This is a genomic window from Devosia sp. Micro-HW1 (assembly GCF_056341075.1).
This window is the reverse complement of the sequence record NZ_CP094375.1, coordinates 343,591-574,276: the sequence shown is the minus strand read 5'-3', so window position 1 is coordinate 574,276 and position 230,686 is coordinate 343,591. Positions and strand designations below refer to the sequence as shown.

211 protein-coding genes, 11 tRNA genes and 2 pseudogenes (2 of these 224 running past the window's edge) are annotated in these 230,686 nt (G+C 62.0%); 83 read left to right on the top strand and 141 right to left on the bottom strand.

What is annotated here, in order from left to right; translation table 11 throughout:
* Positions 1–1,134, top strand: partial view of a nitrogen regulation protein NR(I) gene (ntrC, locus tag MQW79_RS02635; RefSeq protein WP_476586660.1) — the 3' portion only. The gene continues 315 nt to the left of window position 1, outside the view; only the last 1,134 of its 1,449 coding nucleotides appear in the window; the start codon falls outside the window, past its left edge; it ends in the stop codon at positions 1,132–1,134.
* Here ntrC and MQW79_RS02630 read toward each other — a convergent pair.
* A complete protein-coding gene (locus MQW79_RS02630; protein WP_476586659.1) occupies positions 1,131–2,033 on the bottom strand; it encodes a DMT family transporter in 903 nt (300 codons plus the stop codon). The genes ntrC and MQW79_RS02630 overlap by 4 nt on opposite strands.
* A gap of 385 nt (positions 2,034–2,418) precedes the next feature.
* Between MQW79_RS02630 and MQW79_RS02625 the strand changes: the two genes are divergently transcribed.
* From MQW79_RS02625 to hflX, 4 genes are all read left to right on the top strand, one after another.
* Positions 2,419–4,752 (top strand): sensor histidine kinase, encoded by a 2,334-nt coding sequence (locus MQW79_RS02625; protein ID WP_476586658.1) that lies wholly within the window; start codon positions 2,419–2,421, stop codon positions 4,750–4,752.
* A complete protein-coding gene (gene ntrX, locus MQW79_RS02620; protein ID WP_476586657.1) occupies positions 4,752–6,134 on the top strand; it encodes a nitrogen assimilation response regulator NtrX in 1,383 nt (460 codons plus the stop codon). Before MQW79_RS02625 ends, ntrX begins: the two co-directional genes overlap by 1 nt.
* Before the next feature lie 184 nt (positions 6,135–6,318).
* Entirely contained in the window at positions 6,319–6,570 is a 252-nt protein-coding gene (gene hfq, locus MQW79_RS02615; RefSeq protein WP_035078721.1) for an RNA chaperone Hfq, read from the top strand.
* A gap of 8 nt (positions 6,571–6,578) precedes the next feature.
* On the top strand, positions 6,579–7,946 hold the full coding sequence (hflX, locus tag MQW79_RS02610) for a GTPase HflX (RefSeq protein WP_476586656.1): 1,368 nt from the start codon (positions 6,579–6,581) through the stop codon (positions 7,944–7,946).
* Here the strand turns inward: hflX and mazG are convergent.
* The 7 genes from mazG to MQW79_RS02575 all read right to left on the bottom strand — a co-directional run bounded on the left by mazG (position 7,943) and on the right by MQW79_RS02575 (position 13,031).
* Complete coding sequence (gene mazG / locus MQW79_RS02605) at positions 7,943–8,752, bottom strand: nucleoside triphosphate pyrophosphohydrolase (protein WP_476588172.1); 810 nt, start codon at positions 8,750–8,752, stop codon at positions 7,943–7,945. The two genes, hflX and mazG, sit on opposite strands and share 4 nt — an antisense overlap.
* Before the next feature lie 349 nt (positions 8,753–9,101).
* On the bottom strand, positions 9,102–10,319 hold the full coding sequence (arsK, locus tag MQW79_RS02600) for an arsenite efflux MFS transporter ArsK (protein ID WP_476586655.1): 1,218 nt from the start codon (positions 10,317–10,319) through the stop codon (positions 9,102–9,104).
* Positions 10,320–10,325: 6 nt separating this feature from the next.
* On the bottom strand, positions 10,326–11,051 hold the full coding sequence (gene arsH / locus MQW79_RS02595) for an arsenical resistance protein ArsH (RefSeq protein WP_476586654.1): 726 nt from the start codon (positions 11,049–11,051) through the stop codon (positions 10,326–10,328).
* Entirely contained in the window at positions 11,026–11,448 is a 423-nt protein-coding gene (arsC, locus tag MQW79_RS02590; RefSeq protein WP_476586653.1) for an arsenate reductase (glutaredoxin), read from the bottom strand. Before arsC ends, arsH begins: the two co-directional genes overlap by 26 nt.
* Positions 11,445–12,140 (bottom strand): aquaporin, encoded by a 696-nt coding sequence (locus MQW79_RS02585; protein ID WP_476586652.1) that lies wholly within the window; start codon positions 12,138–12,140, stop codon positions 11,445–11,447. Before MQW79_RS02585 ends, arsC begins: the two co-directional genes overlap by 4 nt.
* Positions 12,137–12,667 (bottom strand): arsenate reductase ArsC, encoded by a 531-nt coding sequence (locus MQW79_RS02580; protein WP_476586651.1) that lies wholly within the window; start codon positions 12,665–12,667, stop codon positions 12,137–12,139. Before MQW79_RS02580 ends, MQW79_RS02585 begins: the two co-directional genes overlap by 4 nt.
* The gene (locus MQW79_RS02575; RefSeq protein ID WP_476586650.1) at positions 12,657–13,031 is read right to left on the bottom strand and encodes an ArsR/SmtB family transcription factor; all 375 of its coding nucleotides are present in this window, start codon (positions 13,029–13,031) and stop codon (positions 12,657–12,659) included. The genes MQW79_RS02580 and MQW79_RS02575 overlap by 11 nt, the downstream gene beginning before the upstream one ends.
* Positions 13,032–13,072: 41 nt before the next feature.
* Between MQW79_RS02575 and MQW79_RS02570 the strand changes: the two genes are divergently transcribed.
* Positions 13,073–13,588: a DUF6428 family protein gene (locus MQW79_RS02570; protein ID WP_476586649.1), complete on the top strand. Its 516-nt coding sequence runs from the start codon at positions 13,073–13,075 to the stop codon at positions 13,586–13,588.
* A 75-nt stretch (positions 13,589–13,663) separates the two neighbouring features.
* Here MQW79_RS02570 and MQW79_RS02565 read toward each other — a convergent pair whose 3' ends face one another.
* The 7 genes from MQW79_RS02565 to MQW79_RS02535 all read right to left on the bottom strand — a co-directional run bounded on the left by MQW79_RS02565 (position 13,664) and on the right by MQW79_RS02535 (position 21,284).
* Positions 13,664–14,500 carry an MBL fold metallo-hydrolase gene (locus MQW79_RS02565; protein ID WP_476586648.1) on the bottom strand — a complete coding sequence of 279 codons (837 nt, stop codon included), beginning with the start codon at positions 14,498–14,500 and terminating at the stop codon, positions 13,664–13,666.
* Positions 14,501–14,503: 3 nt separating this feature from the next.
* Entirely contained in the window at positions 14,504–15,283 is a 780-nt protein-coding gene (locus MQW79_RS02560) for a TatD family hydrolase (protein ID WP_476586647.1), read from the bottom strand.
* A gap of 1 nt (position 15,284) precedes the next feature.
* On the bottom strand, positions 15,285–16,835 hold the full coding sequence (gene metG / locus MQW79_RS02555) for a methionine--tRNA ligase (RefSeq protein WP_476586645.1): 1,551 nt from the start codon (positions 16,833–16,835) through the stop codon (positions 15,285–15,287).
* On the bottom strand, positions 16,832–17,857 hold the full coding sequence (locus tag MQW79_RS02550; RefSeq protein ID WP_476586643.1) for an AAA family ATPase: 1,026 nt from the start codon (positions 17,855–17,857) through the stop codon (positions 16,832–16,834). Before MQW79_RS02550 ends, metG begins: the two co-directional genes overlap by 4 nt.
* Positions 17,858–17,946: 89 nt before the next feature.
* Positions 17,947–18,633, bottom strand: coding sequence for a dTMP kinase (gene tmk, locus MQW79_RS02545; protein ID WP_476586642.1), 687 nt, complete (start codon positions 18,631–18,633; stop codon positions 17,947–17,949).
* 402 nt (positions 18,634–19,035) lie between these two features.
* Positions 19,036–20,184, bottom strand: coding sequence for a D-alanyl-D-alanine carboxypeptidase family protein (locus tag MQW79_RS02540; RefSeq protein ID WP_476586640.1), 1,149 nt, complete (start codon positions 20,182–20,184; stop codon positions 19,036–19,038).
* 53 nt (positions 20,185–20,237) lie between these two features.
* Positions 20,238–21,284 carry a septal ring lytic transglycosylase RlpA family protein gene (locus tag MQW79_RS02535; protein ID WP_476586638.1) on the bottom strand — a complete coding sequence of 349 codons (1,047 nt, stop codon included), beginning with the start codon at positions 21,282–21,284 and terminating at the stop codon, positions 20,238–20,240.
* A 230-nt stretch (positions 21,285–21,514) separates the two neighbouring features.
* Between MQW79_RS02535 and metH the strand changes: the two genes are divergently transcribed.
* A complete protein-coding gene (gene metH, locus MQW79_RS02530; protein ID WP_476586637.1) occupies positions 21,515–25,276 on the top strand; it encodes a methionine synthase in 3,762 nt (1,253 codons plus the stop codon).
* Between the two features lie 194 nt (positions 25,277–25,470).
* Positions 25,471–25,815 (top strand): hypothetical protein, encoded by a 345-nt coding sequence (locus MQW79_RS02525; protein ID WP_476586636.1) that lies wholly within the window; start codon positions 25,471–25,473, stop codon positions 25,813–25,815.
* Positions 25,816–25,921: 106 nt separating this feature from the next.
* On the opposite strand, the gene MQW79_RS02520 is transcribed toward MQW79_RS02525, so the two are convergent.
* The 3 genes from MQW79_RS02520 to folD form a co-directional block, all read right to left on the bottom strand.
* Complete coding sequence (locus MQW79_RS02520) at positions 25,922–26,230, bottom strand: GIY-YIG nuclease family protein (protein WP_476586635.1); 309 nt, start codon at positions 26,228–26,230, stop codon at positions 25,922–25,924.
* 162 nt (positions 26,231–26,392) lie between these two features.
* Complete coding sequence (locus MQW79_RS02515) at positions 26,393–26,959, bottom strand: DUF1643 domain-containing protein (protein WP_476586633.1); 567 nt, start codon at positions 26,957–26,959, stop codon at positions 26,393–26,395.
* Positions 26,956–27,858 carry a bifunctional methylenetetrahydrofolate dehydrogenase/methenyltetrahydrofolate cyclohydrolase FolD gene (folD, locus tag MQW79_RS02510; protein WP_476588171.1) on the bottom strand — a complete coding sequence of 301 codons (903 nt, stop codon included), beginning with the start codon at positions 27,856–27,858 and terminating at the stop codon, positions 26,956–26,958. Before folD ends, MQW79_RS02515 begins: the two co-directional genes overlap by 4 nt.
* A 76-nt stretch (positions 27,859–27,934) precedes the next feature.
* On the opposite strand from folD, the gene MQW79_RS02505 reads away from it, so the two are divergent.
* The 3 genes from MQW79_RS02505 (at position 27,935) to MQW79_RS02495 (ending at position 30,831) form a co-directional block, all read left to right on the top strand.
* Positions 27,935–28,540 carry a DUF1176 domain-containing protein gene (locus MQW79_RS02505; RefSeq protein ID WP_476586632.1) on the top strand — a complete coding sequence of 202 codons (606 nt, stop codon included), beginning with the start codon at positions 27,935–27,937 and terminating at the stop codon, positions 28,538–28,540.
* A gap of 9 nt (positions 28,541–28,549) precedes the next feature.
* Positions 28,550–28,984: a DUF1801 domain-containing protein gene (locus MQW79_RS02500; RefSeq protein ID WP_476586631.1), complete on the top strand. Its 435-nt coding sequence runs from the start codon at positions 28,550–28,552 to the stop codon at positions 28,982–28,984.
* Between the two features lie 371 nt (positions 28,985–29,355).
* Positions 29,356–30,831: an AMP nucleosidase gene (locus tag MQW79_RS02495; RefSeq protein WP_476586630.1), complete on the top strand. Its 1,476-nt coding sequence runs from the start codon at positions 29,356–29,358 to the stop codon at positions 30,829–30,831.
* A 66-nt stretch (positions 30,832–30,897) separates the two neighbouring features.
* On the opposite strand, the gene aqpZ is transcribed toward MQW79_RS02495, so the two are convergent.
* From aqpZ to MQW79_RS02480, 3 genes are all read right to left on the bottom strand, one after another.
* On the bottom strand, positions 30,898–31,584 hold the full coding sequence (gene aqpZ, locus MQW79_RS02490; RefSeq protein ID WP_476586629.1) for an aquaporin Z: 687 nt from the start codon (positions 31,582–31,584) through the stop codon (positions 30,898–30,900).
* A 233-nt stretch (positions 31,585–31,817) separates the two neighbouring features.
* Positions 31,818–33,095, bottom strand: coding sequence for a phosphopyruvate hydratase (eno, locus tag MQW79_RS02485; RefSeq protein ID WP_476586628.1), 1,278 nt, complete (start codon positions 33,093–33,095; stop codon positions 31,818–31,820).
* Positions 33,096–33,237: 142 nt separating this feature from the next.
* Positions 33,238–34,743, bottom strand: a complete 1,506-nt coding sequence (locus MQW79_RS02480; RefSeq protein ID WP_476586626.1) for a hypothetical protein — start codon at positions 34,741–34,743, stop codon at positions 33,238–33,240.
* 163 nt (positions 34,744–34,906) lie between these two features.
* Between MQW79_RS02480 and MQW79_RS02475 the strand changes: the two genes are divergently transcribed.
* On the top strand, positions 34,907–35,338 hold the full coding sequence (locus MQW79_RS02475; protein WP_476586624.1) for a VOC family protein: 432 nt from the start codon (positions 34,907–34,909) through the stop codon (positions 35,336–35,338).
* Positions 35,339–35,506: 168 nt separating this feature from the next.
* Here the strand turns inward: MQW79_RS02475 and MQW79_RS02470 are convergent, their stop codons facing one another.
* Positions 35,507–35,908: a rhodanese-like domain-containing protein gene (locus MQW79_RS02470; protein WP_476586623.1), complete on the bottom strand. Its 402-nt coding sequence runs from the start codon at positions 35,906–35,908 to the stop codon at positions 35,507–35,509.
* Between the two features lie 59 nt (positions 35,909–35,967).
* Between MQW79_RS02470 and ftrA the strand changes: the two genes are divergently transcribed.
* A complete protein-coding gene (gene ftrA, locus MQW79_RS02465) occupies positions 35,968–36,954 on the top strand; it encodes a transcriptional regulator FtrA (RefSeq protein ID WP_476586621.1) in 987 nt (328 codons plus the stop codon).
* 89 nt (positions 36,955–37,043) lie between these two features.
* Positions 37,044–38,108: a serine hydrolase domain-containing protein gene (locus MQW79_RS02460; RefSeq protein WP_476586619.1), complete on the top strand. Its 1,065-nt coding sequence runs from the start codon at positions 37,044–37,046 to the stop codon at positions 38,106–38,108.
* Here the strand turns inward: MQW79_RS02460 and MQW79_RS02455 are convergent.
* The 5 genes from MQW79_RS02455 to tpiA all read right to left on the bottom strand — a co-directional run bounded on the left by MQW79_RS02455 (position 38,083) and on the right by tpiA (position 43,151).
* Positions 38,083–39,507 (bottom strand): phospholipase D-like domain-containing protein, encoded by a 1,425-nt coding sequence (locus MQW79_RS02455; protein ID WP_476586618.1) that lies wholly within the window; start codon positions 39,505–39,507, stop codon positions 38,083–38,085. The two genes, MQW79_RS02460 and MQW79_RS02455, sit on opposite strands and share 26 nt — an antisense overlap.
* Positions 39,508–39,636: 129 nt before the next feature.
* On the bottom strand, positions 39,637–39,813 hold the full coding sequence (locus MQW79_RS02450; protein WP_476586617.1) for a DUF4169 family protein: 177 nt from the start codon (positions 39,811–39,813) through the stop codon (positions 39,637–39,639).
* Positions 39,814–39,978: 165 nt separating this feature from the next.
* Positions 39,979–41,607 carry a CTP synthase gene (locus MQW79_RS02445; RefSeq protein WP_476586616.1) on the bottom strand — a complete coding sequence of 543 codons (1,629 nt, stop codon included), beginning with the start codon at positions 41,605–41,607 and terminating at the stop codon, positions 39,979–39,981.
* Between the two features lie 112 nt (positions 41,608–41,719).
* Positions 41,720–42,253, bottom strand: a complete 534-nt coding sequence (gene secG, locus MQW79_RS02440; protein WP_476586615.1) for a preprotein translocase subunit SecG — start codon at positions 42,251–42,253, stop codon at positions 41,720–41,722.
* A 142-nt stretch (positions 42,254–42,395) separates the two neighbouring features.
* A complete protein-coding gene (gene tpiA, locus MQW79_RS02435) occupies positions 42,396–43,151 on the bottom strand; it encodes a triose-phosphate isomerase (RefSeq protein ID WP_476586613.1) in 756 nt (251 codons plus the stop codon).
* Between the two features lie 123 nt (positions 43,152–43,274).
* On the opposite strand from tpiA, the gene MQW79_RS02430 reads away from it, so the two are divergent.
* From MQW79_RS02430 to lexA, 8 genes are all read left to right on the top strand, one after another.
* A complete protein-coding gene (locus MQW79_RS02430) occupies positions 43,275–45,146 on the top strand; it encodes a peptidyl-prolyl cis-trans isomerase (protein ID WP_476586611.1) in 1,872 nt (623 codons plus the stop codon).
* 31 nt (positions 45,147–45,177) lie between these two features.
* The gene (trpE, locus tag MQW79_RS02425) at positions 45,178–46,683 is read left to right on the top strand and encodes an anthranilate synthase component I (protein WP_476586610.1); all 1,506 of its coding nucleotides are present in this window, start codon (positions 45,178–45,180) and stop codon (positions 46,681–46,683) included.
* A 226-nt stretch (positions 46,684–46,909) separates the two neighbouring features.
* The gene (locus tag MQW79_RS02420) at positions 46,910–47,509 is read left to right on the top strand and encodes an anthranilate synthase component II (protein WP_476586609.1); all 600 of its coding nucleotides are present in this window, start codon (positions 46,910–46,912) and stop codon (positions 47,507–47,509) included.
* Positions 47,506–48,528 (top strand): anthranilate phosphoribosyltransferase, encoded by a 1,023-nt coding sequence (gene trpD, locus MQW79_RS02415; RefSeq protein ID WP_476586608.1) that lies wholly within the window; start codon positions 47,506–47,508, stop codon positions 48,526–48,528. The genes MQW79_RS02420 and trpD overlap by 4 nt, the downstream gene beginning before the upstream one ends.
* Positions 48,525–49,337, top strand: a complete 813-nt coding sequence (gene trpC, locus MQW79_RS02410) for an indole-3-glycerol phosphate synthase TrpC (protein ID WP_476586607.1) — start codon at positions 48,525–48,527, stop codon at positions 49,335–49,337. Before trpD ends, trpC begins: the two co-directional genes overlap by 4 nt.
* Positions 49,337–49,816: a cyclic pyranopterin monophosphate synthase MoaC gene (moaC, locus tag MQW79_RS02405; protein WP_476586606.1), complete on the top strand. Its 480-nt coding sequence runs from the start codon at positions 49,337–49,339 to the stop codon at positions 49,814–49,816. Before trpC ends, moaC begins: the two co-directional genes overlap by 1 nt.
* A complete protein-coding gene (locus tag MQW79_RS02400) occupies positions 49,813–51,015 on the top strand; it encodes a molybdopterin molybdotransferase MoeA (RefSeq protein WP_476586605.1) in 1,203 nt (400 codons plus the stop codon). Before moaC ends, MQW79_RS02400 begins: the two co-directional genes overlap by 4 nt.
* A gap of 117 nt (positions 51,016–51,132) precedes the next feature.
* Positions 51,133–51,849: a transcriptional repressor LexA gene (gene lexA / locus MQW79_RS02395; protein ID WP_476586604.1), complete on the top strand. Its 717-nt coding sequence runs from the start codon at positions 51,133–51,135 to the stop codon at positions 51,847–51,849.
* Between the two features lie 197 nt (positions 51,850–52,046).
* Here lexA and MQW79_RS02390 read toward each other — a convergent pair whose 3' ends face one another.
* On the bottom strand, positions 52,047–53,855 hold the full coding sequence (locus MQW79_RS02390; protein WP_476586602.1) for an IlvD/Edd family dehydratase: 1,809 nt from the start codon (positions 53,853–53,855) through the stop codon (positions 52,047–52,049).
* A 294-nt stretch (positions 53,856–54,149) separates the two neighbouring features.
* Between MQW79_RS02390 and MQW79_RS02385 the strand changes: the two genes are divergently transcribed.
* From MQW79_RS02385 to MQW79_RS02370, 4 genes are read left to right on the top strand one after another with little or no spacing between them, the layout of a single operon-like run.
* The gene (locus MQW79_RS02385; protein ID WP_476586601.1) at positions 54,150–55,067 is read left to right on the top strand and encodes a 2-dehydro-3-deoxygalactonokinase; all 918 of its coding nucleotides are present in this window, start codon (positions 54,150–54,152) and stop codon (positions 55,065–55,067) included.
* An 11-nt stretch (positions 55,068–55,078) separates the two neighbouring features.
* On the top strand, positions 55,079–55,690 hold the full coding sequence (locus MQW79_RS02380; protein ID WP_476586600.1) for a 2-dehydro-3-deoxy-6-phosphogalactonate aldolase: 612 nt from the start codon (positions 55,079–55,081) through the stop codon (positions 55,688–55,690).
* On the top strand, positions 55,687–56,562 hold the full coding sequence (locus tag MQW79_RS02375; protein ID WP_476586598.1) for an SMP-30/gluconolactonase/LRE family protein: 876 nt from the start codon (positions 55,687–55,689) through the stop codon (positions 56,560–56,562). Before MQW79_RS02380 ends, MQW79_RS02375 begins: the two co-directional genes overlap by 4 nt.
* A gap of 7 nt (positions 56,563–56,569) precedes the next feature.
* Positions 56,570–58,525, top strand: a complete 1,956-nt coding sequence (locus MQW79_RS02370; RefSeq protein ID WP_476586597.1) for a beta-galactosidase — start codon at positions 56,570–56,572, stop codon at positions 58,523–58,525.
* Here the strand turns inward: MQW79_RS02370 and MQW79_RS02365 are convergent.
* Entirely contained in the window at positions 58,494–60,536 is a 2,043-nt protein-coding gene (locus MQW79_RS02365; RefSeq protein WP_476586596.1) for a ComEC/Rec2 family competence protein, read from the bottom strand. The genes MQW79_RS02370 and MQW79_RS02365 overlap by 32 nt on opposite strands.
* Positions 60,537–60,699: 163 nt before the next feature.
* Here MQW79_RS02365 and gltX point away from each other — a divergent pair, with 163 nt between their 5' ends.
* A complete protein-coding gene (gene gltX / locus MQW79_RS02360) occupies positions 60,700–62,115 on the top strand; it encodes a glutamate--tRNA ligase (RefSeq protein WP_476586595.1) in 1,416 nt (471 codons plus the stop codon).
* Positions 62,116–62,297: 182 nt separating this feature from the next.
* On the top strand, positions 62,298–63,587 hold the full coding sequence (gltA, locus tag MQW79_RS02355; RefSeq protein ID WP_476586594.1) for a citrate synthase: 1,290 nt from the start codon (positions 62,298–62,300) through the stop codon (positions 63,585–63,587).
* A gap of 47 nt (positions 63,588–63,634) precedes the next feature.
* Here the strand turns inward: gltA and MQW79_RS02350 are convergent, their stop codons facing one another.
* The 16 genes from MQW79_RS02350 to proS form a co-directional block, all read right to left on the bottom strand.
* Entirely contained in the window at positions 63,635–64,768 is a 1,134-nt protein-coding gene (locus MQW79_RS02350) for a lipid-A-disaccharide synthase (protein ID WP_476586593.1), read from the bottom strand.
* Positions 64,769–64,787: 19 nt separating this feature from the next.
* Positions 64,788–65,594, bottom strand: a complete 807-nt coding sequence (lpxA, locus tag MQW79_RS02345; protein ID WP_476588170.1) for an acyl-ACP--UDP-N-acetylglucosamine O-acyltransferase — start codon at positions 65,592–65,594, stop codon at positions 64,788–64,790.
* Positions 65,594–66,067: a 3-hydroxyacyl-ACP dehydratase FabZ gene (fabZ, locus tag MQW79_RS02340; protein WP_476586592.1), complete on the bottom strand. Its 474-nt coding sequence runs from the start codon at positions 66,065–66,067 to the stop codon at positions 65,594–65,596. Before fabZ ends, lpxA begins: the two co-directional genes overlap by 1 nt.
* Complete coding sequence (gene lpxD, locus MQW79_RS02335; RefSeq protein WP_476586590.1) at positions 66,064–67,092, bottom strand: UDP-3-O-(3-hydroxymyristoyl)glucosamine N-acyltransferase; 1,029 nt, start codon at positions 67,090–67,092, stop codon at positions 66,064–66,066. The genes fabZ and lpxD overlap by 4 nt, the downstream gene beginning before the upstream one ends.
* A gap of 72 nt (positions 67,093–67,164) precedes the next feature.
* Positions 67,165–69,279 carry an outer membrane protein assembly factor BamA gene (gene bamA / locus MQW79_RS02330; protein ID WP_476586589.1) on the bottom strand — a complete coding sequence of 705 codons (2,115 nt, stop codon included), beginning with the start codon at positions 69,277–69,279 and terminating at the stop codon, positions 67,165–67,167.
* A gap of 183 nt (positions 69,280–69,462) precedes the next feature.
* The gene (rseP, locus tag MQW79_RS02325; RefSeq protein ID WP_476586588.1) at positions 69,463–70,599 is read right to left on the bottom strand and encodes an RIP metalloprotease RseP; all 1,137 of its coding nucleotides are present in this window, start codon (positions 70,597–70,599) and stop codon (positions 69,463–69,465) included.
* Between the two features lie 42 nt (positions 70,600–70,641).
* Complete coding sequence (locus tag MQW79_RS02320; RefSeq protein WP_476586587.1) at positions 70,642–71,502, bottom strand: phosphatidate cytidylyltransferase; 861 nt, start codon at positions 71,500–71,502, stop codon at positions 70,642–70,644.
* On the bottom strand, positions 71,499–72,260 hold the full coding sequence (locus MQW79_RS02315) for an isoprenyl transferase (protein WP_476586586.1): 762 nt from the start codon (positions 72,258–72,260) through the stop codon (positions 71,499–71,501). Before MQW79_RS02315 ends, MQW79_RS02320 begins: the two co-directional genes overlap by 4 nt.
* A 34-nt stretch (positions 72,261–72,294) precedes the next feature.
* Positions 72,295–72,855, bottom strand: coding sequence for a ribosome recycling factor (frr, locus tag MQW79_RS02310; protein WP_476586585.1), 561 nt, complete (start codon positions 72,853–72,855; stop codon positions 72,295–72,297).
* Positions 72,856–72,955: 100 nt separating this feature from the next.
* The gene (pyrH, locus tag MQW79_RS02305; protein ID WP_476586584.1) at positions 72,956–73,675 is read right to left on the bottom strand and encodes a UMP kinase; all 720 of its coding nucleotides are present in this window, start codon (positions 73,673–73,675) and stop codon (positions 72,956–72,958) included.
* A gap of 196 nt (positions 73,676–73,871) precedes the next feature.
* On the bottom strand, positions 73,872–74,798 hold the full coding sequence (gene tsf, locus MQW79_RS02300) for a translation elongation factor Ts (protein WP_476586583.1): 927 nt from the start codon (positions 74,796–74,798) through the stop codon (positions 73,872–73,874).
* Between the two features lie 108 nt (positions 74,799–74,906).
* Complete coding sequence (rpsB, locus tag MQW79_RS02295) at positions 74,907–75,677, bottom strand: 30S ribosomal protein S2 (RefSeq protein WP_476586582.1); 771 nt, start codon at positions 75,675–75,677, stop codon at positions 74,907–74,909.
* Positions 75,678–76,018: 341 nt separating this feature from the next.
* Positions 76,019–79,474: a DNA polymerase III subunit alpha gene (gene dnaE, locus MQW79_RS02290; protein ID WP_476586581.1), complete on the bottom strand. Its 3,456-nt coding sequence runs from the start codon at positions 79,472–79,474 to the stop codon at positions 76,019–76,021.
* Positions 79,475–80,075: 601 nt separating this feature from the next.
* On the bottom strand, positions 80,076–80,762 hold the full coding sequence (locus tag MQW79_RS02285) for an ABC transporter ATP-binding protein (RefSeq protein ID WP_476586580.1): 687 nt from the start codon (positions 80,760–80,762) through the stop codon (positions 80,076–80,078).
* Positions 80,755–82,128 carry an ABC transporter permease gene (locus tag MQW79_RS02280; protein ID WP_476586579.1) on the bottom strand — a complete coding sequence of 458 codons (1,374 nt, stop codon included), beginning with the start codon at positions 82,126–82,128 and terminating at the stop codon, positions 80,755–80,757. The genes MQW79_RS02285 and MQW79_RS02280 overlap by 8 nt, the downstream gene beginning before the upstream one ends.
* Positions 82,125–83,474 carry a proline--tRNA ligase gene (gene proS / locus MQW79_RS02275; RefSeq protein ID WP_476586578.1) on the bottom strand — a complete coding sequence of 450 codons (1,350 nt, stop codon included), beginning with the start codon at positions 83,472–83,474 and terminating at the stop codon, positions 82,125–82,127. Before proS ends, MQW79_RS02280 begins: the two co-directional genes overlap by 4 nt.
* 354 nt (positions 83,475–83,828) lie before the next feature.
* Here proS and MQW79_RS02270 point away from each other — a divergent pair, with 354 nt between their 5' ends.
* Positions 83,829–84,140, top strand: a complete 312-nt coding sequence (locus MQW79_RS02270; RefSeq protein WP_476586577.1) for an MmcQ/YjbR family DNA-binding protein — start codon at positions 83,829–83,831, stop codon at positions 84,138–84,140.
* A 62-nt stretch (positions 84,141–84,202) separates the two neighbouring features.
* Here the strand turns inward: MQW79_RS02270 and MQW79_RS02265 are convergent, their stop codons facing one another.
* Positions 84,203–84,454, bottom strand: a complete 252-nt coding sequence (locus tag MQW79_RS02265; RefSeq protein WP_476586575.1) for a DUF1467 family protein — start codon at positions 84,452–84,454, stop codon at positions 84,203–84,205.
* Between the two features lie 110 nt (positions 84,455–84,564).
* Between MQW79_RS02265 and MQW79_RS02260 the strand changes: the two genes are divergently transcribed.
* Positions 84,565–84,816, top strand: a complete 252-nt coding sequence (locus MQW79_RS02260; protein WP_476586574.1) for a hypothetical protein — start codon at positions 84,565–84,567, stop codon at positions 84,814–84,816.
* Between the two features lie 3 nt (positions 84,817–84,819).
* On the opposite strand, the gene MQW79_RS02255 is transcribed toward MQW79_RS02260, so the two are convergent.
* The 26 genes from MQW79_RS02255 to MQW79_RS02130 form a co-directional block, all read right to left on the bottom strand.
* The gene (locus tag MQW79_RS02255) at positions 84,820–86,493 is read right to left on the bottom strand and encodes a ribonuclease J (protein WP_476586573.1); all 1,674 of its coding nucleotides are present in this window, start codon (positions 86,491–86,493) and stop codon (positions 84,820–84,822) included.
* Positions 86,494–86,570: 77 nt separating this feature from the next.
* Positions 86,571–87,401, bottom strand: a complete 831-nt coding sequence (locus MQW79_RS02250; protein ID WP_476586572.1) for a biotin--[acetyl-CoA-carboxylase] ligase — start codon at positions 87,399–87,401, stop codon at positions 86,571–86,573.
* Positions 87,402–88,847 carry an NADH-quinone oxidoreductase subunit NuoN gene (gene nuoN, locus MQW79_RS02245; RefSeq protein ID WP_476586571.1) on the bottom strand — a complete coding sequence of 482 codons (1,446 nt, stop codon included), beginning with the start codon at positions 88,845–88,847 and terminating at the stop codon, positions 87,402–87,404.
* A 9-nt stretch (positions 88,848–88,856) separates the two neighbouring features.
* Entirely contained in the window at positions 88,857–90,443 is a 1,587-nt protein-coding gene (locus MQW79_RS02240; protein ID WP_476586570.1) for an NADH-quinone oxidoreductase subunit M, read from the bottom strand.
* A complete protein-coding gene (gene nuoL / locus MQW79_RS02235) occupies positions 90,443–92,560 on the bottom strand; it encodes an NADH-quinone oxidoreductase subunit L (RefSeq protein WP_476586568.1) in 2,118 nt (705 codons plus the stop codon). The genes MQW79_RS02240 and nuoL overlap by 1 nt, the downstream gene beginning before the upstream one ends.
* Positions 92,561–92,570: 10 nt before the next feature.
* Positions 92,571–92,879, bottom strand: coding sequence for an NADH-quinone oxidoreductase subunit NuoK (gene nuoK, locus MQW79_RS02230; RefSeq protein ID WP_198875756.1), 309 nt, complete (start codon positions 92,877–92,879; stop codon positions 92,571–92,573).
* A 15-nt stretch (positions 92,880–92,894) separates the two neighbouring features.
* Entirely contained in the window at positions 92,895–93,503 is a 609-nt protein-coding gene (locus tag MQW79_RS02225) for an NADH-quinone oxidoreductase subunit J (RefSeq protein WP_476586567.1), read from the bottom strand.
* Between the two features lie 11 nt (positions 93,504–93,514).
* The gene (nuoI, locus tag MQW79_RS02220) at positions 93,515–94,003 is read right to left on the bottom strand and encodes an NADH-quinone oxidoreductase subunit NuoI (protein WP_476586565.1); all 489 of its coding nucleotides are present in this window, start codon (positions 94,001–94,003) and stop codon (positions 93,515–93,517) included.
* Positions 94,003–95,100, bottom strand: a complete 1,098-nt coding sequence (gene nuoH, locus MQW79_RS02215; protein ID WP_476586564.1) for an NADH-quinone oxidoreductase subunit NuoH — start codon at positions 95,098–95,100, stop codon at positions 94,003–94,005. The genes nuoI and nuoH overlap by 1 nt, the downstream gene beginning before the upstream one ends.
* Positions 95,101–95,109: 9 nt before the next feature.
* Positions 95,110–97,212, bottom strand: coding sequence for an NADH-quinone oxidoreductase subunit NuoG (gene nuoG / locus MQW79_RS02210; RefSeq protein WP_476586563.1), 2,103 nt, complete (start codon positions 97,210–97,212; stop codon positions 95,110–95,112).
* A gap of 4 nt (positions 97,213–97,216) precedes the next feature.
* Positions 97,217–98,524, bottom strand: coding sequence for an NADH-quinone oxidoreductase subunit NuoF (gene nuoF, locus MQW79_RS02205; protein WP_198875615.1), 1,308 nt, complete (start codon positions 98,522–98,524; stop codon positions 97,217–97,219).
* A 2-nt stretch (positions 98,525–98,526) separates the two neighbouring features.
* Complete coding sequence (locus MQW79_RS02200) at positions 98,527–98,730, bottom strand: hypothetical protein (RefSeq protein ID WP_476586562.1); 204 nt, start codon at positions 98,728–98,730, stop codon at positions 98,527–98,529.
* Positions 98,731–100,062: an NADH-quinone oxidoreductase subunit NuoE gene (nuoE, locus tag MQW79_RS02195; RefSeq protein ID WP_476586561.1), complete on the bottom strand. Its 1,332-nt coding sequence runs from the start codon at positions 100,060–100,062 to the stop codon at positions 98,731–98,733. It abuts the gene before it with no gap.
* Positions 100,062–101,252, bottom strand: coding sequence for an NADH-quinone oxidoreductase subunit D (locus MQW79_RS02190; protein ID WP_476586560.1), 1,191 nt, complete (start codon positions 101,250–101,252; stop codon positions 100,062–100,064). The genes nuoE and MQW79_RS02190 overlap by 1 nt, the downstream gene beginning before the upstream one ends.
* Entirely contained in the window at positions 101,252–101,884 is a 633-nt protein-coding gene (locus MQW79_RS02185) for an NADH-quinone oxidoreductase subunit C (RefSeq protein ID WP_476586559.1), read from the bottom strand. The genes MQW79_RS02190 and MQW79_RS02185 overlap by 1 nt, the downstream gene beginning before the upstream one ends.
* A gap of 9 nt (positions 101,885–101,893) precedes the next feature.
* Positions 101,894–102,475 (bottom strand): NuoB/complex I 20 kDa subunit family protein, encoded by a 582-nt coding sequence (locus MQW79_RS02180; RefSeq protein ID WP_198875620.1) that lies wholly within the window; start codon positions 102,473–102,475, stop codon positions 101,894–101,896.
* Positions 102,466–102,831 carry an NADH-quinone oxidoreductase subunit A gene (locus MQW79_RS02175; protein WP_297113399.1) on the bottom strand — a complete coding sequence of 122 codons (366 nt, stop codon included), beginning with the start codon at positions 102,829–102,831 and terminating at the stop codon, positions 102,466–102,468. Before MQW79_RS02175 ends, MQW79_RS02180 begins: the two co-directional genes overlap by 10 nt.
* A 425-nt stretch (positions 102,832–103,256) precedes the next feature.
* Positions 103,257–103,838, bottom strand: coding sequence for an outer membrane protein (locus MQW79_RS02170; protein WP_476586557.1), 582 nt, complete (start codon positions 103,836–103,838; stop codon positions 103,257–103,259).
* A 321-nt stretch (positions 103,839–104,159) separates the two neighbouring features.
* Positions 104,160–104,708 carry an outer membrane protein gene (locus MQW79_RS02165; protein ID WP_476586555.1) on the bottom strand — a complete coding sequence of 183 codons (549 nt, stop codon included), beginning with the start codon at positions 104,706–104,708 and terminating at the stop codon, positions 104,160–104,162.
* Positions 104,709–104,912: 204 nt separating this feature from the next.
* Positions 104,913–105,650 carry a peptide-methionine (S)-S-oxide reductase MsrA gene (gene msrA, locus MQW79_RS02160; RefSeq protein ID WP_476586554.1) on the bottom strand — a complete coding sequence of 246 codons (738 nt, stop codon included), beginning with the start codon at positions 105,648–105,650 and terminating at the stop codon, positions 104,913–104,915.
* 296 nt (positions 105,651–105,946) lie between these two features.
* A tRNA-Asp gene (locus MQW79_RS02155) sits at positions 105,947–106,023 on the bottom strand.
* A gap of 67 nt (positions 106,024–106,090) precedes the next feature.
* Positions 106,091–106,167 (bottom strand) — tRNA-Asp (locus tag MQW79_RS02150).
* Positions 106,168–106,388: 221 nt separating this feature from the next.
* Positions 106,389–106,464, bottom strand: a tRNA-Val gene (locus MQW79_RS02145).
* 139 nt (positions 106,465–106,603) lie between these two features.
* Positions 106,604–106,876: an HU family DNA-binding protein gene (locus MQW79_RS02140; RefSeq protein WP_046104301.1), complete on the bottom strand. Its 273-nt coding sequence runs from the start codon at positions 106,874–106,876 to the stop codon at positions 106,604–106,606.
* Between the two features lie 199 nt (positions 106,877–107,075).
* On the bottom strand, positions 107,076–108,272 hold the full coding sequence (tet, locus tag MQW79_RS02135) for a Tet(A)/Tet(B)/Tet(C) family tetracycline efflux MFS transporter (RefSeq protein WP_476586553.1): 1,197 nt from the start codon (positions 108,270–108,272) through the stop codon (positions 107,076–107,078).
* 139 nt (positions 108,273–108,411) lie between these two features.
* A complete protein-coding gene (locus tag MQW79_RS02130) occupies positions 108,412–109,917 on the bottom strand; it encodes an NAD(P)H-hydrate dehydratase (protein ID WP_476586552.1) in 1,506 nt (501 codons plus the stop codon).
* Between the two features lie 163 nt (positions 109,918–110,080).
* On the opposite strand from MQW79_RS02130, the gene MQW79_RS02125 reads away from it, so the two are divergent.
* Positions 110,081–110,722: a PilZ domain-containing protein gene (locus MQW79_RS02125; RefSeq protein ID WP_476586551.1), complete on the top strand. Its 642-nt coding sequence runs from the start codon at positions 110,081–110,083 to the stop codon at positions 110,720–110,722.
* 177 nt (positions 110,723–110,899) lie between these two features.
* A complete protein-coding gene (locus MQW79_RS02120) occupies positions 110,900–111,550 on the top strand; it encodes a PilZ domain-containing protein (protein WP_476586550.1) in 651 nt (216 codons plus the stop codon).
* A 120-nt stretch (positions 111,551–111,670) separates the two neighbouring features.
* Here MQW79_RS02120 and glnA read toward each other — a convergent pair whose 3' ends face one another.
* Positions 111,671–113,080, bottom strand: coding sequence for a type I glutamate--ammonia ligase (gene glnA, locus MQW79_RS02115; RefSeq protein ID WP_476586548.1), 1,410 nt, complete (start codon positions 113,078–113,080; stop codon positions 111,671–111,673).
* 76 nt (positions 113,081–113,156) lie between these two features.
* Positions 113,157–113,495 carry a P-II family nitrogen regulator gene (locus tag MQW79_RS02110; protein WP_046105125.1) on the bottom strand — a complete coding sequence of 113 codons (339 nt, stop codon included), beginning with the start codon at positions 113,493–113,495 and terminating at the stop codon, positions 113,157–113,159.
* Positions 113,496–113,825: 330 nt separating this feature from the next.
* On the opposite strand from MQW79_RS02110, the gene MQW79_RS02105 reads away from it, so the two are divergent.
* The 6 genes from MQW79_RS02105 (at position 113,826) to MQW79_RS02080 (ending at position 117,729) form a co-directional block, all read left to right on the top strand.
* The gene (locus MQW79_RS02105) at positions 113,826–114,173 is read left to right on the top strand and encodes a nuclear transport factor 2 family protein (protein ID WP_476588169.1); all 348 of its coding nucleotides are present in this window, start codon (positions 113,826–113,828) and stop codon (positions 114,171–114,173) included.
* Between the two features lie 61 nt (positions 114,174–114,234).
* Positions 114,235–114,319: transfer RNA gene (locus tag MQW79_RS02100), tRNA-Leu, on the top strand.
* A gap of 46 nt (positions 114,320–114,365) precedes the next feature.
* A complete protein-coding gene (gene tig, locus MQW79_RS02095) occupies positions 114,366–115,745 on the top strand; it encodes a trigger factor (protein WP_476586547.1) in 1,380 nt (459 codons plus the stop codon).
* 346 nt (positions 115,746–116,091) lie between these two features.
* Positions 116,092–116,448 (top strand): PRC-barrel domain-containing protein, encoded by a 357-nt coding sequence (locus MQW79_RS02090; RefSeq protein ID WP_476588168.1) that lies wholly within the window; start codon positions 116,092–116,094, stop codon positions 116,446–116,448.
* A gap of 123 nt (positions 116,449–116,571) precedes the next feature.
* Entirely contained in the window at positions 116,572–117,207 is a 636-nt protein-coding gene (locus MQW79_RS02085) for a hypothetical protein (RefSeq protein WP_476586546.1), read from the top strand.
* Positions 117,208–117,213: 6 nt separating this feature from the next.
* Positions 117,214–117,729 carry a GGDEF domain-containing protein gene (locus MQW79_RS02080; RefSeq protein ID WP_476586544.1) on the top strand — a complete coding sequence of 172 codons (516 nt, stop codon included), beginning with the start codon at positions 117,214–117,216 and terminating at the stop codon, positions 117,727–117,729.
* Here the strand turns inward: MQW79_RS02080 and MQW79_RS02075 are convergent.
* Complete coding sequence (locus MQW79_RS02075) at positions 117,726–119,246, bottom strand: ABC-F family ATP-binding cassette domain-containing protein (RefSeq protein ID WP_476586543.1); 1,521 nt, start codon at positions 119,244–119,246, stop codon at positions 117,726–117,728. The two genes, MQW79_RS02080 and MQW79_RS02075, sit on opposite strands and share 4 nt — an antisense overlap.
* Before the next feature lie 744 nt (positions 119,247–119,990).
* On the opposite strand from MQW79_RS02075, the gene parE reads away from it, so the two are divergent.
* The 3 genes and pseudogenes from parE to MQW79_RS02060 all read left to right on the top strand — a co-directional run bounded on the left by parE (position 119,991) and on the right by MQW79_RS02060 (position 125,431).
* Positions 119,991–122,006 (top strand): DNA topoisomerase IV subunit B, encoded by a 2,016-nt coding sequence (parE, locus tag MQW79_RS02070; RefSeq protein WP_476586541.1) that lies wholly within the window; start codon positions 119,991–119,993, stop codon positions 122,004–122,006.
* A gap of 805 nt (positions 122,007–122,811) precedes the next feature.
* Positions 122,812–124,219, top strand: a pseudogene (locus MQW79_RS02065) (DEAD/DEAH box helicase).
* A 144-nt stretch (positions 124,220–124,363) separates the two neighbouring features.
* The gene (locus MQW79_RS02060; RefSeq protein WP_476586540.1) at positions 124,364–125,431 is read left to right on the top strand and encodes a GGDEF domain-containing protein; all 1,068 of its coding nucleotides are present in this window, start codon (positions 124,364–124,366) and stop codon (positions 125,429–125,431) included.
* On the opposite strand, the gene aroA is transcribed toward MQW79_RS02060, so the two are convergent.
* The 8 genes from aroA to MQW79_RS02020 all read right to left on the bottom strand — a co-directional run bounded on the left by aroA (position 125,432) and on the right by MQW79_RS02020 (position 133,836).
* Positions 125,432–126,700 (bottom strand): 3-phosphoshikimate 1-carboxyvinyltransferase, encoded by a 1,269-nt coding sequence (gene aroA, locus MQW79_RS02055; RefSeq protein WP_476586538.1) that lies wholly within the window; start codon positions 126,698–126,700, stop codon positions 125,432–125,434.
* A gap of 107 nt (positions 126,701–126,807) precedes the next feature.
* Positions 126,808–127,188 (bottom strand): HesB/IscA family protein, encoded by a 381-nt coding sequence (locus MQW79_RS02050; RefSeq protein WP_476586537.1) that lies wholly within the window; start codon positions 127,186–127,188, stop codon positions 126,808–126,810.
* Positions 127,189–127,241: 53 nt separating this feature from the next.
* Complete coding sequence (locus MQW79_RS02045; RefSeq protein ID WP_476586536.1) at positions 127,242–127,613, bottom strand: SUF system Fe-S cluster assembly protein; 372 nt, start codon at positions 127,611–127,613, stop codon at positions 127,242–127,244.
* Positions 127,614–127,624: 11 nt separating this feature from the next.
* On the bottom strand, positions 127,625–128,845 hold the full coding sequence (locus MQW79_RS02040; protein ID WP_476586534.1) for a cysteine desulfurase: 1,221 nt from the start codon (positions 128,843–128,845) through the stop codon (positions 127,625–127,627).
* Between the two features lie 159 nt (positions 128,846–129,004).
* Entirely contained in the window at positions 129,005–130,216 is a 1,212-nt protein-coding gene (gene sufD, locus MQW79_RS02035) for a Fe-S cluster assembly protein SufD (RefSeq protein WP_476586532.1), read from the bottom strand.
* Between the two features lie 2 nt (positions 130,217–130,218).
* Positions 130,219–130,980 carry a Fe-S cluster assembly ATPase SufC gene (gene sufC / locus MQW79_RS02030; RefSeq protein ID WP_476586530.1) on the bottom strand — a complete coding sequence of 254 codons (762 nt, stop codon included), beginning with the start codon at positions 130,978–130,980 and terminating at the stop codon, positions 130,219–130,221.
* A 119-nt stretch (positions 130,981–131,099) separates the two neighbouring features.
* Complete coding sequence (sufB, locus tag MQW79_RS02025) at positions 131,100–132,626, bottom strand: Fe-S cluster assembly protein SufB (RefSeq protein WP_476586529.1); 1,527 nt, start codon at positions 132,624–132,626, stop codon at positions 131,100–131,102.
* A gap of 64 nt (positions 132,627–132,690) precedes the next feature.
* The gene (locus tag MQW79_RS02020; RefSeq protein WP_476586528.1) at positions 132,691–133,836 is read right to left on the bottom strand and encodes a cysteine desulfurase family protein; all 1,146 of its coding nucleotides are present in this window, start codon (positions 133,834–133,836) and stop codon (positions 132,691–132,693) included.
* A 284-nt stretch (positions 133,837–134,120) separates the two neighbouring features.
* Here MQW79_RS02020 and MQW79_RS02015 point away from each other — a divergent pair, with 284 nt between their 5' ends.
* Together MQW79_RS02015 and tyrS are read left to right on the top strand one after the other, a co-directional pair.
* On the top strand, positions 134,121–134,783 hold the full coding sequence (locus tag MQW79_RS02015) for an alpha/beta hydrolase (protein WP_198875646.1): 663 nt from the start codon (positions 134,121–134,123) through the stop codon (positions 134,781–134,783).
* Between the two features lie 147 nt (positions 134,784–134,930).
* Complete coding sequence (tyrS, locus tag MQW79_RS02010) at positions 134,931–136,181, top strand: tyrosine--tRNA ligase (RefSeq protein WP_476586525.1); 1,251 nt, start codon at positions 134,931–134,933, stop codon at positions 136,179–136,181.
* A 149-nt stretch (positions 136,182–136,330) separates the two neighbouring features.
* Here tyrS and MQW79_RS02005 read toward each other — a convergent pair whose 3' ends face one another.
* Positions 136,331–139,777: a hypothetical protein gene (locus tag MQW79_RS02005; protein WP_476586524.1), complete on the bottom strand. Its 3,447-nt coding sequence runs from the start codon at positions 139,775–139,777 to the stop codon at positions 136,331–136,333.
* Positions 139,778–140,060: 283 nt separating this feature from the next.
* On the opposite strand from MQW79_RS02005, the gene MQW79_RS02000 reads away from it, so the two are divergent.
* Positions 140,061–140,540: a peroxiredoxin gene (locus tag MQW79_RS02000; protein ID WP_476586522.1), complete on the top strand. Its 480-nt coding sequence runs from the start codon at positions 140,061–140,063 to the stop codon at positions 140,538–140,540.
* A gap of 79 nt (positions 140,541–140,619) precedes the next feature.
* Complete coding sequence (locus MQW79_RS01995; RefSeq protein WP_476586521.1) at positions 140,620–141,753, top strand: M23 family metallopeptidase; 1,134 nt, start codon at positions 140,620–140,622, stop codon at positions 141,751–141,753.
* Between the two features lie 197 nt (positions 141,754–141,950).
* Here the strand turns inward: MQW79_RS01995 and prfB are convergent.
* Together prfB and MQW79_RS01985 are read right to left on the bottom strand one after the other, a co-directional pair.
* Positions 141,951–143,073, bottom strand: a protein-coding gene (prfB, locus tag MQW79_RS01990; RefSeq protein WP_476586519.1) for a peptide chain release factor 2 whose coding sequence is annotated in 2 segments (ribosomal slippage) — positions 141,951–143,003 and positions 143,005–143,073 — 1,122 coding nt in all. Because the reading frame shifts where the segments join, the coding sequence is not laid out codon by codon here.
* Positions 143,074–143,123: 50 nt separating this feature from the next.
* The gene (locus tag MQW79_RS01985) at positions 143,124–143,633 is read right to left on the bottom strand and encodes a peptide deformylase (protein ID WP_476586517.1); all 510 of its coding nucleotides are present in this window, start codon (positions 143,631–143,633) and stop codon (positions 143,124–143,126) included.
* A 63-nt stretch (positions 143,634–143,696) separates the two neighbouring features.
* Between MQW79_RS01985 and MQW79_RS01980 the strand changes: the two genes are divergently transcribed.
* Positions 143,697–143,773 (top strand) — tRNA-Arg (locus tag MQW79_RS01980).
* Here the strand turns inward: MQW79_RS01980 and MQW79_RS01975 are convergent.
* From MQW79_RS01975 to MQW79_RS01960, 4 genes are all read right to left on the bottom strand, one after another.
* The gene (locus MQW79_RS01975) at positions 143,768–144,787 is read right to left on the bottom strand and encodes a carbohydrate kinase family protein (protein WP_476586516.1); all 1,020 of its coding nucleotides are present in this window, start codon (positions 144,785–144,787) and stop codon (positions 143,768–143,770) included. The two genes, MQW79_RS01980 and MQW79_RS01975, sit on opposite strands and share 6 nt — an antisense overlap.
* A 103-nt stretch (positions 144,788–144,890) precedes the next feature.
* Entirely contained in the window at positions 144,891–145,781 is an 891-nt protein-coding gene (locus tag MQW79_RS01970; RefSeq protein ID WP_476586514.1) for a siderophore-interacting protein, read from the bottom strand.
* A complete protein-coding gene (locus MQW79_RS01965) occupies positions 145,778–147,520 on the bottom strand; it encodes an ABC transporter ATP-binding protein (RefSeq protein ID WP_476586513.1) in 1,743 nt (580 codons plus the stop codon). The genes MQW79_RS01970 and MQW79_RS01965 overlap by 4 nt, the downstream gene beginning before the upstream one ends.
* A gap of 79 nt (positions 147,521–147,599) precedes the next feature.
* On the bottom strand, positions 147,600–149,156 hold the full coding sequence (locus MQW79_RS01960) for a sensor histidine kinase (protein ID WP_476586512.1): 1,557 nt from the start codon (positions 149,154–149,156) through the stop codon (positions 147,600–147,602).
* Between the two features lie 193 nt (positions 149,157–149,349).
* Here MQW79_RS01960 and MQW79_RS01955 point away from each other — a divergent pair, with 193 nt between their 5' ends.
* Together MQW79_RS01955 and MQW79_RS01950 are read left to right on the top strand one after the other, a co-directional pair.
* Entirely contained in the window at positions 149,350–149,820 is a 471-nt protein-coding gene (locus MQW79_RS01955) for a CAP domain-containing protein (protein WP_476586510.1), read from the top strand.
* Positions 149,810–150,046 (top strand): sulfurtransferase TusA family protein, encoded by a 237-nt coding sequence (locus MQW79_RS01950; RefSeq protein WP_476586509.1) that lies wholly within the window; start codon positions 149,810–149,812, stop codon positions 150,044–150,046. The genes MQW79_RS01955 and MQW79_RS01950 overlap by 11 nt, the downstream gene beginning before the upstream one ends.
* 44 nt (positions 150,047–150,090) lie before the next feature.
* Here the strand turns inward: MQW79_RS01950 and MQW79_RS01945 are convergent, their stop codons facing one another.
* Complete coding sequence (locus tag MQW79_RS01945; protein WP_476586507.1) at positions 150,091–151,248, bottom strand: D-alanyl-D-alanine carboxypeptidase family protein; 1,158 nt, start codon at positions 151,246–151,248, stop codon at positions 150,091–150,093.
* Between the two features lie 163 nt (positions 151,249–151,411).
* On the opposite strand from MQW79_RS01945, the gene MQW79_RS01940 reads away from it, so the two are divergent.
* Positions 151,412–151,981 (top strand): DJ-1/PfpI family protein, encoded by a 570-nt coding sequence (locus MQW79_RS01940; RefSeq protein WP_476586506.1) that lies wholly within the window; start codon positions 151,412–151,414, stop codon positions 151,979–151,981.
* Between the two features lie 12 nt (positions 151,982–151,993).
* Here MQW79_RS01940 and MQW79_RS01935 read toward each other — a convergent pair whose 3' ends face one another.
* Together MQW79_RS01935 and MQW79_RS01930 are read right to left on the bottom strand one after the other, a co-directional pair.
* Positions 151,994–154,450 (bottom strand): beta-glucosidase, encoded by a 2,457-nt coding sequence (locus MQW79_RS01935; RefSeq protein WP_476586505.1) that lies wholly within the window; start codon positions 154,448–154,450, stop codon positions 151,994–151,996.
* A gap of 86 nt (positions 154,451–154,536) precedes the next feature.
* Entirely contained in the window at positions 154,537–154,971 is a 435-nt protein-coding gene (locus MQW79_RS01930; protein ID WP_476586503.1) for a DoxX family protein, read from the bottom strand.
* Between the two features lie 131 nt (positions 154,972–155,102).
* Here MQW79_RS01930 and MQW79_RS01925 point away from each other — a divergent pair, with 131 nt between their 5' ends.
* On the top strand, positions 155,103–155,540 hold the full coding sequence (locus tag MQW79_RS01925) for a winged helix-turn-helix transcriptional regulator (protein ID WP_476586502.1): 438 nt from the start codon (positions 155,103–155,105) through the stop codon (positions 155,538–155,540).
* Positions 155,541–155,548: 8 nt separating this feature from the next.
* Here MQW79_RS01925 and MQW79_RS01920 read toward each other — a convergent pair whose 3' ends face one another.
* The gene (locus tag MQW79_RS01920; protein ID WP_476586501.1) at positions 155,549–156,445 is read right to left on the bottom strand and encodes a division plane positioning ATPase MipZ; all 897 of its coding nucleotides are present in this window, start codon (positions 156,443–156,445) and stop codon (positions 155,549–155,551) included.
* 260 nt (positions 156,446–156,705) lie between these two features.
* On the opposite strand from MQW79_RS01920, the gene MQW79_RS01915 reads away from it, so the two are divergent.
* The 5 genes from MQW79_RS01915 (at position 156,706) to MQW79_RS01895 (ending at position 159,784) form a co-directional block, all read left to right on the top strand.
* Positions 156,706–156,858 carry a hypothetical protein gene (locus MQW79_RS01915; RefSeq protein WP_476586500.1) on the top strand — a complete coding sequence of 51 codons (153 nt, stop codon included), beginning with the start codon at positions 156,706–156,708 and terminating at the stop codon, positions 156,856–156,858.
* Between the two features lie 201 nt (positions 156,859–157,059).
* Positions 157,060–157,209 carry a DUF1127 domain-containing protein gene (locus MQW79_RS01910; RefSeq protein WP_476586499.1) on the top strand — a complete coding sequence of 50 codons (150 nt, stop codon included), beginning with the start codon at positions 157,060–157,062 and terminating at the stop codon, positions 157,207–157,209.
* Positions 157,210–157,357: 148 nt separating this feature from the next.
* Positions 157,358–157,918, top strand: a complete 561-nt coding sequence (locus MQW79_RS01905) for a type 1 glutamine amidotransferase domain-containing protein (protein ID WP_476586498.1) — start codon at positions 157,358–157,360, stop codon at positions 157,916–157,918.
* Between the two features lie 43 nt (positions 157,919–157,961).
* Positions 157,962–159,344: a methylenetetrahydrofolate--tRNA-(uracil(54)-C(5))-methyltransferase (FADH(2)-oxidizing) TrmFO gene (trmFO, locus tag MQW79_RS01900; protein ID WP_476586497.1), complete on the top strand. Its 1,383-nt coding sequence runs from the start codon at positions 157,962–157,964 to the stop codon at positions 159,342–159,344.
* Positions 159,341–159,784 carry a YiiD C-terminal domain-containing protein gene (locus tag MQW79_RS01895; RefSeq protein WP_476586496.1) on the top strand — a complete coding sequence of 148 codons (444 nt, stop codon included), beginning with the start codon at positions 159,341–159,343 and terminating at the stop codon, positions 159,782–159,784. The genes trmFO and MQW79_RS01895 overlap by 4 nt, the downstream gene beginning before the upstream one ends.
* A gap of 177 nt (positions 159,785–159,961) precedes the next feature.
* Here the strand turns inward: MQW79_RS01895 and MQW79_RS01890 are convergent, their stop codons facing one another.
* From MQW79_RS01890 to yajC, 4 genes are all read right to left on the bottom strand, one after another.
* Positions 159,962–160,807, bottom strand: a complete 846-nt coding sequence (locus MQW79_RS01890) for a phytoene/squalene synthase family protein (RefSeq protein WP_476586495.1) — start codon at positions 160,805–160,807, stop codon at positions 159,962–159,964.
* Positions 160,807–161,196 (bottom strand): Mth938-like domain-containing protein, encoded by a 390-nt coding sequence (locus MQW79_RS01885; protein WP_476586494.1) that lies wholly within the window; start codon positions 161,194–161,196, stop codon positions 160,807–160,809. The genes MQW79_RS01890 and MQW79_RS01885 overlap by 1 nt, the downstream gene beginning before the upstream one ends.
* A gap of 139 nt (positions 161,197–161,335) precedes the next feature.
* Entirely contained in the window at positions 161,336–163,903 is a 2,568-nt protein-coding gene (gene secD / locus MQW79_RS01880; protein WP_476586493.1) for a protein translocase subunit SecD, read from the bottom strand.
* A gap of 53 nt (positions 163,904–163,956) precedes the next feature.
* A complete protein-coding gene (gene yajC / locus MQW79_RS01875; protein ID WP_476586491.1) occupies positions 163,957–164,304 on the bottom strand; it encodes a preprotein translocase subunit YajC in 348 nt (115 codons plus the stop codon).
* Positions 164,305–164,504: 200 nt separating this feature from the next.
* Here yajC and MQW79_RS01870 point away from each other — a divergent pair, with 200 nt between their 5' ends.
* On the top strand, positions 164,505–165,365 hold the full coding sequence (locus tag MQW79_RS01870; RefSeq protein WP_476586490.1) for an ATP-binding protein: 861 nt from the start codon (positions 164,505–164,507) through the stop codon (positions 165,363–165,365).
* 198 nt (positions 165,366–165,563) lie between these two features.
* On the opposite strand, the gene MQW79_RS01865 is transcribed toward MQW79_RS01870, so the two are convergent.
* From MQW79_RS01865 to MQW79_RS01815, 11 genes and pseudogenes are all read right to left on the bottom strand, one after another.
* On the bottom strand, positions 165,564–166,847 hold the full coding sequence (locus MQW79_RS01865) for a peptidoglycan DD-metalloendopeptidase family protein (protein WP_476586489.1): 1,284 nt from the start codon (positions 166,845–166,847) through the stop codon (positions 165,564–165,566).
* Positions 166,848–167,165: 318 nt separating this feature from the next.
* The gene (gene surE / locus MQW79_RS01860; RefSeq protein WP_476586488.1) at positions 167,166–167,939 is read right to left on the bottom strand and encodes a 5'/3'-nucleotidase SurE; all 774 of its coding nucleotides are present in this window, start codon (positions 167,937–167,939) and stop codon (positions 167,166–167,168) included.
* A gap of 1 nt (position 167,940) precedes the next feature.
* Positions 167,941–169,269, bottom strand: coding sequence for a serine--tRNA ligase (serS, locus tag MQW79_RS01855; protein WP_476586487.1), 1,329 nt, complete (start codon positions 169,267–169,269; stop codon positions 167,941–167,943).
* A 163-nt stretch (positions 169,270–169,432) separates the two neighbouring features.
* Positions 169,433–170,266, bottom strand: coding sequence for a twin-arginine translocase subunit TatC (gene tatC / locus MQW79_RS01850; RefSeq protein WP_476586485.1), 834 nt, complete (start codon positions 170,264–170,266; stop codon positions 169,433–169,435).
* Positions 170,266–170,991 (bottom strand): Sec-independent protein translocase protein TatB, encoded by a 726-nt coding sequence (gene tatB, locus MQW79_RS01845; RefSeq protein ID WP_476586483.1) that lies wholly within the window; start codon positions 170,989–170,991, stop codon positions 170,266–170,268. The genes tatC and tatB overlap by 1 nt, the downstream gene beginning before the upstream one ends.
* Positions 170,992–171,048: 57 nt before the next feature.
* Positions 171,049–171,261, bottom strand: coding sequence for a twin-arginine translocase TatA/TatE family subunit (locus MQW79_RS01840; RefSeq protein WP_046104142.1), 213 nt, complete (start codon positions 171,259–171,261; stop codon positions 171,049–171,051).
* Positions 171,262–171,380: 119 nt separating this feature from the next.
* Complete coding sequence (gene scpB, locus MQW79_RS01835; protein WP_476586482.1) at positions 171,381–172,046, bottom strand: SMC-Scp complex subunit ScpB; 666 nt, start codon at positions 172,044–172,046, stop codon at positions 171,381–171,383.
* A complete protein-coding gene (locus MQW79_RS01830) occupies positions 172,043–172,831 on the bottom strand; it encodes a segregation and condensation protein A (RefSeq protein ID WP_476586481.1) in 789 nt (262 codons plus the stop codon). Before MQW79_RS01830 ends, scpB begins: the two co-directional genes overlap by 4 nt.
* A gap of 76 nt (positions 172,832–172,907) precedes the next feature.
* Positions 172,908–174,983, bottom strand: coding sequence for an SPOR domain-containing protein (locus MQW79_RS01825; RefSeq protein ID WP_476586479.1), 2,076 nt, complete (start codon positions 174,981–174,983; stop codon positions 172,908–172,910).
* A gap of 96 nt (positions 174,984–175,079) precedes the next feature.
* Positions 175,080–176,825 carry an arginine--tRNA ligase gene (argS, locus tag MQW79_RS01820; protein WP_476586478.1) on the bottom strand — a complete coding sequence of 582 codons (1,746 nt, stop codon included), beginning with the start codon at positions 176,823–176,825 and terminating at the stop codon, positions 175,080–175,082.
* Between the two features lie 177 nt (positions 176,826–177,002).
* A pseudogene (locus MQW79_RS01815) lies at positions 177,003–178,192 on the bottom strand (deoxyguanosinetriphosphate triphosphohydrolase).
* Positions 178,193–178,278: 86 nt separating this feature from the next.
* Between MQW79_RS01815 and MQW79_RS01810 the strand changes: the two are divergent.
* The 3 genes from MQW79_RS01810 (at position 178,279) to xth (ending at position 180,592) form a co-directional block, all read left to right on the top strand.
* On the top strand, positions 178,279–178,629 hold the full coding sequence (locus MQW79_RS01810; protein WP_476586477.1) for a HesB/IscA family protein: 351 nt from the start codon (positions 178,279–178,281) through the stop codon (positions 178,627–178,629).
* A 66-nt stretch (positions 178,630–178,695) separates the two neighbouring features.
* Positions 178,696–179,793: a serine hydrolase domain-containing protein gene (locus tag MQW79_RS01805; protein WP_476586476.1), complete on the top strand. Its 1,098-nt coding sequence runs from the start codon at positions 178,696–178,698 to the stop codon at positions 179,791–179,793.
* 16 nt (positions 179,794–179,809) lie between these two features.
* Positions 179,810–180,592, top strand: coding sequence for an exodeoxyribonuclease III (gene xth, locus MQW79_RS01800; protein ID WP_476588167.1), 783 nt, complete (start codon positions 179,810–179,812; stop codon positions 180,590–180,592).
* A 33-nt stretch (positions 180,593–180,625) separates the two neighbouring features.
* On the opposite strand, the gene MQW79_RS01795 is transcribed toward xth, so the two are convergent.
* Entirely contained in the window at positions 180,626–181,381 is a 756-nt protein-coding gene (locus MQW79_RS01795; RefSeq protein WP_476586475.1) for a tetratricopeptide repeat protein, read from the bottom strand.
* A 684-nt stretch (positions 181,382–182,065) separates the two neighbouring features.
* On the opposite strand from MQW79_RS01795, the gene MQW79_RS01790 reads away from it, so the two are divergent.
* Entirely contained in the window at positions 182,066–183,910 is a 1,845-nt protein-coding gene (locus tag MQW79_RS01790) for an ABC transporter ATP-binding protein (protein ID WP_476586474.1), read from the top strand.
* A gap of 19 nt (positions 183,911–183,929) precedes the next feature.
* Here MQW79_RS01790 and MQW79_RS01785 read toward each other — a convergent pair whose 3' ends face one another.
* From MQW79_RS01785 to MQW79_RS01755, 7 genes are all read right to left on the bottom strand, one after another.
* On the bottom strand, positions 183,930–184,937 hold the full coding sequence (locus MQW79_RS01785) for a CorA family divalent cation transporter (protein WP_476586473.1): 1,008 nt from the start codon (positions 184,935–184,937) through the stop codon (positions 183,930–183,932).
* Between the two features lie 5 nt (positions 184,938–184,942).
* Positions 184,943–187,696, bottom strand: coding sequence for a valine--tRNA ligase (locus MQW79_RS01780; protein ID WP_476586471.1), 2,754 nt, complete (start codon positions 187,694–187,696; stop codon positions 184,943–184,945).
* 581 nt (positions 187,697–188,277) lie between these two features.
* A complete protein-coding gene (locus MQW79_RS01775; RefSeq protein WP_476586470.1) occupies positions 188,278–189,033 on the bottom strand; it encodes a DUF2497 domain-containing protein in 756 nt (251 codons plus the stop codon).
* Between the two features lie 191 nt (positions 189,034–189,224).
* Positions 189,225–190,595, bottom strand: coding sequence for a TolC family outer membrane protein (locus MQW79_RS01770; protein ID WP_476586469.1), 1,371 nt, complete (start codon positions 190,593–190,595; stop codon positions 189,225–189,227).
* 125 nt (positions 190,596–190,720) lie between these two features.
* Complete coding sequence (locus MQW79_RS01765) at positions 190,721–191,338, bottom strand: protein-L-isoaspartate O-methyltransferase family protein (RefSeq protein ID WP_476586468.1); 618 nt, start codon at positions 191,336–191,338, stop codon at positions 190,721–190,723.
* 131 nt (positions 191,339–191,469) lie between these two features.
* A complete protein-coding gene (locus MQW79_RS01760; RefSeq protein ID WP_476586466.1) occupies positions 191,470–191,643 on the bottom strand; it encodes a hypothetical protein in 174 nt (57 codons plus the stop codon).
* 231 nt (positions 191,644–191,874) lie between these two features.
* Positions 191,875–191,948 (bottom strand) — tRNA-Cys (locus MQW79_RS01755).
* Between the two features lie 130 nt (positions 191,949–192,078).
* Between MQW79_RS01755 and MQW79_RS01750 the strand changes: the two genes are divergently transcribed.
* The 10 genes from MQW79_RS01750 (at position 192,079) to MQW79_RS01705 (ending at position 201,074) form a co-directional block, all read left to right on the top strand.
* On the top strand, positions 192,079–192,291 hold the full coding sequence (locus tag MQW79_RS01750) for a hypothetical protein (RefSeq protein ID WP_476586465.1): 213 nt from the start codon (positions 192,079–192,081) through the stop codon (positions 192,289–192,291).
* A 64-nt stretch (positions 192,292–192,355) separates the two neighbouring features.
* Positions 192,356–193,543: a benzoate/H(+) symporter BenE family transporter gene (locus MQW79_RS01745; protein ID WP_476586464.1), complete on the top strand. Its 1,188-nt coding sequence runs from the start codon at positions 192,356–192,358 to the stop codon at positions 193,541–193,543.
* A complete protein-coding gene (mobA, locus tag MQW79_RS01740) occupies positions 193,540–194,151 on the top strand; it encodes a molybdenum cofactor guanylyltransferase (RefSeq protein ID WP_476586463.1) in 612 nt (203 codons plus the stop codon). Before MQW79_RS01745 ends, mobA begins: the two co-directional genes overlap by 4 nt.
* Before the next feature lie 95 nt (positions 194,152–194,246).
* Positions 194,247–194,322 (top strand) — tRNA-Asn (locus MQW79_RS01735).
* Positions 194,323–194,421: 99 nt separating this feature from the next.
* Entirely contained in the window at positions 194,422–195,642 is a 1,221-nt protein-coding gene (locus MQW79_RS01730; RefSeq protein WP_476586462.1) for an MFS transporter, read from the top strand.
* Positions 195,639–196,085 carry an SRPBCC family protein gene (locus MQW79_RS01725; RefSeq protein WP_476586461.1) on the top strand — a complete coding sequence of 149 codons (447 nt, stop codon included), beginning with the start codon at positions 195,639–195,641 and terminating at the stop codon, positions 196,083–196,085. Before MQW79_RS01730 ends, MQW79_RS01725 begins: the two co-directional genes overlap by 4 nt.
* Positions 196,086–196,139: 54 nt before the next feature.
* Complete coding sequence (locus MQW79_RS01720; protein ID WP_476586460.1) at positions 196,140–197,558, top strand: cryptochrome/photolyase family protein; 1,419 nt, start codon at positions 196,140–196,142, stop codon at positions 197,556–197,558.
* A gap of 212 nt (positions 197,559–197,770) precedes the next feature.
* Complete coding sequence (locus MQW79_RS01715) at positions 197,771–198,817, top strand: cysteine synthase A (RefSeq protein ID WP_476586459.1); 1,047 nt, start codon at positions 197,771–197,773, stop codon at positions 198,815–198,817.
* Between the two features lie 83 nt (positions 198,818–198,900).
* Positions 198,901–200,352, top strand: a complete 1,452-nt coding sequence (cls, locus tag MQW79_RS01710; protein WP_476586458.1) for a cardiolipin synthase — start codon at positions 198,901–198,903, stop codon at positions 200,350–200,352.
* An 8-nt stretch (positions 200,353–200,360) separates the two neighbouring features.
* Positions 200,361–201,074: an alanyl-tRNA editing protein gene (locus tag MQW79_RS01705; protein WP_476586457.1), complete on the top strand. Its 714-nt coding sequence runs from the start codon at positions 200,361–200,363 to the stop codon at positions 201,072–201,074.
* Positions 201,075–201,089: 15 nt separating this feature from the next.
* Here the strand turns inward: MQW79_RS01705 and MQW79_RS01700 are convergent, their stop codons facing one another.
* The 5 genes from MQW79_RS01700 to MQW79_RS01680 all read right to left on the bottom strand — a co-directional run bounded on the left by MQW79_RS01700 (position 201,090) and on the right by MQW79_RS01680 (position 206,926).
* Positions 201,090–202,112, bottom strand: coding sequence for an amino acid ABC transporter substrate-binding protein (locus MQW79_RS01700; RefSeq protein WP_476586456.1), 1,023 nt, complete (start codon positions 202,110–202,112; stop codon positions 201,090–201,092).
* 203 nt (positions 202,113–202,315) lie between these two features.
* Positions 202,316–203,116 (bottom strand): amino acid ABC transporter ATP-binding protein, encoded by an 801-nt coding sequence (locus MQW79_RS01695; RefSeq protein ID WP_476586455.1) that lies wholly within the window; start codon positions 203,114–203,116, stop codon positions 202,316–202,318.
* Between the two features lie 4 nt (positions 203,117–203,120).
* Positions 203,121–204,248, bottom strand: coding sequence for an amino acid ABC transporter permease (locus tag MQW79_RS01690; RefSeq protein WP_476586454.1), 1,128 nt, complete (start codon positions 204,246–204,248; stop codon positions 203,121–203,123).
* A 9-nt stretch (positions 204,249–204,257) separates the two neighbouring features.
* A complete protein-coding gene (locus tag MQW79_RS01685) occupies positions 204,258–205,799 on the bottom strand; it encodes an amino acid ABC transporter permease (protein ID WP_476586453.1) in 1,542 nt (513 codons plus the stop codon).
* Between the two features lie 110 nt (positions 205,800–205,909).
* Complete coding sequence (locus MQW79_RS01680) at positions 205,910–206,926, bottom strand: amino acid ABC transporter substrate-binding protein (RefSeq protein ID WP_476586452.1); 1,017 nt, start codon at positions 206,924–206,926, stop codon at positions 205,910–205,912.
* A 219-nt stretch (positions 206,927–207,145) separates the two neighbouring features.
* Here MQW79_RS01680 and metC point away from each other — a divergent pair, with 219 nt between their 5' ends.
* Complete coding sequence (metC, locus tag MQW79_RS01675; protein WP_476586451.1) at positions 207,146–208,333, top strand: cystathionine beta-lyase; 1,188 nt, start codon at positions 207,146–207,148, stop codon at positions 208,331–208,333.
* Here metC and MQW79_RS01670 read toward each other — a convergent pair.
* Positions 208,315–209,052, bottom strand: a complete 738-nt coding sequence (locus tag MQW79_RS01670; protein WP_476586450.1) for a phosphatase PAP2 family protein — start codon at positions 209,050–209,052, stop codon at positions 208,315–208,317. The two genes, metC and MQW79_RS01670, sit on opposite strands and share 19 nt — an antisense overlap.
* A gap of 103 nt (positions 209,053–209,155) precedes the next feature.
* Here MQW79_RS01670 and MQW79_RS01665 point away from each other — a divergent pair.
* The 3 genes from MQW79_RS01665 to MQW79_RS01655 all read left to right on the top strand — a co-directional run bounded on the left by MQW79_RS01665 (position 209,156) and on the right by MQW79_RS01655 (position 210,670).
* Positions 209,156–209,232: transfer RNA gene (locus MQW79_RS01665), tRNA-Pro, on the top strand.
* 86 nt (positions 209,233–209,318) lie between these two features.
* Positions 209,319–209,624, top strand: coding sequence for an ETC complex I subunit (locus tag MQW79_RS01660; protein WP_476586449.1), 306 nt, complete (start codon positions 209,319–209,321; stop codon positions 209,622–209,624).
* A gap of 185 nt (positions 209,625–209,809) precedes the next feature.
* Complete coding sequence (locus MQW79_RS01655) at positions 209,810–210,670, top strand: TraB/GumN family protein (protein ID WP_476586447.1); 861 nt, start codon at positions 209,810–209,812, stop codon at positions 210,668–210,670.
* A 51-nt stretch (positions 210,671–210,721) separates the two neighbouring features.
* Here MQW79_RS01655 and MQW79_RS01650 read toward each other — a convergent pair whose 3' ends face one another.
* From MQW79_RS01650 to MQW79_RS01615, 8 genes are all read right to left on the bottom strand, one after another.
* Entirely contained in the window at positions 210,722–211,873 is a 1,152-nt protein-coding gene (locus MQW79_RS01650) for a Gfo/Idh/MocA family protein (protein ID WP_476586445.1), read from the bottom strand.
* Positions 211,874–211,941: 68 nt separating this feature from the next.
* Positions 211,942–212,997 carry a sugar phosphate isomerase/epimerase family protein gene (locus MQW79_RS01645; protein WP_476586444.1) on the bottom strand — a complete coding sequence of 352 codons (1,056 nt, stop codon included), beginning with the start codon at positions 212,995–212,997 and terminating at the stop codon, positions 211,942–211,944.
* A 141-nt stretch (positions 212,998–213,138) separates the two neighbouring features.
* Complete coding sequence (locus MQW79_RS01640; protein WP_476586442.1) at positions 213,139–214,281, bottom strand: Gfo/Idh/MocA family protein; 1,143 nt, start codon at positions 214,279–214,281, stop codon at positions 213,139–213,141.
* A 2-nt stretch (positions 214,282–214,283) separates the two neighbouring features.
* Positions 214,284–215,033 (bottom strand): sugar phosphate isomerase/epimerase family protein, encoded by a 750-nt coding sequence (locus MQW79_RS01635; RefSeq protein ID WP_476586440.1) that lies wholly within the window; start codon positions 215,031–215,033, stop codon positions 214,284–214,286.
* A 166-nt stretch (positions 215,034–215,199) separates the two neighbouring features.
* Positions 215,200–216,285: an ABC transporter ATP-binding protein gene (locus tag MQW79_RS01630; protein WP_476586438.1), complete on the bottom strand. Its 1,086-nt coding sequence runs from the start codon at positions 216,283–216,285 to the stop codon at positions 215,200–215,202.
* Positions 216,286–216,289: 4 nt separating this feature from the next.
* Positions 216,290–217,222: a carbohydrate ABC transporter permease gene (locus tag MQW79_RS01625; RefSeq protein ID WP_476586436.1), complete on the bottom strand. Its 933-nt coding sequence runs from the start codon at positions 217,220–217,222 to the stop codon at positions 216,290–216,292.
* The gene (locus MQW79_RS01620) at positions 217,219–218,139 is read right to left on the bottom strand and encodes a carbohydrate ABC transporter permease (RefSeq protein ID WP_476588166.1); all 921 of its coding nucleotides are present in this window, start codon (positions 218,137–218,139) and stop codon (positions 217,219–217,221) included. The genes MQW79_RS01625 and MQW79_RS01620 overlap by 4 nt, the downstream gene beginning before the upstream one ends.
* 117 nt (positions 218,140–218,256) lie before the next feature.
* Positions 218,257–219,498 (bottom strand): ABC transporter substrate-binding protein, encoded by a 1,242-nt coding sequence (locus MQW79_RS01615; protein ID WP_476586434.1) that lies wholly within the window; start codon positions 219,496–219,498, stop codon positions 218,257–218,259.
* Between the two features lie 225 nt (positions 219,499–219,723).
* Between MQW79_RS01615 and MQW79_RS01610 the strand changes: the two genes are divergently transcribed.
* From MQW79_RS01610 to MQW79_RS01600, 3 genes are all read left to right on the top strand, one after another.
* Entirely contained in the window at positions 219,724–220,809 is a 1,086-nt protein-coding gene (locus MQW79_RS01610; RefSeq protein ID WP_476586433.1) for a LacI family DNA-binding transcriptional regulator, read from the top strand.
* A gap of 13 nt (positions 220,810–220,822) precedes the next feature.
* Positions 220,823–220,899: transfer RNA gene (locus MQW79_RS01605), tRNA-Arg, on the top strand.
* A gap of 168 nt (positions 220,900–221,067) precedes the next feature.
* Positions 221,068–221,769: an HAD hydrolase-like protein gene (locus MQW79_RS01600; protein WP_476586432.1), complete on the top strand. Its 702-nt coding sequence runs from the start codon at positions 221,068–221,070 to the stop codon at positions 221,767–221,769.
* On the opposite strand, the gene MQW79_RS01595 is transcribed toward MQW79_RS01600, so the two are convergent.
* Positions 221,766–222,323 carry an ArsR/SmtB family transcription factor gene (locus MQW79_RS01595; RefSeq protein WP_476586431.1) on the bottom strand — a complete coding sequence of 186 codons (558 nt, stop codon included), beginning with the start codon at positions 222,321–222,323 and terminating at the stop codon, positions 221,766–221,768. The two genes, MQW79_RS01600 and MQW79_RS01595, sit on opposite strands and share 4 nt — an antisense overlap.
* 168 nt (positions 222,324–222,491) lie before the next feature.
* Here MQW79_RS01595 and trhA point away from each other — a divergent pair, with 168 nt between their 5' ends.
* The gene (gene trhA / locus MQW79_RS01590) at positions 222,492–223,178 is read left to right on the top strand and encodes a PAQR family membrane homeostasis protein TrhA (RefSeq protein ID WP_476586430.1); all 687 of its coding nucleotides are present in this window, start codon (positions 222,492–222,494) and stop codon (positions 223,176–223,178) included.
* On the opposite strand, the gene MQW79_RS01585 is transcribed toward trhA, so the two are convergent.
* Both MQW79_RS01585 and MQW79_RS01580 read right to left on the bottom strand, forming a co-directional pair.
* Positions 223,162–223,602: a DUF192 domain-containing protein gene (locus MQW79_RS01585; protein WP_476586429.1), complete on the bottom strand. Its 441-nt coding sequence runs from the start codon at positions 223,600–223,602 to the stop codon at positions 223,162–223,164. The two genes, trhA and MQW79_RS01585, sit on opposite strands and share 17 nt — an antisense overlap.
* A 73-nt stretch (positions 223,603–223,675) precedes the next feature.
* Positions 223,676–224,296 (bottom strand): cold-shock protein, encoded by a 621-nt coding sequence (locus MQW79_RS01580; protein WP_476586428.1) that lies wholly within the window; start codon positions 224,294–224,296, stop codon positions 223,676–223,678.
* 183 nt (positions 224,297–224,479) lie between these two features.
* Here MQW79_RS01580 and MQW79_RS01575 point away from each other — a divergent pair, with 183 nt between their 5' ends.
* The 4 genes from MQW79_RS01575 (at position 224,480) to MQW79_RS01560 (ending at position 225,938) form a co-directional block, all read left to right on the top strand.
* Positions 224,480–224,902: a VOC family protein gene (locus tag MQW79_RS01575; protein WP_476586427.1), complete on the top strand. Its 423-nt coding sequence runs from the start codon at positions 224,480–224,482 to the stop codon at positions 224,900–224,902.
* A gap of 267 nt (positions 224,903–225,169) precedes the next feature.
* A complete protein-coding gene (locus MQW79_RS01570) occupies positions 225,170–225,646 on the top strand; it encodes a YcbK family protein (protein WP_476586425.1) in 477 nt (158 codons plus the stop codon).
* Positions 225,647–225,740: 94 nt separating this feature from the next.
* Positions 225,741–225,815 (top strand) — tRNA-Glu (locus tag MQW79_RS01565).
* 48 nt (positions 225,816–225,863) lie between these two features.
* Positions 225,864–225,938 (top strand) — tRNA-Glu (locus MQW79_RS01560).
* Between the two features lie 114 nt (positions 225,939–226,052).
* Here the strand turns inward: MQW79_RS01560 and MQW79_RS01555 are convergent.
* The 3 genes from MQW79_RS01555 to MQW79_RS01545 all read right to left on the bottom strand — a co-directional run bounded on the left by MQW79_RS01555 (position 226,053) and on the right by MQW79_RS01545 (position 228,206).
* Positions 226,053–226,490: a VOC family protein gene (locus MQW79_RS01555; protein WP_476586424.1), complete on the bottom strand. Its 438-nt coding sequence runs from the start codon at positions 226,488–226,490 to the stop codon at positions 226,053–226,055.
* An 83-nt stretch (positions 226,491–226,573) separates the two neighbouring features.
* Positions 226,574–227,827 (bottom strand): DNA polymerase IV, encoded by a 1,254-nt coding sequence (gene dinB, locus MQW79_RS01550; RefSeq protein ID WP_476586423.1) that lies wholly within the window; start codon positions 227,825–227,827, stop codon positions 226,574–226,576.
* Positions 227,828–228,011: 184 nt separating this feature from the next.
* Positions 228,012–228,206: a hypothetical protein gene (locus tag MQW79_RS01545; RefSeq protein ID WP_476586422.1), complete on the bottom strand. Its 195-nt coding sequence runs from the start codon at positions 228,204–228,206 to the stop codon at positions 228,012–228,014.
* A gap of 130 nt (positions 228,207–228,336) precedes the next feature.
* Here MQW79_RS01545 and MQW79_RS01540 point away from each other — a divergent pair, with 130 nt between their 5' ends.
* Entirely contained in the window at positions 228,337–228,975 is a 639-nt protein-coding gene (locus MQW79_RS01540; protein WP_476586421.1) for an alpha/beta family hydrolase, read from the top strand.
* Here the strand turns inward: MQW79_RS01540 and MQW79_RS01535 are convergent, their stop codons facing one another.
* The 4 genes from MQW79_RS01535 to MQW79_RS01520 form a co-directional block, all read right to left on the bottom strand.
* Positions 228,976–229,203, bottom strand: a complete 228-nt coding sequence (locus tag MQW79_RS01535; RefSeq protein ID WP_476586419.1) for a hypothetical protein — start codon at positions 229,201–229,203, stop codon at positions 228,976–228,978.
* 90 nt (positions 229,204–229,293) lie between these two features.
* Positions 229,294–230,052 carry a Crp/Fnr family transcriptional regulator gene (locus tag MQW79_RS01530; RefSeq protein ID WP_476586418.1) on the bottom strand — a complete coding sequence of 253 codons (759 nt, stop codon included), beginning with the start codon at positions 230,050–230,052 and terminating at the stop codon, positions 229,294–229,296.
* Entirely contained in the window at positions 230,045–230,440 is a 396-nt protein-coding gene (locus tag MQW79_RS01525; protein WP_476586416.1) for a response regulator, read from the bottom strand. The genes MQW79_RS01530 and MQW79_RS01525 overlap by 8 nt, the downstream gene beginning before the upstream one ends.
* Before the next feature lie 94 nt (positions 230,441–230,534).
* Positions 230,535–230,686, bottom strand: partial view of a Crp/Fnr family transcriptional regulator gene (locus MQW79_RS01520; RefSeq protein ID WP_476586414.1) — the final stretch only. The gene runs 571 nt beyond the window's last position; 152 of the gene's 723 nt are visible here — the last part of the coding sequence; its start codon lies off the right edge, out of view; the stop codon is at positions 230,535–230,537.

Genomic DNA, 230,686 nt, shown 5'->3' with positions numbered 1-230,686 from the left:
GACATCACCGAAGTGCTCTCCGTGGTGGCGCGGGCCCTGGCCGATGCAAAGAAGCCGAACAATGCCGAACGCAAGGCCGAAGAACCCGGCGAGACCATGCCGCTGGTGGGTCGGTCGACGGCCATGCAGGATATTTACCGCGCTCTTGCCCGCCTGATGCAGACTGACCTCACGGTGATGATCACCGGCGAGAGCGGCACCGGAAAGGAACTGGTGGCGCGTGCGTTGCACGACTTTGGCAAGCGCCGGAATGGCCCATTCGTCGCCATCAACATGGCCGCTATCCCGCGCGACCTGATCGAGGCCGAACTTTTCGGGCACGAGAAAGGGGCCTTTACGGGCGCCAATACCCGCTCGTCCGGCCGCTTCGAGCAGGCAGAGGGCGGTACCCTGTTCCTCGACGAAATCGGTGACATGCCGATGGATGCCCAGACCCGCCTGCTGCGCGTGTTGCAGGAAGGCGAGTACACGATGGTTGGTGGCCGCAGTGCCATCAAGACCAATGTGCGCATCGTGGCCGCTACGCACCGCGATCTCAGCCAGATGATCCGGCAGGGCCTGTTCCGCGAAGACCTCTACTACCGCCTCAACGTGGTGCCGATCCGCCTGCCGCCGCTGCGCGAGCGCATCGACGACATAACCGATCTGGTGCAGCATTTCCTCCGCCTTGCCCAGCGCGAGGGCGAACCGTCCAAGACCATTTCAGCCGATGCCATAAGGCTGATGCAGAACTATTCCTGGCCCGGCAATATCCGCGAACTCGAGAATCTCGTGCGGCGACTGTCGGCGCTCTATGCGGACGAGCAGATTTCAGCGGAAATCGTCCAGAACGAACTCAACATCGTTGACCGTCCTTCGGTGAACAACGCCGCGGGTCCGATGGATATTTCGATGGCCGTTGAAACCCATGTCGGGCAAATGCTGCGTGAGCATGAGCCGAACCTGCCTCCAGCAGGCATGTATCAGCGCGTCATCGACAAGGTGGAAGCGCCCCTGATTGCCATGGCGCTCAATGCCTGTGGCGGCAACCAGATCAAGGCGGCAGACCTGCTCGGACTCAATCGAAACACCTTGCGCAAGAAGATCCGCACACACTCGATCGAGATCGTCAAGCATAGCCGCCGCGGCGGCTAGGGCGCGTCGACCATCTCCCTGCGGTTGCGGTGCTCGCTAAGGGCGAGGGTTAGGCCGGCCGCCACGACCAGGAAGGCACCGATATACACGGTGCTTGCTGGCACTTCGGCCCAGAACAGGTAGCCAAGGACAAAGCTCCAGACGAGAGCGCCGTATTCGACCGTGCCCAACACGCTGGCCGGAACTTTTCGGGCAGCTTCCACCAGCGTAAACTGGCCAAGGCCACCAACCAGGCCGGAGGCAATACAGAGCGCCCATTCCTTCATTTCCATGCTTTGCCAGGCGGGGGCCACGAAAGCGCTCATCAGCGCGACATGGATGAGGTTTTGGGCAAAGACCTGCACCAGGGTGCGATCGCTTTTTGAAATCGTGCGCATGAGGATCATGGCCACGGCCCAGCAGAATGCGGCGGCCAGCACCATCAGCACGGGCCAGTCGAGCGTGAATCCGCTGGGATTGGCCGCAACAACAACGCCAAAGAAGCCGATGGCGGCCCCGCAGACACGTGCCAGGTTCAGTTGCTCCTTGAGGAAGACCACCGCCAGGATGGTCGTCATGATGGGAGCGACATAGTAAAGCGTCGTCATCTCGGCGAGCTGCAGCTCACGGCCGGCGCTGTAATACATCACCCAGGCCGCCAGCGTCATCAGACCGCGCCCCAGGATCAGCATGTGGTTGCGCGAGTGGATGAGGTCCCGCACCAGGCCGCGGCGGCCCATGGCCAGGCAGAGCAGGACCACCACCAGCCCGCGAACGAACAGGATCTGCGCTGCAGTAAGCGAGGCGATGACGCCCTTGATCATGGCATCGTGGACGGAAAATAGCGTGTAGGCACAGATGCCGAGGGCCATGCCGGCAAGGCTGGCGGCTTCGACGCGGGGAGGAGCGAGGGCGGTCAAGGGAGAAGACTCGGAAGGACGACGGTGAATCAGATGCGCCTGTTGCTGGCGGCTGTCCAGCGGGATTACGGGTGCTCAATGGGTCGTGAGAAAGGTGAAGATTGGTCGCTACTGCTCACACATATTTCTCGGTCACGTGAAGGAAATGGTCCGCGGGTACGTGCCCTAAGAGCATAGCTCTTCGGGCCTCGGCCGCGGAAAACGCGCCCTGGCGCGCTTTCCTGTCGCTGCCGAGTGTCACATTTTGGCAACAATTGTGTTGAAGGGTCGGTGGAATTGGGTCAGGCTTCGCTTTCCTGCCCGTGCTGCATCTATGTAACGGGGCAGTAGGGCAGGTCATTTCAGTGCGCGACTTGGTCGCAAAGCGAAGGAAACCGGGCAGTTTATGGCCGATTTGGTCAACGCCAGCGATGAGCATGTGAGCGAATCTGCGCCTGAAGCGAGGCGCGGACGCTATACGATGTCGCACATGCGACAGAACCAGTCCTTGCGCGTGCTCGGATTCGTCGTCGTGTTTGCTTCAGTGCTGATGTCCTCTGCGTCGTTCCTGATCGTGTCTGGCATTACCACGATCGAACCCTCGCCGGCGGTCTGGACGATCCTCTGGATCGTGACAGGGGTTCTGGTGCTCCTGGTGATTGCCCTTGTCGTCACCGAGGCCGTCCTGCTGTTTCAGGCGCGCCTCCGCGGTGAACCGGGCGCAGGCCTGCAAGTGCGCATGGTTGCGATGTTCGCCTTTGTGGCCGCGGTGCCGGCGGCTCTGGTCGCGGTGGTGGCGACCGTGGCGCTCAACCAGGGCCTGGATCAATGGTTCTCCGAGCGCACGCGCGCCATGGTGGAAAGCTCGCGACTTGTCGCCCGCTCCTACATGCTTGAGCATGCCCAGGTCCTCCGCGACGACATCATCTGGGTGGCAACTGAGCTAGAACAGGCACGGGGGACGTATGAGGACGAGCCCGAACGCTTCGAGCGCATCCTGACCGCCCTGGCAGTGACCCGATCCTTGCCGTTTACCTCGCTCATCAATCGTGAAGGCGAAACGTTGATGCGCGCACAGATCAATGTGGGCGGCGCCTTCCCCAAGCTTCCCGCGGGTGTCACGGATGGGGTGGTCGAGGGCATTCCCACGCCCATTGCGCCAGGCGCGACCCAGTTCGTGGGCTCGGTGATCAAGCTGCGCGGATACGATGAGACCTATCTGTTCGTGGCCCGGCCGGTGGATGCCGAAGTGCTCGAATACATGCGTCTCACAGACGAGAACATCACGGAATACCGCGAATATGCGTCGAACCGGCTGGTGTTCCAGATCACCTTTACCATCATGTATGTTGGTCTGGCGGTGGTGCTTCTGCTCGCTGCGCTCTGGGTCGGCATCGCACTGGCCAACCGGTTCGTCGATCCGATCCGAAATCTGATGATCGCCTCGCGGCGGGTGAGTTCGGGCGACCTCGATGTGCAGGTGCCGGTTCAGGAAGGCCGGGGTGACTTGCGCGATCTTTCCAACGGTTTCAACCGCATGACTCAGCAGCTCAAGACGCAGCGACAGGACCTGCTCAAGGCCAATGAGGTGAACGAGAAGCGCCGCCAGTTCACGGAAGCTGTGGTGGAGGGTGTGTCGGCGGGCATTATCGGTCTCGATCCCTATGGGGCGGTGACGCTGGTCAATGCTCGGGCCTGTGAAATGCTGGGGAAGACGGAAATCGAGCTGATGGGTGAGCCCATGGACCAGATCATGCCCGAAATCAGGTCGACAATGGAGAAGGCCCGTTCGGCCCGTCGCGGCCAAGTCCGTGACCAGATCCAGCTCGGCAACGAAACCGACAGGCGTATTTATCAGGTGCAGCTGACCCGAGAGGGCTCGATTACCGAATCCAAGGGCTTCGTGCTGACCTTTGACGACATTACCGACCTTGAATCGGCGCAACGCACGAGCGCCTGGGCGGACGTTGCGCGACGCATTGCCCATGAAATCAAGAACCCGCTGACGCCGATCCAGCTCTCGGCCGAGCGCCTGCGGCGCCGGTACGGCAGCAAGCTTGAAGACGACCGTGACGTGTTCGACAAGTGCATCAACACGATCGTCCGGCAAGTCGGTGACATTGGCCGGATGGTCGACGAGTTCTCGGCGTTCGCCCGTATGCCAGTGTCGGCTCCGGAGATTGCGGACCTCAGCGACACGATCCGCCAGGCAGTGTTCCTCGAAAGCGTGCGCCTGCCAGAGGTGAACATCGTGACTCTGCTGCCCGAAGAGGCCATCGTGGGCTGGTTCGACGCGCGACTGGTGTCGCAATCGTTGACCAACCTCATCAAGAACGCAGTCGAAGCCTTCGAGGGCTTGGCCTTGACTGGCGAATGGCAGCCCACCATCACCGTCGAGGCGCATATCGAGGGCAACCATGCCCGGGTATCAGTCACGGACAATGGCAAGGGCTGGCCAGCCGAAAACCGGCAGCGTTTGCTGGAGCCCTACATGACGACCAGGGAAAAGGGCACCGGGCTAGGCCTGGCAATTGTGGCCCGCATCATCGAGCAGCACGGGGGTATCGTCGAGCTTATCGACGCGGATCCCGATCCGCAGGGCAGGGTGGGTGCATGCGTTACCTTCACTCTTCCTTTGCATTCCCCTGCAATGACCACCACCGAGGCAGACACCGCAACCGCGGATGACAACGCTGCCCAAGAGGAGGAGCCGCAGTTTCCTGCGGTTGTTCGCAAGTAATGGCACTAGATATCCTGATCATCGACGACGAGGATGACATCCGCGACCTGATCGCTGGTATTCTCGAGGATGAAGGCTACGAAGCCCGGCAGGCACACGACGCCGATAGCGGGCTTAACGAAATTGCCCGGCGTCGGCCGAGCCTGGTCTTCCTGGACATCTGGATGCAGGGGTCGCGTCTTGATGGGCTGCAATTGCTCGATGTGTTCCAGAACCAGCATCCGGACATGCCGGTTGTGATGATCTCGGGGCATGGCAATGTCGAGACGGCCGTGTCGGCCATCCGCCGCGGCGCCTACGACTACATCGAAAAGCCTTTCAAGATTGACCGGCTGCTGCATGTCACGCAGCGCGCGATGGAAGCTACGCGCCTGCGCAGCGAAGTCGCCGAACTCAAGGAAAGATCGGCCAGCAAAAGCGCGGAAATGGTCGGCACCTCGCCTGCCTTGCAGCAGATCCGCGGTATCATCGAGAAATCCGCGCCCACAAATTCGCGCATTTTCATCTCTGGCCCGTCCGGCGCGGGGAAGGGCCTTGTAGCTCGCCAGATCCATCAGCGCAGTCCAAGGGCGAATGCGCCCTTCGTCGAAATCAACGCCTCGCTCTATGCGCCCGATGAAGTGCCGCTGGTGCTGTTTGGCCGCGAGGCTCGCGACAAGACCGGACTGCTCAAGGTTGAGGTCGGCGCACTAGAGCGTGCGCATGGCGGCACGCTTTACCTGTCGGAGGTAACGACCCTTCCGCAGCAGGTGCAAGCAGCCCTTCTGCGTACCCTGGTTGAAAACCGCTTCAACCGCGTTGGTGGAACGCAGGCCGTGCCGATCGACGTGCGCATCATTTCCTCGAGTTCGCAGAATGTTGCGGCGCAGGTCGATGCCGGGGAATTCCGGTCGGACCTGTTCCACCGCCTCTCAATCGTGCCGCTGCCCCTGACACCGCTGCGCGAGCGCCGCGAGGACGTGCCGCCCCTGGTTACCGTGTTTATCGAGCAGGTGTGCCGCATGCACAACTTGCAGCGACTGAGTGTTGGCGATGACGCTATGGCCGTGCTTCAGGCTCAGGAATGGCCAGGCAATGCGCGTCAGTTGCGCAACTCGCTGGAGCGACTGCTAATCCTCATGAAAGACCAGCAGCCTGAAAATGGCGTGATCACCGCGGCCATGTTGCCTTCCGACATTGGGGAAGTTCTGCCCACGGTCGGCGACACCGATTCCTCGGCGCATCTCATGAGCCTGCCGCTGAGGGAGGCCAGGGAAGTGTTCGAGCGGCAGTACCTGTTGGCACAGATCGAGCGGTTTGGAGGCAACATTTCCAAGACCGCAGAATTCGTCGGCATGGAGCGCAGCGCCCTTCACCGAAAGATCAAGTCCCTCGGGCTCTGAAAAAGTTATGAAAAAGCGTCGCTGCCATGCGATGGCGGCGGGTAGGCAGTCGCGATCAACTGTGCCATAGTGATTTGTATACGTTATTTCGGATGTGGGGACTGGGCGGCAGTCCTCAACAGTTCGGACGCAATTTCATTGCGACAACAACAGCGACAATAAATGCCGCGATAAAGAGGCCTAAATGCCCAGCGAGAAACAACAAAACCTTCAGGATTCATTCCTCAACCACGTCCGCAAGCAGAAAGTCCCGGTCACCATTTTCCTGGTGAACGGTGTGAAGCTGCAGGGCGTCATCACGTGGTTCGACAATTTCTGTCTGCTGTTGCGTCGTGACGCGCAGTCGCAACTGGTCTATAAGCACGCCATCTCAACCATCATGCCCGGCGCGCCGATCCAGCTGTTCGACCCTGAGCAGAACAACGACCACGACTGACGGAATACATGGACGATTTTGACGACGAAGCGGGCGCACTTCCGGGCGGCCCGAAGGCCTATATCGATCGGCAGGAACAGCCGACACGTACCGGGCTCGTCTGTCCTGATGTTCGCGGTAAATCGTCCTATCACAGCATCGAGGCGCGCCAGGCCGAGTTCGAAGGCCTGGCCGAGGCCATCAGGCTCGATGTGCTGTTTTCAGACGTCGTCAAGGTCCGCGAGATCCGGCCCGCTACGTATATCGGGGCCGGCCATGTGGAAGCCCTGGCCGCCAAGGTCAAGGCCGACAAGATCGAGCTCCTGCTTGTGGACGCGCCGCTGACGCCTATCCAGCAGCGCAATCTTGAGCGCGAGACGGGCACCAAGGTGCTCGACCGTACGGCGCTGATCCTTGAAATCTTCGGCGAGCGGGCGGCGACACGCGAGGGTGTGCTGCAGGTCGAGCTGGCGCATCTCAACTACCAGAAGGGGCGCCTTGTTCGCTCCTGGACCCACCTCGAACGTCAGCGCGGCAGCGGCGGCAGCGGCTTCATGGGAGGTCCGGGCGAAACCCAGATCGAAAGTGACCGCCGGCAGATCACCGACCGCATTGTCCTGCTCGAAGACCGGCTCGACAAGGTGAAGAAAACACGCGCCCAGCAGCGCGCGCAGCGCATCCGTGCCGCAATCCCCGTTGTGGCCCTCGTCGGCTATACCAATGCCGGCAAATCCAGCTTGTTCAACAGGTTGACCGGGGCAGGGGTGTTCGCGGAAGACCTGCTCTTTGCCACGCTTGACACAACTGTGCGCAAGCTGGAGCTGCCGCATGGCCGCGAGGTCATGCTGAGTGACACGGTGGGCTTCGTCGCCGACCTGCCGCACGACCTGGTCGCCGCATTCCGCGCCACTCTCGAAGAAGTGGTGGACGCCGACATCATCCTGCATGTTCGCGACATCGCCAATCCTGACCATGCTGCCCAGGCCCAGGACGTCCTGACGGTGCTCGACGAGCTGGGCGTCTCCTCGGAGTCGACGCCGATCATCGAAGTCTGGAACAAGATCGACCTGCTCGAAGAGCCTGGGCTGGCGCTGGCCTCTGCGGCTCCGGCTGGCAAGGTCCTGGCCACTATGCCGGTCTCTGCCCATACCGGGCAGGGTGTCGAGGAGTTGCTCGACCTGGTCGAAAAGTCGCTGGGCGAAAAGGCACGAACTTACCATGTGCATGTGCCGCATAGTGCTGGCGCTGACATTGGCTGGCTGCACAGCCATGCCGAGGTGATCTCACGCGATGAACCGTCGGAGGTGGGCCAGGACTATGTCGTGCGCGTTGACCCACGGCACAGGACCGCGTTCCTCGAGCGCTTTAATGGCCGGATTGCAGTGTCTGACCTCTAGGCCTTGTCGCGGGCGCGGATTTCATTCCAGTAGCCGTCCAGGCGATCAAGGCCAGCCGAGGCTGCCTCAATGCCATCTTCGCGGCAACGCGCTTCGACGTAATGGAAGCGCCGGGTAAACTTCGAGTTGGCGTCGCGCAGCGCCGCTTCAGGATCAACGCCGGCCTTGCGGGCGAGGTTGGCGACGGCAAAGAGCAGGTCGCCAATCTCTTCTCGAATCGCGGCCTCATCCCCCGTCGCCTCGGCTTCTGCCACTTCAGCCAGCTCCTCAGCTACCTTCGCACGCACGGAGGGCAGGTCAGGCCAGTCGAAACCGATCTTGGCGGCGCGCTTGGTCAGTTTCTCGGCCCGGGCGAGGGCAGGGAGAACCTGTGGAACATCATCGAGGATAGAGGGTTCGGTTTCGCCCTTGCGCTCGGCCTTGGCCGCGCGCTCGCGCACCTTGATCGCCTCCCAGCGGTCCTGGGCGTCATCGGCACCTTCAGCCACCACGTCACCAAAGACGTGTGGATGTCGCCGGATGAGCTTTTCCGTGATGGCCTGGACGACGTCGCCGATGTCGAAATGACCGGCCTCCTTGGCCATCTGCGCGTGGTAGATTGGCTGAAGCAGGAGATCGCCCAGTTCCTCGCGCAGATCCGCGAAATCCTCGCGTTCGATCGCGTCGGCAACCTCGTATGCTTCTTCGATCGTATAGTGGCGGATAGACCGGAAATCCTGCTCAAGATCCCACGGACAGCCACCGTTGGGATCGCGGAGCGCCGACATGATCTCGATCAGGCGGGAAATGTCGCGGGATGGCTGCATACTACGCTCGGTCAGTTGAATCGGTGCGCCACCATAGCCTGCATTACGCCGGCAGGCAGGGTGTTTTTGCCGCGTTGCCAGCAGGAATTGCCGCATTCACCTGCATATGGGGTCAGGCAGCGGAAGCCGAGCTGGATTGCTCGAGCAGCCTGAGGCAGGGAATGGCTGTGCCGAACCGCAGGCCAGGATTTGGCCACAGCGAAACCATCAATCTGTAGTTCGCATAATATATATTATGGAACTTCCGTGCGCCAGAAATTGCGGGAAGCTACGCATGCCCAGGCGGAGTTGCCCTCGACGCCTTTGTTCTAAGCCTGGTATTGCGGCACAGACCTCAGGCACGCCCGGACTATGCGGACTGCGACAAGCCCGTCGGCGGAGCCGCGAGTTTCGCGCGGCGCCAGATTTCAGCGAACACAGCCACGCAGGCCAGTCCCGCACCGGCCAGAATCCAGACGGAAACCCTGGGCCCAATGGCACCCAGTGCGACCGAAAGCGCAAACGGTGCAATGGCTGAGACGCCGAGACGACCGAAGCTGATCCACCCTAAGCGCTTGCCAAACCCTGCCCTTCCGAACAGGGCCAGCGGCAAAGTGCCCGAAACGATGCTGAAAAGACCGCTGCCGAGACCGAAGATGACAGCGAATGCGATGGACCCAACAAGCGCTGGCGCCGTCAGGGCCAGTATCGCGAGCGCGGTCGGCATGAGTACTGCCGAAATCACCGCCAATGTCGGCGCCGGCAGGTCTTTTCCGAACGCCATGTTGACGAGACGGCTCGCGACCTGAGCGGGACCAAAGAGCGCGGCAACCATCACTCCGCTGCCGCCGAGCCCGAGCAGGCCCAACATGGGCACGATATGAAACAAGGTGGCTGCCGAAACAAAGCCGGCCAATGAAAAGCCGAGCACCACCAAGACGAATGTGAGGTTTCCGGCGCCGCCCGCATCCATGGCGGGGCTCGCACTCTGTTCAAGGGGCTGCTGAGACGCAAACCGGGCAATCCGGATGAGCCAGAGGTGGAGTGGCAGGCAGACAAGGACGTGCATGCCGGCGAAAACGAAATAGACCTGATGCCAGTTTAGCCCTTGCAGCATCCACGTGGTCAGGGGCCAGAAAATCGTCGACGCAAAGCCGGCGATCAGGGTGAGATAGGTAATGTTTCGCTGCGCTTTCGGCCCCGTCGCTTGAGCAAGAAGAGCGAAGGCCGTCGAATAGAGCACGAAGGCCGACGCCAGCTCGACGAGGATCAGTCCCGCAAGGAACATGACGACATTGCCTGCGAGGCCACAGGCGATCAGCGATACTGCCGCGGCGCCTGACCCGATCGACAGCACCCGTCCGGCGCCATGCTTGTCGGCAAGATCACCCGCATAGGGCGAAATCAGACCGCCTGCGAGAAGCGCGAGGGAAATCGACCCATATATCCACGCGACGGCAACCCCGAACTCCTCGGCAATGCCCGGCGCCAGGATGGAGAAGCTATAGTAGAGCGTCCCATAGCCGACGATCTGGGTTACGCCCAGTGCCCAGATGGCCCCGGCACTGGAGTGGGTCGCTTTAGGCATATGGTGTCAGATCGCGCTGAGGCTGACCCGCTCGTCGAGTTTGGCCGCGGCCTCTTTGCGCTCGCTGTAGCGGGAGGTTAGGTAACCGGAAACGCCACGGTTGATCAGCGTGAATTTCATCAGCTCTTCCATGACATCCACTACCCTATCGTAGAAGTGTGACGGTTTCATTCGACCGTCGGGTTCGAACTCCTGGAAGGCTTTCGCCACAGAGCTTTGGTTGGGAATCGTCACCATGCGCATCCAGCGACCCAGAATGCGCATCTGATTGACGGCATTGAACGACTGCGACCCGCCCGAGACTTGCATGACCGCCAGGGTTCGGCCCTGCGTCGGCCGGATGGCGCCGCCCGGCAGCGGTATCCAGTCGATCTGGGCTTTGAGCACCGAACTCATGGCGCCATGACGCTCGGGGCTGGTCCAGACCTGGCCCTCTGACCAGAGCATGAGTTCGCGCAGCTCCTGCACCTTGGCATGGTCGTCCGGCCCGTCACCCGGCAGCGGCAGACCGCGCGGGTGGAAAATTCGGACTTCGGCCCCAAAGGCTTCAAGCAGTCTTTGGGCTTCAAGCGTGAGAAGCCGGCTATGGGAGCGCTCCCGCAGGGAGCCGTAGAGCATGAGGATGCGAGGCTTGTGCTGCAACTCCGGCGCGACCAATCGTGAGCGCTCGGGCACTTCGAAGGCAGCAGTGACAATATTGGGCAGATCAGGCAAGGCGCTTGCCCTCGGCATCTATGATCACTTCGCCATCTTCCTTGGTGAAGGGCCCTATGTTGGGGTTTTCGAGAATGTCGAGCACGACTTCGGAAGGCCGGCAAAGGCGGGTACCAATCGGCGTTTCGACAAACGGCCGGTTGAGCAGAACCGGGTGCTCGCCAATGGCGTTGAGCAGCGCGTCTTCGGTGAGGCTGGTATCGCCAAGGCCCAGCGCCTCATATGGCGTGTCCTTCTGGCGAATGGCCTGTCGCAGAGTAATCCCGGCCGCAGAAACCAGTTCGACGATGCGTTCGCGGCTCGGCGGATTCTTCAAATATTCGATCACGGTGGGCTCGACACCGCTTTGCCGGATCATGGCCAGCGTATTGCGGGAGGTACCGCATTCGGGGTTGTGATAGATGGTGACGGTCATGAAGGGTCTTCCGGGTTGATGGGGAGATCGCTGCCCGTGGGCCCCTGAAGCAGCCAGGACATTACGACAAGCGCGACGAGCGCCCCAGCCACTTGGGCTAGGATGAAACCCGGCAGATCGAGCGGGCGAATGCCGGAGAAAGTGTCTGTGAATGAACGCGCAATGGCGACCGCCGGGTTGGCGAACGAGGTGGAGGCCGTGAACCAATAGGCCGCGGTAATGTAGAGGCCGACGAGCATCGGCACGGCTTTCCGCTCGAAGCGTATGCCGGCCAGAATTACGGCGATAAGACCGAACGCAGCGATACCCTCGGCGAACCATTGGCCCCCACCTGTCCGGATCTTGGTCGAAGCCTGGAGCAAGGGCAGCGCGAACATTGCATGGGCGGTGACGGCCCCCGCCACGCCGCCGGCGATCTGCACCAGGGCATAGAGCCCAGCGTCCCGCGCTGGCAGCTCGCGACGCAGCGTGAAAACCAGCGACACCGCCGGATTGAAGTGAGCACCCGAAATCGGCCCGAGCGTGCTGATGAGCACGACCAGAATGGCACCGGTGGCGACGGTATTGGCGAGCAATGCCAGCGCGACATCGGTAGTGAGGATTTCGGCCATGATGCCGGAACCCACCACCGTCGCAACCAGCAGTCCGGTGCCGAGTGCTTCGGCGGTCAGGCGGCGCGATAGATCGATCATGCCGCCCCGGCAGACTTGGATGTGCTGCCTTCCATGGCGCCGATGCCGCGAAGTTTCGAGGTCAGGGCCATGCGGTCGATACTTTCGAGCGGCAGACTCATGAAGGCGGCCACGCGATTGCGCAGATAAATGAGCGCGTTTTCAAATGCGGCTTGCTGCTTGAATTCCGGGCCGGTGACCGCGGCGGGGTCTTCGATGCCCCAATGCGCAGTCACTGGCTGGCCGGGCCAGACGGGACAGGCTTCACCGGCGGCGTTGTCGCAGACCGTGAAGACGAAATCCATTTTCGGAGCATCCGGAGTGGCGAATTCATCCCAGGGCTTGGACCGCAGGCCATCGGTCGATATTCCGGCATTCTCAAGGGTGACGAGTGTCAGGGGATGCACCTCTCCCCGCGGCATCGAACCGGCTGAAAAGCCGCGGAAGCGACCTTGGCCGACATGATTGATCAGGGCCTCGCCCAGAATGGAGCGGGCGGAGTTCCCGGTGCACAGGAACAGGACGTTATATACGCGATCAGCAGGCACAGGCGGTCTCCTCGGCGTTGGCTTGTGTGCAGCATTCGGCAGCGACGGCAGCAGCGGGCATGCAGACTTCGGGATGGCCCGAGCAGCAGTCGCGCATGAGAAATTCAACGAGACCCGAGAGACCCTCGAAACTTGCGCTGTAGATGATGGATCGGCTCTCGCGACGGGATTGGATCAGCCCGGCACGCTCGAGATGGGAAAGGTGGAAGGAAGCGCTCGACGATGACGCATCGACGGCTTCGCCAATAGCGCCCGCCGCCATTCCCTCAGGGCCGGCCTGCACCAGGATGCGGACCATTCTGAGCCGGGTTTCCTGGCTCAGGGCGCCGAATGCACTGAGGGCTTGCGGTTCTTCGAGTTTCATCTCAATATCTCAACAATTATTGAATTAATGGATAGCCCAACATGAGCGCGCGCGCAACTCCCTCACCTTTCGAAGTCGAAACCTCGTTGCGCACTGTGCTCACCCGATTGGCTGCTAGGGAGGCCCTGCCCTTGTCCATCGAATACGGGGACAGGGTTGTTCAGTCTGGGTATCACATCACGGAAGTGAAAGCCGGCTCCTTCGTTGCCCTGGATTGCGGGGGTAATCCCGACGCCTGGCAAGAGACCGTTCTGCAGGTAGAGGACATTGCGGCCAAGGACGACCGTCCGATGATGACCGCAGGCAAGTTCCGGTCAATCCTGGCACAGGTCGACAAGAAGGTGCACCTCGATACTGACGCCCGCCTTACAATTGAAATCGGGCGCCCTGGCGAGGCGATGCAAGTCTTCGACATCGCTGCCCTGACGGTGTCCGAGGATCAAGCAATCTTGTCTCTGGGAGTCCGTGCTGCCATCTGCAAACCCCGCCATCGAGCGAAGGATACAGCCGCTGCCTCATGCTGCGCACCATCCGCGACGGTAGACGGTTGCTGCTAGACGCATCGCCGTCGTCTAGTCCCCTGCCCTGTCTTTGGCACCGTGATCGGTAAATGCCGCCTCGCATGGCGGATTCTAGCGGTTGAGGATGCGGCCCGAAAGGACGTCGATCTGCATGCCATCGAAGGCCGGTGTAACGTTGGCCGGGGTCTCGCTATCGGTCCTGCCATAGTCCAGATCGATATGCATATTGGTCAGCACCGCCTGCCGCGGTGCGAAGCGATCGATCTGGTCCAGCGTCTCAGGCAGGCTGAGATGGCTCGGATGCGGCGTTGGCCGCAAGGCATCTACAATCCAGGTGTCCAGTCCTGTCAGAGCGGCATGCGCGCTGCTTGGTATGGATGAGAGATCCGGCGTGTAGGCCAGGTCGCCGACCCGAAATCCGAAGGCGGTGATGTCGCCGTGGATCAGGTTGAAACCTGTCATGTTGATCACGCCACCCGGCCCTTCGATGGCAATCGTTTCCCCGTCGGAGATCTCGTGGGCATTCAGGATGGGTGGATAGGAACTGCCCGGAGGCGTCGAGAAGCAGTAGCCGAAGGACGCGAAGAGCCTCTCACCGCATTCGGGCGTGAAATACACATCGACGCGGCGGCGATTGTGCAGCGCCAGGACGCGGAGGTCATCGATCCCGTGAATATGGTCCGCGTGCTCGTGCGTGTAGAATACGGCGTCGATGCGGTCGACCTGGGCGTCCAGAAGCTGCTCGCGCAAATCCGCGCCGGTATCGATAAGTATCCGTGTCGGCTCGGAAATTCCGTCCGCCCAGCCCTCGATCAGCAGCGAACAGCGGCGGCGCCGGTTGCGTTTCTCATGCGGGTCGCAGGCACCCCAGACATTGCCGATGCGAGGCACGCCGCCCGATGACCCGCAGCCCAGAATGGTCGCGATGATCCGGTCGGGCTGGCTCATTGGCTATTTCACGCCGGTCTTGGAGAACAGACGGCCGAAATTAGCGGTCGTTTCAACACCGACCTGGTCAAGCGAAATGCCCCGGATTTCCGCGACTTTCTCGGCCGTGTGACGAACGAAACTGGGTTCGTTGGACTGGCCGCGATGCGGGATTGGTGCAAGGTACGGCGCATCAGTCTCGACGAGGTAGCGATCGGCCGGCACGATGCGGGCAACATCTTGAATTTCCTGGGCATTCTTGAACGTTACGATGCCGGAGAAAGAAATGTAGCCGCCCAGCGCCAAAGCGCGCTGCGCCAGACCCATGCCGGCGGTGAAGCAGTGCAGGACGAAGGGGAAGGCCCCCTGCCCGGCTTCTTCTTCAAGGATATTGGCCATGTCCTCATCGGCCTGGCGGCTGTGGATAACCAGTGGAAGACCGGTAATTCTGGCCGCTGCAATGTGACGCCTGAGACCGATGGCCTGGGCATCGCGCGGGGCGTTGTCGTAGAAATAGTCGAGGCCTGCCTCGCCAATGGCAACGCAGCGAGGGTGGGCACTTAGACGGACAAGTTCATCCGCTTCTATATGCAATTCCTCATGCGCATTGTGCGGATGCGTGCCCACCGAGCACCAGACGTTCTCATAACGTTCCGCCAGGCCGGCATAGGTGGAAAAGTTTTCCACCCTTGTGGATATCGTGACCATACCGACTACTCCGGCGGCGGCCGCGCGGGCCATCACGCCATCCAGATCAGCGCTCAAGGCTTCGAAATCGAGATGGCAGTGGCTGTCTATCAGCATGTTATTCGGCCGGCTTTTCGATACGGGCGAAGACGCCCTGCGGCGCCGACAACTCGGAATTTGCTAGCAGACTGTTAGCATTTGCCGCAGCTTCGAGGTTGCGCTGGTCAGCGGGCACGGCCAGCTGGTCAAGCAGACGCGCCGCAGAGGCTGGGACGAAAGCCTGCATGGGAATGGCAAGACGGCGCACCGTGTCGGCCGTAACATAGAGTACTGTCGCCATGCGTACCGGGTCCGTCTTCTTGAGCGCCCAGGGCTCCTGGCTGGCAAAGTAGTTGTTGGCCGAGCTCAGCGCCCCGATGATTGCGCCCGTGGCCTCATGCACCAGTTGCTGATCCATGGCCTTCTGGGCGGCGGCGAGGGCTTCGGTGACTTCGGCGATGATGGCGTTGTCGGCGTCAGTCAGGGCGCCGAGTTCGGGGACCTTGGCGTCGCAGTTCTTGTTGATCATCGACAGCGAACGCTGGGCCAGGTTGCCGAGATTGTTCGCAAGGTCGGCATTGACGCGGTTGACCAGCTTTTCGTGGCTGTAGTCGCCGTCATTGCCGAAAGAGACTTCGCGCAGGAAAAAATAGCGGACGGCGTCCTGGCCGAATGTGCTGACCAGTTCGAACGGATCGATGACATTGCCCAGCGACTTGCTCATCTTCTGGCCGTCGACGGTGAGGAAGCCGTGGGCGAAGACGCGGTGCTGCACGTCAAGACCAGCGCTTATCAGGAAGGCAGGCCAGTAGACGGTGTGGAAACGGATGATGTCCTTGCCGATCACATGCAGGTCGGCCGGCCAGAACTTCCTGAACAGCTCGCTGTTCTCGTCCGGATAGCCCACGCCGGTAATGTAGTTGGTCAGGGCGTCGACCCAAACATACATGACATGGCCTTCGGCGCCGGGCACCGGGATGCCCCAGTCAAAGGTGGTGCGGGAGATGGAGAGGTCCTGCAGGCCGCTCTTGACGAAGGAAATGATCTCGTTGCGGCGCTCTTTTGGCGCAATGAAATCGGGATTGGCTTCGTAGAGGTCCAGAAGTTTCTGCTGATAGGCCGAAAGGCGGAAGAAATAGGTTGGTTCCTCGACCCATTCCACCTCGGCACCCGAGGGCGCGAACTTCTTGCCGTCTTTCTCGGTCAGCTCGGCTTCGTCGAAATATGCCTCGTCGCGGACCGAGTACCAGCCCTTGTAGGTGGACTGGAAGATGTCGCCATTGTGGCTCGCTTCCATCTTCTTCCAGATGGCCTGCGACGCCTCGTGGTGACGCTGCTCGGTGGTCCGGATGAAGTCGTCGTTGGACAGGTTGAGTGCCTCGGCGAGCCTGCGGAACTCGCCCGAATTGCGGTCGGCAAGCTCGCGGACGGGAATGCCTTCCTTGGCTGCCGTCTGCACCATTTTGATGCCGTGCTCGTCAGTACCGGTGAGGAAATAGACGTCCCTGCCCTCAAGCCGCTTCCAGCGGGCAATGGCGTCGGTCGCGATCATCTCATAGGCGTGCCCGATATGGGGAGCGCCATTGGGATAGGAGATCGCGGTGGTGACGTAGAAGGGCTTGGCGGTCATGCTGGCTCGACGGGATTGGCGGACAGGGCGCAGTGCTTCCGGATGGCGTCAAAAATCACCACCAGCGTCTGTTTCATATCGAGGTTGACGCTGTCGGCTTCGCCCAGAAGTGCGCCTGCCTTCTCCCATAGGTCCGTGGCAGAGGCAAGACGCCTGCGTGCGCCGGGCTGCATGGCCGCCTCGCGCATTTCCGTGGCCAGCCAGTCATTGAGGATTTCGCGGGCGAAAGACATGTCGGCCCCTTGCGGGTCGCCGCCCAGGGCATCGGCCAATTGCAATTCCGCGGCGATCGGTGCCGCTTCGGGCTGCCGGAGCCACAGCAGCAACGCGCCAACAGGCGAATTTTCCGCCAGTGCCAGCGTTTCAAAGGCTCGACGCGGCCGTCCGCCTGCCAGCTGGATGGCGCGATCCAGCGATGTCTGATCAAGCGCCGGCAGGCTCGATGATACGACCTCCGCAACAAGCTGATCGGCCAGTGGACGCAGCGCCAGGTTGTGGCAGCGCGACCGGATGGTCGGCAATAACGAGCCGGGGCGATGCGAAATGAGGAAGAAGGTCGTATCGGCCGGTGGCTCTTCCAGGGTCTTGAGGAGCGCGTTGGCCGCGTTGGGATTGCAGTCGTCGATACTGTCGAGGATGGCGATACGCTGACCGGCGCGGCCACGGGTATGGTGCAGTCCGTCCCGCAGCTCGCGGACGTCCTCGACGCGAATGACCGAGTAGTAGCTCTTGGAATCCTTGGGCCGCCGGCGCAGGACGCCTAGATTGGGATGAGACATGGCGGCGACCTGTTCGCTGACGCGATGCTGGCTCTCGTCGCCGGTCGCTGCAAGGATGGCCACAGCCAGCTCGAAGGCCAGCGTGGCCTTGCCGATGCCCTGTGGACCATGAAGCATGATCGCGCCAGGCAGGCGTCGATCTGCGAGTTGGCCCAGGACGGCGCTGCGAATGGCGTCATGGCCAGTGGCCGCCTGCCGCTGTTCCGGCAGCGGCAGGTCAGGAAGTGCGGTCGGGTCGGTCATGCGGTCACCGTGTCCCTACAGAGCCCCTCGGGTCAAGCCCGAGGGCAGTTCCGTGGGTGTGAAAAGCAGGTCAGACACACTAGCAACGGTCACGAGACTGTCCCGGCCTGCAGCTCCGGAAAGCGGCCGCTGACCACGGCCCAGATCGCCGCTTCGAGCCTCTCTTCGTCCTGTTCGGCCGAGATAACCACGCAGCGGTCGGCATTGTTTGCAGCGATGTCGAGGAAATTTTCGCGCAGGCGCTGATGCCAGTCGAGTTCTTCCTTTTCGAAGCGGTCGCCGGTCACCTGCAATCCGTCTTCGACGGCGCGCTGCTCGACGCGCTTGAAGGCGACGACAGGGTCCATGTCGAGCACGATGGTCAGGTCGGGCGTATGGCCGTCCAGGGCGAGGTTTTCGAGGGCGTCGATGAGGCGGTCGTCCACGCCTCCCGTGAGGCCCTGATAGGCGCGCGTGCTGTCGCAGAAGCGATCGGAAATCACCCAAGTGCCCTTGGCCAGGTTGGGCGCGATCAACTGGGTGACATGGTCAAGGCGCGCGGCGGCAAAGAGCACGGCCTCGGAGCCGGCGCCCCAGGCTTCGGAGCGCCCCTGCAGGATAAAGGACCGGATGGCTTCGGCCTTCGGGGTGCCGCCGGGTTCGCGCGTGCGCAGGGCCTCTACGCCGTGTTGGCCCAGATTGTTGAGCAGCCGCCGGACTTGCGTGGATTTGCCGACACCTTCACCCCCTTCAAAGGTGATGAAACGGGCTGGCCGTCGATTGGGCGCTTCGAGCATGGGCAGGCGATTCCTTGGACTGGCTTCCTTTTAAGGCACAAGGCGCAAAGGGGAAAGGCGGGGGGCGGAATTGGGGACGAGAGACCTGAGGATGGGACGGGGTGCCGGGGCGAAGTTCCCGTAGGGTCGAGAAAATGCTCCTGTGCCTGCCAATTCACCGTGCCGTCCTCGGGCGTGACCCGAGGACCTATCTGACCATGCGCGGCGCGTGAAGTGGCCCTCGGATCAAGTCCGAGGGCGGCGCGGTGGGTGAAAATAGTGCGGGGCCACCCTCCCCTCAGGGGTGATAGGAGGATAGGTGGCGTGCCTTTATGCGGCCAGCTTGCCCGCCATTCGAGCGTAGCGCTCATGGCCTTTTCGCCTAATTTCGCTCCACTGGAGCGAATTTGCCTGCGGCACGGCTCAGAGCCACCCCAGAGCCAGTTGTTTCAGCGCGTCCGTCGCGCGGCGGACGAGATCGCCCTGGCCCACGGATTCGCCTGCATAGAGCGGCGCCGACTGGACCAGCTGGTCGTTGCAGTAGACGCGCAGCTCGGCAACTTTGTCGCCCTGGTTGACGGGCGGCATGATCGGGGCCTGGTAGTTGATGGTCGCGCTGAGGCACTGGCGGGAGCCGCGGGGGAGATAGAGAGCCACCTCGCCCTCGCCGACCAGCGGAACGGTCGGGCTGGCACCGCCATAGACATCCGCATAGGCCACGACCTGCCCTTCAGCATAAGGCGTGAACCGCTCAAAGGCACGTGCACCCCAGGTCAGCAGCTTCCGGGCTTCCTCGGTCCGCTCACGCATGGAGGTGAGGCCGTGGACCACGGCGATCAGGCGACGGTCGCCCTGCGCCGTCGATGTCACCGACCCGTAACCGGCCGCTTCCGTGTGACCGGTCTTGAGGCCGTCGACACCGATGCCCATTTCGACCAGCGAATTGCGGTTGGCCTGGGTAATGCCGTTCCACTCCATGTCGGGCTCCGAGAAGTAGTGGTAGTATTCCGGAAATTCATCGATGAGGTAGCGGCCGAGCTCGGCAAGGTCGCGGGCGCTCGAATACATGTCCGGGTCCGGCAGGCCGGTCGGATTGGTGAAGTTGGATTCGTCGAGACCGATCTGGCTGGCCAGTTCGTTCATCATCACCGCGAACGTGCCTTCCGAGCCGGCAATGCCCTCAGCCAGGATAATGGCCGCGTCATTGCCCGACTGGATGATCACCGAGCGAACAAGGTCTTCGACGCTGATCTGAGAATTGAGTTCGGCAAACATGGTGGAGCCGCCGGAAGAGGCGCCGCCCGTGCGCCAAGCATGCTCGGAGACGAAGAACTGGTCATCGAGGCTGACCCGCCCTGCCCTGATCTCGTTGAACACCACGGCCAGCGTCATCAGCTTGGCCATGGAGGCCGGCTCAAGCGCGGCATCCGCATCCTTCTGGAAGATGACAGTGCCGGACTCGTGGTCCATCAGGACCGCGAACTTGGCTTTTGTGTCGAAGTCGGCCTGCGCAAGCGCCGGACCACAGAGGGCCAGGCATGTGGCAATTGCGATCAGTGCTCTCACTGGCATTCCCCTTGCACCGCGCGTCGGGCAGCACCCCGTCCGCCGCGCCATTTGTTCTATTAATAGAGAACTGTGTCAGTCAGGCCAAGCTGTTGTGCAAGATTCCGAGCGTCATCAGCAGTCGCGCCGGGCTTGAGGTGAGTCAAAGTCAGGCGCGTCGCCGGACGACCGTCGATGGTGACCGGCTCTTCACTGACCGCGCCAAGAACCGCAAATTCCTGTGCCAGTGCAATCGCATTGGCCTGATCGGCAAACACACCGAGACCCATGGTGATGGCGCGATTGTCGGCATCGACGGACGCTGCCCAGGCCGCCAGGTCGGCGTTGCCCGATGCCATGGCGTTGACCGCCGCATGAGCCGAGCCGATGGCTGCATCCGCTTCCTGTGGCGTGGTTTCGGCATATGAGAACAGGCCGGTGAGGAAATTGGTGGTCATACCGACAAGGCTGCGGTTGCTCTGGCCACCGGAGCTGGCGACGCGGATCGGGCCGCTGTCATAGTCGGCAGGACCATTGTAGCTGGCCACCAGAGTGCGCGTATCGTCGCCCTCAAGGGGAGCCTGCCCAACATATTCGACCTGCACATTGGCCGAGCCCTTGTTGACGTATCCGAGCATGGACGCGGCCCGATAGCTCAGGTCAATGATGCGGCCAGAGACATAGGGACCGCGATCATTGACGCGAACGACGAGGGAGCGGCCATTGTCCTTGTTGGTCACGCGGACATAGGAGGGCAGCGGCAGGGTCGGATGGGCAGCGGTGATGGCATTGGCCGAGAAAATCTCGCCATTGGCAGTACGGCGACCGTGGAAATCGGAGCCGTACCAGGAGGCGGTGCCTGCGGCCGCATAACCGGGATCGTGCTGGGGCACATAGGTCTTGCCGCGCACGGTATAGGGTTTGCCAACCTGATAGCGTCCACCACCGCGCGGCGGATTGGGGTCGTTGGAGACACGTGGAGAGACTGCTACGCCATATTCGCTCGAGGTGAATGCCGCACGCTTGACCGTGGCGCCATATCCGCCCGTAGCGCAGGCGGCGATCATGGGCATGATGAGGGCCGAAACGGCAATCAGGCGGACGGCGCTGCGCCAGGTCTTCGTCACGATACGCTATACTCTTGGATTCAAAGCTTTTCGCGCGAAACGTTAGCCTGCGAATGGATCCTTTCAAATTAAGGAACAATTTTACGGTTTAGAGGGAGTTAAGATGGCGTGGCACATGGGTCCATCGACCTCGGGCGCGACCTTGCCGCTTGACTGATATAAAGATATCTTTATGTGATGCGGGTAGCGCTTGCTTGCGCCCCGACCATTCCAAGAAAGTGAGGACGGCGATGAGCCCCTCCCCGATCACCGCTTCCCCCACCCTGCCCGACTGGAACGAGGTGCGCGCCGCGCTGACTGCCGCGATGGCCGAGCGCATCCTGATCCTCGACGGGGCAATGGGCACGATGATCCAGCGTCTGGGGCTGACGGAAGAGAATTTTAGGGGCACCCGCTTCCAGGATTGGAGCCACCCGCTCAAGGGCAACAATGACCTTCTGGTGATCACCGAACCCGGGATGATCGAGGATATCCACTACGCCTATTACATGGCGGGTGCTGACATCGTCGAGACCAACACCTTTTCCGCCACCTCGGTGGCGCAGGCCGACTATGCCTGCGAGGAAGCGGTCTATGACATCAACTATCAGGGCGTCGTGGTGGCGCGGCGCGCGGCCCTGCGGGCCGAGGCTGAAGACGGTCGCCGTCGCTTCGTAGCCGGCGCTCTCGGGCCGACCAACAAGACCTCGTCCATGTCGACTGATGTCAACAGCCCGGGCCATCGCGCGATCACCTTTGACGAACTGGTCGAGGCCTATGGCGAGGCGATCCGCGGGCTTGTGGATGCGGGCGCGGACCTGCTGCTGTTCGAGACCATCACCGATACGCTGAACACCAAGGCCGGCATGTTTGCCGCCCAGCGCCTGTTCGAAGAGCGTGGAATCGACGTGCCGATCATGATTTCAGGCACGATCACCGACCTTTCGGGCCGCACGCTGAGCGGCCAGACGCCGACTGCGTTCTGGTATTCGGTGCGCCACGCGCGGCCGCTCACGATCGGCCTCAACTGCGCGCTCGGTGCGGACCTGATGCGCGACCATATTTCCGAACTATCCGGCGTCGCCGACACGTTCATCTGCGCCTATCCCAATGCTGGCCTGCCCAATGAGATGGGCGCCTATGACGAGACGCCCGAGCAGATGGCCAGGCAGCTGGAAGCCTTTGCCTCTGATGGGTTGCTCAATATCGTCGGCGGGTGCTGCGGCTCGACGCCGGACCATATCCGCGCCATTGCGGACACCGCGGCGCGCTTTGCGCCGCGCAAGGTGCCGCATGCCGACAAGCTGTTGCGGCTGGCAGGGCTCGAGCCCTTCACGCTGACTAAGGATATTCCCTTCGTCAATATCGGCGAGCGGACCAATGTCACTGGCTCGGCGCGGTTCCGGAAGCTCATCACTGCAGGCGACTATACGGCGGCTCTCGATGTCGCGCGCGACCAGGTGGCCAATGGCGCCCAGGTCATCGACATCAACATGGATGAAGGCCTGATCGACAGCAAGCAGGTGATGATCGAGTTCCTCAACCTGTTGGCGGCGGAACCTGACATCGCCAAGGTGCCGGTCATGATCGACAGCTCCAAGTGGGACGTGATCGAGGCGGGCCTCAAATGCGTGCAGGGCAAGGCGCTGGTGAACTCGATCTCGCTCAAGGAAGGCGAGGAGGCGTTCATCCATCACGCGCGGCTGGTGAAGGCCTATGGTGCCGCCGTGGTGGTGATGGCGTTTGACGAGACCGGACAGGCCGATACCAAGGCACGGAAGGTCGAAATCTGCGCCCGCGCCTACAAGATCCTCGTCGAAGAGGTCGGCTTCCCGCCGGAAGACATTATCTTCGATCCCAACGTGTTTGCTGTCGCCACTGGTATCGAGGAGCACAACAATTACGGCGTCGACTTCATCGAGGCGACCAGGGAAATCACCGATACGCTGCCCCATGTGCATATTTCGGGCGGCATTTCGAACCTCTCGTTCTCGTTCCGCGGCAATGAGCCCGTGCGCGAGGCGATGCATGCGGTGTTCTTGTACTATGCCATCCAGAACGGCATGGACATGGGCATCGTCAATGCCGGGCAGCTGGCGGTATACGAGAGTATCGACAAGGAACTGCGCGACGCCTGCGAGGACGTGATCCTCAACCGGCGGCCGGATTCGACTGACCGCATGCTGGAACTGGCCGAACGCTACAAGGGCCAGGCCGGTGGCGAGGGCAAGGTCAAGGACACGGCCTGGCGCGAGCTGCCGGTGGGCGAACGCATTTCCCATGCCCTCGTCAACGGCATCACGGAATTCATCGAAGCCGATACCGAAGAAGCGCGTCAGACATTCGACCGGCCGCTGCACGTGATCGAAGGGCCGCTGATGAGCGGCATGAACGTCGTCGGCGACCTCTTCGGCTCAGGCAAGATGTTCCTGCCGCAGGTGGTGAAATCGGCGCGCGTGATGAAGCAGGCCGTGGCCTATCTCCTGCCCTTCATGGAGGCCGAGAAGCAGGCCAATGGTGAGGCTACGGGCCGCCGCAGCGCCGGCAAGGTGCTGATGGCGACGGTGAAGGGTGACGTGCACGATATCGGCAAGAATATCGTGGGCGTCGTGCTGGCCTGCAACAATTACGAGATCATCGATCTGGGCGTCATGGTGCCGACCCAGAAGATCCTGGAAACGGCGCGGACCGAAAAGGTCGATGTGATCGGACTTTCCGGTCTCATTACGCCTTCACTCGACGAAATGGTGCATGTCGCGGCCGAAATGGAGCGCGAAGGTTTCGACATTCCGCTGCTGATCGGCGGGGCGACGACGAGCCGCGTGCATACGGCGGTGAAGATCCATCCGCGCTATGCGCGTGGCCAGGCCGTGCATGTCAACGATGCGAGCCGCGCCGTGGGCGTAGTGTCGAACCTGCTGTCGGATGATACCAAGGTGACCTTCATCGAGCAGGTTCGCGCAGAATATGCCAAGGCGGCTGCTGCGCATGAGCGGGCCGAATCGGAAAAGCGCCGCCTGCCACTGGAAACGGCGCGCGAGAATGCCTTCAGGCCTGATTGGTCGTCCTACACGCCCACGAAGCCCAGCTTCTTCGGCACGCGGGTATTTGAGGATTTCGACCTTGGTGAAGTGGCCAGCTATATCGACTGGACGCCCTTCTTCCAGACCTGGGAGTTGAAGGGCCGCTACCCCGCCATTCTCGAGGACGAGAAGCAGGGCGAGGCGGCGCAGGCGCTGTGGTCCGATGCCCAGCAAATGCTCAAGCAGATCATCGACGAAAAGTGGTTCCGACCCAAGGCCGTGGTCGGCTTCTGGCCGGCCAATGCCGACGGCGACGACGTGCGCCTCTTCACTGCCGATGACCGGAAGGAGGCGCTGGCGACCTTCTTCACGCTGCGCCAGCAGCTTTCCAAGCGCGACGGCAAGCCGAACATGGCGCTGAGCGACTTCGTGGCGCCGGTGGACAGCGGCAAGCCGGATTATCTCGGCGGCTTCGTGGTCACCGCCGGCATGGAAGAAGTGGCCATTGCCGATCGCTTCGAACGCGCCAATGACGACTATTCGTCCATCCTGGTCAAGGCGCTGGCGGACCGCTATGCCGAGGCCATGGCCGAAATGATGCACCGACGTGTCCGCAAGGAGCTCTGGGGCTATGCTGCCGACGAGACGCTGACGACCGAGGAACTGGTGTCCGAGACCTATCAGGGCATCCGCCCTGCCCCCGGTTATCCGGCCCAGCCGGACCACACGGAAAAGACGACGCTGTTCCGCCTGCTCGACGCAGAGAATGCCGTCGGCGTGACCTTGACCGAGAGCTATGCCATGTGGCCGGGCTCATCGGTTTCGGGGCTCTATTTCAGCCATCCGGACGCCTATTATTTCGGCGTGGCCAAGGTGGAGCGCGACCAGGTGCATGACTATGCGCAGCGCAAGGGCATGGCAGTGGAAGAGGTCGAGCGCTGGCTGGGGCCGATCCTCAACTACATGCCGGGCGCCGTGGCGGCGGAGTAATTTCCTCTCCCCATCGGGAGGGGAGGCTCGGCAAAGTCGAGCCGGTGAAGCGGTAGGGCCCGCCATTCGAGCGTAGCTCTCATGGCCTCCGCTCCTATATCCGCTCCACTGGAGCGGTTATCGCGAAGCGAAGCCCTCATCCGGCGCTACGCGCCACCTTCTCCCCGATGGGGAGAAGAAAAGAGGTACTGAACATGTCTCGCATTGAACCCATTCCTGTAACCCTCATCACCGAGCCGGGCCAACTGGTGCCGCTCGATGCCGACACGGCGCTGATCCGGCTCAAGGCCAATTCGGGGCATGGGCATGCGGATGGCGATGTGTGTGTCGCGTGTGCGGCGCAGACCGATGTGCGGGCCCTGCTCTACAACCTGCTCGAGGAACACCGCCGCAATATGCGGCCGGCATTTTCGCGGGTCGTGGTGGATGCGAGTGCGGTGAGCGACAAGGAGCAGGTCAGGCTGGCGCTGACAGGCAAATTGCCAGCACAGGCGCTGCGGGATCACACCGTGGCGCGGATGTTTTATCTGGCGGGGTAGGTTTTGGTGGGGTGAACCGCCGAGACACTGGAGTTGTGCAGGAGCTACTGGATGGATTCCGGCCTTCGCCGGAATGACTCCGTGGGGTGGAGGGACTTTGGGGGATTTAGAGACCCCAATCGGTTGAGAGGTCGCGCCAGGTCGGGTTCATCTCTTCGATCAGGCGCTTCTTCCAGTCGCGCTTCCAATCCTTGATGTGTTTTTCCCGCCGAATAGCGGATGCTGGGTTTTCGTGCACCTCGTACCAAACCAGGCGCTTGACGTTGTGACGCGCGGTGAAGCTGTCTGGCTGGACTTTGTTCTTGTGCTGCCAAACCCGACCAAACGGGTTGCCCGTCACTCCCGTGTAGAGTGTGCCGTTCTTCATGCTGGCCAGAATATAGACGATGTATGTCCGTGGCATTTTCTGAGCCAATCATTTTGGCTCAGAGCCCGCAATACCCACGGCGTCATCCCGGCGAAGGCCGGGATCCAGGTCCGCATATACCCTCGACTCCATGGTCCGTGGGAACACCGAGCATGGATTCCGGCCTTCGCCGGAATGACGCCGTGGTGGTGGGAACATCGTGGCCCCAGGCTACCCTGCGAACCGCACCAGCGGTGTATCGGCCCTCAAATACAGCGGATGCTTCGGCGAACCATCGGCATTGGTGCCAAAGCACCAGAGGTCGACTCCGTCCGCCCGCAGCGCCTCGACCAGTTCGCGGCCGGCTGGTGCCAGCGCTTTGTTGAGCTTGCCGTGGCAGAGCACGACCCGCCCTGCCCCGCGCGCAGCTTCGCGGATCGCGGGAAGGTTGGCCGGTGAGACGGCGGCGACGCCGGGGGTGATCAGCGTTTTCGGGTCGGTGGCGCGGTAGTCGCCGACATTGCACTTCACCATGGCCGAAAAGCCTTCGCGGCGGGCAAAAGTCCATTCGCGCGCGCAGGTCGGATCGTCCACGGTGGCATCGGCGGTGGACGGGTTCATGCCGATGAAGAGGATGTAGTCCTCGGGAAAGGCATCGCCGAGCCAGCGACGCATGATCTGGCGATAGCGGCCATCAGCGCTCATGACGGCGTCACCCTTTACCCCGGAGCCAAGGCGCAGACGCACCTTGCCGCCCGGATCGTGGGCTTCCGGCTCGTGTCCGAAGAGATCGCTCATGCGGTGAGGTCGCTGGGCGGGGTGAGGCCATTCATCAGTGAGGCGGTGGTGATGGTATTGGCCAGAAGACAGGCAATGGTCATGGGACCGACGCCGCCGGGAACCGGGGTGATGGCGGCGGCCACTTCGGCGGCTGCTGCCGTGTCGACATCGCCGACGAGGCGGGTCTTGCCCTCGCCCCTTTCCGGCGCGTCGATGCGGTTGATGCCGACATCGATGACCACGGCACCCGGCTTGATCCAGTCACCCTTGATCATCTGCGGACGCCCCACGGCGGCGACGACGATATCGGCCTGGCGGACGACGTCTGCGAGGTCTTTCGTACGCGAATGGGCGACGGTGACCGTGCAATTGTCGCGCAGCAGCAGCTGCATCATCGGCTTGCCGACCAGGTTGGAGCGGCCGATGATGACGGCATGCTTGCCCTCGAGGCTCCCCAGCTCATCGCGCAGCAGCATGAGGCAGCCGAGCGGCGTGCAGGAGACGGGACCTGGCAGGCCAATCTGCACCTTGCCGACATTGGCGGGGGTGAAGCAGTCGACATCCTTGGCCGGATCGATGGCTTCGATGACCTTGTTGGGGTCGATATGCCTGGGCACCGGCATCTGCACGAGGATGCCGTGGACGGCCTCGTCAGCGTTGAGACGGCGGATCAGCTCCAGCAGGTCCGCCTCCGGGACGTCAGCGGGTAGTTCGTGCTTATACGAATTCATGCCGACTTCGGCGGTCTGCTTGGCCTTGGAGGAGACGTAGACCTGGCTGGCCGGGTCCTCTCCGACGATGACCACGGCGAGGCCCGGGGTGATGCCGTGTTCAGCCTTGAGGCGGGCGACATGACCGGAAATGCGGCCCCGCAGATCTTCGGCAAAGCGTTTTCCGTCGATGATTTTTGCGGTCATATCGGCCCCGATCTGCTTGAATGGCATTGCGCGGGAGAAGCTCCGGCGCGTTTGGCTTCGACATAAGGGATGCTCGATGATCCGTCCATTGCTTTGGCTGCCGCTGCTTGCGCTTTCTACCCCAGTCTCCGTCGCTCAGGACGCATCGCTGGAAAAGCGCGTGACAAAGCTCCATGCTCTGGCCGGTGGCGACTGGTGCGCGCCGGATGGTGTGCTGTTTGACGAGGAAGAGCGCTTCAAGAGCTGGACGTTTTCATATCAGCCCAGCTGGGACAAGGAGGGCGAGCCCGAGGAGGTGACGCTGATCCGGCTCTGGTGCATGTCGGGCGCCTACAATGTCAACCACGCCTATTACATCCTGACCGAATTTGATGGCCTGCTGCCGCTGACCTTTGCGACGCCGACCTACGAGGCTGTGTATGACGAGAGCGTCGATGTGGATGCGCCGCTGGAAAGCCTCACGGTGACGGGCATGGGGACGAGCAATTTTCTCGTCAATTCGATCTTTGACGCCGAGACGCTGACGATCACATCGAACAGCTACTGGCGCGGCATTGGCGATGCCAGCTCGGCGGGGACATGGGTGTTCGAGGATGGTGACTTCACGCTCGTCCGCTACGATATCGATGCCAGCTATGACGGCGAGGTGAACCCCGAGACTGTCGTCGACTACCAGGGCTAGGAGGAAACGATGGCTGAGCAGAAGACCAAACCGCATACCGGCGACGTTCTGGAATTCATTGCTGGTATCGACGACGACAGCCGGCGGGCTGACGCCCTCGAACTCGTCGACCTCATGGAAGACGTCTCCGGCGAGCCTCCGGTGATCTGGGGCTCGATGGTGGGATTTGGACACTACCACTACAAGTACCCGACCGGGCATGAGGGCGACTCTTTCCTTGTCGGATTTTCGCCGCGCAAGGCTGAATTCAGCATCTACCTGATGGGCACCTATTTCCCCGAGGAGAATATGCGGCGAGAGGCGCTGCTGGCGCGCCTGGGCAAGCACCGCATGGGCAAGGCCTGTCTCTATGTGAAAAAGCTCAAAGATATCGACCGCGATGTGCTGCGCGAGCTGGCGCAAATCTCCGTCGAGCGGCTGCGCGCTACATACCCCGAAGAATAGAAGGCCGCCACGGCAGCGTTGCCGGGGCCGGCCGAGTTGGCCTTGTCAAAAGCGGATCGCCCCACCGCTTCGTCAGAAGCAATGGGGCGATCTGGGGGGTATGGTCCACCGCGCTGTTGAGGGCTTGGGGGACATGCGGCAAACCACTTCCCGCTCACCGGTTGCATGGGTCGTTTGCCGTGCCGATGAACTGACGAGGAAGATGGTGGGTAATTGCGGCAAGAAAAGAGCCGCTCACCGAACTGTGAAAGTTGCCACACGGGCCGAGCTCACGTTGAGAAGCCGTCACACGGGCTCTATATTGGCAATCGCAAGAAAAGACGATTCCAACATCGCCGCCCGATCCGCGGGACGGCATCCGAGGAACAATAATGACGCAACTTACCCCGCCGCGCCTTGAAACCCAGTCGTTTACCGACCCGGAAGCAGCGTGGGCCCATATCGCCCAGATCTACCACCGCAATTGCGACTTCATCCGCAATCACCTCGAAGGCCTCGGCCGTGGCGAGGTGCCGACTGGTCGGGTCCGCGCCTTCTACCCGCAGGTTGAGGTGCGCTCCACCAGCTATTCCAAGCATGAGAGCACCCTGCCCTATGGGTTCCTCCATACGCCCGGCCTCTACCGCACCACAGTGACGGCCCCCGACCTGTTCAAGGGCTACCTGCAGGAGCAGTTTGCCGTCATCCTCAAAAATCATGGCGGCACGATCGATGTCGGCGAGTCGGAAACGCCGATCCCTCTGCATTATGCTCTGGGCCTGCGCCAGCATGTCGATGGGGCGACGCTCAATGCCATGGATGTGCCGCTGCGCGACCTGTTCGACGCGCCTGATCTTGCCAATACCGATGACGAGATCGCCAACGGCACCTATGTGCCGCCGCGTGGCGGGCCCTACCCGCTCTCGGCCTTCACGGCGCCACGCGTCGACTATTCGCTGTTCCGGCTGGCTCACTATACGGGCACCGACGCCCAGCATTTCCAGAACTTCGTCATCTTCACGAACTACCAGTTCTACATCGATGAGTTCTGCCGCATCGCCAAGGAACACCTCAAGGGAAGCCACGAGGTCTACCAGAGCTTTGTCGAGCCCGGAAACGTGGTGACCGACAACATGCTGCGCGGCGGCGGAGTCACCGGCGAAACTCCGGTGCGCACCCCGCAAATGCCCGCCTATCACCTGGTGGCCGAACGCGGCAAAGGCATTACCATGGTCAATATCGGCGTGGGGCCCTCCAACGCCAAGACCATTACCGACCACATCGCCGTGCTGCGTCCGCATGCCTGGATCATGCTTGGCCATTGCGCGGGCCTGAGGAATTCACAGGAACTCGGGGACTATGTGCTGGCCCATGCCTATGTGCGCGAGGACCATGTGCTCGACGCCGATTTGCCGCTCTCCGTGCCCATTCCCGCCCTGGCCGAAGTGCAGGTAGCGCTTGAACAGGCGGTGGAGGAAGTCACTCAGACCGAGGGCATCGAGACCAAGAAGATCATGCGCACCGGCACGGTGGCGACCTTCGACAACCGCAACTGGGAACTTTGGGACCAGACCGGGATAACGCGGCAGCTGAGCCAGTCGCGCGCCGTGGCGCTGGACATGGAAAGCGCCACCATTGCCGCCAACGGGTTCCGGTTCAGGGTGCCGTACGGCACCCTGCTCTGCGTCTCCGACAAACCGCTGCATGGCGAATTGAAGCTGCCGGGCATGGCCTCGGACTTTTATCGCACGCAGGTCAACCGGCACCTGCAGGTGGGATTGCGGGCGATGGAAATCCTCCGCGACCAGCCGGCGGAACGACTGCATTCGCGCAAGCTCCGGAGCTTTGCGGAGACGGCCTTCCAGTAACCAGCCGGTTGCGCCTTCACGCTTACGCCCCCGGCCAGGCCTGGTCGGGGGCGTAATTGTTTTCGGTCAGGCCCGGTCGAGCATGGTCTTCCAGATGATCGCGCCCAGGGCCGCCCCAGCCAGCGGCGCCACGCTAAACAGCCAGACCTGCCCCAATGCACCATTGTCGGCAAAGATCGCGGCTGCGAGGGAGCGGGCCGGATTGACCGATGTATTGCTGACCGGGATCGAAATCAGGTGAATGAGCGTGAGGCCCAGGCCAATGGCAATGGGGGCAAAGCCCGCAGGCGCCTTGGGCGAGGTCGAGCCGAGAATGATCAGCAGGAAGAATGCGGTCAGCAGGAATTCGATGATCAGCACCGAGAGGAGGCCGTAGCCCTGAGGCGAGAGGGCGTCGTATCCGTTGGAGGCGAAGCCGCCGGGGACGAAGCCGGCTTTGCCCGAAGCGATGACGAACAGAACAGCGGCGCCCAGGACGCCGCCAATGAGCTGCGCGAGCCAGTAGGGCAGCAGGTCCTTGTACTCGAAGCGGCCTGCAACGGCGAGGCCGAGCGAAACGGCGGGATTGAAATGGCCGCCGGAAATGTGCCCGACCGCAAAGGCCATGGTCAGGACGGTGAGGCCGAAGGCCAGGGCGACACCGGCATAGCCAATGCCAAGGTCGGGAATGCCCGCAGCCAGAACGGCGGAACCGCAGCCCCCGAAAACAAGCCAGAATGTACCAAAAGCTTCGGCCGATAGACGCTTTATCATGCCCAAAACTCCCCAAGCGAGTTGATTCTCGCCCGGCGATTCTATGCCCAAGCCTTCAGCATCCAAATAGAAAAGGTCTGAACACTTACGCACTTGAAATATTTGGAGTATTTTTACTTCCAACTTTTTCGAGGTGCTTCAGGATACTTGCAGGGAGCAAATTTCGGCTTGCGGCTAAAAAAGAAAAAGCCCGGCATTGCCACCGGGCTTCTGGATAGCGGGGCGCGAGGCGATCAGCGGCCCTTGACCACCGAATAGCCGGCATACCTGGCCGAGCCGCCAAGCTGTTCTTCGATGCGGATCAGCTGGTTATACTTGGCCATGCGGTCGGAGCGGCTGAGCGAACCGGTCTTGATCTGACCGCAGTTGAGGGCAACCGCCAGGTCGGCAATGGTCGAGTCCTCGGTTTCGCCCGAGCGGTGCGACATGACCGAGGTGTAGCCGGCGCGGTGCGCCGTATCGACGGCGTCGAGGGTTTCGGAGAGCGAGCCGATCTGGTTGACCTTGACGAGGATCGAGTTGGCGACGCCCATCTTGATGCCCGAGACGAGGCGCTTGGTGTTGGTGACGAAGAGATCGTCGCCGACGAGCTGCACCTTCTTGCCGATGGCATCGGTCAGCGCCTTCCAGCCATCCCAGTCGTCCTCGGCCATGCCGTCCTCGATGGTGATGATCGGATAGCGGTTGGTCAGGTCTTCAAGGAAGCGCACGTTCTCGTCGGAGGAGAGCGACTTGCCCTCGCCGACCATCTCGTACTTGCCGTTCTTGTAGTATTCGGTCGAGGCGCAGTCGAGGCCGAGGAAGACGTCCTCGCCCGGCTTGTAGCCGGCCTTTTCGATCGAGCGCATGATGAAGCCGAGGGCTTCGTCGGCCGAACCCAGGTTCGGGGCAAAGCCGCCTTCATCGCCCACATTGGTATTGTGGCCTTCGGCGCTGAGACCCTTCTTGAGGGTATGGAAGATTTCCGAACCGATGCGGATGGCATCGGCGATCGACTTGGCGCCGGCCGGCAGGATCATGAATTCCTGCATGTCGATCGGGTTGTCGGCATGCTCGCCGCCATTGATGATGTTCATCATCGGCACAGGCAGGACGTGGGCATTGGGCCCGCCGATATAGCGGTAGAACGGCAGTTCGCTCGATTCAGCAGCGGCCTTGGCCACGGCCAGCGAGACGCCGAGGATGGCATTGGCGCCGAGCTTGCCCTTGTTGGGCGTGCCGTCGAGCTCGATCATGGCCTGGTCAATGGCGAGCTGGTCCAGCGCATCCATGCCCAGCAGTTCGTCGGCGATGGCATTGTTGACGTTCTCGACGGCCTGGGTCACGCCCTTGCCGTTGTAGAGCTTGCCGCCATCGCGCAGTTCGACGGCTTCGTGCGCACCGGTCGATGCGCCCGAAGGTACGGCGGCGCGGCCGAAGCTGCCATCGTCCAGCACCACATCGACCTCAACGGTGGGGTTGCCGCGGCTGTCATAAATCTGGCGGCCATTGACGTGGATGATAGAAGACATGCGTGCCCTTCCCGGTGCTGGCTAATAGTGCCGCTTCGGCGTGACCTGCATGCCGAAGCGCTGGCTGTCGGCAGTCTGTCTAGACGCGCCGTGTGACAGTGAAAAGAGGGGTGAGGCGAAAAAACCGCACTGTGGCACGAGTTCAGCGCCCGGCGCGGTGGCGGAACAGCCGAAAGCGGCCCACAGGCCCGATTTCATCATAGCGCCCGATCAGTTGCCGGAAACCGGGATAAGCCGCCAGAAATTCCAGATAGTCGAATTCGCGATCCGTCGGCAGCCCTAGCTTGAAGGGGTTGGCGTCAAAGGCGAGGATGTCGGGCGGGGTGGCCTCGAAGCGGAAGAGCAGGCCCTCGAGATAGGTATCGGCGATGGCCACCGCCCTGGCGGCGTCGGCGTCTTCCGGGCCCGCATCGAGACCGGCGACGTGAGCCGGCAGGAACATCATCACCCCATACATGTCCGCCCACTGCTTTCCAGAGGCCAGCACGGCCGGATGCATGTCGCGCGGAGAGGTCATGAAGGCGTAGACGGTTTTGACGCCTGGTTCGGCCAGAACCTGCTCCAGTTGGGCAACCCGCACGCTCGTCCCGTCCGGCGCCAACTGGTCCTTCAGGTTGAGAACGATCGGGGGGATGCAGACACAGACGACGGCCAGGAGCGCCACCAGTCGAAGGCGGGCAGCCAGCAAGGCCTGGACGATCGCGGCCGCAACGAGATAGAGCGCTGTCGGCATGACCTGATAGGTCCATCCCTTTTGCTGCAGGACTGCAGCCAGCAGGAATCCCGTCGCCACCGCCAGGAATGCTCCGGCCACGCTGTGCAGCCGGAAATTGACCAGCAGGACAAGCAGGAAGCCCATCAACGGGATCATCAGAACCGTGCCGGTCTGGACAAATACCGCCAGAAGTGAGCGCTCGAATCCCGAATAGGTCTGGAGGGCATCCGGCACGACCCGGTTCAGGTAATCCGGCGCGAAGAGTGCGACCGCCGCGAGGTAGGCAATACCAACCCCGACCATGGCGAAGACGTCTGCGCTGAATGGCGCGCGCCAATCCCGCCGCCGGACCATGATCCAAAGTTCGACCGCTGCCGGTACGGCAAGGAAATAGGGCTTGAAGCAGATGCCGATACCCGCAAGGACGCCGATCAGCACGAGCAAGGGCGCCTTCAGCGTACCCTTCTGGCTTCGCAACCCGGCGAGGCAGGCATAGGGCAGCACAAGCAGGGCCGCCAGATGCTCCCGCTGGCCAAAATCGTAGGCCGGCATCAGCAGGAATGCGGCGAGTATGCACAGGAGGATGGGCACTGCCCTCTCGCCCAGCATGGCCTGCATGGGTTTGATGCTGACCGTGGCTGCCGACAGAGCCACGAGGATGGTGAAGACGCGAAACGCGGCGGCGGGCGGCACGCCGACCTGAGCGACGGCAAGGCCCGGCACGCAAAACAGCCACATGGCCATGGGTGGATTGACGTCGGCGATCTCGACGCCGATCCGGTCGCCGGCCAGCACGCGGGTCGCCGAGTAGAAATGCCAGGCCGCGTCATGATTGAGCGGAAACGGAAACTGCAGGACCACAACCGATGCCAGGATGGCGACCAGTGCAAATAAAACCAGAAAATAGTCCCGAGGTAACAAGTCTGCGCGCATCGAATCCGGCCGATCTGCTGTAGAGGCACACTCGCCGGGAAAATCTAAGCCGGAGTTAAACTTGTCTGGAATGGGGGGTGCGCAGCATCTGGCTGATGGCATCGACTTGGCCTAGCATGCACAGGCGGGGCGTTCGCCCCTGCCAATTCCGGAGGAGAGAAACGTGACGACACCCCTTGTGAAGCAGGTGGCCCATACCTGCATTTTCGCCCGCGACCTTGATGCGGTCGAAGCCTTTTACCGGGATGTCCTGGGGGTGGCGCCGAAATTCGACTTCAAACGCGGCGAGGAGCGGATTGGCTTCTATCTCGATTTCGGCAACCGGACCTTTGTGGAAGTCTTCCGCAAGGGCGAAAGCCGGTTCGAAGAGACTAACCAGATCAACCACATCTGCTTCGAGACCGACGATATCGACGGGTTCATGGCTCATGCCAGGGGCAAGGGCATTGCCGTCACCGATAAGAAGCTGGGCGTGGATCACACCTGGCAGTGCTGGCTGGCCGACCCGAGCGGGGTGAAGATCGAGATTTTCCAGTATACGCCGGAGTCCATGCAGTTCGGGCAAAGCGGGGTGGTGTGTCAGGTGGATTGGTAGAGCTTCGGTAAGTTTGACACCCCCACCCTACCTGCGCTAGGCCTTCGGCCAAGCTGCGGTACCCTCCCCACAAGGGGGAGGGAGATGATGAACACTGGTGCCGTCGCCTGCGCCTCCCTCCCCTTGATGGGGAGGGATTGAGGGTGGGGTGATCGGCAAAACGACAGCCTAACGATCGCCCCCCTCTTCCAGTTCAAACCCCTCATCCACCCAGCCGGTAATGCCGCCCGCCATGATCTTGACCGGGCGGCCAAGCTCGGCCAGCCGCAGGGCTCCGCGGGCGGCGCCGTTACAATGCGGGCCGGCGCAATAGGTCACAAAGAGCGTATCGGCAGGATAGTGCTCCACCTTGGAGCGGATGATCTTGCCGTGCGGCAGGTTGATCGCCCCCGGCACGTGACCGGCAGCGAACATGGCCGGGCTGCGCACGTCGAGCAGGACGAAGTCCGGCCCCTCTGCCAGAGCGTCATGAACGTCCCAGCAATCGGTTTCGAAGGCGAATTCGGCGGCGAAATGTTCGCGGGCGAGAACACTGGGTGCGGCGGGGGTGGCGGTGACGTTGGTGGGCATGTCGGGTCTCCTTGCCCGCTCATTTCCCGCAAGTGAGCCCCTTCTTGCAATTGGCGCAAATGACAATATACGTAAAGATCATGCCAAACACCGGACCTCTCGTCGTCGCCCTGCTCTATGATGGGCTCTGCACTTTTGAATTCGGCATCACCGCCGAAATCTTCGGCCTGTCGCGCCCGGAAATGGGAACAGGCTGGTATCGCTTTGCCAGTAGCGCCGTGGACGAGGGGCCGATGCGGGCCCATGGCGGGTTCTCGGTGGTGGCCGATCACGGCGCCGAAATCCTTGACGGGGCCGACATAGTAATCGTGCCCGGCTGGCGGGGCGCAGATAGTCCGGTGCCCGAGGTGCTGCTGGAGCGGCTGCGCGCTGCCCATGCACGCGGCGCGCGACTGGCCTCCATCTGTTCGGGCGCCTTCGTGCTGGCTGCCACGGGCCTGCTCGATGGCGGCACGGCCACTACCCACTGGCGCTATGCGGAAAAACTGCGCGAGCGCTTTCCAGCGGTGACGGTGGACGATACCTCGCTCTATCGCCAGCATGATCGCATCTTCACATCCGCCGGCAGCGCCGCCGGCATCGACCTGATGATCGAGATGGTGCGGCAGGACTTTGGCCCTGCTGCCGCCAATTCGGTGGCAAGGCGCCTGGTAATGCCGGCCCATCGTTCCGGTGGTCAGGTGCAGTTTCTGGAGCGTCCGGTCGCGGCACGAAAGGCGACGGAGATCGCGCCCCTGCTCGAAGACATGAGGCGCAATGTGGGGGCGGACTGGACTATTGCCGCCATGGCAAAGGCCGTGCGCATGAGCCAGCGGACCTTTTTGCGGCGCTTTGCCGAGGCAACCGGACAGGCGCCGGGCGACTGGCTGGCGGTGGAGCGACTGGAAGAAGCCAAGCGCCTCCTGACACAGGGCAATGCGTCCATGGACGAGATTGCGTCATCAGTCGGTTACGGCTCGGCGCATGCGCTGCGCCACCAGTTCAGGCAGCGGCTCGGGATCAGTCCACGCGACTATCGGGCGCGTTTCATGGAAGAAACCGCCTGACTTCGCAACCACGTGCCGTTCACGCAATCGTGGGGGCAATAAGTCAACGAAGACAAGGATCTGACGTAATCGAAGCTTAGCGCGGAACGATGAAAACACGTGCGCTTCTCTCCATCCCGTTTCTCCTGCTGCCCGCCCCCGTTCTGGCGCAGGAAACCGATCTGGCGGACATCCTTGATGCGGCCGAGGCGCTTGAGCCGCTGGAAACCGTGCTGGTCTCGCGGAACGGCGAAATGCTGGCCGAGCAAGGCTACCATGGCAACGAGGTCGACAACCCGACCAACATCAAATCAGCCTCGAAGACCGTCGTATCGGCGCTGGTAGGCATGGCGATAGAGCGCGGGCTGATCGAGGGGGTGGACCAGAAGATCAGCGACTTTCTGGGTGACTCGTTTCCCGAGGACTCTGATCCGCGACTGGATGACATCAATATTGGCCACCTGCTCTCCATGCAGGCGGGCCTGGCGCCGACCTCGGGCCCGAATTATGGGCGCTGGGTCGCCAGTGGCAACTGGGTCCGCTCGGCGCTGGGACAGGATTTCGACACCGATCCAGGCGGGCGGATGCTCTATTCCACCGGATCGACACACCTGCTGTCGGCCATCCTGACCGAGGCTGGGGGGGACTCCACACTCGATCTGGCGGAGGAATGGTTCGCGCCGGTGGACGATTTCGACATTGCCGATTGGGAACGCGATCCACAGGGCATCTATCTGGGCGGCAACCAGATGGCGATGACGCCGCGCAGTCTTCTCGCCTTTGGTGAAGTGTTCCGCACGGGCGGATTGGCGCCCGATGGCACGCGCCTCATCAGCCAGGACTGGATCGATGAAAGCTGGACCCGTCGCACCAGTTCGCGATTTACCGGCGACGGCTATGGCTATGGCTGGTTCCTCCGCAAAGTCGCGGGTGAGGATGTCCGCTATGCCTGGGGCTATGGCGGGCAGATGCTTTACATCGTGCCAGCGCTCGACCTGACAGTGGTGATGACGTCGGACGAGAATTCACCCTCGGCGGGGAACGGGCATCGCGACGCGCTGCATGCGCTGCTCGGCGACATCATCGAGGCTGTGGGAGGCGATACCGAGGTTGAGCCCGGGGCACAAGAAAACGCCCCCTCCCCAGATGTCAGCGGCGGGCAAAACGCCCAATGAAGCCACGGGCGAGGCCGCGGCGCGTAACGGATTCAAACATTTCATCCGGGCCTTCAGGATCCAGCACTTCGTTCTCCGCCAGCCACTTTTCGAGCTCATTGAGTTCGGGCGGCTGATAGGGCTTGAGCGTGCGTCCTGTGCCTCTGAGGCGGTCGATGGTGGCGATCAGCGAGCCGGTTTCGTCGAGCGTTTTCGCGACGGCTTCGGGCGTGGTGCCCAGATGCTCGGCGAGCAGGTCGTCGCGGACATGGGCGATGCGCTGTCGCAGCTTGCGCTGGTTGGGACCAGCCGAGAGGACGACGTCGCATTCGGTATCGAGGCGCATGGAGCGGTTGTTGATGTTCGACGAGCCGATCTTGAGGCTGGTGTCATCGACCACCATGGCCTTGGCGTGCACGTAGATCGCCTCCCCGCCGGTGCCATAGGGGTGGAACAGGCGGAAGCGGTCGCGCTTGTCGGCGCGCTTGAGCCAGGCATAGAGGCGTGCGCGGGCTGTATCCATGGCAATGGGTTCGAGCCAGCCCTGGGCGCCCTCGGGATTGACCACGACGATCTCCGGCCCCTTCGCCTCGCCCAGGCGCTTGGCAAGCGCGCTGACAATGGCGCGTGAGGCGAAATACTGGCTCTCGATATAGAGATAGCGCCGGGCAGAAGCGATCTGGTCGAGCCAGAGCCGCTCGATTTCCAGCACGGCAGGCCGGTCATCAAAGGCCGGCGCGCTTCGGGCCACACCGAGGTCGACATTGTCGAACTGGACCGGCAACGCGTCTGGCCAGAGGCTGTCATTGCTGGCCAGCGGGGTCATTTCGGGTGTACCGCCTGCGATGGCCCAGCGTTCACCCACCAGTTCGCTGATGTTGTCGACGATCGGGCCGCTCGAGGCCGTGGTGACGTCGTGCCAGGGCTTGTAGCGTCGCCTGGTGAAAGGGCGGCGGCGGCGGCGATCCTTGTGTCTGTGCTCGCGCGTGTCCCAGCGATCACCGGTCATGTCGATGCCGCCAACAAAGGCGAGCGCATCATCGACGAGCATGATTTTCTGATGATGGGAGGCGGCGGGCGGATGAGCGCCGTCGAACTTGAGATGTATGCGGGGATGGCGCGCCCACTGCATGAGACGCAGCAGCGTGGTGCCCCGCTTGGCAACATTGATCAGGCCGAAGTGCCACTGCAGCAGGAAAATTTCGAGGTCCGGGTTCTGGTCGACGAGCCACAGGAAGAAGCGCCCAAGCTCTGACGGCGCCGGGTCGTCTTGGGTATCGTGTAGATCGATGCGGCTGTCGAAATCCCAGCCGACAAGCGTGATGCGGCGCTTTGCCTTCAGCATGGCCGAGCGGGCATGACGAAAATAGTCCTCCGCATCAATGATGACAGAGAAGTTCTCGGCCTTGGCAACGGCCATGCAGTTGCCGCTTGGAGTAAGTTTGAGGCCCGTCAAGTGACGCTCCGGGACAACGAAAATCGTGACGCCAATTCAAACGCACGACCGGCCCGAAATATCCACCGCCTGCGAAAAGTCAGGCGCGAGCGCCTATTCGTCGCGCTTGTGTCCGTCGATATGCTTGTCGGCCTTGGCCTTTTCGGCGGCGGACTTCTGCTTTTCAGCTTTGCTGCGCCCGAATTTGAGGCGATTGGCCTCGGCCGCGGCATCCTTTTCGGTTCGGGCCTTGGCCTTGCGGGCTTTCGAGAGGGAGAGGATTTCGGCCATGGCTACTTGCCCAAGCTCGGCTCCACGGTCTTCGTCATTGCCGGGCTTGTCCCGGCAATCCAGACGGCGGCGGGATGGACCACCGGGACAAGCCCGGTGGTGACGATAGCTGAGGGTGCTCTGCTTCGACCGTAAAGTCGAGGGCGGCGCATCACTGGGCCTGGCTTAAACCAGCCGGCTCTGGTCCATCGCGGCGGCGATGAAGCTGGTGAAGAGCGGATGCGGCTCGAAGGGCTTGGACTTCAGTTCCGGGTGGAACTGCACGCCGATGAACCACGGATGGTCGGTGCGCTCGACGATTTCGGGCAGCGTGCCATCGGGCGAGACGCCCGAGAACAAGAGGCCGTTGGCTTCCAGGCGCTTGCGATAATCCATGTTCACCTCATAGCGGTGACGATGGCGCTCGTTGATGCGGGTGGTGCCATAGATGTCGGCGACGCGCGAACCGCGGGTGAGCTGCGCCGGATAGGAGCCGAGGCGCAGCGTGCCGCCCAGATCGCCGTCCTTGCCGCGACTTTCCTTCTCGTTGCCCTTGACCCATTCGGTCATCATGCCGACGATCGGCTCCTTGGTCGGACCGAATTCGGTGGACGAGGCCGCCTTGATGCCGGCGGTGTTCCGCGCAGCTTCGACGCAGGCCATCTGCATGCCGAAGCAGATGCCGAAATAGGGAACGTCCTTGGTGCGGGCAAAGCGCGCTGCCTCGATCTTGCCGGCAGAGCCGCGCTCACCGAAACCACCGGGCACGAGGATGCCATGGACATGCTCGAGATAGGGCGCGGGATCGTCGCGCTCGAAGACTTCGCTATCGATCCACTGCAGGTTGACCTTCACCTTGTTGGCAATGCCGCCATGGGTGAGCGCCTCGGACAGCGACTTATAGGCGTCCTTGAGGCCGGTATACTTGCCCACAATGGCGATGTTCACTTCGCCTTCGGGGTTGTGGTAGCGGGTCGTCACCTCGTTCCAGGCCGACATGTCGGGCTCTGGCGCATCGGTGATGCCGAGCGCGGCGAGGATTTCGCGGTCGAGGCCTTCATTGTGATAGGCCATGGGCACGTCGTAGATCGAACCGACGTCGAGGCCCTGGATGACGGCGCTTTCGCGGACGTTACAGAACAGGGATAGCTTCTTCTTTTCGCCTTCCGGGATCGGACGGTCGCAGCGCACCAGCAGTACATCGGGCGCGATGCCGATGGAGCGCAGTTCCTTGACCGAATGCTGGGTCGGCTTGGTCTTCAATTCGCCGGCCGAGGGAATGTACGGCATCAAGGTAAGGTGGAGATAGGCGACGTGGTTGCGTGGCAGTTCATTGCCGAGCTGGCGGATAGCCTCGAAGAACGGCAGGCCCTCGATATCGCCGACGGTGCCGCCGATTTCCACGAGCACGAAGTCGTAGTCCTCGTTGCCGTCGAGAACGAAATTCTTGATCGAGTCGGTGACGTGCGGGATCACCTGCACCGTGGCGCCGAGGAACTCGCCCTTGCGCTCTTTTGCCAGGAGGTCGGAATAGATGCGTCCCGAGGTGATGTTGTCGCGCTTGTTGGCAGCGCGGCCGGTGAAGCGCTCGTAGTGCCCGAGGTCGAGGTCGGTCTCGGCACCGTCATCGGTGACGAAGACCTCGCCATGCTGGGTCGGCGACATCGTGCCGGGATCCACGTTGAGATAGGGGTCGAGCTTGCGCAGGCGGACCTTGTAGCCGCGCGCTTGCAGCACGGCGCCAAGAGCAGCGGATGCCAGACCTTTGCCAAGGGAGGAAACCACGCCTCCGGTGATGAATACGTACCGAGCCATGGGCGATCACCATAAGCATATCGTTGTCGATTCGCAGAGCTGGAAACCGGCTCTACACAAAAAGAAGAAGGGGATGTTGCCATCCCCTTTTTCGTATTCGCCTTTCGGCGGATCAGTTGCCCGCAGGCACTGCGGGCGTTTGTTCGGTCGGCGCCGCCGGCGTCGCTCCGGTGTCGGAGCTGGCGGCAGGAGCTTCGGCGGCAGGTGATTCAGCAGCCGGCGCCTCAGCTGCCGGTGCCTCAGGAACCGGAAGCTCGGTACCTTCGGTGGTGGCCGGTGCGGTCTCGTTGGCCGGCGGGACCGGCAGTGGGAGATCCGACGTTTCGTTGCCGCCCAGCGCGTTCAGGGCGTCCAGAACCGTGGTCGGCGCAGCGCCGTCTTCGACAGACGTTGCGCTATCGAGAATGCTCTGCGTGCCGCGGTCAAATTCGTTGAGAATGGTCAGGCCGATGGCCAGGGCGAAGAACAGGGTCGCCAGGATCGCCGTGGTCCGGGTCAGCAGGTTGGCCGAACCGCGGGCCGTCATCAGGCCACCGCCACCACCGCCGCCAATACCCAGAGCACCCCCTTCGGAGCGCTGAAGCAGGATGACGACAATCAGCGCCAGCACGATCAGCAGATAGGCGACGAGCAGTACGTTGGCCATGAATCTCTTGTCTTCGCGTCAGTCCGGGCACGCCAAATGGCCTCGCCCGGTTTGGAAAGGATGCGGGGTCATACACCCCTCGAATGGCAAATGCCAGCCGCCTGTGGCGTTTTTCGCCACAGGGGAGGATCTCCGTCCGGTTCTAGACGGCGGAGATAATCGTATAGAAGTCCTTTGCCAAGAGGCTTGCGCCGCCGACAAGTCCGCCATTGACGTTTTCAACGGACAGAATCTCGCGCGCATTCTGCGGCTTGAGCGAGCCGCCATAGAGGATACGGATGCTTTCGCCCTTGGCGAGGCCGAAACGATCCACGAGGCGCGCGCGGATTGCATCGTGCATCTGACCCACTTCGTCGAGGGTCGGTGTGCGCCCCGTGCCGATGGCCCAGACAGGCTCATAGGCCACGATGACCTCATGCAGTTCGGCTGCATCGGGGATCGAGACGGCCAGTTGCTCGGACACAACTGATTCCGCATCGCCGGCATCGCGCTGGGCCTCGGTTTCACCCACGCAGATGATGGGCTTGAGGCCCGAGCCGATTGCCGCCTCGGCCTTGGCACGAACGGTTTCGCTGGTCTCGCCGTGATCGGTGCGACGCTCGGAGTGGCCGACGATGACATATTGCGCCCCGGCATCGGCGAGCATGCCGGCCGAGATGTCACCGGTATGTGCGCCGGACGCCTCGGAATGGCAGTCCTGACCGCCGGCGATGATGCCGCTTGAGGCGCCCTGTGCCGCCACCGCTGCCAGCAGAGTTGCCGGGGGACACACTACGACAAGGGCGCGCGGCGCTTCGCCGGTGGTCAGCAATCGCGCCAGCTCACTCAGCTCATCCAGCGAGTGAGTAAGCCCGTTCATCTTCCAGTTTCCTGCGATCAGCGGTGAGATGGTCGTCAATCTAGCTACTCCTGCCTCTTGCGCCGAAGAGGGCTTTGCCCTAACCCCGAACGTCGAATTTTGTCTTACTAGTCTGCCCGTACCTTCGCGGTAAAGGGTTGGACCCGAAACGGAACGCTTCAGATGCTCGATGGTTTGCGTAGTTTTGCAAAATCCTGGCCGGGAAAGATCATGGGAGCGTTCCTGCTCGTGGGTGTCGCGGGGTTCGGCATCAACAATGTGATCGTTGACCTGGGCAGCAACACTGTCGCCCGTGTCGGCAACGAGGAAATCAACTCCCGCGAGTTCCTGCGTGCCTATTCGAGCCGGGCCAGCGCCATTGCGCAACAGATGGGGTCGGTTCCCACTGCCAGCCAGGCCGAAGCCATGGGCCTGCCCACCGCTGTCCTGCTCAACCTGTCGGAAGGCGCGGCGCTCGACACGCTGGCCAATGACTTCGGCCTCGGCGTGTCCGACGCCAAGCTTGGCGAGCTGACGCGCTCGGATCCGTCTTTCGGTGGCACGCTGGGCAATTTCGACGCGACGCGCTTCAGCCAGGTGTTGCAGGCCTCCGGCTGGACCGAGGCCGAATATTTTGAGGCGCGCGGCGACGAGGCACGCCGGGGGCAGCTGCTTTCGACCCTGTTTGCCGGTTCGGACATGCCCGACGTCGCGGTGGGCCTGATCAACGACTACGCCCGGGCCACCCGCACCATCGACTATATAGCGCTGAGCGAGACCAGCATCGAGACGCCGGCCGCGCCGACCGAAGAGGAACTGGCCGCCTACCTGGCCGAACACCAGGCCGAGTTCCGCACTGTGGAGACCCGCGAGGTCAGCCTGCTGGATCTGTCCCTGGCGTCGCTGGCGGCGACCAAGACCGTGACCGACGAGGAGATCGCGGCAGAATACGAGGCCACCAAGGCCAACCTGACGACGCCCGAGCGCCGCACCCTGGAACAGGTGACGCTGGCAACGCCGGAACTGGTGGCCCAGTTTGAAGCCGGCCTGGCTGCCGGCACCGACTTCGCAACCCTGGCCACCGAAGCCGGCCTGACGCCATCGGGCATGGGCACACTGGCGCAGTCGGAAATCACCGACAGCGCCCTCGCCTCGACTGCTTTCGGCCTGCCCGAAAACGGTTTTGCGATCCTTGAAGGTATTGGCGGCCAGCGCGCCGTGCATGTGGCTGCCATCGAGCCGGCCGGCGAGCCGACACTCGAAGAAGCCCGCGAGCAGATTTCCGACCGCCTGGCGCAGGCGCAGGCTCGCGCTGAAATCAATGACGTGCTCGACCAGATCGAGGAACTGCGCGCCGCCTTCCAGCCGATCGAGCAGATTGCCGACCGTTACGGCCTGCCGGTTTACCAGCTTGATGTCACGGCCGGCGGCTCAGAGCTGTCCGCCATGCCGAACCTCAGCGCTGAAGACTATTCGCGGGTTGCCCAGGCCATTTTCGCCGCCAACCCGGACCGCCTGATCCCGGCTGTGCCGCTGTCGGGCAATGCCCATGTGTGGTTTGACCTGAACGAAGTGGCTCCTGCCCGCGACCAGACCCTGGATGAGGTGCGCGCCGAGGTGGAAGCCGCCATCATCGAAGAGCGGACCAACAATGCGCTGCTTGCCAAGAGCGAGGAGATCGTGACCCGCCTCGAGAACGGTGAAACGCTGGCCGATGTCGGCTTCGAGCTCAGCGCCTTCCCGCAGTTGAGTTCACCCTTCACCCGCTTCGGCTCCGACGATGGGCTTATCGACCCCACCGTGGCCGCAGCAGCGTTTGCGGGTGGGCCCGATCATGCCGGCTCGGCTGTCAGCGAAGCAGGCGAAGTCGTGGTTTTCCAGGTCATCGACGTGACCGAAGGCACGCCGCTCGAACAGGCAACCCTCGACAGCATCAATGCCGAATATGCTTCCGGCCTCCAGAGCGAATTCGTCGCTGCCGTCCGCGAAGATGCGGGCCTGAGGATCAACCAGCAGGCACTCAACCAGCTGCTCGTGAACAATTACGGCCAGTAACGGCGTAACCAACCAACGGAACCAGACCAAAATGGGCGACTACACCAAGACCCTTACCGCGCAATACGATGCCGGAAAGTCTGGGCTTGTCTGGCGTCGCATCGTGGCGGACCTGGAAACTCCGGTTGGTACCTATCTCAAGCTGGCGGCGGGCCGCACCCACACCTTCCTGCTCGAAAGCGTGCAGGACGGGACGACCCGCGGCCGCTATTCGATGATCGGCCTCCTGCCCGACCTGATCCTCAAGGTCGAAGACGGCAAGGCGAGCATCAACCGCTCTGCCCAGACTGCGCCGGACGCCTTCTCGCCGCTCGACGACAAACCGCTCGACGCCCTGCGCAAGCTGGTGGCCGAAAGCCAGATCGAGATGCCGCCGGGCCTGCCGCCACAATCCGCGGGCATCTACGGCTATCTCGGCTACGAGATGGTCCGCTACATGGAAGTGTTGCCCAACGGCAATCCTGACGACTTGCAGACCCCGGAAGCCGTCCTGACGCGGCCTTCGCTGCTTGCGGTGTTCGATACGGTCAAGGATGAGCTTTACCTCACCGCACCGGTCTATGTGCGCGAGGGTGTGAGTGCCTCACAGGCTCTGGCGGCGGCGGAAAGCCGGATCGACGACGCCATTGCGCGCCTTTCGCGGGCGATGCCGCCGACGACTGCCCTGCCCGACCTCGGTTCCATCGCGGTGACCAGCAACACCTCGAAGGAAGAATATTTCGGCATGGTCGCCAGGGCCAAGGACTACATCACCGCCGGGGATATTTTCCAGGTGGTGCTGAGCCAGCGCTTCTCGGCCGATTTCACCCTGCCCCCGACGGCGCTCTACCGGGCGCTGCGGCGGACCAATCCCAGCCCCTATATGTATTTCTTCGATTTCGGCAGCTTTGCAGTGGCCGGTTCGAGCCCGGAAATCCTGGTGCGGGTGCAGGACGGCAATGTCACCATCCGGCCCATTGCCGGTACCCGCAAGCGCGGCTCCACCCCTGATCGGGACAAGGAGCTGGCCGAAGAATTGCTGAGCGATCCCAAGGAGCTGAGCGAGCACCTGATGCTGCTTGACCTGGGGCGCAACGACGTGGGCCGCGTGGCCAAGACCGGCACGGTCAAAGTGACCGACAAGTTCTTCCTCGAATACTATTCCCACGTCATGCACATCGTTTCCAATGTGGTCGGTGTGCTCGATCCGCAATATGATTTCGTCGATGCCCTGTCGGCCGGTTTCCCGGCGGGCACGGTTTCGGGCGCGCCGAAAGTGCGGGCCATGGAAATCATCGACGAACTCGAAAAATCGCGGCGCGGTATCTATGGCGGCTGCGTGGGCTATTTTGGCGCCGACGGAACGATGGACACCTGCATCGTGCTGCGCACCGGCATCGTCAAGGATGGCAAGCTCTACGTGCAGTCGGGCGCCGGTATCGTCGCTGATTCAAAGCCCGAACTTGAACAGCTCGAATGCGAGAACAAGGCCCGCGCCCTTTTCAGCGCAGCCGAGGAAGCGCTACGGTATGCTGGAGAAGCAGGGGTGGGGCAGTGAGTGCGGCGCGTTTTAGCGATGGCTTGTCCTTTCCTTCGTCATTGCCCGGCTCGTCCGGGCAATCCACCCTGCGTGGCAACATCGCATGGACCACCGGGACAGGCCCGGTGGTGACGATGATCGAGAGCCCAATGATCGGGCGATGGCGGGGTTGGTTCTGAAACTGGGGTTCCCGCTTCCGCGGGAATGACCCGGTGGTTAGAAACAGCCCACTGAGGACAAAAGAATGACCAAGACCCTCGTCATCGATAACTATGACAGCTTTACCTACAATCTCGTCCATTTCCTGGGCGAATTGGGCGCCGACATCACCGTCAGGCGTAACGACAAGATTACCCTTGAAGAGATCGCCGCCATGGCGCCGGAGGCAATCGTGCTGTCACCCGGCCCCTGCACGCCCAATGAGGCAGGCATCTGCCTGGCGGTGATCGACCGCTTCAAGAACACGACGCCGATGCTGGGGGTGTGCCTTGGCCACCAGGCCATGGGCCAGGCGCTGGGTGGCGACGTGGTACGGGCGCCGAGCCTGTTCCATGGCAAGACCAGCAAAATCAACCATACCGGCAAGGGCATTTTCCGCGGCCTCAATGCCGGGTTCGAGGCCACGCGCTATCATTCGCTGATCGTCAAGGCCGACACCCTGCCCGACGTGCTGGAAGTGACGGCGACGACCGACGATGGGCTGATCATGGGCATGCAGCACAAGACGCTGCCGATTCATGGCGTGCAGTTCCACCCCGAAAGCATCGCTTCGGAAAACGGTCACGCCCTGCTGCAGAATTTCCTCAACATTGCCCGTGACTTCAACGGCAGGAAGGCTGCGTGATGGACATCAAGTCAGCCCTCAACAAGATTGCCGACGGCAAGGATCTTACGGGCGAGGAAATGCGCGGCGTGATGCGCGTCATCATGGCCGGCGAAGCCACGCAGGCGCAGATCGGCGCTTTCCTGATGGGGATGCGCATCAAGGGCGAGACCGTCGGCGAAATCGCTGCGGCCGTGTCCATCCTGCGCGAGCAGATGGTGCCCGTGTCCGCGCCCGAAAATGCCATCGACATTGTGGGCACCGGCGGCGATGGCGTCGGCAGCCTCAACATTTCCACCGCCACGGCGCTGGTTGTGGCGGCGGCTGGTGTGCCGGTGGCCAAGCACGGCAACAAGGCGCTGTCCTCGCGGTCTGGCTCGTCGCAGGCGCTGGAGGCTCTGGGCGTAAAGCTCGACCTGACGCCGGAGCAGATCGGCAAGACCATTGCCGAGGCCAATATCGGCTTCATGTTTGCGCCCCATCATCATCCGGCCATGCGGCATGTGGGCCCTGCCCGCGCCGAAATGGGCGTGCGGACGCTGTTCAACCTGCTTGGACCCCAGTCCAACCCGGCCGGCGTGCGGCGATACCTGCTGGGCGTCTATTCCCAGCAATGGGTTGAGCCTGTCGCGGCAGCGCTGCTGGCCAACCGCGCCATCAAGGCCTGGGTGGTGCATTCGAGCGAGGGACTCGACGAGCTTTCCACCTCGGGCCCCAATTTCGTCGCCCAGATCGCCAATGGCGACCTGCGCAGCTTTGAAATCCATCCCGAACGCGTCGGCCTCAAGCTGACTGATCCCAAGGACCTGCTGGGTGGTGAGCCCGCCGACAATGCGGCCGCCATCGTGGCGCTGTTCGAGGGGGCGCCGGGCGCGTATCGTGACACCGTGCTGCTGAACGCCGGGGCGGCGCTGCTGGTGGCCGACAAGGTCGCGACCATCGAGGACGGCATTGCCCTGGCCCGCGAAACCATTGACACCGGCAAGGCGAAGGCGACGCTCGCCCGCCTCGTCGCCGTATCGAACGGACATGCATCATGAGCGATTTTCTCAAGCAGATCGAAATCTACAAGCGCGAAGAAATCGCCGCGGCCAAGAGCATGCGCCCCTGGGCGGAAGTCGTCGCCGAGGCTCACGACCAGCCGCCGCCCCGTGGATTTGTCAAAGCCATCAAGGACAAGCGCGCCCGGGGCGATTTTGCCCTCATCGCCGAGGTGAAGAAGGCCAGCCCGTCAAAAGGCCTGATCCGCCCCGATTTTCATCCGGCCGAGATCGCGCGCGCCTATGAAACGGCTGGCGCGGCATGCCTCTCCGTCCTTACCGACCGGCCCAGCTTCCAGGGTTCGCCAAGCTACCTGATTGAAGCCCGCGCCGCGACGAAACTGCCGGTGCTGCGCAAGGACTTCCTGTTCGAAACCTACCAGGTGGCGGAAGCCCGTTCCTGGGGCGCGGACTGCATCCTCATCATCCTCGCCGCCGTGGGCGACGACGTCGCCCGCTATCTGCTCGATGCCGCCGAAGAATGGGGCATGGACGCGCTGGTGGAAGTGCATGACCAGCTCGAGCTGGATCGGGCGCTGGCGCTCGATGCCAAGTTCATCGGCGTCAACAACCGCAACCTGCGCACCTTCGAGACGACGCTCGAAACCACGGTGAACCTCGCCGCCGGCGTGCCAGACGGCGTGCTGCTGGTGAGCGAGAGCGGCATTGTCACCTACGAGCAGGTCAAGATGCTCGACGAGCGGTGCAATGTCGGCACCTTCCTCGTCGGCGAGAGCCTGATGCGGCAGGACGACGTTGTCGCCGCCACCCGCACGCTGCTTATGGGCGCTCCGGAAGCGGTGCGCTGATGTCCGGCGGCCTCACCCATCTCAACGAGAAGGGCGAGGCCCATATCGTCGACATCGGTGACAAGGCCGTTACGCGTCGCAAGGCCGTGGCGCAAGCGCGGATTTCCGGCCAGGCGACGACAATCGCCAACATTCTTGGTGGGGGCCTCAAGAAGGGCGATGCGCTCGCAGTCGCCCGCGTCGCCGGGATCATGGCGGCCAAGAAAACCAGTGAGCTGATCCCTCTCTGCCATCCCATTCCGCTCACCAAGGTGAGTGTTGAAATCGAGGGCGATGGTCCCGGCTCAATTCTCATTCTCGCCACGGCCGAAACCACCGGCCAGACCGGGGTGGAAATGGAAGCGCTGACGGCTGCTTCCGTTACGGCGCTCACCCTCTACGACATGGCCAAGGCCATAGACCGGGCCATGGTCATTTCCGATCTCTGCCTCGTCGAAAAGTCCGGCGGCAAGTCGGGCGACTTTTTGCGCGCGCCATGAGTCTGCTCCCCGTCGATGATGCCCTGAGGGCCATCCTGGGACGAGTTTCCGCCCCCGAGGCGGAGCGCGTGTCCATTGCGGCGGCCCTTGGGCGGGTCCTGGCCGAACCTCTCGTGGCGCAGCACCACCAGCCACCTTTCGACGCCAGCGCCATGGACGGCTATGCCATGCGTGCTGCCGACGTCGCCGAGGGCTCCTGGCTCAATGTGGTCGGCACGTCGCAGGCCGGGGCCGGCTTTGCAGGAACGGTCGGTCACGGCCAGACAATCCGGATCTTCACCGGCGCGCCGGTTCCTGCAGGGGCCGACACCGTCATCATGCAGGAAGAGGCCGTGCGCGAAGGCGACCGTGTGCGGTTCACCGCCCCTGCCCGGCCTGGCCACAGCGTCAGGCCGAAGGGCAACGACTTTGCGACCGGCCAGGTGCTGGTGCCGGCTGGCACCCGCCTCACGCCGATGCAGATCGCGGTGGCGGCTGCGGCCAACGCGCCGGAGCTCGTCGTGGCAAGGCGTCCTCGGATCGGGCTTGTGGCAACCGGTGACGAACTCGTGCTCCCCGGCAGTGCATTGGGGCCGGACCAGATCGTCGCCTCCAACAGTTTCGGGCTCGGCGCCATGCTGGCGCCCTATGCGGAAGCGGTGACCGATCACGGCATTGTCCCTGATACTGTCGATGCGCTGCGCACCAGACTCGGCGCCGCCTTCGCCGACGAGCCGGATTTTCTCATCACCACCGGCGGCGCATCGGTGGGCGAGCATGACCTGGTTCAGGATGTGCTGGCAGAACTCGGCGTGACGCTGGATTTCTGGCGGATCAACATGCGCCCGGGCAAGCCACTGATGTTTGGCGTGCGCGGCAAGACTCTCGTGTTCGGACTGCCAGGCAATCCCGTCTCGGCCATGGTCACGGCACTCGTCTTCATCAAGCCGGCCCTGCGTGCCTTCCTGGGTCACGCCGAACCAGACGCGTTGCGTCTGCCGCTTGCGGGTCCCACGCCGCCCAACACCGCTCGCCGCCATTTCATGCGTGCCAAACTCGTTCATGGCGAGACGGGCCCTCTGGCCGAACCGATCAGCCAGACGGACAGCGGCCACACCTCGTCCCTGGCCTCCGCTGACCTGCTCATTGTCCAGCCTGAGCACGACCCCGGTCAGCCTGCCGGAACGCTTGTTGAAGTCAGTAGCATCGACGGATTCTGATCTACAATCGCGTTCATGTGAACCGTCCAGGCCCCGATCCGGCAGAGGGCATTGCAGAACATAACTGGAACATGTATGGTCGTTCCGTCTATGTTCCGATTCTGGACCGAGGGGCCGATGCTGACACGCAAACAACACGAGCTGCTGATGTTCATCCATGAAAGGATGAAGGAGAGCGGCATTCCCCCCAGCTTCGACGAAATGAAGGATGCCCTTGATCTGGCATCGAAATCCGGCATCCACAGGCTGATCACGGCGCTCGAGGAACGTGGCTTTATCCGCCGCCTGCCGAACCGTGCCCGGGCGCTGGAAGTGGTAAAGCTCCCTGACTCGATGAATCCATCGCTCGGCGGCCGCAAGGCACGCTTCGAGCCGGCGGTCATCGAGGGCAATCTGGGCAAGGTCGCGAGCCCCCCTGCCCGCGGTAATGCCGGTGGCGAGGACTATGCGCGGCCGGTCTCGATCCCGGTGATGGGCCGCATCGCGGCTGGTACCCCCATCGAGGCCATCCAGTCCCATTCCCATACTATTGCCGTGCCGCCCGAAATGCTCGGCGCCGGTGAACATTATGCCCTTGAAGTGCGCGGCGATTCCATGATCGACGCCGGCATTTTCGATGGCGATACCGTGCTCATCAAGAAGCAGGAACACGCCTCGACCGGCGAGATCATCGTTGCCCTGGTGGATGACGAGGAAGCGACCCTCAAGCGTCTCCGCCGCAAGGGCGATACGGTGGCGCTGGAGGCCGCGAACCCGGCCTACGAAACCCGCATCTTCCCGCCAGACCGGGTCAAGGTGCAGGGCCGCCTCGTTGGGCTTTTGCGCAAGTATTGACCCCTTTCCCCCCGGAAATTGGAAAAGGCCCGCCGACTGGCGGGCCTTTTGGTTTTTGGCTTGGGGAGTGACACCGTCACTGCGTTTGCATCGTCATTGCCGGACTTGTCCCGGCAATCCCACTTGTAGAGGCACTGACCACCGGGCCAAGCCCGGTGGCGACGTCTGGCCGGGTGTTCCCGCCTAGGCGGACATGCCTAGTGGTTGTCGCGCGGCAGGCCTTCGGTCTGAGCAATGCGCTGGTACTTTTCGGCGGGCTTGAGGATGGCGCCGTCGCCCAGCTGCCCGACGAGGCCACGCTGGATTTCCTGCCACGGGGTCTGGTGCCTGGGGAACTTGTAGCCCCCTTCCGCTTCCAGCGCCGCGCGGCGGTTGGCGATTTCCTCGGCCGAGATCAAGATGTCGGCTTCGCCCTTGTTAAGGTCGATGCGCACCCGGTCACCGGTCTTGAGGATGGCAAGGTTGCCACCGGCCGCCGCCTCAGGCGAGGCATTGAGGATCGAGGGCGAGCCTGACGTGCCCGACTGGCGGCCGTCACCGATACAGGCGAGTGAAGAGACGCCCTTCTTGATGAGGTAGGCCGGCGGCCGCATGTTGACCACTTCTGCAGCGCCCGGATAGCCGATCGGGCCAGCGCCGCGCATGAAGAGCAGCGTGTGCTCGTCGATCTCGAGAGCCGGGTCATCGATGCGGTTGTGATAGTCCTCGGGGCCGTCGAAGACCACAGCCTTGCCCTCGAACATGCCCGGATGGGCGGGATCGGAGAGATAGCGGTCACGGAACTCGGCCGAGATGACCGACGTCTTCATGATGGCATTGTCGAAAAGATTGCCGCGCAGCACGAGGAAGCCGGCTTCCTTCTTCAGCGGGTTGTCGAAATGCCGGATGACCTTGTCGTCTTCGATCGTGGTTGTGCGGCAGTTCTCGCCAATGGTCTTGCCGTTGACCGTGGGGGCGTTCTCATGAATGAGGCCCTGCGCCATCAGCTCGTTGACCACGGCGGGGACACCACCGGCATGGTAGTAGTCCTCACCCAGATATTCGCCAGCCGGCTGCAGGTTGACCAGCAGCGGCACCTTGTGACCGTGCTGCTGCCACTCATCGATGTTGAGATCGACGCCGATATGCTTGGCAATGGCGTTGATGTGGATCGGCGCGTTGGTTGAGCCGCCAATGGCGGAATTGACCACGATGGCGTTGAGGAAGTTTTCCTTGGTCAGGATGTCAGAGGGCTTGAGGTCCTCGTGCACCATTTCCACGGCGCGCTTGCCGGTGCGCCAGGCCATTTCCTGGCGGTCGCGATAGGGCGCGGGAATCGCGGCCGAACCGGGCAGCTGCATGCCGAGGGCTTCGGCCAGCGAGTTCATGGTCGAGGCCGTGCCCATGGTGTTGCAATAGCCGGTCGAGGGTGCGGAGGACGCCACCAGCTCGATGAACTTGGGATAGTCGATCTCGCCGGCGGCGAGCATCTGGCGGGCCTTCCAGACGATCGTGCCCGAACCGGTGCGCTCACCCTTGTGCCAGCCATTGAGCATGGGGCCGACCGAGAGGGCGATGGCCGGAATATTGACGGTGGCCGCACCCATCAGCATGGCCGGGGTCGTCTTGTCGCAACCGATGGTCAGCACCACGCCATCGAGCGGATAGCCGTAGAGAACTTCGACGAGACCGAGATAGGCAAGGTTCCGGTCGAGGCCGGCGGTGGGGCGCTTGCCGGTTTCCTGGATCGGATGGACCGGAAATTCGATGGCGATGCCGCCCGCTTCGCGAATGCCTTCGCGGACGCGCTCGGCCAGCACGATGTGATGACGGTTGCAGGGGCTGAGGTCAGAGCCGGTCTGGGCAATGCCGATGATGGGCTTGCCGGACTGCAGTTCTTCACGCGACACACCGAAATTCATGTAGCGCTCGAGATAGAGCGCGGTCATATCCGGATTGTCAGGGTTGTCGAACCATGCGCGCGAGCGCAGCTTGCGGCCGCCGGTGGCGCCATTGTTTGCAGTCATCTTGCCTGTTCCTTGCTGATCCGCCAGGTATGCGGAAGTGAGGGCCTTGGTTGCGCTGTTCTATCACGGTCTATGGCGCTGTGAATGGGTTACAGCCAAAAAATCATACAAATCGGAAAGGTGCGCTGATAGTATGGTGGAAATCTGTCTTCCGCACCGATCCAGCTTACCACCGGACGGGTGGAGACCTGGCCTTTGCGCTATTGCAGGGCGCGGGTGGAATCGGTCTGGCCAGCGGCGATGCTGAGCTTTAGGGTCGCGCGCAAATCAGCCCGACCGGGAGCGAGGACGACTTTGAACGACACAATTTCATGGATCGCGGTGGACTGGGGCACATCCAACCTGCGCGCATGGGGTATAGCCAGCGACGGTGCCGTGGTGGCATCGGCTGGTTCCGATCAGGGCATGGGCAAGCTGACCCGTGAACAGTTCCCGGAGGCACTGACGGCGGTCGTGAGCCAGCTTGCACCCGAGCCAGGGCTAATGGATGTGGTGATTTGCGGAATGGCCGGCGCGCGCCAGGGCTGGCTGGAAGCGCCGTATCTCGATGCGCCGACTGACCTCTCCGCGCTTGGACGCGGGGCCGTGCATCCCGAGGTCCCGGGGACGAGCCTGCGTGTGTCGATCCTGCCCGGTGTCTGCCAGCGCGAGGGCGGCGAGAATGTCATGCGCGGCGAGGAAACTCAGCTTCTGGGCCTGGCCGCCATTTCTCCGGGCTATTCGGGCGTGGTCTGCATGCCCGGCACGCATTCGAAATGGGCGCATCTGGAGGGCACCCGGATCTCGAGCTTTTCGACCGCGATGACCGGCGAAATGTTCGAGCTGCTGAAAACTCATTCGGTGCTGCGCCATTCGCTGAACGGGCCGCTCGATGGAGCCGAGCACGAACACGGCTTCCAGGTCGGTGCCCGGGCCGGCCTCGACCATCCCGAAATGCTGCTCGGCCAGTTGTTCCGCACCCGTGCGTCGTCCCTGCTGTCGGGGCGTACGCCGGACTGGTGCGCGGGCTACCTTTCGGGCCTGCTGATCGGTACCGAGATTGCCGCCAATCGTCACCTGATCGGCACCGATCCTGTGCCACTGATTGGCTCTGCAGCGCTTTGCTCGCTCTATGCCAGCGTGCTGGGCATGGCCGGTTCGGCCGGTCGCGTCGTTGATTCCACCGAAGTGGTGCTGGCCGGCCTGAAGGCCGCACGCACTTCGATTGCCTGAGGGTTTTCATCGTGTCCCATCGTCACATCATCGCCATTCTGCGCGGTATCACACCAGATGAAGCCGTGCCCGTGTGTACGGCCCTGGTCGAGGCCGGCATCACCTTCATCGAGGTGCCGCTCAATTCGCCCAATGCGGTAGACAGCATTGGGCGTGCTGCCGCCGCTCTGTCCGACCGAGCGGAAATCGGCGCCGGCACCGTTCTGACGCCGGAGGATGTGCGTGCCGTGGCTGGCGCTGGCGGCACGTTCATCGTCTCACCCGACACCAATCCCGAGGTGATCGGCGAGACCGTTCGGCTTGGCCTGAAATCCTATCCGGGGGTGTTCTCGCCCACCGATGCTTTTGCAGCCATTCGCGCCGGGGCAACGGGACTCAAATTTTTTCCGGCAGAGGTGCTGGGATCAAAGGGTATCAAGGCGATGAAGGCAGTGCTGCCGCCGGCCCTGCCCGTCTACGCCGTGGGGGGTGCCAATCCCGACAATTTCCATGAGTTCTTTGCCGCCGGCTGCACCGGCTTCGGTCTTGGGACCTATATCTACAAACCCGGCATGAGCGTTGCCGAAGTGGCCGAACGCGCCCAGCTCGCCGTTGCCGCCTATGACAAGGGACAGACCAAGTGAACCAGACCGCAAAGCTCCTCATCGACAGCCAGTGCGCCCTGGGCGAAGGCCCGTTCTGGCATGTCGGCCGCCAGCAGCTCTTCTGGTTCGACATCAACAACAAGACGCTGTTTGCGGCTGATGCCGAGGGCAAGGCAGCCGGCGAGTGGCATTTCGACGAGATCGTCGCCGCTGCCGCCATTATCGATGATGAGACGCTGGCGATCGCCGCCGAAACCGGCCTCAAGCGCTTCGATCTGGTTTCCGGCGCCACGGTGCATCTGCACGATATCGAGAGCGACGTGCCGACCAATCGCACCAATGACAGCCGGGTGCATCCTTCGGGAGCCTTCTGGATTGGCACCATGGTCAAGGAGGAGGGTCCCAAGGACGGTGCCGTCTATCACTACCGGGAAGGCAAGCTGACCAAGATCATCGGTAACGTCGCCATTCCCAATGCGACCTGCTTTTCGCCCGATGGTCGCACGGCCTATTGGACCGATACGCCGGACCAGAAGATCCTCAAATGCGCCGTGGATCCGGAAACCGGCTTGCCTGTGGGCGAATGGGAGCTGTTCGCCGATGTGACCGATCACCCGGGCTATCCCGATGGCGCCGTGGTCGACAGCGAAGGTTATCTCTGGAACGCGCGCTGGGGCGGCAACTGCGTCATCCGCTATGCGCCTGATGGAACGATTGATCGTATCGTAGACGTACCGGTGAGCCAGGTCACCTGCCCGGCCTTTGGCGGCAAGGATTTCAAGCGCCTGTTCCTTACCACGGCCAACAAGAACATGTCGCCTGAACAGCTGGCGGCCGAAAAGGTGGCGGGCGGGGTGTTCTATATCGACCTCGACATTGCCGGCCTGCCGGAAGCCAAGATCAAGCTCTGAGACCCAAATGATCAGCCCCACACTCGGCGTCTGCTACTATCCCGAACACTGGCCCGAAGACTGGTGGGAGACTGATGCAAAGCGGATGGCCGAGGTGGCCATACGTTATGTCCGCATCGGCGAGTTCGCCTGGTCGCGGCTGGAGCCAACCCCCGGTGATCTCAGGCTCGACTGGATGGTCCGGGCCATGGACGTCCTCGGGCGGCACGGGCTCAAGGTGATCGTCGGCACGCCCACGGCCACGCCGCCGCGCTGGATGGTGGACAAGCATCCCGACATGCTGGCAGTGGACCGCGAAGGCCGCCGCAAGGGTTTTGGGTCGCGCCGGCACTACGACTTTTCCCATCTCGGGTTCCGGGAAGAAAGTGCACGCATTACACGCATTCTGGCCGAGGCGCTGAGCGGCCATCCAGCCCTTGCCGGCTGGCAGACGGACAATGAATATGGCTGCCATGGCACGACCTATTCCTATTCCCCCGCGGCGCTTGAAGGCTTCCGCGCCTGGCTCAAGGACAAGTATGGGACAATCGAGGCGCTGAACCAGGCCTGGGGCAATGTGTTCTGGTCGATGGAATATAACCGCTTTGACCAGATCGACCTGCCAAACCTGCTCGTCTGTGACGCGGCGCCCGCCCATGAGCTCGATTTCCGGCGCTATTCTTCCGACCAGGTCGCGGCCTTCAACAAGGTCCAGTACGACATCCTGAAGGCCAGCCGGCCTGACCTGCCGGTGATCCACAATTTCATGAGCCGCTATAGCGAGTTCGACCATTTCAAGCTGGCGGAAACGCTCGACATTGCCAGTTGGGATTCCTATCCCATCGGGCACCTGGCCAAGAGCGACCAGAGCGAAGAGCACAAGGCGCTCTATCTTCGACAGGGCGATCCTGACAATGCCGCCTTCCACCATGATCTCTACCGCAGCGTCGGGCATGGGCGCATGTGGATCATGGAGCAGCAGCCGGGGCCCGTGAACTGGGCCGACGCCAATCCCGATCCGCTGCCCGGCATGGCGCGCCTCTGGGCCTGGGAGGCCTTCGCCCATGGGGCGGAAGTCGTGTCCTATTTCCGCTGGCGGCAGGCGCCGTTCGCGCAGGAACAGATGCATGCGGGCCTATTGCGCCCCGACAGCGAACCGGCTCCTGCCTATGGCGAAGCCGGCCAGGTGGCGCGGGAACTGCAGCAGATCGCGCTCGGCGCTGCGACCAAAGGCAGGGTCGCGGTGATCTATGACTACGAGAGCGAGTGGGCCTGGGAAATCCAGCCGCAGGCGGCCGGTTTCAGCCACGGCAATCACGTCCGCGGGCTCTATTCGGCCTTCCGCAAGCACGGCCTGGACGTGGACGTGCTGCCGCCAGGCACAAGGGACCTTACCGGATACGACATTGTTGCCATTCCCGCCCTTCTCGCCTGGACAGAGGCCCTGCGCGAGGCGGTCGCGAATTTTGAGGGGCACTTGCTCGTGGGGCCGCGCACCGGATCCAAGACCGAGCACTTCGCCATGCCAGCCCGGCTTGGCCCGGATCTCGGGGCCAACCTTCTCGATCTAAAGGTGGCGCGCGTGGACAGCCTTCCTGCCGGGATCAAGGTCGCGGTCAAGGGCGGCGGTTCGGCGCAGCTGTGGCGCGAAAAGGTCGATGGCAAGGCAGAAGTCATCATGGAGGACGAGGAAGGCGTGCCGGTCCTGCTCTCGCAGGGCAAGCTCTTCTATCTCACCACCAGCGGCGACAAGGCGCTGGTGCAGCGCGTGGTCGACTACCTCATTGCCGAGGCCGATACACCAATACTGTCCCTCCCGACAGGCGTTCGGTGTCGCGTGCGGGGCGATTTCCGGATCTATGTGAACTACTCGTCGGGTCACCAGACGCTCACCCAGGCTGCCGATGAGGCCGGCTATGTGCTGGGCGGCGCCGACATTCCGGCCGCCGGGGTCAGCGTGGCAAAACTCGCCAGGGCCGGTTGATCGAGTCTATGGCGGGGTGGATATCGAACCGCCCTGCCCCTTCGTTCCAGCTCAGGGCATGGACACCGCCGCGCTCCAGTTCGTCGGCGCCAATCACCAGCCCGTTGTCGCGACAATAGTGCGGCGCGACGAGGCGGGCCACGAGCAAGTCGTGCCGGCCGCAGTCTTCGGCAAAGGCGGCCGCATTGCGCACGATGGCCACGCTGTAGTCCGGGGCCGTGACGACACAGCCCAGAGTGTCGCAGCGCGCATCGGGATGGCTTGCCGCGATCGCGGTCTGAAAGTGCTCACTCCACACATCGACCGAAAAGCTGCCGGTGCGGCCGCTGGCCAGCGCCATGGCGTCGCCGTCGCGGACGGCAACGGCCTGCGTGGTATCCGAGATCAGAATGTCGGGCCGGGCGACGAAACCGAACAGCAGGATGACAGCGGTTCCCGCGGCTGGCGCCAGCAGCCGCCAGCGCGTGTCCATGAAGGCGAACCAGGCCAGGGCGACGAGGCCGACGCCCAGCGTCCATCCGGCAAGCAAGGGATTGCCGGTCCAGCCGGCGCTCCAGCCGGCAACGAGATCTGCGATGTCGACCATGCGATCTATGCCCCAGCCCATGATGCGCAGGACAGGCTCATCCAGGCCGAGGGGCATGGCGAGAACCGACAGCACGCCAAAGGGCATGATAACGAGGCTGACGAAGGGCAAGGCCAGGACATTGCCCAGCACGCCGAGCGGCGCGGTCTGCTGGAAGTGGTAGGCCGAAAAGAGGAGCGTAGCGAGACCGGCCACGAGACTGGTCCATGCCGTCATGCCGACCACTCCGGCGATGCGGCGAACGTAACCCGGCTCGCCAGGCAATCCGGCGCGCGGCAATTCAAAAATGCCGATGAGCCCGACCACGGCGGCGAAGGACAATTGAAAACTCGGACGGAAGATACTGGCAGGGTCGATAAGCATGATGACAATGGCGGCTATGGCGACATTGCGCATGGTGAGAGCCCGCCTTCCTGCGAGAACGGCCCCGAAGATCAACCCCAGCATCAGGGTGGAACGGAAGGCCGGAACATTGTCCACACCGCCGGCGAGCAGCAGGTAGAGGAAAGCAGCCGCCAGGCCGACTACGGCCGCAATCTGCTTGACCGGCCATGCGACCAGGCCCGGAACGGATGCCAGAGCCAGGCGTACCAGCCAGAAGATGCCACCGGCGACGATGGAAAGATGTAGGCCGGAAATGGAATAGATATGGGCCAGCCCCGAGGCCGCCATGACCTCACGCGTTTCGTCCGAAATGGTGCTCTGGTCTCCCACAACCATGGCCTTGGCGATGGTCGAGGTTTCGCCCTCAAGAACCGCATCGATGCGGTTGCCGATCGTGTTGCGCAGCGTTTGCACCGCGCGCGCAAGGCTGATGCCTTCTGCTCCGGCGACGAGTTCGACCTTTCCGGTCACGGAGCCATAGGCTCCGATGCCGATGAAATAGGAATGAAACTGACCATCATGCGCGCCGGGCAGCACGGGGCCCGGGATGGGTGCCAGTCTCAATTCGCCGCGGAGCCGATCCCCTGGCCGGAAGGGCACCTCGCTGGGCAGGAGTAGGCGCGCGCGGCGAATTGGCACGGACCGGGCGTCGGCAAGCGGCGTCAGGTCCGAAACAACGACGCGCTGTGCCTTATCATCGCTCGAGAGCACTTCGTCGACCACGGCCTCATAGGTCCCATAGGCAGGAAAGGCCAGCATGGGTGTGCCGAACGCCAGACCGTGCAGGGGCAAGAGGCAGAAGCCGAACCAGAGACAGAGAAGCTGCACAGTCCACCTCAGGCCCGGGACCGAACGCTGCCACAAGGCAATGACCAGGACGGCCAGCATGGCAAGCGTACCGGCCAGATAAACTTGTGTATTCGGGTCTTCCGGCAGTCCGGCATAGATGGACAATCCGGCGATCAGGCCAAACGGCAGCAGGATGAACAGCCGGCGCCCCTCGATTGCTGCACGGACCGCGCCCCGGAACCCTGACAGCATTTGGCCAGGCTCAAGCACCATCGCGCCGCGACCGCGTATTCGTGGCCACAGTCTTCCGCGCCCCCCGACAGCCTGTTGCCCAGCCTCCATGCGCCCCTGCCCTTGCGCTCAAGCCCGCCTATGCTACACACGGCCCGCAATTCCTCAAATCTTTCCGGTTGCCATGTCTCAGGTCGTCACCCGCTTTGCTCCTTCTCCCACCGGCTATCTGCACATCGGCGGTGCCCGCACCGCACTGTTCAGCTGGGCCTATGCCAAGAACAAGGGCGGGAAGATGCTGCTGCGGATCGAGGACACCGACCGCGAACGTTCCACTGAAGCCGCCGTCACAGCGCTGATCGACGGGCTCAAATGGCTCGGCCTCGATTGGGACGGCGAGCCGATCAGCCAGTTCGCCCGCGCCTCGCGCCACGCCGAGGTCGCCCATGAGCTGGTGAAGATGGGTCATGCCTATTATTGCTACTGCTCGCCCGAAGAGCTCGACCAGATGCGTGAGGAGGCTCGTGCTGCCGGCAAGCCCCCGCGCTATAACGGCTATTGGCGCGACCGCGACGTCTCCGAGGCGCCCGAGGGCATCAAGCCGGTCGTGCGCATCAAGGCGCCGCTGACCGGCGAGATCGTCGTGCACGACCATGTCCAGGGTGACGTGGTGTTCAAGACCGAGAACCTCGATGACTTCATCATCCTGCGCTCGGACGGCACGCCGACCTATATGCATGCCGTGGTCGTCGATGACCACGACATGGGCGTGACCCACATCATTCGCGGCGACGACCATCTGACCAATGCCGCCCGGCAGATCGTCATCTACAATGCCATGGGCTGGACCGTGCCTGACATGGCGCATATCCCGCTGATTCATGGTCCGGATGGCGCCAAGCTCTCCAAGCGCCATGGCGCCCTGGGTGTCGAGGCCTATCGCCAGATGGGCTACCTGCCCGAGGCCGTGCGCAACTACCTGGCGCGCCTCGGCTGGAGCCATGGCGACGACGAAATCTTCTCGACCGAGCAGATGGTTGAGTGGTTCAGCCTCGAGGCCCTGAACAAGGGCGCGGCCCGCTTCGACTTCGTCAAGCTCGAGAACATCAACGGCCACTATATCCGCGAGGCCGACCCGACTTACCTCTACAATGTCATGGTATCGACGGCTCAGGAAGTGGGTCGCGAGGAGGACGCCAAGGGGCTCATGGCCAACCACAACACCGTCCTCGCCGCCCTGCCCGAACTGCAGCCGCGCGCCAAGACGGTGCTCGAACTTATCGACCTCGCGCAGTTCATCTATGCGCTGCGCCCGATCACGCCGGATGCGGCCGCAGCCGCCCTTTTGACCGATGACTCCCGCGCCGTGCTCAAGAGCATTGCCGATACGTTAGGGGGGCTTGCCGATTGGTCAGTGCCATCGATCGACGCGGCCATGCGTGCCCTCGCCGAAGAGAAGGGCCTCAAGCTTGGCAAGCTGGCCCAGCCCCTGCGTGCCGCACTCACCGGACGCACCGTATCTCCGGGGATTTTTGAGGTCATGGTGCTGATCGGCCGCGAGGAAAGCCTCGCGCGACTCGGTGACCAGATCGGCGGCTGAGGTCGGTCCTCCTGCCTGTCGCCAGCCTGTCGGATAGATAAGTCATACTCACCTATCGGTTGCTTGCGATGGGCAAGACCTGATACCTCTTGCCGGGAAAAGCGGCGCTTCCAAGGCGCCGGCCCCGTGCCCGCATTTCCTGTCCTTTCCTGCGGCAAGAGGGGTGAAGCGAGGAGAGCTCAATGACCGATAAAGTCGCCAAACTCGTCATCGGAGACCAGACCCACGAATTCCCGATCCTGAGCGGTTCGGTGGGTCCGGAGGTGATGGATATCCGATCGCTCTATGCCAAGACGGGCCTGTTCACCTACGATCCCGGCTTTACGTCGACGGCTGCCTGCGATAGCGCCATCACCTACATCGACGGCGACAAGGGCGAACTGCTCTATCGCGGATACCCGATCGAGCAATTGGCTGAAAACTCCAACTACCTCGAAGTCTGCTATCTACTGCTCTACGGCGAACTGCCGACCAAGACCCAGTTTGCCGAATTCGAGCAGTTGGTGACCCGCCACACCATGGTGCATGAGCAGATGCACTACTTCTATCGCGGCTTCCGCCGTGATGCGCATCCAATGGCGATCATGACCGGCGTGGTGGGTGCGATGGCCGCGTTCTACCACGACTCGACCGACGTCAATGACCCGCAGCAGCGCGAGATCGCCTCGATCCGCATGATTGCCAAGATGCCGACGATCGCTGCCATGGCCTACAAGTATTCGGTGGGCCAGCCCTTCGTCTACCCGCGCAACGACCTCGACTACGCGAGCAACTTCCTGCACATGTGCTTCTCGGTTCCGGCCGAGGAATACAAGGTCAATCCCAAGATTGCCCGCGCAATGGACCTGATCTTCACGCTGCATGCCGACCACGAGCAAAATGCCTCGACCTCGACGGTGCGCCTCTCGGGTTCGTCGGACGCCAATCCCTTCGCCTGCATCGCCGCCGGTGTGGCCTGCCTCTGGGGCCCGGCCCATGGCGGTGCCAACGAAGCCTGCCTCAACATGCTGCGCGAAATCGGCACCGTGGACCGCATTCCGGAATTCATCGCCCGCGCCAAGGACAAGAATGACCCATTCCGCCTGATGGGCTTTGGGCATCGCGTCTACAAGAATTTCGACCCGCGCGCCAAGGTGATGCAGGCCACGGCCAAGGAAGTGCTGGAAATCCTGGGCGTCGGCAACAACCCGACCCTGCAGGTGGCCCAGGAACTCGAGCGCATCGCGCTCGAAGACCAGTATTTCATCGACCGCAAGCTCTACCCGAATGTCGACTTCTACTCGGGCGTGATCCTCGATGCGATCGGCTTCCCGACCTCGATGTTCACCGTGCTCTTCGCCGTGGCCCGTACTGTTGGCTGGATCAGCCAGTGGAAGGAAATGATTGGCGACCCGCAAAAGAAGATCGGCCGCCCGCGCCAGCTGTATAAAGGCGCAACGGCTCGCGACTATCAGCCGATCAGCAGCCGCTAGGCCAGGTCCTGGTCGCGTGATCGCCGCAGAACTCTACCTTCTGCAGATCACGCGCCAGTCTTCCAGATCGACAGGACCTGCTCTGCCGGGTCCAGTCGAAGATAGGGCGCCAGCCCTGACTGCATCATCGCAAAGAGCTCGTCGAAGGCCTGCATCTGGTCCTGGCGGGCTTTTTTGTTGTCCAGCAGGTCGGCAATCACCGGCGCGACGGCGTCGGAGCGGAGCGGCGTTGCGACCACTTCCGGCGCCACTGTGCGGCCGAGGATGATGTTTGGGAGTGAAACTGCCGGGCGCCCCAACCGGCCGTAAATGCGGGCCTGGTGGCGATCAAGCGCGTAGATCACGACCATCGGCAATCGCGCGAGCGCCAATTCGAGGGTGACCGTCCCGGAAACGCAGAGCGCAGCGACTGCGGAGGCATAGAGATCGCGCCGCGCCTCGCGCGCGTCAACGATGCGTACGGGCACCGACCAGCTTGCAGTTTCGGTCTCGAGGCGGGGACGCAGGCGGGACAGCGTGGGGATGACGAGTTCCGTGACGCTGTCATGTGCGGCCAGTTCGGCAGACAATTCTGCCAGAACCGGCAAGTGCCGACGCAGTTCTCCGGCGCGACTGCCAGGTAGCAGGACCAGGGGACCGCGCTCTGGAACCGGGCGCGGCGGCAGCGCCTCCAATAGGGCCGGGTGCCCCACATAGGATGTGGGTGGGCCATCGAGCTCTTCCATCACGGCCGGCTCGAACGGCAGAACGGCGAGAACAGCATCGAACAATGGCTTGAGACGCGCGGCGCGCTCGGGATTGCGGGCCCAAACGGACGGCGCCACGTAAAGGATGAGACGACCTGAATATCCGCGCTTGCGCAGCCTCGCGGCCAGGAGACGCGAGAAATCCTGGGAATCGACCAGCACGACAATATCGGGGTTCATTGCCAGGATCGCGCGGGCGGCCTGTTCGAGCCGCTTCAGCAGACGTGGCAGGTTGAACAGCACATCCGTGACACCCATGACGGCGAGGTCCGACATCGGAAAGAGCGAGGTCAGCCCCTGCCCCGCCAGCTCATCGCCGCCGACACCGCTCAATATCAGAGTGACACGCTGGCGAAGTCGCGCGACGAGGTCTGCGGCAATTCGGTCGCCCGACGGCTCGCCGGCCAGTATGAAGAGGCGCAGCGTGTCGTTCATTCGGGGCTCCAGACTGACGCTATTCGGTCTCGTGGGCGTTGTGAGGCAGCATAATCGGACGATCCTGGGCCTCGGAAATGAAGCGCACCACATCCTGAACGAGGACATCGTCCCGGAAGAGTTCTGCGGCATCCTCGACCCGCTCACGCAGGGTACCTTCGCTAGCGAATATCTGCCTATAGGCGGCGCGGAGGCGATGAATGGCCTCGCGGTCAAACTTGCGACGCTTCAAGCCGATCAGGTTCAAACCGGTCAAGGATGCCCGGTTGCCGACTGCCATGCCGTAGGGAATGACGTCCCCATCGACCATGGATTGCGCGCCGATAAAAGCATGCGCGCCGATACGCGTGAACTGATGGATGACACAGGTGCCACCGAAGATCACGTTGTCGCCGACATGGACATGGCCGGCGATGCCAACATAATTGGCCATGACGACATTGTTGCCGATGATCGCATCATGGGCGACATGCGCATTTGCCATGATGAGGCAGTTGTCGCCGACCTTGGTGAGCATGCCACCGTTTTCGGTGCCAGGATTGATCGTGACGGATTCGCGAATCGTGCAGTTCTGGCCGATTTCCAGGCGCGAATCCTCGCCGTGAAACTTGAGATCCTGCGGCTCGTGACCGACCGAAGCGAAGGGAAAGATCCGCGTGCCAGAACCAATTGTGGTGTTGCCGTCGACCACGGCGTGCGAGACCAGTTCGACATTGTCCCCCAGCGTCACCCTCGGGCCGACCATGCTATAGGGACCAATCTTGACGCCTTCGCCCAATCGGGCCCCATCGGCGATGATCGCCGTGGGGTGAATGGTGGGAGCGATCACTGCTCGGCCCCGACGATCATGGCCGTGATTTCGGCCTCGGCAATGACAGTGCCATTCACCTTCGCTTCGGCGCGATAGCGGCCGACATTGCGGCGGCGATGCATCTTGGAAATGTGGAACTCGATGGTGTCGCCGGGACCCGCAGGCTTGCGGAACTTGGCTGCGTCGACGCCCAGCATCAGCACGATTTTCTTGCCGCCGGCATTGCCGTCATGCTTGATGACGATGGCGCCGGCAGTCTGCGCCATGCCTTCGATGATCAGCACGCCCGGGAAAATCGGATTTCCCGGGAAGTGGCCGGTAAAAATCGGCTCGTTATAGGTGACGTTCTTGATGCCAACGGCAGAGTCGTCGCCGTTGATGTCGACGATGCGGTCGATCATCAGGAAGGGATAGCGATGTGGCAGCGCTTCCAGAATTTCGCCAATGCGCATTGCATTGAGCTCGGTTACGGCGGCGGTATCACTCATCCGCGCTTCTCCCCCTTCGACAGTTTACGCATCACGGCGAGTTCTCGCCAAAAATCTCTTATATCCTGCGCCGGCGCACCGGCAAGTTTGGAGCCCGCCGGCCAGTCCTTTGTCACCGCGGCGCGGCCGTGGATGACCGATCCGCTGCCGATGCTGAGATGGCCGGATGTCCCGACGCCGCCGCCCAGGAGCACGCCATCACCGACAATGGTGGAGCCCGACAGCCCGCTCATCGCGGCAATCAGGCAGTAGCGACCAATTCGGCAGTTATGGCCGATCTGGACCAGGTTATCGACCTTGGTGCCTTCACCCAGAACCGTGTCGCCCAGCGCGCCGCGATCCACGGTGCTATTGGCGCCGATTTCGACCTTGTCCTGAACGATGACACGACCCAGCTGGGCAATCTTGCGATTGGACTTGCCGAAGTCCAGCCAGCCAAAGCCTTCCGTGCCGATCCGAACACCGGAGTGGATCACCACGTCATTGCCAAGATGGGCGCAGTCGATGGTGCAATTGGCGGCAATAATGCAGTTTCGTCCAATCGTGACTCCTGGCCCGATGACGGTGTTCGCGCCAATGACGGTTCCGCGCCCGATCTCGACACCGGCGCCGATAACGACATTGGTCCCCAAGGTCACATCGCGCTCGAATACCGGGGGGCCCAGATCCTCGCGGCCGGCCGCGATGATGGCACGCGTGCTGCCCGGATAGAGCGTGTCCAGGATGTCGGCAAAGAGGTTGTGCGGCTTGTCGAGTACGACTGCCACGCAGCCTTCAGGCACGGCCTCCCGCAGGGCCGGCGATACCAGCACCGCCCCGGCCTTGGTGCGCCTCAACTCTTCGATGTAGCTGGGCTGCGCCGCGAGAACGAGATCACCGGCCGTGGCCAGATCGAGTTCATCGACTCCAGTGACGACAAGGTCCTTGCCGACGAGACCTTCGGCCAGCTCCGCACGCCCCAGCTGGGACAGAAGAGCCTCCAGCGTACGGGGACCAGCGAAACGGTGAAATCGGGTGTCGACCATTCTGTCACTCAAAACAAGAGAGCCGCGGCGCTACCGCCCCGCGGCTCCAAAAACTCTGTCACGCCAACCTTACTAGAGCAAGGTCTGGATGGTGAACTGGAACACCTGCGTCCGGTCGTCGGTCGATTTGTTGAGCACGTGGGCAAAATCGCCACGCAGCGGACCGAACGGCGAGTCCCAGATGAGCGACGCACCGACGGAGGTACGCCACGGCTGGTCATTGCTGGTCGCAACAGCACCGGCACCGCCGATAATATTGCTGCTGTCGCCAAGCCAGGCCGCATCAGCCCAGACTGCGCCGCTGAGGCCGTAGTTCTCAGGCAGGCCGGGGATCGGGAATTCGACTTCACCGGAGATACCGGCATACATCGTCGCCCCGAGATATTCACCACTGGCCAGACGCGGACCGAAGCCACGGCCTTCAAAGCCGCGGATCAACTGCGAACCGGGCATAAACGCTTCGGTCGCATTGATGTTGTTTCCGTCCATGCTGTTGATCACGCCTGCCTGGCCACGAACACTGGCCACAATGCCGGTATCGGCCATGACGGGCACGAAGTAGCGGGCGCGGGCTTCCGAACGCAGCAGGTTGTGATCCCAGCCGATATACTGCTGGGTGAAGGTCGCATAGAGGCCTTCGGTCGGGCTCTTCATGTCGTCAAGGCTGCTCCAGGAGAGCGTGTAGCCGACGAATGCCTTGTTGAATTCCTGGCCATTGGTCACCAGAGCCGATGTCGGAGCATCATTGTCCTCGATGACCTTGCGCTCATAACCGCCAAAGAACTGGGCGTTGAGAGCACTGGTGAGCGGAACGCCGATGCGCAGCTGACCGCCGGTCGTCTGGGTGCCATAGAAGCTCGTCGACGTCTCATCCGAGATGCGGTGGTACGCATCGACGCCAGCCGAGACCTTGAGGCCCATGAAGCGCGGTTCGGTGAACGAGAAGTCGAAAGTACGGCCGGCCTGCGAAGCCCCAATCGAGGCGCGCAGATACTGGCCGCGACCGAGGAAGTTGCGTTCGGTCAGCGACAGTTCACCCAGGATACCGTCCGTGGTCGAGTAACCTGCCGTCGCGCCGTATTCACCGGTCGACTGCTCTTCGACATTGATGTTGAGCACGATCTTGTCGGGTGCAGAACCCGGGCCAGTCGTGACATCAACCTTGGAGAAATAGCCCAGGGCGTCGATGGCGGTACGGCCACGCACCACCATGGAGCGGTTGAACGGGTCGCCTTCGGCAAAGGCCAGCTCGCGACGAATAACGAAGTCGCGGGTCTTGACGTTGCCGGTGATGTTGATGCGCTCGACATAGACGCGCGCACCTTCATCGACCAGGTAGGTGACATTGAACGTGTTCGTGGCGACATCGCGATCGAGGCGAGCACGCACGTCGGCAAAGGAGTAACCCTGGGCAGTGGCTTCGTAAGCCATGTCCTCGATGGTCTTCTGCAGGTCAGCCGTCGAATAGGTCGCGCCCTGACCGGTGCGCACGGTGCCGCGCAGCACGTCGGTATTCAGGCCGTCGATGCTGGTTTCGATGCCGATGGCCCCGAATTCGTACTTCTGACCTTCGTTGACGGTCACATTGATGAAGTAGGCATTGCGGGACGCGTCATACTCGGCAACCGAGTTGACCTGAGCATCGGGGAAGCCGCGGTTTGCGTAATAGAGGCGGATTCGCTCGCGATCGACCGCCATCTTCTGCTCGTCATAGTTATCGTCGCGGAGCAGCCAGCTCAACACGCCCGATTCCTTGGTGAGCATCGTGCCCTTGAGGTTATTGGCACTGATCGAATTGTTTCCGGTGAAGTTGATACCGGCGATGCCGGCACGCTCACCTTCATTGATGACAAACACGACGCGAACGCGACCGTCAGCGGTCGGCTCGGTGCGGGCGGTCACGGAAACAGAATTGAACCCCTCGCGATCGTAGGCCTGGCGAATGCTCTCAATGTCGGCATTGAGTCGCTGCTGGCTGAAGATGCCGGAGCTGGACACGTCGACCATAGCCAGGAGCTGGTTATCGGGGAAACGGCGATTGCCTTCGAACAGAACCGAAGCAACCAGCTGGTCCTGCGCCTGTACGGCCACAACGCCCAGCACAGGCAAGCCCGCTACCATTGGGGCTGCACCCAGAAGGGCGATCGCGGAAACCGCGCCACGCATCAGCTTGGTGGGGTGATTCATATTGTTATTGCCTTCTGCGACCGGCCTGAAGAATCGCCATGCACAGCGCTCCCCCAAGCTAACTCCATGGGACTGTTTTACTGTTTTTTTAACCAGGAACAAGGCGCGACTGCTCACGCGGTTAGTAATTCCTTGGCGCACTTGTATTCATGCAACACCTTGCGAACCAAGGTTAACAAGGGGTTAGCGCAGGATTCCGAAATGGTCGAACACTGTGTCATTGAACAGTGTGAACACCATCAGCGCCAGTACAAGCGCAAATCCGAACCTGAAACCAATCTCCTGGACCTTGATACTCAATGGCCGTCCGCGAACGGCCTCGACCAGATAGTACAGGAGATGGCCGCCGTCCAGCATGGGAACCGGAAGAAGATTGAATATCCCAATATTGAGTGACAGCAAGGCCATAAGGTTGATCAATGCGATGATTCCCAGGGTCGCCACTTCCCCGGAAACCTTGGCGACCTTGACCGGACCGCCCAGCTGCTCCACGTCCCCCCGGCCGACGAAGAAATCACCCAGGAAAGCTGCCGTCCGCTGGATGATGAAGCGAATCTCCTCGACGGTCATGCCGATCGCTTCAATCGGACCAGGCCGGTAGAGCGTAACATCGGTTTCCTCGACATCGCGACTGACGCCGATCCGGCCAATGCGCTGATCATTGCCGAACCGGTCTTCGACCTGGACGGCCTCCGGGACGATGGTCAGGTTCTGGACCGCGCCATTGCGGTCGAATTCTACCGCCACCGGGCGTTCGGGGCTGGTCGCCACATAGCGCTGGAAATCCTCAAATCCCCGAACGACGTAGCCATCCACCGAGAGGATTTCATCGCCCGGCTGCAATCCGGCCGCTTCCGCCACGGATCCGGGCAAAATCTCACCCAGTACAGGCGGGATCGTATAGCGCCCGTAGCCAAGCAGCAGGGCATAGAGAATGAGGAAGGTGAGCAGAACATTGGCCAGCGGGCCCGCAGCCACGATGGCAATGCGCTGCCACACGTTCTTGTTGACGAAAAGTCGCGGCGCCAGGGCCGGGTCAACATTGGCAGCGGCCTCGGGATCCGGAACGCTGGCAGCATTCATGTCGCCGACGAAGCGAACATAGCCACCAAGGGGAATGGCCGAGATTCGCCAGCGGGTACCCTGCTTGTCGTTCCAGCCGAACAGCTCGCGGCCGAAGCCGATGGAAAATGTATGGATCGCGACCCCATTCCAACGGGCGACAAGGTAGTGCCCCATTTCGTGGACGAACACGATGACCGTGAGAACCGCCAGAAAGGGAACAAGGTAGGACAGAAGCCAGTACGCGAAATCCAACATGCCGTATCCAAGTTCCGAGCGCGCAGCGTCAGGGCCGGCGCGCTACCAGTGGAGCAATCCTGCGGCAACAGCGCCGAATCCCGCATGCGCCGTGCCGATGATAACCACCAGAAACACGCCGAATGTGAGGCTGTCGAGGCGATCCATCAAACCGCCATGGCCAGGAATGATGTCGCCGCTATCCTTGATCCGGAAATGCCGCTTGATGGCACTTTCGGACAAGTCGCCCGCCTGTCCCAGTATGCTGATTGCCGCAGAGAGCAGCAGGCCGATCCAGATGGGAGATTCAGTCACCCAGATCCAGACCAGAAGGCCGGCCCCGGTGCCCAAAGCCAGACCACCAAGTGCGCCTGACCAGGTCTTGGAAGGCGATATATCAGGGGCCAGCTTCTCTCCACCAATCTGTCGGCCGGTAAAGAATGCCGCGGAATCGGTCATCCAGACGACCGTGCCGAGATAGACGCCGGCCCAGATGCCATCCACGTTCTGGCCCCGCATCACCAGGATGGACATAATGAGCAGGCCAAAGAGGATGAGCCCGGCAATACGCCAGACGCGATGCTCGGCGTCCATGAAGAAGGCCAGAACGCAAGCCAGCGCAATTGCCGCAATGGAAGCGGCTATGCCAAAGGCGATGTAGGCCAGGCCGGACACGCCTACCAGGGCGATGAGCACCCAGCCCATCGGGGTCAGCGGCGCGCGCGACACCATGGTTTCCCATTCCCTGTAGGCGCCGCCATAGACGGCCCCCACAACGGCGGCGAGCAGGTAGCTGCCCACATAGAGCGCGGTGGCTGTCAGGACGATAAGGACGATGGCCGAAACCAATCGGGGGCCGACATCGCCCCAGGAGCGACGCGAGGTGGGTGTGGGGTCGGGTTTCGGATTGCCCTGATCGCTCAACTCGCCGCCGCTCCGATACCGCCAAAACGCCTGTCGCGGCGCGAATAGGTTTCAAGGACGCGCAAAAAGCTTGCTTCGTCGAAGTCCGGCCAATGCTCGTCCACAAAGACAAATTCGGCATAGGCGGCCTGCCAGAGCAGGAAGTTTGAGAGCCGCTGCTCGCCGCTGGTGCGGATGATCAGGTCTGGATCGGGCAGGCCCGCGGTGTAGAGCGCATCGCCGAGGCGCTGTTCGTCGATGGCATCGGGGTCGAGACGACCAGCCGCAACTTCGCGGGCCAGATGGCGCGCGGCGGCGACGATCTCGGCCTTGCTGCCATAGTTGAAGGCGACGACCAGGGTCAGGCCGGAATTCTGCGCGGTCTTGGCCTCCACGTCTTCGATCAGCCGAACGAGGGAAGAATCGAGCCCTTCGCGGGCACCGATGATCCTGACGCGCACATTGTTGCGGATCAGCCGCTGAAGATCAGATGCAACAAATCGCCGTAACAAGTTGAAAATAAATGAAACTTCATCTGCCGGTCGCGACCAGTTCTCCGAGGAGAAGCTGAAGACGGTGAGGTAGTCGACGCCATAATTGATGCAGTGCTCGACCATGGCGCGCAGCGACTTCACGCCTTCGACATGGCCCTCGGTGCGCCGCTTGCCGCGCGACTGGGCCCAGCGCCCATTGCCGTCCATGATGACGCCGAGATGGCGCGGGATCTTCAGACCCGCGCCAGCCAAAACTTTCACACTGGTGGCCGGTTCCCCTGCCATCGACGCCCTCCCGGCGCGAGATCTGTGGGTCCGCTCAGACCTGCAGGATCTCCTGTTCCTTCTGCGCCACGATGGCGTCGATCTCGGTCACGGCGTCGTCGGTGGCCTTCTGGACGAGATCGGACTGTTTCTTGGCGTCGTCCTGGCTCATGTCGCTGTCTTTCTCCGCCTTTTTCAAGGCATCCATGCCGTCACGACGGATGTGGCGCACGGCAACACGGGCCTGTTCGGCATAAGTGTGGGCGACCTTGACCAGTTCCTTGCGACGCTGCTCGTTGAGCTCGGGGAGCGGCACACGGATCACCTGGCCTTCGCCCATGGGGTTGAGACCCAGACCGCTGTCACGGATGGCCTTTTCCACGGCATTGGCCATGCCGCGGTCCCAAACCTGAACCGAGAGCATGCGCGGCTCAGGCACGGTCACCGTTGCCACCTGATTGAGCGGCATGCGCGATCCATAGGCCTCGACAGTCACCGGCTCGAGCAGGCTGGCGCTGGCGCGACCGGTCCGCAGGCCACCCAAGTCATCCTTGAGCGAACTGACGGTCTTCTGCATACGGGTCTTAAGGTCTTTGAGGTCGTATCCTGCGGCCATTGCCGTTTCCTTCCAGTCCTTGTCCGGCACGGAGCAATTGCTCCGATCCGGCTTCAATCAGTTGCTGCGATGCCAAAGGCGCCCTGCCCCGGCAGTCGCTTTAGCGCGGATCGCCCACGCGGGTCGAGCGTCCCTTGCCCTCAAGCACACCAGACAGGCCCGCCGCATCATCCAGAGCATACACGATTATCGGCATCGAGTTGTCGCGGGCAAGCGCGAATGCGGCTGTATCCATGACCTTGAGGTTCTGGTTGATGACCTCATCGTAGCTGATCTGATCGTAGCGGGTCGCCGTCGGGTCCTTCATCGGATCGGCCGAATAGACACCATCGACCTTGGTGCCCTTGAGCACGACGTCGCATTCCAGCTCGATGGCACGCAGGGTCGAGGCCGTATCGGTGGTGAAGAAGGGGTTGCCCGTGCCGCCGCCGAGAACGACGACGAAGCCTTCCTCGAGGGCCAACTTGGCATCGCGGGCGGTGAAGGTGTCGGCCACCGAAGGCATGGTCGCGGCACTGAACGGCTTCGATTTCATCCCCTGGCGGGTAATCGCATTGCTCAGGGCGAGCGCGTTGATCATCGTGCCCAGCATGCCCATGAGGTCAGCGGTCACCCGGTCGGTGCCATCGGCTGCGCCGGCCATGCCGCGGAAGATGTTGCCACCGCCGACAACGATGGCCACCTGGACGCCTGTGCGCGCAACATCGGCAATCTGGCCGGCAATGCGCTGTAGATAGGGCGGCTCGATTCCGAAGGAATTATCTCCCGCCAGCGCCTCACCCGAAACCTTGAGCAATATGCGCTTGTAGGCAGACGACATCGACCGGACCCCTTTGTCGGTAACATGCGGGCCACCGATTCCGGCGGACGCGACAAACCCTAGGGCAAAACGCCCGGCATATGAAGCCGAGGCTCTGCAAGTGTTATTTAAGAAAAATTCTGGCTCGATCCAGCAGACCGGACAGTCCCGGAGAGCAGGAGGCGGTCCCGTGGGTCCGCCTCCGAAGTCATGAGGCTTACTTCACGCCGGCAGTGGCGGCCACTTCAGCAGCAAAGTCGGTCTCGACCTTCTCGATGCCTTCGCCCAGGGCGAAGCGCACGAACTTGGTCAGCTTGATCGCAGCGCCTGCATCCTTTTCGGCGTTCTTGATCGCGTCGGCAACCTTGGTCTCGCCGTCGATGACAAAGACCTGGCTGAGCAGAGTGACTTCTTCGAAGTACTTGCGCATGCGGCCTTCGACCATCTTTTCGGCGATCTCGGCGGACTTGCCGCTTTCCTTGACCTGCTCGAGAATGATGGCGCGCTCACGGGCGACAACGGCCTGGTCCAGCTCATCAGGCGAGATCGCCTGCGGCTGAGCGGCAGCGATGTGCATGGCGAGCTGCTTGCCCAGAGCCGACAGGGCGGCCTTGTCGCCGGTCGATTCGAGAGCAACCAGAATGCCGATCTTGCCCATGCCGGACTTCACTGCATTGTGGATGTAGCTTTCCACGACACCATCGGAGACCGAAACGGTCTGCGTGCGGCGCAGGTTCATGTTCTCGCCGATCTTGGCGATGGCTTCGGTCAGTTCGGCCGAAACCGAGTGGCCGGTGCCAGGGAACGGCATTTCGCCGAGCTTGACCACGTCGCCATCGGCGTCGAGGGCGAGCTTGGCAACGGCGCCAACAATATTCTGGAACTGTTCGTTGCGGGCAACGAAGTCGGTTTCCGAATTGACTTCAACGACGGCAGCCTTGGTGCCGGCAGTGGCAACACCGACCAGACCTTCGGCGGCAACGCGGTCGGCCTTCTTGGCAGCCTTGGCGAGGCCACGGGTGCGCAGCCAGTCGACCGCAGCTTCCATGTCGCCATTGGTTTCGGCCAGGGCCTTCTTGCAGTCCATCATCCCGACGCCAGTCGAGTCGCGGAGCTGCTTGACCATTGCAGCAGTGATTTCCATGGGTTCACCTCTTGGCGGCCCCTCGCGGGGCGGCTTATTCGAGTTCGGATATGCCCGGAATCGGGCTGGGCATGCCTTCACACGAAGGAAGGCATGCCCGCACGACGATTAGTTGACGGACGACTCGTCGGCCGGCAGGTCTTCTGCCGGAGCTTCGGTCGAGGAGCCGAGATCGGCGCCAAGACCCGAAGCCGAACGGCCGATGCCGTCGATGGCAGCGCGCGAGACCAGCGAGACATAGAGCTCGAGGGCACGGCTGGCGTCGTCGTTGCCGGGGATGGCGTAGTCGACGATATCGGGATCGCAATTGGTATCAACAATGGCGACAACCGGGATGCCCAGACGACGGGCTTCCTTGATGGCGTTCTCTTCCTTGTTGGTGTCGATCACGAACAGGAGGTTGGGCAGGTTGCCCATGTCCTTGATGCCGCCCAGGTCGCGCTCAAGACGCTCCTGCTCGCGGGACATCATCAGGCGTTCCTTCTTGGTGCGCAGGGCCAGGTCGGCCTCGCTCATCGACTCGAGCTCGCGCAGGCGGGCGATCGAGTTGGAGATGGTCTGCCAGTTGGTGAGGGTGCCACCGAGCCAACGCGAGTTGACATAGTACTGGGCCGACTGCTTGGCGGCTTCAGCCACCAGCGGGGCAGCCTGGCGCTTGGTGCCAACGAAGAGCACGCGGCCGCCATCGGCAACGGTGTCGGACACGAGCTGCAGGGCGCGGCTGAGGGCCGGCACGGTCTGGCTCAGGTCGAGGATGTGGATGTCGTTGCGAACGCCGAAAATGTAGCGTTCCATCTTCGGGTTCCAGCGGTGCTTCTGGTGGCCGAAGTGAACGCCAGCTTCGAGAAGCTGACGCATGGAGAATTCTGGCAGTGCCATGATGGGCTGCTCCTTTACCGGTTGATGCCTCCACGAAGCCTTGCAGCGGAATTCCGCCACCGGATGGATTTTCCCAAGGGAAAAGCCTGCTTCGTGTGTGAAATCACGTCCGGCCCATGCCGAACGCGTGGCTGCTATAGGCGAAGAGGCCCGGATTGGCAAGCCACCCGCGCAAAGCAGGAAACAGGCCGCGGTTTCACGACTTGTTCAACGAACCGATGGGCATTGAATGCTATTGTTCCTTACGGACCCGCGCTCCGACGCGGGGACAAAGGGTGAAAGCCCCCAGGCGGGAGATGGAACGAAGGTTCCCTCTCCCGTGTCTATTCTGGGCGTTACGCTCAGGCAAACCTGACATCGGTGACGCCATCGAGCGCCTTGATGCCGCCGGCAACCTCTGCCGTGACATTGTATTTTCCAGGCAGCTCAATCTCATACTCGCGGGCACCGCCGTCTCGGATGACCACGAAATTGACCGTGCCATTGCCGCCGCGCTTGAGCTGGGCGCTGGTGGCACTGAGAGCCTTCGGATCGGCCAGGAACACGGTGAGCTGACGATCGATCCTCTCGGCCATGCCCTCGATGGGCTCGGCAGAAATCAATCTTACACTGATCCCTTCCGCGCGCTCATCGGCACCGACCTGCAGAATGACCGAATTGCCCGGTTGCAGGATGGAGCCGAACTCGTTGATCTGCTCGGAAAAGGCAATGCACTCAAACGTGCCGCTCTGATCCGACAGGGTCAGGATCATCATCGGCGTGCCCTTACGCGTACGCCTGTCGTTACGGGAGGAAATGGTGCCGGCCAGACGCCCTGCCCCTGCCCCATCCTTCACGGCGCGTTCGAAATCGGCCCAGCGTTGCACGCGCAGCTTTTCGAACAGATCCGAATAGGCGTCGAGCGGGTGAGCCGAGAGATGGAATCCGATAGCCGAGAGCTCACGGTCAGCTCTCTCGGTGGAATTCCAGACCGCGACGCCCGTCGGCAGGCGGAACGGCTCTTCCTCGACAGTGTCGAACATTGAAACCTGACCCGAGTTTCGGTCGGCAGTCAGCGCCTGGGCGGTGCCGATGACGGATTCCACGGCAGCGAAGGCAACTTCACGGCGCGGCGCCAATGCATCGAAGGCCCCGGCATTGACCAGCGTCTCCAGAGTGCGCTTGTTGAGCACACGCGGATCGACGCGGCGGGCGAAATCACCCAGATCCTTGAAAGGCGTATTGCCGCGCACCTCGACGATATGCTCGGCCATGGCACGCCCCACACCTTTCACGGCGGAGAGGCCGTAGTGGATCCGATCGTCCTTCACCGCGAAGACCACTTCGGACTGGTTCACGCAGGGCGGCACGACCTCGATCTTCTTCTTGCCGGCTTCGCGGCGGAAGTCGGAGAGCTTGTCGGTCTGGGCCATGTCGAGGGTCATCGAGGCCGCGTAGAATTCGTGCGGGAAATGTTCCTTCAGATAAGCCGTCTGGTACGACACCCAGGCATAGGCGGCCGCGTGGCTCTTGTTGAAGCCGTAGTTGGCGAATTTGGCAAGCAGGTCAAAAATCTGGTCGGCCAGCGCCTCGCTGACCCCCTGCGTGGCCGAGCCACTGCGGAAGCGGACGCGCTGGCGGTCCATCTCCGCCTTGTCCTTCTTGCCCATGGCGCGGCGCAGCATGTCGGCTTCGCCCAGCGAGTAGCCTGACAGAAGCTGGGCGATCTGCATCACCTGCTCCTGATAGACGATGATGCCATAGGTCTCGTCGAGCACTTCGCTGAGCTTGGGATGAGGATATTCCACATCCTCGCGGCCATGCTTTCGGTCAATGAAACTCGGAATATTGTCCATCGGGCCAGGCCGATAGAGCGCGTTCATGGCGATGAGGTCTTCGATACGGTCGGGCTTGAGGTCCATCAGCGCCCGGCGCATGCCCGCCGATTCAAACTGGAAGATGCCGTAGGTGTCGCCACGGGCGTAAAGCTTGTAGGTGGCCGCATCGTCGATGGGGATAGCGTCGATGTCGATATGAACGCCGCGCTGCTTCACCATGTCGACCGCGTAGCGGATCGTGGTGAGCGTTTTCAAACCAAGGAAGTCGAACTTGACCAGGCCCGCCGGCTCAACCCATTTCAGATTGTACTGCGTGACAGGCATGTCGGAGCGCGGATCGCGATAGAGCGGCAGCAGTTCCTGCAGCGGCCGGTCGCCAATGACGATGCCGGCGGCATGGGTCGAGGCGTGGCGGAAGAGGCCTTCTAGCGCCTGGGCAATTTCGACAAGCTGGGCGACGGTTTCATCCTCGTCGACCATCTGCTTGAATTGCGGCACTTCCTTCAGAGTGCGTTCGACGGACCATGGATCGGCCGGATTGGCCGGGACCAGCTTACAGATGCGGTCGACCTGGCCATAGGGCATCTGCAGCACGCGACCGACGTCGCGCAGCACGGCGCGCGCCTGGAGCGTACCAAAAGTGATGATCTGGGCGACCTGGCTGGAGCCGTACTTGTCCTGCACATAGTCGATGACCTCCTCGCGGCGGTCCTGGCAAAAGTCGATGTCGAAGTCCGGCATCGAGATACGCTCAGGATTAAGGAAGCGCTCGAACAGCAGGTTGTAGCGCAGCGGATCGAGGTCGGTGATCGTGGTCGCATAGGCCACGAGCGAGCCCGCGCCCGAACCACGGCCCGGTCCAACCGGAATGTCGTGGGCCTTGGACCACTGAATGAAATCGGCCACGATCAGGAAGTAGCCGGGGAACTTCATCTTCTCGATGACGCCGAGCTCGAAATCGAGGCGCTCGCGATATTCCTGCTCGGTCTTGCCCGGGGCAAGGCCGGTCGTGGCAATTCGCTTGTCGAGGCCGTCTACCGCAATCTTGCGCAGGGCCGCCGCTTCGGCCGCCACCACTTCGTCCTCGGTTGCGTGCGAACCGGCAGCGAATTTGGGCAGGATCGGCCCGCGCGTGCGCGGCCGGAAGGCTACCCGCCTTGCAATCTCGATGGTGGTGTCGAGAGCCTCCGGCAGGTCGGCGAACAGCTCGACCATTTCGGCGCGCGTCTTGAAGTAATACTGGTCGTTGAGCTTGCGTCGCTCGGTCTGGGCGAGCACCGACCCGCCGGCAATGGCCAGCAGCGCGTCATGCGCCTCGTATTCCCTGGCCGTCTTGAAGAAGGGTTCGTTGGTGGCAACCAGCGGGATGCCCTTGCGGTAGGCGTAATCAACAAGGCGCGGCTCAACCGTGGCTTCCATCGGCCGGCCATGGCGCTGCAATTCGATATAGAAGCGATCACCGAACAGGTCCGCCAGGCGATCCAGGCGACGCACGGCATTGGCGTCCTGCCCATTGGCGAAGGCCATGTCGACGGCGCCCTCGGCACCACCAGAGAGGCAAATGAGCCCGGCGAGGCTTTCGCGTGTCATCCAGTCGAGACTGGCTCGGGCCAGGCCGTCCTCGCTCTGCAGATAGGCGCGAGAAACTAATTGAGAGAGGTTGGAGAACCCCCCCTCCGTCTGGGCCATCAGCACGATGCTGGATTTGCCGGTCCAGGCGGTGTGGCCGCGTTCGTTGAGACGTTCCTCGGCCGCAGCAAAGTCCACGGCCAGTTCGACGCCGATCAGCGGCTGGATGCCCTTCTTGGTGGCCTTCTCCGAGAATTCGAGGGCGCCGAACAGATTGTTTGTATCGGCCAGGCCAAGCGCAGGCTGCTTGTCCTCCGCGGCCAGCTTTAGAATGGTCTCGAGCTGAACAGCGCCTTCCAGCAATGAAAAGGCAGAGTGAACGTGAAGGTGAATGAAGCCAGGGCCGCGCATGTGCATCTCCTTGCCCATCCTTGGTTCACCCGGCGCGTCGGGTCAAACCACGGCTGGGGCAATCCACAGCCGATCAGGCGAAATGGGTGATAATGTCCATCCAGGTGAGCGAGCCGATGGTGAAGGCGCCCAGGGTAACAAAAGCGGCGAGGTCTTTGACAAAATCGAGCATCTTGGTCTCCCGTGTTTCTGTATTGTTCTTATACGTTCGGTTTTTGTTCTCGTCCAGTCAGGAACAGTGGTGAAACCGGGGACAGGGGTTAACTGGTTAGGAATTGGTTAGGAGAGGTTCCGGGAGCGTTAAGATTCGGGACATGCGGACGCACCGCCTCGCCCTTCGGTAACGAACGGCCAGTGGCCCACAAAGTCGAACGTTCAAAGACAGAGCCACTGGCCGTTCGTCACGGCATCGGCTTGCTTAGGGGGCCCGGAACACAGGCGGTACCTTGGGGTCCGGCTGCCGGCGCATTGATGCGACCCTGTGGATGGTGACAGTCTTCCGAACCCTTGTTTAAGGGAGTCCCTCCAGGCAAACTCGATGCGCCCCTCCCCCTGTTTCAGGGGGAGGTTGGGTGGGGGTTACTGGCGTTTTTGCAGAGCGCTATAGCGTGTGCGGAACCACAAGGCCGCCCTTGAGCGTGACAATCCTGTCCGCGCGACGGGCGAGGTCATGGTTGTGCGTCGCGATGAGGGCGGCGGCGCCTTCGTTCTTGATGAGGTCCTTGAGCGCCTGGAAGACCAGGTCGCTGGTTTCTGGGTCGAGATTGCCGGTGGGCTCATCGGCCAGGATCACGCGTGGATGATTGGCGGCGGCTCGGGCGATGGCAATGCGCTGCTGCTCGCCACCCGAAAGTTCGGCCGGCCGATGGCTGGCGCGAGGAGCCACGCCGAGCAGGTCGAGCAATTCCATGCCGCGCGCCTCGGCCTCCTTCTGATCCTTGCCGGCGATGAGCTGGGGCATGACCACGTTTTCGAGGGCCGTGAATTCGGGCAGCAGGTGGTGGAACTGATAGACATAGCCCACGGTCGAGCGGCGCAGCTGGGTGCGTGCCCGGTCGCCCATGCGACTGGTCGGCTGGCCGACAATCTCGATTTCGCCGGACTGGGGAGATTCGAGCAGGCCGCAGAGGTGGAGCAAAGTCGATTTGCCGGCACCAGAGGGGGCGACCAGAGCAACCAGCTCCCCACTTTCCACTGTCAGGTCAGCGGCTTCGAGCACGCGGACCAGTGTATCGCCCTCGCCATAATGGCGATGCACGCCGGAGAGCTTGAGATGGGGCTTACTCATAGCGGAGCGCCTCCACCGGATCATACTGCGCGGCGCGCCAGGCCGGATAGAGCGTGGCGAGGAAGCTGAGGCCAAGGGCCATGCAGACGACCACTGTCACTTCCACCGGATCAGTGCGGCTGGGGAGAGAAGAGAGGAAGAATACTTCGGGCGGAAACAGGGTGATCCCCAGGAGGTTGGAGATAGAAGCCCTCAGGAACTCCGCATTGGCCGCGACGATGAGCCCGATGACCGTGCCCGCCAGCGTTCCGACGACACCAATCGTGGTACCGGTAATGGAGAACACCCGCATGATGGAGCCGCGCGTCGCGCCCATGGTGCGCAGCACGGCTATGTCGGCGCTCTTGTCCTTCACCAGCATGATGAGGCTGGAGATGATGTTGAAGGCGGCAACCAGGATGATCATGGAGAGGATAGTGAACATCACCACGCGCTCCACCTGCAGGGCCGAGAAGAAGGTCTCATTGCGCTGCTGCCAGTCCGTCAGGATCATCGGCCGGAGACTGGTTGTATCCATCAGGCGATTGCGGATGAGGCCGACCTGATCAGGATCGTCGATGAAGATTTCGGCGGCCGAGGCACGCGGAATGCGCTCATAGGCAGCATCGATTTCTTCATCGCTGGCAAGGGGGTCAAGCGGGCCCATGCCGGGCTTCAGGACCTCGTCGACCATGCGGAAATAGTCCTGCGCCGGCTCGAGCGGCATGTACATAAAGAAGCTGTCGAACTCGACCATGCCCAGATTGTAGATGACATTGACCGGGTAGGAGCGGATCTGCGGGGTCGAGCCGAAAGGCGTCATGGCGCCATCGGGATTGATGATCTGGACCTCATCGCCGATGCCGACGCCGAGCGTCTGGGCCAGGCGATATCCAATAGCCACGCCACGGCTGTCATCCCACTGGTCGAAACCGCCCTGCTCCGCCGAATTGTAGAGCAGGTCCAGCTTCTTGAGGTTTTCCTCGTCCATGCCACGCACGGTGACGCCCGAGGACGAGCCGCGGCCGGAGGCCAGAACCTGGCCTTCAACGAAGTAGACCGCAAAGCTGACGCCATCGACCTGTTCGAGCGCGGCGACAGTCTCCTTGTAATCGGTAAACTGGCTTTCGATGGGATGCGCGGTGAAGTGGCCGTTCAGCCCGAGAATCTTGTCGAGTAGTTCGCCACGAAAGCCGTTCATGACCGACATGACGACGATCAACGTCGCCACGCCAATGGCCACGCCCACCATGGTGAGACTGGCGATAACCGAGATAAAGGCTTCCTTGCGGCGGGCGCGCAGATAGCGCCCGGCAATCATCCACTCAAACCGGGAGAAGGGGCGGGTTGCCCTGCCTCCCGGAACTGCGCGCGCGCTTTCGGTCAAATGTCGGTCATCCGTTGGGGTTCGATCAGGCCCTTGAGGCGTGCAACGGCCTCGGTGAGCGGCAGAGTTTCGCGCTCGCCGGTCTTGCGATGTTTAATCTCGACTTCGCCGGATTTAAGGCCGCGCGGACCGAGGATGAGCTGATAGGGAATACCAATGAGGTCCGCCGTGGCAAACTTGCTGCCAGCGGGCTGGTCGCGGTCGTCGTAGAGCATGTCGAGGCCAGCAGCGGTCAGCTCGGCATAGAGCTTGCCGCAGGCGGCGTCGGTCTCGGCATCGCCGGCCTTGAGATTGATCAGCACCGCCTCGAAGGGCGCGACCGAAACCGGCCAGACAATGCCGTTCTCGTCATGGCTGGCCTCGATGATGGCCGGCACGACGCGGGTGAGGCCGATGCCGTAGGAGCCCATATGCACAATGGTCTCCTTGCCATCCTGACCGGTGACAGACGCCTTCATCGGCTCGGAATATTTCGTGCCGAAATAGAAGATATGGCCGACTTCGATGCCGCGGGCCGACACGCGCTTGTCCTCGGGGACGCTGGATTCGTATTCGGCATGATCCACCATTTCTTCAGTGGCGGCGTAGAGCGAGGTCCAGTCGTTGAAGATCGGCTTCAGGTCGCCCTCGAAGTCGGTGTCCTTGCCCGGAATGGGCTTGTCAAGAAGGTCACGGTGGCAGAAGACCTGGCTTTCGCCGGTTTCCGCCAGGATGATCCATTCATGGCTCAGATCGCCACCGATGGGGCCGGTATCGGCGCGCATCGGAATGGCGGTCAGGCCCATGCGGGCATAGGTGCGCAGGTATGCCACGAACATGCGCTCGTAGGCGGCCACGGCGCGATCCTTGTCGAGATCGAAGCTGTAGGCGTCCTTCATCAGGAATTCGCGCGAACGCATGGTGCCGAAGCGCGGACGCACCTCGTCGCGGAACTTCCACTGGATGTGGTAGAGGTTGAGCGGCAGGTCCTTGTAGGACTTCACATAGGCCCGGAAGATGTCGGTGATCATCTCCTCATTGGTGGGACCATAGAGGAATTCGCGCTCGTGGCGGTCCTCGATGCGCAGCATTTCCTTGCCATACGCATCGTAGCGTCCCGACTCGCGCCAGAGATCGGCGGACTGGATGGTGGGCATCAGCAGTTCGATCGCACCGGAGCGGTTCTGCTCCTCCTCGATGATCTTCTGCACCTTCATCAGCACCTTGTAGCCCAGCGGCAGCCAGGAATAGAGGCCGGAGGCCTGCTGGCGGATCATGCCGGCACGCAGCATCAGCCGGTGCGAGACAATCTCGGCTTCCTTGGGAACGTCGCGCAGCACCGGCAGGAAATAGCGGGAAAGGCGCATGGGAACTCCGGATTACAAGGGTGGCGCATCGATCTGGCCGCAGCGCAAAAATGCCACGAAAGACCGCGGTTCGAGTACATCGACTCGTGTGTTTCGTTGATGCCCACTCAAACCGCAAGCGTCCATTCGATGCAAGCATGCAAGCTATGCAGAATCTACTTGGCAGAGCGATTTTCTGTTGTTAGGGTCCGCCCCAATAAGACAAAGGCGGCCCAAACCGCCGGACGTCGACAACGTCAAGGGAGGAGCGTTGGCAGCCGCTTCAGTAGCGCGCCTAAGACCAACGTATTGTCGAACAACTCATTCAAGCGGGGCCCTGGTGCCCCGCTTTTTTATTCGAGGGATCAATAGGATTTGGCCAGTTCTGAAGATTTCACGCGAATAGCTCTGGGAATGCCTGGCGTCACCTCGGCACCCCATTTCGATCGGACCGCCTTCAAGGTGAAGCGCATTTTCGCGACACTCGCGGCGGACGGAAAATCGGCGAACGTCAAGTTCACGCCGGAAGAGCAAGAATTCAAATGCATGGTTGCGCCTGAAATATTGCAGGCAATTGGGAATGGCTGGGGTCGGCAGGGCTGGACCACGCTGGATATTACGGCCGCGAGTGAGGACGATATCGAAGCGGCGCTCGGCATGGCGCATGTTCACGCGGTGAAGGCGTAGCGAACGCACCGCAGGCGCGAGCGGAACCCCAAGCGACCGCCCCCGCCTCGTTCACGATGCGATCAGCGGTTCCAATAGGCCTGGATGAGCGGATTGTTGATGCCCCAGAGAAGGAGCGCCGTAAAGGCTGCCGCCAGTACGGTGGTGATCAGGCCCTTCATGATCAGCCGCGGCCTGATCGGCGAACCCGGATCGGCGCCGGCAACCAGCTCGGTGTCTGTCTCGTGATGGCTGTGGCTGCCAATGGGCAGCACGGCCACAAAGGTGAGCCACCAGACGACGAAATAGACAGCGAGGAGAGAACCGATCTGCATGGGGTCTATGTAACCTCTGCCGGGGCATCATGGAAAGTGACGGGGTGTCGCGGGTCGACCATTGGAACCAATCTGCCTTTACCGCTACGCAACCACGATGGAGCCGGTGATTGGAGCGGGCGAAACCGGCGGGCGGCAACACCCGTTCCGGCAGCATGTCCTATCCCACGCGACGCTACATCTTCCGCTTCATTCCGGTTCGCGAGGTCAGCGGCTGGCGCGTGTGCGACACCTTGTCAGGCCGCACCTTCGGCGCCTTCGACACGGAAGACGACGCCGTATCCGCCGCCTTGAAAGAAACCCGCCGTCACAGCGAGTTTCGACGTGACGATAGCGGCGGAGCGCCCATTCCGCTGGTTTGACAATTATACCCGATGCACGAATACGCTGACATTGGGCTTGCGGCCCCAGAAGGCGTTGACCTCGTTGCGGATGGCCTTGAACAGGGCCGAGTTCAGCACTTCAGTGTCGCTGCGGCGCTTGGCCGGCATGGACTTGATGACGCCTGCAATCGTGTCCTCGATGAGGTCGCTGAGCGACTCGTCATCAGTTTCAGGAAGTCCTTCGATCATCATGTCTGGACCGGAGACGATCTGGCCATTGCCGCTGACGCACAGGCTGACTACGATCATGCCGCCAAAGGACAGGCGCCGGCGGCCCTTGACGCCGCTCTCTTCGGGGGTGCAGAGCACCAGCCCATCGAGATAGAGTTCGCCGGTGCGCACTTCGGCCGGATAGGCCATCGGCTCGGGGAAGAGCCGCACCATGTCGCCATTGCGCCCTTCGCAGACATTGGGAATGCCTTGTTCGCGGCCCAGCTTGGCATGAGCCAGCAGATGCATGGACTCGCCGTGAACCGGCACGAGGACTTCCGGCTTGACCCAGGAGTAGAGCTTCCGGAGTTCGCCGCGACGCGGGTGGCCGGTGACATGCACCATGGCATCGCCGGCGGTGATCACCTCGACGCCCTTGTCGATCAGCAGGTTCTGGATGTCGATGACTTCGCGCTCGTTGCCCGGAATGGCCCAGGACGAGAAGATCATGCGGTCGCCGGCATTGAGATCGATAACAGGGTGATCGCCGCGGGCAATGCGGGCGATGGCGGCGCGTGCTTCGCCCTGGCTGCCGGTACAGATCAGCACGCACTTGTCGCGCGCGATGGACTTGTAGGCGTCCTGGTCGTGCAGGGTGGGCAGGCCTTCGAGCATGCCTAGTTCACGGGCAATGCCCATGATGCGATGCAGCGAACGACCGGACAAGACAACTTCGCGGCCGGCCTTGTGGGCGGCGCGAACGATGGAAACGACGCGACCGACATTGGAGGCGAAGGTGGTCACGGCGACGCGGTGCGGCGCATCGGCAATGAGCTCGGCCAGATTGCGGCCAATCTCTTCTTCGGACGGGCTTTCGCCTTCCTTCATCGCATTGGTCGAGTCGCAGATCAGCGCCAGGGGAAGATCGCTTTCTGTGCCGATGCGCTCCATGCGGGCAAAATCGGTCGGCGCGCCCATCGTGGGCGTCGGATCGAGCTTCCAGTCGCCGGTATGAAGGGCGCGGCCCACTGGCGTGGTGATCAGCAGCGCATTCGATTCCGGGATCGAGTGGGCGACATTGATCGGCTCGATGGTGAAGGGGCCAACCGTAAAGGGCTTGCCCGGGGTCATGATGGTGATGTCGACATTCTCGACAATGCCATCCCCTGCCCTCTTGGCAGCCAGCATGGCTGCGGTGAAGGGCGTTGCGTAGACAGGCTTGTCGAAGACGGGCCAGAGGTCGAGCACAGCGCCGTAGTGGTCTTCGTGGCTGTGGGTGAGGATCAGCGCCAGCACGTCATCGGCGTTCTCTTCGAGAAATTCCGGATTGGCCATGATGAGTTCGATGCCGGGCAGGTCGGGGCCGCCGAAGCTGACACCGCAATCCACGACGATCCACTTGCGCCGGTTGGCGGGGCCGAAGCCATAGGCGGCCATGTTCATGCCAATTTCGCCAACGCCGCCGAGCGGCACGAAGACGAGTTCATCCCTTTGGTTCTTAGCCATGGGTTTTCTTATTCCTTATGTCCGGACGGACGCCTGGCGATCTCATGGTCGCCGGTCACCCTGCCCTTGTGTTGTGGTCAGCTTCGGGCGCTGGCCGTAGCCCCAAAATGCACATCGCCCGCCGTGATCGGATGTCGCGCGCCATCGTCGTCGCGAATGATCAACCGACCGGAAGAGTCGATGGTTTCAAATATTCCCCGGCGCACCACGCCGTCCTGGCTGATGGCCACCGGAGCACCGATGCCGGCCGCAGAGCCGCGCCAGCGTTCAAGCACCGAAGCGACACCATTGCCGTCATTCCAGAGGCCGAAGGCTTCGACCCAGGCATCGGACAAGGCTTCGAAAACATCCTCGGCCGTGCACTCGATGCCGAGCCCTTTCAATGAGGTCGCTGGATACGGCACACCAACGGGGGCCGCAACTACATTGACGCCGATGCCGACGATTATTGCCTGCCGCCCGTCCGGGGTCTTGCTGGCTTCGAGGAGGATGCCAGCGAGCTTGGCGCCATCGGCCAGCACGTCGTTGGGCCATTTGAGCGCAATACGGGAGCGCCCGTCGGCTCCGTCAGCGCCATCGATGCCGATACGTACCATGCCCCCGGGCAGGATAGCCGAGAGGCCAGCGTTGAGCGCAACGCCAGCAACGAAACCGAGGGTGGCAATGGTTTCGGGCGAGGCGTCCGGAACGATGAGCAGGCTGGCAGCAAGATTGCCTGATGGATGATGCCATTGGCGGCCGCGGCGTCCCCTGCCCGCCGTCTGTTCCAGGGCGGCAAACCAGATGCCGCCCGGATCGCCCGCGGCAGCCGCCGCGAGCGCTTCGCTATTGGTCGAGCCGATGGTGTCAAAGCCCGAAAGCCGGTATCCGGCGTCGCGGGCCTTTGAACCGAGCGCGAAATGCGCCACCTAGAACAGGCTTCCGGCGGCGGTATGCGCCCAGGAGGCGAGCGGATTACCGACCGTGAAGTAGTAGGTGACGATGAGGAAACCGAAGACACCCATGATGATATTGAGTTCGCCCGGCACTGCGACGAACTCGTCCTTGGGTTCGTCGAAATACATCACCTTGACGACGCGCAGGTAGTAAAAGGCGCTGATGGCGGACGCCAGCATGCCGATGACCGACAGCACGAAGAGGTTGGCTTCGATAGCGGCAAGGAACACCTGCCACTTGGCGAAGAACCCGGCCAGCGGCGGCAGACCGATCAGCGAGAACATCACGATGGCCATGACGGCCGCCACGAACGGACGGGCCTTGGAGACGCCGGCCAGGTCGTCGATGGTTTCGACATAGCCTTTGTCGGTGCGCAGCGACAGGATGCAGGCAAAGAGGGCCACCGTCATGCCCACATAGATCGCCATGTAGATAGCGACGCCTTCAACACCCACCTGGGTGCCCGAGGACAGGCCGACAAGGGCAAAGCCCACATGGCCAATCGAGGAATAGGCAACGAGGCGCTTGATCGACTGCTGGCCGATGGCGGCGAAGGCCGCCAGCACCATGGAGGCGATGGACAGGAAGATGACGATCTGCTGCCAGTCGCTGGTGATGGGCGCGAAGGTGTCCATCACCAGGCGGATCATCAGCGTCATCGCCGCGACCTTTGGGGCCATGGCGAAGAAGGCGGTGACCGGGGTCGGCGCACCTTCATAGACGTCTGGCGTCCACATATGGAACGGCACGGCCGAAATCTTGAAAGCGATGCCCGCCAGCAGGAAGACAACGCCGAAGATCAGGCCGATTGAGCGACCTTCATTGGCGATGGCAATGACGATCTCGCCCAGATTGGTGTGACCCGTGAAGCCATAGATGAGCGACGCGCCATAGAGCAGCAGGCCCGAGGACAGCGCGCCGAGCACGAAATATTTGAGGCCCGCTTCCGATGCCCGTGCGTCATCGCGCTTGATGGCGGCCATGACATAGAGCGAGAGCGACTGCAGCTCGAGGCCGACATAGAGGCTCATCAGGTCATTGGCCGAAACCATGACCATCATGCCCAGCGTCGCAAGGAGCGCGAGGATCGAATATTCGAACTTGTGGACGCCGTTTTCCTCGGCGTTGGACATGCTGAGGATCAGGGCAAGGCCCGCACCACCGATGACCAGCACCTTCATGAAACGACCGAAGCTGTCGGCAATGAAGAGACCGTTGAAGATCACGCCATCCACCGGCTGCAGGATGACCAGCAGTCCCGCGGCGGCAAGCAGGCCGACGGAAAGCCAGGTGACAAGGAGCGAGCGCTCCTTGTTGAGCACAACGCCAACCAGCAGCAGGACGAGAACGCCCACCGCCATCAGCATTTCCGGATAGGCGGGAGCCAGGCTCGCGAAATCGGTAACGTCAGAGTTCACGTCAGTCTCCTAGTGCGCAGCAGGCTCGGCCGCGTGCTCTTCGGCGGCCGGCTGTTCCGCGCCTTCGACAGGCGCGACATATTCGAGGGGGGCGCGTTCATCGGCCAGGTCGACCGCCGGATTGCGACCGATGCTTTCCGAGTAATGGGCGACCAGATTGTCCACGGCGACGGCAGTCGTGTCGAGGATCGGGGCGGGATAGAAGCCGAAGACTACCGTCAGCACGATGAGAGGGTAGAGTACCACCTTCTCGCGCAGGTTGAGATCGAGAATGCCCTTGAGGCTTTCCTTGGTCAGCGCACCGAAAATCACGCGGCGATAGAGCCACAGACCATAGGCGGCAGAGAAAATCACGCCAAAGGCCGCGCCGAACGCCACCCAGGTGTTGACTTGGAACACGCCGACCATGGTGAGGAACTCGCCCACGAAACCAGACGTGCCCGGCAGGCCGACATTGGCCATGGTGAAGACCATGAAGGCGAAGGCATATTGCGGCATGCGCTCGACAAGACCGCCATAGGCGGAAATTTCGCGGGTATGCATGCGGTCATAGATGACGCCGACGCAGAGGAAGAGCGCGCCGGAGACAATACCGTGCGAGATCATCTGGAACATGGCGCCCTGGATGCCCAGTGCATTGCCCGCAAAGATGCCCATGGTCACGAAACCCATATGGGCGACGGACGAATAGGCGATCAGCTTCTTGATGTCGGTCTGCACCAACGCGACCAGCGAGGTCAGGATGATGGCGGCGACCGAAAGCAGGAAGACGAAGTTGGCGAACTGCGCCGAAGCTTCGGGGAACATGGGCAGGCTGAAGCGCAGGAAGCCGTAGCCGCCAAGCTTCAGGAGGATTGCCGCCAGGATCACTGAACCCGCAGTCGGGGCCTGAACGTGGGCTTCCGGCAGCCAGCGGTGGAAAGGCCACATGGGCATCTTGACCGCCAGAGAGGCGAAGAAGGCCAGCCAGAGCCAGGTCTGCATGCCCACCGGGAATTCATGGCCGAGCAGGCGGACGATGTCCGACGTGCCGGCATCCCAGTACATGGCCATGATGGCCAGCAGCATCAGCACCGAACCGACGAAGGTGTAGAAGAAGAACTTGTAGCTGGCCTGGATGCGGGCGGAGCCGCCCCAGATGCCGATGATGAGGAACATCGGCAGCAGCGTGCCTTCGAAGAAGACATAGAACATGGCCAGGTCGAGCGTGGTGAAAACGCCGATCATCAGCGTTTCGAGCACCAGGAACACGATCATGTATTCCTTGAGGCGCGTCTCGACTTCCCAGCTGGAAACGACCACCGCCGGCATGAGCAGCGCAGTGAGCACCACGAAAAGCACCGAAATGCCATCGACGCCAACGCGATAGCCGATGCTGTCGCCGATCCAGGGGATGTTGACCACGAACTGGAAACCCGCGCTGGACGGGTCGAATGCCTGCCAGAGGGCCAGAGAGAGGGCAAAGACCACAACGGTGACGGCAAGCGAGATCCAGCGGATCGCGTTCAGCGCCGTCTTCGGGGTCGCCAGCAGGACCGCTGCACCGAGGACCGGCAGCCAGGTCAGAAGCGAAAGGATAGTATTGTCGAAGGTCATCAGATCAGTCCCCCGGCCGCGATGGCCCAGGTGAGCAGCGCCGCAATGCCGATGAGCATGGCGAAGGCATAGTGGTAGAGATAGCCGGACTGGAGCTTGACGACCCAGCTGGTGACATTCTGCACGCGACGGCCGAGACCCTCGGTCAGCTTGCCGTCAACCAGCCAGTCATCAAAGCCCTTCCAGATCGCGTTGCCGATCCAGAGCGCGGGGCGCACGAAGACACGGTCATAGAGCTGGTCGAAGTACCACTTGTTGAGCAAGAACTGGTAGAGGCCCGGATTGGTGGCCGCGATGCGACCGGGCACTTCCGGACGGCGGATATACATGTACCAAGCGGTCACGAAGCCAATAATCATGGCGACTGTGGCGCTCCACTTCACCCAGGTCGGCACGTGGTGCGCGTCCTCGATGATCTGGTGGTCGACATAGATCGACCCGGCGAAGAAGTGCTCGATGTGCTCCACGTCGTGGAAGAACATGCCGTAGAACACGACACCGGCCAGGACCGCGCCGACCGCCAGCACATAGAGCGGCACCAGCATGACATTGGGCGACTCATGCGCATTGTCATAGGCCGAGCCATGGTGATGGTCGTGACCGTGATGTCCGTGATCATCGGCATTGCTGTCGTTGATCGGCTCGTCATGGGTCTCGTGGGCACTGAGCGACGGGTCCGGGTGCGGACCTTCGCCATGGTGCTGCGCATCGCGCGGCGAGCCGTGGAAGGTCAGGTGCATCAGGCGCCAGGAGTAGAAGCTGGTGAACAGAGCCGCCACGACCAGCATCCAGAAGGCGAAGGAGCCGATATTGCCGCCATAGGCATAGGCGCTTTCGATGATGGCGTCCTTGGAGAAGAAGCCGGCGAAACCAAAATTGGTGCCCGGAATGCCGACGCCGGTGAGCGCAAGCGTGCCGATCATCATCATCGCATAGGTGATGGGGATCTTCTTGCGCAGTCCACCCATGTTCCGCATGTCCTGCTCATGGTGCATCGCATGGATGACCGAGCCGGCGCCCAGGAACAAAAGGGCTTTGAAGAAGGCATGGGTGAAGAGGTGGAAAACACCGGCCGAATAGGCCCCTACCCCGAGCGCCACGAACATGTAACCGAGCTGCGAACAGGTCGAGTAGGCGATGACGCGCTTGATGTCGTTCTGCACGAGGCCAACGGTCGCCGCGAAGAAGGCAGTGATGGCACCGATGACGATGATCACGGTCAGCGCGACGGGCGAGGTTTCGAACAGCGGCGACAGGCGGGCGACCATGAACACGCCCGCGGTCACCATGGTGGCAGCGTGGATCAGCGCCGACACCGGGGTCGGGCCTTCCATTGCGTCCGGAAGCCAGGTGTGCAGCAGGAACTGCGCCGACTTGCCCATGGCGCCCACGAAGAGCAGCAGGCAGACGACGGTCATGGCATCGAACTGCCAGCCGAGGAACTGCATCACCGGAAGGCCAGTGGTGGCAAACTCGTCCACAGCGTGGAAGGCGCCGTCGAAGTCCAGGTGCCCGAGCACGAAAAAGGCACCGAAAATACCAAGCGCGAAGCCGAAGTCACCGACGCGGTTGACCACGAAGGCCTTCATGGCCGCGGCATTGGCGGAAGGCTTTGTGTACCAGAAGCCAATCAGCAGATACGAGGCCAGACCCACGCCTTCCCAGCCGAAGAACATCTGCAGGAAGTTGTCGGCGGTCACCAGCATGAGCATGGCGAAGGTGAAGAGCGAGAGATAGGCGAAGAAGCGCGAACGATGCGGATCTTCGTGCATGTAGCCGATGGAGTAGACGTGCACGAGGGCGGACACGGTATTGACCACGACCAGCATGATGGCAGTCAGCGTATCGACACGCAGGGTCCAGCGCAGGTCCATGTCGCCGACCTGGATCCAGCGCATCACCTCGACCTTGAGCACGGCGGCATGGCCATCGCCCACGGCGCCGACCAGGCCATCGCCAAAGGCGACGGGAATGAACACGACCCAGCTCAGCACCGCTGCGATCAGCAGCAGGCCCGTGGTGATGAACTCACTTGGCCTATGGCCAATGGAGCGGCCCAGGAGGCCCGCAATAAGCGCCCCGATGAGGGGCAGGAAAACAATCGCCTGAATGATCATAGCGGTGCTCTTAGCCCTTCATCATATTGACGTCTTCAACCGCGATGGAGCCGCGGTTGCGGTAGAAAATAACAAGAATGGCGAGGCCGATGGCGGCCTCGGCGGCAGCCACGGTGAGGATCATCAGCGCGAAGACCTGCCCCTGCAGATCAGCCAGGTGAGCGCTGAAGGCCACAAGATTGAGGTTCACGGCCAGCAGGATCAATTCCACCGACATCAGGATGACGATGATGTTCTTGCGATTGATGAAGATGCCGAACACGCCCAGCGTGAACAGGATTGCTGCTACGGTCAGGTAATGACCGAGCCCGATTTCCAGACCCATGATAACCCCCTATAGCCCCTGACCGCTTTTGACTTTGACATTGCGCACCGTCTCGCTGGGCTTGCGCGCCAGCTGTGCTGCCGTGCTCTGCCGCTTGATGCCTGGACGATGGCGCAGGGTCAGCACGATGGCGCCGATCATGGCAACCAGCAGAACCGCAGCAGCGCCCTGGAACAGGAAGACGTAGCGCGTGTAGAGCACCTGCCCCAGCGCCCGCGTATTGTCCATGGTGACGTCGATCGGCAGGCCGCCCGCGCCGACGACGTCGGGCGCAATGACGAAACTGCCTGCCACCAGCAGAAGCTCGAGGAAGAGGACGCCACCCACCAGCATGCCAACCGGCGCATAGGCCAGGAGACCGGATTTGAGTTCGGCGAAATCTACGTCGAGCATCATGACGACGAAGAGGAACAGCACCGCCACGGCACCCACATAGACAACGATCAGCAGAAGCGCGAGGAACTCGGCGCCGGCGAGCATGAAGAGGCCCGCCGCATTGACGAAGGTCAGGATGAGAAACAGCACCGCGTGCACGGGATTGCGCGCGGCAATGACCATGAAGGCAGCGGCCACGGTGATGGTGGCGAAGACGTAGAAGAAGAACAGCGGAAGGGTCATGCTCTTCCCTCTCAGCGATAAGGCGCGTCGGCAGCCAGGTTGGCCGCGATTTCACGCTCCCACCTATCGCCATTGCTGAGGAGCTTCTCTTTCGAGAAATAGAGCTCCTCGCGCGTTTCTGTTGCGAATTCGAAGTTCGGGCCTTCGACGATGGCATCCACCGGGCAGGCTTCCTGGCAGAAGCCGCAATAGATGCACTTCACCATGTCGATGTCGTAGCGCACGGTGCGGCGGGTGCCGTCGTTCTGGCGCGGGCCGGCCTCGATGGTAATGGCCTGGGCCGGGCAGATGGCTTCGCAGAGCTTGCAGGCGATGCAGCGTTCTTCGCCATTGGGGTAGCGGCGCAAAGCGTGCTCTCCCCGGAAGCGCGGCGACACCGGGCCCTTTTCGAAGGGATAGTTGATGGTCGGCTTGGCGCCGAAGAAATAGCGCATGGCCAGGAAAAAGGCCGATACGAATTCACGCAGCAGCAGCGTGTTGACGATCTGTCCGGCGCGCATCAGGCAACTCCCCCGTGCCAGCCCCAGCCCGTGAGCTGGAGAACGAAAGCAACGATCACGACCATGATCAGCGAGAGCGGCAGGAACAGCTTCCAGCCGATCCGCATGAGCTGGTCATAGCGGTAGCGCGGCACGATGGCCTTTGCCATGGCGAACATGAAGAAGACGAGACTTACCTTGATGAAGAACCAGATCAGCCCCGGGATCCAGGTGAAGGGGGGCAGATCGATGGGCGATGCCCAGCCGCCCAGGAACAGGACGGTGGTCATGGCACACATGAGCAGGATGGAGATGTATTCGCCCAGCATGAAGAGCAGGTACGGGGTCGACGAATACTCGGTCATGAAACCCGCGACCAGCTCGGACTCGCCTTCCACCATGTCAAAGGGCGGGCGATTGGTTTCGGCCAGGGCCGAAATGTAGAACACCACGAACATCGGGAAGAGCGGCAGCCAGAACCAGTTGAGGAAGCTGAGCCACGGCACGCCCAGGGCATGGGCGAGGCCCATTTCGCGCTGGGCGATGACGATGTCGTTGAGGTTCAGCGAACCCACGCAGAGCAGTACGGTGATGATGACGAGGCCGATGGAGACTTCGTAGCTGACCATCTGGGCGGCAGACCGCAGGGCACCGAGGAACGGATATTTCGAGTTGGATGCCCAGCCGCCGATGATGACGCCGTAGACGCCTAGCGAGGAAATGCCGAGCAGGTAGAGAATGCCGACATTGATATTGGCCATGGCCCAGCCATCGCTGACCGGGACGACGGCCCAGCCGGCAAGCGCCAGGGTGGCGGTGATCAGCGGCGCCGCGAGAAACAGCACCTTGTCGGCGCCGGCCGGAATGACCGCTTCCTTGACCGCGAACTTGATGAGATCGGCGAAGGACTGCAGGAGGCCGAAGGGACCAACGACGTTGGGACCACGGCGCATCTGCACGGCAGCCCAGACCTTGCGGTCGCCCAGAAGGATGAAGGCGGTGAAGATCAAAAGGCCGACGAGCAGCGCCAGGGCCTTGTAGACAAAGCCGATCTGCGTACCCCAGCCAAGGACCGGGATACCCAGAAGGTAGTCGAGGGCAGCGAGAATAAAGTCCATTGTGCTCCCCTACTCCGCGGCCTGCCGCAAGCCTGCGGCCATCTGGGCGCATTCGGCCATGGTGGCCGAGGCGCGGGCAATCGGATTGCTGAGATAGAAATCGGTCACCAGCGAAGCGTAGGGAGCCGACTTTGTCTTGATGGCGGCCTTGCCAAGCTTGGCTACATCGGCGACCGAACCGGCTGCGATCTGGTCGATGCGGGCCAGATGCGGGAATTCCGCATAGAGCGCGGCACGCAGCTGGGCCAGGGAATTGTAAGGCAGTGCCTGCCCGATAGCGCCGGAGAGCGCGCGAACGATCGCCCAGTCTTCCTTGGCGTCGCCTGGCGGGAACACGGAGCGGGCAGTCACCTGCACGCGACCCTCGGTGTTCACATAGGTGCCGGACTTTTCGGTATAAGTCGCGCCCGGCAGGATGACGTCGGCGCGGTGTGCGCCCTTGTCACCATGCGAGCCGATATAGACCACGAAAGTCTTGCCCATGGCGGACATGTCGTATTCATCGGCGCCGAGCAGGAAGAGCACATCGAGCTCGCCCTTGCCGGCCAGAGCGATCTGGTCGGCCGAGCAGACGCCGCCGTCATGCGGCACGAAGCCGATGTCGAGACCTCCGACGCGGCTGGCCGCGTTGTGCAGCAGTGCAAAGCCATTCCAGCCGGCGTCGACATTCGAGCCGGTGGCAAGCTTGGCGGCGAGGGCGATGGTATCGCGGCCGGCCTGCTTCCCGAGGCTGGCATGGGAAACCGCACCCTCGCCTACGATGATCAGCGGACGCTTGGCGTTCTTGAGGGTTTCGGCGAAGGCACCCTTGCCGGCAGCCAGATCGGCCAGCGTCTCAAAACCCGAACCCAGATATTCGTGGGCATAGGTCAGGTCGGCCTGTTCGCCGATGACGGCGATAGGCAGGTTGGTGGCGCGCCAGGTCTTGCGGATGCGCGCATTGACGAGCGCCGCTTCCTTGCGCGGGTTGGTGCCGATGATGAGGATGGCGTCGGCCTGCTCGATCCCGGCAATGGTCGGATTGAAAATGTATGCCGACCGCGGCATGGACGGGTCGATTCCCGACATGGCCGGACGGACGTCCGTCATGCCCGAGCCGATCGAAGCCAGGAGGCCCTTGAGGGCATACATTTCCTCGACGGCAGCCAGGTCACCAGCGATAGCGCCGACCTTGTTGCCGGCCTTCTTGATCTTGGCAGCGACGGCACTGAGCGCTTCGTCCCAGGTTGCAGCCTGGAGCTTGCCGGACTTGCGCACATAGGGGCGGTCGAGGCGCTGGCTCTTGAGGCCATCCCAGATGAAGCGGGTCTTGTCCGAAATCCACTCCTCATTGATGGCTTCGTTGATGCGCGGCAGGACGCGCATGACTTCGCGGCCACGGCTATCGACACGAATGGCCGAACCGACCGCATCCATCACGTCGATGCTCTCGGTCTTGGTCAATTCCCACGGACGGGCATTGAACGCATAGGGCTTGGAGGTCAGCGCACCGACCGGGCAAAGGTCGATGACATTGCCCTGCAGCTCGCTGGTCAGGGCGCGTTCGAGATAGGGGGTGATCTCGGCATCTTCACCGCGGCCGAGGAGGCCCAGCTCGGAAATGCCGGCGACTTCGGTGGTGAAGCGGACGCAGCGCGTGCAGTGGATGCAGCGGTTCATCGCCGTCTTGATCAGCGGGCCCATATACTTGTCTTCGACGGCGCGCTTGTTTTCGAAGAAGCGCGAACCGGAGACGCCATAGGCCATGGCCTGGTCCTGCAGGTCGCACTCGCCGCCCTGATCGCAGATCGGGCAATCGAGCGGATGGTTGATCAGCAGGAATTCCATCACGCCTTCGCGGGCCTTCTTGACCATGGGCGTGTTGGTGAACATTTCCGGCGGCTCGCCATTCGGGCCGGGACGCAGGTCCTTGACCGACATGGCGCAGCTGGCCTGCGGCTTCGGGGGACCACCCTTCACCTCGACCAGGCACATGCGGCAGTTGCCGGCTACGGACAGGCGCTCGTGGTAGCAGAAGCGCGGAATTTCCGCGCCTGCAGCTTCCGCGGCCTGCATGAGGGTGTAGTGATCGGGGACCTCGACGAGCTGGCCGTCGACTTTGATGTTGGCCATCGGCTTACTCCGCAGCGATCGACGGAACGGCGCCGTCGCTGGTGGATGAATAGGTGTATTGCTCGATCCGCGCCTCGATGGTGGGGCGGAAGTTGCGGATCAGGCCCTGGATTGGCCACGCGGCAGCGTCGCCAAGGGCACAGATGGTGTGGCCTTCGATCTGCTTGGTCACTTCGAACAGCATGTCGATCTCGCGCTTTTGCGCGCGGCCCTGGACCATGCGTTCCATAACGCGCATCATCCAGCCGGTGCCTTCGCGGCACGGCGTGCACTGGCCGCAGCTCTCATGCTTGAAGAAGGCCGAGATGCGCCAGATGGCTTTGATGATGTCGGTGGACTTGTCCATGACGATCATGCCGCCGGTGCCGAAAGACGACTTCTTTTCGCGCATGCCGTCGAAGTCCATGATGGCATCCATCATGTCCTCGCCCTTGACTACCGGGCAGGATGCACCGCCGGGGATGACGGCGAGCAGGTTGTCCCAGCCGCCGCGAATGCCGCCGCAATGCTTTTCGATGATGTCCTTGAAGCTCTCGCCCAGGGCTTCCTCGAAGGTCGCCGGCTTGTTCACATGGCCCGAGACCATGAACAGCTTGGTGCCGACATTGTTCGGGCGGCCAATGGAGGAGAACCAGGCGCCGGAGCGGCGCAGGATTTCCGGCACGACGGCGATGGATTCGACGTTGTTGACAGTGGTCGGGTTGCCATAGACACCCATGCCCGCCGGGAATGGCGGCTTGAGGCGCGGCTGGCCCTTCTTGCCTTCGAGCGATTCCATCAGCGCGGTCTCTTCGCCGCAGATATAGGCGCCGGCGCCATGATGGACGATGATGTCCAGGTCCCAGCCGTGGATATTGTCCTTGCCGATCAGCTTGGCGTCATAGGCTTCCTGAACGGCTTCCTCGAGGCGCTGGCGTTCACGGATGAACTCGCCGCGCACATAGATGAAGGCCAGGTGCGCATCCATGGCGCGGCAGGCCAGGAGGCACCCTTCGATCAGGTGGTGCGGATCGTGGCGCAGGATTTCACGGTCCTTGCAGGTGCCCGGTTCGGATTCGTCGGCATTGACCAGCAGGTAATGCGGGCGACCATCGCTCTGCTTGGGCATGAACGACCACTTCAACCCAGTCGGGAAACCGGCGCCGCCGCGGCCGCGCAGACCTGACGACTTGACTTCATTGGTGATCCAGTCGCGTCCTTGGTCGATGAACTCCTTGGTTCCGACCCAGCCGCCGCGCTCGCGCGCGCCTTCAAGCCGCCAGTCGTGGTGGCCATAAAGGTTGGTGAAAATGCGATCCTTGTCAGCGAGCATGATCAGCTATTCCGCTTCCACAAAAAGACAAACCAGGCAGCAACGCCAATTGCCGCCCCGACCGCCGAAGCCACAAGGCTCGGCAGTGTAAATCCAAAGGCCATTTCAGCGCCGGTCACGACAAAGGTCGCCAGCACCACATAGACCACGCCAATGGCGTAGTCCTTGATGGTCAGCGCTCCAAAGTCGATCCTGCGAGTGGCCATTTAGCGCGGGTCCTTCCCGAACACCTTGCGGTATTCCTCGACGCCGCCGCGGGCCAGTGCGTCGGCTTGGCCGACCCAATTGTCCCGCTGGACGCGACCGCGGAAATTGAGCGCCTCGTCGACACGGCTCAATTCCGCCGGAGTGAACCGTGCAATCTGCTCGTAGCGCGTGACGCCCAGCTCGTTGAGCTTGCGCTCGATCACCGGGCCCACGCCTGAAATGAGCTTGAGGTTATCCGCAGCCCCTTCAGGACGCTCGAACAGCGGCTGCAGTGTCCCACCCTTCTCCGCGGTCGGCGTGACTTCGAGCGGATTGGCGGCAGGCGCCTTGATGGCCGGCTTTGCGACCTTAACGGTCGCCGGAGTGCCACCATCGGCCGGCGCATTGGCCTTGGCCTTGCCGACCGCCTTGCCGTCGTCAACGGCCTCGGCCTTTGACTCGGCACCGGTTGCGCCTTCGCGCATGGCGTTATTCGGGGTGCCATCGGCCTTGGCCGACACATCGGCAGCCTTGCGCTCGGCCTCTGCCTTGGCCTGGCTGACCTTGGCCTTCTTGGGCGTGCCCTTGAGGGCCGGGGCGTTCTCTTCGGCAACATCCTTGGGCTTGGCAGCCGTGGTGGGTGTCGCTGCAGGAGCGGGCGCCGGTGCAGCAGCCGGAGCGGCAGCGGCGGCCGGAGCTTCGGGAGCCGGCGGCGGCACGAATTTCTCGCGCTTGGCTGTCGGGGTTTCCAGAAGCGTGGTGCGGCCACCAAAGGCGGCCGAGGTCTGGCGATCTATCTGCGGGCCCGGCTTGATCGTATCACCCTTGCCGGCGGCAAAGGCGTCGACAATCTCTTCCATGCGCTGGGGCGTAAGGTCTTCGTAGACGTCGTGGAAAATCGCCACCATGGGTGCGTTCACACAGGCGCCAAGGCACTCGACCTCTTCCCAGCTCATCGTGCCATCTTCGTTGAGATGGTGTGGCTCGGGATGGATCTTGGACTTGCAAACGTCGAGCAGCGCTTCGGCGCCGCGCAGCATGCAGGGCGTGGTGCCGCAGACTTGGATATGGGCATTCTTGCCCACCGGAGCGAGCTGGAACTGGGTATAGAAGGTCGCCACTTCGAGGACGCGGATATAGGGCATATCCAGCATCTCGGCGACCTTTTCGATGGTCGCACGGGTGACCCAGCCGTCCTGGTCCTGTGCCCGCATGAGCAGAGGGATGACCGCAGACTGCTGCCGGCCGGCCGGATAGAGCGCTATGCGCTTTTCGGCCCAGGCCTGGTTGGCAGCGTTAAAGGCAAAACTGGCCGGCTGGACCGACTCGTCTGCAAGGCGTCGCGTAGACATCAGCGATCCACCTCTCCGAACACAATATCAATCGACCCGAGGATTGCCGTCACGTCAGCCAGCATGTGCTTGCGGCAGAGGTAATCCATGGCGCTCAGATGGGCGAAGCCCGGCGCGCGGATGTGGCAGCGATAGGGCTTGTTGGTGCCGTCAGACACCAGATAAACGCCGAATTCGCCCTTGGGAGCTTCAACGGCGGCATAGATCTCGCCGGCCGGAACCTTGTAGCCCTCGGTATAGAGCTTGAAGTGGTGGATGAGCGCCTCCATGGACTGCTTCATCTCCCCACGCTTGGGTGGCACCACCTTGCCGTCGGTCGAGGCCACGGGGCCTTTGCCATCAGGCGCGTTCAGCTTCTGGACGCACTGGCGCATGATCTCGTTGGCCTGGCGCATTTCTTCCATGCGGATCAGGTAACGGTCATAGCAGTCGCCGTTGGAGCCGACGGGGACATCGAATTCCATTTCGGCATAGGCGTCATAGGGCTGAGCCTTACGCAGATCCCAGGCAGCGCCAGAAGCGCGCACCATGACGCCCGAAAACCCACGGCCCCAGGCTTCTTCGAGCGGGACGATGCCGATATCGACATTGCGCTGCTTGAAGATGCGGTTGGCGGTGAGAAGGGTGTCGATGTCCTTGAGGGCCTTGGGGAACTCGTCGCAGAACGTGCCGATGTCGTCGATCAGCGCCTGCGGCAGGTCCTGGTGGACACCGCCGGGACGGAAATAGGCGGCGTGCATGCGGGCGCCCGAAGCACGCTCGTAGAACACCATAAGCTTTTCGCGCTGCTCGAAACCCCAGAGCGGCGGCGTCAGCGCACCGATGTCCATGGCCTGGGTGGTCACGTTCATCAGGTGCGCCAGGAGGCGACCGATCTCGGCATAGAGCACGCGGATCAACTGGCCACGGCGCGGCACCTCGATGTCGAGCATGCGCTCCACGGCGAGGGCGAAGGCATGCTCCTGGTTCATCGGAGCCACGTAGTCGAGGCGGTCGAAATACGGCACCGCCTGCAGATAGGTCTTGTATTCAATGAGTTTCTCGGTGCCGCGATGCAGGAGCCCCACATGCGGATCGACACGTTCGACGACTTCGCCGTCGAGCTCGAGAATCATGCGCAGCACGCCGTGCGCCGAAGGGTGCACGGGGCCGAAGTTCAGGGTGAAATTACGAACGTCGACTTCGGACATCAGTTCTTCGCCTTCTCGTCGCCGGGCAGCACGTAATCCGTCCCTTCCCAGGGCGACAGGTAATCGAACGAGCGGAATTCCTGGGCCAGGGTCACCGGCTCATAGACCACGCGCTTGCGTTCTTCGTCATAGCGAACTTCGACGAAGCCAGTGAGCGGGAAATCCTTGCGCAGCGGGTGACCGTCAAAACCGTAGTCGGTCAGAATGCGGCGCAGATCGGGATGGCCAGAGAACAGCACGCCATAGAGATCGTAAGTCTCACGCTCGAACCAGTTTGCGCCGGCATAGACGTCGCAGATCGAGGGGACCGGCGTCACGTCGTCAGCCTCCAGCTTGACGCGAATCCGCTGGTTCAGATGCGGGCTGAGGAAATGATAGACCACGTCGAAGCGGAATTCGCGGGCCGGAAAATCGGCGCCGCACACGTCCACGAAGCTGATGAACCGGCATTTTGGATCATCGCGCAGGAAGGTTGCCACATTGACGATGGAATCGCGCGCCACGGTGACGGTGAGGTCGCCATAGGCCACTTCGAAACCCAGGACGGCATCGCCCAGGGACGCGGCGACGTGCTCGCCAAGCATCACCAGCGGGTCGACAGCAATCGGCTCGACAACAACAGTTTCGTCCATGCCCCTGCCCTATCGTTCGATCGTACCGTCGCGGCGAATCTTCTTTTGCAGGAGAAGAATGCCGTAGAGGAGTGCTTCTGCGGTCGGCGGGCAGCCCGGGACATAGACGTCCACCGGCAGCACCCGGTCGCAACCGCGCACCACGGAATAGGAATAGTGATAGTAGCCGCCGCCATTGGCGCAACTGCCCATGGAGATGACATAGCGCGGCTCCGGCATCTGGTCATAGACCTTGCGCAGGGCCGGGGCCATCTTGTTGGTCAGCGTGCCGGCGACGATCAGAACGTCGGACTGGCGCGGAGACGCACGCGGCGCAGTACCGAAACGCTCGATGTCATAGCGCGGCATCGACATCTGCATCATTTCCACGGCGCAGCATGCCAGACCCGTCTGCATCCACATCAGCGAGCCGGTACGGGCCCAGGTGATCAGCTGCGACACGGTGGTGACAAGGAATCCCTTGTCGGCCAGCTCATTGTTCACGCCAGCGAAAAACGGGTCATCAGCGCCAAAAGGCTTGCCGGTTGCCGGATCGATCGCGCCCGTCGGACGCGGGGTAACCAGTGTCGAACTGGACGGGCTCAATCCCATTCCAGAGCTCCCTTACGCCATTCATAGATAAAGCCGATGGTGAGCACGCCCAGGAATATCATCATGGACCAGAAGCCGAACCAACCCACATCCCGGAAGGCCACAGCCCAGGGGAACAGGAAAGCCACTTCGAGGTCGAAGATGATGAAGAGAATCGCCACCAGATAGAAGCGAACGTCGACCTTCATGCGCGCATCGCTGAAGGCGTCGAAGCCTGCTTCGAAGGCGGATACCTTTTCCGGATCAGGACGCTTAACGGCAACCAGGAAAGGTGCCACCAGGAGCGCGCCACCAATAAGAGCCGACAAGGCGATGAAGATGACAATGGGCAGGTAGTTGCTGAGCAATTCAGTCATGCGGCAGCCTAATTTTCTTGCCGGCCAGAGCGGCCGAGAAGCGCGTGGACTGCGAAGCAATTGGGGCAACAGAGCCGACGCGCAAGTGATGCGGAACGGCTTAGACCTTCCCCCCAAACGTTTCAAGGGAAAGAAAATATGAGGAAAATAATCATGTAACTGTGAGGCAGCATCAGCTTCAAACCACCGTCTTGGGGCAGGATTTACGCAAGATAATTGCTGCCAAGAGGCTCGCCGAGCACGCCCGTATTTTTAGATAGGCCCTGGATAACGGACAACCATGTGTCGTGTGCCGAATCTTGGTCTCGGACCAGACGGCGACAGCGAGCCACCAAAAACCAAAACGGCGAACCGATGGAATCGGTCCGCCGAGATGGGTTGCAAGATTGCAGGCCCCGGGGCGTTTCCGCCCCGGAACGTCAAACTTAGAAGTGGTAGAAAACGCCGACGGTGGCCTTGGCCGACTCGAAGAAAGCGTCGCCAGCGGTCGACGAGAAGTCGCCCTGGCCGACAACTTCACCGCGGACGGTGACGACGTCGTTGACGGCGAATTCAACACCACCACCGAGCTGGTACACAGCTTCGGAGGTCGAGTTGTGGTTGTTGTGGTAGCCAACGCCGCCCAGGGCATAGATCAGGGCGTTGTCGGTCACGATGGCACCAACGCGCAGGTTGGCGAAGAACTCAGCCGAGCTGGTTGCCGAGTGGTTCCAGTTGTAGTCAGCGGTGACTTCAACGCCGAGCAGAACCGGGTCCACCGGGATGAAGTTCACGCCGACGGCAGCGCCGATAACACCGTAGGTGGTGCTGGCGGTCGAAGCTGCATAGTCGTTGGCACCAACGAACTGGCCACCAACGCGAGCACCAGCATAGAGACCTTCCCAGTCAAAACCGGCGGCCGGGTAGATCGGCTCCGGGGTGACGGGGATGATGAGGTCAGCAGCCTGAGCGCCACCAACCATGAGGGCCGCGGCGGAAACGCCAAGGACCAGAGAACGTACAAACATGTCTTGCACTCCCATAGAGTTAACCGTAGTCGACCGATAGATGCCTGACAGGCGCGCGGCTGACAAGAGCATCAACGCCTAAATTGGGCGGTGGGGATAACATTCGATGACCATTTCCGGGCAGGTGTTGCAGGAACGCCCCGAAATTGGTTCAATTCGATACAAATGCCACTAATCCGCCCCAGTCACCCGGTGAAACGCGGCACAAATGTGGCCCCGCCCCGCCAACAACGTGGGCAAGCTGCCACAATCCCGCCGCAAATGGAAGTGGTTCCGCGGTTCAAAGACCATTGCAAAGCGAATCGCGATTTGCCGAATTCGCTAGAAGTGGACGCTGGCCCCGAAGGTGATCGTGTCCTCGGGCATATCAGCCTGCGCAGGGAAGCTGTGCAGGTACTGAGCGCGGACGGATAGAGAATCGGTAATGCCCAGTTCAAGTCCGCCGCCGACCAGGACATCCGGCGCTTCAGCCATGTCCAGGTCGATGCCGTAGCCCCCGGCGGCGTAGACCACCGCGTTGTCGGAGACGACCACACCCGCACGGCCCAGAATCTGGCCTTCGGCTGACGCCCCCATGTCATCCGCTTCAGGGAGCCCACTCACCGCAACTTCGGCGCCCAGGAGATAGAAGTCCAGTTGGGCGTTCACACCCACATGAGCACCAAGGATGGCGCCGGCGCCCCCGGAGCTCAGCTGGCCGCCGCCGTGTACCCCGGCGTAAAAGCCGTCCCAGTCAAACCCGGCCGGCCCGGCTAGAGGCAACTGGGAATTGGTCGAGATGGGTATGGTGATCGCGTCAGCGGCGAAACCGGACGGAATGGTGGCAGCGCTCAGCAAGGACGCTGCGGCAAAAGTCTTTGCACTACGCATCGCGGCCTCCTTGATTCAGTCCTTTGCACAACACAAAACGAGCAGCCCGCCGCTCAGGTTCCGCCGTCATGACGCTGCGCCGCCACAGTCATAGCGACGCCCTGCCCCAATAATTCCCGCATTTCCCTGCGTTTTCTGGCGATAGCGCGCCTGGCCTGCGGCCGGAATGTGAAATCAAGGGCTCGTGATCGTTCTCCGGCTCGATCAGCTGGTCGGAAGGACCCCCACGAGAGCCGGCTCTGCCCGAAACTTGTCGGGAAAGATCGATTCGAGCGCCGCGATCTTGGGGAGGTCATGCACGACGATGTAGGGCCACTCCGGATTGAGCGTCAGAAAATCCTGATGGTACTGCTCGGCCGGATAAAACGCTTCAAAGGGCTCGATCGTGGTGACGATGGGACCTTCGAACAGCCCCGTTTCATCCAGCTGGGCGATGTAGTCCCGCACGACGGCTTCTTCCTCGGCAGACCGCACGAAGACGGTGGATCGGTATTGTGTACCCCGGTCCGGCCCCTGGAAATTGAGTTGAGTGGGATTGTGCGCGACGGAGAAGTAGATCTGCAGCAGTTCGCCATAGCTGATCTCCGACGGATCGTAGGTGATTTCCACGGTCTCGGCATGACCGGTATCACCACGCGTCGTCAGCTCGTAAGTGGCCGTCTCCGCTGACCCGCCGGAATAGCCCGACACGGCGTTGCTGACGCCCTTGACCCTCTGGAAAACGCCCTGCACACCCCAGAAGCAACCTCCGGCAAAGGTGGCGGTAGCAGAACTGCCGGTGGCAGTCAGATCGGCTTCTGGTGGGGGGATGACGACCGGAGCCTCCTGCCCCAATGCTGTCCCATGAAATGAGGGCAGGAGCAGAAAGGATATCGCTGCGAACGCGGCGACGAACCGGCGCCGACCGATGGGGATGCAAGCGGAAATTTGAGTGTCTGACATGGTGCGGCCTCGTGCTAATCCGATGATAGCAAATACGATCGCGATGCACACAAAGTTACAATAGTGAGGCGTTTTGCGCCGGAAACATCACCCATACAGGTGTTTTTCCAACAGATCGCCCGAGCGTTGGAACGCCCAGCACCTGCATACGCTGGCGCTAATGGGCCAGAACATCGCTTTTCTACTGGGCGCAGCAGGCGAAACCGAAGTCAACCTATGGGATGTGCGAATGGCTGATCCGGCGCGGATCTTATTGCATGACCTTGGGGGGAAGAATGCACTACCCTGTAGAAGGGTGGCGCGAGAGACGGGGCTCGAACCCGCGACCTCCGGCGTGACAGGCCGGCGCTCTAACCAACTGAGCTACTCCCGCAGCGCTTGCGAACAGACGGCATGGCCATGTTCGAATTTGTCAAACTGCGGTTCCACTTCAAAAGAAGTGGCGCGAGAGACGGGGCTCGAACCCGCGACCTCCGGCGTGACAGGCCGGCGCTCTAACCAACTGAGCTACTCCCGCAGCGCTTGCGAACATGTCGTTCGCGCAACGTGGCGTCCATGTACTGGCACCTATATATGAAGTCAAGCGACCGGATTGTTCCTACGACATTTTCAACGACGGCTCTGTGGAAAATGTATTTTGGCTCAGCAGGTAGGGGCGGTTTGCTCACGCAAAATGCGAGCAAAATCATGAACAAGCGGGTAAAGGATGAAGGGATGCCGGGTTCAAGGCCGGAAAAATGGTGGGCGATGACGGACTCGAACCGCCGACATCCTCGGTGTAAACGAGGCGCTCTACCAACTGAGCTAATCGCCCGGAAAGGGTCCAGGACCCCCGGGATGAACGCGCCCTGATTAGGGTGCTCGCTCCTGCCCGTCAACAGACAAATGCGAATAAGAAAACGGCCCCGGCGCAAACCGCACGGGGCCGATGCCGATACAGGCCGGAAGCGATATTAGTTGATCGCGTCCTTGAGGCCCTTGCCGGGCTTGAACTTGGCCTGGTTCGAAGCCGGAATCTGAATCTCGGCGCCGGTGGCAGGATTGCGACCGGTGGAAGCCTTGCGCTGGGAGACGGCAAAAGTGCCGAAACCGACCAGACGAACTTCGTCGCCGCCCTTGAGAGCAGCAGTAATGGCTTCGAACACTGCGTCAACCGCTTCGGCGGCCTGTGCCTTGGTGATCGTAGCCTTGTCGGCAACGACGCCAACCAGATCGTTTTTGTTCATAGCGTTTCCTCACAGTGAATGCCCGCCGTCTCTGGCGAACGAAAACGCCGACAACCTTTTGCGATTCTGCGCGGAGCGCAAGGAAATCCGGGGGTTTTCGGCTGCCCGACGGTGCAAAGCTGTTAATGGACCGGAAAAATGGCCCCTGCAAGCCCGGATCGCCGCAAATCCCCGAACTGCGGCAATTGTCCCCGATTGCCTACGCTGTGCCCCGATTGCGGCTCTCGCGCCGGTGCAGGCCCGCCATCAGCGGTAGCGCGAGCAGATAAATGCCGATGGCAACGAGCCATACCGCTCCCGGCCAGGTGTCGCGCAGCCCATGATAGACGAAGCTGAAGAAGAGCGGGCCGAAGACGGACGCCAGACTTACGAGGCTCGCCAGCACGCCCTGCAATTGTCCCTGACGACCGGCATCAACCTGCTTTGTGGTCAGCGACTGGAGCGCCGGCATGCCGATTCCGCCCAGGGCAAAGACCGGCGCCATTACGAAAAGGACCCAACCCTGCGTGGCAAAGACCAGAGACAGCATGGCGCCGGTCTCAAAGGCCATGCCCGTTATCAGCGCCCAGCGCTCGCCCAGACGCTGCACGGCCGGCCCCGTCAGGAAAGCCTGCGCCAGGGCGTGGAAAACGCCGAAGGCGCCGAGCGACAGGCCGATGGTCATGCCGTTCCAGGCAAACATGTCCTCGCTGAACAGGGCCCAGGTGGTGCCATAGACGGTCCCGACCAGGTTCATGATGAAGTAGATGGCCATCAACGGAATCAGTGCCTTGAACGTCAGGGCCCAGGCCAGCGGCTTGAACGGGTTCAACGTATCCCAGGTGAAATGCGCATCTTTCCGGCCGGGGCGGGATTCGGGCAGGACGAACAGCGCCAGGGCAAAATTCACGGCATTGAGGGCGGCGGCCAGCAGGAACGGCGACCGCAGCCAGACGTCGCCCAGTATGCCGCCGATGACGGGCCCGATGATGAAGCCGATGCCGAACATGGCATGGAACAGGCCGAATCGGCTTGCTCGTTCATCCTCGCTTGAGATGTCGGTGATGTATGCCGTGGCCACCGCCATGTTGGCGCTGGTTACACCGGCTATGGCGCGGCCGATCACCAGCAGCCAGAGCTCCGGCGCAAAGGCCATGACCAGGTAGTCGATGGCGGCACCGGCCAGTGAAACCAGCAGGACCGGGCGGCGGCCAAATCGGTCGCTGAGTACGCCAAGGATCGGCGAAAACAGGAATTGGCAGGCTGAATAGAGCGCCAGCATGACGCCCAGGATAGTGGCTATGTCGGTCGTGTGGCCGACTTCGCGCAGCAGCGCGGGCAGAATTGGGAAGATCAAGCCGATGCCGACGGCATCGAGCATCACGGCTGCCAGAATAACAACCAGGGCTTTGTTCATGGTCCGCTCCGGGATCGCTGCACCGCTCTGGACGGAATGGCAGCGCTGCTGCACCCGGACCCTATGGCGGCCTGATTTAGGGTTGAGCGTCTCAATAGACAAGCGCAGCCCAACGGCCGCAGATGACGGGAGGTGACTGTCAGCCGGTGGCAGCAGGTTCGCGCCGGGTCGCGAAATAGGCAGCAAGCACAGTGGGCAGCAGGCCGGGCAGGTCTTCGCTCAGCATGCCTGGCCCCCCGAAGCGGGTAGCGGCCTCCCCATGCAGCCAGACGCCCGCACAGGCTGCCTCGAATCCCGCCATGCCCTGAGCCATCAGCGCCGCGACAATTCCGGCCAGGACATCCCCTGCCCCGGCCGTTCCCAGCCAGGGCGGGGCGTTGTCATTGATGGCGGCGCGGCCGTCCGGCGCGGCGACGACCGTGTCATGGCCCTTGAGAACGACAGTTGCTCCGGATCGTGCCGCAGCGGCGCGGGCGCGATCGAGCTTGCTGCCTTCCAGGTCGGGGAACAGTCGCCGGAATTCGCCTTCGTGGGGAGTCATCACGACTGGAGCACCCCTTGCACTGACCGAGGCGAAGAGTTCGGCCGCGTCGTTTGCAAAGCTGGTCAAGGCATCGGCGTCCAGCACCACTGCGGCCTGGGACGCCAACAGCGCTTCAACCTTGTCGCGTGTGTCCTTGCCGATGCCTGCGGCCGGCCCGATCACCGCGGCGCGAATGCGTACATCTTCCATGAAACCTGCCAGGTCGAGCACGGTCCTGGCCTCGTGGAGCATGATCGCCGTGACATGAGCCGCATGGATCCGAAGCGCGCCGAGGCCCCCCACCAGGGTGACGAGGCCAGCACCGCTGCGGAATGCCCCCAAGGCGGCGAGACGCGCGGCTCCGGTGCGGAGCGGGCCGCCTGACACGACAATGACGTGCCCACGATCGAACTTGTGCTTGTCCCCCGCATGATCGGGCAGCGTCCAAAGACCTGGAAGATTGTGCCATGTCCGGCAGGAGATGGCCTCGAGGACCATGTCAGAAATGCCGATCTGCGCCAGCACCAGATTTCCGCAAAGCGTCCGCCCATGACCGAGCAGATGTCCGGGCTTCAGTCTGAAGAAGGTTACGGTCTCAGTCGCCCGGATGGCGCCCCCCCGCACGGCGCCAGTGGTGCCATCGAGGCCGCTGGGGACGTCGATACTGACCACTGGCAGGGTCGAGGCATTTACCAGCGTGACTAGGCTCGCAATCGAGCCCTCGACGTCGCGCGACAGGCCCGCGCCAAAAATGGCATCGACAACGAGGGTTGCGGCACCGAGTTCCGGAACGGCAGGTCCTTCTATTCCGCCCGCCCAGCGGCCCGCCATGGCGGCGGCATCACCGCCAAGTGTCTCTTTCTCGACCCCAAGCCACAGGCGCACAGGCCAGCCGGCCTCGCTGAGGAGGCGCGCCACGACAAAACCGTCTCCACCATTATTGCCCGGTCCGCACAGGACGAGGACAGGCCCATTCGGGTAACCCTCCTGTATCCTTTCTACCACGGCCCGGCCGGCAGCCTCCATGAGATCCAGAGAAGGCACACCGAGCGCCACGGCCAGGCTGTCAGCCTCGGCCATTTCCTCGGGTGTCAGCAGGGCATGTTGGGACTTCAAGCGCATGGAATTTCGACAAAAATGTGCGATTGCGAAAATTGCGATCTTTCAGTTTAGCGTCAAATTTACGCCGGGCCGTGCAAGTGGGCAACCATTGGGAGAAATCCTTAAGGGCTCGTGCTCTAAAGGTTAGACCGGTTTTGGCAAATGGGAAGGGGAACCCATGTTGTTGACCGCCGCAAATGAAGACGAAAGTCTGCGCGCGCCTTTCACGTTAAACGATGTCCGCTTCATCGGCGCACTGGCCGGGCGCTACGCCCTGCCCGATCGGCGACGCACACCTGATGACAAGGTGCCCGTCTATGCCTGCCGCCTGTGTTCCATCTCCACGCGCATGCTGGTGATGGTCGGCCCGGTGGTTGGCAAGGAAGGCGAGACGGTATCTGTCCATTTCAACGAGTTCGGCATCTTGCGTGCCCGTATCACGCGGCGCCTGGCATCGGGCTTCGTGAGCACGCTGGAACTGACCGATACCGAGCGCGAAAAACTTGGGGCCAAGATCGAATGGCACAAGAAGCATGTCCATGCCCAGGTGCCGGATAAGCGGGAGCACAGGCGCATCCTGCCACGCGACCCACGCAGCACTATCGTGCTGGCAGACGGTCAGAAAGTGCCCTGCTTCGTCATCGATGTGTCGCGCTCGGGCGCGGCTGTATCCGCTCATTTCTGGCCCGAACGCGGCATGCCGATGGCACTTGGCCGCGTGATCGGCCGCGTTGTGCGGCACCTTGAGGTCGGCTTTGCGCTGCAGTTCATCCAGCAGCAGGAATTTGAAGATCTCGAACTGCTGATAAAGCCGCCGACCGAGTAATTTTCGTTCATCCGCGGATGCCTGCTTCGCCCGGAACAGTCCCTGACGTGGCGCATGCAATTTCCCGACAGGATAATGCGATCACAATCGCCAAATGGATAAAATGCCATCGAGTGGCGCAAGGGCCCGTTGAGAGGGCAAGAGCATGCTGTCCTGGTCACCAGATGGAGACTGGCCGTGTCCGAAATCACCGAACGTCCTACCATTGCCCTGCACGGCATTGCATCGGTTGCAGGCCGCTACGTAATCGGTGCCCAGCCCACGCATCCTGGCATCAACCTCTTTGCATGCCGGCTGAGGATGATCGGCAGTGATTGCCTGCGTGTGACGGCTCCGGTGATCCCGCAGACCGGCGAATGGGTATCGGCGCGCTTCACGTCATTTGGTACGCTGAGCGGCAAGGTTACGCGGCTCTATGACGATGGCTTCGAAATGTCCTTCGAGCAAAGCGATGATGACCGCGATGCGCTCAATGTCCGGATCACAAGTTTCAGCGAAAAGCTCTGGACGGCGACAACGGATCGGCGCGGCGCCGAACGCGTCATGCCCAGCAACCCGCGGACGGTCATCGCGCGGCCAGACAACTGGTCTCAGCCGTGCCTGATCGTCGACTATTCCATTTCCGGGGCAGCCGTCTCCGCAGCGTTTCAGCCGGCAGTCGGGGAGATTGTAACCGTGGGGCGAGTGACCGGTGAGGTGGTGCGCCTCTTCGATTTCGGATTTGGCGTGCGCTTCTTCGAACCTCAGAGTGCCGATCAACTGGAGTCGCTCCTCGAGGCTCCGGATGAATGGCGCGACGTCATGCGCCGGACGTTCCGAGCCAGCTGACGCTACCCTTCCAGATGAACGCCGCGCCTCCTGATCGCGGCGTTTCTCTTTTGCCCATTCGCCGCCGGGCAAAAAGAAAGGGGCCCCGAAAGGCCCCTTCCCCACTTCAATCTGAACCGCTTAGGCGGAGTAGTACATTTCGTACTCGACCGGGTGCGGGGTGTGCTCGAACTTGATGACTTCAGCCATCTTGAGCTCGATGTAGCTGTCGATGAAGTCATCGTCCATGACACCACCGACCTTGAGGAAGTCGCGGCCCTTGTCGAGTGCTTCGAGGGCTTCGCGGAGCGAACCGGACACGGTCGGGATCTCCTTGAGCTCTTCCTTGGGCAGTTCGTACAGATCCTTGTCCATCGGATCGCCCGGGTGGATCTTGTTCTTGATGCCGTCGAGGCCGGCCATCAGCAGCGCGGTGAAGGCGAGGTACGGGTTGGCCAGCGGATCGGGGAAACGCACTTCGACGCGCTTCGACTTCGGCGACTGGCCGAAGGGAATGCGGCAGGAAGCCGAACGGTTACGGGCCGAGTAGGCCAGCAGCACGGGGGCTTCGAAGCCCGGCACCAGACGCTTGTAGGAGTTGGTGGTCGGGTTGGTGAAGGCGTTGATGGCCTTGGCGTGCTTGATGACGCCGCCGATGTAGTAGAGGCATTCCATCGAGAGACCGGCATACTGGTCACCGGCGAAGAGCGGCTTGCCGTCCTTCCAGATCGACTGGTGGCAATGCATGCCCGAGCCGTTGTCACCATAGACGGGCTTGGGCATGAAGGTCGCGGTCTTGCCATAGGCATTGGCGACCTGCTGGACGGCATACTTGTAGATCAGCACGTCGTCGGCCGACTGGATCATCGGCTTGAACTTGAGGCCGAGCTCGTGCTGGGCCGAGGCCACTTCGTGGTGGTGCTTTTCGATGATGACGCCCATCGAGCCCATGGCTTCGAGCATCTCACCGCGCATGTCCTGGGCGCTATCCAGCGGCGGAACCGGGAAGTAGCCCTTCTTGAGGCCGATATGGTGGCCGTTGTTGCCGCCTTCATATTCGGCGTCGTTATTGGTCGGCAGTTCCGAATGGTCGACCGAGAAACCCACCTTGTAGGTGGTGTTCGAGTACTTCACGTCGTCGAAGATGAAGAATTCGGGTTCGGGACCGAACACGACCGAGTCACCAATGCCCGAGGACTTGACCAGGGCTTCGGCCTTCTTGGCGATGGAGCGCGGGTCGCGGTTGTAAGGCTGGTAGGTATTGGGCTCGAGGATGTCGCAGTTGATCGCGAGGGTCGAAGCCGCAAAGAACGGGTCGATATAGGCGGAGTTCGGATCGGGCATCAGCACCATATCGGACTCGTTGATGGCCTTCCAGCCGGCAATCGAGGAGCCGTCGAACATCACGCCATCTTCGAACATGTCGGCGTCAACAACCGACGCGTCCATGGTGACGTGCTGCAGCTTGCCGCGCAGGTCGGTGAAGCGGATGTCGAGATACTTGATGTTCTCGTCTTTCATGCGCTGGATGATATCGGCTGCGGTGGTCATCAGGTCTTCCCCTGTCTAACGAAATGCTTGTTTTCTGGATGATGGCTGTCGGCAATTGGCTGCGCTGAGGGGAGCCTCAGAGCGCGTCGTCGCCGAATTCGCCGGTACGGATACGGATGGCCTGCTCGATGGAGTAGACAAAGATCTTTCCATCGCCGATGCGACCAGTCTGCGCGGCAGTACGGATCGCCTCGATGGCCTTTTCAGCCAAGTCGTCGGGGCACACAACCTCGACCTTAACCTTGGGCAGGAAATCCACCACATATTCAGCGCCGCGATAGAGCTCGGTATGCCCCTTCTGGCGCCCGAAACCCTTGGCCTCGGTCACGGTGATGCCCTGCAGGCCAACTTCCTGCAGCGCTTCTTTGACTTCGTCGAGCTTGAATGGCTTTACGATAGCCTCGATTTTTTTCACTCACGCCTCCAATGGCCGTTTTCGGCAGTTACCGCCGATACGTATGCATGGCCTGTGCCAGTACGTGCCAAGGCCAAAAAATTGAATGTTTGCGCGGAGTTGGTGGGATATGGCTACAGCAGGCATCAGCCAGACTTGCGGTCGCACGACTAGTTCGCGTGCATCGCGTCTATTTTTTGTGCACCTAGTCTGAGCGAGGATCGCTTAATGCGGAGGCTTTTGAACAAAATCTCATCACACACAGGGAGACGGCGAGACGGCGCTTCTTGACCGCCTGCAAACCACTCGGTAGGCGTCCTTCACGCGTGACAGGAACCGAGAGTGACCAAAATGACGCCAGTCGAATGTGTCCAGTTCCAGCTCGACGCCTATAATGAGCGGAACCTGGAGAAATTCCTCACCGTCTTTTCAGAGACGGTCCAGTGCTACCGCTTGCCCGACATGATGCTGCTGCTTGACGGCAAGGTGGCCTTTGCTGAGCATTATGCGACCAACCGCTTCGTGCATGAGGGGCTGCGCGCTGACCTCCTCAATCGCATCGCATTCGGCAACAAGGTCATCGACCGTGAACTGATCCATGGGCTCGGACCCGAGCCAATGGAAACGGCGGTCATTTTTGAGGTTGAGGACGGCCATATTGAAAAGGTCTTCTTCATTCCGGCCAAATCGCCAAGCTAGGCTTTGACTGGCTTACACTCTTCATATAGATGCATCGCCAACCCGGCCGACGGGGACCCTTGCGGGTGTGGCGGAATTGGTAGACGCACTGGATTTAGGTTCCAGCGCCGCAAGGCGTGGAGGTTCGAGTCCTCTCACCCGCACCATAGCGGCCTCGGCCGAACGAGATTGAACAAGACGGGATAAGACCCCATGCAGGTTACCGAAACCCTCAACGAAGGCCTCAAGCGCAAGCTCAGCGTGACGATTCCGGCCGCGGACCTCAACACCCGCCTCGACGCAAAGCTCGAAGAGCTCAAGGGCCAGGCCAATATCAAGGGCTTCCGCCCCGGCAAGGTGCCGACCGCACACCTGAAGAAGGTCTATGGTCGCTCTGCCATGTCGGAAGTCATGACCGACGCGATCAACGCCACCGTTTCCGACACGCTCGACGAGCGCAAGGAACGCGCCGCAGCCCAGCCCAAGGTTGACCTGCCGCAGGACCAGGGCGTCATCAATGACGTGCTGGATGGCAAGTCGGACCTGGCTTTTGAAGTCGAGTACGAAATTCTGCCGGCCGTCACGCTGATGGACATCAAGGGCGTCAAGCTCAACAAGCCCGTCATCGAAGTCACCGAAGACGAAGTCGACGCCGAAGTGAACCGCGTATTCGCACAGAACCGTGGCTACACCAGCAAGGGTGACGACGGCGTCGTCGAGAACGGCGACTATCTCGGCCTTTCCTTCGTCGGCAAGATCGACGGCAAGGAATTCGACGGCGGCTCGTCCGACCACGCTCACCTGACGGTGGGCAACGGCGAATTCATCCCCGGCTTCGAAGAGCAGCTGGTTGGCGCCAAGAAGGGCGAGACCCGCGAAGTCAAGGTGACCTTCCCCAAGGATTACCAGAGCGCCGAGCTCGCCGGTAAGGACGCCGTGTTCGACGTTACCGTGCTGCATGTCGACGGCCCGAATGCCGGCGAACTGGACGACGACTTCGCCAAGCGCCTGGGCCTCGAAGACGTCGCTGCCCTGCGCAAGGCCGTCCGCGAGCAGATGGAAGCCGCTCTCGCCTCGATGGGCCGTCAGCACATGAAGCGCCAGGTTCTGGACGCTCTCGACGATGGCCACAAGTTCGACGTTCCTGCCCAGCTGGTTGAAGCCGAATTCAACACCATCTGGCAGCGCGTCGTGCACGAGATCGAGCACCACGGCCGGTCCTTCGAAGACGAAGGCACCACCGAGGAAGCCGCCAAGGAACAGTACCAGCGGATCGCCGAGCGTCGCGTTCGCCTGGGCCTGGTCGTTGCCGAAATCGGCAACACCAACGAAGTGCAGGTGAGCGACGAAGAGCATCAGCAGGCGCTGATCGCTGAAGTCCGCCGCTTCCCCGGCCAGGAACAGCAGGTCTACGACTATTACCGCAAGAACCCGCAGGCGCTGGCCAGCCTCCGCGCCCCGATCTTCGAGAACAAGGTCGTCGATCACATCATCGCGCTGGGCGATGTCACCGACCAGAAGATGACCCGCGACGAACTCGCCAAGCTGATCCAGGCTGACGAGGACGAAGTTCCGGAGGAGCACCACCACTAAGGTGGAGCACCAAACGATCTGAAAAGGCCGCCTTCGGGCGGCCTTTTTGTTTGCGCAGATGTGATCGCCGGTGGAGCCGGCTGCGTGAACCAATTGGGCCGATAGCGCGTCTTCCTCTCGAAGATGGAGGAAAGCCATGACCCACTACACGTCCAACTCTCCCTACCAGCCCAAAGGCGACCACAATCGCCGGCTTTCGCTCGGCCTCGATCCGGACCAGTTTGCCGCCGAGGCAGGGATTACAACCGAAGAGCTGCAGAACTACGAGCGCACGCCGCCAGATCATGAATATGATCCGCGCGTTGCGCTCCGTGTGACTATGGCGCTGGAACGGCTTGAACACGACATGCCCAACCTCCAGACCGGCCGCAGCGATATAGAGGGGCATCACAGCCCTACGCTCGACCATTCAAACCACATGCCCCTGATGGAACATGAACTGGTGGAGCAGAACCTGATCGGGGCCACGATCTACGGTGCCGACAACCAGGAGATCGGCAAGGTTTCTCACCTGCATGGCAGCGGGCCGAGCGCTCAGGTGATCGTGGATGTGGGCGGCTTCCTGGGCCTCGGCGCCAAGCCCGTCGCGGTGGGCATGGCGAGCCTCGATTTCATGCGCGACGAGAATGGCCATGTGCATGCGGTGACGCTGTGGTCCATGGGCGACCTGGAATCCATGCCGGAGCATCGCCACCACCACTAATCACCAGCCAAAGACTTGATTGGAAACGATATTGTTTTCGCGCCGGGCGTTCTGCCCGGCGCGAATTAAGGTTTGCTTATCCCCTGCCCACTTAAATTCCCGCCTACAGGACGGGGGGCCGGCATGTCGGCTGAATTTTATCTTTCGCTGCTGAACCCCATCCTGGCGCTGTCATTTTCAGGACTGGTCGCCCTGCTTTGGCATCGCTGGCCGAGCCAGGCCCATTTCTTTCCGCTCAGTATTGCCTTCCTTTATCTGGGACTCGGTTTTATCTCCCAGGAATGGCCGCTGTTCACGAGCCCAGGCAGCATCAACTATGCGGGCAATGCTCTGTTCTATGGCGCCGCGCTGCTGGCCTGCATCAGCGCCCTGGTCCGCGTGAAGGCGAAAATGCCCGTCCATGCGTTCTTCGCGATCAGCATGGGCGCATTGGCGGGATTTCTCTATTTCTCGTGGGTGCAGCCCTCGACGCTCGCCCGTATCTACCTGATGAGCGCCAGCTTTGCGCTGATCACCCTGATCACCTTGGCGGGGCTCGCGGCAGCGGGGATAAATAACCTCGCGGACCGGCTCTTTGCCATGGGTGTCAGCCTCGGAACCATGCTGGCTATGGCCCGTCCCACGCTGCTGCTGACGGGCGGCCTCACGCTCAACACCGACGGCGGCGTCGACCGGTCGCCGTATTGGGGTTCCGTGGCGGGCATCACGCCGCTCCTGGCGATCACGATCGTGGCGCTGTTCGTGTTTTCGCTGGTTTAAGACATCGTGGCGCACTTAAGAAACGAGGCCAACCAAGACTCGCTGACCGGACTGTTCAACCGCCGGGGCTTCGAGGCTGCAGTCAGCAAGGTCCTGGAGCAGCCTGGGACAGGTGCAGCCCTGCTCGTCGCCGACATAGACGATTTCAAGCAGGTCAATGACCTGTACGGCCACGGGGTGGGCGACCGGGTGATCGCCGCCGTTGCGACGACGCTTTCGCGCCACGGCGAGGCCGACTGTGCCGGCCGGATGGGTGGCGAGGAGTTCGCGCTGTTTTATCGCAAGGCTACCCTGATTGGGCTCGAAGCCATTGCCAGACATTTGGCCGGCCAACTCAGCGCGCAGCGTATCGAAGGGCTACCGGCAGGTTACCCTTTGACGATCAGCATCGGCCTTCACTGCCAGCAGGGCAGCGAAACGCTCGACGACATGCAGGTCCTCGCGGACCGCGCGCTCTACCGCGCAAAAGCAGCAGGCAAGAACCGGGCAGAGGCATCCACTGCCCGGCTGAAGCGCGCCTAACGATCCAGGCTTGCCTGGGCAGCCAGGAATTCCTCCGGCCCATCGACCTCAACCAGCTTCCTGCGATCGATCAGCAGGAAGCGCGTGCCGATGGCGCGCAGAAAGGCGCGATCGTGGGTGACAAGAATGGTCGTGGCCCCCTGCTCCCTGATGTCATCCTCGAGCTGCTCCTGGCCGGGAATGTCCAGATGGTTGGTCGGCTCGTCGAGCAGATAGAAGTTCGGCTTTTCAAGGCGCAGGGCCAGGAGTGCTAGCCGAGCCCGCTGGCCGAGTGACATGGTGCGGATGGGTTTCGACTGGCGATCCGGCAGGAAGCCTGCCCCCGCGAGCAGGGCAATCGTGCGGCGGTCGCCTTCGTCGAAGCGATGCAGGAGGTAGTCGAGCGGTGACGGATCGAGCGGCAGCCATGCAAGTGCCTGATCGAGATAGCCGGGCGCCAGCTGAGGGCTGATCCGCATGCCGCCCGGGACGTTGCCAGCCAGGGCTTCGGTGACCACACGCATGAACTGCGATTTGCCGGTGCCATTGCGGCCCAGCAGCACGATCCGGTCGCCCTGGAAAATATGGAGCTTCTCGACCATGAACAGCGGCCTGCCGTCTGGCGTTGCCACGGGCACATTCTCAAAGGCCATCATCACCCTGGCTTCAGCGCCACTATTGCCCAGTTTGACGAGCCCAGTGCGCTCCTTGTGGACCTCATGGACCTGGGTCTCGATCTTCTCGGCACGATCCCGCAATTGCTTGGATTTTACGACAAGCAGGTCACTGCCGGAATTGATGCCAACATTGGTGAGTTTCGCCGCCTGCTTGCGCAACTGGGTGGCGTATTTCAACTCCTTTTCGCGCTGGGCCTCGGCGGCAGCATCGATCTGATCGAGCTCGGTCCGGGCGTCCGAGTATGCCAAAGGCAGATAGACCTGCTCGCTGGGCCGCAGGAACAGGGTGCGGTTGGTGGTCGCGTCGAGAAAGGCCCGGTCGTGACTGGCAATGATCACCGGCAGGTTGCGGGCCGCATAGCCGAGCCATTCCTCGAGCATCAGGATGCGCCCGAGATCGAGGTGATTGGTCGGCTCGTCCATCAGCAATGCGTCGGGCTGCGTCACCCAACTGCGTGCCAGGAGGGCCATGCGCTGCCAGCCACCGCTGAGTTCAGCCAGGCGCTTGTCGCGAAATTCGGCCGGTATCGCCATCTCATCGAGGACAACATCCACCCGCCAGCCCTCGGCATCGAGCGTTGCCACATCAAGCGCTGAGGCCACGAAAGCCGTCAGGGTCTGCTTGAGGGCATCTTCCGGCACTTCCTGCGGGACATAGCCGATGGTGAGGCCGCGTGAACGCGTGATGTCGCCCTCGCTGAGCTCGGTTTGGCCCGCCATGGCGCGCAGCAGCGTGGTCTTGCCACGACCATTGGGCGCCACAAGGCCGACACGGTCGCCATCGGCAATGACAAGATTGAGATTGGAGAAGAGAAGGTCGCCTGCGCGGTGGCCGGCATTCTTGAGGCTGATCGTGCCCATATTCGTCGCTCACTGGATCGGCGTCGACTTTACAGACGCCATTGCCATCTAACCAGCGCCTGGCAGTGGCCAAGGCGCCATGAAGGGCAAACCAGAGGATCGGGAACGGTAAGGTTACGCCGGACCGGGCTGGTCAGCCCTGCAGCTCGTGCCGCAGGGCATGGACGGGTCCACGGGAACGATGCGTCTGAAAAACAGTCATGCAGCCCTCCCTATTCGTGTGGACCATTGGCGAATGCCAATACCTAACCGCGCTGCCGGGGCAGCGCAAGTCAGGTCAGGCAAAATAGAACAGGAGGCAGACGCCGATCAGGGCACCAAGACGCGAAATGCGGAAACTGGCCAGCCGGTACGCAATACTTACAAATCCGGCAGTCGGCCAATATCCTGTAGGCGCTGCGCCGACCTTAACCGATTGATACGCAATACCCGGTGGTGCGGCACTCATACGGCAACTCCAGACAAAAACCGTATGTCCACTGGTCTATCAGGACGCACTTAAAAAAGTGCTCCCAAGACGGAAACGAGAGGTAAACCCGCCGCCCTATCTTGGGACGAAACTGTTCCTATATGGAGACTGCGGGACGGCTGGCATTTACCGCAAGGTTCATCACCCGTTCCGCTTGACGGCCACATGACCGCCTTCCTGTGGGAATTGGAATGGCGGCCGGATCCCGTGGAAATGCTTGCTATATGTTACCTGTTGGACCAGCCCGATTCGGGCCGAACCTTGTTGGAAAGTGCATGTCAGATCTCTTTGGAAGCGCCGACCCCACACCGGAACCGAAAAAGGAACCGACGCCGGTAAAGCCGGCGGCGCGGACCGCTGCGGCCACGCCGGAAGCCTACGGCGCATCGGACATCGAAATCCTTGAGGGTCTCGAGCCTGTCCGGCGACGTCCGGGCATGTATATCGGCGGCACCGACATCAACGCCTACCATCACCTGTTTGCCGAGGTGATCGACAATTCCATGGACGAGGCCATTGCCGGTCACGCCACGCGGATCGAGGTACACCTGGGCGCCGACGGATACATCACGGTTACTGACAACGGCCGGGGCATCCCGGTCGAAAAGCACCCGAAATTCCCCAATCGCTCGACGCTCGAAATCGTCCACACCGTGCTGCATGCCGGCGGCAAGTTCGACTCCAAGGCCTATGAAACCTCAGGGGGCCTGCATGGCGTGGGCGTGTCGGTGGTCAACGCGCTCTCCGATGACATGATCGTGGAAGTGGCGCGCGACCAGCAGCTCTATCGCATCCAGTTCTCGCGCGGCCTCGTGGTCGAGGACGTGGTCAATGTCGGGCGCGTCCAGAACCGGCGCGGCACGACCACCCGCTTCCATCCCGATCCGCAGATCTTTGGGCCTACCGCCCATTTCTCGGCCGGCCGCATCTTCCGCATGACCCGGGCCAAGGCTTATCTCTTCGGCGGCGTCGAGCTGCGCTGGAGCTGCGACGAGAGCCTCAGCAATGACGAAGTGCCGGCCAAGGCCGTGTTCCACTACCCTGACGGCCTCAAGGACTACATGACCGCCCGGATCGAGGGCGAGACCCGCATTACCGACGAAATCTTCTCGGGCAAGAGCGGCAAGCCAGGAAGCCATGGCGCGGTGGAATGGGCGATCGCCTGGACCATCGGCGATGGCGGCACGCAATCCTATTGCAACACGGTGCCGACGCCCGATGGGGGCACGCATGAGGCGGGCCTCCGCATGGCGCTGCTGCGCGGCCTCAAGAACTATGCCGAGCTGACCAAGAACAAGGCCGCCGCCAACCTGACGGCCGAGGACGTTCTTGCAAGCTGTGCGGCCATGCTCTCGGTCTTTATCCGTGAACCGGAATTCGTTGGTCAGACCAAGGACAAGCTGGCGTCCGGCGAAGCCACCCGCATCGTCGATACGGCCCTGCGTGATGCTTTCGACCATTGGCTGGCCGCTTCGCCGCAACAGGCCGGAAAACTCCTCGACTGGGCCATCGACCGCGCCGAAGAGCGTCTCAGGCGCCGCAAGGAAAAGGAAATTGACCGCGCGAGCGCGACGCGCAAGCTCCGGCTTCCCGGCAAGCTGGCCGACTGTACGCAGAATGCAGCCCAGGGCGCCGAACTCTTCATCGTGGAAGGCGACTCGGCAGGCGGTTCGGCCAAGCAGGCGCGCAACCGCTCCAACCAGGCCGTGCTGCCGCTTCGCGGCAAGATCCTCAACGTGGCTGGCGCCAGCCGCGACAAGCTGGCGGCGAACCAGCTTATCGCTGACCTGATCCAGGCGCTCGGCTGCGGCACGCGGGACCGCTATGCCGAAGACGATCTGCGGTATGACAAGATCATCGTGATGACAGACGCCGACGTGGACGGCGCCCATATCGCATCGCTGCTGATCACCTTCTTTTTCCAGGAAATGCCGCGACTGATCGAGAACGGGCATCTCTACCTCGCCTTGCCCCCGCTCTATCGCATCAGCCAGGGCGGCAAGACGCTCTACGCCCGAGACGACGCGCACCGTGCCGAACTTATGGCCACCGAATTCACCGGCAAGGGCAAGGTTGAAACAACCCGCTTCAAGGGCCTTGGCGAAATGCCTTTTGCGCACTTGCGCGAAACCACCATGTCACCAAAGTCGCGCACGCTGCTGCAGGTGAAAATTCTCGACGACCGCGACGTGACCCGCACCACGGTTGACCGCCTCATGGGCAACAAGCCGGAAGCGCGTTTCGAGTTCATCCAGGAGAATGCGGCTTTCGTGACCGACCTGGACGTCTGATCGGCGGCGCAACCGGCGCCGACCTCTCGCTTCGTGGTGGTTAAACCATCGGCAAGATGGACCACCCGATCAAGTCGGGTGGTGACAGTCGCGGAATTATCGCACTCGCTATGCGCCATCCACGCCGTCATTGCCCGGCTTGACCGGCAATCCATCTCTCCCGCACACCACTTTATCCCCGCCACCAAAACCTGCCTCATACTCCTCCCATCAGCCGGGTGGAGATGGGGTTGCAACGATCAACCGTCCGGCGACAGTCGGGAGCACCCTGAATCGTTACGGGGTGTGGGTCCGGGGATGGGAAATTCCGGCGCAAGCCGGCCCTAGCGAAACCCCCTGCCGGAAATCCCGACGCCCCGAGGCGACTTGCGTCTCACAATCTAAATCCTAAGAGGCGAAAGTGGTCTCGGGGCTCCATCATCTATCCGGGAACGGCAGCTGCTTCGGTGAGCCGACGATCAATCACGACCACGGGGCGACGGAGCGATCGCCCGGTAACCTAATTGCGGCCAAAATCATTGACAGACCGGGGCTTTGCGCTATGGTCCGCGCCGCCGGTAGAGTACCAAGTGCGCGCAGGCTTTTTTCGCCGCCGCTGCGCCTGGGTAACCGGCAGGGCCCTGTGGCTGGTGTTCAAGAACCGGCCCTGCCCGAGCCGAGGGTGCTGAGGAATTCGTTTATTGGTTGGCACCCACACAGGCACGGTCCGTTGGGCCGCGCCTGTTGACCTCCAATGACCGGTCCGCGACCAAGGCAATCCTGCCCGCCGTGATACCGGGCAGCACCCTTGAGTGGAACGACCGACTTGACCGACACATTTTCCGAACTGGGCCTATCGAGCAAAGTCACCGATGCGGTGGCCGAGGCCGGCTATAGCAAGCCGACTGAAATCCAGGCCCAGGCTATTCCCCACCTTCTGCAGAAGAAGGACCTGATCGGCATTGCCCAGACCGGCACCGGCAAGACGGCGAGCTTCGTGCTGCCCATGCTGACTCTGCTGGAGAACGGTCGTGCCCGCGCCCGCATGCCGCGCACGCTGATCCTGGAACCGACGCGCGAACTCGCCGCCCAGGTGTCCGAGAATTTCGAGAAGTATGGCAAGAACCATCGTCTTTCCATGGCCCTGATCATCGGCGGCGTCAGCTTCGAAGACCAGAACAAAAAACTCGACCGCGGTGTGGACGTGCTGATCGCGACCCCTGGGCGCCTGCTCGACCAGTTCGATCGCGGCAAGATCCTTCTTACCGGCGTTGAAATCCTCGTCATCGACGAAGCCGACCGCATGCTCGACATGGGCTTCATCGACGACATCGAAAAGATTGTGAGCCGCCTGCCCCCGCGTCGGCAGACCATGCTGTTTTCCGCGACGATGGACGGCCAGATCGAGAAGCTGACGAAGAAGTTTCTCAAGGATCCGGTGCATGTGCAGGTGTCGCGCGCAGCTTCGACCGCCGACACGATTGACCAGAAGCTGGTCAAGGTCTCGTCCAAGCCCGAGGAAAAGCGTGCAGCGCTGCGGGCGCGTATCGATGCCTCGGAAGGGCTGACCAACGCCATCATCTTCTGCAATCGCAAGCGCGACGTCGCCACACTGGCCAACTCGCTCAAGCGTCACGGCTACAGCGCCGGCGCTCTGCATGGCGACATGGACCAGAAGAGCCGCATGGAAACGCTGGATGCCTTCAAGGGCAACAAGCTCACCCTGCTGGTTGCCAGTGACGTGGCCGCCCGCGGCCTCGACATTCCCTGCCGTCAGCCACGTGTTCAACTTCGACGTTCCCGTGCACGCCGAAGACTATGTGCATCGCATTGGCCGTACCGGCCGCGCCGGTCGTTCTGGCGTCGCCTATACTTTGGTGTCGCCCGCCGACACCAAGCATCTCGATGCCATCCTCAAGTTGATCCAGAAGCCGATCGAATTGGACGACGGCAAGCCTGCAAAGGCGAATGTCAGGCAGGAAGCGGCCGAGGGTGGCGAAGCAAAGCCGAGCCGCGGACGCCGTGGCCGGGCATCGAAGGCAGCCACGGAAGCCGCCGAGCCGCAGATCAAGCAGCCGGCCAAACCGGAAGTCGTGTCGGAAGAACAGGCGGCCAAGCCGAACCGCCGGCAGCGCCCCGCCAGCAAGCCCGAATCGAAGGAAACGGACTCGCCGTTCGGCGATGCGGGGCCAATTCCGGCATTCCTGCTGCGTCCAACCCGGATTTCACAGTAAAAACGTCAGCATTATTGGCTAATTGCAGACGGAATCTTGTGAAGTCGAGGTTGTGTTGCGTCGCGTCGAGGCTGTATTTTGAAGCCACGACTCATACAGAATAGAACGATCCGGTCAGGGGCGCAGTGGGGCGCGGGGTGGGCAGTGTCGGACCAAGAATTCACGCGTACGCTGGGCTATGCCAACGCAGCGCTTGATTTGCTCAAGCGCAGCGGGATTCCTCCCTATCCGCAATTCTATGAGCTGCTCTACACCTATGCGACGGGCGTCAACCCGTCGCTGAACAACCGTATCAATGCCATTTTCCGTAGTGGCACGGTGCCGACTGCCAATCTGGCCGAAACGCTCTATAACGAATTTCTCAAAGCCGACATGAACGACCGCATGTCGAGCGTGTCGGAGCGCATGCATGCCCGTATCGAGGCGGTGCATGAGGCCATCGACAGCGCGATGACCACTGCCAACGCCTATTCCGGCTCGTTGCAATCGGCCAGCGGTGACCTCGAACGTGATCTGACCGGCGACGACATGAAGATCCTGGCCTCGCGTCTGCTGGCGGAAACCCGCCGCATGCAGGACACGAACCGCCAGCTGGAGGCCAAGCTCGAAGCTTCGCGCGAGGACATTGCCGCCCTGCAGCGCGACCTTGACGATGTGCGGCGCGAGTCCATGCTCGACCCGCTGACCAAGATCGCGAACCGCAAGAGCTTTGACGAGGGGCTACAAGACGCCATCAGCGACTCCCGGAAGTCGGGCCACCCGGTTTGCCTTCTGCTGCTGGACATCGACCATTTCAAGAATTTCAACGACACCTATGGCCACCAGACCGGTGACCAGGTGCTGCGCCTCGTGGCGATGACATTGAAGTCCAACATCAAGGGCAAGGACCTGGCCGCCCGCTATGGTGGCGAAGAGTTCGTCGCCATCCTGCCCTGGACCGACCTCGATGGTGGCCTGATCGTTGGGGAAAACATCCGCAAGGCCATCCAGGCCAAGGAACTGCTCAAGCGTTCAACCAACGAAAAGCTGGGGCGGATCACCGCGTCCTTCGGCGTCGCTACGCTGCAGCCGGGCGACAATGCCGTGTCGCTGATCGAGCGGGCCGACCTCTGCCTCTATGCGGCAAAGCGCGCCGGCCGCAACCGCGTCGTCGGGGAAAACGAGCTGGTGCAGATCGACGAAGCACCCGCCAAGGGCGTTTCCGCCGCCTGATCAGCTCGACGGGGTCAGTTCCACTCCCAGCCCCTGGAGCATGTTCCAATAGTCCGGATAGGTCTTGCCGGTGCAGGCCGGGTCAAGAATGGTCACCCCGCCGACGCGCAGACCGGCCAGGGCAAAGCTCATGGCGATGCGGTGGTCGTGATAAGTCTCGATGCGGGCTGGAAGAGTTTGCCCGGCCAGGGCCGGATCGGAGTGGACGATGAGGTCATCCCCCTCCTCCACGGCCAGACCGGGACGGATGCGGTTGAGTTCATTGGCCACCGCGCGAATGCGGTCGGTTTCCTTGACGCGCAGATTGGCAATGCCGACGAAGCGGACGGGCCGATTGTTGAAGGCCGCGACCACCGCAATTGTCGGCACAGCGTCCTGCATCTGCGAGCCGTCGATCACCGCGGGCATGTTGGGGAATTGCGCTATAACCGCTTGGGCGGCCGCGTCAGGCTGGGTGAAGGCGTCTGTGGGCACGCCAAGATCGATCCTGCCCCCGGTCAGCGCCTCCATGCCCCACAGATAGGTGGCGGCCGAAGCGTCGGGTTCGATGTGGAAGTCAGTGGCCTTGTAGCCGGTGGGCTGCACCAGCCAGGAGCCATCGTCGCGGCCCTCGACTTCGGCCCCGAAGGCGCGCATGGCGGCGAGGGTGAGGTCGACATAGCCGCGAGCGCCAATGTCCTTGCCGGCCAGAGCCACTTCGATCGGGCCGTCGCCGAAGGGGGCGGCCATCAGCAGGGCGGACACGTACTGGCTGGACAGCGAGGCGTCGATTTCGACGCGACCCGAGCCGAACCGCCCGGTGCCGCGGATGGTCACCGGCGGACAGCCGGTCGGACTTTGGGCATCGATACCCAAGGCATTGAGCGCGTCGACAAGCGGCCGAATGGGGCGCAGGCGCATGTCCTCGTCGCCATCGACAACAACCGTGCCGTCGATGGTGGCTACGGCGGCGGTCAGAAAACGAGTCGCGGTACCGGCATTGCCGAGAAAAAGCGGTGCATTCGGTGCCGTGAGGCGGCCGGTGCTGGTGACGAGGAAGCTCGTGGCATCAGGCTCTTCCACCGTCACACCCATCTCGCGCAAGGCGCGCGCCATCAGGACAGTGTCCTTGCTCTTAAGCGCGCCGGTGAGCCGGCTCGTGCCTTCGGCCAGCGCGGCCAGAAGCAGTGCACGATTGGTGATCGACTTGCTGCCCGGAGGCGAAACACGCCCAGTAAGCGAACGATTGGGCGGGATGATGGTGTAAGCGGCAGGAAGGGTGTTCGGCATGATGCCGGATCAATGCACTAGCGGAAATTTTTCCGCAACGGGAAGATACCCCTCATCCGCCCTTTGGACACCTTCTCCCCCAAGGGGAGAAGGAAGATCGCGACCAATCAGACGCTCTGCCGCGCTTCGGCAAGGGCCTTCAGATCGGCGGGGGCGAGGGTGACGCTTTCGCCGCAGCCACAGGCGCCGGTCTGGTTCGGGTTCTTGAAGGTGAAGCTCGATCCCATTTTGCCGGCTTCAAAATCCATCACGGTACCGAGCAGGTACATGGTGGCCTTGGGATCAACCCAGACATTGACGCCGCGATCTTCGACATGGTCATCGCCGGCCATGGGCGTTTCCACATAGTCCATGGTGTAGCTGACGCCCGCGCAGCCGGCATTCTTGATGCCGACACGCAGACCCACAACAGGCTTGTCGGAATCCTCGATGATTTCGGTGATGCGCTCAGCAGCGGCTGACGTCAGCGACATGATCTTGAAAGGCATCGGCAGGCGACCTTTATCGGCGTTTCACGATATATAGGCGCAAACGCGCGGCATTACCACCAGTTCAACGCGACTTGAGCCTCTTCGCTCATGCGAGACGCATCCCAGGGCGGATCGAACACCATGTTGACGGTGACGTCCTGAATACCTTCGACGCCGCGCGCGGCGTTTTCCACCCAGCCGGGCATCTCACCGGCCACCGGACAGCCGGGGGCGGTCAGGGTCATGTCAATCGTCAGGTTGCGGTTGTCATCGAGATCCACCTTGTAGATCAACCCCAGCTCGTAGATATCGACCGGGATTTCGGGATCGTAGACGGTCTTGAGTGCGCCAATCAGGTCCGTGGTGATCCGCTCAACTTCCCCATCAGGCAAGCCGGTGGGCATCGTCGGCTGAATACGGGTATCGATAGCTTCTTCTGTCATATCAGCCTTCCTCAGGCGAAAAATTTCTGCGCGCGCTCAATGCCGTCCACCAGCGCGTCGACGTCGTCCTTGCCGTTATATAGGGCGAGTGATGCCCGGCAGGTAGAGGTGACACCAAAGCGTTTGAGCAGCGGCTGGGCGCAATGGGTACCAGCACGGACGGCGATGCCGTAGCGATCCAGGATGGTCGCGACGTCATGTGCGTGGGCGCCTGCGATTTCGAATGAGAAGATGCCGCCCTTGCCGGGGGCCGTGCCAATCAGGCGCAGGGAATTGATGCGGCTGAGCTTTTCCTGCGCATAGGCGGCGACGTCATGCTCGTGAGCGGCAATGGCGTCGCGGCCGATGGCCTCGATGTAGTCGAGCGCTGCGCCCAAGCCCATGGCCTGGACGATGGGCGGGGTGCCTGCCTCGAAGCGGTGCGGCGGTTCGTTATAGGTTATGCCTTCCAGCGTGACCGTCTCGATCATCTCGCCGCCACCCTGATAGGGCTGCATTTGGGCAAGGAGTTCGTACTTGCCGTAGAGCACGCCGATGCCGGTGGGGCCGTAGAGCTTGTGGCCGGTCATGATATAGAAATCGGCATCGAGGTCCTGCACGTCCACCGATGTGTGCACGGCGCCCTGCGAGCCATCGACCAGGACGGGAATGCCCTTTGCGTGAGCAATCGCGATCATGTCCTTGATCGGATTGATGGTTCCGAGCACGTTGGACATATGTGTAACCGCGACGATACGGGTACGATCGGTCAGCGAAGCCTCGAAGGCGGCGAGATCGAGCACGCCGTCATCCGTGACGTCGATGAATTTCAGCACCGCACCCTTGCGCTCGCGGTGGAAGTGCCAAGGCACGATATTGGAGTGGTGCTCCATAATCGTGGTGACAATTTCGTCCCCTGCCCCGATCCGTGGGCCCGCGAAGGAAGAAGCAACCAGGTTGATCGCCTCGGTCGCTGACTTGGTGAAGATGATTTCTTCGATGCGGCCGGCATTGAGGAAGCGACAGACACTTTTACGGCCAGCCTCGTAACCCTCGGTGGCGCGGTTGGCGAGCGTATGCAAGCCCCGGTGAACATTCGCATATTCGTGCCGGAAGGCATGATCCATACGGTCGAGGACCTGCACCGGCTTCTGCGCCGACGCGCCGCTGTCGAGATAGACCAGACGGTGGCCGTGGATCTGTTCCGAGAGGATCGGGAAATCGGCGCGAATTTTTTCGAGTTCGAATGTCATATCCGGCACTGCCTTTGCTTCACCTCTCCATTGGGGAAGAGGTCGGCCGTCTTCGGTCGGGTGAGGGGGCCTTCCTCCGCACCGTGCTTCTTTTAAGGCCCCCTCACCCGGCGCTGCGCGCCACCTCTCCCCCAAGGGAAAGGTGAAGGGACATCGAGCTTACTCGCCCGCCAGCAGCCAGCCGTCGACAATGCCCTGCAGGGCTTCGTTGAGTTCGGAATCCTCAACCGGATCAAGCAGTTCGGCAATGAAGCCGCGGACCAGCATGGTCTCGGCCTCGGCCTTGGGAATGCCGCGGCTGAGAAGGTAGAACAAGCTATCCTCGTCGAGCTTGCCGCAGGTCGAACCATGGCCGCAGACGACGTCGTCGGCGTAGATTTCAAGTTCGGGCTTGGAGAGGATTTCCGCTTCGTCGCTCAGCATCAGGCCCTGATGCATGAACTTGGCATCGGTCTTCTGGGCGTCGCGGGCGACGACCAGCTTGCCCTGGACGATAGCCTTTGAGCGGCCGCGGCTGATCGACTTGAACAGCGGCTGCGACGAGGTATGCGGCACCGCGTGGTGCGTTTCCATCGTGATATCAGCATGTTGGCCGTCGGAGACGAGGTTGAGGCCGGTGATGTCGGCATGGGCTTCGGCGCCGCCCATGCGGGGGAAGACATTGGTGCGCGAGAGGCCGGCGCCGAGGTGGATGATCAGCGTGCGCAGCTTGGCGCCATCGGCCAGATGGTATTCATTGGTGGCAAAATGTGTTGTTGCACGGGCACTTAGGTCGACGGTGATGTGGGTGACCACGGCGTTCTTGCCCAGCGCAAGATAGGTGGCGTGATTGCCGACATGGGCGGCATCGGAACCCGAGAAGGTCTCGATGATGGTGGCCGTGGCATCGTCGGCGACGAAAACCTTCAGCGCATCGGCGACATGAGCGGCTTCGCCCTCGATGCGCCGCTCGATCTGAATGACCGGATCGACGGTATTCTCGAGCGTCAGGGTCAGGGCCGAATTTGCCAGCGCATTGTTAACGTGAACCATGACGTCGTCACGGGTCGTGAGGACGCCGCCATCGGCCTTGCCGACGATGACGCCGGCCGGCGCTGTGGAAGCGTTCTGGACGACACCATTGGCGATCATCAGCGTGTAGGCGCCAGGGATGCGCAGCGCCGGAGCGCTGGCTTCATTGGCGGCGGTCGCCAGCGGCGGAATGGCCCGCAGCAGGGTCTTGAGGTCAGTGTAGTGATAGCTCTCGACGCGACGGGTCGGCAGACCGGCCACGGTGATGCGCTCGGCGGCCTGGTCGGCGCCGGCAGCCTTGAGCTGGGCGATCAGCGATTCCTCGGCCGGGCCGAGGCGAACGGGAAAGTTGGCTCGCATGACTAGGCCGCCTGACCGTCGAAGTCGGCATAGCCCTTGGCTTCGAGCTGGAGCGCGAGATCCTTGTCGCCGCTCTCCACGATGCGACCATCGGAGAACACATGCACCACGTCGGGCACGATGTGGTTCAGCAGGCGCTGATAGTGCGTGATGACCAGCATGGAGCGCTGGCCGTCGCGCAGAGCGTTGACGCCCCTGGAGACGACCTGCAGCGCGTCGATGTCGAGGCCGGAATCGGTCTCGTCTAGCACGGCCAGCGAGGGCTTCAGCAGAGCCATCTGCATGATCTCGGCGCGCTTCTTTTCACCGCCGGAGAAGCCGACATTGAGCGGGCGCTTAAGCATTTCACTATCGACGTTGAGCTGCGAACCGGCCTCCTTGACGAGGCGCATGAAGTCCGGGGTCTTGAGCTCCTCTTCGCCGCGCGCCTTGCGCTGCGCATTGATGGCGGCCTTGAGGAAGGTCATGGTCGCGACGCCCGGAATCTCGATCGGGTACTGAAAGGCGAGGAACAGGCCAGCGGCGGCGCGTTCATCGGGCTCCATCTCGAGGATGTTCTCGCCGTTGAGCAGGATTTCGCCCTCGGTGACCTCATAGTCTTCCTTGCCGGCGAGCACGTAGCTCAGCGTCGACTTGCCCGAGCCGTTGCGGCCCATGATGGCGTGGACCTGGCCGGGCGGGATGATGAGGTTCACACCCTTGAGGATTTCGCGTTCCTCGATGCGGGCGTGCAGGTTACGGATTTCAAGAACGGGCGTGGTCATTTTCTGCTCCGGTTCGGCTGCCATTTCGGCGCCGGTGATCTGAATAAGGCCCCCTCACCCGCCCTTTGGGCGACCTCTCCCCCAAAGGGAGAGGTGGGAGCAAGTTGCGGTTTCCTGGACTAGCCGACCGAGCCTTCGAGGCTGATCGAGATCAGCTTCTGGGTTTCGACCATGAATTCCATCGGCAGGTGCTGGAGCACGTCGCGGACGAAGCCGTTGACGATCAGTGCCACGGCTTCCTCTTCGGAAAGGCCGCGCTGCATGCAGTAAAACATCTGGTCGTCGGAAATCTTCGACGTGGTGGCCTCGTGCTCGAAGACGGCGGTGCCGTTGCGGCTCTCGATGTAAGGCACAGTGTGAGCACCGCACTTGTCACCGATGAGCAGCGAGTCACACTGGGTGAAGTTGCGGGCATTCTTGGCCTTGGCATGCGCCGAGACCTGGCCACGGTAAGTGTTGTCCGAGAAGCCGGCGGCGATGCCCTTCGAGATGATGCGGCTGGACGTGTTCTTGCCCAGATGCAGCATCTTGGTGCCGCTATCGACCTGCTGATAGCCGTTGGAAATGGCGATGGAATAGAACTCGCCGCGCGAACCGTCGCCGCGCAGGATGCAGCTCGGATATTTCCAGGTGATGGCCGAACCGGTTTCCACCTGGGTCCAGGAAATGTGCGAATTGACGCCACGGCAATCGCCACGCTTGGTGACGAAATTGTAGATGCCGCCCTTGCCGTCCTTGTCGCCCGGATACCAGTTCTGGACGGTGGAATATTTGATCTCGGCATTGTCGAGGGCGACCAGTTCCACCACGGCGGCGTGCAGCTGGTGCTCGTCACGCATCGGGGCGGTGCAGCCTTCGAGATAGGACACGTATGAGTCATCGTCGGCGATGATCAGCGTGCGCTCGAACTGGCCGGTCTTCTTCTCGTTGATGCGGAAATAGGTCGACAGCTCCATCGGGCAACGTACGCCCTTGGGGATGTAGACGAAGGACCCGTCGGTGAAGACGGCGCAATTGAGGGTGGCATAGTAATTGTCGGAAACCGGAACCACCGAGCCCAGATACTGCTTGACCAGTTCGGGATGCTCGCGAATGGCATCCGAGATCGAGCAGAAGATGATGCCCTGCTTGGCCAGCTCTTCGCGGAAAGTGGTGACCACGGAGACGGAGTCAAAGACGGCGTCGACGGCTACATTGCCCGAGAAGGGCGTGCCCTGCGGTTCGTCCGGCTGGACCCCCGCGAGGATGGCCTGTTCCTTCAGAGGAATGCCAAGCTTGGCATAGGTCGCGAGCAGCTCAGGATCGACTTCGTCGAGGCTCTTGGGGCCTTTGAAATTCTTGGGCGCCGCATAGTAGCTGATCGCCTGGAAGTCGATCTTGGGATAGTGGACCTTGGCCCAATTCGGCTCCTCCATGGTCTGCCAGCGGCGGAAGGCCTCAAGCCGCCATTCCAGCATCCATTCGGGCTCGTCCTTCTTGGCCGAGATAAAGCGGATCGTGTCCTCGGTCAGGCCCGGCGGGATAACATCGGATTCAATGTCGGTTTCGAAGCCGTACTTGTACTTGTCGACATCAAGGGCCAGAACCTGTTCGACGGTTTCCCGGTCGATTTCTTCCTTGAGGGTCGGAATATCGTAGTCCGCCATACGGCTTCTCCTTTTTGTCCCTCGACGGTTCAAGGCCGCCGCGAACGAATACTGGTACGAACCGCTAAGCGGCCTTGCCGCCACGCTTCTGGCGCAGCAGCAGTGTTTCAAATCCGGCCAGGAACGCCTCGGCGTCGGCCAGTGTGGAGTTCCAGCCAAAGCTGACGCGCAGGGCGCAGTTGGCCAGATCTTTTGGCACGCCCATGGCGGCCAGAACGTGACTGGCGCCCACCTTGCCCGACGAACAGGCCGAGCCTGAGGAGACAGAAAGTCCCATCAGGTCCAGCGCCATCATGGCGGTGGCATTGCCAAGGCCCGGCACGGCAAAATTGGTCACATTGCCGATACGGGTCGCCCCCCGGCCAAAGACCACGCAATCAGGCGCAAAAACTGCCAAGCCGGCCTCCACCCGCCGGGTAGTGGCTTCCATTGCGTCCTTATCATAGGCGGCGGCCGCTGCGGCAGCGCCAAAGGCGGCAATGAGGGCTGCCGATTCCGTACCCCCGCGGCGGCCCCGTTCCTGGCCGCCGCCTGGAATGAGACGAACCACATCAGCGTGAGACTTGACCAGCAGAGCACCGATACCGGCAGGACCACCGATCTTGTGACCGCTCACTGCCATCATATCGGGTGCGGAAGCTGCGAAATCCAGTTCGAGCTTGCCCAAAGCCTGCACCGCATCGACGAACAGCGTGTGGCGCGTGGGGCCGACCATGGCGCTGATCCTGCCCATCGGCTGGACAATACCGGTTTCATTGTTGACCCAGTGGACGCCGACAAGGAGCGTGATGCCTTCGGCATCGGCACGCGCGAGAACCGCGGCCAGTTGATCGAGATCAATGCAACCGTCGGCATCAAGGCCGATTGTCCAGACTGGCAGGCCTGTCGCCTCGGCGGCCTTGGCCACCGCCGCGTGCTCGCCCGCGCTGATGGCAATGGCGCCAGCCGAAAATGCCTTGGCGCCACCCACAATGGCCTGGGTGATGGCTTCGGTGGCCGAGCCGGTGAAGACGACCTGCTTGGCTTCGGCGCCGGCAAGGCGGGCCAATTGCTGGCGCCCGGTTTCGACCAGGTTACGCAGGGCGCGGCCATGGGTGTGCACGGATGACGGATTACCGGTCAGATCAAGGGCGGCAACAAGCGCTGCCCGCGCTTCGGGACGAAGCGGGGACGCGGCATTATGATCGAGATAGACCGTCTCTTTCGCCATTGCGCCTTCCGGGCGCATGCACGCCCGACATTGCTTCCATGCTCATCGCGGGACGCTCTCGCGCCCTTGCAATCAAACACTTCTTGAATTTTTACGCCCAACTTCATTACAAGGGGCGCTCCAACTGGCCGCACGCGGCCGGAAACCCAAGTTTCGAATAATTCTAAACTGGTGTTTCGGACCCATGTTTTAGGGAGAGGCCCGCGCTTAGTCAAGCCGTGAGCACCCTCTATACGGGCCCGGAACCACCAAACGGACAGAGCCAGAAAAGGCCGGAACAACCCATGCCAGAAGTGATCTTCAACGGACCCGAAGGGCGTCTCGAAGGCCGGTACCAGCCGGGCAAGGAGCCTAATGCTCCCATCGCCATCGTGCTGCACCCGCACCCGCAGTTCGGCGGGACGATGAACAATCAGATCGTCTACAATCTCTTCTACATGTTCGCCGAGCGCGGCTTTTCGGTGCTGCGCTTCAATTCCCGCGGCGTCGGTCGCAGCCAGGGCGTGTTCGACCACGGCATTGGCGAGCTATCGGACGCCGCAGCGGCGCTGGACTGGCTGCAGATCATCAACCGTGAATCGCGCGGCTGCTGGATTGCAGGCTTCTCCTTCGGCGCGTGGATCGGGATGCAGCTGCTGATGCGCCGCCCGGAAGTAGAAGGCTTTATCTCGGTCTCCCCACCGGAAAACCTCTATGACTTCTCGTTCCTGGCCCCCTGCCCGTCTTCGGGCCTGATCATCCATGGCGACAAGGACCGCGTGGCTCCGCCAACTTCGGTGCAGAAGCTCGTGGACAAGCTCAAGACGCAGAAGGGCATCACCATCGAACAGCAGATCGTGGAAGGGGCCAACCACTTCTACGAAGGCAAGATCGACGAACTGACGACACGGTGTGCCGAGTATCTCGACCGTCGCCGTCAGGAGATCGCGGACGGCGGCGGGCGCTAACGAGAGCGCATAGAGGCGATCGTCCTCAACCACGGGGTCGTTCCCGCGAAAGCGGGATCCTCCGTTTCACTATCGGCGAACCAAACAGGGATTCCTGCTTAAGCGGGAATGACCCTGTGATGGGGACGGCCTTTGGATCGCACCAAAATGACGAAATTCAAATCCGACTTCCTGCGCGTGCTCGACGAGCGCGGCTTCATCCACCAGATCTCTGACCCCGAAGGTCTCGACCATCTGGCAGCGACCAGCAAAATCACCGGCTATGTCGGCTATGACGCGACGGCCACCTCGATCCATATCGGGAACCTCATCACCGTCACCATGCTCTACTGGCTGCAGGAAACCGGACACCAGGCGATCAGCCTGATGGGCGGTGGCACCTCGATGGTTGGCGACCCTTCTTTCCGCGACGACCAGCGAAAGCTGCTCACGGTCGAGCAGATCGAAACCAATATCGAGAGCATCAAGCGCGTCTACGGCAATATTCTCAACTATGGCGGGTCCAACCCGGCCATGATGGTGAACAATGCCGACTGGCTGCTGAAGCTCAACTACATCGAATTCCTGCGCGATGTCGGCCGCCACTTCTCGGTCAACCGCATGCTCAGCTTTGACTCGGTCAAGCTCAGGCTCGACCGCGAACAGTCGCTGAGCTTCCTCGAATTCAACTACATGATCATGCAGGGCTACGACTTCACCGAGCTCAACCGGCGCTATGGCACCGTGTTGCAGATGGGCGGGTCGGACCAATGGGGCAATATCATCAATGGCGTGGACCTCAGCCATCGCATGGGCGGTCCGCAACTTTATGCGCTGACCACGCCGCTGCTCACCAAATCGAGCGGCGAGAAGATGGGCAAGTCGGCGTCCGGCGCCGTCTGGCTCAATGGCGATCTCTTCTCGCCCTATGATTTCTGGCAGTATTTCCGCAATACCGAAGACGCAGACGTGGTGAAGTTCCTCAAGATCTTCACGCGCTTGCCGATTTCGGAGATCGACAAGCTGGGCGCACTGGGCGGCAATGAGATCAACGAGGCCAAGAAGGTGCTGGCGACCGAGGTAACGGCCATCGTCCATGGCCGCGACGCGGCCACGCAGGCGGCCGCAACGGCGCTGGCGACGTTCGTCTCCGGAGCGATCGACCTGTCGCTGCCGACCGCCGAAGTGACCCGTGCCGAGCTCAATACCGGCATCGGCGTACTCAACGCGCTGGTAAAGGCGGGGCTAGCGGCCTCCAATGGCGAGGCCAGGCGGCATGTGGCTTCTGGCGCGGTGCGCGTCAATGACGCTGTCATCGACGACGAAAAGCTCAGCCTGGGCGACAATGCGCTTCTGCCCGAAGGGGTGATCAAGCTGTCAGTCGGCAAGAAGCGCCACGCGCTGATCAAGCCGGTCTAGCGGCTTGGTCTCGCCACGCAAACAGGGCCGCCCTCGGACTTGATCCTAAGGCCACTCTCGACGCTGTGAGTACTGCAACTGGTCCTCGGGTCGAGCCCGAGGACGGCACCGTGGATGTGGAGAATAAGGGCGCTCTTCGGAGCGCTTTTTTATTGCGCCGGCGCCGGGGGCAGTTCGCGGGCGCGGAATTCGAACATTTCGCGGAAGATGCCGGGCGCAAGGATCGAGAGCGGGTTGACCAGGAATTGCGGCTGGTCGAGCGGGCCGCGCACCGCAAAGGTCACGCCGACAAGGCCTTCACCATCGCGGCCGCCGAGGATCGGGCCCAGGAGCGGGAGCTGCTGGAAGATGTTGTTGAGCCCGAACAGCGGCACATAGGTGCCCGTCAGGTCGTAGCGGCGCTGGTCGGTATAGACAAAGCCGCGAGCGGTGCCGCCGACCGTATCGCCGGCGAGCACTGCGTCGAGGACCTCGACACGATCGCTGGTGCGGATGAAATCCACCTGCGCCGCGCGGAAGTCCAGCCGGTTGGACCGCGAGATGGCGGCGCGGGAATCGGTGTGATTGCCCAGGATCTGGATGACATTGGCTTCATCGACGATCGAGAAATTGCGCATGACCAGCTGTCCACCCTCGGCTTTGCGATCGCGGTCGGTGGTCATGACAAGGCTGCCCGAGCCGCCGGCGAGCTGGGAATAGACCCCGAGCATGCGCAGGATCGTGCCGGCATCGTTGAAGGCCACGGTCAGGGTACGCCCTTTGGGAGCGGGATTGGTGGTGATCGAGATGGCATTGCCTTCATCGAACTGGGCCGTGAGGTTGACGCGGCTGAGATCCATGCCGCGCAGGGCCATGTCGAGATCGAGGTTGAAGGCTGTCGTAGCGTAATAGCCCACGGCGCGCGCCAGTTCGATGTCGAGCGACAGGGCCTGGTCAAACTGGGTCGACTGGACGCCCCCGCTTCCCTGGTTGAGGCTGAAGAAGCGGCTCAGCACTGGCTTGAGGTCAAGCTGCTGTCCACGGATGCGGACCACAAAGCCGCTGTTGGACGGTGTGAGATCGACCGATGCACTGTCACCCGGGCTCAGGGCGAAGTTGGAGAAATTGGCGGCAATCAACCCGTCAGTGGCGTGGAAATCCAGCCTGCCATTGAGGCGCACCGACCCAAAGGAGAGGGCGATGTCCTCCAGGTGGGTAACGTCGCCATCGGTGCGGATAGTCGCCGTGAGCGTGCCAGCCGTGCCGCGGGCCTTGGTAATGCCGAGGTCGCGCACATTGAGCGCCGCATCCTCAAGATCGACGGTCATTTGCAGGGCGCCATCGGCGAGTGGCTGGGCAACGAACTGGACCTGCCCTTCAAGGAATTCCGACGCATCGAAGCCCATCGCGGCGAGATCGGCGACGGCCACGGTCGATTGCAGGCGGAAGACCGGATCGGAGCCCATGTCGCCTTCCACGGAAATATCGGCGGACATGCCGTCGATACTGGCCTTGCCGCCGAGCTGGTAGCCATCCTGAGAGGCGGAAAAGTGGAGCTGGCCATCGCCAATGGTGCGGCCCTGGATGGGGTCGGCACTGGCGAAGTCGGTGACACTGCCATTGACGACATAGTCGATGTCCATCTCGCGGCCGGTCTTCTCATCGCCCAGGGCAATGGTAGCCACGAGCCCGAGATCGACCGTGCCATTGAGGCTATCAAGATCGATAGGCAGTTCGGCACTGGCCAGCGCATCGGGCTGCTGCTGCTTGACGAGGGCCAGCAGCGCGGGAATGGGGGCGTTGAGATCGCCTGAAATCTCGACGATGCTTTCGCCCGGCACGGAATTGTCCATCACAAGGGCCGGGCTGGACACGCTGATGGTACCGTTTTCGGTATCGAGAGTACCGCCACCGCCCGAAATCGACACGTTTTCGTCGTCCACCCGCAGACGCGTATCGCCCGAAATGACGATCGGCGACATCTCTGCCGTCGGCTTGATGGCGACGCCTTCGCCGACAATGTCGATCAGCATTGAATCGTCCGGAATGGGCTTGTCCTCATTGCCCACGCCAAAGCTGCCGACCGGGAAGTTGAAGCGCATGCGGGCGCTCTTGACCTTACCGTCTGTGACATTGGCAACGAACCAGTCCCGGCTCTCCCCACCCATTATGTAGGGCCAGAGGCGCTTGAAGTCGTCGGCGGTGACGCCCTGGCCTGCAATGGTCATGTCGAGACCGATCCCCGACTGCAGCAGGTTCATGCGTCCTGCGGTTTCGACCACGGCATCGCCGCGGCGGGCGACCAGGCGGTCGATGCCCATGGCGCCGTAAAGCGGGGTCGACCAGCCCGAGAATTCCACCGTGTCGAACGGCTCGGCCGGAGCCTCCATGTCGTTGGGATGGATGGCCACTTCGCGCCCGGAAAGGGACATGCCGATGGTCGGACCATAGGTAGTGTCGAGCCCGAGCACGAATGTCCCGGATACCAGTGCGCTGCTCTGTCCAATCCGCAACTCGCCTTCCTCCATGGTGAAGAGGCCAAGCGATGGGTCCCAGTTGACATCAAGGATGGAGCTGGCGACGGGGAAATAGTCGTCGTCGAGGCGGAGATCGAGGCCGGTCAGGTCGATCTTGAAGTCGCCACCGATAAGCTTGCCCTCTGGCGTGAAGGTCACGTCGATCGAAAGATTTCCGGCGCCGGGCATGGCGGCCATGCTGGTGCGATCATCGATGAAGGGCACGAAGGCGGAAAAATCCAGATTGGTCACGTCGGCCTGAAGGCGGCGCGTGCCATCTTCGTCGAGCGAGCGCTCGATCGTGCCATAGACCGTACGGGCACCGATGCGGGCGCTGAACTCGCCAGTGACGCGTTCGTCGCCCGGGACCGTACCGATTTCGAGCGACAGGTCCTCGAACTGGCGGAACAGCCCATAGAGAGGATCAGCCATGTCAACGTGGCCATCGCGCACGACGAGCCGCGAAAAACGCCCGAGGGCGGCCTGGTCGATGAGATCGGCGATGGCGACTTCGCTGGCCTCGAGATTGTAGATCAGCCAGTCATTGTCTGAACGCATGGGCGGCACGATGGCCTCGTCGAAGGCAATTCCTTCGGACGATATGGCGACGGCCGGGAAGGCGTCGTCCCCTTCCAGAACGCGGACCGTGTCCGGTCCACCATTGGGGTCTTTGATGACTTCGAGCGTGCCGGGACGCGGGCCGTAGAGATCCTGAATGATCTGCACATGCGGACCGACGATGGTAACCGTGGTGCCCGGCTGGCCGAAAAGCGCGCGGGCCGGCGAAAAGCCGACCTCCAGAGCTTCCATGGCGATGCGGGCACCCGACTTGCTGTCGGTGAAGAGCACCGGCTCGAAGCGAATGACGGGCCAGATGCCGCCTTCCACCGCCAGGGCCATGTCGCCCATCTGCAGATCGGAGGTTTCCGGTACGAAGTTCTGCACGAAGGTGCGGATGGCCTGACCGGTAAAGGGAACGCGGACGGGCGTGAACAGCATGATCACGTAGAGGATCAGCAAAACCAGGCAAGGCAGGCCCACTACCCAGGTCAGGACGCGGCCAAACCGGCGCATCCCCGAGCGGCGCGGTGGCTGCGGCACTGTCAGTGGTGAGGATTCTGGACTTATCGCTTCGTTCACTGCCGCCACGCCGATGACTGGCAGGTTTCTCGGGCCCCTGCACCAATCAGAATCATCCGCCATTGGCGGTGCAATGCCCGATGATACCGGCTGGATTGTGACGCCGACACCCTCATTTCGGCCGCAGGATCGGTTCATAGCCGCAGTCAGGCGTTGAACTGGCTGTCAGAGCTTGTTTTGTTGCCTGAGTGAAGGCCGCACCGATTCCATTTCGGCCAGGACCACTTCCCGTCAAGGAGCCGTGATGACCCATCTGAAACCCGGCGATCCGGCTCCGGACTTCACGCTTCATCGCGACGACGGCACGAGCCTGAGGAATGAAGACCTGCGGGGCCGACCGGTGGTGCTCTTTTTCTATCCCGAGGATGACTCGGGCGGCTGCGTCGATGAGAACCAGGAATTTTCAGAGCTCTCCCCGGCCTTTGACGCCAAGGGTGCCGTTCTGGTCGGAGTCTCTCCCGACACGATGGAGAGTCACCAGAAGTTTAGAGCCAAGTATGGGCTCAAGGTTCCGCTCGCCTTCGACCCCGAGCGTAAGGTCATCGAGGCATTCGGCCTGTGGCAGATGAAAAAGCTCTATGGCCGCGAGTTCATGGGCCTCGTGCGCACCAGTTTCATTCTCGACGCCGAGGGAAGAATTGCGCGGATCATCCGGGCCACGCGCATCAAGGGTCATGCCGCCAAGATGCTGGCAGCTCTCGATGAGGTTCTGGCCGCTAAGTAATTTCCCGAAGTTTTCGGGTTCTTAACCAAGCTCATCCATACTCCGATAACCATAGTTCGCGTGTTTCGGGGGTCATGGCGTGCGCCAGTCAGACAAATCGAAGAGCGATGGGCAGAAGCCCCTGCGCCGCGGTATCCACCCTGCCCTGTTCTACGGCATGTTCGCTCTTCTGCTTGGGAGCAATGCCGTTCTCGGCACGGCTCTCATGATGTCATCTGACATAACGCGCCTTCTGGGCGGACAGAATGACATGGTGCTCACGGCTTATGAAGACAGGCTGGCGCAGATGCGCGTTGAAATTGACCGACTGCACTCCCGCAATTACGCCCAGGCCGGCGACATGAACCTGCAATTGCAGGAACTGTCGGCACAGCAGGAAGTGCTGCTCGAACAGCATCAGCTGGTGCGGGCACTGGTCAACAAGGCCGATCAGCTCGGCCTCGCCTCGGTGAACACGGCCGAAACGCCCGATCAGGACCTCTCGATGGTGACCACGCTTGGGGGCAATCCCGATGTGGCCGCGACTGCGGCCAGCGTGACCCAGATGATGGATGAAACCCAGGAGGCCATGACGGGGATTGCGCTGGCGGCCACGCAGAGGACAGCAAGCATCGTGACCGAGCTGGGCAAGCTTGGCATTATGCTTGATCTGCCGGAAGGCGATCTCGCCGGTGTCGGGGGGCCATTGCTGGCTGCCAGCGAGGGCGCCGTCACCTCGCCCATGATCGAGGATGCCAATGCGGTCATGGATGCATTGCTGGCCTACAAGGCAGCACGCGACAGCCTGAGCCTGGCGCCGGTACACATGCCGATTGCAGGGAATTTTCGCCAAAGTTCGGGCTACGGCAATCGCAAGGACCCCTTCACAGGCGGCCGCGCCTTTCACTCGGGCCTCGACTTTGCTGCACCGACAGGAACATCAGTGCTGAGCGCTGCCGACGGTGTGGTGAGCTTCGTGGGGCAGAAGTCGGGCTATGGCAATGTGGTGGAAGTGGACCACGGCAACGGGCTCTTCACCCGCTACGCGCATCTGAGCGCCTTCATCGCTCGCGAAGGCCAGAACGTGCAGACCGGAACGCCCATCGCCAAGGTGGGCTCGACCGGAAGATCCACCGGACCGCACCTGCATTTCGAAGTGCATCGGGGCGAGAGCAGCCTGGACCCGAAACCGTTTCTCGATACGGGCAAGCGGATATTGGCGATGCTGGGGTGAGGCTGCAGGTGGTGCGGTGTGCCTCGCCATCACGATGCCGCCCTCGGACTTGATCCGAGGACCAGTTGCCACGCCACGGCAGGTCAGGAGTGGCCCTCGGGTCGAGCCCGAGGGCGGAACGGTGGATGTTTAAGTAGCGTAGCAACAAAAAACCCCGACTTGTGGCCGGGGTTTTTCATTGTCTCGTGTGGTTCAGATCAATCCGACACGACGTCCGTGGCGACGCCGACGCGCTGGGCGAGTGCGGCTTCCATGAACTCGTCGAGATCGCCATCGAGAACCACCGAGGGCTGACCGCTTTCCACGCCGGTGCGCAGGTCCTTGACCATCTGGTAGGGCTGCAGGACGTAGGAGCGGATCTGGTGACCCCAGCCGATGTCGGTCTTGTTGGCTGCCTGCGCGTTGGCTGCTTCTTCGCGCTTCTGCAATTCCATCTCGTAGAGACGAGACTTCAGCATGGCCATGGCGGTCGCACGGTTCTTGTGCTGGCTGCGTTCCTGCTGGCACGCCACGATAATACCCGAGGGCACATGGGTGATGCGGATGGCCGAGTCCGTGGTGTTCACGTGCTGACCACCAGCACCCGAGGCGCGATAGGTATCGACCTTGAGATCGGCTTCGCGGATCTCGATCTCGATGCTGTCGTCGATCACCGGATAGACCCAGCAGCTCGAGAAGCTGGTGTGTCGGCGCGCGGCCGAGTCGTAGGGGCTGATGCGCACCAGACGGTGCACGCCGCTCTCGGTCTTGAGCCAGCCATAGGCGTTGTGGCCCTTGATCTGGATCGTCGCCGATTTGATGCCGGCTTCTTCGCCGTCATGCATTTCGAGCACTTCAACCTTGAACTTCCGGCGTTCAGCCCAGCGGGTGTACATGCGCAGCAGCATGTTCGCCCAATCCTGGCTCTCGGTGCCACCGGCACCGGAGTGGATTTCGACATAGCAATCATTGCTGTCGACTTCACCTGATAGCAGGGTCTCGATCTGGGTGCGGCGCGCGGTGGCCTTGAGATCAAGAAGGGCCTGCTCGGCATCCTTGACGATCTCGGCATCGCCCTCGGCTTCGCCCAGTTCGATCAGCTCGACATTGTCGCTAATGCCGGTCTCAAGTTCGCGGACGGTTTTCACCGCCACGTCGAGTTCGTCGCGCTCACGCATGGTGACGCGGGCCTTTTCCGGATCATTCCAGAAATCGGGCGATTCGGTTTGCGCGTTCAGTGCATCGAGGCGGAGTTGTGCAGTATCCCAGTCAAAGATGCCTCCTCAGCAGGGTCAGAACCTGCTCGATTTCGGCGACGGTCTTTTCGATTTCCGTACGCATTTCTATTCCTCGTTGTGTGGGGGTCCGTTTAGCGGAGCGGGGAGCAAGGATCAACCTTTGCGGGCCAGTTTGCCAAAGCGCTTTATGGCGGCGTCGCGCTTGAGGCGCGATATTCGGGCCAGGAAGAACACGCCATTGACCTGATCGATCTCGTGCTGGGCGACCCGGGCCGGAAAGCCGGTGAGGTCCAGCTCGACCGGATTTCCACTCTCATCATCGAAACCGATGCGGGCGTTTTCCGGGCGGATGACGTCGACTTCAATGCCGGGCATGGAGACTGACCCCTCCTTGCCGGAGATGTCGGGGCCGCTCGTGCTCAGGATGCGCGGATTGTAGAGCAGCCGATAGTCCCTGGTTTCGGCAGGGCCGAGGCTGACCAGCGCAATCGGGGCCACATGGCCGATGTGAGCAGCGGCAAGACCATAGGCCTGGGCCTCGGAGCCCGCCCGCAGCAGAGCCGCGCCAATGGCGCGCCACGTGTCGTTCACGGGGCCCGGACTCGCCCTTGCGACGAGGCGTGGATCGGGAAAGTGAATGAACGGTGTTATCTCATTGGCCATGGTCGGCATTCTCTCTGCCCATCTTGCAAGAGCTGTTTTTGGCTGGTACGTCCCTCAACGGCTGGTCCCGTAGCTCAGCAGGATAGAGCGCAGGATTCCTAATCCTGAGGCCACTGGTTCGAATCCAGTCGGGATCACCAGCCTTCCGGCTCATTGATCGCGTGTACGACATCTTCCGCAGCCAGCGGACCCTGGATGCCGACCTTGTGTCGCGCCAGGGCAAAGCCGAGTGCGGCGGCTCTCAGGGGCTGGCTGGGAGCATTGGCATAGGCCCAGAGGAAGCCACCGCAGAATGTGTCGCCGGCGCCATTGGCGTCCACCGCAATGAAATCGGCGGCGGGAGGGCGGGTCGGCAGGGCTTCTGCTGCGCCATGAGCATATAGGGTTGCGCCCGCATGGCTGCGCGCGACGATGAGCCAGCCGGGTGCCAGGGCTTTTCCTATGGACGCAACGGCATCGGGACCACCCAGCAGGGCAAATTCCTCGGCATTGAGATGGAGCATGCGTGTCTGGTGCATCAGGGCGGCAAGCCCCTGCCCACCCGGCGCGATCCAGGCCATGCCCGGGTCCAGCGAAACGATGAGATTCGGGTTCATTTGCCGCGCGGCGGCAAGGATTTCCGCGATCAGGCCGGGCGCGACAGTGTCGAGGAAAGACGTGACATGGATGATGTCGCGCCCCGCAATTTCCGTAGCCAGCAGATTGCGGTTTTCGTCGAGCCATCTGACGATACCGGCATTGGCGCCGAGCGCGGTGAGCAAGGTCCGGCCCGAGGGTTCGACCATGGCGAGGCAGGTGGCGGGCGGCAGTGGCGAGGTCGCTACCGCGGTAGTGGAGACGGACCAGTCGGTGAGCGCCTCGAGGTGAGGCTGTGTGCCATGGATGGAGCCAGCAATGCCGAAAAAGGCGAGGTCCAGAGGTGTGTCGCGGGAGAGAAGGGCAACGATGCGGGCGACGTTGAAGGCCGAGCCGCCGAGATGGGTCACCGCACCCATGCCCGAGAGGAGAGCGGCGCCGTTCTGGGCCAGCTCATCGGAAACAGGCGTCTCGACGAGCGGCGCGACGTCGAGGCCAAGCACGGGCAGCAGTTGCGCTGCCGCCTGTTCGACCACGACGTCGCGGTTCATGGCGCCCAGAAATCCGAGTTTTCTCATGCTCCGCTGGTAGCGCGGGGCCCTGAACGACACAAGCGGCGCCCGTCATTTTATGTCGCGCTTGCGAACCGCAAAACCGGTGTCCACTTTTGCTGCAAGCGCTTCAGAGGCCGTATTTTTCCAGCGTGGCGTAGTATTCGTCGCGTAGCTCTTCGACGTCGCGGCCGGACGACCAGGAGGCGTCGATGGCGTCCTTGACCTCTTGCGGCACTTCCTTCCAGCGGGCCTCCCAGGCCTCGCTGTCATTGGTCCAGTAGGAAACAAGTTCGTAGCGCTCGGTTGGAAGCTTCAGCTCCTGGCGGACGAACTTGCGGATCGCGCGCACAACCTTTTGCTCGCCGGCGACCCAGATATAGCCCGGAGTCGGCGAGAGCGGCATGGCCCTGACCACATCGGCCATGCGGCTTGGGGCCACGCCGTTGCCACTGCGGTGCAGCCAGGTGACCGTCGCGTAATCGTGGTACGGCAGCTCCTGCTCGTGATCGGCAGACGCGACTTCGACAAAGACGCGGGTCTGAATGCTCTTCGGAGACTGTTCAAGCATGCGCGAGAGCGCCGGTATACCGGTGGCGTCACAGACCAGCAACTGCCAGGCCGTATCATCGGGGCGGGCGCAGATGCCGCGCGGCCGGTTGATGGTGATCTGGTCGCCGGGCCGGGCCTTTTGTGCCCATTCGCTGGCGAGACCGCCTTTGTGGACGACGATATCGATATCCAGTTCGTTGGCTTCGGGGCGCAGCGCGCGTACGGTGTAGGTCGAACAGCGAATGGCGTCCTGGCCGCCATCGGGATAGGTCCAGCGGCCATTCTCGTCGATGACAGGCAGATGCAGGCGACCCGTCTTCTCGTTGGGGAAGAAGAAGCGCATGTACTCATCGGCCACACCGGTGCCTGGATACCCGGCAAGACCGTCACCGCCCAGAGTGAGGCGGAGCATGCCGGGCGTCAGGTAGCGCGTCGCGAGGACGCTCGCGTCGTAGAAGATCTTGGTCATGCCGAGGTCCTCGCTTTGGCGAGACCGCCAAACTGCGCAGAATGCAGGTGGGCATAGGCCCCATTGCGGGCCAGCAGATCCTCGTGTGGGCCTTGCTCTACAATGCCGGTTTCGTCGACGACGACAATGCGGTCGGCATGCTGGATGGTGGCGAGACGATGGGCGATGACCAAAGTCGTGCGGCCACGAGACAGCTCGGTCAGCGACTGCTGGATGGCCAGTTCCGTGGCCGTATCGAGAGCTGAAGTGGCTTCATCGAGAACCAGGATAGGCGGGTTCTTGAGGAAGATGCGGGCAATGGCGACGCGTTGCTTCTGTCCGCCGGAGAGTTTTACGCCCCGCTCGCCAACGACTGTATCGAGCCCCTTCGGCATACGGGCCACAACATTTTCGAGACGGGCCTGGCGAACCGCCGCCATGATCTCTTCGTCGCTGGCGCCAAGGCGGCCATAGGCGATGTTTTCGCGCAGCGTGCCGCCGAACAGGAATACGTCCTGCTGCACGATGCCGATCTGGTTGCGGAGGCTCGCCTGGGTCATGTCGCGGATGTCGATGCCATCGATGGTGATGGCGCCGTCACTGATTTCATAGAAGCGCGGCAACAGGGCGCAGAGCGTGGTCTTGCCGGCGCCGGACGGGCCGACAATGGCCACGGTCTCCCCTGCCCGCACCGACAGGCTCAGCCCGTCGATGACCTTGCGGCCGCCATGCTCGTAGGCAAAGCCCACATTGGTGAACTCGATGTCGCCGCGCAGGTGGTCGACAACCCTGGCGCCGGGCTTGTCGGCAATGTCGGGCTCGGTATCGATCAGGTTGGCAAAGCGGGTAAAGCCGGCAATGCCCTTGGGGTACATTTCGAGGACCATGGTGATCTGGTCGATCGGCTTCATGAAGACATTGACCAGCAGCAGGAAGCTGACAAATCCCCCATAGGACAGGTCGCCCGAGGTGACCAGCCAGGCGCCGAACAGCATGACGGCCAGCTGCACCAGACGCGTCGAGAGGAAGGTGACGACGTTGCTCGCCGTCATCAGGGCATAGGCCTGGAGCTTGGTGGTACGGTAGGCCTCGTTATTTCCCGCGAACAGCTTTTCCTCGTGCTGTTCGTTGGCAAAGGCCTTGACCACGCGAACGCCGCCGATGGAATCCTCGACGCGGGTGTTGAAATCGCCCACCCGGCTGTAGAGCTCGCGCCAGTTGCGGTTCATGCGCGCGCCATAGGTGGACACCAGCCAGGTCATGATGGGAACCATGACGACGGTGATGGTCGCCAGCTGCCAGTTGGTCATGAACATCAGCACGAAGGCGCCCAGGAAGGTCATGACGGCGAGGAACAGGTCTTCCGGGCCGTGATGGGCGACTTCGCCGATGTCCTCGAGCCCCTTGGTGACGTGGGTGATGAGTTGGCCGGTCTTGTTGTTGTCGAAGAAGCGGAAGCTCAGTTTCTGCAGGTGATTGAACACCTGGCGGCGCATATCGGTCTCGATATGGATGCCCAGCATGTGGCCGAAATAGTTGACCACGCCGCGCAGCACGGCAGTGAGAATGTAGATCAACAGCAGCACGATGCTGGTCAGCAGGATCAGGCCGAAATCATTCTCGGGCAGCAGCGTATCGATGAAATAGGCCACGGCCAGGGGGAAGGCCAGTTCGAGCAGGCCAGCGACGACGGCGCTGCCGAAATCGAGCGCGAAGAGCCCCTTATAGGGGGCGTAGTATGAGAAAAACCGCTTGAGCATTTTAACTTGACTTGAATAATCCGGTTACCCATTGCCCCATTCACGCCAATGCTACAAGCGCAAAAAGCGGGCAATCGGCTCACTGCCGCGTGGAATGCCCACCAACAGCGAGAGCCAGGTCTGCGTCGAAGCGGGTTCCGGGATCGGAGGTGAAGCGGTGAGTTCCGCCCATCTGCGCGACGACGCCCCGCACGAGACGCAAGCCCATGCTGACAGGTTGCTCGGGTTGGTCGCCCATGCCGGGACCGTTGTCGGCGACGGTCAATTGGCAGCGGCCGCCGCCCTTGTCGCGCAGGGTTACCGTGATGATGCCGCGTCGCCCGTCGACAAAGGCATATTTGAGGGCATTGGTGATCAGCTCGCTGAGCAGCAGGGACAGCGGCGTTGCGTGATCGCGGTCGACGGCAGCGTGGTCCAGATCGTAGACAATGCGCACATCGACGCCATAGGCCTGAACGACTTCGTCGACCACCACCCGCACCAGGTCGTGGGCGTCAATGTCCTCGTAGCTGTCGTGCTGGTAGATATGCTGGTGCATGGCGGCCATTGCGCTCAGGCGGCTCAGCAGGTCAGCCTTGGCCCCTGATGGCATATCCTGCATGCGCACCAGGGACTGGATAGACTGGAGGTTGTTCTTCACGCGATGGTGGATTTCGCGGAAGAGCATGACATTGGTTTCGTTGGCCGCTTCGAGATCGGCTCGCCGTCGCGCATCGCGACGCAGCAACTGCAATATCCAGAGGCAACCGCCGACGAGCCCAAGCAGGATCGGCGCGGCGATGAAGAGCACGGAAATGATGGCGCCGCGCAGATTGTTCCAGGTCTCGTTGGTGGCGATGGACGCCAGAGCGAGGATCTCGGTGCCAGGGACCGCGCGGTAGCTCACGACGCGGGAAATACCATCGATTGGCGAGGTTTCGGAGAAATAGGTGCCCGCTTCGGCCTTAGGCAAATGCTCCACGATCAGTGCATGACCGGACAGATCGATCGGTTCGGTAACGCCGGGATAGCGAGCCATGAGCTCGCCGTCGCGCCGGACGAGGCTGATGGTCGAGCCAGCATCGAGATCGAGATCGGACCAGAAGGACTCCACCAGGGCATTATTGAAGGACACCATGACGGCGCCGGAGAACTCACCATTGCGGGTTATCCGGCGCGAGAAGACGAAGAGGCTTTCCTGGGTGAGCCGGCTGATCAGCAGGCCCGAAGTGTAGAACGCGGCTCCGTCCCGCAGGACGGTGAAATATTCACGGTCAGCGACGTTTACGGATTGCGCGCCCGGCACGGTGGAGAAGAGCGTGTGGGCGTCGGCATCGATGATGTAGACATCGATCTCCTCGGGAAGCCCCTCGACTGCCGCCTGCAGGATGTCCGGATCGTTGCCGAGCGTAGGCCCAAGCGCCGCATCCACCCGCCGCAGCGTCTGATTAGCCACCTGCTCTATCCAACCAGCATTGGTGGCGACAACCTGTGCGGCGGCCTGGGAGCGTTCCTCGAGGCGCGTGCGGGTCTGGCCAATGGCCTGGAAGACGAAATAGGCGAATACGCAGGCAAAGACTGCGACACAAAGGGATAGGATCGCAACCGCAACAGTGGCGGCGCGCACTTCCCCAAATCGGCCCTTGGTCACATCCACGGCGCCGCCTCCCCACAATGCTGCCCTTTTTTGCAGGCTTTCGTTGCGTCGCATAGACCCAATCAGACGATTACCCTCAGCGCACCCTTCACGAAGCCAAATTGGTAGCAGTGACGCAGGTTTGCACAATTAAGACGGTGGAAGTCCTGGCGTGGTATTTGCCTCGGCAACACGGTGTAGCGAAAGGAAAGACATGAAAAACCTCCATGCAATGCTGGCAGCGGGCGCCGTCGCGCTGATTCTGGCAGGGTGCTCCTCCTTCAGCGGGCCCGCCTCGCCCGGTGCGCTTTCATCGGGCCTCTCGGCGCGCATGGACCAGCCCAACGCCACCTTGAACAGCCAGGAGGCCATTGGCCTCATCAACGCCTATCGCGCCACGCGCAACATGCCGCCCCTGGTGGCCGATGCTGGTCTCAACGGCACGGCACAGGCGCTGGCGAGCCAGTATGCACAGACCGGCACGGCCCCGACCAAGCCGCAGGCGCTGGCGCAGATGAAGCTCAGCGCGGGCTATGCGACGTTTGCGGAGACTTTCTCGGGCTGGCGCAACAATGCCGCCGATGCCGTTGGGCTCGCAGCACCCGCCAGCAAGGCCGGTATCGCCGTCGCGTTCAACCCGACGTCGAGCTACGGCGTGCACTGGGTGCTGGTCCTTGGCAATTGACGGCCAACTCATCGACGCCAGGGGGCTTCGATGCCCCCTGCCCGTGCTGAAGCTGGAAAAGCTCCTGGCACAGGTCGAGGCTGGGACGGTCATCACCGTTCTGGCCACCGACCCCATGGCCAAGATCGACATACCATTGTACTGCCGCCAGAACGGCCACGAGTATTCGGCTGACGAGGCTGACGGCGTGTTTCGCTTCGCAGTGACAAAGGTTCAGGCGCCCTAGGACTCCAAGCCAATCCCGCGATCAGCACGGCGGTGGATCGGCTATCAGAGATCTGCCGGGCGCGGCCGTGGCAGGGCAATATTGACGCCACTCACGGCAATGCCGGGACGCAGGGTGCCCTCCACAGCCGCACTTTCGACTGGGGCCGGCGCGGAGAACATCGGCACATGCATCGGGCGCGGACGCGGTAGGGCAATGCCCGAGCGCGTGCGGCCGAGGTCCACAGCGGTATATTCGCTGAGCAGGATATCGTCGTTGAGGTAGCTGGGCTGATCTTTGAGCCCCATGGGAAAGGCCGCTTCCTGCGCCGCTGCGTAGGCCTTGGCTTCCTTGCCACAAATCTGCGGCCGCATGTCGACCGGGGCCATGCCTACATTGTTCTGAAGGGTCAGCACGGTCTGCCCGTTGGGACGAAGCTGACCGCTGAATGCCTCAAGGAAGAGGCCGGCAGCACGCTCATTGCGATCGCGCGCAGAAGAGCCGCCCAGGACCACGGCCATAAGCCGGCGGCCGTTGCGATCTGCGGTGGCGACGATATTGAGACCAGAAGCGCAGACATAGCCGGTCTTCATGCCGGTGGTGCCGACAAAACCCTCAAGCAGCCCGTTATTGGACTCCATGCGCTGCTTGCCCAGGTTGACGACGCCGGTGTGGAACATCGGCATGTACTGGGGGAAGCTCTGCTCGATATAGAGAGAGAGCAGGGCCAGGTCGCGCGCGCTGGTCACCTGGGCTGGATCGTGCAGGCCATGCGGATTGACGAAATGGGTGGCGGTCAGCCCCATGCGCTGGGCAGCGTTGTTCATCTTGGCGACGAATTCGGCTTCCGTGCCGCCAACAGTCTCGGCGATGGCCACTGCGATGTCGTTGGCCGACTTGACGATGAGAATGTACAGCGCGTCCTTGAGGCTGACTGAACTGTCGATTTCAAGGCCAGACTTGCTGGGCGCCTGGTTCCAGGCATTGCGCGAAATCCGGACCGGGGTCTCCAGCGTCACGGTTCCCTGCGCCAGTTGCTCGAACACCACATAGGCCGTCATCAGCTTGGTCAGCGAGGCCGGATGCCATGGCCTGCCGGCATCTTTGGCGTAGAGCACTTCGAGCGTCGCCCGGTCGACCACCAGCAGCGGGTTTGCCCAAGCCGGTGCAAGACTTGCAAGGGACAGCATCAGGGCGAGAACGAGGCGGCGGACAAACGGCAAGACGGATCGACTCCGGGCGGAACGGTCAGGAACGGCGAACCTCTTAGCAGCGGGGCGGATCAAGCTCAAGGAAAGCCCACCCGCCTGACAGGGGTGTGAAGGTGCTGACAGGAGTTGTCAGCGCGCTGGGCGCATGGTGCAGCAACAGAGACAGGAGACTGCCATGACGACCATTGTGACGATCCTCACCCCCGGCTATGCGGACTGGGAAACAGCCCTGCTCAATGCCGGCGCGCGGGAATATTACCGGATCGACACCCGGTTCGCGACGCCAGGGGGCGAGCCTGTAACCTCGGCGGGTGGCTTAAAAGTGCTCCCCAATCTGTCGGTGGAAGACATCGAGATCGACCGCGTGGACGCCATTATCGTCAATGGCGGGACGATCTGGTCGACGCCGGACTATCCTGACATCGACGCGTTGCTGCGCGAAGCCCATGCCGCCGGAAAGACCGTGGGCGGGATCTGCGACGGGGTGATGGCGCTTGCCCGGGCGGGCCTGCTGGACGATGTGCGCCACACGGCCAACGGTCCGGAGAGCCTGCCGGGCACCGGTTATCGCGGCGCAGCGCACTATGTCGGATCGCCGCGCGCCGTGCTGGACCGGCGCGTCGTCACCGCACCCGGCACTGCACCGGTGAGCTTCATGGGCGAAGTGCTGAACTCGCTGGGCCTGCGCACTGGCGACCTGGATTTCTATCTTGGCCTCTACGCGGCCGAGCACCAGGCCGCCTAGAGCGGTTTGGCGTCACACCGCCAGCATCAGCGTGGTCGAGCGATTGACCGTCCAGGCCAGCGATAGGGCAGCCGACGACTGGCCAATGCGGATCGTGAAGCTGCCCGCCTCCACCAGCCAGTGGCGGGCCGTTTCGCGATACCAGGCAAAGGCCCGGGAATCGAGCAGCAAGGTCACCGAGCGGGACTCGCCCGGCTCCAGATGGAGCTTTTCGAAGGCCTTGAGTTCCTTTGCGGGGCGCGGCTCGGTGGATTTGTCGTCGCTGACATAGAGCTGCACCACAGTCGAGCCGGCGCGGGCGCCGGTATTGGTGGCCGTGAGCGAGACGACGAGCTTTCCGTCGCTCTCGAACCCGGAGTCATCGATGACGAGGTCAGAGAGAGCGAAGTCGGTGTAGCCGAGGCCGAAACCGAACGGATAAAGCGGGGTCATGCCGAGGCGGTCGTAATGGCGATAGCCGACAAAGATGCCCTCCTCATAGCGCACCTTGCCTTCGAGGCCCGGATAGACTTCGCGATCCTGGCTGTGGGCCGGGTTGTCGGCCCAGCGGACCGGGAAGGTCTGCGGCAGGCGGCCACCAGGTTCGGCGGCACCGGTGAGCACATCGGCGATGGCATTGCCCGCTTCCTGGCCCGGATACCAGGCTTCGAGGACCGCGGCGACCTTGTTCACCCAGGGCATTTCGACCGGGCCACCGGTTTGCAGCACGACCACGGTGCGCGGATTGGCGGCGGCGACGGCTTCCACCAGCTCGTTCTGGCGGCCGGGCAGCACAATGCCCGGCAGATCGCTGCCCTCGGTGTCCCATTCGCCATTGCGGCCGATGAAGACAATGGCCGTCTCGGCAGCGCGGGCGGCTGCGACGGCTTGCTCGATCTCGGCGTCGCCCATGGGGCGACCGATACCGCAGGCGAAAGCGGCGAGGCCGAGGGTGGCAAAATCCTTGGTGGCGAATTCGATGACGATCTCGTGGGCGCGGCCGGCGGTGAGGTCGAGCGTGCCGACGACTTCGTCGCAGCCTTCCTCGAAAAAGGTGCGGCCCTTGGTCCAGTGGGTCCAGGCATCGGCGATCAGCTTGCCGTCGACATGGACCTTGGTGAAACCGGCCGAATAGATGCCGACGCGGTGGGTGCCGCTGACCTCAGGCGTAAACGTTCCGCTGATGCGGGCGGAGAAATGCAGGGGGTCGACCTTGCCCTCGGCGACATGCCCGATCCAGAAGGCCTGGGCATCGTCCATGGAGCCGACGTAAACCGGTTCGCCCGACAGGGTCTGGTTAGCGAAGTATTCCACCTTCATGGTGCCGCGCAGCAGCGGCTCAAAGCGGTGATTGGTGCAGCCCGTGGCGTAGGACAGGCGGGACTCTCCCAGAGCACCCACAAGCCCCTCCCACGGTGAAACGCGATAGTGGGCGTTGAGCTGTGCCGAGCCGCCACCCATGATCTGGGCTGTTTTGGCATTGGGGCCGATGACGGCAATTTTGTCATTGCCCGACAAAGGCAGTACGCCTTCGTTCTTCAGCAGGACCGCGGCGGCCGCACCGGCCCTGCGAATGAGAGCGCGGTGCTCAGGACGATCATCGGCGCGTTCCTGATGCAAGCGGTGATCGTCCAGCGAGCCAACGCGCTCCATCAGCCGCAGCATGGCGAGGACGCGCCTGTCGAGGGTTTGCTGGCTGACCTCGCCGGAATTGACGGCGTCGATCAGCTTCTGGCCGCGGTCGCGGGCCGGGCCGGGCATTTCGAGATCGAGGCCGGCATTCACGGTGGGCGCGGTGGAATGGGAGCCGAACCAGTCGGACATGACGATGCCGTCATAACCCCATTCATCGCGAAGGACGGTCGAGAGCAACCAGTTGTGCTCGGAGGTAAAGGTGCCGTTGAGGCGGTTATAGGAGCTCATGACGCCCCAGGTGCCGGCCTTCTTGACCGCATGTTCGAAGGGAACGAGATAAATCTCGCGCAGGGCCCGCTCGCCCACTTCGCTCGAAATCGTAGTGCGCTCGATCTCGCTCTCATTGCCGACGAAATGCTTGATCGTGGCGCCGATCCCCTGCCCTTGCAGGCCCTTGATGTAGCCGACGGCAAGGTCGGCCGAGAGGATGGGGTCTTCCGAATAGCATTCGAAATTGCGGCCGTTGGTGACCGAGCGGTGGATGTTGACGGTGGGCGCGAGCAACATGTGCGCCCCCTTCGATTTGACTTCGTCCGCAAGTGCTGCGCCGATTTCGGTGATCAAGGGAACGTCCCAGGTGGAGCCCAGGGCAATGCCGACCGGGAAGCTGGCGGACTTGACGCCGCCGATCAGCGAGCCGCCGCCACGCGCACCATTGGGGCCATCGGTGACGCGCAGCTTGCCAATACCGAGCCGCTCAACCGCAGGAACGGACCAGAAATCCTCGCCAGAAAGCAGCGAGACCTTTTCCTCAAGGGTCAGTTCACTCAGCAAAAGGTTAATGCGGTCAGTCACGTCGGTTCCTCCCAGAACGCACTATTGGGCGCAAAAAGACAGTCCCGGACCGGGACTGTCAATCGTTCTACCTGTCGTAATTCTCCTCAGCGCGCGCTGATCGGCGCTTTGCGGGTGCGGCCCCAGAGCACGAAGAGAGCGAGCGCCAGGAGGATCAGGTTCATTGGCAGGACCATGAATTCGCCGCGCGAAATGTGAACACCCATGGCGAGAACCTGGATGACCGAAAAGCCGAGGGCCGCGAGCGGCGTCAGGACCGGCAGGATGCGCGTGGCGGCCGGCAGGATGATGCCGATGGCACCCAGCACTTCCATCGTCCCGATAAAACGCGTGAGCATTTCGGGATAGTCGCCGGCATAGCCCATGCCGGACGCAACGAGCGCGTCAATCGGCTGGGTGAGTTTCATATAGCCGGCCATAGCATAAACGGCGGCCAGCAGAATTTGCGCGACCCAAAGGCCGATCGTCCAGCCTTTTGCTCCGCCCGTGCTGCCTGACTGCGCATAACTGGATTGGCTCATGGCCCCCTCCTCCAATGAGTGTGAACTGCTCCGCGTCGCGGGGTCATTTCACTTCTCCGGCGACGCACTGGTATATTCCGGTAACTGTGTTTATATTTGTGCCTGAGTTACGACTGCAAGGAGGCACAGAAATGTCACTGCCTGACAAGATTCCATCCCTTTCCGATACGTCCCAGCATGCCAACTGCACTGCCATGTCGGACGTGCTGAACCGGATTGGCGACAAGTGGAGCGTCATGGTCGTCGGCATTCTCGGCCGCAACGGCACGCTGCGCTTCAACGAGCTCAAGCGCATGATCAATGGCGTCTCGCAGCGCATGCTGACGCTGACCCTGCGCAATCTCGAGCGCGATGGCCTGGTGACACGCCAGATCTATCCGGAAGTCCCGCCGCGCGTGGAGTATAGCCTCACTGAACTGGGCAAGACGCTGCAGGTGCCAATCAGTGCCCTGTGGGACTGGTCAGCCGACAACCACCATGCCATCGTCGAAGCCCGCGCGATCTATGACTCACGAGAGACCGCTATTGCGGCAGAAACGCCCCGCAAGGTTGCCTACGCGCGCGGCTAGTCGCTCAATCAGGAATCGCTGCCGGCCATATGGGCGAAGCGGTTTACGTCGCCGGAGGGTGTGGAAAGCACCTCCAGGCGCGCTTCTGCACGTCGGCTCGATGGCAGGTTGAGCGCATTCACCAGGGCACGATATTCCTGCCGCGCGCTCATATGCGACATAGAGGGCACGCCCCCCAACAAGTCATCATCGAGCGGATCGAACACGGTCATGCCGGTGGCAAACAGCGAGCGGAAGATGACGCGTTCGGCAATGCCATCGGCAACCCGGCAACCGAGGCGCATGGCTATGCGCTCGAGCATGGTCTGGACCTGGCGCATGTTGCGCGAGGACAGCATGGAGATGCGGTTGCGGACCAGCACCCAGTCAATGTTCCGCCCATCGATGGAGAGTCGCTCGGAGCGAGCCCGCTGCACCAGACGGGCATAGTGGCTGAGCTCGCGTGGCTCGCCGGTAACCGGATCAACCTGCGCCATGACGCTGAGATCGATCAGGCTGTCATTGACCGGTGTGACGAGCGTGTCGGCCAGGGAATGGGCGAGACGGGCCAGATTGGTGTCGAAGCCCGGCGTGTCTATGACGATGAAGTCGGACTTGCCCTCGACCTCGCCAATGGCCTGGCGGAACAGGTCGAACTCTATGCGGTGATTTTCACGGGCAGAATCCCCCCGCGCCAGCGGCAGGTGAAAGTGGGTCGTGTGCGGCAGGCTCAGACCCTTTGCCCGTGCCCAGTCGCGACGATTGCGAACATAGTGAGTAAACGTCTGCTGGCGGCTGTCGACATCGATGGTCGCGACCTTGTGGCCCTGGTACAGCAGATAGATAGCCAGATGAAAGGCGGTGGTCGACTTGCCCGACCCGCCCTTTTCGTTGCCCACGACGATGACATGCGCGCCTTGCCGCACTGTCGACTCCCCAAATCAGTTGGCCGGAGTGTGTTGATTTGGGACGCTTCGCACAAGGGGAAACATGGTGACCAGACGGTAAAGCCCCTTATGTGGCGGCCAAACCACGGGATTTTCGCCTTTCCTGACGGCCAATGCGACAAATTGGTGAACAATCCATGCAGTTCACGCATGAAGCGCCTGCCCTATGCGGGCTAGCTGGAGCGTGTGAAGGGGCGCATGCTTTGCCCGTACAGTGAACTCCGCAAGGGATTTTGCCCATGTTTGTACGTGCCGTGTGGCGCCTGAGGCGCTTCGTCGACATCAAGCAGACGTTGCGGGAAATGGACGTTCCCTCGACGCGTGATGCCGACATATTGGGGATTTCCGGACCTGACTTCTCGAAGATGACGAAGTCGTTGTTCGACCGCTGATCTGTCCCCAGCCTTGAATCCATGCCCGTGGCCGCCGGGCTGCCATCCGGCGGCCACGCTCTTGTCCCGGATATGAATGATGAATGAATAGGCACTGATCAAGCCTTGCACAAAATGCATGGCATGTTTGACCAATCTCTAGCTGCACGATCAGGTTAGCTCGGACTATATCTTTCCTTGCAAACGACAGGAGACTTTCAAATGGACATCCGCAAGACTTTCAAGAAGTGGGCCGCTTACCAGCAGACCGTCCGTGAGCTCGCCGCTCTCGACAACCGTCAGCTCAGCGACCTGGGCATCTCGCGCACCGATATCAGCCGTGTTGCCCGTAACCATGCCGACGCTCTCTAAGGCCGCCGGCCTCGTTACCTCGATCCGAACGCTCGCCTCTCTCTGAGATGCGGGCGTTTTCGTTTCTGCAGCCCGATGTGATCGGCGGCAGCGGAACGATCACCCTGTCCTTTCGTTGGCCCGGCACACGCAACGACAGGAGAAGCAAATGCCACAGCTCGATGGCAAATCGATCGCAATTGTCGCGACCAATGGATTTGAACAATCAGAACTTGAAGTTCCTTTGAACCACCTGCGCGAGGCGGGGGCCAAGGTTGAGGTGGTCTCGCTGGAAGCAGGCGAAATCAAGGGCTGGGACAAAAAGGACTGGGGCCGGAGCGTGGCTGTTGATCGCGTGATCGGCGACGTGTCGGCGGATCAGTATGATGCCGTGGTGCTACCCGGCGGCCAGATCAATCCTGACCTGTTGCGCGTCGAGCCCAAGGTCATCGACTTCATCAAGGCCTTCTGGGCGCAGAAAAAGGTGGTCGCGGCCATCTGCCATGCGCCGTGGTTGCTGGTCGAGGCCGGCATTGTCGACGGTCGCAGAGTGACGTCATACAACTCGATCAAGACCGACGTGATCAATGCCGGCGGGAAGTGGGAGGACAGCCCGGTGGTCACCGACCAGGGTCTGGTCACCAGCCGCAATCCCGGCGACCTCGACGCTTTCTGCAGCAAGATCGTGGAAGAGATCAACGAAGGCCGTCACGAGCGGCGCGCAGCGTAATCTCCGATTGCCCAGACATGGCGGGCTTGATATCTCGCTCGTCATGTCAAACGAACCCATTCACATCATCGGCGGGGGCCTGGCTGGCTCCGAAGCCGCCTGGCAGGCTGCAGAAGCGGGGGCGAAGGTTGTCCTGCACGAAATGCGCGGCATCAAGCGCACCGATGCGCACGAAACCGACGCCTTTGCCGAGCTGGTCTGCTCCAATTCCTTCCGCTCGGACGATCACGAGCAGAACGCCGTCGGGCTGCTGCACGAGGAAATGCGACGCTGCAATTCGCTGATCATGCGCGCTGCCGACCAGCACAAGCTGCCCGCCGGAGGCGCGCTGGCAGTGGACCGACACGGTTTTTCGGGCGCGGTGACCGAGGCGATCAACAACCATCCCAATATTACCGTCATCCGCGAGGAAATCGCGGGCTGGCCGCCGGACGAGTGGAAGCATGTGATCATCGCCACAGGCCCCCTCACCTCCCCGGCTTTGGCCGAGGCGGTGTTGGAAAAGACCGGCGAGGATTCGCTGGCCTTTTTCGACGCGATTGCGCCGATCGTCCACTATGACAGCATCAATCACGACATCGCCTGGAAGCAGTCGCGCTACGACAAGGCCGGCCCCGGCGGCACGGGCGCGGACTATCTCAACCTGCCGATGGACAAGGACCAGTACTTCGCTTTTGTCGAAGCGCTGAAGACGGCGCCGCTGCACGAGTTCAAGGACTGGGAAAAGGTCCCCTATTTCGACGGGTGCCTGCCTATCGAGGTGATGGCCGAGCGCGGCGTCGAAACCCTGCGCCACGGGCCGATGAAGCCAGTTGGCCTGACCAATCCGCGCAACCCGACCGTGAAGCCCTATGCCATCGTGCAGTTGCGCCAGGACAATGCGCTGGGCACGCTGTGGAACATGGTCGGCTTCCAGACCAAGATGCGCTACGGTATTCAAACGGAAATCTTCCGCATGATTCCGGGCCTTGAGAATGCGCAGTTTGCGCGGCTGGGCGGATTGCATCGCAACACGTTCATCAACTCGCCCAAGGTGCTGTCGCCGGACCTTAAACTCAAGGTTGATCCGCGTATCCGCTTTGCCGGTCAGGTGACGGGCGTGGAGGGCTATGTGGAGAGCGCGGCTGTGGGCCTCATCACCGGCCGCATGACTGCGGCCGAAGTGCTGGGTGGCTCGCTGGCGACGCCGCCGATAACGACTGCGCTGGGTGCCCTGATCGGCCACATTACCGGCGGCCATATCGAGGCCGAAAGCTATAGTGGCGCGCGCAGCTTCCAGCCGATGAATGTCAATTTTGGGCTGTTTCCCGAAGTGACCATCACAAAGCCGGAGGGTGTCAAGCGCTGGCGCGGTCCGGAAAAGACCATTGCCAAGCGCCGGGCAATTACCGGTCGCGCCCTCGAAGACCTCAAGGCCTGGGCATGACCCCGACGGCACTGGCTGACTACCTGCACCAGCATATTCCGCTCTCCCGAGCCATGGATGTGTCGGTGCTGGAAGCCAGTGCCGAAGCCGTGGTGGTGGAGGCCCCGCTCGACCCCAATATCAACGTGCATGGCACCATGTTCGGTGGCAGTGCTGCCGTGCTGGGGCTGCTTGCGGCCTGGTCAGTGCTGCATCTGCGACTGGAGGCCGAGGGCATTGCCAACCAACTGGTGATCCATCGCACCGAGATGGAGTATCTCAAGCCCATCTCCGGGACGGCACAGGCCATGGCGCGGCTTGATGCCGCCGATTGGGACGGGTTTGCCCATATGCTGGAGCGACGCCATAAGGCGCGGCTGAAAGTAACGGCAGAGCTGGTCTACGAGGGCGACGTGGCGGCGCGGCTGGTGGGGGAGTTCGTGGCGATCGTGGAGCGATAGCCCTCCATCCCGCGCATCTCATCCTTCGTCATTGCCGGGCTTATCCCGGCAATCCATTACCCGGCATTCGCCGCCCCATCGTGTGGACCACCGGGACAAGCCCGGTGGTGACGATGGGGTCGGTTATGCGGCTGAATGCCAGTTGCGCGTGCTTTGCGGCCGTCACGCTACGACTGACTACCTATTTCTTAGCGCCCACCAGGTCAGCCGCGAAATCTTGCGCCAGTCAGCCTCATCGGGCGGGGCGGCAAAGGGGCCGGTGGACGTGGTCTCCCATGCGGCCAGCTGGGCTTCGAGCAAAGCAATTGCCGCGAAGGCAGGACGCAGCGTGGCAGGAAGAGCGGCAATGGCCTTTCGTGCCTTGTCTAGATGGCTATCTGCAAGTTCCGCGATCTGGCTCAGCGCGGCATGGAGGCCTTCACTTTCCTGGCCCGCAAAAATCTCGCCCTCGCGTACGCCATTGGCCTCGAGAATGGACCAGGGGAGCATGATCCGGCCTTGTGCCGAGACGTAGCCGAATGCGCGCAGGTGCCCGATCATGGCCTGGGCAACACCCAGATGGCCCGCGGCATCGCCTTCGGCAACTGGTTCTCCACCGTTGAGAATCATCGCCGCCAACTGGAAGAGCGTGGAGGCGGTTTCCCCGGCATAGCCCTCGAACGTCTCGAGATCGGGCATGGGATCATCGTAGAGATCGAAGCGGCGGGCGCCGATGAGGCGCTGCAGCGTGCCGACCGGCAGGCCATACTGTTCGATGGTGGTCAGCAGCGCGTCGGCAAGGGGATTCTGCCGGACGGAGCCATGTCCATGGCCGGTGAGCGCGTCATTCCACCATTGCAGCCGGATTTCGCCGGGCTGGGGGCCGGAAACGCGCTCCCGTACGGCGGCAATGTCGGCATTGAACGCATAGAGCGCCGTGATGGCGGGCCGCTGCTCGGATGGCAGGACCAGGGTGGCGAGGTAGCGATCCTTGTCGCTGGCGCGCAGGGCGTCGGCGGCGAAGGAAAAGCTCTCAGCGGGCATCAGCGTGCTTTCTCAACGGCGATGAGGGCAGCGCCGACAGCGCGTTCCTCGGCGAGGAGCACATTATAGGTGCGCACGGCGCCACCGGTCTGGGTGGCTTCGATGATAATCTTGCGATCGCGAAACGCCTGCCGGATAGCAGGGTCGATGGCCACGATCTCGGTACCCAGACCAATCAACAGGACATCGAGCTTTTCGGCCTGATCCAGCACTGGCTGCAGGCTTTCCAGCGTCAATTCGGCGGCCGAAGCAATGTCCCAGCCAGTCATGCCGCCGGGCAGGCAGAGCAAGGAGCCCCGATGAGACATGTCGGCAAAGCGAAAGCCACCATTGCCATAGGCATCGATGCCGACCTGCTGCGGAAAACGGGCAATGGGAGTTTCGGCCACGGTGTCATTCCCGCGACAGCGGGGACCTCTATTTCACGTCAAATGTCCAAGACGGGGCGCCGGCTTTCAAGGCCCCTCACTCGCCGCTACGCGGCGACCCCTCCCTGAGGGGAGAGGCGCGGATGCAGACGCATCGGCCCTAGACCGAGGCCCCGTCATTGGTCTTTTTCTTGCCCTCTTCCTCGGCGGCGACTTCCTCGTCAGTCTTCTGCTTGAGGCCGAAGTTGATGAGGATGGGGCCATTGATGATGACCGAGGAATACATGCCGACGAGCGAGCCGAAGGTCATGGCGATGGTGAAGCTGCGCAGCGCCTCGCCGCCGAACAGCACCAGAGGCACGAGCGCCAGGAGCACGGTGAACTGCGTCAGCGAGGTTCGCACGATGGTCTGGTTGATCGACAGGTCGATCAGCTCAGGCAGGGGCATCTTGCGGTACTTTCGCAGGTTTTCGCGGATACGGTCGCTGACCACCACGGTCTCGTTGAGCGAGAGACCAACCAGCGTGAGCACCGCGGCGATGGAGCTGAGGTTGAATTCCAGCCCCGTCAGCGAGAACAGGCCGATGGTCATGATGATGTCATGCGACGTCGTCGTGACCGCAGCCAGGGCAAACTGCCACTCGAAGCGGAACCAGATGTAGATCAGGATACACAGCAGCGCGATGACCACGGCAATGGTGCCGGTCCAGGCGAGTTCGCCTGAAACGGTGCCACTGACGGCCTCGACGCGGCGCACTTCGTAATTCTCGCCTGCAAGTGCATCTGTGACCTGCTGCACCGCCACCTGGTCGGCGGACTGGCCGCCTTCCTGCGCCTGGACGCGCACCAGCACGTCTTCGGGCGTGCCAAAGCCCTGGACCTGGATTTCGCCCAGATCGAGACCGGAGAGCAATTCACGCACCTGGCCGACATCGGCCGGGCTGCCGACATGCTGGACCTCAATGGCCGTGCCGCCGACGAAGTCGATACCCAGGTTGAAGCCCTTGGTGAAGGCAGCGCCAATGGAGACCAGCGACATGATGATCGAGAGCGCGATGACATAGCGCGAGATCTTCATGAACGGGATCTTGGTACCGTCAGGAATGAACCGGAAATGCTGGATCTTGAGCACCTTGGGACGGGTGCGCTTGTACCACAGGTGCACCTGGTAGGAGGTGACCGTGTAAGAGGTGAAGAGCGAAGTCAGGATGCCGAGGCCGAGCGTGACAGCAAAGCCCTGCACCGGGCCGGAACCCATGAAATAGAGCACGACGGCAGCGACGAGCTGGGTCAGGTGGGAGTCGACAATGGTGCCCCAGGCGCGCTCGAAACCGGCATTGATGGCCTGCAAGGGCGATTTTCCGGCCCTTTGTTCTTCGCGCATTCGCTCATAGATCAACACGTTGGCATCCACGGCCATGCCGATCGTCAGCACGATACCGGCTATGCCTGGCAGAGTGAGCGTGGCGCCGAGCATGGAGAGCGCGGCAAAGATCAGCACGATGTTGAGGATCAGCGAGATGTTGGCGAAAACACCCCAGATGCCATAGGCTATGACCATGAAGGACAGGACCAGCACGGACGCCACGATACCGGCGGTGAGACCGGCCTGGATGGAGTCGGCGCCGAGGCTGGCATCAACGGTGCGCTCCTCGATGACGTTGAGGCTGGCCGGCAGAGCACCGGCGCGCAGCAGCACTGCCAGGTCGTTTGCCGACGCGGTGGTGAAGCTGCCGCTGATCTGGCCCGAGCCCCCGGTGATCGGCTGCTGGATGACCGGCGCGGTGATGACTTCGTCGTCGAGGACAATGGCGAAGCGCTGGCCAACATTGGCCGAGGTCAGTTCGCCAAAGGTGATGGCGCCACGGGTGTCAAACTTGAAGCTGACAACCGGGATGCCGCGCTGCTGGTCATAGGCCGGCTGCGCGTCGACGAGAGATTCGCCGCCAATAGCGACATCTTCGTAAAGCAGCTCGCGGCCGCCATCCTGGCTGGGCAGGATCATGGTACCAACGGGCAGGCCCTGGGCCTCGGCCTGGTCGGCCGTCATGCCCGGATAGACCATGTGGAAGGTCAGGCGTGCGGTCTGGGAAATGATGTTCTTGAGGCGGGTGGAGTCGCCGAAGCCAGGCACCTGCACCATGACGCGGGTATCGCCCTGGCGCTGGATTGTCGGTTCGGTGGTACCGAGCTCGTCAATGCGCGAGCGAATGACTTCGATGGACTGGGCCACCAGCGAACTCATGCGCTGGGTGACGCCCTCATCGGTCAGGGTAATGGTGAGCTTGCCATCGGGCGTTTCGCCAAAGGTCAGCTCATTGGTGCCGGTACCGGCCGAAAACAGGCTGTTGCTCAGCGTGTTCTGCAGGCCCTGAATGGCCGTTGCAGCGGCTTCCTTCTGGGTCGGGTCAGTCAGTTCGATGGTGATCGAATTGGTGGCCGGATCGGTGGTGATGATGTTGCCGATGCCGTTCTGGTTGGCCAGAACGTTGCGCGCATCGCGCCGCAGGTCGCTCAGGCGCTGCTCGACAATGCCGTCGCGGTCCACCTCAAGCAGCAGATGCGAGCCGCCCTGCAAGTCGAGACCAAGCACGAGGCCAGGTTGCGGCAGCCAGCCCGGAAGGGAATCCTGGACACTCTTGGGCAGGAAATTGGGCGCTGCAAGCAAGATGCCGGTAATGGCGACGAGCAGAATTATGATTACGCGGAACGGCGACTGTTTCATCAAAGGCGTCCTGAAAAGACATAAGGCCGGAGCCTTGGCTCCGGCCGGTTCGGCCCTTAGGCCGGCTTGTTATCGTTGACCGGTTCGGACTTGGAGCGAACGTCGGCGACCATGCCGCGGACGACCTTGACCTTCACACCAGTGGCGATCTCGACCTCGAGATCTTCGCCGTCAACGGCCTTGGTAACCTTGCCGACAAGGCCGCCAGTGGTGACGATGGTATCGCCGCGGCGAATGGCCGAGAGCATGGCCTGCTGGGCCTTGAGGCGCCTCTGCTGCGGACGGAAGATCAGCAGCCAGAAGATCAGCACCAGGAGGGCGATCGGCATAAGCTGGATGAACACGTCAGCCATGCCGCCGGGGGCTCCAACCGCGTCCTGCGCATAGGCGGGCGTTACAAACATCAAGCGAACTCCTTATCGAATCTTTTTCATGAGTTGGTGGAAGGGGCGGCCCGGCCCAGCTACTCGTGGGTGTGGACGCTATCGGGCTTGCCTGCACTTGCGCCCCGGCCAAAATCGCGCGGACTATACATTTGGGGTTTGCTTAATGCAAAGCCAATAAGGGCGCGCAGATTGCCGCGCCAAAAGTGAAGGACCCAAGGGTGAAAACCAAGGACTATCTGGGCAGGATTGCCGATGCGCTCGAAACCATAGCGCGCACCATGGCCCAGGACGGGAAAACCAGCTTTAAGCTCGATGAGGCCGATGCCTATCACTGGCTGGGCGAAGACGGCACCATGCTGCCGGTGCCCAAGGTGAGCCGTGTGCCGCTCAACATGCTGAAGGGCATCGATCATGTCCGCGACCTGCTCCTGGCCAATACCGAGCAGTTCGCACGCGGCCACGGCGCCAACAATGCCCTGCTCTGGGGTGCCCGCGGCATGGGCAAATCCTCGCTGGTGAAGTCCATCCATGCCGATATCGGTGCACGCGAGGGGTTCGAGCGGCTGGTTATGGTCGAAATCGCGCGCGAGGACCTCGAAACGCTCCCTGCCCTGATGCGTGCAATTTCCGACCAGCCGGCGCGCTTCATCGTCTTCTGCGATGACCTGAGCTTTGACAGTGGGGAAACCAGCTACAAGTCGCTCAAGACCATTCTGGACGGTGGCCTCGAGGGCCGGCCGGACAATGTGCTGTTCTACGCCACTTCCAACCGCCGCCACCTGATGCCGCGCGACATGATCGAGAACGAACGTTCGACCGCGATCAATCCCAGCGAGGCGGTGGAAGAAAAGGTGTCCCTGTCGGATCGATTCGGCCTGTGGCTGGGCTTCCACAATTCTGACCAGGACACTTACCTGGCCATGGTCTCGGGCTATGCCGACTATTATGGCCTCGCCATCGATCCGGAGACGCTGCGTGCGCGTGCCATCGAATGGGCGGCGACGCGCGGGGCGCGGTCGGGCCGCGTGGCCATCCAGCTGGTGCGGACGCTGGCGGGTGAAGAGGGCAAGGCGGTCTAGATCCCCTGGCCGTATGCATCTGTCTGGATACCTACCCATCGTCACCACTCGGTTGATCCGGGTGGTCCAACTTTCTCTGCAACGTGGATTGCCGGTACAAGCCCGGCAATGACGACGCAAATCGAGCAGGCGCGATGGAAAAGAAGAAGGCCGGAGCACCACTTCCGGCCTTTTCGCAACTCTGGAGTTTAGTCGGGCCTAGCTGGCAAGCAGCGGGACCGGGTCGACCGGGGTAGCGCCCTTGCGCAGCTCGAAGTGCAGCTGGGGACGAGAGACCGAGCCGGTCTGGCCCACAGTGCCGATCAAGTCGCCGCGATTGACCACGGCACCCTTGGCCACGCTCATGTCCTTGAGGTGGGCGTAGGCGGATACGTAGCCATTGGGGTGGCGGACCAGAACCAGGTTGCCATAGCCTTCGACGCCCGAGCCGACATAGATGACGGTGCCGTTTTCGGCGGCCTTGACCGAGGAGCCTTCCGGCACGTCGATGTTGATACCGGTACCCCGCGAGGCGGCGAAATCGGTGATGATGCGGCCCGAAACCGGCCAGCGGAACTTGTCATTGCCAGACGCGACCGGCTCGGCTGCGGGGGCAACGGCAGCGACCTGGGTCGGCGCGGCTGCCGGGGCGGCAAGAACCGGGGTTGCGGCCGGCGTCGTGGCGGCGGGCGCCGGGGTGGCGGCAGCCTGGAGGACGTTATTGCCAGCCAGATTGGTCGGTCGAGAACTGGGCAGCGACGGCACCGATGAGGTCGGGGCGGTGCTGGCAACCTGAACGCTGGAGGTGTTCACCAGGTCCGAGCGGCCGGGAATGATGATCTTCTGGCCCACGATGATCTTGTCGGGCGAGCTCAGGCCATTGGCATGGACGATGGCCTGGGTGGTCACATCATACTTGCGTGCAATGGTGTAGAGCGACTCGCCGCCGGCGATCGTGTGGGTATAGGCGTTGGAATTGGCTGCGGCCTGGACCGGAACACTGGAATTGACCGGGAGGGCGGCAGAGGACGGGGTGCCCATGGCGACGGCGGCGGGAGCGGCCGGCAGAGGGGCAAGAGGCTGAGCAGCGGGCATGGCTTGCGTGGTTCCCATGGATGACGACGAACTCAATGCAGGAAGGGCCTGGGTCTGCACCGACGAACCGGAGGCTCCGATCGGCGAGGTCATGCCGGAGGGCTGTCCGAAGACATTGCCGACCGGTGCGGGCGGCATGGTATTGCCACTCGTCCAGGTTGCGCCGACATTGGCCGGCGGCAAGAATTCCATGGCTGCGACCTGCACGCTCTGAGGCGCGCCAAGGCTCGGGGGCATGGGCTGATTGAGAGTTGCCGGACCAGACTGACCTACCGAGCCTGTAACGGTGGAGTCGCCAAAATTGCGGCTCCCCAGACTCGAACAGCCGGACAATCCAACGGCTGCGATCATGATCCCGGCAAGGGCGACCGCATTTCTATGGGTCCGCGAAATAACGCGATTACTCATCGGCTTACTCGTACGCAGGTACTCAACAACTAGGGTTGAAGCTACGCCGGTAAGGTAAAGACGAGTTTAAAGCCGATGCGATTTGAGCGAAATCGTGTCGGGGTGATTCAGAGGTGGGTAAGGTTAAGATGAGAAGGCAGGCCGCGCCCCGGAGAAGCCAAGCCTCTGCACCAGCAAGTGGCTGTCCCATTTTGCCTCCCACCCACAACTCCGCCCTAGGGCTTGACCCGAGGGCCAGCCCATCCGACCGCAAATGTGGTGAGAAACCCTCGGATCAAGTCCGAGGGCGGCCTGGTGGGGGGCGAAAAGGCCCGGACCTTAACGAGACTTCAGCGCCATGCTTCCCAGCCGCTCCAAAGCACCCTGATGGGTCTGCTGCAGGGCGAAGGGCGTCACGGTGATGGCGTTGCCGCGGCGGAGCACTTCGAAATCGCCGGCTGGATCGAGCGGCAGCGGGGTTTCCGGAATGGCCATAAAGAACCCGTCCGGATTGTCGCTCTGATAGTAGCGAACGGGCGAGCGCGAGAAGCGCTGGTGGGAGACGGCGGAAATGCCCGTGACCTGCGCGGAGGAGCAGAACGGGAAGTTGACGTTGTAGAACACGTCATCGCCAGCATGGGCGCGGAGGATGGTATCGACCACATCGGCACCGAAGAGGCGCGCATTCGTCCAATCAGGATTGTGGGTAACCTCGTAGTCCATGGACTGGCTCATGGCGATGCCGATGGCGCCCTGAAGCACGCCCTCGCGTGCGCCGGCAGCCGTGCCGGAGCAATTGACGATGTCCCCCAGGTTCTGACCGGCATTGACGCCTGACAGGACGAGGTCGGCCGGCCGGTCGCCCAGAAGATGGGTCATGCCGGCGACGACGCAATCAGCGGGGGAGCCACCAAGGACAGCGAAGCGACGGTCGCCTCGCTCATCGAGGCGCAGTTCGCGCCCGAAACTGAAGCGGTGCCCTGCCCCGGACTGGTTGCCGTCCGGGGCGATGATCCAGACATCGTCGGAAATGGCATGGGCAATGTCCGCCATGACGGCGAGACCCGGCGCATCCACGCCATCGTCATTGGTGATGAGGATGCGCAGGTCCATGTCAGCGGCCGCCGATGGACGTGAGGCCACCCATATAGGGCTGGAGGACTTCGGGGATCAGTACCGACCCGTCTTCCTGCTGGTAGTTTTCCATGACAGCGATGAGACAGCGGCCGACGGCCGTGCCCGAGCCATTGAGCGTGTGGACATAGCGCGGCGGCTGTTTTTCGCCAGACGGGCGATAGCGGGCCTCCATGCGGCGGGCCTGGAAGTCACCGCAGACGGATACCGAGGAAATCTCGCGATAGGTATCCTGACCGGGCAGCCAGACTTCCATGTCATAGGTGCGGCGGGCGCCAAAACCCATGTCGCCGGTGCAGAGCTTCATGACGCGATAGTGCAGGCCAAGCTTCTGCAGCACAGTTTCGGCGGCGACCAGCATGCGCTCGTGCTCGTTGTCCGATTCCTGGGGCGTGGTGATGGCGACCAGCTCGACCTTGTTGAACTGATGCTGACGCAGCATGCCGCGCGTGTCGCGGCCGGCCGAACCGGCCTCGGAGCGGAAGCAGGAGGTGAGCGCCGTGTAGCGCAGCGGCAGTTCTTCCTCGGCGAGAATGGATTCGCGGACGAAATTGGTCATCGGCACTTCGGCAGTCGGGATCAGCGCCAGGCGTCCATCGCCGTGGGGCGTGAAGAACAGATCTTCCTCGAACTTGGGCAGCTGGCCGGTGCCGAAAAGGGCCTCATCGCGGACGAGGACCGGCGGCTGGACTTCGAGATAGCCGTGCTCGCTAGTGTGCAGATCGAGCATGAACTGGCCGAGGGCGCGTTCGAGGCGGGCCAGCTGGCCCTTCAGCACCACGAAGCGGCTGCCCGAGAGTTTTGCGGCGATTTCAAAGTCCATGTTCTTTTCGGCGATGCCGATGTCGAAATGTTCCTTGGGCGCAAAGGCAAAGCTGGGCTTTGGTGGGCGGACTTTTGCCACGGTCGCGGCGGAGCCGTTGGGGCCGAAATATTCAACATTGCCGGCTTCGTCTTCGCCATAGGGCACGTCGTCCAGCGCCATGTTGGGAATGGACGAGAGAATGTCGCGCAATTCCTTCTCGACGGCGCGTTCCTCGGCTTCGCCGGTCGGGATGAATTCCTTGAGGCGCGCGACTTCGGCCATCAGCTCGGCGGCCCTGGCCTCGTCCTTCTGGGCCTTGGCCTGGCCGATCTGCTTGGAAAGGCTGTTGCGCTTTTCCTGCGCCTCGTTGAGGCGGACGATAATCTGGCGGCGACGTTCATCAATGGCGATGAGATCAGCGGAGCGGACGGAGACATTCTTGCGCAGCGACATGGCTTTGTCGAAGGCTTCGGGATTGTCTCGGATCCACTTGATATCAAACATCGCTTCTACGGGCCTTGCCCGCCTCTCTTGGTGACGCGGACTGTTTACGGAGGAGGCGATGGGGGTGCAAGGGGGAAAGGCGTGGCCGCCGAGCCTCCACGAAAGCCACAGGGTCATTCCGGCCTTCGCCGGAATGACCCTGTGACGGGCCGGCAGAGAGGCCTCAGGCCTTCTCGGCGTTCTTTGCCTCTTCGGCAGCGAGGGCGGCCTTGCGGCGACGCTCGACCATGCGCACGGAGAGGATGGACAGTTCGTAGAGGCCATACATGGGCAGAGCCAGGCCGATCTGCGAGATCGGATCTGGCGGGGTGATGAAGGCCGCGATGATCAGGATTCCGACGATGGCGTAGCGGCGGCCCTTCTTGAGCTGCTCGACATTGATCAGATCAAGCTGCGCTAGCAGCGTCAGCACCACGGGAAGCTGGAAACAGACACCGAAAGCCAGGATCAGTGTCATGGCAAGGCCGAGATATTCGGACACCTTGGCCAGAAGCTTGATTTCCTCGGTCTGCATGCCGGCGAAGAAACCCAGCGCCATGGGAAGAACGACGAAATAGACCATGGCAGCGCCAAGCAGGAAGAAAATCGGCGTCGCAATCAGATATGGCACCAGCGCCCTGCGCTCGTGCTTGTAGAGGCCGGGCGACACAAAGCCATAAATCTGGGTCGCGAGATATGGAAAGCCGATGAAGACGGCGCCGAAGAACGCCAGGTTCACCTGGGTAAAGAAGAATTCCTGCGGCGCCGTGTAGATCAGCTCCATCTCCCCGGGATCGGTATAGATCGAGCGATAGGGATTGAGCAGGAGGTCAAAGATCTGGCTGGCAAAGAGGAAGCAGACGATCATCAGCACCACTATGGCAATGGCGCTGTGAATGAGGCGCTTGCGCAGCTCAGTCAGGTGCTCGAGCAGCGGTGCTTCGCTGCCCGCCAGTTCGTCTTCCGGCTCATTGGCCTTGGACTTGTCTTTGATCTGCTGCGGCTTGGTGTCGGCCATTATTCGCTCTTTCCGCTCGCATCAGCCGGCTTCTTGCGCGGTGTGCGCGGCTTGGCGGCGGGCTTTGTCTCTGTCTCGGCTGCGACAGGCTTTGCGGCCTTCGGCGCAGCAGGCTTGCGGACGACCTTGGGGGCTGGAGCCTCGGCAGAAGTGGCGTCTGCCTTGGCGGCCGACTTGGTTGCGGCCTTCGCTGCGGGCTTGGCAGCAGCCTTGGCCTTGGTGGCGACGGGCTCAGCCCTGACCGTCGCAGTCTTTGCTGGAGTGCGGACGGCCTTGACCGGTTCTGACTTCGGGGCTTCCGGCTTGGCGGGCTCTGCCTTGGTGGACTTGAAGCCGTAGTCGGCCGCAAGTTCGTCGGCGGACTTCTTGGCCGGAGCCATGCCTGCCTGCTGCTGGATGGCCTCAACGACGCTCTCGGTACTGGGGTCGGTCGGCTTGAGAACGCCGGTCGGCGATACTGTGCCATCCTGGCCAATAGCGTTGAAATCCTTGCGAATTTCGTCGGCGGTCTTTTTGAGCGGCGCAGTGATGGAGCTGCGCAGGTTGCGTACTTCATCAAGTCCGGTGGTCTTGTTGATCTCGCGCTGGAACTCACGTCCCATGCGCTGGATCTGTCCGATCACCTTGCCCACCCTACCCATGACGACGGGCAGGTCCTTGGGGCCAATGAAAATCAGCGCAATCACGCCGATCACCAGCATCTCTGTCCAGCCTAGGCCGAGCATGGATCTATTCTCCGAAAGGCGGCACGCCGCCTGTAGTGGTCGCTAGCCGAAGGACGCTCAAGCGTCCTTGCTCTTGTCCACTTCGCGGGCTTCGACTTCGGCGGACGTCTGAATACGTTCGGCCGGCTTGTCGTCGTCCTTCATGCCCTTCTGGAAGGCTTTGATGCCGGAAGCCACTTCACCCATCATGCCCGAAATCTTCCCTCGGCCAAACAGCAGGATGACGACGACGGCGACAACGAGGATGCCCCAAATAGACGGCGCGTGCATTGTATTCTCCCTAGAACTCCAGATACGCGTTACACGCGATAGATAGACCGAGAAATAGGTTTAATCGCGCCCAAACACAAGAACGTGTTCCCTCATGCACGTGAAAACCGTGAGCTGGTTCAGGTTTCCTCGTCTTCCGGCTCAGTGTCGCCGGGGTCGGACGGGTCCAGAGGATCCTCGTCCTCGCGCAGGGCACCATCAAATGGCAGGGGGATCTGCAGGTCTGGCGGCAATCGCCCCGAAAGCAGGCCGGAACCCTTCAGCTCATCGAGCCCCGGCAGGTCGGACAAAGCCTCAAGACCGAAGTGATCGAGGAAGGACTCGGTCGTCCCATACGTTACCGGGCGGCCAGGCGTGCGGCGGCGGCCGCGCATGCGCACCCAGCCCGCTTCCATGAGCAGGTCGAGCGTGCCCTTGCCGGTTGCCACGCCGCGAACTTCCTCGATCTCGGCGCGTGTCGCAGGCTGGTGGTAGGCGATGATAGAGAGGGTTTCGAGCGCCGCACGGGACAGAGGCCGGGTTTCGTGCTCCTCGCGGCGGAGCAGGAAGCCCAGGTCCTCTGCGGTCCGGAAGGCCCATCCATCGCCGCGGCGCACGAGATTGACGCCCCTGCCCTCGTATTGGGTCTGCAGAAGCTTCAGCAGGCCGATCATGTCCACGCCTTCGCCGAAGTAGGGCGCCAAGTCGGTGGCGCGTAGCGGCTCGGCCGAAGCGAAAAGCAGGGCTTCGAGAATACGTAGATGTCGGCGGAGGACCTCGCCGGTTTCGTCGTCATGTTCGGTCAAGGCGTATCTTTCCGGCGGCGACGCATGAAGAGCGGCCCGAATGTCTCGGTCTGGCGGATGTCGATTTCGCCCTGGCGCACCAGTTCAAGACTCGATGCAAAGGTGGAGGCGCGTACCGTGGCGCGCTCGGCAGGCTTGGCCAGATACTCGGCGAGATAGGCGTCGAGCGCCACCCATTCGTGGCTGTCACCGATCAGGCGCTGAAGTATGTCCCGCGCATCCTGGAGGGACCACACCGTACGCAGGCGCGGCGTATACTCGGCAGGGATGCCGCGCTCGCGCTGGCTGGAATAGGCCTTGAGGACGTCATAGAGGCTCGCCTCCCAGATGGACCTGCGGGCGATCTGCAGGGGTTCCGGCGCGCCGCGTGCGTAAATCTGGAATCCCAGGCGGGGACGATTCATCAGCCGGGTCGCTGCATTACGCATGGCCTCGAGGCGCTTGAGGCGAAATTGCAGCATGGCGGCGAGCATTTCACCGCTCGGCTCTTCGTCGCCCGGCGCCTGCGGCACCATCAGCCGGCTCTTGAGGTAGGCCAGCCATGCAGCCATCACGAGGTAGTCCGCAGCCACCTCGATGCGGCGCTCGCGAACGGTTTCGATGAAGGCCAGGTATTGTTCGGCAAGGGCCAGAATGGAAACGCTGGCGAGGTCGACTTTCTGGCGTCGCGCCAGATCCAGCAGCAGGTCCAACGGACCTTCATAGCCGCCAACGTCGACATGCAGAACCTCTTCAGCAGGCGGCGGAGTCGGCGTGTCGAACCAGTTGGTTTCTGCGCTTGTCATCTGCCCGATGTCGATGTGGCCACAATGCCCCATCCTTGGCCGCTGATGGCGCCAGCGTCAAGGATGGGCAATTGCGCTAGAGCAGAAGGCAATCGCCGCCTGCTGCCTTGACGTTGGTGCAGATATTGGCAGCGGCCTCGCGCGATGCCGCCGGTACCAGAACACGATAGTAGACTCCGCGCTCGCCCAGATCTGCGCGCTGAATCTGAGGCGTTGCGCCACCGAAAAGTACGCCGTAGCGCGTGGTGATCGCCTGCACTGTCGCCTGAGCATCGGCCTCGCTGCGCTGCGACGCCATCTGCACATAGGCGGCTGCCGTACCTGCAGGAGTAGTCGCGGCCGGTGTAGCGGGGGCGGGCTGCGGCGCGGGCGCAGCGGCCGCCGCAGCTGTAGCCGGCGTAGGCTGCGCTGCGAGCGCCGGCGCTGCGTTTGCAGACGCGATCGCAGCGGCAGACATGGCGGCAAAATCCGCAGGGCGCTGCATGGGAGTGGTGACGGTGCGGCCAGTGATGAGGGCGCCGACGGGATCGACGACAGGAATATCCGTTCCCGGCTGCGCCACAGGTTCCGCAGGGGTTGCAGGGACCTCGGCAGGCTCCACGGGAGCGGCCGCGGCGGCTGCAGCCTCGGCTTCAGCACTGGCAATCAGATCAGGCGTCGAGAAATCAGCGCCCGGAACTTCGGGCACGTTGGGGCGATCGACCGGCAGGATGGCCGTGCCGGCCATGCTGTCGTCCCCGCTGACAATGGTGCCATCCGGACGCACAGTGACGGTACGCACCTTGCGATTGACCAGACCTTCCTGGTTCGGGTTGATTGTGTCGCCCGTGCCATCGGTCATGACGCCCGAGTTGGAAACTGGCGTATTGGCCGCTACGACGGCATCGGTGTCGGCCTGATCGCGCGAGACGATCTGCTCTTCGACGCCGGTGTTGCCGCCGGAAATCTCATTGAAGACAACAGACTGCTGAGCAGAGGCGCTCGTGTCGACCTCGGGCACTTCCTTGATCGGAGTAGTATCGGCGACAATGACCGGAGCGGGACCGGCAGCACCGCCGCCCTGCCCCAGCACCCAGTACAGGCCGAAACCTGAAACGGCCAGCAGGCCGACCGCAACCAGCGGTCCGGCCACGGCGCGATTCATGCTCGGGCGGCGCGATCCAACCGGAGCCACCATGGGCTCGACCTCGTCGTCGAGGTCTGCACCTTCAGGGGATGTGGAATTGACCCATTCCACATGGGCGCCGGTGGCCGCCGCAGCCGCCAGAATGGCTTCGTCGACGGAACTGACCGACACGCTCGGCTGGGGCGTAGGCGCAGAAACCCGCGACCTGGGCTCGGGCTGCGGTACGCTTGGCTCGACTGGCTCGGGCACGACCGGAGTGGCGAGGCTTCGCAGAGCCGGTGCATGCGTGGGGCTGGCATTGCGAACAGCTGGTCCGATGAGGCGCTCGATCTCGTCGAGAGGGTCCATCGCGCCGTCGTCGCTACGCAGTTCAGGCTCTTGCGCGCGCGCCTGCACGGCAGCCTGGACGGGCTGTACTGGAGGATGGGCAGGAACGATGGGCTGGGCCTCCGGCTCAAACACCGGGCCGGCGGGACCCGGTGAGGCGGGCCGGGCAGAGCCGAGACCAAACACCGGCGGCACGCCGAAACTATCAGGGGTCGCGGCCTGCGACACAGGCGCGATGGTCGGCTCGACGGGCGCGTCGGGTTCACCGGCGCCACCCAGATCGGCAGCCAGTTCGGCCGCGATCAGGTCGGCCAGGCTATCCTGGTCGAGCTGGGAGGGCTCGTCCTTCGGCGCCGGAGCAGCAGCAGGCACGGGTGTGGCAGCCGGTGCTGCTGGTTCAGCCGGCTTGGGGGTGAGAAAGTCGAAATCGAAAGAGAACGGGTCGACTGGCTGGCTTGCTTTGGCGGGCTCAGGCTCCACACCCGGGATGCGCACGGGCGACGCTGGCGCCCTGTTGGACGCCAGATTGCTCGAAATGGAAAAATCGAAGCGTGGTGCCGGAGCGGCACTCGCATCGCCAGGGATACGAACCGGTGCCGCTTTCTCATTCGCGGGTGGCGGGGACGCCTTGGCATCGTCGGCCATCAGGCGCGCCAATTCGGCTATGAGATCGTCCGGTGCATCAGTCTGTGCGGCCATTGATTGCGGTTTCACCAGCCATATCAGCCAGCGCCCCTAGAATGCGGATAATCCTTGCAGGACTTTGCCGCGAGTGTTCACACCAATGCGCCCGAATTATGAAAGCTCTTCGGGCGCAGAGACCCCCAAAATCCCCAGACCGTTCCGGATCACCTGCCGAACGGCATCGACGAGAGCGAGTCGAGCAAGCGTCAACTTCGGGTCGGATTGGTTAACAAATCGTAACTGAGGATCATCCTTGCCCTTTGCCCAGAAGCCATGCAAGGCCCCGGCGAGTTCATGCACATAGAACGCGACCCGGTGGGGTTCGTGGGCAATGGCAGCCGCGGCCACTGTGCGCGGCCAGGCACCCAGAAGGCGGATCAGTTCAATATCGGCCGGATGGCTCAGGAGCTCTACTTCGGCGGCAGCCAGCGCGGCCGGCGAAACATCGAGTTCCGGCATATCGCGCTGTGCGGTGCGGAAGATCGAGTTTGCACGCGCATGGGCATACTGGACGTAGAAGACCGGATTGTCGCGCGTCTGTTCCTTGACCAGGGCGAAATCGAAATCCATCGAGGCGTCATTGCGCCGGAACAGCAACATGAAGCGGGTGGCGTCAGCACCGACTTCCTCGACCACGTCGGCCAGGGTCACCAGATCGCCGGAACGCTTTGACATCTTGAACGGCTCGCCGTTCTTGAGCAGGCGCACCAGCTGGCAGATCCGCACGTCGATATCGGCTTCCCCATGGGACACCGCCTTCACCGCGGCTGAAAGGCGCTTCACATAGCCTGAATGGTCGGCGCCGAGCACGTTGACCATGTGCTTGAAACCGCGCAGGTACTTGTTGCGGTGATAAGCAATGTCGGCGGCGAAATAGGTGTAGGAACCGTCTGACTTGACCAGCGCGCGATCAGTATCGTCGCCGAAATCCTTGGCGCGGAAGAGGGTCTGTTCGCGATCTTCCCATTCTTCGGGCGTCTTGCCCTTCGGGGCTTCGAGCCGGCCTTCATAAACCATGCCCTCTTCGCGCAGCCAGGCAAGCGTCTTTTCGATGTCGCCACCGGCGCCATGCAACTGGCGTTCGGAGAAGAATACGTCGTGGTGGATGTTGAGCTGGGCAAGATCGGCCTTGATGAGTTCCATCATGGCGGCCAGTGCCGCTTCGCGAGCGATCAGTACAGCCTCCTGCTCGGGCATTTCGAGCAGCGACTTCCCGTATTCGGCAACCAGAGCATGGCCCACGGGGACGAGATAGTCACCGGGATAAAAGCCGGGCGGGATTTCGATCGTCTCCCCAAGGGCCTCGCGATAGCGCAGGAGCGCCGACTGACCGAGGATGATGGTCTGGCCGCCGGTATCGTTGATGTAATACTCGCGCGTCACATCATAACCCGACCAGGCCATCAGCGAGGCCAGCGCATCGCCGAACACGGCGCCGCGGGTGTGGCCGACATGCATGGGACCGGTGGGATTGGCCGAAACATATTCGACATTGACCCGCTCGCCCTTGCCGAGGTCCGAGCGGCCGTAGTTCTCGCCCTGGGCGCCGATAGACTTCAGCACCTGGTGCCAGACGCCGTCACCGAGCCGGAAATTGATGAAGCCGGGACCGGCAACCTCAACCGAAATTACGTCGGCAGAGGTCTTGAACCGCTCGACCAGCGCTGCGGCGACTTCCCGCGGGTTCTTGCCCAAGGGCTTGGCCACGACCATGGCCGCATTGGTGCTGAGGTCACCATGGGCGGCATCTCGCGGGGGCTCCACCACGACGCGCGAAAGCAGCTCGGCGTCGAGCTGGGGGTAATCGGCACGCAGGGCTTCGGTGACCCTAGTGGTGAAAAGAGCGAAAATATCCATGGCTTCTGACCAAGTGTCCTATCTGGAGGAAAGGCGCATCCACAACCACGATGCCGCCCTCGGGCGTGACCCGAGGGCCAGCCGCCGCTTCCGCGGTGTAGAGAGTGGTCCTCGGGTCAAGCCCGAGGACGGACCTGAGGAAGGTGGTTGGCTATGCGCCTCACCAATGCGGTCCGGTTAACGGAAATCCGGTCGAGCGTCAAACAAGCGCTGGTGTTCATCGAGCGCGTAGGGGTCGGTCATGCCGGCGATGAAATCCGCCACGATACGGGCACGCTGGGGGCCACCGACCGCCCTGCCCGCCTCGCCCCAGCGGCCGGGCATGTCGGCATTGGCCATGTAGACGGCAAAGAGGCGCTCCACTACCGCCTCGCTTTCGCGCACTGGCACCATGACGGCTTCGTGGCGATAGACCCGGTTGAACAGGAAGGACTTGAGGCCTTTTTCAGCGCTGGACGCTTTCGTCGAAAAGGTAACCAGAGGCTGACCGGCCAGTCTCACGTCCTCAGGGCTTTGAACTCCCGAGGCGGTGATCTGCGCAACGCTGGTGGCAATCACATCTTCCACCGCACGCGTGATCATGCGGCGCTGGATCTCGTGGGCCTGACGTTTCTCGCCAATGTCGGGGTAACGTTCCAGGACTTCTGCCACGATCGGGCCCGCCATGGGCACGTTGATGAAATCGGGCACGGAAACAAGACCGGCACGCAGGGCATCATCGATGTCATGGGCGTTGTAGGCGATATCATCTGCAACGGCCGCAACCTGCGCTTCGAGGCTGGCAAAGGTGTTGAGACGCAGGTCGGCTGGCGCAGGAATGGCATCGAGGCCCGAAGGTAGGCCCTCATGAACGTAGCGGCCAAAGGGGTTGCCCTCTGCATCGAGCAACGGACCATTGTGCTTGAGAATGCCTTCCAGCGTTTCCCAGGTAAGATTGAGGCCGTCGTGCTCGGCATAGCGGTTTTCGAGCAGCGTCACGACGCGGAGCGCCTGAACGTTGTGATCGAAGCCGCCAAAAGGCTCCATGGCGCGATGCAGGGCCCTCTCGCCGGCATGACCAAAGGGCGTATGACCAAGATCGTGGGCTGAGGGCGACGGCCTCTGCCAAATCCTCGTAGGCGCAGGGCACGGGCGATGGAGCGCGCTATCTGGCTCACTTCCAGCGTGTGGGTCAGGCGGTTGCGGAAATGTCGTCCTTCATGGGCAAGGAAGACCTGAGTCTTGTGCTGCAGGCGACGAAAGGCCGTTGAATGGATGATGCGATCGCGGTCGCGCTGGAATTCCGAACGGGTCGGGCTTGGCCCCGCCCCATAGAGCCGGCCCAGCGACTGGGCGGATTTGGCGGCATAGGGGGCGGTATCGCTCATGTGTTGGTCCGGGGCCTTTGCAATGGCGACTAGAGCGCCTATCTTAGCGAAGCGTTATGACATTACGACCGACCGGGATTGTCCCCATGACCGAAGCCGCGCTTGCTGTTCCTGCCGTAACCCTTTCAGATCGCGCCGCCAAGCGCGTGTCGCGCATTCTTTCCAAGGAAGCGCCAGGCACTGTGCTGCGTATCTCTGTGGCCGGCGGCGGCTGTTCGGGATTTCAGTACGAGTACAATCTCGTCCAGGAAACCCCTGGCGATGATGATCTTGTGCTCAGCAAGGGCGAGGCGACGGTGCTGATCGACTCACTCAGCCTAGAATTCATGGGCGGCGCTGAAATCGACTTCGTCGATGACCTAGTTGGCCAGTCCTTTCAGATCAAGAACCCCAATGCAGTCGCGTCCTGCGGCTGCGGGACCAGTTTCGCTGTCTAGCCTGGCTGAACTTCACCCCACTGCTGTCAACGGCTAAAGTCCTCTGACAAGAGGAGAATCGCCGTCATGACTAGCCGTATCGACGCCGTGATGGATGCCGCCATCACCAACCAGACCATTGTTGGCGCCGAACTGATCGTCGCGCGGCACGGGGATATCGTCTATCGGCGTACCTGCGGCTGGTTCGATCGCGAGGCAGAGCAGCCGATGATCGACAATGCTATCTATCGGCTGGCATCGGTGACCAAGCCTATCGTCGCCGCCACGGCTCTTGCCATGGTGGACAAGGGGTTGATCAAACTCGACGACAAGGTGAGGCAGCACATCCCTTGGTTTGCGCCCCGCCTGCGCGATGGCAGCGAGGCTGACATCACCATCCACCATCTGCTGACGCACACGGCGGGCCTCTCCTATGGCTATCCGCAGGATCCCGAAATCACGACGGGCCTCGGGCAGACGGACCGCAGCCTCGAGGAAAATTTCTCGCGGGTGGCGCAGCATCCGCTCGACTATGTGCCAGGCTCCGCATGGCAATATTCCGTCGCCATCGACGTGCTCGGCGCGGTTCTGGCGCAGGTGCATGGCGGATCGCTGGGTGACGCGGTTGCAACGCATGTCACCAATCCGCTCGGCATGAGGGAGACTGGGTTCTTCGTGGCCGACCAGCGCCGGTTGGCAAAGCCCTATGCCGACGGCAGGCCGCCAATGCCGATGGCCGATCCGCAGCCCGTCGAGGGCGATAACGGCCCGGTCATCTTCTCGCCTTCGCGCATTTTCAACGACAGGGCGTTCCAGTCCGGTGGCGCAGGCATGGCAGGCACACCGGGTGACATCATGCGGTTCCTCGAGGCGATGCGGACTGGCGGCGGTGGTGCGGTCAGTCGCGACATGCTGGCCCTCGCCTTTTCCAACCGCATCGGGACAGTGGACCGCGATCCCGGCCAGCGTTTCGGCTATCTCGGCGCTATCGTGGATGACCCCGTTGCCGCCAATGTGCCCTCGGTAAGGGGCACGGTGAACTGGGGCGGCGTCTACGGCCATTCCTGGCTCATAGACCCGGTCAACGGGTTATCGCTGATTTCGATGAGCAATACGGCACTCGAGGGGTGCACGGGACGTTATCCGAAGGATATCATCCGCGCTGTCTATGCCGAGCTGACCTGAGGACGCCAACATGACCTTGCGCATTGCCACCTGGAACATCAACGGCATCAAGGCGCGGCTGGAACTGCTCCTGCGCTGGCTGGAAGAGGAAAAGCCCGACATTGTGGGGCTCCAGGAGATCAAAACCGTCGACGAGGGCTTTCCCAAGGCCGAGATCGAAGCCCTGGGCTACAATGTGGAAACCCATGGCCAGAAAAGCTGGAACGGCGTGGCGCTGCTCTCCAAGGTTCCATTCGACGAGGTGCATCGTCGCCTGCCCGGCAATGACGACGGAGACGAGCAGTCACGCCTGATCGAGGGAGTCTTCTCCGTCGAGGGGGGCGTTGTGCGGGTCTGCAATATCTATTTGCCCAACGGTAACCCGGTGGATACCGAAAAATTCCCCTACAAACTGGCCTGGATGGATAGGCTCAACGCCTTTGTCGAGGAGCGCCTCGCGCTGGAAGAGCCCTTCATCCTGATGGGGGATTTCAACCTTATCCCGGCGCCCATCGATGCACATGACCCGGATGCCTGGTGGGGCGATGCCCTTTATCGACCGGAGAGCCTCGAAAAGTTCCGTATTCTCAGGAACATGGGCATGACCGACGCGCTGCGCGCCATCACCGCCGAAGAAGCCTATACGTTCTGGGATTTCCAGGCGGGTGCGTGGCGGCGCAATGCGGGCATTCGCATTGACCACCTGATGCTCTCTCCTCAGGCGGCTGACCGGCTCGATGACGTGGTGATCCACAAGGATGTGCGCGGCTGGGACAAGCCGAGCGACCACGTGCCTGTGGAAGGCGCATTCAGCTTCTAGAACGGATATGAATGGAGGGCCTTGGCGGCCCTCCTAAAACTCGGCGCTGATGACCACGCCCGAATTGGCCATTTCGACCGCTGCCGCCCGCACTTCCGGAGTTGCGACGACCATGGCGCTGTTGAGCAGCTGCTCGGCCACGGCAACATCGCCGGTGCCAAGGCAGGTGGTCTGGGCAAAATTCAGCCACATCAGGCCTTCGGCCGGGCGTGGATCGTAGTTTTCCATACCGTTGAACAACAGGTGACCCAGGCGGGCCTGCGCCAGGCAGTGGCCCTTGTGGGCGGCGGAGAGCAGCCAGCGGGCGCTCAGCATGGGACTGACGCCCAGGCCATCTTCCTTCTGGTAGAGCATGCCGATGCGGTACTGGGCTTCAGCGTCGCCAAAGTAAGTGGCGGCATGCATGAGCATGCGGTGATATTCGGCAGGATTCTGCGAGACGCCGGCTTCGGGCACCCCGATGCGGAAATAATCGCCCAGCTTGATAAAGGAACTGGCCACAATGTCGGCTTCGAGGCCCTTGGGCGCGGTATCGGCATGCTGATTGGCAATCTGGGCGAAATAGCCGAAGGCCTTGACCGGGTCCTTGTCGACGCCTTCACCGGTCTCGTACATGGTGCCCAGTTGCCAAAGCGCCAGTGGCCGGCCAGCGGCAGCATCGCTCTCAAGTGCCGACAGATAGGTGTCGCTGGACACGATTGCGCCGTTTCCGTCCATGGTCTTGGCGAAATCAAACGCAGCATCGGCGGCAGTCTGGGCCTGTGCGGGCGCAACCGCGAGCAGAGCCATCAAAAATCCTGACGCAGCGCAGGCAAGGGAGATTTCCCTAGAAATGCGCATGTTACTCCTTTTGCCCATGGGGCCATGGGCGAATACGCGGGGCGATGCCACCAGCCTGGGCATCGCCGATACAGCCTTCAGATGGCTGCGGTTCAATCCTGATTTTGCCCGGATGAAGCCTCCGGGCAAAGCAATCTCTAAAGACTTCGTAAACGAGCTTTGTGACCGCATTCAGCCCATCCCATGACAAGGTGAAGCCAACGCGGCATCGCACGGGGCGAGGCGCACCGGTGTCAGGGCATCAACGATCAACAAAAGAACGTTCATACTTACCGTTTCAGGCGGGTATCCGCCGCCAAGATCACTCATCGTCAGGGGGAGAAATCAGCCGAGACTGTCCGTGGTCTTGCGACCAACGCAGCTCCGCCAGCACTCGCCCCCGAATGCCATGCAACCTGCTTTAGGGGCAGATTGTGGCGGGAAACATCGCCAAAACGTTGATGGCGAGAGACCGGCAATGGAATCGATACCGTTGTTGCGGAATCGTCACAGAGACAGTCCTGTGACCGCCACACCATTGCCTTGGAGAAAAGCCGGCAGCATAGTCGCCCCGCAAGCCAATTCGGGAGACCGAGATGAAAACCATTCTGTCCGCTCAGAAAAATCCGTCACTTCATCAGGACAGAATTCTTCATGTCTTCTCAAACTTCCGCGCAGGATCGGCGCACCAAACGCCCTAGCCCGTTCTCCCGACTTTCCCCATTCCTCAGCAAGGCCGACACGGACGCGCCAGATTTCGGCCGCCGCGGATTCGGACGGTTCATTTCTTACTATCGGCCACACTTGCCGCTGCTGGCGGCAGTCTTGCTCAGCGCCATTCTTGTGGCAGGCACAGCGGTTGCCCTGCCGCTGATGGCCAATCATATCGTGGGCCGGCTGCCGGAGCTTCGCACGGCGCCCGACGCGATGGGCCAGTTATTGGTGCTTGGCGCCGTCATGGTGGCGGTCTTCATCACCCAGGCGGTGGCCACGTATTTCGTGGACTACCAGGGCCACGCCATGGGGGCCAAGATCGAGGCCCAGGTGCGCCAGGAGCTGTTCGATCACTGCCAGACGCTATCGTTCAGCTACTATGACCGGCAACGCACTGGGCAATTGATGAGCCGGATCACCAATGACTCGCTCTGGCTGGGTGAGCTCTTCCACCATGGCCCGGAAGACCTGGCCATTGCCGTGCTCAAGTTCTGCGGTGCGATGGCCGTACTGGCTTATGTCGATCCGCTGATCGCCCTGGCGATTACGCTTCTTCTTCCGTTCGCCGTTGGTTACGCATTGTACTTCAACCACCGGATGAACATCGCATTGCGCGCCACGAAGGAGCGCATTGCCGACATCAATGAACGGGTCGAGGATTCCCTTGGCGGTATCCGTGTCGTGCAGTCCTTCGCCAATGAGGGAGATGAGATTCAACGCTTCACGCAGGAGAACCGCCGCTTTCTTGAAAGCCGCAAGGATGGCTATCGCAGCGAGGCACTGCTGTGGAGCGGCATGGAGGGTTTTGGACAGCTCATCACCCTCGTGGTCATCGTGGGCGGGGCCATTCGCATCCTCACCAGCGATCTGACCGCGGCCGACATGTTGACGCTACTGCTCTGCGTGGGCGTGCTGCTCGACCCGCTGAGGCGCTTCGACAACTTCATCCGCCTCTGGCAGCTGGGCTATACCGGCTTCGTGCGAGCGATGGAGCTGCTTGAGGAGCGGCCAGAAATTGCTGATCGGCCCGGCGCAAAACCGCTCGATGCGGTCCGAGGAGAAATCGCGTTCGACACTGTCAGCTTCAGCTACGAGTTGGACGGGCCGAACGTGCTCAACAGGGTCTCGCTCACCATTGCGCCAGGCGAATTCGTCGCCTTGGTGGGACCATCGGGCGTGGGCAAGAGCACGCTCTGCAGCCTTGTACCGCGGTTCTACGACGTCCAGGAAGGCAGCGTTCGCATCGACGGACACGACGTGCGGGACATCAAACTGAAATCGCTGCGTCAGCATGTCGGAGTTGTGCAGCAGGACGTCTATCTGTTCGCCGGCACGGTGCGGGAAAACCTGCTCTATGGACGCCCTGACGCCTCCGATGAAGACATGATTGCGGCGGCACGATCGGCCAATGCGCATGACTTCATCATGGCCCTGCCGCATGGCTATGAGTCCGACATCGGGCAGCGTGGGGTCAAACTTTCAGGTGGGCAGAAACAGAGGCTGACCATAGCCCGCGCCTTCCTCAAGAATCCGCCCATCCTGATCTTCGACGAGGCCACGAGCGCGCTCGACAATGAGAGCGAGCGGGCGGTGCAGCAGGCTCTTCTTGGCCTCGCCCGCGGCAGAACCACCTTGGTGATCGCCCATCGGCTCTCAACGGTGCGCCATGCCGACCGCATCCTGGTGCTGACCCGGGAAGGCATCGTCGAGGAAGGCACGCATGACGACCTGATGGCACAGGACGGCATCTATGCCGGACTACACTCGGTACAGGCGAGCATTTGACGCCACAGGCGGCGCTGGCTCAGAGCCAGCGTCGCCTGCGCATGACCCAGAGAGCGCCGAGGCCAATGGCAATGACGACGCCGCAGACAACCCAGAAGGCGCCGGGGTGGTCAGCAAAGGGAATACCCGAAACATTCATGCCCAGAAGTCCAGTGAGCAGGGTCAGCGGCGAGAAGATCACGGTGACGGCAGCCAGGAGCAGCATCGCCCTGTTCATCTGTTCGGCGCGGTCGTCGATGATTTCTTCGTGCACAAGGACGGCGCGTTCGGAGAGGGCCTGCAATTCGTCGCCGATGCGGGCCGTACGCATCGCCGCCTCTCGCAGGCGCAGCCGGTCACGGTCAGAGAAGAAGGAGAGGTCTTCCACTTCCAGTGTCGAGAGTGCGTCGCGCTGCGGCCAGACGAGCCGGCGGAAGCTGATCAGTGTACGGCGCAACTGTTCGAGATTATCCTGCGCCTTCTCGGTGCGGTGGGTGATGAGGCTTTCCTCCACATCATCGAGCCGGTCACCGAGCATTTCGATCAGAGGTTCGAGCCTGTCGGTTGCCCTCAGAGCCAGGCGGGCAATCAGATCGGCGGGCGTGGTCGGCGCGTATTCGGCCTGCTCGACCTTGGCGAGGCCAAGAAAGTCCAGAATATTGAGCTCGGAGGCGATGATGACCCGGCTCTTCTCGATCCAGACGGTGAGGAACTGACGGCCGACATCATGCGGCGCGGCACCGGGGCGGACGACCCGCAGGACCACGAGTGCCCGATCATCCATGACACTGCAACGGCTGCGCGAACTCGGTGCGGTCACCAGACTAGAATTGAAATCGCCCAGCTCCCCCTTGAGCCAGAGCTTGAACTCGGGAGCCTTGGAATTGCCGACGACCAGCTTGAAGCCGCCGCGAGGCACCACGGGGTGATCTTCGCCCGGCTCATGCCGCTTCATGCCGCCCTTGCCGTCGAAGATGAGCACCGCCCCGCCACCAACGAGGCCATTTTGCAATGCGCGTTCGTTGGGCGGCTTGGCGGTGTCCGTCATTGCGTTCAGCTCAGGCGCTTGAGGGCTTCGAGAATTCGGGTCCGACGCTCGGCAGCGGCCTCGCGGCGAGATTTCTGTTCCTCGATCACCTCTTCAGGTGCCTTGGACACGAACTGCTCGTTGCCCAGCTTCTTGTCGACCTGGGAAATCTCGCCATCGAGCTTGCCTACTTCCTTTTCCAAGCGGGCCTTTTCGACCGCAATGTCGATGACGCCGGCCAGCGGCAGGGCATAGGTCGCGTCGCCAACGACGAACTGGGCGGATTCGCCCGGCACTTCGTTCTGTGGCGAGATTTCTTCTAGGCGCGCCAGTCGGGAAATCAGCGATGTACCGGCGACGAGGCGACGCAGGGTCTCCTCCCCTGCCCCGGTGACAACCATCTGCAGCTTGGCGCTGGCCGGCACGTTCATTTCGGCGCGGACCGAGCGGATGTTGGAGATGACATCGATCAGCCAGGCCAGCTCGGCGTCGGCAGCGGCGTCTTCGAGGCCCGACAGGTCAGGCCATTCCGTGGTGATCAGCATGCCCTCGCGTGCCGGGCCGAACTTGCCGGTCTCGGCCCAAAGCTCTTCGGTGACGAAGGGCATCATCGGGTGGAGCATGACGAGAATCTGGTCCAGGGCCCAGGCAGCGGTGGCGCGGGTTTCGGCCTTGGCAGCCTCGTCATCGCCCATGAAGACGGGCTTGGCGAATTCCACATACCAGTCGCAGAACGTGCCCCAGACGAAGTCATAGGCACTGTTGGCCGCTTCGTTGAACTTGTAGTCCTCGATGCCTGACCGGACGCTGGCGAGACCGCGCGCCGTAGCGCCGACGATCCAGCGATTGAGTGGCAGCCTGTTGGCCCTGGGATCGTAGCCCTCCACGCGGCGGCATTCGTTCATCTCGAGAAAACGTGCGGCGTTCCAGATCTTGGTGACGAAGTTGCGGTAACCCTCGACGCGCGAAATGGCGAGCTTGAGGTCGCGGCCCTGCGCGGCCATGGCAGCGAGGGTAAAGCGGGTCGCGTCGGCGCCGAACTCATCGACGAGTTTCAGCGGATCGATGACATTACCCTTGGTCTTGCTCATCTTCTGGCCCTTTTCGTCGCGGACCAGGGCGTGCATGTAGACGGTGTGGAACGGCTCCTCATCCAGGAATTCGAGGCCCATCATCATCATGCGGGCAACCCAGAAGAAGATGATGTCGAAGCCGGTGACCAGAACGCTGGTCGGGTAATAGCGCTTGAGCTCGGGGGTTTCGTCCGGCCAGCCCAGGGTCGAGAACGGCCAGAGGGCGGAAGAAAACCAGGTATCAAGGACGTCCGGGTCGCGGGTCAGCTCCACTGGCTTGCCATAATGCTTTTCAGCAGCGGCGCGGGCTTCGGCCTCGTCATAGGCGACAAAGGCTTCGTTGTCGGGGCCATACCAGGCCGGGATCTGATGGCCCCACCAGAGCTGACGCGAAATGCACCAGGGCTTGATGTTTTCAAGCCAGGCGAAATAGGTGTTTTCGTATTGCTGCGGCACGAATTTGGTGCGGCCCTCGCGGACGGAAGCGAGCGCCGGCTGGGCCAGGACGTCGGCCTTGACCCACCACTGGTCGGTCAGGAATGGCTCGATGACGACGAGCTTGGACTTCTCGTCATGCGGCACCATGATCTTCTTGTCTTCGATATGGTCTAGGCCGCGCGTCGGGGTTTCTTCGGCCAGTGCAGTGAGGTCGGCAACAATGGCCTTGCGCGCCTCAAAGCGATCCATGCCGCGATACTTTGCGGGAATGAAATCGGCATCAATGATGGCGCCACGCGTGGTGAAGACGTTGATCGGCTCAAGACCGGCACGAGTGCCGACTTCAAAGTCGTTGAAGTCATGCGCCGGGGTGATCTTCACCGCGCCGGTGCCCAGGGTCGGATCGGCATATTCGTCGGCAACAACAGGAATACGGCGGCCCACCAGCGGCAGCTCGATGTATTTGCCGACCAGACCGGCATAGCGCTCGTCTTCCGGATGCACGGCGACGGCTACGTCACCGAGCATGGTTTCGGGACGGGTGGTGGCGACGATGATGTAGTCGCGGGTTTCAGTGCCCGTGACATTGCCTTCTTCATCCTTGACCGGAAACTCGTAGGTTACGCCATCGGCCAGCGGATAGCGCAAGTGCCACATGTGGCCCTTGACCTCGATATTCTCCACTTCGAGATCAGAAATGGCGGTTTCGAGGCCCGGATGCCAGTTCACCAGGCGCTTGGCGCGATAGATCAGGCCGCGCTTGTGCAGTTCGACAAAGACCTTGGTGACGGCGCGGACCATCTGGTCATCGGCTGCACCGCGATCACCCATCGTGAATTTTTCGCGCGAGAAGTCGGCCGAAGCGCCCAGGCGCTTGAGCTGGTTCATGATGGTGCCGCCGCTCTCGGCTTTCCATTCCCAGACGCGCTCGATGAAGGCGTCGCGCCCCATGGTGCGACGGTCCATCTGCTTTTCAGCGAGCTGGCGTTCGACGATCATCTGGGTGGCAATGCCAGCATGGTCGGTGCCAGGCTGCCAGAGCACATCCTTCTTCAGCATGCGGTTGAAGCGGACAAGGATGTCCTGGATCGTGTTGTTGAGCGCGTGGCCGATATGGAGCGAGCCGGTGACGTTGGGCGGCGGAATGACGATGGTGAAGGTTTCCGCACCCGGCTTGGCGCCGGCACCGGCGGCAAAAGACTTGGCGTCGAGCCACGCATCATAGATGCGGCTTTCGACGGCGGCGGGTTCGTAGGTCTTTTCAAGCATAACGTCACTCGCGAACAGCATCGACCCGCCAGGCTAACCTTGGCGGGTCGGAAACAGGTTGGCAGTCTTCAAGCAAATGCAAGGTGCGGGGTCAATGGTGCGCATGCGCAGCGGCCGCACAGCCTCGAAGCTTGCGGGTGCAATGGCGTGATGGTGCCCGGAGGCGGTCGCCGCCCCTGAGTTTAATATAGTGAGGCAATGATCGCCTCCGGGCATCGGGATTTCTGGCAGGGGGTTTAACTAGGGAGGCATTTCGGCCTGAACCCATCCCCGGACCCAGGCTCCTGCTAACGATGGCGAGCCCGCCCGATTGTCGCCGGACGGTTGATCGTTGCAACCCCATCTCCATCCGGCTGATGAGGGGGAGAATAAGGGAGGATTTGGGGGCGAGGATAAGATTTTCACCGGACCGTCCTCCCCCGCTCGCGGGACAGGGGACCACGCAAAGCGCGGTGGAGAGGGAGCGGCAGGCGTGAGTATGCGGATAAAGACGGGGCGGTGCTCGTTGCACCCCCCTCCACCGCCTAATGGCGGTCCCCCTCCCCCATAGCGGGGGAGGAAGGCCCACACCCCGGGCAGGCCTATTCGCCGCGCGAAACGCGGGCGATTTCCTTTTCCACCATGCGTTCGACTACGGCGGGCAAGTTTTCGTCCAGCCACTCCTTGAGCATGGGGCGCAACATATCGCGCATCATTGCTTCGATGGTGAGGCCAGGATTGCCGATACCCAGCGCGCTGAGCTTGCCGATAGAGCCGCGGACAGCGGCGCGGGTTGCCGGTTCAAGCAGTTGCTCGGCGATCTCGGACGTCAGCGTCGGATCGGGCAAAGGCGCGGCCTGGGCGGCGCTTATCATCGGCTCAGGCTCGAATTCCGGCTCAGGCTCGGCTTCAGGCATAGCCATGGCAACGGGCGCCGGTTCCGGAGCACGAATGGGCTGCACGACGGCGGGGCGGGCCGTAGCAGGATCGAAGCTGGGAAGGTCGTCATCCATGTCGAAGGTGACGTCCTCTGGCTCAACCAGCGCCGGTGCGGCGGCCTCCGGGCCTTCGGTATCGGCAAGAATGGAGTCAAAGCTGAAGCCACCGACATCATCATCGCCCTGCTCGACGATCTGCGAAGGAGACAGCGCCAGGGGCTCGATGTCGTCGAGCATGTCGCTCAGGTCGCGATCATCCTGTCCGCCAACGGCGCGGGCCGGCGTGGCCTGCATGGGCGGAGGCGCGGCCTGTATCGAAGGACGACGCGGCGCCCCGGCAGCATCATCGTCAGCGATGATCTGTCGAATGGACGACAGGATTTCGTCCATGGAGGGTTCTTTGGGTGCCGGCTTGTTCATCAGTGCCTCTTACTCATGCGCCCGACTAGGAAGGGATTCCGCATGCCCTATCCCGATTCGTAACCAACAGCTTAATAGCAAGGCGCCGGATTAGGAATCACTCCAAGGCCTGAACTTGACGTCTTCCACGAAAAGTTGAGGCCGGGACGAGCCCGGCCACAATATTGATGCGGAAGCAAAATCCGGTCGACCTATTCGGCAACCGTCCGCAGTTCCTGCCACACATCCTCGACGGCCTGCGTATACGGCACGGCGGTCTTGATCTCGACCGGCAGGGCCAGACTGCTGGCGGTCATGCGGCCCATCGCTGTCAGCAGCGAGAACGTCGCGATGGTCTTGCCGTTGGACGCGTTGATCAGCGCCTCGCGGGCGCTGGTGAGATCGGCCTGGGCATTGAGCACGTCGAGCGTGGTGGCAGCCCCGAGGTCGCGTTCCTGAATGACGCCATCGAGAACGGTATTGCTCGAGGTTACTGCGGCCTGAGCGGCGCTGATCTGGGCGTCAGCGCTCTGGATGCCTGTCCAGGCGGAAATCACTGCTTCGCGAATCTGGTCATAAGCGGACATGGCGTCCACTTCCGACTTGATCTGGTTGAGGTTGGCCTGGCGCACGCTCGAACCCATGCGGCCGCCCGAGTAGATGGGAATGGAAATCTGAAAGCCCATGGATGCCGAAAGACCGTCGCGGGCACCGCCGGACGGGCCGGTCCAGCTGCTGCCCACCTGACCGGAAACGCTGGCCGTGGCACCGAAGTAGCCGGCCTGGGCAATATCGCTGCTCGCCTGCGCGGCGCGAATGCTTGCCTTGGAGAGCAGGATGGCGGGGTGGCCTATCTCGGCCTCGGCAATCGCGGCGTCGATGGAGCGCGGCAAGAGGCTTGAATAATTGTGGCCCGTTGACAGGTTCTGCGGGCGCTGGCCGACGAGGCGCTGGAACGTCGCTTCGGCGGACTGGAGGGAACCGGCAGCGGCCTGCAGGGCCGCCTGGCCCTGTGCCAGACGGGCCTCTGACTGGGCCACGTCGATGCGCGTCCCCTCACCCACATCCAGACGATCCTGGGCGGACTGGAGCTGGGCCTGGAAGAAGTTGACGTTTTCCTGGCGCAGCGCCAGCAGCTCGCGGCCGCTCAACACCGACATGTAGGCCTGGATGACTTCGAGCAGGACATTCTGCTCGGTGTTGCGGATCTGGTATTCGGCGACTTCAGCAGCGGCGCGCGCGGCTTCAACCTGCGCAGCGGTCTTGTTGTTGTCGTAAATGGTCTGATTATAGGACAGGCCCGTCGTCAGCGAGAGGCTCGGATCAGTCCAGGAGCCCCCGATCAAAGCTGTCGACGTATTGCCGCTAATCTGGGCGCCAACGGTGGGCAGCATGCCGGACTTGGCCTGCACAATGCCTTCGGCCTGAGCTTTGGCGCTGAGCAATGCCGACTGCAGATCCGGGGCGTGATTGTAGGCGGCAGTCAGAGCCTGCGTGATCGATTGGGCATGGGCCGTTCCGACCGACGAGCATGCCACCAGCATGGCAAGCGTACTCGCCTTCAGAACTCCGCGAATCTTCATCAGACCAGCCTCCAGACCCCACCACTCTAATGCCCGGCAGATGGGGTATACAACAGACCCGGACAATCCCTACGGAACTTTAATATCAATGCGTTGGCCGACCGTGACCAGAACGCAACACAAATCTAGAAGACGAACTCCTCTGGGGACGGCCCGAGGTCAATAGAAGGCAGTGTCGCATTGAATCCGATTCGCCTGACGATACCTTGCTCTGCGTTAACAATTGTCAACGCGACCCCAACGGGACCCTGCCGCACCAGGCAGACCAGCCGCCCCAAGGGCGCCAATCGATCGACGAGCACATCCGGCACCTGTGCGACAGCGCCTTCCACGAGAATGACGTCGAAACGTGCGTCACGTGGAGTCGACAGATCGCCCTCGATGACAGTGACATTGTCTATTGCCAGTGCAGCCAAATTGCTGCGCGCGCGGGCGGCCATGGCCGCGTCCGGCTCGAGGGCGACAACCGACCGCGCAATGCCGGCCAGAACGGCGGTGGAATAGCCGGTGGCCGGGGCGTAATCGAGGACAGTGTCGGTTTCGGCAATTTCGGCCAATTGCACAAGGCGGGCGAAGACAGCCGGCGCCGGCAGGAAACGCCCCTGCCCCAGCGGGTGATGCGCATCGCTATAGGCCAGCGCACGACGCTCTTCGGGAACAAAGAGTTCGCGCGGGATGCGCCGCAGTACGGACAGCAGGCGCGGGTCAGTAACGGAACTGGTGGCGATCTGGTTGTCCACCATCGCCCGGCGCGCTGCTGTAGAGTCGTCCGTGTGCACCAAGAATTGTCCAAGCTGGCATATGCTGGCCGTGAATATGCCCAAGCCCGGTCCGAACGCAATACAATCAAGCGATGCGCGACATTATTGCTGTGCTAAGAATCTGACGCTTGCCGCTTTTCCTTGTCCGCCGGGGCCTTTTCGGGCTTGGGATCGACCGGCTGATCTTGGGTAGAGCCATCGGGGCGTCTGCCCAGATCGTCTATGTTGTCGTCCTTCTGCTCGCCTTTTGTCGTATCCAGCGGCGCGGCACGGGTTTCGGTCGTCATAGGGCTTCTCCTTCAAGACTAACGTGCCAACCCGCACGAGCCCCACCCGTTCCATCACGACAGGCAGCAAAAAGCCCCGGAAGCTTTCGCCTTCGGGGCTCTTATCGGTTCGCGATATTTTTCAATCACGTTCCAACACTAATACAACGGCCATCATCGGGGATGGTTCCTAAACGACATGCGGACAGGCGCCGGTGGAACCGCCGCTTTGAACAAACATTTGGGGAAGGATGGAGGCCGCGTCCGGAATCGAACCGGAGTACACGGATTTGCAATCCGCTGCGTAACCACTCCGCCACGCGGCCTCTGGGCGCCAGTACCTATTGGACGGCAAACGCTTATGCAATAGGTTCATTGGCATGCGGTGTATTTTCTGACGATCTCCTCGTGGGAGGTCATTCCAGGGCTCGTGCCGTCAGCCGCGTGAGGTCGAAAATGCAGTTCAAAGTGACCTCGGCCTATTATGACGAAGCCAGCAAGTATCTGCTCTATACCGCGACGGGAGAGCGCAACGGCGCCCGCTATACCGTTTCGTCCCGCGTCAAATGTCTCAAGCCGCCGAATACGCCGGAACGGCTGCATATGGTTGTGCTGCTGGCGCTGACGGACCAGTTCAAGCGGCCCAGCCCCTCAGGCAAGCGCGACTAGCCCCGACTCTGGCCGCAGCCCCCGAGAGCGACTAGCCTCTGGCGGCCAGAATCCGAGAATCGCCATGACATCCGACGCCATTACCCCGCCTCGCCGCGACTATGCCCAGCCGATATTTGCCGGGATTCTCGCTGCCGTGGTGGGCTCCGCCAGCACTTTTACGCTTGTCCTGGCTGCGCTGGCCGCCGCAGGCGCTTCACCACAACAAGCCGGCTCCGGGCTGTTCGCGGTTTGCCTCTCGATCGGCATCCTCAATATGGCCGTCGCTTGGCGCATCAGGACGCCGGTCAGCTTTGCCTGGACCACGCCTGGCATGGCCTTTCTGCTCACCGTTGGAGAACCCGTCGGCGGGTTTCCCGCGGTTGCCGGAGCCTTTCTTGTCTGCGCCGCGCTGATTGTGCTCACCGGGCTTATTGCGCCGCTCGGCCGCGCCATCGCGGCGATTCCGGCCAGCATAGCCAATGCCATGCTGGCCGGCATGTTACTGACGCTCTGTCTCGCGCCGATCAGGGCCCTGGAGGAGATGCCCTGGCACACCTTCCCGATCCTGGTTGTCTGGGCCCTCGGGCTGTGTTTCGCGCGCCGCTATGCGGTACCGCTGGCAGTGTGCGCCACGGCGATCGTGCTGGCGACAACGACGCATCTGCCAGCGGGAACCTTCGACGGGGCCTGGCCCATGCTGGTACCGGTCATGCCGGTATTCACCCTTGATTCCATCATTCGCATCGCCCTGCCGCTCTACGTCGTAACCATGGCCTCGCAAAATCTTCCCGGTATTGCAGTGATGAAGGGAAATGGCTTCGATCTGCGCCCGTCCCCTCTTTTCGTGCTGACGGGCCTCGCCAGCGGTGCATCGGCCTTCTTCGGCGGCCCGACCAGCAATCTTGCGGCTATCACGGCAGCCATCTGCGCCGGCCCGGAGGCCCATCCGGACAAGGATCGGCGTTGGCCGGCACCTGTTGCGGCCGGCTTCACCTATGTCCTCTTCGGCTTTACTGCGAGCCTGGCAGCCGCCTTCATCGCCGCGTCTCCACCGCTGCTCATCCAGGCCGTGGCCGGCCTGGCACTGTTTTCCAGTCTCGCAGGCGCGCTGGCCGCGGCACTCTCGCACGAAGACGCGCGATTGCCCGCTATCCTGACCTTTGTCACCACGGCTTCCGGAATCACCATTGTCGGTGTCGGCGCGCCATTCTGGGGGTTGATCGGCGGCATCGCACTGATGCTGCTGTTGAGAGCGCGTGAGCAGAAATGAGCGTTCACGCGCTGATCCTGGCTGGTGGACAGGGCAGCCGGCTGGGCGCTGTCCACAAGGACTTGCTCAGGATCGGAAGCCAGCGGCTGATTGATCGTGTAGCCGACAGGTTACGAGATATGAGCACCTCGCTTCTGGTCTCAACCGGGGGACAACGCGAAGTTCTGGTCGAGGGGGCCATCGCCCTGCCCGATCTCGACTTGCCCGTGGCCGGCCCTCTGGCGGGGCTGATTGCAGCGGCGGACTACCTCGCCCGATGTTCGCCGAGCGACATGCTCATTACCGTGGCGGTCGACACACCCTTCTTGCCGCGGGACTATGTGCGGCGACTCGTCGCTGCGCTGGATGGCGGCGCTTCGGCGGCACAGGCGGGATGGCGCGGTAATTTCTATCCGACCAACGCGATCTGGCGCCTCTCGGCTCTTTCCGGCCTGCCCGAACGAGCGCGCGCCGGCGACCTGCCGAACAGCCCAAAAGCGTTGCTGGCCAAGGCCGAAGCCGTGCAGGTCGACTGGTCGGATACCCATGGCCAGGACCCGTTCGCCAACCTCAATACACTGACCGACCTAACAGCCCTTGCTCGCCGGGCGTCTGCCGAGGGTCTGTGACAAGTTATTCACAAGCGGTGACATTGGGGGCTTGGCAAACCGGATCAGTTTGGGTACACGGACCTCGCCTTCGACAAGAGGGCGCACGAAAGTGTTCCGCGATAGCTCAGTTGGTAGAGCGTTCGACTGTTAATCGAATGGTCGCTGGTTCGAGTCCAGCTCGCGGAGCCATTTCCTTCCCTATTGCCTGAATAATGTGCACGAGCGATTGCTCTCGTGTGTTCGGTGGCGTAGGACGACGGACGAAACCGTTCCCTTAAGCGATTTTCCATGACCACGATTGCTGCCCCAACTGCGCACAATGCGCAGCGTACTGCCCTGTCGATCATCCTCTGTGTGAGCGGAGCGCACCTGCTCAACGACCTGCTGCAGTTCCTGCTGCCGGCGCTTTATCCGCTGCTCAAGGAAAATTACGGCCTCACCTATTTCCAGATCGGCATGCTGACACTGGGCCAGCAGATCACGGCCTGTTTCCTGCAGCCCATTTTCGGCCTGTCCGGCGACCTCAAGCCTAAACCCTACTGGCTGGCTGTCTCCATGGCGATCGTGGCCGCGGGCGTGGCGCTGCTTGCCGCCGCCAATGGATTCTGGCTGCTGTTCATCGCGGCCGTGGTCATGGGTACCGGCTCGGCCCTCTTCCACCCGGAAGCGTCGCGCGTTTCCCGCATGGCATCGGGCGGCCGGCTGGGATTTGCACAATCGCTTTTCCAGGTGGGTGGCAATGTGGGCACCGCCCTTGGCCCGCTGGCCGCCGCGCTAATTCTTCTGCCGCTGGGCCAGGACAGCATTTTCGGCTTCTTGATCGTGGCCGCCATTGGCTTCCTGCTTCTTTCCTATGTCGGCCGCTGGTTTGCCGACCACCAGCGGCAGGCCGCCTCGCGCCCTGCTGCGGCGATTGCGAAGCCGGCATTATCGCGCCAGCGCCTGATCATAGCCTTTATGGTCATCGGGGCACTGCTGCTGAGCAAGTTCATCTATATCGAGGGCCTCAAGAGCTACTATTCCTTTTTCCTGATCGAGAAATTCGGTCTCTCGGCGCAGGAAGCGCAATACTATCTCTTCGCCTTCCTGGGCGCGGTGGCGGCCGGCACCTTTATCGGTGGACCTGTGGGCGATCGCTATGGCCGCCTCGCGGTGATCTGGGTGTCGATCCTCGGCTCCCTGCCGTTTACCCTGGCCCTGCCCTACCTTGATCTCTTCTGGACATGCATCATGAGCATCATGGTGGGCCTGATCCTGTCCTCGGCGTTTTCGGCAATGGTCGTCTACGCACAGGAGCTGGTTCCGGGCAAAGTGGGCATGATCGCCGGCTTCGTCTTCGGCTTTGCCTTCGGCATTGGGGCGCTCGGTGCTGCAGTGATGGGCGGCCTGGCCGACTGGATCGGCATCATTCCAGTGTTTCAGATTTGCGCCTTCCTGCCTGCACTGGGTATTCTCACCATCTTCCTGCCCAAAACGGCAGAACTGCATCCCGAAAGGAAGCCGGCATGAGCATGGACGCTGACAACGAAAGCCAGATCACGCTGACGCGCACCATCGGCGCGCATGTCTCGGACGTGTTCTCGGCCTGGACCGATCCGGCGCTCATCGAGCAGTGGGAAGCCGACGAGGCGGAGTTCGACGCATTTGAAGGCGGCCAGTACCGCTTCGTGACATTTGCCGAGGACGACGACGAAGCTGATCACGAGGTCAGCGGCGAGGTCCTGACCTATGTGGAGGACCAGCGTCTCGTACTTTCCTGGATCCACAAGGACGAGGCTGAGGACAGCGAGCTGATCTTCGTTCTCGATATCGCCTTCAAGGCCGAGGGCGAGGACAGCACGACCATCACCCTGACCGAGCGCGGCCTGCCACATGCGGATGCACAGACCCGCATTTTTTCCATGGAAGCCTGGAGCGCTGCCCTCGAAGAGCTTGCCGAGTTGATGGAATAGGCTGATCCAATCCCGCCGGGCGCCCGTTATGACGCGGACGCCTGGAGGTTTGACTTGCCTACTGCTCTCGTGTGGCTGCGCAATGATCTGCGCCTGGCCGACAATCCCGCCCTCAGCGCCGCGACCAAGACCGGCGACCGCGTCGTAGCGGTCTATGTGCATGAGAGCGACGAGAGCCTGCGCCCCATCGGGGCGGCGGCACGATGGTGGCTGCACCATAGTCTTGTATCCCTGGGGCATTCTCTTGCCGGGATCGGCATCGAGCTAAGCGTGCTATCCGGACGCGCCGGCGACGTGCTCGCCGATATTGCCGGCGACCTGGATGTCCGCTCCATCCACTGGAACCGTCGTTATGGTCCGGCGGAACGCAACCTGGATGCTGGCATCAAGGAGCGGTTCAAGGCTGCAGGAATCGATGCGCAATCTCACTCGGGCAATGTTCTGGTGGAGCCCTGGCTGATCCAGACTGGTCACGGTCGGCCCTATTCGGTCTTCACACCGTTCTGGAAATCATTGCGGTCGATGAACATCGAAGATGCGCTTCCGCCCCCCACTGGCCGGACTATCAAATCCCGCTTCGTCGATGAAGAGTATGAACAGCCGGCCTGGGCGGAAAAGTTCAATGGCCAGTGGAAGATCGGCGAGGCCGCGGCGCAATCGAGGCTGGGCGAGTTCCTTGAGGATTGCGTGTCTTCCTATCCCGAGGGGCGCGACTTTCCAGCGCGCGCCGTGACCTCACGTCTCTCGCCGCATCTGCGGTTCGGGGAAATTTCCGCGCGGCAGATCTGGCACGCGGCCCAGGCGGTCATTCACATGCATCCCGACAAGGCCGGCGCAGTGGACAAGTTCCTGTCGGAACTGGCGTGGCGGGATTTCAGTCATCACCAGCTCTACCACCGGGCGGACATTGCCAGCGTGCCTATGCAGGAGAAGTTCGCAGATCTTCGCTGGCGGCACGCGCCCGCCCAGCTTGCGGCATGGCAACGCGGACAAACCGGATTGCCCGTAATCGACGCCGGGATGCGCGAGCTCTGGGAAACGGGGTATATGCACAATCGGGTGCGCATGCTGGTGGCGTCGTTCCTCACCAAGAACCTGCTGATTGACTGGCGCCAGGGAGAAGCGTGGTTCTGGGACTGCATGGTTGACGCGGACGCGGCGAACAATCCCGCCAGCTGGCAGTGGGTCGCCGGATGCGGGCTCGACGCGGCGCCCTATTTCCGGATCTTCAATCCGGTAACCCAGGGTGAACGCTTTGACCCCGGTGGCGACTATGTCAGGCGCTGGGTGCCTGAACTTACGCGCTTGCCGGACAAGTACATACATCAGCCTGGCAATGCCCCCGTGTCCGTTCTTGAACAGAGTGGCATTACGCTGGGTGAGAGCTATCCGCACCCGATCGTCGACCTCAAGGTGACGCGGGAACGGGCCCTCGCTGCGTTCGCGGCTCTGGGCACGGCTGCCAACGCCTGAGCGGTGGCGAAAAATATTCTCCGGGGAAGATGCGTAGCGACCGCCCCTTGCGCCGGACCGGGCGGGAGGGAAAAGCGCTGCTGAATAGTCGGCATACGACTTGCGACACTCGCCCTCCACACTTACGATAAGTGTCTGATCTTTCTGGATTTGCGCGCCTCCCGCCGCAAAGCCTCTGCGCAATCGGGCGCGACACAAGCAGAAATCCTGATATGGCCAAGCACGAAGACCTCATCTCCGCCATCGGCAATACGCCGCTGATCCGTCTCAACCGCGTTTCGACGCTGACGGGATGCGAGATTTGGGGCAAGGCCGAATTCCTCAATCCGGGCCAGTCCGTCAAGGATCGTGCTGCGCTGTTCATCATCCACGATGCGGTCAAATCCGGAAAGCTCAAGCCCGGCGGAACCATTGTCGAAGGCACGGCCGGCAATACCGGCATCGGCCTGACGCTGGTCGCCAATTCACTGGGCTTCAAATCGGTCATCGTCATCCCGGAAACGCAGAGCCAGGAAAAGAAGGACGCGCTACGCCTCTATGGTGCGGAGCTGATCGAGGTGCCGGCCAAGCCCTATCGAAACCCCAATAACTACATCAAGGTTTCGGGTCGCCTGGCGGAAAAGCTCAATGCGGAACTGCCCAATGGCGCCATCTGGGCCAACCAGTTCGACAACATATCCAATCGCCGCGCCCATATCGAAACCACGGGGCCCGAAATCTGGCAGCAGACCAACGGGCGGATCGACGGCTTCATCTGCGCCGTAGGCTCGGGCGGCACGCTGGCCGGCGTGGCGGAAGCGCTGCGCAGCCGCAACCCGGACATCAAGATCGGCCTCGCCGATCCGGAAGGCGCAGCGCTTTATGAGTATTTCGCTCATGGCGAGTTGAAATCCTCCGGCGACTCGATCACCGAGGGCATTGGCCAGGGGCGCATCACCGCCAACCTCGAAGGACTCAAGGTCGACCTGCCCTATCGCATTTCGGACGCCGAGGCCCTGCCCTACATCTACGACCTGCTTGAACATGAAGGCCTCTGTCTCGGTGGCTCCAGCGCCATCAACATTGCCGGCGCAGTGCGCATGGCGCGCGATCTTGGGCCGGGGAAAACGATCGTCACCGTGCTCTGCGACTACGGCAATCGCTACGCCAGCAAGATCTTCAATCCCGAATTCCTGCGCGGCAAGAACCTGCCCGTGCCGCCATGGATGGAAGGGCGTACACCAATCGATATTTCGAGCGTCATGGAGCAGGACGCCTGAGGCAAGGCGTCCCACCTATCCAGAGATTGTTGTGAACTCACAGCCTGCTAGAGTGTTTCTTCACGCCAGGCTGGAGTCCATCGATGCTCGGAATTGACGATTTCCTCAATACCGTAACGTCCGACCTGCACCTGGTAGCCCTGATCATGGGGCTCATCTACATCCTGGCCCTCATCTGCGCCGTGCGAGAAATCCTCAACTCCCGCACCTCGCAGGGCTCGATCGCCTGGCTTTTGTCGCTGCTGCTGCTCCCCTTCCCGACGGTGTTTCTCTACCTGATATTCGGGTGGAAGCTGTTCGACGACTATGCGACCGAGCGAATGGAGAATGGTCGCGCCGAACGCCCCCTGCGCGCCAGGGATCTGGCGCTAATCGACCGCGAGACTGACGCCAAGTGGCCGGTACAGGTCAATGTCTCCGAGCTGCCCTTCCTCAAGGGCAATGACGTCGAGCTGCTTGTCGACGGGACGGCGACCTTTGACTCGATATTTGCCGGTATCGAGGCCGCCAAGGAATACCTGCTTGTACAGTTTTACATCGTGCGCGACGACCGGCTCGGCCAGGAGCTGGCGGAGCGGCTGATTGCCAAGGCCAAGGAGGGCGTCGCCGTCTTTCTGCTCTATGACGACATCGGCAGCACCGGCATGCCCAAGGCCTACCGCAAGGAGTTGCGGGAGGCCGGTGTGAAGGTGTCGAGCTTCAACCGCCGGCACAAATTCCTCCGCGTCTTCGGCCCCACCCGCATCAACTATCGCAATCATCGCAAGATCGTCGTCGCGGACGGCAAGCATGCCTGGACCGGCGGGCACAATGTGGGTGTCGAATATCTGGGCGAGGACCCAAAATTCGGCCACTGGCGTGACACGCATGTGCGGGTCTCCGGGCCCGCAGCGCTGGGTTGCGCGCTTTTGTTCCGCGAGGACTGGGAATGGGCCACCGGCGAGCGCCTGCCCAACAACCCGCCCAAGGAGCTGGAGACGTTTGGCGACAATTCGGTGCTGGTGATGGGAAGCGGACCGGCTGACAAACTGGAAGAATGCGCAATCGCCTTCACCGACCTCATCGGTCGCGCCCGCAAGCGCCTGTGGATCGTCAGCCCCTATTTCGTGCCCGATACCGATATTCGCACGGCGCTGTTCGCGGCGCGGCTACGCGGGGTGGATGTGCGGATCATGCTCCCCGACAATCCTGATCATGCGCTGGTCTATCTTGCCAGCATTGCTCATGCCGACAGCATGGTCGCGCATGACATCGCGGTCTATCGCTATACCGATGGCTTCCTGCACCAGAAGGTGGTGCTGATGGATGACGACATGACCACGGTTGGAAGCGTCAATTTCGACAACCGCTCCTTTGCCATCAATTTTGAAATCACACTGTGGTTCACGGACAAGCAGGTGATCGATGATGTCGAGGCGATGCTGCTCAGGGACTTCAATTCCTGCCGGCAGGTGAGCCAGTCCGAGGTCGAGACACGACCCTGGCCGGTTTACCTGGCATCGCAGACCGCCCGCCTGTTTTCTCCGGTTCTATGAGCACGACGATGACCGAATTCCTGTTTCGAGACGACGCCTATCTGCAATCGGCCAGCGCAAGGGTACTGGCGGTGACGGAGGAGCGCGGCATCGTGCTGGACCGGACAGTGTTTTACGCGACATCTGGAGGCCAGCCCGGCGATAGCGGCCGGATCGTGCGCGCGGACGGGAGCGTCGTGGACATATCGACCGCCATTCATCCCGCGGGCGACAAGACGGCCATCGTGCATATTCCAGCGGAAATCTCGGACACGCCCCTGCCCGGTGAGGCAATTACTGTCGAGATAGACTGGGACAAGCGACACCGGCTGATGCGCATGCATACGGCGCTACATCTGTTGTCCGTGGTGTTTCCCTTCCCCGTGACAGGCGGATCAATCGGAGAGGATCGCGGCAGGCTCGATTTTGACATGCCTGATGTCCCCGAAAATCTCGCTGCACTGGAAGCGAAACTCAACGCCATGGTGGAGGCCGACCATCCCGTCACGACCGAATGGATCTCCGACGCCGAAATGGAGGCCCAGGCCGACCTCATCAAGACCATGAAGGTGAAGCCGCCCATGGGTCGGGGTCGTGTCCGGCTGGTGCGCATCGGCGACATCGACCTGCAGCCCTGCGGTGGCACGCATGTGTCCGGCACGGCCGAGATCGGGGCGTCGACACTGGGCAAGATCGAGAAGAAGGGCAAGCAGAACCGACGCGTGAGCCTGCACTTCGCCTGACGGCGAAGAGGCATTCTAGCGTATGGGTGGCGCGTAAAGCAGTCCGCCATTGCTCCACAGCGCATTCTGCCCGCGCAGCATGGCGGCGCCTGTCTGCGGACCAAAATGCCGATCATAAAGCTCGGAATAGTTGCCGACGGCCCGGATGGCGTCGGCCAGGAAAGTCTGCCTCAGGTTGAGACCGACGCCGAAATCGCCCTCGACGCCCAGGATGCGCCGCACGGCCGGCGTGCGGGCAGCGACGAGGGAGTCGATATTGAGGCTGGTGACACCCACCTCCTCGGCATTGATGAGCGCGAACATGGTCCAGCGCAGGATGTTGAACCACTGTTCGTCCCCATCGCGCACTACCGGCCCCAGAACTTCCTTGGAAATCCGCTCAGGCAGGATGCGATGCAGGTTTGGATCGGGCAGCTCGCGCCGGATGGCCTGCAACTGCCGGCCTGAGGCCGAAATGGCCTGGCAGAGACCTGCCCGATACGCCATGGCGAGGTCAGCGACATCCTCATAGGGCACGGGCCGATAGTCGGTCTGGTTGGAGAAGAAGAACTCGTCCAGGGCCTCGAGTTCGCCCAGGCCAGCAATGACGCAGACGCTGACATTGTCCAGCTCATAGGCCGAGACCACGCCCAGCGCCTGCGGCACGAGGAATGCCTGCCCATCGAAGAAAGTGGGAGTCACATAGCGCGCGCCATATTGCGTGTCCCGGCCCAATGTCCAGGCGCCGTTGCGCATGAGCACGTCGACCGCCCCGGTTTCGAGCGGCGCGAAGCGTGCTTCCCCACGATAAGAGCGGAATTCGATGAGATCGGGATTGCCGAGTACGGCCGCCGCCAGCCCCCGGCAAAGATCGACATCGAAGCCAGACCAGCGCCCATCGATGTCCTGCTGGGAAAAGCCCGCAAGTGGGCCACTGGAGCCACAGATGAGGAAACCACGCGCGCGCACCGCCTCAAGCGTCTGCGCACTGACCTGCTGCGCGCCCATTGCACATGCAAGGGCAATCCAAAACAGCAATTGTCTGAGCAGTTTGGTCACGCGCAGGCCTTCTGGGTTGCCGCACCATATTGTCCTGCAAGCATTAGGGGTCAAGCCGACGACCGGCTTGACCCCTGATATTTAAACTTTCAGCAAGTTAGGACTGCACTTAGCGCGGCCCTCGCCATTCGAGCATAGCTCTCCTGGCCTTCTCGCCTCAGATCGCTCCACTGGAGCGATTTGCCCTGCGGGACGGTTCGAAGTCAGTGAAGGATCTGGCTCAGGAAGAGCTTGGTGCGCTCGTGCTGCGGATTGGAGAAGAAGAGTTCCGGCTCGTTCTGCTCGATGATCTGGCCCTGGTCCATGAAGATCACGCGATTGGCGACCTGACGGGCAAAGCCCATTTCGTGGGTCACGCAGATCATGGTCATCCCGTCTTCAGCCAGATTGATCATCACCTCGAGCACTTCCTTGACCATTTCCGGGTCAAGCGCCGAGGTCGGCTCGTCAAACAGCATGATCTGCGGCTGCATGCAGAGCGAGCGCGCGATGGCCACGCGTTGCTGCTGACCGCCCGAAAGCTGACCGGGATACTTGTTGGCCTGTTCGGGGATCTTGACCCGTTCGAGATAGTGCATGGCAGTCGCCTCGGCCTCGGCCTTGGGAATGCCGCGCACCCAGATCGGGGCGAGCGTCAAGTTCTGCAGAATTGTCAGGTGTGGGAACAGGTTGAAATGCTGGAACACCATGCCCACCTCGCGGCGCACCTCGTCGATGCGCTTGAGGTCGGCCGTCAGTTCCGTGCCGTTGACGATGATCTGGCCTTCCTGGTGCTCTTCCAGGCGGTTGATGCAGCGGATGAGCGTCGACTTGCCCGAGCCCGAGGGCCCGGCAATGACGATGCGCTCGCCTTTCATCACCCGCAGGTTGATGTCGCGCAGGACGTGAAAGTCGCCATACCACTTGTGCATGTTGATCACATCGATGGCCACGTCTGTCGTGGAGACCTGCATATGGCTGGTGTCGATTTCGCGATCGACGGTGTTTTCGGAAGCCTGAGACATGGAGCTACCTCTTGTAGCCAGTGTTAAGTCGGTTCTCCATGTAGATGGAGTAGCGAGACATGCCGAAGCAGAAGACCCAGAACACCGCGGCGGCAAAGATGTAGCCGGTGGTTGCCGTATTGGCCGACTGCCACTCAAGTGCGGTGTCGTTCTTGGTCTTGACCGCTTCAAGCAGGTCTTTCATGCCGACGATGTAGACGAGCGACGTGTCTTTGAACAAGGCGATGGCATTGTTCACGATGCCCGGGATGACGTGCTTGAGCGCCTGGGGCAGGATGATGAAGAACATCTGCTTCCAATAACTCAGGCCAAGCGATGCGGCTGCTTCATACTGTCCCCGGGGAATGGCCTGCAGGCCACCGCGCACCACTTCAGCCATGTAAGCGGAGGTGAAGAGCGTGACGCCCACGAGCGCGCGGAGCAGCTTATCCACAGTCGTGCCCTGCGGCATGAACAGTGGCAGCATGATCGACGCCATGAACAGGATGGTGATCAGCGGCACCGCCCGGATCAGCTCGATGAAACAGACGCAGAGCGTCTTGATGATCGGCATTTTCGATTGCCGCCCCAGCGCCAGGACGATGCCGAGCGGGAAGGACAGCGTGATGCCGATCGCCGAGATCAGCAGAGTGATCAGCAGACCACCCCATTTCTCGGTCGGGATCGGGGTGAGCCCGAACACGCCGCCAGCCAGCAGGAAATAGCTGACAACGGGATAGACAAGCAGGAGCAGGATGGCGTTGGTCCGCTTGAACGGCACCTTGGGAATAAGGAGCGGGATGAGCAGGGCCGCACCCAGTGCAAAGACGATATTGGGACGCCATTGCTCGGGGATGTCGTAGAAGCCGTAGATGAAGAACTCCATCTCCGACCAGATATAAGCCCAACATGCCCCCGCGGTTTCCATGCGGCATTCTTCGACCGTGCCATTGATGCCGACGGCATTGCCGAAGAGGAAGCCCCACAAAGGCGGGATGACCCACAGCAGGAACAGCGCCGCAAAGAACGTCAGGATGGCGTCTGCCGGCGTTGCGAAGAGGTTCTTGCGCAGCCAGGCACCGGCACCGCTTGTGCGGGTGGGCGCCGGCCGGGCCTGCTCGATGTCGGAACGAACGAAGCTGATGTCTGTCACGATACGCTCCTACCGTTCCACCAGCTTCACGCGGCCATTGTACCAATTCATGATGGCCGAGGTGAGCAGCGAGAGGGTGAGATAGACCAGCATCACCATGGCGATACACTCGATGGCTCGACCGGTCTGGTTGAGTGTTGTGCCGCCGAAGACGTTGACCAGCTCGCCATAACCAATGGCCGCGCCGAGCGAGGAGTTCTTGGTCAGGTTGAGATACTGGCTGGTCAGCGGAGGCACGATCACCCGCATGGCCTGAGGAATGACGACAAGCCGCAGGCGGTCGCCGTCCTTGAGGCCCAGTGACTGGGCCGCTTCGGTCTGGCCACGATTGACCGACTGGATGCCGCCGCGCACCGTCTCGGCGATGAAGGCGGCGGTATAGATGGTGAGGCCGAACACCAGCGCCACGAATTCAGGTGGCAGTTGCAGACCGCCCCTGAAGTTGAAGCGCTCGAGCACCGGGATTTCGAAAGCCAGAGACGCACCGGTCGACCAATAGACCAGAGCCGGTACACCGACGATGATGAAAATCAGCAACGCCAGCGGGAAGCGGGCCTCGCTCGAAGGGCGGGTCAGCGCCGTGCTGTAGGCTATGCCGCCCATGACGAGGCCGATGCCCGCACTCGCAATGGCGATGAAGAGCGGGGGAACCCAGCCGAACATGAAGCCGACGACCGAATCGAGCACCACAAAGGCAAGTGCGAAGATGAGTACGCCCCTCGCAATTGGTGCAAAGCGTGTTACCGACAGGACCGCGATCACCAGAGCTATCACCGCCGGCAGCAGGATTGGCACGCCCAGCGGCACGACCACGGTGAACACCAGGAACAGCGCAAAGAACGCCAGCAGGAAGGTGACTACGGCATCGGCGGCCTTGCCGGCCAACACGAGCGGATTGGGGTATCGACCTGTCTTGGTGCGCGTGCGGGTCGCCCAGATGCCAAGGCCAATAGCGCCCACCAGGCACACTACGATGGCGATCATCACCAGCGTGAATTCCTGATCCGGCATAGGCCGGGGCACCATGATGCCGCGCTGGTTGATGAAGGAGTTGAACGGCAACTCGATCGACTGCCGCACTGCCGGCATCGCCTTGAGCACGGCGAAGTACCAGAAGAACAGCTGCAGCAGCAGCGGAATGTTGCGGATGACTTCGATATAGACCGTCGCCAGGCGCGCGATGAGGAAATTGCTCGAAAGACGCGCGATGCCGATGGTGAAACCGAGCATGGTCGCGAAGACAATACCGATGGCGGCAACCAGCAGCGTATTGAGGATGCCAACGATAAAGGCTTCCCAATAATAGGATGCGCGAGACCACGGCCAGAGCGGCGAGAAACTGATGTCGAAGCCGGCTGTCCTCCAGAGGAAGTCAAAGCCGGTCGTCTTGTTCTGCGCAGCCAGATTGGCCGCGGTGTTGTTGATGATCCAGAGAAAGAAGGCGATGACCAGCGCAGCTACCACGGCCTGGTAGATGTAACCCCGGATCACCGGGTCATTGAAAAAGCTGGTCCTGGGGGCAGGTTGATGCCCCGTATCAAGTGTCGTCATGTGGCTGTCCCTTGGCCGCAATGAGCCTCTGCCCGCGCCCGAGGGCACGTCAGTCGACAGAACAAACAGTGCGGCGCTCCACCTGGGAGCGCCGCACAAATTTGATCAGTTTAGCGGATCGGCGGGGCGTACTGGATGCCGCCGTCTTTCCAGAGGGCGTTCAGGCCACGTTCCAGACCAATCGGGGTATCCGGACCAACGTGCTTTTCGTAGGATTCTGCGTAGTTACCGACGAGCTTGACGATCTGGTAGGCCCAGTCGTTTTCCACGCCCATCGGAACGCCGAATTCGCCTTCGACGCCGAGCAGACGCTTGATGGCCGGGTTATCCGAGCCGAGCATTTCGTCGACATTGGCCGAGGTCACGCCGAGCTCTTCAGCTTCGAGCATGGCGAAGTAGGTCCAGCGAGCGAGGTTGAACCACTGGCCGTCACCAGCGCGAACCACCGGGCCAAGGGGTTCCTTGGAGATGATTTCGGGCAGGATGATGTGTTCGGCCGGATTGGCGAACTTGGAACGCTCAGCGGCCAGAGCCGAAGAGTCAGTGGTGTAGACGTCGCAGCGGCCGTCTTCGTAGGCCTTCACCACTTCGTCCTGATCCACGAACACGACGGTGTTGAATTCCATGCTGTTGGCAGCAAAGTAGTCAGCAGCGTTCAGCTCGGTGGTGGTACCGGATTCGATACAGATGGCGGCGCCGGAGAGATCGAGAGCGGAGGTGATGCCGTCGGCCTCACGCACCATGAAGCCCTGGCCGTCATAGAACATGGTGCCGACGAAGCTGATGCCCAGCTGGGTATCGCGGCTCATGGTCCACGTGGTGGTGCGCGAAAGAACGTCGATTTCACCAGCAGACAGAGCGGTGAAGCGTTCCTGGCTGGTCAACGAGGTGTAACGAACCGCGTCAGCGTCCTTGAAGATCGCGGCAGCCATGGCGCGGCAGAAGTCAACTTCGAGGCCGGTCCAAACATTGTTGGAATCGGGGGCGGAGAAGCCCGGGACACCGCCGGTCACACCGCACTGGACATAGCCCTTGGCCTTGACGTCATCGAGGATGGCCGCCTGGGCGGCCGTCGCCCCGAGGCCCAGCGAGGCCGCGAGTGCGATCGATACGAGCGCTTTTTGCATTATTTTGCCTTTTGTTTCCTGACCCTGTGTTTCGGAGCCGACAAATGGTCCCTCAGCTCCGAGAGCACCACTGCCTTTGTCTGGCAGTTTGGATGCTGATAAGCATGCAAGCCTCTATTCCCATCAACGTCAAGGGCAGAAGGCGCGTTGGGTCAGCAAACCTGTCTCTAATTTAGCCAACCGCCCCCAATTGATACCTTTTTGAGCACCGAGCCTAGCATGCATGATCATCAAACCGGCAAACCCCGCCTTCCCTCGATGGAGACCGTTCTCACCCATGCTGGGCGGGCTCCAGAGGACCAGTTCGGATTCGTGAATACGCCGGTCTATCGCGGCTCGACCGTCCTGTTCAAAACGCTGGCCGACCTGGATGCCCAGTCACAGCGCTTCCTCTATGGCCGCGCCGGGAATCCAACGACGGAAGGAGTCGAATCGATCGTCACCGAGCTGGAGGGTGCCCATCGGACCAAGCTGGTTCCATCAGGCCTGGCCGCCATCACCATTGCGCTCATGTCCTGCCTCAAGACCGGCGACGATGTGCTCATTACCGACAGCGCTTACGAACCCGGCCGGAAGTTCTCGGATGGCTTCCTCCAGCGCATGGGCGTCAGTGTTCGCTATTACGATCCGCGGATCGGCGCGGGCCTGGCTGACCTGATGTTACCCAATACGCGTGCCGTTCTGGCGGAAAGCCCGGGCTCGCTGACTTTTGAAGTTCAGGACATCCCTGCCCTTGCCGAAGTCGCCCATGCCGGCGGCGCGCGCCTCATCGTCGACAACAGCTGGGCCAGTCCCCTCTACCACCGGCCCCTTGCTCTGGGTGCCGACATCGTCGTTCATGCCGCGACAAAGATGTTCGTGGGGCACTCGGATGCCTTTGCCGGGACGATTTCGACCAAGAAGGAGGCCTGGGCCGATGTCGAGCGCATCCGCACTCTGCTCGGCTTCTTCACCTCGGGCGATGATGCCTACCTGGTGTCGCGTGGGCTCAAGACGCTTGCCATCCGCATGAAGGAGCACCAGGAGCGTGCCCTCGAGATCGCCGCCTGGCTCGAACAGCAGGATCTGGTCACGCAGGTGCTGCATCCGGCCCTGCCGAGCCACCCGGACCACGCGTTGTGGAAGCGTGATTTCACCGGCTCGGGCAGCCTTTTCAGCTTTGTCCTCGCCCCTGCCCCGCGCTCGGCGGTGGCAGCGCTCGTCGATCACCTCAAGCTCTTCACCATGGGATATTCCTGGGGCGGCTATGAAAGCCTGCTGCTGCCGGTGGCCATCAAGACGGCGCGCTCCGTCCATCCGTGGAGCGACGAGGGCAATCTCATCCGCGTTCATATCGGCTTCGAGGGCACCGAAGACCTTAAGGCCGACCTGGCTGACGGGCTGGAACGTTATCGCCGCGCGCGCTGAACCAACTGGTTCAGGCCGGTCAATGGTTTGAGCACCATGCGGCCATCCGATTCCTGGGCAAACAGCCAGTTCCGGCGCGCGAAAAAGTTGCGCACCAGATAGGCCCCGAGCATGCCGACCAAAATTCCGGCGAACACGTCCGTGGGATAGTGCATGCCCACGGGCACGCGTGACATTGCGACGACCAGGCCCACCACCATCAGCACGGGAAAGAGGGGCGGCACCATAAAGCCAACGACGAAGGCCGTAGCGATGGCAGTCGCCGAATGGCCACTGGGAAAGCTCTGAAACTGCCAGTCGTTGAACAGGTTCTGAAAGGCAAACGCACCTGATGCCTCAAATTCCGAGGGTCGACCGCGCCCGACGAGGCGCTTGAGCAGATTGGTGATGAGACCGGGGACGCCGACCCCGAGGAAGACGAAGGTGGAAATCAGGGCCAGTTCGCCCGTTGCCTGCTTCCAGACGCCCTGAGTCGGCACCGTCGCCAGACCGAACAGAATCGCCAGCACCAGGCTGGGAATCAGGATCCAGTCCGAAAGGCCATAGTCGGTGATGAAGAAAAACGGGGCGCGCCACTGGTCGGGCCACTCGATGGCGCCGCGCGAGGCCGCAACATCAATGCTTGCCAAAATGGCCAGGACGACCACGATGGCGATGAGAAAGTAGGGCCAGGAGCGGCGATCAAGGCCCAGCGGCCACGGCTTTTGAAGATCGAACATGGCGAACTTGTCCCCTGTCTCGATTGCCCGCGTCAAGTCGGGCAAGACAGCGCATGCGGCCTTGCCCTTTGTGCCCGAACAGGCTAACGGAAGGGCGCGATCTCGGAGTGTAGCTCAGCCTGGTAGAGCACCGGTTTTGGGAACCGGGGGTCCAAAGTTCGAATCTTTGTACTCCGACCATCGCAATTATCTTTGGCGCATCGGAAGAACCGAAAACCGCGTCGCGCTTTTCGGTCCGATGCTGTGCATCGTGTTGAGGACTTTGCATGACCGCCCGAATCTATCGTCCCGCCCGCAATGCCATGCAGTCAGGCAAGGGCAAGTCCAAGCAATGGGTTCTGGTGCACGAAGCGACGACGCCGCGCAGCATTGATCCGCTGATGGGCTACACGAGCAGCTCGGACATGAACCAGCAGGTCAAGCTCTCGTTCAACACGCAGGAAGAGGCCGAAGCCTATGCGCAGCGCAATGGCATTCCCTATTCGGTGCAACCCGCGCATGACGCCACACCCAAGCGCGTGAGCTATCCGGACAATTTCCGCTCCGATCGCAAGACTCCCTGGACGCACTAACCCCCGGTCAGCGACCTGTCTGCCACCCGGCGCCGCAAGAAATTGCGGCGCTTTGCTTTGACGAGAGTGTTTTGGTGCGGACAGCGGGTACCAGACCCGCCGCGTCGTCGGTCCCATTTGGTGATGGGCGGACTTGCATCTTGTGTGGCGCGCGCTGACTGTCCAGAATGAACACTGGAGGAGCCATGCTGAAATCGTTAGCCGCCCTGCTCGCCCCATTCGTCCTGGCTGCCCCTGCCTATGCGGCGCCCGCTATCTGGAAAGTGAGTGATGCCGACAGTTCGATCTGGCTGTTCGGCTCGGTCCATATGTTGCGTCCCGACACCGACTGGCGCACGCAACGGCTCGACAAGCTCATATCCAAGGCTGACCGCGTCTACTTCGAGGCCGACATCAGTGCCGCCGCGCAGGCGGAAATCATGCCTGTTTCGCTAGAGCTCGGTTTCAATCGCGACGGAGTGTTGCTCAGCGAACAGATCGGGCCGGAACTGACGGACCGCGTGCGCGATGCCGCTGACGAATATGGCATTGCCATGCCCTCGTTGCTGATCATGAAGCCTTGGCTGGCCGCCACGACCCTGAGTTCGGGGCCACTCCTCTATTCCGGCTATGAGGCCGCCTTTGGCGTGGAAATGGTCCTCGCCGAAGAACTGCCCAGCAACCGCAAGGCCTTTCTCGAGACCGGCGCCGAACAGCTTGGATTTCTTGCCGGCGGTACGCTCGAAGAACAGATCACCATGCTCGAAGCGACACTCGATACGCTGCACATGGCGCATGACGATATCGAGACCATGATCGGGGCGTGGCTGGACGGCGATCCCGACACGCTCGGCGAGGCATTTGATTCGCAGACCGACGGCTATGGCACAGCCATGGTGGAGCGCATCATCGACACCCGAAATCACAACTGGGCGGACAAGATCGAAGCCATGCTCGACGGAAACGAGTCCGCCCTGCTGGTGGTCGGCGCAGCACATCTGACCGGCGACGTCAGTGTCGTCAGGCTCCTGGAGGAGCGCGGCTTTACCAGCACGCGCGTCCAATAGAAAAGGCCGGCCGCTCGCACGGCCGACCTCCCCGTGGCCGTGGCGACGTCGTCAGACGTCGGCGAAGCGGGTCCACTTGCTGTCATTCTGGCTGGACTTAACCGAAGCGGTGATGAACTGCATGCCCTCGATGCCGTCGGCCATGGACGGCAGCAGCTCTTCATAAGCAGCGCCGTCGCCGCGGATGACCGCCGCAAACTGGCTGTAGAGCGTCGCAAAGGCTTCCAGATACCCTTCCGGATGGCCAGATGGAATGCGGACATTCATCGAGGCGGCAGGCGGAACCGAGATGGACCCGCCGCGGGTCAGCAACTGGCGCGGCTTGCCGAATTCGGTGAACCACATGTAGTTCGGGTTCTCCTGGCTCCATTCGAGCCCACCCTTGTCACCGTATACGCGCAGCTGCAGGCCGTTTTCCTTGCCCACCGCAACCTGGCTGGCCCAGAGCATGCCCTTGGCCCCACCTTCGAAGCGCAGCATGATATGGACGTTGTCATCGAGCTGGCGACCGGGCACGAAGGCCGTGAGGTCAGCTGAAACGGCCTCGGTTTTCAAACCGGTGACGAAGCGGGCGAGGTTATAGGCGTGGGTGCCGATGTCGCCGATGCAGCCCCCGGCGCCGGAACGGGCCGGGTCGGTGCGCCAGGCGGCCTGCTTGTTGTCCTCGTCAGCCGCTTCGGTCAGCCAATCCTGCGCGTATTCGGCCTGGACGACGCGGATCTTGCCCAGCGCGCCAGAGGCGACCAGTTCGCGGGCCTGACGGATCAGCGGATAGCCCGTGTAGTTGTGCGTCAGCAGGAATTTCGCACCGTTCTTCGGCTTGATATCCAGCAGCTTGCGCGCGTCCTCGAGCGTCGAGGTGATCGGCTTGTCGCAGATCACATGAATACCGGCCTCAAGGAAAGCCTTGGTGGGGCCGAAATGCATGTGATTGGGCGTGACGATGGACACGGCCTGGATGCCATCCGGCCGGGCCGCCTCTGCCTTGGCCATTTCCTCGTAGGAGGTGTAGATGCGATCTTCGGCGAGGCCGAGATTTTTTCCTGATTCTACAGCAACTTCAGGGCGCGACGAGAGGGCGCCGGCCACCAGCTGGAAATCGCCATCAAGGCGCGAGGCGATGCGGTGCACATAGCCGATAAAGGCCCCCGTGCCGCCGCCGACCATGCCCAGACGAATTGGTTTTGCGCCGTTTTCGGCCATTTTAATTCCTCCCTTGATGCGTGTTGGCCGTCACACCGCGACGGCCAATTTGCTAACAGATTGCTAACTCAAAGGCCCAGCATCTTGCGATTGGCTGCCTTGTCGGTGCCGCCCGAGGCGAAATCGTCAAATGCCTTTTCGGTGACGCGGATGATGTAGCTCTGGATGAGCTCTGCGCCTTCACGGGCACCGTCTTCCGGGTGCTTGAGGGCGCATTCCCATTCGAGCACGGCCCAGCCCTTGAAATCATTGGCAGCCATCTTGGCAAAGATTGCCGGGAAGTCGACCTGGCCATCGCCGATGGAGCGGAAGCGCCCTGCCCGCTCGACCCAGGACTGGAAGCCGCCATACACGCCCTGGCGGCCGGTAGGATTGAACTCTGCGTCCTTCACGTGGAAGGCCTTGATGCGGTCCTTGTAGATGTCGATGTAGTCGAGATAGTCGAGCTGCTGCAGCACGAAGTGGCTCGGATCGTAGAGCAGGTTGGCGCGCGGATGGTTCTTCACGCGGTCGAGGAACATCTCATAGGACACGCCATCATGCAGGTCTTCGCCGGGATGGATTTCGTAGCAGACGTCGACGCCTGCTTCATCGAAGGCATTGAGAATCGGAGTCCAGCGGCGGGCCAGTTCATCAAAGGCTTCCTCCACAAGTCCGGCGGGACGCTGCGGCCAGGGATAGAGATAGGGCCAGGCCAGTGCGCCCGAAAAGGTCGCGTGGGCCTTGAGGCCCAGATTCTGCGAAGCCTTGGCGGCGTTCATCATGGTCTGTACGGCCCACTCCGTGCGGGCCTTTGGATTGCCGTGCACGGCAGCCGGGGCAAAGCCGTCAAAGGCGGTGTCATAGGCCGGATGCACGGCGACAAGCTGGCCCTGCAGGTGCGTGGAGAGCTCGGTGATTTCCAGCCCGTGGCTGTTCACGATGCCCTTGATCTCGTCGGCATAGGTCTTGGAATTGGCAGCCTTTTCGAGATCGATGAAGCTGGACACCCAGGTCGGGATCTGCACGCCTTTGTATCCGAGGCCGGCAGCCCAGCGACAGATATTGTCGAGATTGTCGAAGGGGGCCTTGTCGCCGGCAAACTGTGCCAGAAAGATAGCCGGGCCCTTGATGGTGGTGGCCATGTGTTCTCTCCTCTTTGTGGCCCCGTAAACCGCCTCAGCCGGGGCTCCTCTTGACGCTACAGGGCGACGATCGCTCGCCGCCCTGACATGTTAGTCGATAGTGTTGACCGGCCCATGAGACCTGTCAATGAGGTACGCACATCAGGCCTTGAGCAAGGCCCTGGCTTCCTCGATGCCGAGAGCGCGCGGACGTTCGCAGGTGGTCTGCAGCGTCAGCACCTGACCGGTCTCGCCGGCCTTGAGCAGGCCCGTCATCACTTCCACCACATGGAGAGCGACGTCGAGGCCGCAGCGGGCGGTCTGGCCGTTGTCGATGGACCGCATCATGTCGGCAAGGCCGGCGCAACGGTAGTTGGCGCGCGGATGGTCCTTTTCGAGATCCTGGTTCGGCTTGCCGAAAGGATGATCCCAAGGCTCAACCGGAGTGCGGATGCCTTCGATACCGGTCGTGACCAGATCACCGCCGAAGAAGTTCGGATCGGGCACGAAGATCGAGCCGTCGGTACCGTAGAGCTCGATATTGTGATGGCCATGCGCCGCCACGTCCCAGCTCGCGCCGATCGTGATGATGGCACCGGAATGGAACTCAAGCACGCCATGGATGGTGGTCGGGGTGCCAACCTTGATCGTGGTGCCCTTGTAGGGACCATCGGCCGAAACGATACGCTCAGCGCGAGCCATGTTGGTGAAGGCCGACAGGCGCTTCACGGGGCCCAGCAGATGCACGAGATCGGTGATATAATAGGGACCGAGATCGAGGATCGGGCCGCCGCCAACCTGGAAGAAGAAATCCGGATTGGGGTGCCAGTGCTCCATGCCGCGGCTCATCACGTGGGTCGTGCCGCTCATGATCTTGCCGAGCTTGCCCGAGTCGATGATTTCGCGGGCCTGCTGATGGGCGCCACCGAGGAAAGTATCGGGAGCCGAACCAACCTTGAGACCGCGCTCGTCCGCAGCCTTCTTGAGGGACAGGCCCTCTTCGAGGCTCAGCACGAAGGGCTTTTCCGAATAGGAATGCTTGCCGGCCGAGATGATATCCATCGACACCTGGTAGTGGGTCGAGGGAATGGTCAGGTTGACGATGACGTCCAGCTCGCTGTTCTTGAGCAGTTCGTCAGGGGTTTGGGCCTTCACGCCAAACTCATCGGCGCGCAGCTTGGCGGCTTCCGGACGAATGTCGGCCACGGCGCGCACGTCGAGGCCCTTGAAGAGCGGCGCCAGGCGCAGATAGGCCGCGGAGATATTGCCGGCACCCATGATGCCGACGCCATAGGTCTTTGCCATTGTCAGACTCCGTAGCCCTTGAGAGCGGCAGCAGCATTGCGGGCAAAGCGAATGGCGTCGCTCGGCTTGTCATGCTCGGCCACGAAGTAGCGCGCCTTGGTCTTCGCCTTGATCTGCTTGATGTAATTCGGCCAGTCCAGGGTGCCGGTACCAACGTCGGCCCAGCCATCTTCGTCGGTCTTTTCGCCGGCGGGGGCAATGTCCTTGACGTGGACGGCGGTGATGCGGCTACCCAGCTTGTCGATCCAGAACAGCGGATCTTCATTGGCGCGGATCACCCAGGCCAGGTCCATTTCCCATTGGGTGTCAGGCGAGGCGTCCAGGATCAACTCCATCGGCGTCTTGCCATTGGCATCCTTGACGAATTCCCAGTGGTGGTTGTGATAACCAAAGCCCTTGCCGGCGGCCTTGAAGGCTGCGGCGATGCGAGCCAGACCTTCGGCGAATTCCTGCCAGTTGCCGGAGCCGGCGCGGTAGGCATCTGACGGAGGGGCCGGGCAATAGACGGTCTGGATGCCGACAGTATCGACGATGCGCAGGGCGGCATCGGTGTCTTCCAACTGGCTATAGCCCATATGCGCGGTCGGCATGGTCAGGCCAGCATTTTTCAGGCTCTGTGCCAAACCTGCAGGATCGGCGAACTGACCGCCCCAGCCTTCGACCTGGGTGTAGCCCAGGCTGGAAAGGGTCTTGAGGGTCTCGTCCAGCGACGCTTCGTTGCGGGCGCTGTAGAGCTGATACGAAAAGTCCATAATTGGCCTCGTGAGGGAATGAGGATGCGGTGTCGCGTCGGACCGGGGATAACCTGGCCGGGGGCTGGCGTCGCCGCGCCCGGGCAGATCGACTGCCGCGAAAGTAATGTTGCCAGCGATCGGCAGAATGGCGCCCTGGGGCGCCATTCCAAATTCGGTTACGGGACTAGAGCCGTTCCTCGGTGCCGGCGTCGAACAGGGAGCCGCGGGCAATATCGAAACCGACGGTAACCTTGTCACCGGCATTGATCTCGATGTCGCTGCTGCAGCGGAAAGTCACCGGAATGCCTGCCACCTTGGTCCAGGCCAGGGTTTCGGAACCCATGGGCTCGACGATTTCGATCTCGGCTTCGGTCTTGTACGGCATGGACTGGGCATCTTCTCCGATGAAGATGTGCTCGGGCCGAACGCCCAGAACCGCCTTGGTGGCCCCAACCGGAGCGCCCGAGACGTATTCGTAGCTGCCCACCGGAATGGCCGTGCCATCTTCGGCAGTGAACGTAGCGCCGTCGATGGTGCCCTTGATGAAGTTCATCGAGGGCGAACCGATGAAGCCAGCCACATAGAGGTTGACCGGCTTGTTGTAGATGGTGTGCGGATCGGCGAGCTGCTGGATGACACCATTCTTCATGATGGCAATCCGGTCAGCGAGCGTCAGAGCCTCGATCTGGTCGTGGGTCACGTAGATCATGGTGTTCTTGAGACGCTGGTGCAGGCGCTTGATCTCGACGCGCAGGTCCGAGCGGAGCTTGGCGTCGAGGTTGGACAACGGCTCGTCGAACAGGAACACGTCCACGTCACGCACGAGGGCGCGGCCGATGGCGACGCGCTGACGCTGACCGCCCGAGAGGTTGGCCGGCTTGCGCTGCAGCAACGGTTCGATCTGCAGAATTTCGGCAGCACGCTTCACGCGCTGCTCGATTTCCGCCTTGGGCATGCCGGCGACGCGCAGACCAAAGGAGAGGTTACGCTCGACGGTCATCTGCGGGTAGAGCGCGTAGGACTGGAACACCATACCGATGCCGCGGTCCTTGGGCTCTTCCCAGGTGACGTTCTTGCCCGAGATGAAAATCTGCCCGTCGGAGACGTCAAGCAGACCGGCGATGCAGTTGAGCAGCGTGGACTTGCCGCAGCCCGAAGGCCCGAGCAGCACGATGAACTCGCCCTGGGCAATATCCAGGTTGAGGTGCTCGAGCACCTTCACATTGCCAAAGTTCAGCGACAGGTCGCGGATGGAAACACTGTGTTGCATTCGGTTACCCCTTCACCGCACCGGCGGCAACACCGCGGACGAACCACTTGCCGGATACGAAATAGACCGTGAGCGGCACGAGGCCAGTCAGGACGGTTGCGGCCATGTTCACGTTGTATTCGGGCGTGCCCTGGGCCGAGTTGACGATGTTGTTGAGCTGGACGGTCATCGGATAGTTCTGCGTGCCCGCGAAGACGACGCCGAACAGGAAGTCATTCCAGATACCGGTAACCTGCAGGATGATGGCCACCACGAAGATCGGCAGCGACATCGGGAGCATGATCTCGAAGAAAATGCGCCAGAACCCTGCCCCATCGACGCGTGCCGCCTTGAACAGTTCCTGCGGCAGCGAAGCGAAGTAGTTGCGGAACAGCAGGGTCAGGATCGGCATGCCGAAGACGGTATGGATGATAATGACGGCCTGGAGCGTCCCGAAGATACCCAGGTCACGGGTGATCATCACCAGCGGATAGAGCATCACCTGGTAGGGGATGAACGAGCCGAAGATAAGGATGGAGAAGAAAATTTCCGAACCCTTGAAGCGCCAGTTGACGAGCGCGTAACCATTCACCGCCGCGATGAAGATGGAGACGATGGTGGACGGAATGGTGATCTTCACCGAGTTCCAGAAGCCGGGCGCGAGACCCTGGCAGTTCAGACCCGTGCAGGCACTGGTCCAGGCCTTTACCCAAGCGTCGAAGTTTGGCGCCTGGGGCAAAGCGAAGATATTGCCGAAACGGATTTCCGGCATGGTCTTCAATGACGTGACGACCATCACGTAAAGCGGGAACAGGTAGTAGAGCGAGAAGAAGACCAGGACCGTGTAGAGCATGATCTTCTTGGGCGTGAAAAACGGCTTGGGGCGCGGACCGCGCGGTTCCACCGTTGCCTGGCTGCCGGTGGCCGGACGACCGGCCATGGTTGCTGTCTGGCTCATGTGCGACGGCCCTTTCCGCCAAATTCGAGATAGGCCCACGGGATCATGATGATCAGCACGGTGAGCAGCATCATGGTTGCGCCGGCGAGGCCCTGGCCGATATTGCCGCCCGAGAACATGTAATTGAACACGTACTTTGCGGGGACTTCGGAGGAAATGCCCGGACCGCCATTGGTCAACGCCACCACAAGGTCGTAGAGGCGGACAATGCCCGAGCCGATGATGACAATGGCTGTGATCAGCACGCCGCGCATCATGGGCAGGACGATGGAAACATAGGTGCGCCAGGTGGGAATGCCGTCGACGCGGGCAGCCTTCCAGACTTCCTCGTCAACGCCACGCAGGCCGGCGAGCATCAGCACCATGCAGAAGCCGGTACCGTGCCAGAGACCCGCGATCAGCAGGGCGAACAGAACCATGCGCGGATTGGCGATCCAGTCGAAGGTGAACCATTCCCAGCCCAGGTTCCGCATCGTGCCCTGAAGGCCGAGGGTCGGGTTCATGATCCACTGCCACACAAGGCCCGTCACGATGAACGAAAGGGCGAAGGGGTAGAGCATGATCGTGCGGAAGGCGCTTTCGAAGCGGATCTTCTGATCGATCAGCACGGCGAGAATGAAGCCGATCACCAGCGTGAAGACCAGCGACATGGCGCCATAGGCGATCAGATTGCTGACCGAAACATTCCAGCGCGACGTCGCGAACAGGCGTTCGTACTGGTCGAAACCGACGAACTTGCCCGTGGGCAGGAGCCTCGAATTGGTGAACGAGTAGTAGATTGTCCAGATCGTACAGCCGACGAAGACCACGAGAACCGTGAGCACCATGGGCAGTGCTGCAATCTTGGCGGATATATTGTGAAGGAAGATTCTGGACAGGAAACCGGGTCGGGTAGACGTCCGCTCCCCTGCCTCCATCCGAACGGCAGTTTCCGCCATTGGTGCTCTCCATAAGGAAGGTGGTCGCCCTTGTCGATCAAGGCCGACCACCGGAAATTGAAGGCGGGGCCATGGCCCCGCCAAGCTTAGCCAGAATTAGTCAGCCTGTTCGATGATCGTGGCATAGCGCTCGATGTAGTCATCGACCGTGATGCTGTCGTCGTCGAGGAACTCGATGTTGAGATCCTGCATCTGCTGCTGGGTGTCGCTGGAGAGAGCGAAGTCACCCGACGGCAGGAGGCCGTTGCCGAGCATGCCGATAGCCTTCTGCATGCAGGGGTTGGCAGCCGACAGATCGATGTCGGTACGGATCGGCATCGAACCCTTGACCAGGTTGAAGTTCAGCTGACCTTCAGGCGAGATCAGGATCTTGGCCAGATCGGCCTGAGCCTGGAGCACGGCCGGATCAGTCCCTTCCGGCAGAAGCGGGAAGTAGAACGAGTCGCCACCACCGGTCAGCTGGTCACCCAGGCCGAGAGCCGGGAGACATTCGTAGTCTTCACCCGGGACGCCGCCTGCAACCTGCAGGTCGCCGGCGAGCCAGTCGCCGTGGATGTTACCGGCAGCTTCACCGGCCAGGAGCTGGTTGCCCACGTCACCGAAGGACGGGACCATCATTTCCGGCGAGATCACCTGACGGAGCGAGTCCATGGCTTCGGCAACCTTGCGGAATTCGGGGCCACGAACGGCATCGGCGCTCTTGTCGCGGTTGATGGCGAGCACGAGATCGCTACCACCCAGACCCGACATCAGCACGCCCGGCACGCCCGAAATCGGCCAACCGGTCGCCAGACCGAAGGGCAGGACGCCAGCTTCCTGGAGAGCCGGCCAGGAGGCCACGTACTCGTCCCAGTTGGTCGGCACGGGCTGACCGATCTTCTCATAGGCAGCGGTGGAGAGCCACAGCCAGTCCCACGAGTGGATGTTGATCGGCAGACAGTAGATCCCGCCTTCATACATGCACGGCTCGAGCAGGGACTGATCGACGTAGAAGCCGAGGCCGCCCATTTCTTCGACGATCGGGGTCAGGTCGCGCATCAGGCCAGCCTGGATGAGCTCCTCGGCGTCGCGGCCGGTGTTCATCTGGGTAGCGCCCATCGGGTCACCGCCGATGATGCGGCTGATGATGACGGGGTTGGCACCGGTGCCCGAACCGGCGAGAGCCGAGTCGACCCAGGTATTGCCAGTCTGCTCTTCGAAGAGCTTGGCGAATTCGGCGATGGCCGCGGCTTCACCAGCCGAAGTCCACCAGTGCGTCACTTCGAGATCCACTGCGTAAGCAGACGTGGAGCCGAGGAAAGCGGTTGCCATAGCGGCAACCACTGCAAACTTTTTCATAGGTTGTCCTCCCAACGAACACGAGGAGCTGTGCGCTCCAGCGATGCACCAGTCGCATGGCTGTTCCTCCTATAGAGCAACCCACGACTGTGTGTAATCGATTGCACTACACGTTCCAATCTGGTTGTGCAATCGATTTCAGGAGTTTCATACATGCCTTGCGGAGATGTCAAGATCGTTTTAGACCAATTGAAGTTCTGACAGCGAGAGGGGGCGCTGCCAGCCATGATAGAGTTAAGAAAAACGCCGACAATTCAAGACGTTGCGCGTTTCGCGAACGTCTCAACAGCCACTGTGAGCCGCGCCCTGTCGTCCCCTGACAGGGTTAGCGAGGGGACTCGTGCACGTGTCTCCGAGGCCATTCGTGTAACCGGTTACACGCTGAACCAAACGGCGCGCTCCCTGCGGCAGAGAACGGCACGGACGATCCTCGTGGCCTTGCCCGATATTCGCAATCCGTTCTTCTCGTCGATCCTCGACGCCATCGAGCGCGAGGCCACCAATCGGGGCTATGGCGTACTCGTCGCCAATCTTTTTCTGGCCCATGAACCGGCTCGCCGCTTGCAGGAATACATGCTTTCGAACCGCGCGGACGGCTTGCTGCTGCTTGGCGGCTCGATGGATGTTTCAACGCTGCGGACGCTGGCTGCGGCCCCCTACTCCGTACCGCTGGTGCTGGCCTGCGAAGAAATTCCCAATTCCGGTTTCCACATGGTCCTGACCGACAATATGCAGGCAGCCGAGCGTGCGACCCGGCATCTGCTCGATCTGGGCCATCGACACGTCGGACACCTTCTTGGGCCGGAGCACAACATCGTTGCGCGCGAACGGCTTGCCGGCTTCACCAAGGCTTTGCAGGACGCCGACCTGCCGCTGCGGCCGGCCTGGATGTTCCGCGGCAATTTCGAGATGGAAAGCGGCTTTGCGGCGGCGTCCCATTTCATGGCTCTCGAAGACCGCCCCACGGCCATCTTCGCCGCCAATGACGAATCGGCCATCGGCTTCCTGTCCGGTCTGCGGCAGCACGGGATCGAGTGCCCGCGCGACATATCGATGGTCGGCTTCGACGATCTGGGGGTTGCCCCCCACTACGCGCCGCCGCTCACCACGATGCGCCAACCGCGCGAAATGCTGGGCCGGATGGCCGCCGAAACGCTGATCGACCTGCTCGATGAGGTGGAGCACCAGCGCGGTCAGTTGCGCATCGTGCTCAATTCGGACCTGATCGTCCGCGGCAGCACCGGACACCCACGGCCAGAGAACGGTTCGCAAACGCATCCGGGCTATAGCCTTGGCACAAAAATGCGCTAAACAGGCGCCGTGCGGTCCCGTAGCTCAGCTGGATAGAGCAGCAGCCTTCTAAGCTGAAGGTCACAGGTTCGAGTCCTGTCGGGATCGCCAATTCTCTCACAACTGAAGACTACCCAGGGTGATCACCGCTGCCGATACCGCCTCCGTGAATGGACCGGCGGCCATTTTTGGTTGTGCCTGAGGACATTTTGGGTCAGTTTACCATTCGGACCAACGGGGGCTGATCCACTGGCTGACATCGTAAACCGACCGACCATCGTGCTCTTCGATCTCGATGGAACATTGGTGCACCACGTCAATCCACGCGTCTTGCAGATGCTGGAATTTCTAGACGATTGCTCGCATCGCGGGGGTCGCCTCGTCGCGAGGTTCCGGCTCGCCCGGCGTCATCACGCGGTTACCAAATCCACGCCAAAGCTGCTGGTCCACAAGGCCATTCACAGGGTGCGCAGGAAGAGCGTGGACCAGATGCTGGTGCCCTGCCAGTCCATGCGCAACGTTCTTGAGCGACTGCGCGCCGAAGGCGTCATGCTCGGCGTCGTCAGCAACGGGCTGGGGCGCGGCTATGGCCACGATGTGCTCGAGGCCTTTGATCTCAAGAAGTATTTCCACTCGACAGTGTTCCGCGAGGACGTGGCGCGCGGCAAGCCGTGGCCCGATTCGATCCTGGCCGCTCTCGACGGTATTGGCCGGGACATCCGGCGCAACGACGTGATCTGGTATATCGGGGATCAGCGCAAGGACATCGGGGCGGCCGTTGCGGCGGCGCAGACGATCGGCCACGCCATCAGGCCATTTGCACTGGGCGCCAGAGCAGCGCTGGGCGCCGTCGAGGCGCGCCTGTCGCCAACACAGATCATGTGGACGCCGGCCGACTTCGAGCGAACCATTGCGATGGCCTTCGAGCCTGATGGGATCGAGCATTCGCTGATCGATCCCCTCCCCGCTCCGCTTCTCTAGAAATCAAAACCCATCTGATCGATGGCGGGCTCCGCCTTCACGGGGCGCGCGGTCTTTTCGGTCTTTTCGGCCTTCTGTCGTTTGGCTGCTGGCAGAGCCGGTGGCACGGCGTCGGGCTCTGGCACGGGGGTCGGCTCTGCAGCAGGCACAACAGCGGGTTCGGGTGCGGTTGCCGGGACAACAGGCGGCTCCGTAGCCAACACGACCTGCGGACTTGGTGCAGAAATGGCCTTCACCGTCGCTTCATGAGCTTCCGGGGCCTCGCACTCCGCACTGGCGGGAGAGACGATCGTGCCAATCCACGCCGTCGCCGCGTTGAGCTTGGCCGCGCGCAGGGCATAGAGGTTTTCGCGTCCCTTTTTAACCTCGGCCACAAGGCCAGCGGTCTTGAGCACCCGGAGATGCCGCGAGATGGCCGGACGGCTGATGGAAAACGCATCGGCGAGCGTATGTACCGGAATTGGACCGGCAAGCAGGATTTCAACGATGCGGCACCGCGTGGCGTCGGCCAGTGCGGAATAGATGGCGATGGGAGGCTTGGATTTGCGCGTCATGACCGCGCTATAGAGTAACGCCAGAGTTACCCGTCAAGCAGGGGAACAGCCGGAAAGGCATTGTTCACCAGAAAACTTGGCTGTCGCTTTACGCTGCGGGCAATTGTCATCGCGCGGAAAGGTTCTGGTCACATCCGCGCCACACCATGGGGGCAAGGAGGATGGATCATGACGACCGCCACCAAGCCACGAAGAGCATTCGGATTTCCGGAGCGCCGCCGCTATTCGACCGCCGAGCTGGTCGCGGACGCGGCCGTGCATATCTTCGGCCTCGTCGTCGCCATTGCTGCGGGCTCGGCGCTTCTGACGCTGGCCCTGCTCCACACGGCGCCAGAGGCCTTTCCGGCGCTCATGGTCTATGTGGCAACGCTGGTCGTGGTGCTGGGCGTATCGCTGGCCTTCAATATGTGGCCGGCCTCGCCGGTAAAGCACTATCTGGCCCGGCTCGATCAGGCGGCCATTTTCCTGTTCATCGCCGGCTCCTACACGCCCTTCCTCGCTGTCATTGGTGGCACCTCGACGGGAGTCGTGATGATGAGCCTGGTTTGGGGGGCGTCCCTGGTGGGCGTCGCCCTCAAGCTGATCGTGCCGCAGCGCTTCGGCCGCGTGGCGATCATTCTTTACCTGGCCATCGGCTGGAGTGGTGTTCTGGTCTTCCAGTCCCTGGGACAGGCCCTGCCCCATTCAACCCTCTGGCTGCTGCTCGCAGGCGGCCTGACCTATTCGGCCGGGATCGTCTTCCACCTGTGGGAAAAGCTCAAGTTCCAGAACGCCTTGTGGCATGTCTTCGTGGTCGCGGGCGCGAGCCTGCACCTGTGGGCAGTAATCGACTGTATGGTTATTGCGCGGCTTTGATACGCGGATGGGTGACCTGGTCACCCGCTTCAATACCCAGTTCCGCGGAGCGTCCGCCGGGGATTTCCAGCACAAACTGCACCGGACCCGCCGAAGGAATGCCGGTAACATCGTGCGGGCGAGCATTGGCGTGGATGTTCAGCACCGTTCCGTCCGCCTCGATGAAGATCATGTCGAGCGGAATAAAGGTGTTGCGCATCCAGAAGGAGACCGGGCGCTCCTCCTTGAAATCGAACAGCATTCCGGCGTCATCGGCCAATTCCTGACGGTACATCAGGCCTTGCGCGCGTGTCTCGGTGGTGTCGACGACCTCGACGGTAAAGCGGTGTTCGCCGCTCTCGGACTGGATGGACAGCTGGGTGTCGTCGGCGGTGCAGGCGATCAGCGGCAGGCTAACGGCCAGAACAGCGGCGGCCGCTGCCACGGACCGTCCAGCGGGTAGCCGCGGAGCGGAATTTGCCAGCACACTGTTACCCCTAAACACTGCAAACCAGACCTTAGTGTGAGGACGGGGCATCACCCCAGCCATCAGGGCGGATTTCGGCGACCATCAGACCCTTTGGTCCCTGGCCATAGCGCACCAGCACGAACTGGCCGGGGCGCAATTCGGTAATGCCGAAACGGCGCAGCGTTTCCATATGCACGAAAATGTCAGGCGTCCCCTCGCCGGCTGAAAGGAAGCCGAAGCCGCGAATGCGGTTGAACCACTTCACCTCGAGCCGTTCCATGCCGGATGTAGCCTCGACGACCACATGCGTGCGCGGGGCGGGCAGCTGGGACGGGTGGCGTGCGGTGGATTCGTCCATCGAGACGACACGGAAGGCCTGCAGGCCACCGGGGCGATTGAGCGCCTCGACGACGATGCGCGCACCCTCATAGGCGGTCTGGTAGCCATCGCGACGCAGGCAGGTCACATGCAGCAGGACATCGGCCATGCCGTTGTCCGGGACAATGAAGCCAAAGCCCTTGCCAGCATCAAACCACTTGATGCTGCCAACCACTTCGATTGTGTCGGCGGTCGCTGATGCATTAGCCGACGCATGATCGTCGCGCCGAACGTCATCAACATCCGTCAAATTGACGGAGTCGCCGAACTCGGTGTTGCCCTTAGCCCCCATGCCAAACGCCTTTTCACTCGCCCGCCGCGTGCGGGTACTCCTCACAAGACCAATGCAGTCTGGCCGATTCAACGTCAAAAGTTAAGAAGGTGTTGCGAATTTGTTGACAGCTGAATTGCGCTACTGTTGCGAGGGCGCGCCGGGCTTGTTAGGCCAATGCAATAATCCCAGAGGAGACCTGCCTTGAAATACCTGCATACCATGGTGCGCGTCACCGATATCGAGGAAAGCCTCCGATTCTACTGCGAGGGCCTCGGGCTCGAGGAGGTGCGCCGCACCGAAAACGAAAAGGGCCGCTTCACCCTCATCTTCCTGCGGGCCCCCGGCGACGAGGGCGGTGAAGTCGAACTCACCTACAACTGGGATCCCGATCCCGTCCCCTATGCCGGCGGCCGCAACTTTGGGCACCTCGCCTACCGCGTTCAGGACATTTATGCCCTCTGCCAGCACCTGTCGGACATGGGCGTCGTCATCAACCGGCCGCCGCGCGATGGCCACATGGCCTTCGTGCGCTCCCCCGACGGCATTTCCGTGGAACTGATCCAGGATGGCCACCTGCCTCCGCAGGAGCCCTGGGCATCCATGGGCAATACCGGCTCCTGGTAACGCAATTGTCCGGCGCGCTGCTCGCCGCGTATTGAGAGGTCCTCGGGCTTGACCCGAGGACCTCCCGCAGTTTTCGCAATCGCGGCGGCTCGCCCGAGGGCGACCAGGTGTTCTTTCGGTGCCGCATCGATTCCGAATTTTGCAGGCTTAACTTGCTGCTAACCCTGCCGCTTAGCAGCAGGTTAGCGAAACCAATCTAATTTTAGCGATCGAACCCCAAGGCCCATTGCCTGTTGCGCAATCGCGACATGCCAAGGGAAGGTCGCCATGCCCCGTCTCTTTCGCTCCCTCGCCATCACTGTCGTTTCTGCTCTGGTTCTTGCCGGATGCCTGCCCATGGCCATGTTCGCCAGTGGCGGTGGGGCCGGCTATTCCGGCCTGCGACAGGACTGGGGAACCTATGTTTCGTCGACCAATGTCAACGCGCTCTGCATTTCGCCAAAGCTCAGATTCGTCATCTGGGAATTCGAAGGCCGGTTCGGCAAGCGCATCGTCATGAATTCGGGCTATCGCAACGCCTTTCACAATGCTGCGGCCGGCGGGGCCGACAATTCATACCATACCAAGTGCATGGCTGCCGATTTCTACATCCCCGGCGTCTCCAAGCAGGATCTGATCAATTTCGCCATGACCGTTGATGGTGTGGGTGGGCTAGGCTGTTATCCCGGACGCAACTTCATCCATGTGGATGTTCGCGATCGGCCCAGGGGCTACCGGCGTCCCGTTACCTTCTCGGGCTGTTGATAACTCGGGGCGTCCGAAAAAAACCTCATGGGTTCAATGCAAACGGGGTTGCACAATCAAAATCACCCCTTTATACGACGGCCATCGCGCTGATGCGCCCTTCGTCTATCGGTTAGGACGGCACCCTTTCACGGTGCAGAGAGGGGTTCGATTCCCCTAGGGCGTACCACCTTCCCCCTGTTTTCAGTACAGGCGGCGAAGTCGAGGCGATGAATGTGCGCCCATCGTCTAGCGGTCAGGACGACGCCCTCTCACGGCGTAAACAGGGGTTCGATTCCCCTTGGGCGTACCAAAACCACTCTTCAGCCATTTCATGCGAAAACTCGACCAGAACGTTCTGGACGCTAGATAATCATCGTGGCGCGAAACGCTGCGATGCATGTGATTCTGTTCTCGGTGCAGGGAATCAGTCCAGTTCTTCCGCCAGGCCGATGAGCAGGCCACCCGGCCCGCGGATGTAGCAGAGGCGGTATGTGCTTCCGTATTGGACGACATCGCCCACGAGCTCGGCGCCCATCTGCCTGAGCCGCGTCAGTGTACCGTCGATGTCTTCGATCGTGAACATGACCCGCAGATAGCCCAAGGCGTTGACCGGGGCCCGGCGATTGTCCGCGACTATGGCAGGACGGAGGAAGCGCGAAATCTCCAGGCGGCTATGGCCGTCAGGCGTGCGCATCATGGCGATTTCGACCTGCTGGTCGCCGAGTCCGGTCACGCGACCGGCCCACTCCCCTTCCACCATGGCCTTGCCTTCGAGTTCGAGACCGAGTGCGCCGAAAAAGGCGATGGCCTCGTCGAGGTCATCGACAACGATGCCGACATTGTCCATTCGCTTGATCGCCATGGCCCGGCTCCATTCCAATATGCTGCAGGATAGAGTGTCGTCGGGAGGGCGGCCAGCCGTGACTTTGTGGGCCGGGTGAGCGGCTAGCGGGACAAATCCTTTTCGGCCAGCTCGCGGAAGGCGTCGGGGACCGACCTGGGGCCTTCAAGCTGCGTTATCGCGTAGCCGATGGCATCGCGGCCGAAACGGGCGCGCGCCTTGTCCATGGCGCGGTCTGCCGACCAACGCGCCAGGCTCTGACGGGTACCCGGGCGATGTCGTTCATCCAGGAGGTCCAGGGGCAATTCCAGTTGAATATGGGGCTGCGCACCGATGTGGGAAACCGAGATGGCGAGAAGCGTAATGATCCGCTCCCCCGCATGTTCCGCGAGAGCGGCACGAACCAGTTCCTCGGCGACTTCCGCGACAATTACGGTAGCGGAAACCGGGGCATCGAGCGTCATTGACCGGGTTATCGAGCGCATGTCGGCAAAGCGGATACGCACGGTAATTGTTCGACCGGCCAATGACTTGGCGCGCAATCGCGACGTCACCCGATCGGCCAGATGGCGCAAAGTCGGCTTGTAGACGCCTTCGGTAGCCGGCTTGCGCCCCAGAGCCGACTGAGCCCCGGCCGAGCGCGCACTGTGTCGGCTCTCCACCGGACGCGTGTCGCGATCCCAGGCGAGATCGGAGAGCTTTTCCCCGACGGCTTCGCCCAGCAGGCCACGCAGCGACTTGCCCGGCGTGCTGGCAAGTTGGCCGATCGTGGTGATCCCCTCGTCCCTCAGCCTGGCCTCGGTGACGGGCCCCACGCCCCACATCAGCCCGACCGGCAGGTCATGCAGGAAATCCAGCTCGGTACCCGGTCGGACCACAACCAGCCCGTCGGGTTTGGCGACCTGAGATGCGACCTTGGCCAGGTGCTTGGTGCGCGCAACCCCGACCGAAATAGGCAGGCCCAGTTCAGCGCGCACCCGTTGGCGAATGGTTTTGGCGATGTCCGCGGGAGAGCCGAACAAATGCGTGCAGCCGGCGACATCGGCGAAGGCCTCGTCGATGGAGATACGCTCGACTACAGGGGTGTAGTCACGCATGACATCGATCGCAGCATCGCCAAGGCGCTGATACTGGTCGAAATGACCCTTCACGAAAATCAGGTGGGGGCAGAGTTCCCGGGCCCGACGCCCCGACATGCCGCCCCGGACACCGAACGCTTTTGCTTCATAGGATGCAGCCAGCACAACGCCCCCACCCACTGCCATGGCCTTGCCCTGAAGGTCAGGATCCAGAAGCTGTTCGACCGACGCGTAGAAAGAATCGAGATCAGCGTGGAGAATGGTGGCTTGGGCGGCCATCGCGGCCTCCAAAATGAAGTATGTTCCTATTTTGTTCTATATTGTTCAGAGTGTCAATCGCCAGCGATGCGCACAAGATGGGCTGGGCAAGAACAGGACGTTGCGGACAAACTGCATGGCGATACAATCATGCCGCAACAACTCCTGGAGCCGCGACCAGCGAGCACAATACGGGACTAACCTATCAATGCAGGGTCGTCGGTGGCACGGTCGAGCCGAGCGCGCTGACGCAGAAGAGCTGGCCCTCTGCGCGTTCTACCAAGCCAAGATTGATGAGTTGCTCACCCAGTTCGGCCGGCAACATGCATGGGCCCTGCTCACACAGAATGGCAAGCGCACGCTTTTGTGGCGAGGTGAGATTCATCCAGTGCAGGTTCATGGCAGCCTCCGTTAGAGGTCGGGGAACGGCAAAAGTTAAGAAGTGGTTCCTGTACAAAATGCGAAAGTGATTGACCAGGCATGAGCGGAGCGATCCTGATCCGCATGTGAATGCCGCGGGAGTATGTGCGATGGACTTTTTGTTTGACGGACCCGACGAAGCGAGGCTGACCCTCCTGCTGGCCCATGGCGCCGGGGCGGCAATGGATTCCGGGGCGATGAACTCTGCCACTGCGGCCCTGGTCGCGGAAGGCATTGGGGTCGTGCGGTTCGAGTTCGGCTATATGGCTGCCCGCCGCACCGGCGAACGCAAGCCGCCGCCAAAGGCCGAAAAGGTCATGCCGGAATATCTCACTGCGGTCGAGGAACTTGGCCCCACACCAGGCCCGCTGTTCATCGGCGGCAAATCCATGGGCGGGAGGGTGGCCAGCATGGTGGCCGATGATCTCCACGCCGCAGGTCGGATCGCCGGCCTGCTGTGCCTGGGCTATCCGTTCCATCCGCCGGGCAAGCCAGATCAATTGCGGACGGCGCATCTGGAGGGCATGACCACCCCTGCCCTGATCGTCCAAGGCACTCGGGACGAGTTCGGTACGCAAGCGGAAGTCCCTGGTTACACACTTTCCACGGCGATCAAGATACTTTGGCTCGCCGATGGCGACCACGATCTCAAGCCGCGCAAATCCATTTCCGGATATTCAGCCGCGGATCACATGCACACCATGGCGACGGAAACGGCGCGATGGATGAAAAGCGTCACCGGGACATAGTCAGGCGGAAGCGTGCGGTGCTCGATCGGACTTGGAGTAGAGACGAACCATATTGGTCATATCCGCCTCCTTCCAGTAAACCCGGCAGACCAGATTGCGCGGATGCCCTGCCCGTACCAGTTTGATGCCGAGAGCAGACTCGGCGGCGAGCTCCGGCGACTTGGCCTCGGCGTGGAGTTCGGGCTCGATAGTGGTTGAACGCAAATCAATGATCTTGAAGCTGGGCAAGGGCGTATCCTGAGTGGATGCTCAGGTTATCCAACTCGGCGCGCAGCGCCATTAACGTGGGTTAAGCGCAGGGCGATTTCGCAACGGGCGTCAGTCATCGTGCCGCGGCGGTGCGCCACTGAGATAGCCGGGGTCGAAGCTCGATAGATCCTTCAGGTATTTGAGGTCGAGAATATGGACCTTGCCGGCCTGCAGGCCGATGATGCCGCGCTTGCGCAGGCTCTGAAGCATGCGATTGACATGCACGGTCGAGAGGCCCGTTGCCGCACCCAGCTCGGCCTGGGTCATCGGCAGTGAAAAACTGTTGTCCGGGGCAACGAGGCCGGCAACCGACAAGCGATACCAGAGTTCGCAGAAGAGGTGCGCCAGGCGCTCGATGGCAGTTCTGAGGCCCAGGCTGATGAGCCGCTCGCGGCCGATGGATGTATCGATCGCGGCCGCCTTGAGCGTGGCGCGCATGACGGAGGGGTATTGTTCCGCGAGGTTGCTGAACTGGCGGGCGCGGATGCGCCCGAACTGACTGGGGGCTGTGGTGACATATTGAATGTCGGCGCCATTGCCGGTGAGGAAGCCGAAGGCGACGAAGTCGCCAGGGACGACCAGCGAGGTGATCTGGCGCTTGCCATTCCCCAGAGACTGATAGTGGCAGGCCCAGCCGCTGAGCAGGACGACAGCATCAGGGACGGCCTCCACCGGAATATCCTGATAGGGCGCCACCAGTGGCCCGCGCTGGATGGCGCGGCGAAGCGCGTCGCGGGCCTCCGCCTCCAGCGGCGCAAAATTCGCGAGGCGATGGAGGAAGCGTTCAACGGGATCAGTACCGGGCGGCGCGCTGAGAACGCTAGTCAATCTGCTGCACTTTCCGGGCGTCGACGGCAAGACGCAGGAACTCGGCCAGTTCAGCCGCCCGCGCGGGCTTGCCGATCCAAGGGATGTGAGACAGTTCGGCAGGTCGTTCCTGCGAGTGGTAACCGGAGCAGAACACGACCGCGATGCCCGCCTCCTCCAGCCGGGGCACCAGCGGCAATACGGAGCCATCGCGCAGTTTGATATCAAGGACTGCAGCATTGGCCGCCTGGAAACCGTTGGAAGCCAGCTGCTCGAATTCCTCGACACTGCTGACGCTGGCCACGACATCGGCCCCAAGAGCTCCCAGCTGCTGCGCCAGATCGATAGCCAGCATCTGTTCGTCTTCGCCGATGATTATGCGCAGGTCGCTGATTGACGTTGTTGGCACTTATAGAATCCCCAGAATCGAACTCTAGGGCGCAGCGCGGGAAGACAGATTCACATAGGTTAATCACCCTGAGCGATAATGTTGTTTTGCCAGCCTATTCGTCGCTCAGGTGAAGATAGCCCGGGTCGAACTGGCCCAGTTCGCATAGACGCTCCCAATCGAGAATTTCGGCAGTGCCGTTGGCAAATGCCAGCAGTCCCGCAGCGCGCAGTTCCTGCAGCGTCCGATTGGCATGAACGATGGACA

Excerpts from the sequence above, each read along its gene's own strand:
- trpE (WP_476586610.1), top strand. The coding sequence starts at position 45,178 with ATGGGCGACTACACCAAGACCCTTACCGCGCAATACGATGCCGGAAAG.
- MQW79_RS01595 (WP_476586431.1), bottom strand. The coding sequence starts at position 222,323 with ATGACGCGCAAATCCAAGCCTCCCATCGCCATCTATTCCGCACTGGCC.
- MQW79_RS01830 (WP_476586481.1), bottom strand. The coding sequence starts at position 172,831 with ATGACAAGCGCAGAAACCAACTGGTTCGACACGCCGACTCCGCCGCCT.
- MQW79_RS01715 (WP_476586459.1), top strand. The coding sequence starts at position 197,771 with ATGGCCAAGCACGAAGACCTCATCTCCGCCATCGGCAATACGCCGCTG.
- tatC (WP_476586485.1), bottom strand. The coding sequence starts at position 170,266 with ATGGCCGACACCAAGCCGCAGCAGATCAAAGACAAGTCCAAGGCCAAT.
- MQW79_RS01685 (WP_476586453.1), bottom strand. The coding sequence starts at position 205,799 with ATGACGACACTTGATACGGGGCATCAACCTGCCCCCAGGACCAGCTTT.
- MQW79_RS01630 (WP_476586438.1), bottom strand. The coding sequence starts at position 216,285 with ATGCAACACAGTGTTTCCATCCGCGACCTGTCGCTGAACTTTGGCAAT.
- MQW79_RS01825 (WP_476586479.1), bottom strand. The coding sequence starts at position 174,983 with ATGGCCGCACAGACTGATGCACCGGACGATCTCATAGCCGAATTGGCG.
- hfq (WP_035078721.1), top strand. The coding sequence starts at position 6,319 with ATGCCCAGCGAGAAACAACAAAACCTTCAGGATTCATTCCTCAACCAC.
- MQW79_RS01905 (WP_476586498.1), top strand. The coding sequence starts at position 157,358 with ATGCCACAGCTCGATGGCAAATCGATCGCAATTGTCGCGACCAATGGA.
- MQW79_RS01930 (WP_476586503.1), bottom strand. The coding sequence starts at position 154,971 with ATGAGCCAATCCAGTTATGCGCAGTCAGGCAGCACGGGCGGAGCAAAA.
- MQW79_RS02480 (WP_476586626.1), bottom strand. The coding sequence starts at position 34,743 with ATGCGCGCAGACTTGTTACCTCGGGACTATTTTCTGGTTTTATTTGCA.
- folD (WP_476588171.1), bottom strand. The coding sequence starts at position 27,858 with ATGACCGCAAAAATCATCGACGGAAAACGCTTTGCCGAAGATCTGCGG.
- MQW79_RS01705 (WP_476586457.1), top strand. The coding sequence starts at position 200,361 with ATGACCGAATTCCTGTTTCGAGACGACGCCTATCTGCAATCGGCCAGC.
- MQW79_RS01810 (WP_476586477.1), top strand. The coding sequence starts at position 178,279 with ATGACCGAAGCCGCGCTTGCTGTTCCTGCCGTAACCCTTTCAGATCGC.
- surE (WP_476586488.1), bottom strand. The coding sequence starts at position 167,939 with ATGGACCTGCGCATCCTCATCACCAATGACGATGGCGTGGATGCGCCG.
- MQW79_RS02500 (WP_476586631.1), top strand. The coding sequence starts at position 28,550 with ATGGCTGAGCAGAAGACCAAACCGCATACCGGCGACGTTCTGGAATTC.
- nuoI (WP_476586565.1), bottom strand. The coding sequence starts at position 94,003 with ATGCGCGCCGGACAGATCGTCAACACGCTGCTGCTGCGTGAATTCGTA.
- MQW79_RS02370 (WP_476586597.1), top strand. The coding sequence starts at position 56,570 with ATGATCAGCCCCACACTCGGCGTCTGCTACTATCCCGAACACTGGCCC.
- sufB (WP_476586529.1), bottom strand. The coding sequence starts at position 132,626 with ATGGCGGACTACGATATTCCGACCCTCAAGGAAGAAATCGACCGGGAA.
- nuoL (WP_476586568.1), bottom strand. The coding sequence starts at position 92,560 with ATGATCATTCAGGCGATTGTTTTCCTGCCCCTCATCGGGGCGCTTATT.
- MQW79_RS01635 (WP_476586440.1), bottom strand. The coding sequence starts at position 215,033 with ATGGACTTTTCGTATCAGCTCTACAGCGCCCGCAACGAAGCGTCGCTG.
- MQW79_RS01680 (WP_476586452.1), bottom strand. The coding sequence starts at position 206,926 with ATGCAAAAAGCGCTCGTATCGATCGCACTCGCGGCCTCGCTGGGCCTC.
- MQW79_RS02445 (WP_476586616.1), bottom strand. The coding sequence starts at position 41,607 with ATGGCTCGGTACGTATTCATCACCGGAGGCGTGGTTTCCTCCCTTGGC.
- MQW79_RS01745 (WP_476586464.1), top strand. The coding sequence starts at position 192,356 with ATGACATCCGACGCCATTACCCCGCCTCGCCGCGACTATGCCCAGCCG.
- MQW79_RS01545 (WP_476586422.1), bottom strand. The coding sequence starts at position 228,206 with ATGAACCTGCACTGGATGAATCTCACCTCGCCACAAAAGCGTGCGCTT.
- nuoH (WP_476586564.1), bottom strand. The coding sequence starts at position 95,100 with ATGGACTTTATTCTCGCTGCCCTCGACTACCTTCTGGGTATCCCGGTC.
- MQW79_RS02400 (WP_476586605.1), top strand. The coding sequence starts at position 49,813 with ATGAGTCTGCTCCCCGTCGATGATGCCCTGAGGGCCATCCTGGGACGA.
- MQW79_RS02105 (WP_476588169.1), top strand. The coding sequence starts at position 113,826 with ATGACGCCAGTCGAATGTGTCCAGTTCCAGCTCGACGCCTATAATGAG.
- tmk (WP_476586642.1), bottom strand. The coding sequence starts at position 18,633 with ATGCTCGAAGCGCCCAATCGACGGCCAGCCCGTTTCATCACCTTTGAA.
- MQW79_RS01840 (WP_046104142.1), bottom strand. The coding sequence starts at position 171,261 with ATGCACGCGCCGTCTATTTGGGGCATCCTCGTTGTCGCCGTCGTCGTC.
- MQW79_RS01730 (WP_476586462.1), top strand. The coding sequence starts at position 194,422 with ATGACCACGATTGCTGCCCCAACTGCGCACAATGCGCAGCGTACTGCC.
- MQW79_RS01620 (WP_476588166.1), bottom strand. The coding sequence starts at position 218,139 with ATGGAGGCAGGGGAGCGGACGTCTACCCGACCCGGTTTCCTGTCCAGA.
- MQW79_RS02540 (WP_476586640.1), bottom strand. The coding sequence starts at position 20,184 with ATGCCAGTGAGAGCACTGATCGCAATTGCCACATGCCTGGCCCTCTGT.
- MQW79_RS02085 (WP_476586546.1), top strand. The coding sequence starts at position 116,572 with ATGTCGGCTGAATTTTATCTTTCGCTGCTGAACCCCATCCTGGCGCTG.
- nuoE (WP_476586561.1), bottom strand. The coding sequence starts at position 100,062 with ATGTCTACGCGACGCCTTGCAGACGAGTCGGTCCAGCCGGCCAGTTTT.
- MQW79_RS01770 (WP_476586469.1), bottom strand. The coding sequence starts at position 190,595 with ATGAAGATTCGCGGAGTTCTGAAGGCGAGTACGCTTGCCATGCTGGTG.
- tet (WP_476586553.1), bottom strand. The coding sequence starts at position 108,272 with ATGAACAAAGCCCTGGTTGTTATTCTGGCAGCCGTGATGCTCGATGCC.
- MQW79_RS01985 (WP_476586517.1), bottom strand. The coding sequence starts at position 143,633 with ATGGCCAATGAGATAACACCGTTCATTCACTTTCCCGATCCACGCCTC.
- MQW79_RS01655 (WP_476586447.1), top strand. The coding sequence starts at position 209,810 with ATGCTGAAATCGTTAGCCGCCCTGCTCGCCCCATTCGTCCTGGCTGCC.
- MQW79_RS01760 (WP_476586466.1), bottom strand. The coding sequence starts at position 191,643 with ATGACGACCGAAACCCGTGCCGCGCCGCTGGATACGACAAAAGGCGAG.
- MQW79_RS01895 (WP_476586496.1), top strand. The coding sequence starts at position 159,341 with ATGACCCCGACGGCACTGGCTGACTACCTGCACCAGCATATTCCGCTC.
- MQW79_RS02165 (WP_476586555.1), bottom strand. The coding sequence starts at position 104,708 with ATGCGTAGTGCAAAGACTTTTGCCGCAGCGTCCTTGCTGAGCGCTGCC.
- eno (WP_476586628.1), bottom strand. The coding sequence starts at position 33,095 with ATGTCTTCTATCATCCACGTCAATGGCCGCCAGATTTATGACAGCCGC.
- metC (WP_476586451.1), top strand. The coding sequence starts at position 207,146 with ATGCATGATCATCAAACCGGCAAACCCCGCCTTCCCTCGATGGAGACC.
- MQW79_RS02130 (WP_476586552.1), bottom strand. The coding sequence starts at position 109,917 with ATGCGCTTGAAGTCCCAACATGCCCTGCTGACACCCGAGGAAATGGCC.
- aroA (WP_476586538.1), bottom strand. The coding sequence starts at position 126,700 with ATGCCGAACACCCTTCCTGCCGCTTACACCATCATCCCGCCCAATCGT.
- MQW79_RS01670 (WP_476586450.1), bottom strand. The coding sequence starts at position 209,052 with ATGTTCGATCTTCAAAAGCCGTGGCCGCTGGGCCTTGATCGCCGCTCC.
- sufD (WP_476586532.1), bottom strand. The coding sequence starts at position 130,216 with ATGCGAGCCAACTTTCCCGTTCGCCTCGGCCCGGCCGAGGAATCGCTG.
- argS (WP_476586478.1), bottom strand. The coding sequence starts at position 176,825 with ATGGATATTTTCGCTCTTTTCACCACTAGGGTCACCGAAGCCCTGCGT.
- MQW79_RS02550 (WP_476586643.1), bottom strand. The coding sequence starts at position 17,857 with ATGACCGACCCGACCGCACTTCCTGACCTGCCGCTGCCGGAACAGCGG.
- MQW79_RS02585 (WP_476586652.1), bottom strand. The coding sequence starts at position 12,140 with ATGATCGATCTATCGCGCCGCCTGACCGCCGAAGCACTCGGCACCGGA.
- MQW79_RS02185 (WP_476586559.1), bottom strand. The coding sequence starts at position 101,884 with ATGGACGAAACTGTTGTTGTCGAGCCGATTGCTGTCGACCCGCTGGTG.
- MQW79_RS01790 (WP_476586474.1), top strand. The coding sequence starts at position 182,066 with ATGTCTTCTCAAACTTCCGCGCAGGATCGGCGCACCAAACGCCCTAGC.
- bamA (WP_476586589.1), bottom strand. The coding sequence starts at position 69,279 with ATGAATCACCCCACCAAGCTGATGCGTGGCGCGGTTTCCGCGATCGCC.
- ntrX (WP_476586657.1), top strand. The coding sequence starts at position 4,752 with ATGGCACTAGATATCCTGATCATCGACGACGAGGATGACATCCGCGAC.
- MQW79_RS02420 (WP_476586609.1), top strand. The coding sequence starts at position 46,910 with ATGACCAAGACCCTCGTCATCGATAACTATGACAGCTTTACCTACAAT.
- MQW79_RS02175 (WP_297113399.1), bottom strand. The coding sequence starts at position 102,831 with ATGACTGAATTGCTCAGCAACTACCTGCCCATTGTCATCTTCATCGCC.
- MQW79_RS02255 (WP_476586573.1), bottom strand. The coding sequence starts at position 86,493 with ATGGCTAAGAACCAAAGGGATGAACTCGTCTTCGTGCCGCTCGGCGGC.
- MQW79_RS02495 (WP_476586630.1), top strand. The coding sequence starts at position 29,356 with ATGACGCAACTTACCCCGCCGCGCCTTGAAACCCAGTCGTTTACCGAC.
- MQW79_RS01805 (WP_476586476.1), top strand. The coding sequence starts at position 178,696 with ATGACTAGCCGTATCGACGCCGTGATGGATGCCGCCATCACCAACCAG.
- tyrS (WP_476586525.1), top strand. The coding sequence starts at position 134,931 with ATGACGAAATTCAAATCCGACTTCCTGCGCGTGCTCGACGAGCGCGGC.
- glnA (WP_476586548.1), bottom strand. The coding sequence starts at position 113,080 with ATGACCACCGCAGCCGATATCATCCAGCGCATGAAAGACGAGAACATC.
- tig (WP_476586547.1), top strand. The coding sequence starts at position 114,366 with ATGCAGGTTACCGAAACCCTCAACGAAGGCCTCAAGCGCAAGCTCAGC.
- MQW79_RS02050 (WP_476586537.1), bottom strand. The coding sequence starts at position 127,188 with ATGCCTTTCAAGATCATGTCGCTGACGTCAGCCGCTGCTGAGCGCATC.
- MQW79_RS01965 (WP_476586513.1), bottom strand. The coding sequence starts at position 147,520 with ATGCTCAAGCGGTTTTTCTCATACTACGCCCCCTATAAGGGGCTCTTC.
- mazG (WP_476588172.1), bottom strand. The coding sequence starts at position 8,752 with ATGCAGCCATCCCGCGACATTTCCCGCCTGATCGAGATCATGTCGGCG.
- MQW79_RS02565 (WP_476586648.1), bottom strand. The coding sequence starts at position 14,500 with ATGAGCCAGCCCGACCGGATCATCGCGACCATTCTGGGCTGCGGGTCA.
- MQW79_RS01865 (WP_476586489.1), bottom strand. The coding sequence starts at position 166,847 with ATGAGTAATCGCGTTATTTCGCGGACCCATAGAAATGCGGTCGCCCTT.
- metG (WP_476586645.1), bottom strand. The coding sequence starts at position 16,835 with ATGACCGCCAAGCCCTTCTACGTCACCACCGCGATCTCCTATCCCAAT.
- MQW79_RS01640 (WP_476586442.1), bottom strand. The coding sequence starts at position 214,281 with ATGGCAAAGACCTATGGCGTCGGCATCATGGGTGCCGGCAATATCTCC.
- gltX (WP_476586595.1), top strand. The coding sequence starts at position 60,700 with ATGTCTCAGGTCGTCACCCGCTTTGCTCCTTCTCCCACCGGCTATCTG.
- aqpZ (WP_476586629.1), bottom strand. The coding sequence starts at position 31,584 with ATGATAAAGCGTCTATCGGCCGAAGCTTTTGGTACATTCTGGCTTGTT.
- frr (WP_476586585.1), bottom strand. The coding sequence starts at position 72,855 with ATGGCCGCAGGATACGACCTCAAAGACCTTAAGACCCGTATGCAGAAG.
- yajC (WP_476586491.1), bottom strand. The coding sequence starts at position 164,304 with ATGTTTGTAACGCCCGCCTATGCGCAGGACGCGGTTGGAGCCCCCGGC.
- MQW79_RS02560 (WP_476586647.1), bottom strand. The coding sequence starts at position 15,283 with ATGCTGATAGACAGCCACTGCCATCTCGATTTCGAAGCCTTGAGCGCT.
- moaC (WP_476586606.1), top strand. The coding sequence starts at position 49,337 with ATGTCCGGCGGCCTCACCCATCTCAACGAGAAGGGCGAGGCCCATATC.
- MQW79_RS02190 (WP_476586560.1), bottom strand. The coding sequence starts at position 101,252 with ATGTCCGAAGTCGACGTTCGTAATTTCACCCTGAACTTCGGCCCCGTG.
- MQW79_RS01955 (WP_476586510.1), top strand. The coding sequence starts at position 149,350 with ATGAAAAACCTCCATGCAATGCTGGCAGCGGGCGCCGTCGCGCTGATT.
- MQW79_RS02455 (WP_476586618.1), bottom strand. The coding sequence starts at position 39,507 with ATGGCCGTTGCCAAGGCCGAGAACTTCTCTGTCATCATTGATGCGGAG.
- MQW79_RS02170 (WP_476586557.1), bottom strand. The coding sequence starts at position 103,838 with ATGTTTGTACGTTCTCTGGTCCTTGGCGTTTCCGCCGCGGCCCTCATG.
- MQW79_RS01695 (WP_476586455.1), bottom strand. The coding sequence starts at position 203,116 with ATGTCTCAGGCTTCCGAAAACACCGTCGATCGCGAAATCGACACCAGC.
- MQW79_RS01890 (WP_476586495.1), bottom strand. The coding sequence starts at position 160,807 with ATGCCCGCTGAGAGCTTTTCCTTCGCCGCCGACGCCCTGCGCGCCAGC.
- MQW79_RS01580 (WP_476586428.1), bottom strand. The coding sequence starts at position 224,296 with ATGGGGGCTAAGGGCAACACCGAGTTCGGCGACTCCGTCAATTTGACG.
- tatB (WP_476586483.1), bottom strand. The coding sequence starts at position 170,991 with ATGCTCGGCCTAGGCTGGACAGAGATGCTGGTGATCGGCGTGATTGCG.
- mobA (WP_476586463.1), top strand. The coding sequence starts at position 193,540 with ATGAGCGTTCACGCGCTGATCCTGGCTGGTGGACAGGGCAGCCGGCTG.
- parE (WP_476586541.1), top strand. The coding sequence starts at position 119,991 with ATGTCAGATCTCTTTGGAAGCGCCGACCCCACACCGGAACCGAAAAAG.
- proS (WP_476586578.1), bottom strand. The coding sequence starts at position 83,474 with ATGCGCCTTTCCCGCTATTTCCTGCCGGTGCTGCGCGACGTTCCCAAG.
- MQW79_RS02020 (WP_476586528.1), bottom strand. The coding sequence starts at position 133,836 with ATGGCGAAAGAGACGGTCTATCTCGATCATAATGCCGCGTCCCCGCTT.
- MQW79_RS01615 (WP_476586434.1), bottom strand. The coding sequence starts at position 219,498 with ATGAAAAAGTTTGCAGTGGTTGCCGCTATGGCAACCGCTTTCCTCGGC.
- MQW79_RS02240 (WP_476586570.1), bottom strand. The coding sequence starts at position 90,443 with ATGACCTTCGACAATACTATCCTTTCGCTTCTGACCTGGCTGCCGGTC.
- MQW79_RS02430 (WP_476586611.1), top strand. The coding sequence starts at position 43,275 with ATGCTCGATGGTTTGCGTAGTTTTGCAAAATCCTGGCCGGGAAAGATC.
- MQW79_RS02000 (WP_476586522.1), top strand. The coding sequence starts at position 140,061 with ATGACCCATCTGAAACCCGGCGATCCGGCTCCGGACTTCACGCTTCAT.
- arsK (WP_476586655.1), bottom strand. The coding sequence starts at position 10,319 with ATGCCTAAAGCGACCCACTCCAGTGCCGGGGCCATCTGGGCACTGGGC.
- MQW79_RS02180 (WP_198875620.1), bottom strand. The coding sequence starts at position 102,475 with ATGGGATTGAGCCCGTCCAGTTCGACACTGGTTACCCCGCGTCCGACG.
- MQW79_RS02470 (WP_476586623.1), bottom strand. The coding sequence starts at position 35,908 with ATGCCCACCAACGTCACCGCCACCCCCGCCGCACCCAGTGTTCTCGCC.
- MQW79_RS01795 (WP_476586475.1), bottom strand. The coding sequence starts at position 181,381 with ATGGCTCTGCTCGCGGTTGCGCCCGCACAGGCCCAGACTGCCGCCGAT.
- MQW79_RS01910 (WP_476586499.1), top strand. The coding sequence starts at position 157,060 with ATGGACATCCGCAAGACTTTCAAGAAGTGGGCCGCTTACCAGCAGACC.
- MQW79_RS02625 (WP_476586658.1), top strand. The coding sequence starts at position 2,419 with ATGGCCGATTTGGTCAACGCCAGCGATGAGCATGTGAGCGAATCTGCG.
- MQW79_RS01765 (WP_476586468.1), bottom strand. The coding sequence starts at position 191,338 with ATGGTGGACAACCAGATCGCCACCAGTTCCGTTACTGACCCGCGCCTG.
- MQW79_RS02570 (WP_476586649.1), top strand. The coding sequence starts at position 13,073 with ATGAGCGCGCGCGCAACTCCCTCACCTTTCGAAGTCGAAACCTCGTTG.
- MQW79_RS02365 (WP_476586596.1), bottom strand. The coding sequence starts at position 60,536 with ATGCTGTCAGGGTTCCGGGGCGCGGTCCGTGCAGCAATCGAGGGGCGC.
- MQW79_RS01540 (WP_476586421.1), top strand. The coding sequence starts at position 228,337 with ATGGACTTTTTGTTTGACGGACCCGACGAAGCGAGGCTGACCCTCCTG.
- dnaE (WP_476586581.1), bottom strand. The coding sequence starts at position 79,474 with ATGCGCGGCCCTGGCTTCATTCACCTTCACGTTCACTCTGCCTTTTCA.
- nuoG (WP_476586563.1), bottom strand. The coding sequence starts at position 97,212 with ATGGCCAACATCAAAGTCGACGGCCAGCTCGTCGAGGTCCCCGATCAC.
- trhA (WP_476586430.1), top strand. The coding sequence starts at position 222,492 with ATGACGACCGCCACCAAGCCACGAAGAGCATTCGGATTTCCGGAGCGC.
- serS (WP_476586487.1), bottom strand. The coding sequence starts at position 169,269 with ATGTTTGATATCAAGTGGATCCGAGACAATCCCGAAGCCTTCGACAAA.
- MQW79_RS02015 (WP_198875646.1), top strand. The coding sequence starts at position 134,121 with ATGCCAGAAGTGATCTTCAACGGACCCGAAGGGCGTCTCGAAGGCCGG.
- cls (WP_476586458.1), top strand. The coding sequence starts at position 198,901 with ATGCTCGGAATTGACGATTTCCTCAATACCGTAACGTCCGACCTGCAC.
- MQW79_RS02040 (WP_476586534.1), bottom strand. The coding sequence starts at position 128,845 with ATGACATTCGAACTCGAAAAAATTCGCGCCGATTTCCCGATCCTCTCG.
- rseP (WP_476586588.1), bottom strand. The coding sequence starts at position 70,599 with ATGTTGGATTTCGCGTACTGGCTTCTGTCCTACCTTGTTCCCTTTCTG.
- MQW79_RS02200 (WP_476586562.1), bottom strand. The coding sequence starts at position 98,730 with ATGGCCACTCGCAGGATCGACTTTGGAGCGCTGACCATCAAGGACTAC.
- MQW79_RS01940 (WP_476586506.1), top strand. The coding sequence starts at position 151,412 with ATGACGACCATTGTGACGATCCTCACCCCCGGCTATGCGGACTGGGAA.
- tsf (WP_476586583.1), bottom strand. The coding sequence starts at position 74,798 with ATGGAAATCACTGCTGCAATGGTCAAGCAGCTCCGCGACTCGACTGGC.
- MQW79_RS01725 (WP_476586461.1), top strand. The coding sequence starts at position 195,639 with ATGAGCATGGACGCTGACAACGAAAGCCAGATCACGCTGACGCGCACC.
- sufC (WP_476586530.1), bottom strand. The coding sequence starts at position 130,980 with ATGACCACGCCCGTTCTTGAAATCCGTAACCTGCACGCCCGCATCGAG.
- ftrA (WP_476586621.1), top strand. The coding sequence starts at position 35,968 with ATGACAATATACGTAAAGATCATGCCAAACACCGGACCTCTCGTCGTC.
- MQW79_RS01650 (WP_476586445.1), bottom strand. The coding sequence starts at position 211,873 with ATGGCCGAAAACGGCGCAAAACCAATTCGTCTGGGCATGGTCGGCGGC.
- MQW79_RS01660 (WP_476586449.1), top strand. The coding sequence starts at position 209,319 with ATGACCGCCCGAATCTATCGTCCCGCCCGCAATGCCATGCAGTCAGGC.
- MQW79_RS01625 (WP_476586436.1), bottom strand. The coding sequence starts at position 217,222 with ATGAGCCAGACAGCAACCATGGCCGGTCGTCCGGCCACCGGCAGCCAG.
- MQW79_RS02075 (WP_476586543.1), bottom strand. The coding sequence starts at position 119,246 with ATGGGCACGATCAGCCTCAAGAATGCCGGCCACCGCGCAGGCGACCTT.
- MQW79_RS01750 (WP_476586465.1), top strand. The coding sequence starts at position 192,079 with ATGCAGTTCAAAGTGACCTCGGCCTATTATGACGAAGCCAGCAAGTAT.
- MQW79_RS02525 (WP_476586636.1), top strand. The coding sequence starts at position 25,471 with ATGTCTCGCATTGAACCCATTCCTGTAACCCTCATCACCGAGCCGGGC.
- msrA (WP_476586554.1), bottom strand. The coding sequence starts at position 105,650 with ATGTCAGACACTCAAATTTCCGCTTGCATCCCCATCGGTCGGCGCCGG.
- pyrH (WP_476586584.1), bottom strand. The coding sequence starts at position 73,675 with ATGTCGTCTGCCTACAAGCGCATATTGCTCAAGGTTTCGGGTGAGGCG.
- nuoF (WP_198875615.1), bottom strand. The coding sequence starts at position 98,524 with ATGCTCGCTGACAAGGATCGCATTTTCACCAACCTTTATGGCCACCAC.
- secG (WP_476586615.1), bottom strand. The coding sequence starts at position 42,253 with ATGGCCAACGTACTGCTCGTCGCCTATCTGCTGATCGTGCTGGCGCTG.
- gltA (WP_476586594.1), top strand. The coding sequence starts at position 62,298 with ATGACCGATAAAGTCGCCAAACTCGTCATCGGAGACCAGACCCACGAA.
- MQW79_RS01775 (WP_476586470.1), bottom strand. The coding sequence starts at position 189,033 with ATGAACAAGCCGGCACCCAAAGAACCCTCCATGGACGAAATCCTGTCG.
- MQW79_RS02285 (WP_476586580.1), bottom strand. The coding sequence starts at position 80,762 with ATGAGTAAGCCCCATCTCAAGCTCTCCGGCGTGCATCGCCATTATGGC.
- trpC (WP_476586607.1), top strand. The coding sequence starts at position 48,525 with ATGAGCGATTTTCTCAAGCAGATCGAAATCTACAAGCGCGAAGAAATC.
- MQW79_RS01975 (WP_476586516.1), bottom strand. The coding sequence starts at position 144,787 with ATGAGAAAACTCGGATTTCTGGGCGCCATGAACCGCGACGTCGTGGTC.
- MQW79_RS01785 (WP_476586473.1), bottom strand. The coding sequence starts at position 184,937 with ATGACGGACACCGCCAAGCCGCCCAACGAACGCGCATTGCAAAATGGC.
- MQW79_RS02225 (WP_476586567.1), bottom strand. The coding sequence starts at position 93,503 with ATGACCCTTCCGCTGTTCTTCTTCTACGTCTTCGCCACCATCACCGTG.
- MQW79_RS02350 (WP_476586593.1), bottom strand. The coding sequence starts at position 64,768 with ATGAACGACACGCTGCGCCTCTTCATACTGGCCGGCGAGCCGTCGGGC.
- lpxD (WP_476586590.1), bottom strand. The coding sequence starts at position 67,092 with ATGGTCGACACCCGATTTCACCGTTTCGCTGGTCCCCGTACGCTGGAG.
- trmFO (WP_476586497.1), top strand. The coding sequence starts at position 157,962 with ATGTCAAACGAACCCATTCACATCATCGGCGGGGGCCTGGCTGGCTCC.
- MQW79_RS01570 (WP_476586425.1), top strand. The coding sequence starts at position 225,170 with ATGCCCCGTCTCTTTCGCTCCCTCGCCATCACTGTCGTTTCTGCTCTG.
- MQW79_RS02515 (WP_476586633.1), bottom strand. The coding sequence starts at position 26,959 with ATGAGCGATCTCTTCGGACACGAGCCGGAAGCCCACGATCCGGGCGGC.
- MQW79_RS02045 (WP_476586536.1), bottom strand. The coding sequence starts at position 127,613 with ATGACAGAAGAAGCTATCGATACCCGTATTCAGCCGACGATGCCCACC.
- MQW79_RS02390 (WP_476586602.1), bottom strand. The coding sequence starts at position 53,855 with ATGACTGCAAACAATGGCGCCACCGGCGGCCGCAAGCTGCGCTCGCGC.
- MQW79_RS01555 (WP_476586424.1), bottom strand. The coding sequence starts at position 226,490 with ATGGCGATCAAGCGAATGGACAATGTCGGCATCGTTGTCGATGACCTC.
- MQW79_RS01915 (WP_476586500.1), top strand. The coding sequence starts at position 156,706 with ATGTTTGTACGTGCCGTGTGGCGCCTGAGGCGCTTCGTCGACATCAAG.
- MQW79_RS02090 (WP_476588168.1), top strand. The coding sequence starts at position 116,092 with ATGCCCAACCTCCAGACCGGCCGCAGCGATATAGAGGGGCATCACAGC.
- MQW79_RS02460 (WP_476586619.1), top strand. The coding sequence starts at position 37,044 with ATGAAAACACGTGCGCTTCTCTCCATCCCGTTTCTCCTGCTGCCCGCC.
- MQW79_RS01780 (WP_476586471.1), bottom strand. The coding sequence starts at position 187,696 with ATGCTTGAAAAGACCTACGAACCCGCCGCCGTCGAAAGCCGCATCTAT.
- MQW79_RS02450 (WP_476586617.1), bottom strand. The coding sequence starts at position 39,813 with ATGGCCGAAATCCTCTCCCTCTCGAAAGCCCGCAAGGCCAAGGCCCGA.
- MQW79_RS01970 (WP_476586514.1), bottom strand. The coding sequence starts at position 145,781 with ATGACCAAGATCTTCTACGACGCGAGCGTCCTCGCGACGCGCTACCTG.
- MQW79_RS02140 (WP_046104301.1), bottom strand. The coding sequence starts at position 106,876 with ATGAACAAAAACGATCTGGTTGGCGTCGTTGCCGACAAGGCTACGATC.
- dinB (WP_476586423.1), bottom strand. The coding sequence starts at position 227,827 with ATGGCCGCCCAAGCCACCATTCTCCACGCTGATCTCGATTCTTTCTAC.
- MQW79_RS02505 (WP_476586632.1), top strand. The coding sequence starts at position 27,935 with ATGATCCGTCCATTGCTTTGGCTGCCGCTGCTTGCGCTTTCTACCCCA.
- fabZ (WP_476586592.1), bottom strand. The coding sequence starts at position 66,067 with ATGAGTGATACCGCCGCCGTAACCGAGCTCAATGCAATGCGCATTGGC.
- MQW79_RS02265 (WP_476586575.1), bottom strand. The coding sequence starts at position 84,454 with ATGCAGATCGGTTCTCTCCTCGCTGTCTATTTCGTCGTCTGGTGGCTC.
- arsH (WP_476586654.1), bottom strand. The coding sequence starts at position 11,051 with ATGCCGAGGGCAAGCGCCTTGCCTGATCTGCCCAATATTGTCACTGCT.
- MQW79_RS01925 (WP_476586502.1), top strand. The coding sequence starts at position 155,103 with ATGTCACTGCCTGACAAGATTCCATCCCTTTCCGATACGTCCCAGCAT.
- MQW79_RS02575 (WP_476586650.1), bottom strand. The coding sequence starts at position 13,031 with ATGAAACTCGAAGAACCGCAAGCCCTCAGTGCATTCGGCGCCCTGAGC.
- hflX (WP_476586656.1), top strand. The coding sequence starts at position 6,579 with ATGGACGATTTTGACGACGAAGCGGGCGCACTTCCGGGCGGCCCGAAG.
- lexA (WP_476586604.1), top strand. The coding sequence starts at position 51,133 with ATGCTGACACGCAAACAACACGAGCTGCTGATGTTCATCCATGAAAGG.
- MQW79_RS01645 (WP_476586444.1), bottom strand. The coding sequence starts at position 212,997 with ATGGCCACCACCATCAAGGGCCCGGCTATCTTTCTGGCACAGTTTGCC.
- MQW79_RS02315 (WP_476586586.1), bottom strand. The coding sequence starts at position 72,260 with ATGGCAGGGGAACCGGCCACCAGTGTGAAAGTTTTGGCTGGCGCGGGT.
- metH (WP_476586637.1), top strand. The coding sequence starts at position 21,515 with ATGAGCCCCTCCCCGATCACCGCTTCCCCCACCCTGCCCGACTGGAAC.
- rpsB (WP_476586582.1), bottom strand. The coding sequence starts at position 75,677 with ATGGCACTGCCAGAATTCTCCATGCGTCAGCTTCTCGAAGCTGGCGTT.
- MQW79_RS01610 (WP_476586433.1), top strand. The coding sequence starts at position 219,724 with ATGATAGAGTTAAGAAAAACGCCGACAATTCAAGACGTTGCGCGTTTC.
- arsC (WP_476586653.1), bottom strand. The coding sequence starts at position 11,448 with ATGACCGTCACCATCTATCACAACCCCGAATGCGGTACCTCCCGCAAT.